This window comes from Flavobacterium sp. 245 (assembly GCF_004362055.1).
Lineage (GTDB): Bacteria > Bacteroidota > Bacteroidia > Flavobacteriales > Flavobacteriaceae > Flavobacterium.
In genome coordinates this window covers 1-230,686 of the sequence record NZ_SNXB01000006.1, presented here as the reverse complement: position 1 = coordinate 230,686, position 230,686 = coordinate 1, and the positions used below count along the sequence as shown (strand labels likewise).

At 35.3% G+C, this 230,686-nt stretch carries 209 protein-coding genes and 1 pseudogene (1 of these 210 cut by a window edge); 145 read left to right on the top strand and 65 right to left on the bottom strand.

The annotated features are described in order from the left end of the window. Together EV145_RS13945 and EV145_RS13940 are read right to left on the bottom strand one after the other, a co-directional pair. Positions 1-4,788 carry the 5' portion of a hypothetical protein gene (locus EV145_RS13945; protein WP_133525810.1) on the bottom strand. It extends 21 nt beyond the left edge of the window, so 4,788 of the gene's 4,809 nt are visible here — the first part of the coding sequence; it begins with the start codon at positions 4,786-4,788; the stop codon falls past the left edge of the window. Between the two features lie 30 nt (positions 4,789-4,818). Next, entirely contained in the window at positions 4,819-6,057 is a 1,239-nt protein-coding gene (locus tag EV145_RS13940; RefSeq protein WP_133525809.1) for an ImmA/IrrE family metallo-endopeptidase, read from the bottom strand. A 520-nt stretch (positions 6,058-6,577) separates the two neighbouring features. Between EV145_RS13940 and EV145_RS13935 the strand changes: the two genes are divergently transcribed. After that, positions 6,578-8,527, top strand: a complete 1,950-nt coding sequence (locus EV145_RS13935) for a hypothetical protein (RefSeq protein ID WP_133525808.1) — start codon at positions 6,578-6,580, stop codon at positions 8,525-8,527. 145 nt (positions 8,528-8,672) lie between these two features. On the opposite strand, the gene EV145_RS13930 is transcribed toward EV145_RS13935, so the two are convergent. The 5 genes from EV145_RS13930 to EV145_RS13910 all read right to left on the bottom strand — a co-directional run bounded on the left by EV145_RS13930 (position 8,673) and on the right by EV145_RS13910 (position 11,886). Next, entirely contained in the window at positions 8,673-9,143 is a 471-nt protein-coding gene (locus tag EV145_RS13930) for a JAB domain-containing protein (RefSeq protein ID WP_133525807.1), read from the bottom strand. Between the two features lie 230 nt (positions 9,144-9,373). Continuing rightward, positions 9,374-10,690, bottom strand: a complete 1,317-nt coding sequence (locus tag EV145_RS13925) for a PcfJ domain-containing protein (protein ID WP_133525806.1) — start codon at positions 10,688-10,690, stop codon at positions 9,374-9,376. After that, the gene (locus EV145_RS13920) at positions 10,687-11,067 is read right to left on the bottom strand and encodes a PcfK-like family protein (RefSeq protein ID WP_133525805.1); all 381 of its coding nucleotides are present in this window, start codon (positions 11,065-11,067) and stop codon (positions 10,687-10,689) included. The genes EV145_RS13925 and EV145_RS13920 overlap by 4 nt, the downstream gene beginning before the upstream one ends. Before the next feature lie 30 nt (positions 11,068-11,097). After that, the gene (locus tag EV145_RS13915; protein ID WP_133525804.1) at positions 11,098-11,457 is read right to left on the bottom strand and encodes a hypothetical protein; all 360 of its coding nucleotides are present in this window, start codon (positions 11,455-11,457) and stop codon (positions 11,098-11,100) included. Positions 11,458-11,496: 39 nt separating this feature from the next. Further along, on the bottom strand, positions 11,497-11,886 hold the full coding sequence (locus tag EV145_RS13910) for a single-stranded DNA-binding protein (protein WP_133525803.1): 390 nt from the start codon (positions 11,884-11,886) through the stop codon (positions 11,497-11,499). Positions 11,887-12,211: 325 nt separating this feature from the next. On the opposite strand from EV145_RS13910, the gene EV145_RS13905 reads away from it, so the two are divergent. Continuing rightward, the gene (locus EV145_RS13905) at positions 12,212-16,480 is read left to right on the top strand and encodes an NACHT domain-containing protein (protein WP_133525802.1); all 4,269 of its coding nucleotides are present in this window, start codon (positions 12,212-12,214) and stop codon (positions 16,478-16,480) included. Positions 16,481-16,828: 348 nt separating this feature from the next. Here EV145_RS13905 and EV145_RS13900 read toward each other — a convergent pair whose 3' ends face one another. From EV145_RS13900 to EV145_RS13885, 4 genes are all read right to left on the bottom strand, one after another. After that, complete coding sequence (locus EV145_RS13900; RefSeq protein WP_133525801.1) at positions 16,829-18,106, bottom strand: competence protein CoiA family protein; 1,278 nt, start codon at positions 18,104-18,106, stop codon at positions 16,829-16,831. A gap of 214 nt (positions 18,107-18,320) precedes the next feature. After that, entirely contained in the window at positions 18,321-20,297 is a 1,977-nt protein-coding gene (gene mobC, locus EV145_RS13895) for a conjugal transfer protein MobC (protein ID WP_133525883.1), read from the bottom strand. 19 nt (positions 20,298-20,316) lie between these two features. Next, positions 20,317-21,609, bottom strand: coding sequence for a relaxase/mobilization nuclease domain-containing protein (locus tag EV145_RS13890; protein WP_133525800.1), 1,293 nt, complete (start codon positions 21,607-21,609; stop codon positions 20,317-20,319). Beyond that, complete coding sequence (locus tag EV145_RS13885) at positions 21,597-21,986, bottom strand: plasmid mobilization protein (protein WP_133525799.1); 390 nt, start codon at positions 21,984-21,986, stop codon at positions 21,597-21,599. The genes EV145_RS13890 and EV145_RS13885 overlap by 13 nt, the downstream gene beginning before the upstream one ends. Positions 21,987-22,348: 362 nt before the next feature. Here EV145_RS13885 and EV145_RS13880 point away from each other — a divergent pair, with 362 nt between their 5' ends. The 3 genes from EV145_RS13880 (at position 22,349) to EV145_RS13870 (ending at position 24,798) form a co-directional block, all read left to right on the top strand. Next, positions 22,349-22,642 carry a hypothetical protein gene (locus EV145_RS13880; RefSeq protein WP_133525798.1) on the top strand — a complete coding sequence of 98 codons (294 nt, stop codon included), beginning with the start codon at positions 22,349-22,351 and terminating at the stop codon, positions 22,640-22,642. 272 nt (positions 22,643-22,914) lie between these two features. Next, a complete protein-coding gene (locus tag EV145_RS13875; RefSeq protein ID WP_133525797.1) occupies positions 22,915-24,432 on the top strand; it encodes a MauE/DoxX family redox-associated membrane protein in 1,518 nt (505 codons plus the stop codon). Positions 24,433-24,537: 105 nt separating this feature from the next. Further along, complete coding sequence (locus EV145_RS13870; protein WP_133525796.1) at positions 24,538-24,798, top strand: hypothetical protein; 261 nt, start codon at positions 24,538-24,540, stop codon at positions 24,796-24,798. A 48-nt stretch (positions 24,799-24,846) separates the two neighbouring features. Here EV145_RS13870 and EV145_RS13865 read toward each other — a convergent pair whose 3' ends face one another. The 3 genes from EV145_RS13865 to EV145_RS13855 are packed head-to-tail and all read right to left on the bottom strand — an operon-like array spanning position 24,847 to position 31,946. Continuing rightward, a complete protein-coding gene (locus tag EV145_RS13865) occupies positions 24,847-27,507 on the bottom strand; it encodes a S9 family peptidase (protein ID WP_133525795.1) in 2,661 nt (886 codons plus the stop codon). A 2-nt stretch (positions 27,508-27,509) separates the two neighbouring features. Next, positions 27,510-28,913 carry a RagB/SusD family nutrient uptake outer membrane protein gene (locus EV145_RS13860; protein WP_243739266.1) on the bottom strand — a complete coding sequence of 468 codons (1,404 nt, stop codon included), beginning with the start codon at positions 28,911-28,913 and terminating at the stop codon, positions 27,510-27,512. Between the two features lie 9 nt (positions 28,914-28,922). After that, positions 28,923-31,946, bottom strand: coding sequence for a SusC/RagA family TonB-linked outer membrane protein (locus tag EV145_RS13855; RefSeq protein WP_133525794.1), 3,024 nt, complete (start codon positions 31,944-31,946; stop codon positions 28,923-28,925). Between the two features lie 529 nt (positions 31,947-32,475). On the opposite strand from EV145_RS13855, the gene EV145_RS13850 reads away from it, so the two are divergent. From EV145_RS13850 to EV145_RS13825, 6 genes are all read left to right on the top strand, one after another. Next, positions 32,476-32,736, top strand: coding sequence for a helix-turn-helix domain-containing protein (locus tag EV145_RS13850; RefSeq protein ID WP_133525793.1), 261 nt, complete (start codon positions 32,476-32,478; stop codon positions 32,734-32,736). A gap of 685 nt (positions 32,737-33,421) precedes the next feature. After that, positions 33,422-33,943, top strand: coding sequence for a hypothetical protein (locus tag EV145_RS13845; protein WP_133525792.1), 522 nt, complete (start codon positions 33,422-33,424; stop codon positions 33,941-33,943). An 8-nt stretch (positions 33,944-33,951) separates the two neighbouring features. Further along, positions 33,952-34,764 (top strand): hypothetical protein, encoded by an 813-nt coding sequence (locus tag EV145_RS13840; protein WP_133525791.1) that lies wholly within the window; start codon positions 33,952-33,954, stop codon positions 34,762-34,764. A 365-nt stretch (positions 34,765-35,129) separates the two neighbouring features. Continuing rightward, on the top strand, positions 35,130-36,929 hold the full coding sequence (locus EV145_RS13835) for an ATP-dependent nuclease (protein WP_133525790.1): 1,800 nt from the start codon (positions 35,130-35,132) through the stop codon (positions 36,927-36,929). Between the two features lie 196 nt (positions 36,930-37,125). Further along, positions 37,126-37,800 (top strand): hypothetical protein, encoded by a 675-nt coding sequence (locus EV145_RS13830; protein ID WP_133525789.1) that lies wholly within the window; start codon positions 37,126-37,128, stop codon positions 37,798-37,800. A 185-nt stretch (positions 37,801-37,985) separates the two neighbouring features. Next, positions 37,986-38,783: a hypothetical protein gene (locus EV145_RS13825; protein WP_133525788.1), complete on the top strand. Its 798-nt coding sequence runs from the start codon at positions 37,986-37,988 to the stop codon at positions 38,781-38,783. A 306-nt stretch (positions 38,784-39,089) separates the two neighbouring features. Here EV145_RS13825 and EV145_RS13820 read toward each other — a convergent pair whose 3' ends face one another. Together EV145_RS13820 and EV145_RS13815 are read right to left on the bottom strand one after the other, a co-directional pair. Beyond that, positions 39,090-39,266: a histone H1 gene (locus EV145_RS13820; RefSeq protein WP_133525787.1), complete on the bottom strand. Its 177-nt coding sequence runs from the start codon at positions 39,264-39,266 to the stop codon at positions 39,090-39,092. A 138-nt stretch (positions 39,267-39,404) separates the two neighbouring features. Next, positions 39,405-41,078, bottom strand: coding sequence for an AraC family transcriptional regulator (locus EV145_RS13815; protein ID WP_133525786.1), 1,674 nt, complete (start codon positions 41,076-41,078; stop codon positions 39,405-39,407). A 353-nt stretch (positions 41,079-41,431) separates the two neighbouring features. Between EV145_RS13815 and EV145_RS13810 the strand changes: the two genes are divergently transcribed. The 19 genes from EV145_RS13810 (at position 41,432) to EV145_RS13720 (ending at position 58,349) form a co-directional block, all read left to right on the top strand. After that, complete coding sequence (locus EV145_RS13810) at positions 41,432-42,160, top strand: hypothetical protein (RefSeq protein WP_133525785.1); 729 nt, start codon at positions 41,432-41,434, stop codon at positions 42,158-42,160. A 327-nt stretch (positions 42,161-42,487) separates the two neighbouring features. Next, positions 42,488-43,348 carry a helix-turn-helix domain-containing protein gene (locus tag EV145_RS13805; protein WP_133525784.1) on the top strand — a complete coding sequence of 287 codons (861 nt, stop codon included), beginning with the start codon at positions 42,488-42,490 and terminating at the stop codon, positions 43,346-43,348. Positions 43,349-43,428: 80 nt separating this feature from the next. Then, positions 43,429-44,649, top strand: coding sequence for a hypothetical protein (locus tag EV145_RS13800; protein ID WP_133525783.1), 1,221 nt, complete (start codon positions 43,429-43,431; stop codon positions 44,647-44,649). Positions 44,650-44,929: 280 nt separating this feature from the next. Continuing rightward, complete coding sequence (locus tag EV145_RS13795) at positions 44,930-45,391, top strand: hypothetical protein (protein ID WP_133525782.1); 462 nt, start codon at positions 44,930-44,932, stop codon at positions 45,389-45,391. Positions 45,392-45,516: 125 nt separating this feature from the next. Next, a complete protein-coding gene (locus EV145_RS13790) occupies positions 45,517-45,855 on the top strand; it encodes a DUF4134 domain-containing protein (protein ID WP_133525881.1) in 339 nt (112 codons plus the stop codon). Positions 45,856-45,868: 13 nt separating this feature from the next. After that, positions 45,869-46,183 carry a DUF4133 domain-containing protein gene (locus EV145_RS13785; protein WP_133525781.1) on the top strand — a complete coding sequence of 105 codons (315 nt, stop codon included), beginning with the start codon at positions 45,869-45,871 and terminating at the stop codon, positions 46,181-46,183. Positions 46,184-46,216: 33 nt separating this feature from the next. Beyond that, complete coding sequence (locus EV145_RS13780) at positions 46,217-48,685, top strand: TraG family conjugative transposon ATPase (protein WP_133525780.1); 2,469 nt, start codon at positions 46,217-46,219, stop codon at positions 48,683-48,685. Positions 48,686-48,698: 13 nt separating this feature from the next. After that, positions 48,699-49,382 carry a conjugal transfer protein TraI gene (locus EV145_RS13775; protein ID WP_133525779.1) on the top strand — a complete coding sequence of 228 codons (684 nt, stop codon included), beginning with the start codon at positions 48,699-48,701 and terminating at the stop codon, positions 49,380-49,382. Between the two features lie 16 nt (positions 49,383-49,398). Beyond that, positions 49,399-50,016, top strand: coding sequence for a hypothetical protein (locus EV145_RS13770; protein WP_133525778.1), 618 nt, complete (start codon positions 49,399-49,401; stop codon positions 50,014-50,016). Between the two features lie 10 nt (positions 50,017-50,026). After that, complete coding sequence (locus EV145_RS13765) at positions 50,027-50,662, top strand: TerB family tellurite resistance protein (protein WP_133525880.1); 636 nt, start codon at positions 50,027-50,029, stop codon at positions 50,660-50,662. A gap of 4 nt (positions 50,663-50,666) precedes the next feature. Further along, positions 50,667-51,863, top strand: a complete 1,197-nt coding sequence (gene traJ, locus EV145_RS13760) for a conjugative transposon protein TraJ (protein WP_208110906.1) — start codon at positions 50,667-50,669, stop codon at positions 51,861-51,863. A gap of 17 nt (positions 51,864-51,880) precedes the next feature. Then, the gene (gene traK / locus EV145_RS13755; RefSeq protein ID WP_133525777.1) at positions 51,881-52,501 is read left to right on the top strand and encodes a conjugative transposon protein TraK; all 621 of its coding nucleotides are present in this window, start codon (positions 51,881-51,883) and stop codon (positions 52,499-52,501) included. A 6-nt stretch (positions 52,502-52,507) separates the two neighbouring features. Continuing rightward, positions 52,508-52,765 carry a hypothetical protein gene (locus EV145_RS13750; protein ID WP_133525776.1) on the top strand — a complete coding sequence of 86 codons (258 nt, stop codon included), beginning with the start codon at positions 52,508-52,510 and terminating at the stop codon, positions 52,763-52,765. 11 nt (positions 52,766-52,776) lie between these two features. After that, complete coding sequence (gene traM, locus EV145_RS13745; protein ID WP_133525775.1) at positions 52,777-54,066, top strand: conjugative transposon protein TraM; 1,290 nt, start codon at positions 52,777-52,779, stop codon at positions 54,064-54,066. Between the two features lie 11 nt (positions 54,067-54,077). Then, the gene (gene traN / locus EV145_RS13740; RefSeq protein WP_133525774.1) at positions 54,078-54,920 is read left to right on the top strand and encodes a conjugative transposon protein TraN; all 843 of its coding nucleotides are present in this window, start codon (positions 54,078-54,080) and stop codon (positions 54,918-54,920) included. A 37-nt stretch (positions 54,921-54,957) separates the two neighbouring features. Beyond that, positions 54,958-56,121: a hypothetical protein gene (locus EV145_RS13735; RefSeq protein WP_133525773.1), complete on the top strand. Its 1,164-nt coding sequence runs from the start codon at positions 54,958-54,960 to the stop codon at positions 56,119-56,121. A 25-nt stretch (positions 56,122-56,146) separates the two neighbouring features. Beyond that, positions 56,147-57,175, top strand: a complete 1,029-nt coding sequence (locus EV145_RS13730) for a hypothetical protein (protein ID WP_133525772.1) — start codon at positions 56,147-56,149, stop codon at positions 57,173-57,175. Then, on the top strand, positions 57,175-57,459 hold the full coding sequence (locus EV145_RS13725; protein WP_133525771.1) for a hypothetical protein: 285 nt from the start codon (positions 57,175-57,177) through the stop codon (positions 57,457-57,459). Before EV145_RS13730 ends, EV145_RS13725 begins: the two co-directional genes overlap by 1 nt. Before the next feature lie 653 nt (positions 57,460-58,112). Then, on the top strand, positions 58,113-58,349 hold the full coding sequence (locus EV145_RS13720; protein ID WP_133525770.1) for a DUF6965 family protein: 237 nt from the start codon (positions 58,113-58,115) through the stop codon (positions 58,347-58,349). Between the two features lie 165 nt (positions 58,350-58,514). On the opposite strand, the gene EV145_RS22430 is transcribed toward EV145_RS13720, so the two are convergent. Beyond that, positions 58,515-58,664: a hypothetical protein gene (locus EV145_RS22430; RefSeq protein WP_166638462.1), complete on the bottom strand. Its 150-nt coding sequence runs from the start codon at positions 58,662-58,664 to the stop codon at positions 58,515-58,517. Positions 58,665-58,735: 71 nt separating this feature from the next. Here EV145_RS22430 and dinB point away from each other — a divergent pair, with 71 nt between their 5' ends. The 6 genes from dinB (at position 58,736) to EV145_RS13690 (ending at position 68,321) form a co-directional block, all read left to right on the top strand. Continuing rightward, a complete protein-coding gene (gene dinB / locus EV145_RS13715) occupies positions 58,736-59,920 on the top strand; it encodes a DNA polymerase IV (protein WP_133525769.1) in 1,185 nt (394 codons plus the stop codon). Next, positions 59,920-62,976, top strand: a complete 3,057-nt coding sequence (locus EV145_RS13710) for a DNA polymerase III subunit alpha (RefSeq protein ID WP_133525768.1) — start codon at positions 59,920-59,922, stop codon at positions 62,974-62,976. Before dinB ends, EV145_RS13710 begins: the two co-directional genes overlap by 1 nt. A gap of 214 nt (positions 62,977-63,190) precedes the next feature. After that, positions 63,191-63,520 (top strand): hypothetical protein, encoded by a 330-nt coding sequence (locus tag EV145_RS13705; protein WP_133525767.1) that lies wholly within the window; start codon positions 63,191-63,193, stop codon positions 63,518-63,520. 307 nt (positions 63,521-63,827) lie between these two features. Continuing rightward, positions 63,828-64,112, top strand: a complete 285-nt coding sequence (locus tag EV145_RS13700) for a hypothetical protein (RefSeq protein ID WP_133525766.1) — start codon at positions 63,828-63,830, stop codon at positions 64,110-64,112. Positions 64,113-64,170: 58 nt separating this feature from the next. Beyond that, positions 64,171-64,710 carry a sensor histidine kinase gene (locus tag EV145_RS13695; RefSeq protein WP_133525765.1) on the top strand — a complete coding sequence of 180 codons (540 nt, stop codon included), beginning with the start codon at positions 64,171-64,173 and terminating at the stop codon, positions 64,708-64,710. A 329-nt stretch (positions 64,711-65,039) separates the two neighbouring features. After that, a complete protein-coding gene (locus tag EV145_RS13690; protein WP_166638461.1) occupies positions 65,040-68,321 on the top strand; it encodes a CheR family methyltransferase in 3,282 nt (1,093 codons plus the stop codon). Between the two features lie 216 nt (positions 68,322-68,537). On the opposite strand, the gene EV145_RS13685 is transcribed toward EV145_RS13690, so the two are convergent. The 3 genes from EV145_RS13685 to EV145_RS13675 form a co-directional block, all read right to left on the bottom strand. After that, the gene (locus tag EV145_RS13685; protein ID WP_133525763.1) at positions 68,538-68,840 is read right to left on the bottom strand and encodes a hypothetical protein; all 303 of its coding nucleotides are present in this window, start codon (positions 68,838-68,840) and stop codon (positions 68,538-68,540) included. Between the two features lie 595 nt (positions 68,841-69,435). Beyond that, entirely contained in the window at positions 69,436-69,786 is a 351-nt protein-coding gene (locus EV145_RS13680; protein WP_133525762.1) for a hypothetical protein, read from the bottom strand. Then, a complete protein-coding gene (locus EV145_RS13675; protein ID WP_133525761.1) occupies positions 69,779-70,147 on the bottom strand; it encodes a hypothetical protein in 369 nt (122 codons plus the stop codon). Before EV145_RS13675 ends, EV145_RS13680 begins: the two co-directional genes overlap by 8 nt. 1,280 nt (positions 70,148-71,427) lie before the next feature. On the opposite strand from EV145_RS13675, the gene EV145_RS13670 reads away from it, so the two are divergent. Then, positions 71,428-71,883 (top strand): hypothetical protein, encoded by a 456-nt coding sequence (locus EV145_RS13670; protein WP_243739265.1) that lies wholly within the window; start codon positions 71,428-71,430, stop codon positions 71,881-71,883. 13 nt (positions 71,884-71,896) lie between these two features. Further along, positions 71,897-74,437 carry a DNA ligase D gene (gene ligD, locus EV145_RS13665; RefSeq protein ID WP_133525760.1) on the top strand — a complete coding sequence of 847 codons (2,541 nt, stop codon included), beginning with the start codon at positions 71,897-71,899 and terminating at the stop codon, positions 74,435-74,437. On the opposite strand, the gene EV145_RS13660 is transcribed toward ligD (EV145_RS13665), so the two are convergent. Continuing rightward, on the bottom strand, positions 74,434-75,204 hold the full coding sequence (locus EV145_RS13660; protein WP_133525759.1) for a Ku protein: 771 nt from the start codon (positions 75,202-75,204) through the stop codon (positions 74,434-74,436). The genes ligD (EV145_RS13665) and EV145_RS13660 overlap by 4 nt on opposite strands. Before the next feature lie 1,004 nt (positions 75,205-76,208). After that, the gene (locus EV145_RS13655; protein WP_133525758.1) at positions 76,209-76,457 is read right to left on the bottom strand and encodes a hypothetical protein; all 249 of its coding nucleotides are present in this window, start codon (positions 76,455-76,457) and stop codon (positions 76,209-76,211) included. Between the two features lie 363 nt (positions 76,458-76,820). On the opposite strand from EV145_RS13655, the gene EV145_RS13650 reads away from it, so the two are divergent. Continuing rightward, positions 76,821-78,812, top strand: a complete 1,992-nt coding sequence (locus EV145_RS13650) for a PAS domain-containing sensor histidine kinase (protein ID WP_133525757.1) — start codon at positions 76,821-76,823, stop codon at positions 78,810-78,812. A gap of 108 nt (positions 78,813-78,920) precedes the next feature. On the opposite strand, the gene EV145_RS13645 is transcribed toward EV145_RS13650, so the two are convergent. Further along, positions 78,921-79,430 (bottom strand): response regulator, encoded by a 510-nt coding sequence (locus EV145_RS13645; RefSeq protein WP_166638460.1) that lies wholly within the window; start codon positions 79,428-79,430, stop codon positions 78,921-78,923. A 331-nt stretch (positions 79,431-79,761) separates the two neighbouring features. Continuing rightward, the gene (locus EV145_RS13640; RefSeq protein ID WP_133525755.1) at positions 79,762-80,160 is read right to left on the bottom strand and encodes a hypothetical protein; all 399 of its coding nucleotides are present in this window, start codon (positions 80,158-80,160) and stop codon (positions 79,762-79,764) included. Positions 80,161-80,538: 378 nt separating this feature from the next. Here EV145_RS13640 and EV145_RS13635 point away from each other — a divergent pair, with 378 nt between their 5' ends. The 14 genes from EV145_RS13635 to EV145_RS13570 all read left to right on the top strand — a co-directional run bounded on the left by EV145_RS13635 (position 80,539) and on the right by EV145_RS13570 (position 95,260). Continuing rightward, a complete protein-coding gene (locus EV145_RS13635; RefSeq protein ID WP_133525754.1) occupies positions 80,539-81,195 on the top strand; it encodes a DUF6766 family protein in 657 nt (218 codons plus the stop codon). A 53-nt stretch (positions 81,196-81,248) separates the two neighbouring features. After that, on the top strand, positions 81,249-83,423 hold the full coding sequence (locus EV145_RS13630) for a hypothetical protein (RefSeq protein ID WP_166638459.1): 2,175 nt from the start codon (positions 81,249-81,251) through the stop codon (positions 83,421-83,423). 164 nt (positions 83,424-83,587) lie between these two features. Next, positions 83,588-84,346, top strand: a complete 759-nt coding sequence (locus EV145_RS13625) for an SDR family oxidoreductase (protein ID WP_133525752.1) — start codon at positions 83,588-83,590, stop codon at positions 84,344-84,346. A 178-nt stretch (positions 84,347-84,524) separates the two neighbouring features. Further along, positions 84,525-86,666: a catalase gene (locus EV145_RS13620; protein WP_133525751.1), complete on the top strand. Its 2,142-nt coding sequence runs from the start codon at positions 84,525-84,527 to the stop codon at positions 86,664-86,666. Positions 86,667-86,684: 18 nt separating this feature from the next. Beyond that, a complete protein-coding gene (locus tag EV145_RS13615) occupies positions 86,685-87,266 on the top strand; it encodes a ferritin-like domain-containing protein (protein ID WP_133525750.1) in 582 nt (193 codons plus the stop codon). A 99-nt stretch (positions 87,267-87,365) separates the two neighbouring features. Then, a complete protein-coding gene (locus EV145_RS13610) occupies positions 87,366-88,175 on the top strand; it encodes a mechanosensitive ion channel family protein (protein WP_133525749.1) in 810 nt (269 codons plus the stop codon). A gap of 8 nt (positions 88,176-88,183) precedes the next feature. Then, positions 88,184-88,924 (top strand): transporter, encoded by a 741-nt coding sequence (locus EV145_RS13605; protein WP_133525748.1) that lies wholly within the window; start codon positions 88,184-88,186, stop codon positions 88,922-88,924. A gap of 10 nt (positions 88,925-88,934) precedes the next feature. Further along, entirely contained in the window at positions 88,935-89,663 is a 729-nt protein-coding gene (locus EV145_RS13600; protein ID WP_133525747.1) for a DUF72 domain-containing protein, read from the top strand. Positions 89,664-90,253: 590 nt separating this feature from the next. Then, the gene (locus EV145_RS13595; protein ID WP_133525746.1) at positions 90,254-91,393 is read left to right on the top strand and encodes a glycosyltransferase; all 1,140 of its coding nucleotides are present in this window, start codon (positions 90,254-90,256) and stop codon (positions 91,391-91,393) included. Further along, on the top strand, positions 91,390-92,523 hold the full coding sequence (glf, locus tag EV145_RS13590) for a UDP-galactopyranose mutase (RefSeq protein ID WP_133525745.1): 1,134 nt from the start codon (positions 91,390-91,392) through the stop codon (positions 92,521-92,523). The genes EV145_RS13595 and glf overlap by 4 nt, the downstream gene beginning before the upstream one ends. Next, on the top strand, positions 92,524-93,666 hold the full coding sequence (locus EV145_RS13585; RefSeq protein WP_133525744.1) for a hypothetical protein: 1,143 nt from the start codon (positions 92,524-92,526) through the stop codon (positions 93,664-93,666). It begins immediately after the preceding gene. Positions 93,667-93,689: 23 nt separating this feature from the next. Continuing rightward, on the top strand, positions 93,690-94,130 hold the full coding sequence (locus tag EV145_RS13580) for an adenylyltransferase/cytidyltransferase family protein (protein ID WP_133525743.1): 441 nt from the start codon (positions 93,690-93,692) through the stop codon (positions 94,128-94,130). 1 nt (position 94,131) lies between these two features. Continuing rightward, complete coding sequence (locus tag EV145_RS13575) at positions 94,132-94,743, top strand: SET domain-containing protein (RefSeq protein WP_133525742.1); 612 nt, start codon at positions 94,132-94,134, stop codon at positions 94,741-94,743. Positions 94,744-94,777: 34 nt separating this feature from the next. Continuing rightward, the gene (locus tag EV145_RS13570) at positions 94,778-95,260 is read left to right on the top strand and encodes a CinA family protein (protein ID WP_133525741.1); all 483 of its coding nucleotides are present in this window, start codon (positions 94,778-94,780) and stop codon (positions 95,258-95,260) included. A gap of 113 nt (positions 95,261-95,373) precedes the next feature. Here the strand turns inward: EV145_RS13570 and EV145_RS13565 are convergent, their stop codons facing one another. Then, positions 95,374-95,607, bottom strand: a complete 234-nt coding sequence (locus tag EV145_RS13565) for a hypothetical protein (protein WP_133525740.1) — start codon at positions 95,605-95,607, stop codon at positions 95,374-95,376. Between the two features lie 3 nt (positions 95,608-95,610). Beyond that, positions 95,611-95,868: a hypothetical protein gene (locus EV145_RS13560; protein WP_208110905.1), complete on the bottom strand. Its 258-nt coding sequence runs from the start codon at positions 95,866-95,868 to the stop codon at positions 95,611-95,613. 410 nt (positions 95,869-96,278) lie between these two features. On the opposite strand from EV145_RS13560, the gene EV145_RS13555 reads away from it, so the two are divergent. The 5 genes from EV145_RS13555 (at position 96,279) to EV145_RS13540 (ending at position 99,335) form a co-directional block, all read left to right on the top strand. Continuing rightward, positions 96,279-96,509 (top strand): hypothetical protein, encoded by a 231-nt coding sequence (locus EV145_RS13555; protein WP_133525738.1) that lies wholly within the window; start codon positions 96,279-96,281, stop codon positions 96,507-96,509. 37 nt (positions 96,510-96,546) lie between these two features. After that, positions 96,547-96,729 (top strand): DUF3606 domain-containing protein, encoded by a 183-nt coding sequence (locus tag EV145_RS13550; RefSeq protein ID WP_133525737.1) that lies wholly within the window; start codon positions 96,547-96,549, stop codon positions 96,727-96,729. A gap of 17 nt (positions 96,730-96,746) precedes the next feature. Further along, positions 96,747-96,920 carry a hypothetical protein gene (locus EV145_RS22425; RefSeq protein ID WP_166638458.1) on the top strand — a complete coding sequence of 58 codons (174 nt, stop codon included), beginning with the start codon at positions 96,747-96,749 and terminating at the stop codon, positions 96,918-96,920. A 55-nt stretch (positions 96,921-96,975) separates the two neighbouring features. Then, complete coding sequence (gene ligD / locus EV145_RS13545) at positions 96,976-99,033, top strand: DNA ligase D (protein WP_133525736.1); 2,058 nt, start codon at positions 96,976-96,978, stop codon at positions 99,031-99,033. Positions 99,034-99,110: 77 nt separating this feature from the next. Then, positions 99,111-99,335 (top strand): hypothetical protein, encoded by a 225-nt coding sequence (locus tag EV145_RS13540; RefSeq protein WP_133525735.1) that lies wholly within the window; start codon positions 99,111-99,113, stop codon positions 99,333-99,335. Positions 99,336-99,779: 444 nt separating this feature from the next. Here EV145_RS13540 and EV145_RS13535 read toward each other — a convergent pair whose 3' ends face one another. Beyond that, the gene (locus EV145_RS13535) at positions 99,780-100,361 is read right to left on the bottom strand and encodes a ferritin-like domain-containing protein (RefSeq protein ID WP_166638457.1); all 582 of its coding nucleotides are present in this window, start codon (positions 100,359-100,361) and stop codon (positions 99,780-99,782) included. Between the two features lie 378 nt (positions 100,362-100,739). Between EV145_RS13535 and EV145_RS13530 the strand changes: the two genes are divergently transcribed. From EV145_RS13530 to EV145_RS13515, 4 genes are all read left to right on the top strand, one after another. After that, positions 100,740-101,006, top strand: a complete 267-nt coding sequence (locus tag EV145_RS13530; RefSeq protein WP_133525733.1) for a PleD family two-component system response regulator — start codon at positions 100,740-100,742, stop codon at positions 101,004-101,006. Positions 101,007-101,180: 174 nt separating this feature from the next. Further along, complete coding sequence (locus EV145_RS13525; protein ID WP_133525732.1) at positions 101,181-101,537, top strand: SPW repeat protein; 357 nt, start codon at positions 101,181-101,183, stop codon at positions 101,535-101,537. A 189-nt stretch (positions 101,538-101,726) separates the two neighbouring features. Continuing rightward, positions 101,727-101,921: a hypothetical protein gene (locus EV145_RS13520; RefSeq protein ID WP_133525731.1), complete on the top strand. Its 195-nt coding sequence runs from the start codon at positions 101,727-101,729 to the stop codon at positions 101,919-101,921. 158 nt (positions 101,922-102,079) lie between these two features. Continuing rightward, positions 102,080-103,018 carry a hypothetical protein gene (locus tag EV145_RS13515; RefSeq protein WP_133525730.1) on the top strand — a complete coding sequence of 313 codons (939 nt, stop codon included), beginning with the start codon at positions 102,080-102,082 and terminating at the stop codon, positions 103,016-103,018. A 170-nt stretch (positions 103,019-103,188) separates the two neighbouring features. Here EV145_RS13515 and EV145_RS13510 read toward each other — a convergent pair whose 3' ends face one another. From EV145_RS13510 to EV145_RS13495, 5 genes are all read right to left on the bottom strand, one after another. Beyond that, positions 103,189-103,440 carry a Rho termination factor N-terminal domain-containing protein gene (locus EV145_RS13510; RefSeq protein ID WP_133525729.1) on the bottom strand — a complete coding sequence of 84 codons (252 nt, stop codon included), beginning with the start codon at positions 103,438-103,440 and terminating at the stop codon, positions 103,189-103,191. Between the two features lie 38 nt (positions 103,441-103,478). Continuing rightward, positions 103,479-103,712 carry a hypothetical protein gene (locus tag EV145_RS13505; protein WP_133525728.1) on the bottom strand — a complete coding sequence of 78 codons (234 nt, stop codon included), beginning with the start codon at positions 103,710-103,712 and terminating at the stop codon, positions 103,479-103,481. Positions 103,713-103,734: 22 nt separating this feature from the next. Further along, positions 103,735-103,872, bottom strand: coding sequence for a hypothetical protein (locus tag EV145_RS22420; protein ID WP_166638456.1), 138 nt, complete (start codon positions 103,870-103,872; stop codon positions 103,735-103,737). A 145-nt stretch (positions 103,873-104,017) separates the two neighbouring features. After that, a complete protein-coding gene (locus EV145_RS13500; protein WP_133525727.1) occupies positions 104,018-105,031 on the bottom strand; it encodes a chemotaxis protein CheB in 1,014 nt (337 codons plus the stop codon). A 103-nt stretch (positions 105,032-105,134) separates the two neighbouring features. Then, entirely contained in the window at positions 105,135-106,304 is a 1,170-nt protein-coding gene (locus tag EV145_RS13495) for a zinc-dependent alcohol dehydrogenase (protein WP_133525726.1), read from the bottom strand. 229 nt (positions 106,305-106,533) lie between these two features. On the opposite strand from EV145_RS13495, the gene EV145_RS13490 reads away from it, so the two are divergent. The 5 genes from EV145_RS13490 (at position 106,534) to EV145_RS13475 (ending at position 110,786) form a co-directional block, all read left to right on the top strand. Continuing rightward, positions 106,534-108,117 (top strand): FAD-dependent oxidoreductase, encoded by a 1,584-nt coding sequence (locus tag EV145_RS13490; RefSeq protein ID WP_133525725.1) that lies wholly within the window; start codon positions 106,534-106,536, stop codon positions 108,115-108,117. A gap of 8 nt (positions 108,118-108,125) precedes the next feature. Continuing rightward, positions 108,126-108,704, top strand: a complete 579-nt coding sequence (locus EV145_RS13485; protein ID WP_133525724.1) for a flavodoxin family protein — start codon at positions 108,126-108,128, stop codon at positions 108,702-108,704. Between the two features lie 120 nt (positions 108,705-108,824). Continuing rightward, positions 108,825-108,962, top strand: coding sequence for a hypothetical protein (locus tag EV145_RS22415; protein WP_166638455.1), 138 nt, complete (start codon positions 108,825-108,827; stop codon positions 108,960-108,962). Positions 108,963-109,196: 234 nt separating this feature from the next. Beyond that, positions 109,197-109,940 carry an SDR family NAD(P)-dependent oxidoreductase gene (locus tag EV145_RS13480; RefSeq protein ID WP_243739264.1) on the top strand — a complete coding sequence of 248 codons (744 nt, stop codon included), beginning with the start codon at positions 109,197-109,199 and terminating at the stop codon, positions 109,938-109,940. A gap of 168 nt (positions 109,941-110,108) precedes the next feature. Beyond that, positions 110,109-110,786 carry an SRPBCC family protein gene (locus EV145_RS13475; protein WP_133525723.1) on the top strand — a complete coding sequence of 226 codons (678 nt, stop codon included), beginning with the start codon at positions 110,109-110,111 and terminating at the stop codon, positions 110,784-110,786. 194 nt (positions 110,787-110,980) lie between these two features. On the opposite strand, the gene EV145_RS13470 is transcribed toward EV145_RS13475, so the two are convergent. Both EV145_RS13470 and EV145_RS13465 read right to left on the bottom strand, forming a co-directional pair. Beyond that, a complete protein-coding gene (locus EV145_RS13470; protein ID WP_133525722.1) occupies positions 110,981-111,271 on the bottom strand; it encodes a hypothetical protein in 291 nt (96 codons plus the stop codon). A gap of 256 nt (positions 111,272-111,527) precedes the next feature. Then, positions 111,528-112,145, bottom strand: a complete 618-nt coding sequence (locus tag EV145_RS13465; protein ID WP_133525721.1) for a ferritin-like domain-containing protein — start codon at positions 112,143-112,145, stop codon at positions 111,528-111,530. Between the two features lie 241 nt (positions 112,146-112,386). Here EV145_RS13465 and EV145_RS13460 point away from each other — a divergent pair, with 241 nt between their 5' ends. Continuing rightward, positions 112,387-112,779, top strand: a complete 393-nt coding sequence (locus EV145_RS13460) for an STAS/SEC14 domain-containing protein (RefSeq protein ID WP_133525720.1) — start codon at positions 112,387-112,389, stop codon at positions 112,777-112,779. 2 nt (positions 112,780-112,781) lie between these two features. Further along, entirely contained in the window at positions 112,782-113,183 is a 402-nt protein-coding gene (locus EV145_RS13455) for a YidH family protein (protein ID WP_133525719.1), read from the top strand. A gap of 164 nt (positions 113,184-113,347) precedes the next feature. Here the strand turns inward: EV145_RS13455 and EV145_RS13450 are convergent, their stop codons facing one another. Continuing rightward, on the bottom strand, positions 113,348-113,587 hold the full coding sequence (locus EV145_RS13450) for a hypothetical protein (RefSeq protein ID WP_133525718.1): 240 nt from the start codon (positions 113,585-113,587) through the stop codon (positions 113,348-113,350). A 320-nt stretch (positions 113,588-113,907) separates the two neighbouring features. Here EV145_RS13450 and EV145_RS22410 point away from each other — a divergent pair, with 320 nt between their 5' ends. After that, complete coding sequence (locus tag EV145_RS22410) at positions 113,908-114,084, top strand: hypothetical protein (RefSeq protein ID WP_166638454.1); 177 nt, start codon at positions 113,908-113,910, stop codon at positions 114,082-114,084. A gap of 24 nt (positions 114,085-114,108) precedes the next feature. Next, positions 114,109-114,576, top strand: a complete 468-nt coding sequence (locus EV145_RS13445; protein WP_133525717.1) for a hypothetical protein — start codon at positions 114,109-114,111, stop codon at positions 114,574-114,576. Positions 114,577-114,724: 148 nt separating this feature from the next. On the opposite strand, the gene EV145_RS13440 is transcribed toward EV145_RS13445, so the two are convergent. After that, the gene (locus EV145_RS13440) at positions 114,725-115,162 is read right to left on the bottom strand and encodes a hypothetical protein (RefSeq protein ID WP_133525716.1); all 438 of its coding nucleotides are present in this window, start codon (positions 115,160-115,162) and stop codon (positions 114,725-114,727) included. Positions 115,163-115,812: 650 nt separating this feature from the next. Between EV145_RS13440 and EV145_RS13435 the strand changes: the two genes are divergently transcribed. The 11 genes from EV145_RS13435 to EV145_RS13390 all read left to right on the top strand — a co-directional run bounded on the left by EV145_RS13435 (position 115,813) and on the right by EV145_RS13390 (position 129,434). Further along, entirely contained in the window at positions 115,813-116,196 is a 384-nt protein-coding gene (locus tag EV145_RS13435) for a response regulator (RefSeq protein ID WP_133525715.1), read from the top strand. A gap of 139 nt (positions 116,197-116,335) precedes the next feature. Then, positions 116,336-119,614 carry a CheR family methyltransferase gene (locus tag EV145_RS13430; RefSeq protein ID WP_133525714.1) on the top strand — a complete coding sequence of 1,093 codons (3,279 nt, stop codon included), beginning with the start codon at positions 116,336-116,338 and terminating at the stop codon, positions 119,612-119,614. A gap of 210 nt (positions 119,615-119,824) precedes the next feature. After that, complete coding sequence (locus EV145_RS13425; protein WP_133525713.1) at positions 119,825-120,130, top strand: hypothetical protein; 306 nt, start codon at positions 119,825-119,827, stop codon at positions 120,128-120,130. A gap of 71 nt (positions 120,131-120,201) precedes the next feature. Beyond that, positions 120,202-120,438: a hypothetical protein gene (locus EV145_RS13420; protein ID WP_133525712.1), complete on the top strand. Its 237-nt coding sequence runs from the start codon at positions 120,202-120,204 to the stop codon at positions 120,436-120,438. A gap of 424 nt (positions 120,439-120,862) precedes the next feature. After that, positions 120,863-121,783, top strand: coding sequence for an SDR family oxidoreductase (locus tag EV145_RS13415; protein ID WP_166638463.1), 921 nt, complete (start codon positions 120,863-120,865; stop codon positions 121,781-121,783). 212 nt (positions 121,784-121,995) lie between these two features. Further along, on the top strand, positions 121,996-122,715 hold the full coding sequence (locus tag EV145_RS13410) for a YqjF family protein (RefSeq protein ID WP_133525710.1): 720 nt from the start codon (positions 121,996-121,998) through the stop codon (positions 122,713-122,715). Positions 122,716-123,223: 508 nt separating this feature from the next. Continuing rightward, entirely contained in the window at positions 123,224-123,352 is a 129-nt protein-coding gene (locus EV145_RS22660; protein WP_262711922.1) for a hypothetical protein, read from the top strand. A 98-nt stretch (positions 123,353-123,450) separates the two neighbouring features. Continuing rightward, positions 123,451-124,962, top strand: a complete 1,512-nt coding sequence (locus EV145_RS13405) for an ATP-binding protein (protein WP_133525709.1) — start codon at positions 123,451-123,453, stop codon at positions 124,960-124,962. Positions 124,963-125,651: 689 nt separating this feature from the next. Then, a complete protein-coding gene (locus tag EV145_RS13400) occupies positions 125,652-126,071 on the top strand; it encodes a hypothetical protein (RefSeq protein WP_133525708.1) in 420 nt (139 codons plus the stop codon). Between the two features lie 124 nt (positions 126,072-126,195). Further along, positions 126,196-127,980, top strand: a complete 1,785-nt coding sequence (locus EV145_RS13395; protein WP_133525707.1) for a chloride channel protein — start codon at positions 126,196-126,198, stop codon at positions 127,978-127,980. Between the two features lie 143 nt (positions 127,981-128,123). After that, positions 128,124-129,434, top strand: a complete 1,311-nt coding sequence (locus tag EV145_RS13390; protein WP_133525706.1) for a DUF389 domain-containing protein — start codon at positions 128,124-128,126, stop codon at positions 129,432-129,434. Here EV145_RS13390 and nhaA read toward each other — a convergent pair. The 5 genes from nhaA to EV145_RS13365 all read right to left on the bottom strand — a co-directional run bounded on the left by nhaA (position 129,431) and on the right by EV145_RS13365 (position 135,912). Further along, entirely contained in the window at positions 129,431-130,624 is a 1,194-nt protein-coding gene (gene nhaA / locus EV145_RS13385; RefSeq protein ID WP_133525705.1) for a Na+/H+ antiporter NhaA, read from the bottom strand. The two genes, EV145_RS13390 and nhaA, sit on opposite strands and share 4 nt — an antisense overlap. Before the next feature lie 564 nt (positions 130,625-131,188). Further along, on the bottom strand, positions 131,189-132,664 hold the full coding sequence (locus EV145_RS13380; protein ID WP_133525704.1) for a DUF1254 domain-containing protein: 1,476 nt from the start codon (positions 132,662-132,664) through the stop codon (positions 131,189-131,191). Positions 132,665-132,689: 25 nt separating this feature from the next. Then, positions 132,690-134,033 (bottom strand): DUF1214 domain-containing protein, encoded by a 1,344-nt coding sequence (locus tag EV145_RS13375; protein WP_133525703.1) that lies wholly within the window; start codon positions 134,031-134,033, stop codon positions 132,690-132,692. A gap of 94 nt (positions 134,034-134,127) precedes the next feature. Then, positions 134,128-134,952 carry a hypothetical protein gene (locus EV145_RS13370; RefSeq protein ID WP_133525702.1) on the bottom strand — a complete coding sequence of 275 codons (825 nt, stop codon included), beginning with the start codon at positions 134,950-134,952 and terminating at the stop codon, positions 134,128-134,130. Positions 134,953-135,621: 669 nt separating this feature from the next. Further along, the gene (locus EV145_RS13365) at positions 135,622-135,912 is read right to left on the bottom strand and encodes an IS6 family transposase (RefSeq protein WP_133525701.1); all 291 of its coding nucleotides are present in this window, start codon (positions 135,910-135,912) and stop codon (positions 135,622-135,624) included. Between the two features lie 307 nt (positions 135,913-136,219). On the opposite strand from EV145_RS13365, the gene EV145_RS13360 reads away from it, so the two are divergent. Continuing rightward, entirely contained in the window at positions 136,220-136,459 is a 240-nt protein-coding gene (locus EV145_RS13360; protein ID WP_133525700.1) for a hypothetical protein, read from the top strand. After that, positions 136,449-137,195 (top strand): zeta toxin family protein, encoded by a 747-nt coding sequence (locus EV145_RS13355; protein WP_133525699.1) that lies wholly within the window; start codon positions 136,449-136,451, stop codon positions 137,193-137,195. The genes EV145_RS13360 and EV145_RS13355 overlap by 11 nt, the downstream gene beginning before the upstream one ends. A 532-nt stretch (positions 137,196-137,727) precedes the next feature. On the opposite strand, the gene EV145_RS13350 is transcribed toward EV145_RS13355, so the two are convergent. From EV145_RS13350 to dnaK, 5 genes are all read right to left on the bottom strand, one after another. Further along, on the bottom strand, positions 137,728-138,069 hold the full coding sequence (locus tag EV145_RS13350; protein WP_133525698.1) for a helix-turn-helix domain-containing protein: 342 nt from the start codon (positions 138,067-138,069) through the stop codon (positions 137,728-137,730). Between the two features lie 107 nt (positions 138,070-138,176). Then, positions 138,177-138,926 carry a hypothetical protein gene (locus tag EV145_RS13345; RefSeq protein ID WP_133525697.1) on the bottom strand — a complete coding sequence of 250 codons (750 nt, stop codon included), beginning with the start codon at positions 138,924-138,926 and terminating at the stop codon, positions 138,177-138,179. After that, positions 138,923-140,182 (bottom strand): site-specific integrase, encoded by a 1,260-nt coding sequence (locus EV145_RS13340; protein ID WP_133525696.1) that lies wholly within the window; start codon positions 140,180-140,182, stop codon positions 138,923-138,925. Before EV145_RS13340 ends, EV145_RS13345 begins: the two co-directional genes overlap by 4 nt. Then, complete coding sequence (locus tag EV145_RS13335) at positions 140,179-140,733, bottom strand: helix-turn-helix domain-containing protein (protein WP_133525695.1); 555 nt, start codon at positions 140,731-140,733, stop codon at positions 140,179-140,181. Before EV145_RS13335 ends, EV145_RS13340 begins: the two co-directional genes overlap by 4 nt. Positions 140,734-140,937: 204 nt before the next feature. Beyond that, entirely contained in the window at positions 140,938-142,821 is a 1,884-nt protein-coding gene (dnaK, locus tag EV145_RS13330) for a molecular chaperone DnaK (protein WP_133525694.1), read from the bottom strand. A 264-nt stretch (positions 142,822-143,085) separates the two neighbouring features. On the opposite strand from dnaK, the gene EV145_RS13325 reads away from it, so the two are divergent. From EV145_RS13325 to EV145_RS13280, 10 genes are all read left to right on the top strand, one after another. Continuing rightward, positions 143,086-143,787: a DUF2225 domain-containing protein gene (locus tag EV145_RS13325; protein WP_133525693.1), complete on the top strand. Its 702-nt coding sequence runs from the start codon at positions 143,086-143,088 to the stop codon at positions 143,785-143,787. 161 nt (positions 143,788-143,948) lie between these two features. Next, positions 143,949-144,308, top strand: a complete 360-nt coding sequence (locus EV145_RS13320; protein WP_133525692.1) for a hypothetical protein — start codon at positions 143,949-143,951, stop codon at positions 144,306-144,308. Positions 144,309-144,422: 114 nt separating this feature from the next. Then, positions 144,423-145,046: a hypothetical protein gene (locus tag EV145_RS13315; protein ID WP_133525691.1), complete on the top strand. Its 624-nt coding sequence runs from the start codon at positions 144,423-144,425 to the stop codon at positions 145,044-145,046. Between the two features lie 51 nt (positions 145,047-145,097). Continuing rightward, entirely contained in the window at positions 145,098-146,366 is a 1,269-nt protein-coding gene (locus EV145_RS13310) for a Na+/H+ antiporter (protein WP_133525690.1), read from the top strand. Between the two features lie 120 nt (positions 146,367-146,486). Then, positions 146,487-146,954 (top strand): hypothetical protein, encoded by a 468-nt coding sequence (locus tag EV145_RS13305; protein ID WP_133525689.1) that lies wholly within the window; start codon positions 146,487-146,489, stop codon positions 146,952-146,954. Positions 146,955-146,988: 34 nt separating this feature from the next. After that, positions 146,989-147,450: an SRPBCC family protein gene (locus tag EV145_RS13300; RefSeq protein ID WP_133525688.1), complete on the top strand. Its 462-nt coding sequence runs from the start codon at positions 146,989-146,991 to the stop codon at positions 147,448-147,450. A gap of 44 nt (positions 147,451-147,494) precedes the next feature. Continuing rightward, positions 147,495-148,598, top strand: a complete 1,104-nt coding sequence (locus tag EV145_RS13295; protein ID WP_133525687.1) for a nuclease-related domain-containing protein — start codon at positions 147,495-147,497, stop codon at positions 148,596-148,598. An 88-nt stretch (positions 148,599-148,686) separates the two neighbouring features. Beyond that, positions 148,687-149,472, top strand: coding sequence for a peroxiredoxin family protein (locus tag EV145_RS13290; RefSeq protein ID WP_133525686.1), 786 nt, complete (start codon positions 148,687-148,689; stop codon positions 149,470-149,472). 153 nt (positions 149,473-149,625) lie between these two features. Beyond that, positions 149,626-150,063 carry an acyl-CoA thioesterase gene (locus tag EV145_RS13285; RefSeq protein ID WP_026982233.1) on the top strand — a complete coding sequence of 146 codons (438 nt, stop codon included), beginning with the start codon at positions 149,626-149,628 and terminating at the stop codon, positions 150,061-150,063. A 286-nt stretch (positions 150,064-150,349) separates the two neighbouring features. Further along, the gene (locus EV145_RS13280; RefSeq protein ID WP_133525685.1) at positions 150,350-151,186 is read left to right on the top strand and encodes a mechanosensitive ion channel family protein; all 837 of its coding nucleotides are present in this window, start codon (positions 150,350-150,352) and stop codon (positions 151,184-151,186) included. 1 nt (position 151,187) lies between these two features. On the opposite strand, the gene EV145_RS13275 is transcribed toward EV145_RS13280, so the two are convergent. Beyond that, entirely contained in the window at positions 151,188-151,880 is a 693-nt protein-coding gene (locus tag EV145_RS13275) for a hypothetical protein (protein WP_133525684.1), read from the bottom strand. Between the two features lie 280 nt (positions 151,881-152,160). Between EV145_RS13275 and EV145_RS13270 the strand changes: the two genes are divergently transcribed. The 5 genes from EV145_RS13270 (at position 152,161) to EV145_RS13250 (ending at position 156,725) form a co-directional block, all read left to right on the top strand. Continuing rightward, on the top strand, positions 152,161-153,153 hold the full coding sequence (locus tag EV145_RS13270) for an alpha/beta fold hydrolase (RefSeq protein WP_133525683.1): 993 nt from the start codon (positions 152,161-152,163) through the stop codon (positions 153,151-153,153). A 129-nt stretch (positions 153,154-153,282) separates the two neighbouring features. Further along, positions 153,283-153,672 carry a DUF1398 domain-containing protein gene (locus EV145_RS13265; RefSeq protein ID WP_133525682.1) on the top strand — a complete coding sequence of 130 codons (390 nt, stop codon included), beginning with the start codon at positions 153,283-153,285 and terminating at the stop codon, positions 153,670-153,672. A 5-nt stretch (positions 153,673-153,677) separates the two neighbouring features. Continuing rightward, the gene (locus EV145_RS13260; protein ID WP_133525681.1) at positions 153,678-154,532 is read left to right on the top strand and encodes a ThuA domain-containing protein; all 855 of its coding nucleotides are present in this window, start codon (positions 153,678-153,680) and stop codon (positions 154,530-154,532) included. A gap of 7 nt (positions 154,533-154,539) precedes the next feature. Beyond that, on the top strand, positions 154,540-155,391 hold the full coding sequence (locus EV145_RS13255) for a sulfurtransferase (protein WP_133525680.1): 852 nt from the start codon (positions 154,540-154,542) through the stop codon (positions 155,389-155,391). 62 nt (positions 155,392-155,453) lie between these two features. Further along, the gene (locus tag EV145_RS13250; RefSeq protein ID WP_243739263.1) at positions 155,454-156,725 is read left to right on the top strand and encodes an ATP-binding cassette domain-containing protein; all 1,272 of its coding nucleotides are present in this window, start codon (positions 155,454-155,456) and stop codon (positions 156,723-156,725) included. Between the two features lie 186 nt (positions 156,726-156,911). Here EV145_RS13250 and EV145_RS13245 read toward each other — a convergent pair whose 3' ends face one another. Genes EV145_RS13245 through EV145_RS22405 form a run of 3 tightly spaced genes read right to left on the bottom strand, consistent with a single transcriptional unit; the run spans position 156,912 to position 158,779 of the window. Continuing rightward, a complete protein-coding gene (locus EV145_RS13245) occupies positions 156,912-157,958 on the bottom strand; it encodes an RluA family pseudouridine synthase (RefSeq protein WP_133525679.1) in 1,047 nt (348 codons plus the stop codon). Continuing rightward, positions 157,948-158,568, bottom strand: a complete 621-nt coding sequence (locus tag EV145_RS13240; RefSeq protein WP_133525678.1) for a PASTA domain-containing protein — start codon at positions 158,566-158,568, stop codon at positions 157,948-157,950. The genes EV145_RS13245 and EV145_RS13240 overlap by 11 nt, the downstream gene beginning before the upstream one ends. Before the next feature lie 40 nt (positions 158,569-158,608). Then, positions 158,609-158,779 (bottom strand): hypothetical protein, encoded by a 171-nt coding sequence (locus EV145_RS22405; RefSeq protein WP_166638453.1) that lies wholly within the window; start codon positions 158,777-158,779, stop codon positions 158,609-158,611. A 211-nt stretch (positions 158,780-158,990) separates the two neighbouring features. Between EV145_RS22405 and EV145_RS13235 the strand changes: the two genes are divergently transcribed. The 6 genes and pseudogenes from EV145_RS13235 (at position 158,991) to EV145_RS13215 (ending at position 162,638) form a co-directional block, all read left to right on the top strand. Further along, positions 158,991-159,962, top strand: coding sequence for a D-alanine--D-alanine ligase (locus tag EV145_RS13235; protein WP_133525677.1), 972 nt, complete (start codon positions 158,991-158,993; stop codon positions 159,960-159,962). Between the two features lie 107 nt (positions 159,963-160,069). Further along, positions 160,070-160,762 carry a DUF421 domain-containing protein gene (locus EV145_RS13230; protein ID WP_133525676.1) on the top strand — a complete coding sequence of 231 codons (693 nt, stop codon included), beginning with the start codon at positions 160,070-160,072 and terminating at the stop codon, positions 160,760-160,762. A gap of 84 nt (positions 160,763-160,846) precedes the next feature. Further along, positions 160,847-161,305, top strand: a complete 459-nt coding sequence (coaD, locus tag EV145_RS13225) for a pantetheine-phosphate adenylyltransferase (protein WP_133525675.1) — start codon at positions 160,847-160,849, stop codon at positions 161,303-161,305. Positions 161,306-161,388: 83 nt separating this feature from the next. Beyond that, a pseudogene (locus EV145_RS22680) lies at positions 161,389-161,580 on the top strand (zinc-ribbon domain-containing protein); the annotation flags it as partial. A gap of 48 nt (positions 161,581-161,628) precedes the next feature. Further along, entirely contained in the window at positions 161,629-161,991 is a 363-nt protein-coding gene (locus EV145_RS22610) for a hypothetical protein (protein WP_243739262.1), read from the top strand. Positions 161,992-162,059: 68 nt separating this feature from the next. Then, complete coding sequence (locus tag EV145_RS13215) at positions 162,060-162,638, top strand: PhnA domain-containing protein (protein WP_133525673.1); 579 nt, start codon at positions 162,060-162,062, stop codon at positions 162,636-162,638. Between the two features lie 181 nt (positions 162,639-162,819). Here EV145_RS13215 and EV145_RS13210 read toward each other — a convergent pair whose 3' ends face one another. Further along, positions 162,820-163,266, bottom strand: a complete 447-nt coding sequence (locus EV145_RS13210) for a hypothetical protein (protein WP_133525672.1) — start codon at positions 163,264-163,266, stop codon at positions 162,820-162,822. A gap of 177 nt (positions 163,267-163,443) precedes the next feature. After that, positions 163,444-164,805 (bottom strand): DEAD/DEAH box helicase, encoded by a 1,362-nt coding sequence (locus tag EV145_RS13205; protein ID WP_133525671.1) that lies wholly within the window; start codon positions 164,803-164,805, stop codon positions 163,444-163,446. A gap of 303 nt (positions 164,806-165,108) precedes the next feature. On the opposite strand from EV145_RS13205, the gene EV145_RS13200 reads away from it, so the two are divergent. From EV145_RS13200 to EV145_RS13175, 5 genes are all read left to right on the top strand, one after another. Beyond that, entirely contained in the window at positions 165,109-166,836 is a 1,728-nt protein-coding gene (locus EV145_RS13200) for a M14 family metallopeptidase (RefSeq protein WP_133525670.1), read from the top strand. A 360-nt stretch (positions 166,837-167,196) separates the two neighbouring features. Beyond that, entirely contained in the window at positions 167,197-167,436 is a 240-nt protein-coding gene (locus EV145_RS13195) for a hypothetical protein (RefSeq protein WP_133525669.1), read from the top strand. Positions 167,437-167,438: 2 nt separating this feature from the next. Beyond that, on the top strand, positions 167,439-167,888 hold the full coding sequence (locus tag EV145_RS13190) for a hypothetical protein (RefSeq protein ID WP_133525668.1): 450 nt from the start codon (positions 167,439-167,441) through the stop codon (positions 167,886-167,888). Between the two features lie 374 nt (positions 167,889-168,262). Further along, positions 168,263-169,639, top strand: coding sequence for an energy transducer TonB (locus EV145_RS13180; protein ID WP_133525666.1), 1,377 nt, complete (start codon positions 168,263-168,265; stop codon positions 169,637-169,639). Between the two features lie 235 nt (positions 169,640-169,874). Continuing rightward, positions 169,875-170,777 carry a hypothetical protein gene (locus EV145_RS13175; RefSeq protein WP_133525665.1) on the top strand — a complete coding sequence of 301 codons (903 nt, stop codon included), beginning with the start codon at positions 169,875-169,877 and terminating at the stop codon, positions 170,775-170,777. Between the two features lie 64 nt (positions 170,778-170,841). Here the strand turns inward: EV145_RS13175 and EV145_RS13170 are convergent, their stop codons facing one another. After that, positions 170,842-171,453, bottom strand: a complete 612-nt coding sequence (locus EV145_RS13170; RefSeq protein ID WP_133525664.1) for an NUDIX hydrolase — start codon at positions 171,451-171,453, stop codon at positions 170,842-170,844. Positions 171,454-171,460: 7 nt separating this feature from the next. On the opposite strand from EV145_RS13170, the gene pyrE reads away from it, so the two are divergent. From pyrE to EV145_RS13155, 3 genes are all read left to right on the top strand, one after another. Continuing rightward, positions 171,461-172,105 carry an orotate phosphoribosyltransferase gene (gene pyrE, locus EV145_RS13165; protein ID WP_133525663.1) on the top strand — a complete coding sequence of 215 codons (645 nt, stop codon included), beginning with the start codon at positions 171,461-171,463 and terminating at the stop codon, positions 172,103-172,105. Between the two features lie 147 nt (positions 172,106-172,252). Further along, the gene (locus tag EV145_RS13160; protein WP_133525662.1) at positions 172,253-172,645 is read left to right on the top strand and encodes an SRPBCC family protein; all 393 of its coding nucleotides are present in this window, start codon (positions 172,253-172,255) and stop codon (positions 172,643-172,645) included. Positions 172,646-172,859: 214 nt separating this feature from the next. After that, entirely contained in the window at positions 172,860-173,519 is a 660-nt protein-coding gene (locus EV145_RS13155) for a hypothetical protein (RefSeq protein WP_133525661.1), read from the top strand. Between the two features lie 42 nt (positions 173,520-173,561). Here the strand turns inward: EV145_RS13155 and EV145_RS13150 are convergent, their stop codons facing one another. Continuing rightward, positions 173,562-174,302, bottom strand: coding sequence for a biotin--[acetyl-CoA-carboxylase] ligase (locus EV145_RS13150; protein ID WP_133525660.1), 741 nt, complete (start codon positions 174,300-174,302; stop codon positions 173,562-173,564). A gap of 93 nt (positions 174,303-174,395) precedes the next feature. Here EV145_RS13150 and rsfS point away from each other — a divergent pair, with 93 nt between their 5' ends. From rsfS to EV145_RS13110, 8 genes are all read left to right on the top strand, one after another. Beyond that, the gene (gene rsfS, locus EV145_RS13145) at positions 174,396-174,767 is read left to right on the top strand and encodes a ribosome silencing factor (RefSeq protein WP_007809313.1); all 372 of its coding nucleotides are present in this window, start codon (positions 174,396-174,398) and stop codon (positions 174,765-174,767) included. A gap of 15 nt (positions 174,768-174,782) precedes the next feature. Continuing rightward, the gene (ftsH, locus tag EV145_RS13140; RefSeq protein ID WP_133525659.1) at positions 174,783-176,708 is read left to right on the top strand and encodes an ATP-dependent zinc metalloprotease FtsH; all 1,926 of its coding nucleotides are present in this window, start codon (positions 174,783-174,785) and stop codon (positions 176,706-176,708) included. A gap of 114 nt (positions 176,709-176,822) precedes the next feature. Continuing rightward, positions 176,823-177,428 (top strand): lactate utilization protein B/C, encoded by a 606-nt coding sequence (locus tag EV145_RS13135; protein ID WP_133525658.1) that lies wholly within the window; start codon positions 176,823-176,825, stop codon positions 177,426-177,428. A gap of 1 nt (position 177,429) precedes the next feature. Continuing rightward, positions 177,430-178,320 (top strand): phosphatidate cytidylyltransferase, encoded by an 891-nt coding sequence (locus EV145_RS13130; protein WP_133525657.1) that lies wholly within the window; start codon positions 177,430-177,432, stop codon positions 178,318-178,320. Beyond that, the gene (locus tag EV145_RS13125; protein WP_133525656.1) at positions 178,310-178,963 is read left to right on the top strand and encodes a phosphatidylserine decarboxylase family protein; all 654 of its coding nucleotides are present in this window, start codon (positions 178,310-178,312) and stop codon (positions 178,961-178,963) included. Before EV145_RS13130 ends, EV145_RS13125 begins: the two co-directional genes overlap by 11 nt. Beyond that, entirely contained in the window at positions 178,964-179,233 is a 270-nt protein-coding gene (locus EV145_RS13120; RefSeq protein ID WP_133525655.1) for an acyl-CoA-binding protein, read from the top strand. Between the two features lie 8 nt (positions 179,234-179,241). Continuing rightward, on the top strand, positions 179,242-180,024 hold the full coding sequence (locus EV145_RS13115; RefSeq protein ID WP_133525654.1) for a superoxide dismutase: 783 nt from the start codon (positions 179,242-179,244) through the stop codon (positions 180,022-180,024). Between the two features lie 67 nt (positions 180,025-180,091). Then, a complete protein-coding gene (locus EV145_RS13110; RefSeq protein ID WP_133525653.1) occupies positions 180,092-181,150 on the top strand; it encodes a glycoside hydrolase family 130 protein in 1,059 nt (352 codons plus the stop codon). 69 nt (positions 181,151-181,219) lie between these two features. On the opposite strand, the gene EV145_RS13105 is transcribed toward EV145_RS13110, so the two are convergent. Beyond that, positions 181,220-183,091: an alpha-amylase family glycosyl hydrolase gene (locus tag EV145_RS13105; protein WP_133525652.1), complete on the bottom strand. Its 1,872-nt coding sequence runs from the start codon at positions 183,089-183,091 to the stop codon at positions 181,220-181,222. A 389-nt stretch (positions 183,092-183,480) separates the two neighbouring features. Between EV145_RS13105 and EV145_RS13100 the strand changes: the two genes are divergently transcribed. The 7 genes from EV145_RS13100 (at position 183,481) to EV145_RS13070 (ending at position 192,493) form a co-directional block, all read left to right on the top strand. Next, positions 183,481-185,124, top strand: a complete 1,644-nt coding sequence (locus EV145_RS13100; RefSeq protein ID WP_133525651.1) for an OstA-like protein — start codon at positions 183,481-183,483, stop codon at positions 185,122-185,124. Positions 185,125-185,219: 95 nt separating this feature from the next. Further along, complete coding sequence (locus EV145_RS13095; RefSeq protein ID WP_133525650.1) at positions 185,220-186,413, top strand: aspartate aminotransferase family protein; 1,194 nt, start codon at positions 185,220-185,222, stop codon at positions 186,411-186,413. A 272-nt stretch (positions 186,414-186,685) separates the two neighbouring features. Next, positions 186,686-188,080 carry a tetratricopeptide repeat protein gene (locus EV145_RS13090; protein WP_133525649.1) on the top strand — a complete coding sequence of 465 codons (1,395 nt, stop codon included), beginning with the start codon at positions 186,686-186,688 and terminating at the stop codon, positions 188,078-188,080. Between the two features lie 2 nt (positions 188,081-188,082). Next, on the top strand, positions 188,083-188,832 hold the full coding sequence (locus tag EV145_RS13085) for a shikimate dehydrogenase family protein (RefSeq protein WP_133525648.1): 750 nt from the start codon (positions 188,083-188,085) through the stop codon (positions 188,830-188,832). 65 nt (positions 188,833-188,897) lie between these two features. After that, complete coding sequence (locus tag EV145_RS13080) at positions 188,898-189,650, top strand: lipid A phosphoethanolamine transferase (protein WP_133525647.1); 753 nt, start codon at positions 188,898-188,900, stop codon at positions 189,648-189,650. Between the two features lie 246 nt (positions 189,651-189,896). Further along, the gene (locus EV145_RS13075; RefSeq protein ID WP_133525646.1) at positions 189,897-191,891 is read left to right on the top strand and encodes a DUF349 domain-containing protein; all 1,995 of its coding nucleotides are present in this window, start codon (positions 189,897-189,899) and stop codon (positions 191,889-191,891) included. Positions 191,892-192,073: 182 nt separating this feature from the next. Then, positions 192,074-192,493, top strand: coding sequence for an OsmC family protein (locus EV145_RS13070; protein WP_133525645.1), 420 nt, complete (start codon positions 192,074-192,076; stop codon positions 192,491-192,493). Between the two features lie 73 nt (positions 192,494-192,566). Here EV145_RS13070 and EV145_RS13065 read toward each other — a convergent pair whose 3' ends face one another. Continuing rightward, positions 192,567-193,835, bottom strand: a complete 1,269-nt coding sequence (locus EV145_RS13065) for a tetratricopeptide repeat protein (protein ID WP_133525644.1) — start codon at positions 193,833-193,835, stop codon at positions 192,567-192,569. A gap of 43 nt (positions 193,836-193,878) precedes the next feature. Then, positions 193,879-196,524 (bottom strand): DNA gyrase subunit A, encoded by a 2,646-nt coding sequence (gyrA, locus tag EV145_RS13060; RefSeq protein WP_133525643.1) that lies wholly within the window; start codon positions 196,522-196,524, stop codon positions 193,879-193,881. Between the two features lie 258 nt (positions 196,525-196,782). Here gyrA and EV145_RS13055 point away from each other — a divergent pair, with 258 nt between their 5' ends. The 3 genes from EV145_RS13055 (at position 196,783) to EV145_RS13045 (ending at position 201,466) form a co-directional block, all read left to right on the top strand. Then, positions 196,783-199,329, top strand: a complete 2,547-nt coding sequence (locus tag EV145_RS13055; protein ID WP_133525642.1) for an ATP-dependent Clp protease ATP-binding subunit — start codon at positions 196,783-196,785, stop codon at positions 199,327-199,329. 139 nt (positions 199,330-199,468) lie between these two features. Next, a complete protein-coding gene (gene rimK / locus EV145_RS13050; protein ID WP_133525641.1) occupies positions 199,469-200,839 on the top strand; it encodes a 30S ribosomal protein S6--L-glutamate ligase in 1,371 nt (456 codons plus the stop codon). 105 nt (positions 200,840-200,944) lie between these two features. Then, positions 200,945-201,466 (top strand): DUF421 domain-containing protein, encoded by a 522-nt coding sequence (locus EV145_RS13045; protein ID WP_133525640.1) that lies wholly within the window; start codon positions 200,945-200,947, stop codon positions 201,464-201,466. A 97-nt stretch (positions 201,467-201,563) separates the two neighbouring features. Here the strand turns inward: EV145_RS13045 and EV145_RS13040 are convergent, their stop codons facing one another. Genes EV145_RS13040 through hutH form a run of 3 tightly spaced genes read right to left on the bottom strand, consistent with a single transcriptional unit; the run spans position 201,564 to position 205,136 of the window. Beyond that, on the bottom strand, positions 201,564-202,898 hold the full coding sequence (locus EV145_RS13040; protein ID WP_133525639.1) for an inorganic phosphate transporter: 1,335 nt from the start codon (positions 202,896-202,898) through the stop codon (positions 201,564-201,566). Positions 202,899-202,928: 30 nt separating this feature from the next. After that, entirely contained in the window at positions 202,929-203,573 is a 645-nt protein-coding gene (locus tag EV145_RS13035; RefSeq protein ID WP_035648449.1) for a DUF47 domain-containing protein, read from the bottom strand. Positions 203,574-203,621: 48 nt separating this feature from the next. After that, a complete protein-coding gene (hutH, locus tag EV145_RS13030; RefSeq protein WP_133525638.1) occupies positions 203,622-205,136 on the bottom strand; it encodes a histidine ammonia-lyase in 1,515 nt (504 codons plus the stop codon). 645 nt (positions 205,137-205,781) lie between these two features. On the opposite strand from hutH, the gene thrA reads away from it, so the two are divergent. From thrA to EV145_RS12975, 11 genes are all read left to right on the top strand, one after another. Continuing rightward, positions 205,782-208,229, top strand: a complete 2,448-nt coding sequence (thrA, locus tag EV145_RS13025) for a bifunctional aspartate kinase/homoserine dehydrogenase I (protein ID WP_133525637.1) — start codon at positions 205,782-205,784, stop codon at positions 208,227-208,229. Positions 208,230-208,371: 142 nt separating this feature from the next. After that, on the top strand, positions 208,372-209,295 hold the full coding sequence (locus tag EV145_RS13020; protein ID WP_133525636.1) for a homoserine kinase: 924 nt from the start codon (positions 208,372-208,374) through the stop codon (positions 209,293-209,295). A 359-nt stretch (positions 209,296-209,654) separates the two neighbouring features. Then, the gene (thrC, locus tag EV145_RS13015) at positions 209,655-210,944 is read left to right on the top strand and encodes a threonine synthase (RefSeq protein WP_133525635.1); all 1,290 of its coding nucleotides are present in this window, start codon (positions 209,655-209,657) and stop codon (positions 210,942-210,944) included. Positions 210,945-211,152: 208 nt separating this feature from the next. Continuing rightward, on the top strand, positions 211,153-212,217 hold the full coding sequence (locus tag EV145_RS13010) for a protein kinase domain-containing protein (protein ID WP_243739261.1): 1,065 nt from the start codon (positions 211,153-211,155) through the stop codon (positions 212,215-212,217). Further along, entirely contained in the window at positions 212,210-213,757 is a 1,548-nt protein-coding gene (locus EV145_RS13005) for a hypothetical protein (protein WP_133525633.1), read from the top strand. The genes EV145_RS13010 and EV145_RS13005 overlap by 8 nt, the downstream gene beginning before the upstream one ends. A 169-nt stretch (positions 213,758-213,926) precedes the next feature. Next, on the top strand, positions 213,927-214,868 hold the full coding sequence (locus tag EV145_RS13000) for a dehydrogenase (protein ID WP_133525632.1): 942 nt from the start codon (positions 213,927-213,929) through the stop codon (positions 214,866-214,868). 19 nt (positions 214,869-214,887) lie between these two features. After that, entirely contained in the window at positions 214,888-217,404 is a 2,517-nt protein-coding gene (locus EV145_RS12995) for an FAD-binding oxidoreductase (protein WP_133525631.1), read from the top strand. Between the two features lie 16 nt (positions 217,405-217,420). After that, a complete protein-coding gene (locus EV145_RS12990; RefSeq protein WP_133525630.1) occupies positions 217,421-217,642 on the top strand; it encodes a hypothetical protein in 222 nt (73 codons plus the stop codon). A gap of 546 nt (positions 217,643-218,188) precedes the next feature. Then, a complete protein-coding gene (locus tag EV145_RS12985; protein WP_133525629.1) occupies positions 218,189-219,721 on the top strand; it encodes a S10 family peptidase in 1,533 nt (510 codons plus the stop codon). A 47-nt stretch (positions 219,722-219,768) separates the two neighbouring features. Then, on the top strand, positions 219,769-220,275 hold the full coding sequence (locus tag EV145_RS12980) for a GNAT family N-acetyltransferase (protein WP_133525628.1): 507 nt from the start codon (positions 219,769-219,771) through the stop codon (positions 220,273-220,275). Positions 220,276-220,502: 227 nt separating this feature from the next. After that, the gene (locus EV145_RS12975) at positions 220,503-221,051 is read left to right on the top strand and encodes a HutD family protein (RefSeq protein WP_133525627.1); all 549 of its coding nucleotides are present in this window, start codon (positions 220,503-220,505) and stop codon (positions 221,049-221,051) included. 138 nt (positions 221,052-221,189) lie between these two features. Here EV145_RS12975 and EV145_RS12970 read toward each other — a convergent pair whose 3' ends face one another. The 5 genes from EV145_RS12970 to EV145_RS12950 all read right to left on the bottom strand — a co-directional run bounded on the left by EV145_RS12970 (position 221,190) and on the right by EV145_RS12950 (position 225,788). After that, positions 221,190-221,573 carry a DUF3037 domain-containing protein gene (locus EV145_RS12970; protein WP_133525626.1) on the bottom strand — a complete coding sequence of 128 codons (384 nt, stop codon included), beginning with the start codon at positions 221,571-221,573 and terminating at the stop codon, positions 221,190-221,192. Continuing rightward, positions 221,563-222,345 (bottom strand): HipA family kinase, encoded by a 783-nt coding sequence (locus EV145_RS12965; protein WP_133525625.1) that lies wholly within the window; start codon positions 222,343-222,345, stop codon positions 221,563-221,565. The genes EV145_RS12970 and EV145_RS12965 overlap by 11 nt, the downstream gene beginning before the upstream one ends. Positions 222,346-222,639: 294 nt before the next feature. Next, on the bottom strand, positions 222,640-223,497 hold the full coding sequence (locus EV145_RS12960; RefSeq protein WP_133525624.1) for an NAD(P)H-hydrate dehydratase: 858 nt from the start codon (positions 223,495-223,497) through the stop codon (positions 222,640-222,642). 9 nt (positions 223,498-223,506) lie between these two features. Next, positions 223,507-225,294, bottom strand: a complete 1,788-nt coding sequence (locus EV145_RS12955) for an adenylate/guanylate cyclase domain-containing protein (protein WP_243739260.1) — start codon at positions 225,292-225,294, stop codon at positions 223,507-223,509. Between the two features lie 41 nt (positions 225,295-225,335). Further along, on the bottom strand, positions 225,336-225,788 hold the full coding sequence (locus tag EV145_RS12950; protein WP_133525623.1) for a hypothetical protein: 453 nt from the start codon (positions 225,786-225,788) through the stop codon (positions 225,336-225,338). Between the two features lie 298 nt (positions 225,789-226,086). On the opposite strand from EV145_RS12950, the gene EV145_RS12945 reads away from it, so the two are divergent. The 3 genes from EV145_RS12945 (at position 226,087) to EV145_RS12935 (ending at position 230,578) form a co-directional block, all read left to right on the top strand. Then, complete coding sequence (locus tag EV145_RS12945) at positions 226,087-226,974, top strand: YitT family protein (protein WP_133525622.1); 888 nt, start codon at positions 226,087-226,089, stop codon at positions 226,972-226,974. Between the two features lie 189 nt (positions 226,975-227,163). Then, positions 227,164-228,246, top strand: coding sequence for a glycine cleavage system aminomethyltransferase GcvT (gcvT, locus tag EV145_RS12940; RefSeq protein WP_133525621.1), 1,083 nt, complete (start codon positions 227,164-227,166; stop codon positions 228,244-228,246). Between the two features lie 301 nt (positions 228,247-228,547). Next, complete coding sequence (locus EV145_RS12935) at positions 228,548-230,578, top strand: S41 family peptidase (protein ID WP_133525620.1); 2,031 nt, start codon at positions 228,548-228,550, stop codon at positions 230,576-230,578. The last annotated feature ends 108 nt before the right edge of the window (positions 230,579-230,686 follow it).

Sequence of the window (230,686 nt, the reverse complement as noted above, 5' to 3'; positions counted from 1 at the left end):
TTGGTAAAATTCTTTTACCTCGGTGTTTACTTTATAGTCGTATTGAAAATTAAATAAAGGACTCTCTGATAGTTGCTTTAAGCAATTTATGCCTTCATTACTTGAAAATTCCTTTACTCTATCTGTGTAATGATTAACTATTGTAATCACAACAAAATCTTTTTCATTTGTAAATTTAATCACAATTTCCTTTTGAGCATTGCTGTAAAATTTCAGGTTATCAATTATTTCTTTTAATACAATTTTATCAATGTATTTTTCGGGTATATTTATGTCAAATTCTAGATTTAAGTTGTTCTCGACAGTCGTACTATTTTTTAAAGTATTTAACTGTACTAGCAATTTTTCAACAAATGATTTATACTTGATTTTTGAATTTTTGAATAAACCTCTAAATTCTTCACTCTCACTTCCCAATTTATCGTTTATAATTCCCAAATACTGAATAGACTTATTAAAGTTATCAATATCATTACCTTTTTGTTCGAGGTTATAAATGAAATCATCAATAAAAGAATATAAGCTAATTAGTGATGTTTCCTTGCCGTCAATCTGATTATAATAAATCATGTAAGGATAAGGCTTAAAAAAATCTTCAAAACTTCTAAAAAAAGAAATTAAGGGATTTAGTAATGTGTTTTTAATATTCCACCAACCTTCTCTAACTAGGATAATCTTTTCTTTATTCAAAGACTGTTTACGAATACACAAATCACTTAGCTCTCTTAAATTTGTTAGTGTAATCGAAAAATTAACTCCATAGGCTCCTCGTTCATCATGCAACTTAGGCTGATCATTTTCCCAATATATGTCTTTGATTTTTTGAATTTGCGACTCAAAGTCTTTACCTGATGGCAATGTTGATATGTATGAATAAAATCTTTTCACTTCTGCCAAAGATTTTAAATCTAAATTATTTTCTTCTATAATTTTCGAAAAAAACTCCATTACTATATTTGTAGAGTTTTTACTAGATATTTCCGAAACATGAATTGGAAAAAGTCTTAAAAACTTGTAAAATAAATAATTAATTGGGTTTATCTTTTTAAACGTATCTTTTGAAAAATTTAGTAGATCTTCGAATATTTTTGGATTAAGTTTTTGGATTAATTTGTCATCTTTATAAACTATAAAAAAAAGATGTATTATATCTTTTCTATTTTGCGACCAGTCATAATATAAGTCTTTCTGTATATTAATTTTTTTATTTTTATTTCTCGGACTCCCAAATAATATTGAATCAACAAATTCCTCAATCTTCTCTTTTATATCTGGAAGAATATTGGAAATCTTATCATAAAGATATGGCTCGTAAAGTAAAGACATGCAGAGTAACTCGATATCCTTTGTTCTATCGATTGATCTGATATTCGACTCATATTTTGCAATAAATTCATTAAACCATTTGAAACTCTCTTTGTAAAATCTATAACCAATAATTTTTCCCACCTCGTTCCTTACTAATATTAAATCTTTCTTAGGGACATCAAGCGTTTCTCTATTCTTAGGAAAATATTTATAATCTTTATCGATAGAATTTTTTGGTGATATTTCCTCTAGAATTCTAGAAGCAATATGTTTTATACTCAGTGGTGTATTTTGAATTTTTAATAACTCTTTCAGCCATAAAATCTCACCTGAATATGGCGAATTATTCAAATAGAAAGTTGAGATGTGCCAATGTGAAGCAAAATATATGTTAACATCGACCGTGCCGTATTGGGCATCAAATAAATCACTTCCTTTATTCAAATTATATTTAAGTGAATTAATTTTCGAAAAAAATTCTCGTTTATGATCATTTACCCTTCCAACTATACATAATAAGTCAATTTTTTTTGGTCTAAATATTGTCAATTCGTTTATCATTTGAAGAAGCGAATCACCTGTACATGAACCATCATCAAATATTAGAATATTATTATTTTCAACAATATTTGAGTAAAAATCAGTTGTATGTGGAAATTTCCAGCCTTCATCAGTATTAAATCTTTCTAATTCATATATCTCTATAGATTGATTATTCAAAACTTTACTTATAAATTTTTCAAATTTTAATGTTTTAATATCTGAATCTTTCGGATAGAATATTTTTAATTTATCGTTTACTTCAATTTTATTTTTTAGCAACTCATTAAAAATCTTATTTAAAAGAGAATTTTTTCCATCCGCAATTTTATTATTCTCAGCAAACAATATTTTCTTTAAATTAAAAAAATATGGATGAATTAGATTATTGAAGATTTTAAAATTTATATGAATGTCATCGTTTTCCACGTAATCTATAAAAGTTGAATTAGATAGTAAAATAGTCTCTTTTATAGTAAGATCTTCAGAAAAAATAATTGGAATATTAGTATAAGGATTTATCCTTATTACATCTCTAAACGCAGATTTATTCTCAATTTCTTTTCTTCGAAATTTTTTAATTGGAAATTTAAAAAGATGAATAATTCTAGATTCAAATTCTTCTGCAAATTTCTTAGTATTTTCAAAATCTAGATCTAGGGTATTTGCAATTACTGCAATTTTAAATAACTTGGAATTGTTTTTATTAATTACAGACTCTATTCTTCTCGTTAAGTTACCTGTTGAAATTGCATCACAAACAAGAATATAATTAGAATTCTCCTTAATTTCGTTTGACTTTAAATCCTTTTCAAATGTTATATAGCTATCAAAATAAAGGCACTGTTCTTCAGTTATTAAATTTTGCCTTATCAAGGAATTTAATATTTTGTGACTACTTGAAGTAATTGCAATATAATTTGCATCACTTAAATCATCATCTGTACTTTCTTTTATATTTTGAAATAATAATTTCGTAATTTCATTGCAATCTGACTTACTATTTAACAGATCAATTAGCTGTAAAAACTGCGATTGATAATAATTCCCATTACATAAATAAAGACCATCTTGTCTAATACATTTATTTTCAATTACAAGATCCTCAATTAGAATATCATCTATCTTTTTATACCTAATGTAATATTCTAAAATAACCTTCGATTTAGGAATTTTAGAGTCAATATTACCATACCTATCTGAAAAGTGTAGATTTCCAAATATATTATCAACATCTTTAAAATCCGTTTTAGGCAATAATACATCTTCTAATAAAAATTGATTTAATTTTAATTTATCGTCTTCCTCGTATATTCCAATCCATTCGATTTCGACATCATCATTTGCATCACTTAAGTAAATAAATGGAATCGGATGTATTTTAAAATCCTTAATTATCTTATTTAGATTTAAAACCTCTTCATTAATCTCACTAAGATTTTTTTTAGGTGGTGGATGTAAAACGACAATGCTATTATTTAAATTAATATTATAGTCTGTTAAAAGGAAAAAAATAGTTTTTTTAATAATTCTTTCATCTTTGCAACCAAGAAAACTTATATAGTTTAAAGTGTTATCTGTACCACTTTTTAAAAGATTATTACTCAGCAAACGAAGTAAATCATTATAAATTGAACTTTTTTCAGATGATAACTTTTTTGCTAACGTATATATATTTATATTATTAATTTTTTCAACTTTGTCCGTTTTAAAATTAAATATAGGTTTTATAGCGGATTTGTCAAAGACAGCACTATCATCTAATGATGGTAAGTAAATAGTTATGAATGTTCCTGGGAAGAATTTTGATTCATCGCCAAAAATTCCGAAAGCTTGCTCAAAATCCTTATTTTCAGAAAAATCATAAATTATTTTGCCATAATTACTTCTCGCAATTAACAAGCCTCCATATCTTTTTACTATAGTCAACAAATCAAATAATCCTCGTGGAATAAAAAGATTACTTTCAGAACCTACATTAAGAATTGGATTTCTTGAAGAATTATGTTTAAAAGCATATTTTAAAATTTCATAATCTTTAATAGTAGTAAATAAATCATCTGATATTATTTGATTATCGTTAATGTATTGATCTCTAAGAGTGGTTGGTATGCCTTCTCCAAAGTCTAAAAATGAAAATTGAATAAATGATTGATTTTTAAATTTTTCTTTGTTTTTAAAAAAACCGATTGTTTCTGGAATTTCTTCTTCTTTAAAGTTAGATTCCAAGAGGGATTGGCCACTATTAGCCGGATTGAGCTGGAGTGCTAAACTCATAAAAGCCAAATCAACATCACTTTTAAAGGAGTTCTTTATTGAATGATCTAAAAAGTTCTCATACAATTCTTTTGTAATTATAGCACTCAATGTATTATTTACAAATGGATGACTAAATCCACTTGTAAATAACTTTTCCTGTATAACATCGTTGAGCTGGTATATTGGATTTATTTCATGCTCTAATAAATCACTATCTTTGTAATCATTAATTTTTCTCAATGTAATGAGTGGAGTAATTCCAAATCTATTATAAATCTCTTTACTTTTTTCAGAATATTTCTTTTTGGATATTAATTCATTTTTAAAGTCTTTAATAGTATTATTAGTTATATCAAAGTAATTAGAGTAATCTTGAGTCCCGATTACTGAATAAATCTCCCAGATCTCCCATAATTGAACTACTTGTATTTTTGTTCTTTCACTCAATTCAATAGTAGATATTCCCTTTTTCTTAAAATAGACCTTAAAATCAATTTTACAATTATATAGATATTTAAGCAGTGCTGAAAAAAGTAATAAATTCTGATTAGATATCCATTCCGTTTCACTTAAGTCAAATTCAAAATTTTCACTAGAGTCTTTCTTAATACTACTGTAAATAGAGTTTATAAATTCGTCTATATGTTTCTCAGTAAATTTTTTCTGTAATTTTATTCTCATTTTTTTGTGTATCGTGTTTGAACTTTAAAACTAAAAATCCAAGTTAGAGTTTCTAATAGAGATGCTTCTTAAAAATTCTCTAGTAATATTATCTTCATCTGACATAGCAGGTTTATTGATAAGACCTAAATCATTCAGTCTATATTCAATATTATTTTTTCCCACATTAAAAAAATCTGAAAGCCATTTTACAATATCTCTATAGTCTTTCTTATTACATTCTTGACTATCTAAAAAAATTGTTCCCTGCTTACTGATGCCTAATTCTTTCTGAATTAAAATCAGCCTTGCTACTATAGAGTTTTTAGGCATTAATAAGCATGATGCGAAATAATTTGCTTGCCACTCAATCCAGTGTTTATCATTTTTAATATTATATGACTGGTGCAGAAAATTAAATTGTACATCCTTAAAATTATTGTAAACTGTTTGATTTATTTTTAGATTTCTATGTAAAATGAAATGACCAATTTCATGTCCAAGAACAAATGGATACTGAAGATTATTAGAAATATTATTATTTATTATAATTCGGTTCTTGAATAAATCATAGTAGCCCAGTATTTTTCTATCTTCATGATCTGTAATATCCAAAAACTCAACCTCTAAAGATTTTTTTAATTTTAAAAATTTGATAACTTCAGATAAAGGTGTTGGCAAAGCATAATTTAAAATTTCAGGATTAATTTCATTCAAAAAATTATTTGCTATTTTTTCAATATTTTCAGAATTAAGTTTTTTTAAACCCTCAATCTTTTTTGGCAATAATGCATTTTCAATAAGAACCTTAATATTTAAATCGAAATCTACCTCTTCTTTAATTTTAGAACTTATATTTTGATTTTTATGTAAAACAATAGTGTACTTATCCTCATCAACCTCTATCAACATTATACCAGTATTTTCAGCAACTTTAAAAGCACCACTTTGAAATTTGCTGTTTGTGATTAAAATACCCTTTGGTGTAAATCCTTTAATATTTTGAAGTTTATAACTAAATTCCTCTAAGTCATCAACAGGGACACTATGATTAGAATAATTTTTACACTCTATTATGCAAAGTATCGAAGGCTTATTAGCTGATGGATGTTTTACTTCGATAACTAAATCAAAAATTACATCTTTCTCTCTGATTATGTTATAATATTTCTTCTTTCTATATATAGTGCAATGCCCTGGTATAAAACTTAAATCATTATTAAGTAGTGCCTGTTCAATTAAATTATATGATTTATCTTCAAAGCTGTCACCAATTTTTACAGTATTCATATGCTATTTTTTTTTCACTTCTAGTTATAATTATTTAGCCGTTGATGACTATGGATAAACTTTCCATACCACAAAATAGGTTTTAATTCTAACTATGGCCAAATTCATCCTTGGAGAAACATCCTAACTTCACCGGTTGCAGGCGATTTCGTACTTCTGTTTATCCTATAAATGGTAAGTCGACGATATTTTAATCTATTTTTAAATTCCTGTATTAAAGGCTTTATAGCTTATAACCTAAACTTTGATAAAGACATGCCAGCTAGTTAGATAGTTGATAAAAATAAGTATTTTCATCCAAATATATCCGCTTTATATTTCAAATTGAATTATTTGATAAAAATAACCATCTCTATATGATGAAAATAGGTACTCTTTCTTTATTTTCGTTTTACAACTATCCAATAGAGGAATTTAGTTGATAAGAGTATTATTCATTCACAACTTTGTAATCCAAAGCAGTATAAAGCTTAAAAATTTGGGTAACATAGATAAATTTCAAAAATATAACCTCCTAATAATGGCTAAAAAAGCAATTGATATAATTCTTTGGGAAGAAGGTTTTTATCCCTTTTCAATAAAATACAACCTAAAAAATGCTTTTGAAAAACATAAAGATAAACTAGATGGTGCAGAATTCGATATCACATCAGATTCAATAATAAACTATTCTCATTACTTTAACAAGTACTTTGTAGAAATTGGTAACGCCTTGAAATATGCTTTAACCAAATCGATGTTAGGAAAACCAGAATTCATTGCATTATTAATTGCCGATCTGAACAGAACTGAGGTAATTATCACAGAAGAAACTAGACGCGCTCATAACGCAAATGATTCGTTCGATATGAATCAAATTTCGGATATATCTATAAGCAAGCCTGAATTTCAAAATGGCTCCGAATCTTCATGGTCCTTAATTGACACCGTAATCGATATTGCTACAGTAAATCTCGATTATTTAAATTATATCAAATTTGATTCTTCTGTTAATAAAAACAGAGAAGAGCTCGTTCAAGTTGACGTAATTATAAATTTAACACATATCGGTTCTATTTATATCGCTGCAAAATATTCATACGACCAAATTATTTGGAGAGGTTACAGTATGACATTTGAAAATGGAGAACTTAGATTAAAATCTGATTTAAATGAGTTGATGCTGGATAATGCATCCTTAATTAGGTTATCACGAAACATTGCCTTCAAATATGATGATTTATTAAATTCTCATTCTGACTATAAAAAGATTTTAAGTTACTACGACGAAACCCGAAAATTTCAGAAATTGAAATTAATAGAATTAAAAGAAGGTAATTTAATTATCTCATATCAAAAGAAAGATAAAAAACCTTCGGAGTCCTATTGTCTCTTGGTTGCGCCTATACTTGCTTACTATCCGTTTTATAGGTCGCAGAAAATAGCAGGTTTAGAAAATTTAACTTTAATTGATTTGGTTAATTTATTATCAGGTCTGCAGGACTTTGTTCGTGCACTTCCCATACCTGAATACTATAATACAGCTGTTCAAAATTTAAGCCAGTTTCACCATTTCAATCCAAAAATAAAAAAAACAGCACTAATTGCTCATTTCAAAATTATCACGAAGTATGATGAAAAACAGATAAAGACTTTTTTAACTCTTTTAACTCACCGTGGTAATAAACATAACCTTTACAGGTATCCCATCTACCAAGAAGGGGAGAATTTATTCTTTACCCATTCAACTATCAAAAGAGCTAATGTACTTTACTTAATTGACAAGTGGCTTGAAGAAGGAAAATGTGATCTTGCAGAAAGAGGATTTCATTTTGAAAATTACATTAAAAATCATTTAAAAAATGAAAAACTAAACAAGTTTGCTCATTTTAAGTTAATAGAACAATCAAAGTTCTATTTCAAAAATTCCGAGAATGTTCGTATAGAAGAAGAGATTGATCTTGTAATAATAACTGATACAACTGTAATAGTTGGCGAAATAAAATGCAGTACTTATCCTTTAGATCCCGATGATTTTTACACCTCTTTCCAAACAATTAAAAAGGCGAAAAAACAAATTGAAAGAAAAACACGTTTTTTAAATGATAATTGGGAAAAGTTTGAAAACATAATAGGTAAAAAAGGAAGCCGAAGGTTTGAAAAAATTATTATTGTTAATTTTCCGCAGTTCGCAGGTAGAGTTATTGATGGTGTTCCAATTGCAGACTTTAACCTTTTCCTTTCATATTTTCACACTGGAAGATTCTCTAGCTTCAAATTAGAGAAAGGCAAAATGCCTATCGCTGATGTAATTCCTTATTATGACTCTATACCAACTTTTGAAAGCAATTTTGGAAAATTCTTTAATAAGCCGATACCTATTATGGAATTATTAGATAGACAGGAGATAATAGACTATGAGGTTACTTATAAGGGTGTGGAACCAAAAACAATTTCGCAAAGAGTGAAGTACAAATCTAAAGATTACTGATATTTTAAGTTATTCAGCTTTAAAATTAAATAAAGTAACTATTATAGTTCTAATTTAATTTTTAATAAATGTCTTTGAAAATTATGATTAATAATAATGTCTTGACAAAGACTAATATTCTAGGTTTTTAATAAACTTGAAGGAGCTAAAAAGCTCCTTCATCTGCAAAGGAATAATAAGTTTCAGGAGTAATGATCAAATGATCCAGCAGTGCAATATCAAGTATTCCGCCGGCTTCCTTTACTTTTCTGGTTATCTGTTTATCAGCTTCAGAAGGTTTAATCTGTCCTGAAGGATGGTTATGAATCATAATCAGCGATACCGCATTTGCTTTCAGTGCTGCTGCAAATATTAGTCTGAGGTCAACCACAGTGCCTGAAATCCCTCCAGAAGATACTTCGTAAATGCCAAGCACTTTATTGGACTGATTTAAAAGCATGATTTTAAACTGCTCGAAAAATTCTATTGTATCAGAATTCCAGGACTGGAGCGCCAGCTGGTAAGCCGTTTTCGAAGAATTTATAAAAGGTCTTTCTGATGCTTTTACTTTTGTTTTGTAGATCAATTCAATTTCTGCTACCTGATTCCAGTTCTGAAGTGTTTTTAAAGTTTCCATGATTTCTAAAGTTTTAAGATTAATTATGGAACCTCAGCCGGGAATGAGAAAGCGAGCGAAAAAAGCAACGCAATAAAGCAGGTTTTTCACCTGCATTTATGGGGGAATTTTTTTCGGCGAACCGACTTTCCTTCCCGAACTTTGTTCTGAAATTAAGCCTGAACCCCTGAGGCAATATCCCCACCTTCTAGTGTCTGCTCGCCGAAATTTCACATAAAAAAAGCCGAAAACTAAATTTCGGCTCGGACTGCTTTTTTGTTTTTTATCCTCTTTTTAATCTGATAGAGGTTCTGATTCAAAAGTTTTAGAATCTGTTTGTGGTGCGGGGAAACCTTGTTTTTAGTTCCCCTGCACTGCACAACTTCAAGTGATGGAAGTGCAACCTCTATGGTCTCCACAGGCTTGTTTTCAAATTTAGCTGAAAGAATAAGGGAGCTTTCCTTTTTATGATATTCGTTAGTAAATACGCAGTGTCGGAGCATATCACCCTCTTCGAGAAAATCCTGCACGCTTTCCATGACACTTATGCTGAGATTTTCCTTTGTGAACTCCAATCCGAAAAACTGTTTTTTCTGTTCTTCATAAACTATCTGCGCCTGCTGTATTTCAGAACGTAGTTCCTTTATTTTAAGACGTCTCTGAACTTTACGTTTTCTCTCAACAAGTCTGTCGTGTTCCTGAACCAGATTTTCTGGGCACACGTTAGCAGGAATGCTTAAATCCATTTTAAACCATCTGAGCAGTGAGATGTAATCTTCCCAAAGCGTAAAAAAAGAGACCTTATAATTGTTTTTAAAACACGTTTTAACTGCCTGCCAGTTCTCCCTGATGTACTGCGCGCGCGACAGCAGATAATGCTTCAAAAAATCTGTGTGTCCTGTTTTAAGGAGCGTCTCAGCATAAGAATCTTTCAAAAGAGCCGTAAAAAGCACCTGCGGTGCAATGGTGTAAAAACTGCCTTTGAAACCGTTTCTTTTCAGGACATCAAGCACCTGCGCACCTGCATAAACCTTATAAGGATTAATGCGGTATTTGGGAGAATCCTCAAAATTTTTGGGACGGATTTCAAGGGGCGAGTAATATTTCCAGGCATCATAAGTATTTGAAAAAACGTTGGTGCCGAGCGAAAGCGTACGCACCTCCCCTTTTGAATTTATCCAGTGCTGCATGACTTCCTTATGGAAGTAAGTCGGCATGCAGTTCTTTTTCATGTTTTTGTGCGAGCAGATAATACGTACCACCTGAAATCCTGCGCATACATTCAGAACAGCCCAATACTCTATTTCTTTGAAATGCACCTGATTGTACTGCTGTATTTTGAGTTTTCCCCTGCATGCTGTGCAGTTCATATAATTTTTGCAGGATGCTTTCTGCACATCAGGTTTCCATGTGTGGGCGCATTCCAAACAATGAAATTTTCCCCTTGAGAGCACAGCCCATTTCAGAAAAATGTCTCTTTCTGCCCTCCCCTGCATTTTTTCCGTTATAGGTTTAAGCGAATCGCTCAAAGCTGTAATCTGCTTTTCGATGATGGTTTTAGGTATCATAGGTCAAAGAGTGTTAAGGTTTTTGATGCGGGTTTTAAAGCAGGAAATTCCGTTTTTGGAACGATGCTGTTTTGAGGAACTTCGGAAGCAGAGCTAAACAAATCAGCTTTTTCAGGCTGATTTACCACAACCCTGCATTGTACAGGCTGAGGCTGATCAATGCTGTCATCTGCATAATATTTGACCGCCATGTCAAATATTTCCTGATTGTCAAAGGCGCAGAATCCAGTCTTTTTTACCTCCCAAAAAATGTAGTTGAAACAACTCTCCAAGTTTTTAGATGCTTTACTTAAGTTCTGCGCAAAAACTATGTCGCTCTGCGCAGTTTCATTGAGATAATTTTCTATAACGGTTTTAAATTTGTCTGAAGCTTTCATAAAAGTTGATTTAAGATTGAACAGTAATTGTTATTCAAAACTGCTTCTGTAGATATCAAAACAGTATTCTTCGAAACACAGCCAGCACATAAAAGTGTAGTGAGGCAGGCGGTGTCTGTTCTTTACAGCTTCTCCAAGCGAATCTTCGATTTCTTCCCTGATGTTTTCCAAATCTTCAAGATGCTGGATGTAGAACTTTTTACAATCCGCATGATATATAAATTCGGAGATCATACCGCTGATGCACCCGATTCTCTGCAGGTCTTCAAGGAAATATTTAAGCTGTTCTTTTTTAGTTCCTCCATACGATTCCAAATCGGAAAGAATAATTTTATTGAACGCAAGGCGCACATCATAATCGGCGTATATTGATTTTTGTAAGGCTTTCATAACTCATTTCATTAGGCTTATACATTTATCATCCGAACATTAAAAAGGCAGATCGTCAGGTTCTTCTTTTTTATTCTCCTTGGCAGAAAAATTACCCGACTGTACAGGCTGAGTGTCTGATGCGAAAATCAGTATTTTAATATTACTGGTATGAAACGTGAGACTGCCTGCGGCTTTACCCTCACTGCTGAGATAAGAGTTCACACCGATTCTTCCGAATAGTTCCACCATTGTGCCTTTTTTGAGCCACTGGGCTATACCTGCACTGAGCCAGTACGAGCAGTCAATAAAAGTGACTATTTTTTTTACCTCAGTACTGTCCTTGGTTTTGTAAGTGTCATTAACTGCAATGGAGAAGTTAACAACCTGTCTGTCTTTTGCTGTTTTAGCAACAACAGCATCTCTGGTTAAGCGTCCTGTAATTTCCATGATTTAAAAATTTTAGATTATTACTGTTTCTTCCCGCCTGCTCCGCAAAAAATGTTTTCAAAAGAAAAAACGGAAAAAAAGAAAGCAAGAATCAAGTGGGCGCTTAAGGATACGGAGGGCTATAAGTCCCGAAGGGCGGCAAGGCCGTTATGCGCCTGCAGGATCCGGCGCACGCTATCTTGGCTGCCCTTTTAGTCCGTTTCGAATGAAAACTCATAAGACTATCCTATTTCCTCCAGCCAGGATTCAAAAAAGGAAAACAAAATGCACAGTAAGATTGGCATGATATAATCTATATTTGTGATACATTTAAAATTTGTTTTCCATGTCAAAAAAAGGAGGAGATTTAGAAATCCTTGCACTGGAGTTCCTTGACAAGATTTTCAAGGAATTAAAATTTGCGGTTGTCCGTAAAAGAATCCAATTATCAGGCACACAGTACGGCTACGACAATGCAGTTGAGATCGTGAATGAGAAATATATAAGCCGATTGATATACAGCGAATGCAAGGACTATACAACGGAGCTGAATTATACCGACGCAATGATCAAACTGCCGCAGCTTGCATCGGCTCATGAAAAGATCGATCTGGCACTTTTCATCTCGCCAAGAAAAAACTTTACCAATATTTTTGAGGAAACCAAAAACAATCCTTTTTTGGAAAACCTTGCCAACAGGCATTTCCGTGTCGCATTTTTAACTCCGGAAACAGATGTGAAGAAATATTTTTCCCTTTATCCTGAAATTTACAAAAAGGCATATGGCACAGAGCCGTCAGTTCTCTCTAAAGCCGAAAGAGAAGAAATCTTGAATCAATTTGACAAATACATCTTCTCAAGCAGAAATCTGCAGAAGATCGTAATAGATGAATCCGACAAGCAGAAGTATATTCAGGGCATTGAGACAGCCCCTTTTCATATCGAAAGAACCTTAAGGAAAAAACAGGAGAGGGAATACGACTATTACCGCGCTTCTTCCAACAGCAAAACGCTGCTTTCCGAGATCCAGGAAAATAAAAAAGGAATTATTTTACTGGGCAATCCCGGTTACGGAAAAACGTCGGAACTTCGTCAGCTGGCAGCCCGTCTTTGGAGTACGCGAGAGAACACAGAGATAATTCCGGTATTCAAATCATTAAAGAATTTTACTCCGCTGTGCAGGATTGAAGATTTTCTGCCGCCAGATTTCAGGCGCATCCCAAAGCTGGCAGTTATTTTCGATGGTGTGGATGAAATCGAAAATATCATCGACTTCAGCAGCAAGCTTAGGGAATTTATTGTCCAGAACAGTGAATCATCAGAAAATGGTAGCATCCAATTCATCATAAGCTGCAGAACCAATATCTACAGAAAATACATCAAGGACATCAAAGGCCTTGATATCTACTTTCTAAACGAAGTAGGCGTTTCCAGCGCTCTTGGTTTCCTTGAAGCAAAATACGGGCTGGATCTTCAGGAGCACAAAACATTCGACATCTACAAAAACAGGGAAATCCTCGAAAATCCTTTTTATCTGGATTTGATCGGCATTTATTACAAGACCCATAAAAAGATCCTTACCAGCAAAGCGATGCTGATACGGGAATTCGTCAATTCACGACTGGATGAAGACAAGTCGGATAAATTCCAAAACGACATCAACTTTGACCGTGAACGCATCATAAGCTGCACCCAGAAAATTGCATTTGCGCTGGAAGCGATGCAGAAGCCATTCCTGACTGCTGCAGAAATTAAACGGGTAGCGCAGATTGATGAAATAGGGCTTGCCAAAAACTCCTTTTTAGAAGAAAACATGACAGGAAGCTGGAGTTTTGTACTTAAAAATATCCAGGAATATTTTGTTGCCAGCATTCTCTCGGAACTGGACTTTGAAGAAATCATACAAATAATAAAAATTGACACGGATACGGACAAGGTACATCCTACCTGGCATAACGTGGTAACGTTCCTATTGAACCTAATCACGGATGAAAGCCTTTACAATGCGCTGATCGGATGGCTGCTTGATAATGATTTCGAACTTCTTTTCAATGCCGATTCAGATCGGATTACCGATAAAACAAAAAGCAGGGCGTTCCAAGACTATTTTGTCAAGAACTGCGTTGACGATAATCTCTGGATTGCGGATCTTAAAAGCACAGCATTATTCAGCCAATGCGATGCCAATATAGAATATCTGATGCGCCAGGCAGCAGACACAGCTATCCACAGAAGAGCCAGAATGTCTGCCTTAAAGCTTTTGTCATACATGAGCATTTCCTCTTCATATCTTGAACCCATAAAAACACTGGCCAAAGCAATCATAAAAGAGAACGATTCCGCAGAAGACGATTATGTCTATCTGGTGGAGGATGCCATAATGCTTACCAAAAGCCTGCGCATCAATGAGGATACCGTATTTTTCAACCAGATCATAACAATGCTTAAAAACAGGGATGAAAAGGAAATCATCTATTCGATAATCTCCAGCACTCCTGTGGCATCTGCTGTTGAGAACATTGACTATTTTCTGGAAATCCTTGACAAGGCAATCGGCACCAAGCCATGGAATTCAAAGGCAAAATCACGATCCCTTATTTCAACCAAGGACAATATCCTGAGCCTGTTCACCAGAATCGACAACGGTCCGGTACTGGTTAAAATTTATGCCTTCTCAATTGAGAAACTCAACAGCCATCAATTCAAGGACTGTCTGAAAAAAGAGTTTTGGGCATATGCCAATTCCTTTTTCAAATCCAATAAGCAGTACAATACAAATCTGATCAAGATCATTTCAAACGCGGTAATACACAACCAGTCAAATCGTTATGATGATGATCTGCTTCTTGAAACAGCTGAATCGTGCGGCATCCAGACCCCGTTATTTGATCTAGTGCTCGACTCGGTTGATGGAAACTCCGGCGACAGGCATTTCCTGGCAGAAGTGATAAGCGAGGATGATTTTGAAAAAGTGCTTCAAAAATACCTCTGCGGATCCGTTAATGAGGAATTCCTACATCAGTTTAGAAATGTACTCAGCCACAAGGATTTTGATCTGAGCAAGAAACTTGAAGATTATATAGAATCGCGTACCCAATATATCTTCAAAGACAAATGCACTCACGAACAGCTTAATGAAAATAGTGAATACTGGCGCACAAAGGATCAAAAAGATTTTAATGTTCTTTTTGACAATGCAGAAATTGAAAGGCAGATTTTCATTCTTTATGAGTATATGGGCAAAACAGCATTAAATTATAAGGACATTGACAAGTTCTATCACCGCTACTATAAGGATTTTGAACTGCAGAAAAAAGTCACCGGCAATGCCAAACAGCTTTTGTATGAAATACTGAGAGACAATTACTCAGGAACGGCAAAACTCAGCAAGGCAGGCGTATGCAGAGCAATAAAGATGGCTAAAGCAAACCTCATACAGGATATACTAGACAGTCTTCCTGAGGAGAAAAAAAACAACAAAATCAAGATTTCGGAAGATCAGAAACTGTACATACAAAATTGGTGTACAGAGAATACCCCTTTAACTAAAGAATATTACTCGCAGCATCTGATCAAGGGAACTGCAGATCGCAATTACAATTACAGCCACGATTACGCTGTCTTTGAAGCCATTCATAAATTTCAAAAGTTTTTCCGTTTTCCTCTGGACGAGGAACTGCTATTGGATATGCTCTGGATCTATTCCCATGAAAAAGGCATCGAGACCGACTTTCTGGATGGAATTGTGCCGATCGAAAAAGTCCATGGCCGAATTCTGCACAATCTGTCAAACGCAGTGCTTTCAGCATCAAACTTCTGCCAGCACTTGAAATACTGCCAGCTGAACGATATTGAAATTGATGTATCCGGCCTGGATTTAAAATCAAAGATCTATGCTTTCCTCGACGACGGCCACTACTATTATGCAGGGGAAATCCTTCAGGATTATTTCACCAGCGATCTGGATACGCTGAAAGAATTTTTGGAATATAATGCAGAGAACAAAAGAGAAACCAATCGCTTTCTTTACGACTGCATCATATCAATCCTAAAAAAGACAGGGCATGATGATACTGCCCGCGGCTTTCTGATCGAAAACTATTCAAGCCTGCTGGCACAGGATATCTATACGGAAAAAGAACTGGTAAGAAAGCTGATCGGACTGAATTACAAGTATGGCTTTACCAGATATTATGAACTGTTAAAAGACCAGGCTGACCGGAATGCAAAAGGGGAATTTGCTTTTCATAAAGATGAATGGCAGAATTTCAGCAATCCCGAGGCGCTGGAAATGCTGGCTGCTGTTTTTGAACTCTGCCTTTCATCGCCCGCTACCGGAGATCTATTTGGCGACCATTATTCCCCTTTGAGAATATCTCTGGAGACTATTGTCAATATCTGCAAAGTCAATGATGAGAAAACCTGCATAAAGGTACTGGAACTCTTGGACGGCATAAATGTACAGTCGCTGAAGGAACAAAACATTGATTTGTTTCATCTGAACAGGCTTAGGAATGAAGTCAAGGAGGTGCATTACAGCCATAAGTCAAAACCCTACCAGATTACACAGGTCTTAAAGATAATTGACCAGAACAAAATTTTATTCATCGATTAATGCCTCACAGCATCTTTCCAATGAGTGCTGCTTTCAAATTACCATAAAAACTCAAGTTTTTTTTTAGAATATCTTTATAGTTTTTTTTCAATTTGATTACTTATAATGAACAGTATTAGTATAAAAAATCAACACTGTAAAAACTTGCTGTAAGGGAAAATCACGGAAAAAATTCATAAAAAAGGTGAACCAAATAGTTCACCTTTTATTTATATCGGCTGTACTGAATAGAAAGTCCGGCAGTAACAAATGGCTGTCTAAAAAACTCAGCCCTAGATCAGACCCATTACGTTGAGAAAACAATAAGAATCTTATCAGGGCTTTATTAATTTTTTATTATCGATTAGACTATCTTTCCCCGGGGTTATATTTACTCATAAAATCACAAACTTTTACTCTGCTTGCTTTATTATTGGGATGTTTGTACAGCAAATAACCATCCCCTATGTCGAAGAAAATTGGCGCGGCAGCTGAACCCCAACTTTTCCTTTCGCGTTTCCAGGATAGGGTCAGTTTGTTTTTATCTTTAAGAATTTTATTTCTTTCTTCATCAAAGTCAGCTTCTATTTTTTTTAAATTTGTTTTGATATAATTGTCGATTGAGATTTTTAACTCTTCTAATTCCTTATCATTTTCAGTATTCTTCCACTTCAAAAACAAAATTTCTCTTTTAAGCTGGGCAATTTCGACTTCCCGATTTAGATGCTGCGAGGCGACAGATTTCAATTCCTCTTTTAGGGCTGGTTTCAGATTTTCAATTTCATTCAGAATCTCATTACGCTCCTTATAAAGTTCCTCTATTTCTACACTATTTTCCAGGGCTGCACTCAAGAAGTGCTTGTTGCGTTTCAAGTCCCTCAACAACCTAAAAAATGACTTTTTAGCAGGAATTGCATCGTCACTGATAATCTCTATAAGAGATGGGTCGACAAATAAGTTTTCGCTTTGCCAGGTAATTATAATCTGCTCGGCAAATGTTTCTGCATTTTTATTGTAACTTTTAAAAAGATCAGTCACAGACTCTAACCCTTTTAAGGCATCTTCCCTAGATTGGATTTCAGTAGTCAAGACGTTTTGTTTTTTCTTTGTATTCTGAAGTCCAAAAGAATTGTGTTTACTTAACAGACTTCGCTGTGCTGAGTAGCGGCGATCGATTTCTGCTAGTTGTTGATCTGATATATTTTCAGTAATCAGATTATCTTTAAAAGTCTGCGCATTTATAACCCAAATCATTTTTTCATAAAATTTTTCCCGCTCGGCAATAATTGATGAAGAAATCATGGAATTTTGAAATTCTATTACAATCCCATTTGGCGTAAAAATATCAGCGATGTGTTTTTCGCTGTTCTTTTCTATGATTGTTTCCTGCCAGTCTAATGGAAATTTATTTTTCCAATCCCGGTGCCATTTGGTTTCACCTTCCTTCCATAAGTCACAATCTGCGTTATGGACATGCTGCCAATGCCAAATGTAAATTTCTCCACATTTTCCAATTACTTCTTGTTTGCAGAAGCCGCAAACGGCCCTTTCGCCGGAATAAGCAGGAGTAATCTTTTTTCCATTAATATCTATCGCATGCTGCATAGTCGAAATAATGACAGTTAAGTTTATGGATATATGATTCAAAATCACACCGCATTTATTTCCAAATTTATCATTTTTTCATTTATAAAAACTGTCCCAGTCTGCAAACGATCGAAAACCATAATACTGGTCTTCAATCTAATGCGTATATATTAACGAACATCCCCATGCAAAATATAAGTCAGCATCTCATCGCTGCCGGCTTTGGATCTGAATTGCTTTGACATCCTATTCAATTTTAAGCCTAATTCCTCTGCTATTTTTTTAATACTAAATAAGCCAGCGCTGGATCGTTCAACAGGCGTTCCATTTCCGAATGAATAATATCCTGAACATCCTGTTTTATCTGCAGATAATTCCGCTGGATCATGGCATTATCAAGTTTACGAACCGGGGGGATCTCTTTGTAGCTTTCCATTTCTTTTTTAAGTGCTTGATGATCATTAATAATTTCACTGTGAAAAGTTTTAAGCTCAATTTTACAGTCCGGATCATCTGCTACCATACCCACAAATTCACCAGAACTGAGTCCTGATATTTTTGAAGGGGGTACAGCCGATTCCAATTGTTTTGAACGGCTGACAGATATGTCTGCACTGTTAATGGAAAGACTCTCCCTATCCTGCATAATTTTTCCGAAACGTTCTGATAATTGTTTGGATGTATCCCCTGTAACCTGCCCGCTTATAATATTCCCGACAATATTCATAATTACATCGGCCTGCTCGCGCCCGTAATCTTTTCGAAGCTGGCTGAAGTCCTGAATCCCTAAACAAGCCGCTACTTTGTTGCTCCTGGCTGTTGCGATAAGACTGTCCATATTGTTGAGGTAGATTGTCGGGAATTCATCAAAAATAAGACTGGATTTCATTTTCCCTTTTTTATTTACAAGTTTCACAAGACGGTTTACATATAGGGATAAAACAGCCCCGTAAATCTGTATTTTCTGCGGGTTGTTTCCCATGCATACAATCTTAGGCTCATCGGGATTATTGATGTCCAGAGTAAAATCATTTCCTGATAAAACATAGTATAACTGCGGGGAAGAAAGCCTGGCCATCGCAATTTTCGCAGTAGCAATTTGTCCCTCAAGTTGGTCAGTCGCCTCGTTTAAGTACGCATTAATAAAAGGGTTTATCAGGACCTCAATTTCTTTCTCTGTCCGAAGCAGGGTAAAGAGACTGTCGTAATCCATCTGCATGAGTTCAATGACATGAGGCAGAGTACAGAATTCACCGTCTTTATACTTTCTGAGATACCAGATAACGGCCGATAAAAAATTGATTGGAGACTCTACAAAAAAGTCCCCCTGCCTTTTAATCCACTCCCTGTTAAGGCCCATTAAAATAGTCCGGGCAGATTCCGAGGCATCTGTTATATCTTCCATGCTCTGAGGATCCAGCGGATTACACCTGTGCATTATATTATCAAAATTTATAAAGTAACATTTGGGCAGGATTTTATAAGCGTGTTTATTATTTTCAAAAGTATTATAGACAATCTTTGACAGATCATCGTATTTGAAATCATAGACAAACATGCTGAACCCTTTTTTAATATGCTGGGTAATCACATGACGAATTACAAAATAAGATTTTCCGGATCCCGGCGTACCCAGAACCAACAATGCCCGAAAAGGATTTATAATATTTATCCAGCTGCTTCGCAGTTTATCCTTTAGATAATATCTGGCGGGCAGGTTGATGGAATATTCATTCTCTAGCAGTCTTTCTTCCTGCGGAAAAGTCTCATTAAGCTTGTTGAAAATATCCTTTTGGTTCAGCTTGTTTTTTATGATCCGAGAAAGCAGTGTCCCGCCTGAAAGCATTATAAGAAATCCAGTTGAAGTAATTACAATATAAACTATTGCTTTATGTGTCTGCAATGAAAATAACAAAAGCGCAAAATAACTTATGAAATAAATGAGCATTCCACAAATACAATAAACAAAAGCAGTTGTGTAATTAAGTTTTTCATTTTTTCTACCCTTTGCACCAAGAAGCGAAATCACGAGAAATCCGAGGGCAAAAAATTTCGATTTATGAAAATTATCAAATAGTCCCGCACGATAAATACCTGCTAAAATTTTATCGGTAAACTCACTTACCAACTGCCACTGCTTGAAGGCTGAATAACAATAATAGTAAAAGTGAATTACCAGAATGGTAATCCCTATGAGCCTTGTCATATCCAATATCTTTCTCAGTGCCTGTTCATTTTCTCCTGTCTGCATTCCCATGATATTGATTTTTTTATTGATTATCTGACTGCCCTTTTCTTTTTTTCTTCCTGCGTTTTGCTTTAAGCTGATTGGGCAGGTAAGCCTGCGCGGATTCCATCCGGGTCAATACATCCAAAACTTTAGACAGAGCAGTATCAAAACCATAAGTTTTACTAATTTCAAATAAATCTTTATTCGCTATACTTCCCATTAATTCAGCTTTGGATTTTATGTTTATGTCCTTATCGGAACCCTGCAGAGTTTTACCCATTAAATTACAGCGTTCCTGTACTGCCTTTGCGCTGTACTGCCTGCCTAAAACACTTCCATTAAATACACATTTTGTAGTATGATCCACATAGGTGATACCGTAAATCATCCCGGCAGCACTTTTTCTTGAAATAATATTAATCCCTTCTTTTTCGAGCAGTTTTCCCAGCTCGGAAAATGAAATGTTTTTATTAAGAAGTGCCAGGTCAACGGCATTCTTTATCCTGTTTTTCATCGATACACTTCCACTGCCGGCGGACATAAATTTTTGCTCTAAAAATTTCAGAGTCGGCTTATTGTAAAAGTCACTGGCTTTAATAGGAACCCCAATTGGTTTTCCATTACTATCAAGTATGCGGTACACTAATCCTTCTGCTTTAAAAATCCTTGAGTCTTCAGATCCCCTGTCAGCAAAAACATTGTAGAGCTGCAGCACAGCATTGAGTTCAGAAAGACTTGAATATTTATAGGTTGAAAGCACTCCATTAAGCACTGCTGCAATCGCTTTTTTTGACTGCATTTTTCCGTATGAAATCTTCTGCAAATCGATAGGTTTAAGAACTTTATCTATATTATTTTTACGCCCCTGTGCGACCACTAAAGAGAACATCTCCTCTATTTCTTTTCGCGCAGTTTCAGACTGGTTCCTGCCAATATTGTGCATATCAATCCTGCTTCCATCCTGCTTTACCTTTATGGACACCAGATGAATATGCGGGTGTCCCGCATCATAGTGGCGGTATACCAGATAAGGCTGTTCTCCAAAACCAATTTTCTGCATATAGGCATCTGCAATCTGCATTAATTTCTCGTTGGTTAAGAAGGTTTCAGAGGGATCAAAATTCAGTGAAATATGCACGCTATTGCGATTTACATTCTCATTTAAAGCATTTTGATTAAGCAGCCTGCTGAGTTTCATTGTGATGCTCATTTTATCCACTTCAAGAGGATAATTCCCCTCGCCTATGCACTCCGCTGCACCTTGTTTTACCTTATTTTCATTATAGTTGAAAATGTTGTGCAGTGAAGTTCCTGTCTTAATTACTGCAACCATTTTCGGGAGATTTTCTCAATATATTTATTTATCTCTTCTACCTTATTCAAAAGTATCCTTCGCTCTAGTTCATGATTGATAATCCAGGTTTTAAATTCCGGAATCTGCTGCAGTGTATGCAGCTTTTTTACTGCCTGATTAAAGTTGTTTCCCAAGGCCTTAAGTTCAGCTCTGAGTCTGATAATCTCGAACATAAATTCATCCAGGGACTGATTGCGGTAATTGGTTGTGATGGGTTTATCAAACAAATATTTACGAATATATTCACTTAATTTGCGACAGGTTGTAGCCTTCCATTTACGTTCAATTCTTGCATATTCTGCAGGCGTAAAACGAAGGCCTACAATACGCGTTCTGTTTGAATTTTTCTTTTCCATTTTCTCTCATTTTCATTAATTTCAAACTCTTTTTCTTCTTTCAGTTTCACTGCTCACGAGTTCCGAGTAAAGAGCAGCCAGATTCTGTTGTTTAACAACCGGACATCTGGCCGATTGCAGGAACGTGGCAATCTTTAAGCTATTTTAAATATCATTTTAGAATTTCTGCATTTCTGCCGATCACTTAAATCAAATCGCAATAGAAACAGTATTTGAAAACACCTAAGGATTGTTTCTAAAACTATACGAAGTTAAGTAAGCTCCGTCTATTCAGCCCATCATGGACATATAATGTCCATGATAATTAAAAAGTCTATTTATACTTTTGTATTAATAAATATTAATTTAAAAACGTGAAAATTATGATGACAACAAATGATGTAGCAAGGGTTTTTGATACTATACTTAGTATTCCTGGGATGAATGAGACGGTAAAGATTGATTTGAAAATTTCACGCAAAAATGTACTGCTCCTAAACCATGTGATTGAACGTGGGCTGACGGCGCAGGATGATGAAAAATCAGCTATTTTGGTTTCTGCAATCCCTGAGGAAAACCTTTCGGATTTAAAACAACTTGCAGAGGAGTGCCTTCAAAAAGCAGGTCTGGCAGAACTTCGTGAAAAGCTGCAGACTCTAAACCAATCCGGAAAATAAACTGATTTAAAATTTACTGCACTTAATGCCAATAAAGAGAAATCTTATTGGCATTTTTTTTAGCCCCTTTTATATCAAAAATTCTGCTTCTTTTGTTTTTAACTCACAATTGATTGTTTTTGAAAAATACCGGCTTGTTTTAGGTAACAATCAAAATTACAGGCTGTTGTAATTTTGTATCAGTTCTATTAAGTTAAATATTTATCCTAATCAAATAAATTCGAATTCCTGCAGAAATGTCCCAACAATCGTTTTAAATACCTACAGAAATCATGAAGTTAAACAGCAACATAGGCACTATTGCCAAAGAAATAATCTGCCTCCTGTATGTAATGCTATTTGTATACGCGGCTGTGAGCAAATTACTGGATTTTGATAATTTTCAAGTGCAGCTTGGACAGTCTCCATTACTGAGTGTTTATGCATCTTTTGTATCATGGATTGTTCCAACTCTAGAGCTCTTAATTGCGTGCCTGCTCTTTATTCCGAAACTCCGCGATTACGGTCTGTATGCCTGCCTGTGTCTGATGACTATGTTTACGGCATATATTTATATTGTCCTGCATTACAGTTCTTTCGTTCCCTGTTCCTGCGGCGGAATTTTAGAGAAAATGAGCTGGAATGTTCATTTAGTTTTTAATATTTTCTTTGTCTGTTTAGCGGTCTTAGCAATCTTTCTGAGTTATAAATCTCAAATTAAAAAAAACAAAATAAGTAATAGATTCTCACCAATTAAATCTATTCCGATTTTCATATCATTAAGTATAATACTTATTATCGCTTTATTTCTCTCTTCGGAAGAAATCATGGAGCACAAAAATCCATTTATCAGACGCTATATCAAACGAACTGTGCAGCTTGTCCATTCCAAAGATTTAATTTATAATTCTTATTATTTCTCAGGAAGCAGTCCAGATAAACTTTATCTAGGAAATTACACAACGCCTTTGCAGATCATATCGATTGACACCTCCTTCAAGTTTCAGGACACACACAATATAGAAAATAGTGATCCTAAAATTCACTATCGTTCCATCAAGATTTTAGTTAGGGGAAAATATTTTTATTTAATGGATGGTAGTGTTCCAAGCATATTAGCAGGCAGCACTGAAGACTGGAAGATTTCTAGTAAACTAAATGGGCTTCCTTATTTTACGGCGGCGGAACCCATTGACACATCATCTTTTATCTTCCGCAACAACAATGGGATAAAATCGGCCAACATTCTCGGCATTTATACTGCAAATAATGACAGGAAAATTCAGTATAAGCCACATCTGCTGAAAAAGCAGATTGACGGAATTTTCGACACCGATGGCATACTACATTACAGTAGAAAAATGAAAAGGTCTGTCTATGTTTATTTTTATCGTAATGAAATTATAGTGACAGATAATAATGGAAATTTAACTCATCGCAGCAAAACAATTGATACTTTTTCAAGAGCAAAAATCAAGGTATCCTATCTCAAAAATGAGACTGTACGTAAGATGTCCGCACCACCACTTACTGTTAATTCACTTAGTACGCTTCATAATAATCTATTGTTTATAGAATCGAAAATTCCAGGTCAATATGAAGATCCTGCTCTCTGGAAACACGCTTCGATAATAGATGTTTATGACATTTCAAAGAACAGTTATGTTCTGAGTTTCCCAATATTTATGATAGGAGATGACAAGCTTAAATCCTTGTATTTAACCGATAGGCATCTTTATGTTTTAATTGGCACAAAAGTTTTGATGTACGAATTGAAAGAAAACCTTAAAAATGCTATACAAACCGATTAATAGAACTCCACTAAATAATTAATAAAAATATACCGGCCGGTGCCAGGAAATAAGATCGAACACCTGTAGAAAATAGTAGATCAAATAACCTTAATACATATTATTATGAAAACCACATTTTTAAAATCGACAATGCCATTTGCACTTGTTGCAATAATGGGAATTACAGGCGCTTTTTTAACCACTTCGATGCAGAGTGCATCAAAGCCGCCAATTGTGGGATATATTAACAGCGCTACAAAGCCTTGTGATGTTCCTGTAAGTTGTGACAGTACGCCTAGTCCATTTCTATGTGAAGCAAGTGGCCAACAGGCTTTTGGGAAAGCCAACAATTGTCAACAGTTGCGTTATCGCCCTGTTAATTAATAAACATTAAATGCAATGCAGTTCTGCACAAGAACTGCATTGTTTTTTTTAGTTAACGGCCTCTTTTGCCCACTTAACTGATTGGTCATTTTTAAGATAGTAATCAAACCACTGATTAATTCTCAAACTCAAATCTTTTTGATTTTTTTCTTTCATTAGGGTATGTTTTTCATCGGGATAGAGCAACATAGTTGCGGGTTTCCCTAGCCTTCTAAGTGCCATATAAAATTCTACACTCTGATTCCAGTTTACATGCCAGTCTGATTTTCCTGCCCATATTAAAATTGGTGTATTAATCGAGGTAGCATTCGCTACAGGGGAGTTCTTCGAATACAAAACTGGATCGTCAAAAGGACTTTTTCCCAATCGCCACTGCTCGCTTTGAAAGCGGGTCATATCCGAAATATTAAGATCCCAGCCGACAGTGAGATAAAAACTGGTCAAATCAGAAATAGAAGCCCCTGAAACAGCTGCTGCAAAAAGGTCTGTCTGCGTGATTATGAAATTTGTCTCATATCCTCCAAAGGACTCTCCCATTAAACCTATCCTCAATGGATCTACGAAGTTTTTGCTTACTATATGATTGGTCGCGCTAACAACACAATCAACCGTATTTTCTCCCACTGTACCAGTTTCATGTTCAATATCCGGACATAAAATAACATAGTCTTTTGTTGTCATTACAGATTCATTAAAGCCATTTCCATAAAACAAGGTGGGGTTGATATATCTATGTAAGTTATGCGATTGCTTTTCATAAATATAGACAATCATGGGATATTTTTTATTGGGATCGAAATTTGAAGGAAAGTACAATATGCCTTTTAATTCTTTACCTGCGGCATTGCGGTACGTAATAAGTTCTGATTTACCCGTTTGGAATTTTTCATAATGGGAATTGCTCTGAAAAATGATTTTTTCCATATAGGAATCGTTCTTTAAAACGATACGCGGAGGCAGATCAAATCTTTGTTCCTTGCAGATATAAAGCCCAGACTTTTTTATGTAATGCATATTATCAAAAAAACTGCTGCGGCTTAAGATCTGTTTTAGCATGCCCGTTTTCTCCAAACTGCAATATCCAGTCTTGCCATCATCATATTCCGTGCGAAGAATGAGTTTATCGTTTAAATCAACAGCAATGCTTTTAAAGCCGTCAAAATTTCGCAAAAGGAGATCATAATCTCCAAGTGTATTAATTCGATATATCGTTTTATCTTCTCTTCCTTTGGTGAGTCTTCTGGCTACTGTGCCGTCGTTCTTTATCGCCCAAATATCATATTGGTCATACAATAGAATTTCCTTGTCATCCGGAGTCCATCCCGGATTTCCGTATGCTGCATCACCTCCTAATCCATGCACCCTGCCAAAAAAAGGAATTTTAATATTTTGAGTAATATTGATATGAGTTTTACTCTTAATATCATAAATCCACCAGTTGCTGTCTTTGTAATACGCAACAAACTTGCCAGAGGGTGACGGCAAAAGATCTGTATGGAATTCGCTTTGTTTTTTAACCATAATTTCTTTTTGACCGGTATCAAGATTCACCAAATAATAGTCCCTTGGAGCTACATTTTCAAACTGGGGCTCGTATTGTTTTGGGTTGGATATTATCGCCAAAGTTTTATTGCCATTGAGCATTACACTGGGAAATTCCACAGAAGAAATCTGGACTACTCGTCCAGATGACGGGTGCCATACCGCGAGATTAGCTTTTTCATAAAAACGTCCCGAATCTTGTTCCCGCGGATAAATCCATTTATCTGCGGTATTCCAAACTTCAACCGTGTCCCTGGCTTTTTGTTCAACAGGTTTAGTTTTTTGAGAAAGGCCGAAAAAGACTTTATCCAAATCCGACGATATAGTCAGGCGATAACTATCCGTTTTATCAAAAATTTTATCAGATAAAAAATTGTTAAGTTCCTTTTGATTAAGCCTGAATATTTTTTTGGTCTTCAGTTTATATAAGCAAAGATTGGTGCCGCTAGCTATTGAATCTGTTGAACTGTAAAAAGCAACTGCTTTGCCATTCTCTTCCCATGCGAAGTTATAAAACTCCCCATTTCCCTGCTTGGCGATCCATTCTATTGTCGAATTCCGAAGATTCAGAATTCCCACGGAATACTTTTCTTTTTCTTTTATTGAAATAATAATTTCTTTTTGAATTGGGCTCATTGAAAAATCTACTACATCCTTCACTATACTGATCACACCGGTTGACAGTTTTTGCTGCTGCAGGCATTTTTCTTTTCTTAAGAGTGTAATAATCTGGCCCGTTTCCATGGAATATTCGATATGCGTATCCAACGGGTAAGAATGCCGTAATCCAGTTTTCAAATTTAAGGACTGGATGCTTTTTTTGTCGTTGAAGATAAGGTGCTCATTTCCTGCAAAACGTGGAAAAACTCCACCAGGCAAATTAAAGGTTTCGCCGTTTATTGTATTTCGCACAAAGAGCGTATCGCTTCCGCTTTCATAACGCATTCGATAACTGATCCATTGGCCATCTGGAGATGGATTTTCCATCAGTAGCTCACCCCAATTCTTATAATCAGATTCGGTCAGCTGTTTTTTTTGCACCACCTGCCCCCATAAGGGGCAGGCTACTAATGGCAAAATAAATAATAAAAATAAAGCCAGTGTAAGCTTCATACACAGAGATTCCTGTTTCTTGCTTCCGTAGGGAAAATTATAATGAGATTTCATATTTAATAACCGCTATTCTGCGGGCGTATATTAGGATTAATGCTTAGTTCGTTTTCAGGCAGAGGAAACAGAACATCTGTTGAATTCCAGCCAGTCTTTACAGGATCAAGGACATTATCAATTTGTCCGGAACGTTTGAGGTCAAAAAAGCGATGTCCGAATTCTGTAAACAGTTCCCATCTCCTCTCGCTCAAAACGGCATCAACAAGCTGCTGGGCAGAAACAGCATCTGTATCCAAAAGCCCCGCACGTTTCCTAATTCTGTTCAAATCTTCTTTTGCGCCTATTAAATCTCCCTGATGCGCCCTTGCTTCTGCCCTTATAAGATACTGTTCGGCAAGGCGGAAAATTATAGAGTACTCCATTGAAGCGGCAGTATTTTCAAACTCCTTGTATTTGTATGCATGATACCATGTATCGTTCCCATCGGTGAGAGCCTTTGTCCAGTTCACTTTCCGAAGGTCTTTTAGATCAAAGGATTCAATAAGATTATTAGTTAATGCCACAAAGGGTGGAGGACCGGAAGAAAATATGAAAATACTGGCCTCATCTGTGTTTTTTCCGGCCACAGAGGACTGGAACTGCCATATGGTTTCCTTGGAATCCTTTAGGAATACCAGAGAAACATTATCCTCGATGGCATAAAGATTTATGGCATTTAAGACCGCTGATGCTGTATTTGAGGCTTCTGCCCATGACTCGTTATACAGATATACCCTTGCCAAGAATGCTTTTGCCGCGAATTGGTTAGGACGCACTCGCTCAGCATTTATATAATCCTGTGGCAGTAGATTTACCGCATTTTCCAGATCCGCAATAATATTCCTGTAGATATCTTTTACCGGAATCTTCGAAGCTTCATTATTTATATTACGGTCTGTAGATACAATGTACGGAATGTCCCCGTAGAGATTAGACAGGTAGAAATGCACGATAGCCCTTATAAACAGGGCTTCCCCTCTTAGCTGTTCTTTTTCCTTTACAGTGAGTTTATTACTTGACTCCACTCCTTCCATAACGGCATTGGCAGCGTAAATCTGATTATAACTGAGATTCCAAGAATCTGTAATAGTTGAATTTGCAGGCAGAAGTGCATTGGTGTAAAAAGGGAGTGTCGGATCGCCCGGACTTGCAAGGCAATACAGCTCATCTGCATAATTACCCAACAGATTGGAAACGCCTGATGCCGAACCCGAAAGCAAGCCCTGCTCTCTCATTTTAGAATAAATATCCGATAAAGCTGCGTTTGCAGTGGAATAGTTATCAAAAACTGAAACTGTAGTAAGTTGTGATTTGGGAAGATCAACTTCTACAAAAGAATCACAAGAGGTCAACAGCACCATTGTTATTACCTGAAAAAGCAATAAATGGTGTATAGAATTATTTTTAAGAGATAGTGTTTTCATGACAAAGTATTAAAAAGTGAGCTGGATTCCAGCAGTAATAATTTTCAATGGCGGCAGAGACCTGGAACCAATAGATTCAGGATCCCCATCCTTATATTTTGTAAAAGTGAGCAGATTTTGTCCCTGCAGGATTAGCTGGCACTGCGTGCTTTTCATATTTAAAGGCAGGCCATAGGAAAGGGCTATATTCTTCAATCGGATAAAAGACCCGTCTGTTATGGAACCTGTACTCTGCCTGAATAAATAGTCGGCGGTAACCGCATCCCTATTATAACCGCTGGTATAAATCTGCTGGGAGGCATTATCTCCAGGCTTTGTCCAGCTGTCTGCTGCCCTTTCCGGTTGATTAGACATCTGTCCAGTGACACCATTATAAAAAGTTCTAGTTTCCTGTTTAACAAACTGAAAAAGAAAATCAAGCTTTAATCTTCTATAGGATAGCGCATTTTGCAGTCCTCCAAAATACTGCGGGTTGAAATCTACAACGCTCTGCCTGTCTTCGGGAAAGGATATGACACCATCCTTATTAAGATCCTCGAAAAGATAAACACCGGTCTGGCTGTCTATACCGGTATATTTATAGTTCAGCTCAATATTCAAGGGCTGACCGATACGATATTGTTCTTTGTAGGCTGAGGCAGAAAGTCCGGGAAAAGCAATAAGCTCATTTCTTGCCAAAGTAAGATTCAGGCTTGTTGTCCATTTAAAGTTCTGAGTATTGAAGTTTTGAGTACGGACAGTGAATTCAAATCCTGTGTTTTGCACAACAGCATCTAAATTGGCCTGCATGGACTGAAATCCTGTAGTTCCTGCCAATGGTATGCCCACCAGCTGATTGGAGGAACGATTCTGATACCACGCACCTGTTACAAATATTTTATCCTGCAAGAATCCCATCTCCAGAGCAGCTTCAATTTTTTTATTTGTTTCCCATCCAAAGTCAGGATTATAAAGCCGTGAGGGCTGTAATCCCACATTGGAATCATAATTAAAGCCCGATGAGGTATAAGTGTCGAGAAACTGGTAGTCCCCAATCTGATCATTTCCAGTTGTTCCATAACTGCCACGCAGTTTGCCAAAACTCAGCCATGAAATATCTTTTAAAAATCTTTCTTTGGTGAAAATCCATGCCGCCCCAACAGCGCCGAAATTGGCAAATTGATTACCCGGTCCAAATCGGCTAGAGCCGTCACGCCTTCCTGTAAGATTTACAATATAACGATCCTGCCAGTTATAGTTGATCCTTCCAAAGAAAGCCTGATATTTATACAAGGCATCATCACTGTATAAAACCCGCACAGTGGCTGCAGATGCAAGGTCATAGATCAAGTCATTTGATGTGAAACCGCTTCCGAATTGATACAGCCGCTCAGTAGTCTGGCTCTGGAAAGTTCCTCCAACCAGAATATTGACTTTACCAAAAGTCGTTTCTTTTTCCCAACTTATCTGGGGTTCCACTATCCAGGACTGTCGGTCTGTATTATTTAAATAAATACCGGAAAAGGCGCTTGTCAACTGGAAAGCAGGATTATAAATGGTGGAAGGAGAAGTACGGGTTTCCTCGTGTCTTAAATCTGTAAAACCAAAATTACTTTTCACAACTAAATTATCCAGCAAATCATACGACAATACGGCACTGGTCACAAGATCATTTGTTTTGGACCTGAACTTCGCATCTCTGAAACGAAGCGGATTCTGCCAGGTTCCATTTTCCCAATTTAAATTGCCGGAGGCGTCATACAGTGCAGGAGCATTTGGAGCGAGATATCTTGAGATTGAAGTAAGATCATATGCAGGCTGATCATTATCCTGAATATTGTATCCTGCTGAAAAAGTGAGTTTGAACTTGTTATCTTCTGAACGGTGGCTCATGCTGAACTGCGTCCCTCCTTTCTTGTACATATACTGACCAGGAAAGACGGTAGACTCTGTATGATAGGTACTGCTTAATAAAAACTGCGTTTTATCAGACCCACCTGAGAGTGTAGCCTGCAGATCGGTTATCTGCGACGTCCCTCCTAAAAACTCTTTCTGCCAGTCTGTTTCACGATTCTGATCCCATGTTCCATTTATATCATAATCCCATGGATTATACTGAGTGAGACCATCATTGACAAAAGCTTGTTTTCGCATAGCAATGTACTGCTCGGTACTCATCAGTTTCATAAATTTAGTTACTGTTCCTGCGCCTGTTGTAGCTTTAACAGTCACAGCAGTTTTCCCACCCTTTCCTTTTTTAGTAGTGATAAGCACCACACCATTGGCACCTCTTGAACCATAAATCGAGGTGGCATCAGCATCTTTAAGTATTTCGATACTTTCAATTGTATCGGGATTTATACTATTCAGCGGACTTGTAACGGTGGGAAATGTAGAGGATGTCTGATTATAGCCGATAGGATCCGAGGCGTATGGAACACCATCAATAATGTAAAGGGGATTATTACCATCACTTCGAATACTGTTCTGTCCACGGATTTTAATATCAAAACCTCCACCGGGAACCCCCGTGGTTTGAATGATATTAACACCCGCCATTCGCCCCTGCATAGCTGCAAGCACATTAGTTACGGGCTGCGTTTGAATATCTTTTGCAGTTATTCGAGCAATGCTTCCTGTACGCTCGCTTTCTTTAATTGAATAGTAGCCTGCATTGACCTTCACTTCCTTTAGAGTTGTGGTATCATACTCTAATAGAATATTTATTGTTTTACGATCCTGAATAGGGATAAATGCTGTTTTGAATCCTATAAAGGAAACAATCAAAGTATCCGATGGCGAAGCAGAAAGATTATACTGCCCGCTATAATCGGAAATAGTTGCGGAATTACGCTTGTTTTTTATGGCAATCGTTACCCCAGGAAGTGGATTAGATCCGTCGCTAATAGTTCCCTGAACCTGAAACTGTTGAGGAAATGAAATACTACGCCTAATGGAGTTTGTGGCATAAAGAGATGAGAAAGAAAAACAAAGCCATATAAAAAATAGGCAATAAAGAGCTTTCCCATCCTTATAAAATGAAAAATTATTCATAATATTGGATTGGTTAGTTAAACGATGGTTTGATTGGCTATGGTCCTCTATACTAGTTTGTCGACGAAGTAGAGGGCCATTTTTTTATGCATTAAGTAAGCGTCTTAATGACCATAAAGGGATAAATTTTTTTAGTTCACATTACATTGATTAAAGGTTCAACACTTGCAATGCGAAACTTTAAAATAAAAGAAGATTTTACTTTGAATGTTACCTGAGTTATTATAAAAAAGGCGCGAACTCAGCTTATTGTTTCAGAGGCATTGGCATACCCAACCACGAATAAGTGAGCCCACGCCCGTAAAAGGTCGTGAGCATCTTACTTATCATCTCGTGGTTTTAAAAACGCCAATTTTCTGAAACGAGATTCAAAGCGAATGCTTCAATATTTTGTTTTGAAGAATCGCAAAGATATTAATTCATTTTCAAATGAATTGTTACAAATATATGTAAAAAAATATTTATGGTGATATATCACCATAAATATTTTTAATAAAAGTCAAATATTGTTCCTTCAAAATATAGTACGATGGCTAAGGAAGAACTTTTGAAGGCTTATAAGAAAGCCTTTGGCGAAAACTTAAAAAAAATTAGAGCAGAAAAAATAAAAACTCTAAGTGGAGTTGATAGTACAACAAAATTTGATTCAAGTAATTATCATAAATATGAAATTGGCACAGGAAATCCAACTCTTGAAACAATAGTAAGTATCGCAACAGGTCTTGGAATTCATCCTAAGGAATTACTTGATTTTGATTTTGACCTAAAAAAAATTGATATTCATAAATAAGATGCATAGACATCATTTTCTCATGTTTTATATTGATAGACAATAATTTATCTAATTTTTGTTATTTTTATATCGTAAATTAATACATAGATGAAAATTATTGACTCTGAATTTACTGTAATTACGATTGGAATCTTTTTTGTTATTTTAGGGTTTCTTATTAGATATAAAATTAATAAACGCAGATTTAATCGCAGAGGTTCTGGTGGCTTACAACATTTCAAAAACTATCAACAAGTCTGGTTGATTACCTTAATTGAAAGGATATTAATGGTATTATCTTTTATTATAATTGTTACTGGTCTAATATTCTCTGTAGCAGTTGTCATTTTTTAAAACTTGTTCTCTCTCTCTCTCTCTCTCTCTCTCTCTCATTCTTAATCCTAATATATTTAGAAATACCTTCAAGAGTATTTTTTTTGCATTAAACAGGTATTTATACGGTAGGCTTTTCATCATTAAAGAATTATTTTGCACCTTATTATGACACTGATTATGGAAAACCATAAACTAATACGAAAACGGTTTGGTAGGTTTGGTCTTGAAATTTGGACAATGGCATAAAGCCAACCAAAATGGAACTTATTTAAGAAATTTTATCGCTTAAATAATTAAGTTAACGGCAACCAATAGGAAGAATTCACAAAACAAGGAAAAAAACTAATAGACTATTAAATATTTGAAGATGAAATACCTTTATCAACTTTTCCTAGCATTTAATTCCACTTGGTTAATTGTTGTAGTTTATCTAATAAAAGAAAAATATGGATTCAATATCCTAGATAATTATTCCATCTATTATTCTTGGGCAATTTTTATATTAATTCCAATAATTTTAACTGCTTTAAGCTTTTTGGTTGCTTTAAAATTACCTAATGATATTTTAAGAAGTAATTCTGTTACTGAAATAGAATTAGCTAATAACAATTTTTTACCTACCTATTTAGGCTATTTTTTTGTTTCACTGGGGATTAGTGATATTCCGACATTAATAGTTGTTTTTGCAATCATTTATGTTTTTACATATTTATCGCAGACACTTTATTTTAATCCGATTTTTTTATTTTTTGGGTATCATTTTTATTTTATAAAAACAGCTAGTAATGTGAAAATATTTTTAATCACAAGAAAAAAACTTAAAGTTCCCGGTGAAGATGGGTTCGAAAATCTTAAAAGAATAAACAATTATACATTTATAGACTTATAATCATTATTATGGCAAACTACATATTCGGAAAAGTAAAAAGAAAACAAAAAATGTTTCGAGTTATTGAAACAGAAACTGAAGTTTATAACACTGCTGAACTTATACTAAATGGTATAGATTATAATCCAGCAACTTTAATCGAAAATGAAGAAATTTATCAATTGACAAATTTTTCAGAATCAGGATATTGTTTAGATTTTTTAACAAATGAATTAAACACCGTTGAACACGACCAAATATTGAAATCAGATTTAAAGAAACTATCGTTTATTTGCACTGTTCAAGATAATCTATATTTTTTTCAAATTATTAATTCAAGTTTCTTCATTAGTAAAAAATGGTTTTCAATTGAGGAATTAACTTTAGAAACTGAAAAACCAATTATTACAATAAATCCATTTGCAGATGCCATTTACAACAAACTAAATGACACTTTGTACTTTAAAAAATTGACTGCAGCTCAAAAAATTTTTAAAGGAATGGATCAATTATATAAAGAAGCAACAGAAGTTGAAACTCAAACCTTTTTAGAAAGCGATTTCCTTGAAGTATCACAAGATTATGGAGCAATCCAAGTTACGGTACCAAATAGAAAACGTATAGCTTTAGTGAATGAAACATTAAACAAGCTATCAGATGACGAAAAAATAGCTATTTACGATTACACAAATGCATATGGACACGTTACATATGAGAATGGTAAATTCAAAATTGAAAATGATGATGATTTAAAATTTGTTTTATGGGGAATTGAGCAAAGATTTTACACAACACAAGTTGGTGGCGAAAAAAGAGTTGCAAATTCTATAATTAGTATTTAAGACAATTAAGGCAGCTGCTAACATAGATGATTGGTGAAATTGGATGTTATATGATTAACCACAACGCAAACCCTAAACGTTAACAATGAAATTTTAAAGATGCTTTGGCATCTTTTTCTCTTCTCAATAAAAATTAAAAACAGGTATTTATACGGTATCTATGTCTTTCCTAAAAAAATTATTTTGCAACCTAATACTTAGACAGATTTTGGAAAACCGTAAAATAAAACAAAAGCGGTTTTTTGTACGTTTGATTTAAAAATTTAAAGAATGGCATAAAAGCCATCCACAATAGTACTTATTTAAGCAATTTTATCGCCTAAATAAGTAAGTTACCCGCAATAATAACCCAAAAAACCCTATAAATGGCTAAAGCTAAAAAAACAGAAGTAGAAATTTCATTAGTATCTGAAAACCCTGAAGTACTTAAGCCAAAATTAACCAAGTTAACAATTAAGAATTACCGATGTATTGGGTCGACTCCTGTTGAAATAGATTTGAATGAAATTGTTGTTTTAGTTGGAGCTAATAATGTTGGAAAAAGTTCAATATTAAAAGCTTATGAATTAGCAATGTCGCAAGGCTCTGCAAAAGCTAATTTATATCTAGAAGATTTTCCTAATAACAAAATTGACCCTGATAATTTGCCAGAAATTGAAATTCATACAAGAGTATTTGATAATGCACCAGGAGACAAATGGATTGAAACCCTTGATAATGGTGATTTAATTGTAAAAGAAAAATTTAGTTGGCAGGCCGAAGGAAAACCAATTAGACAAGGTTGGGATGTAGAAGAACAAATTTGGAGTACAAACGTTCCTTGGGGAGCACCAAACGTAGCAAATTCAAGAAGACCTGAGCCACATAAAGTTGATGCTTTTGATTCACCTGAAAAGCAAGCTGAAGAAATTAAAAAATTATTAATGCAAGCTCTAAATGAAAGAGTCAAAAATTATAAAAAACCGAATAATGAAGAAGGAGCTGAAGAAAATGATTATCAAAAATTAATAAGACAAGTTAAAGATTTACAAAAAAGAATTCTAGAAGAAGCACAAGAACAAATAGACGAAGTTAATACTGAATTAACAAGTTTAATAAGTAAAGTTTTTCCTAATTATATTATTGATTTTGATGCAAAAGCAGAAGATAATTTAGATAGTGCTATAAATCTTTTTAAAGCAGATTCACAATTACTAATGGGGCCAAGTGATGGTTATTTAAGTACAATCGATAGACAAGGTAGTGGAGCAAGACGAACACTCTTATGGACTGCTATAAAATTTATATCTGAAAACAATCAAAAAATAAAACCAGAGGGTTCTATTTCAAGACCTCATTTGTTGCTAATTGACGAACCGGAAATTTGCTTGCATCCTAATGCTATTCGGGAAGCATGTAATTTATTATACGAATTACCAGAAACAGGAAATTGGCAAGTAATGGTAACAACACACTCACCTATCTTCATTGATTTTTCAAAAGATAATACGACAATTATTAAAGTAGAAAAAACAGAAAAAGGTGAAATAATAGGAACTACTGTTTTCAGACCTGATAGAGTGCAACTAGATGAAGATGACAAAAGAAATTTAAAACTGTTGAATTTATGTGACCCATATGTTGCAGAATTTTTCTTTGGAGGAAAGGTAGTTGTTGTTGAAGGAGATACAGAATACACAGCTTTTAATTATATTAAGAGACAAAAACCTGAACTTTATAAAAATATAAATATTATTAGAGCGAGAGGAAAAGCGACAATAGTTTCTTTAATCAAAATATTAAATCATTTTGGTTCTGATTATTCTGTATTGCACGATTGCGACAAACCTAGAATTACTACAAAAAAAGGGAAAGAAATGGCAAATCCTGCTTGGGGAAATAATCCAAATATTTTAAATGAGATTAATGCAAAACCAATAAGTACATCAAATAGATTATTAGCATCTCTACCAAACTTTGAAGAAGCATATTTTGGAGAAGTAGCAGAAGGTGAAAAACCATATAATGCCTTAAGGAAGTTAGAAGAAAGCCCTGAATTATTTGACATAGTAGAAAATTTATTAAAAGCATTAATAAACTTTGAAGCTCAACCACCAGTCAATTGCACAGAATGGAACTCTATCGAGGAATTAGAACAAAAAATCAGTGAAGTATTAGCCGAATAATTACTGCGGATAACGCACGCTACAAACGGATTTGGGCAATTGGCTTAACGGAAAGTTGGTTATGTATTTGCGATGATTTACTTTGTCTATTCGCTATTGCTCGGGTGGCAAATCCGAAGAATGGTCTCAATTCAACCATAAAACCACTGATTACAAGATATTTATATAAAACATTAGCAAAAACAGCGAAAGAAAAATGAATAATGACTATTTTATTAAACAAGCACAGGAAATTATTACTGAATATAATTTAACAAAAAGCAAAGCTAAATATCTTGATTTATCTGATTTGAGTGAAGAGTTATTGACAAGATTAATAACTAAATCCAAATCCTTTGTTGTACGAGTTGTTGGAGAGAAATCAGAATATTATAAAGATATTATATCAGCTTTAACCCAAAAGAATTTAGGTTTAGGCACGAATTTAAGTCACGTTATTGGCAGTATTATTGCTTTAAAAGAAGATTTGGAGAATGATTATCTAAAATCATATTCTGAATTATTACATTCAGAAATATTTAGCGATTATATTGAAATTTCTAGACATCTATTAGAAAACGGGTACAAAGACTCATCAGCTGTAATAATTGGTTCTACATTGGAATCACATTTAAGAAAACTGTGCCTAAAACATAATGTCGAAATTGAATTAGATAAAGGTAATGGAAAAATATCCTATAAGAATTCTGAAAGAATGAATACTGATTTAACGAAAGAAGAAGCATACTCATTAGCAAATCAAAAACAAATTACTGCTTGGTTAGCCATCCGAAACAATTCAGCTCACGGTAAATATGATGAATACACAGAATCCGAAGTAAAACTTATGATAATGGGGGTTGAAAATTTTATACTATCAAATCCCGCATAAAAATAGGTGCTATAACTGCTACAACGGATTTGGGCATTTGGTTTAATAGAAAGTTGGTTTTGTATTTGAGATGATTTCCTTCGTCTATTCGCTACGCTCGGGTGGCAAATCTGAAAATAGGGATTAATTTAGTTGCAAACCCGCCGCAGTAAAAGAATGTTAAATGCAATCTTTGACCAGACATTATGAAAGAAATTGCAAAAAAATACATAAATAGTCTTCCAAAAATCAGGAATTTCACCTGTACACTTTTTAAGGATCTAAATTCTTACAAGCAACACGGGACAGGTGTTTTTGTCAAAATTGGAACAAAATATTTCTTATTCTCTGCAGCACATGTTTTTGATGATTTTGAAAAATTATTCATACCGATCGAAGAAGGTAAAACATTAGTAAAACCTGGCGGAAGAATTATTAAAAATAATCCAAAAGAAGATCGAAAGTCTGATGAATTGGATGTGGCAATTTTAGTTTTGGACAATCAATCTGTAAAAGATTTAAGCATTGATTATTCCTTTCTTGAGAGTTCAAGTATCGAGATTAATCATTCTTCGGTTAATTTTATGAGTTACATAGTTTTTGGATATCCCAGTAGTTGGTCAAAAAAATCACAATCAAGAAATTCTTTTCACTCAATCCCGTTTATTGGTATCACAAATTGTGTGAATACAAACGAGTATAAGAAATTAAAAAGAAATGAATATTTAAATCTAATTGTAGAATATGACCGACAAAACACGCCCAATCTGAAATCTAAATCAATTACTTATGGGCCTGATTTATTTGGAATTAGTGGATGTGTACTGTGGTATATAAATAATTTTGATTTAGAAAGCGAACCAAAATTAATTGGAATTATGAATGAATGGTCAATATCAAATAGAAACAGATTAATTGCAACAAGAATAGATGCCTATACAGAAATACTACGCAAACAAGGAATAATTGATTTTCAAGAGACAGAACTTTTCGGATTTAAATAAAAACTACAGATAACAGATAACAACAACGTTAATATTTTTAAATGCTAATAAAAATCAAATGTTTCTCCAGCCCCGATTGAAGCGGAAATCCTTTTCTGCCGGGGTTCGGCATAAAAGATTACAGCATAAAGCGGGATAAGCTGCCTGATGAAAAGCCTTATGATTCTGCTTCAAAAAAGCTATGCTATAGTTCCTCTTAAATAACATGAAGAAGCAGCCGGCAACATAATCAAATAAAGAAATCAAAAAAAACGGGGCTTAAAAACCCCATTCTCTTCTTTTAAAAGTAAGTAAGACTGCTGAAAATTATTTTTTAGACTCCTCGATAGAAACTTTTCTAAACTCTTTCAACAATTTTTCAATTTCCAGTGTTGATTTGCGGGCTCTTGCTCCTGCTGCCTTAACACCTTTCTCAATTAAAGATTCAGATTCTGTCTTAAATGTTTCGATTTCGGCGTTTATTTTTGCTACTAAATCTTTCATGACACTATTATTAAGTTAAGGCAGCAAAAATAAAATTTTGCTTATTATATACAACAACTTCGAACAGATAATTAAAAAAGCTTTTTAATTATCTAACGGGACAAAATCATCTAGTGAATTGATTATCAAAAATATATTTTACTCCGATATCTTATTAAGCTCGTTAATAAAATAAGAAGTTGGACATCCGGCCTTAGCATGGAAAGCAGTTGCAAATCTTTGTGTACTGCTAAAACCTGCCTCATCCGCCAATGCTCTGTTGGAATACTTCCTCACTTTTGGATCCTCTTTCAATAAAGAAATTATATAGTCGATTTTAAGGTCGGCTATATATGTTGGGAATTTCTTCCCTCTGAAATGATAGATAATTTTTGACAAATATTTAGGATTGGATTTGAAAATTGCGGCAAGCTTTATGGAAGTCAAATCTTTTTCAAGAAATTTTTTGTCCCTTTCAAATTTTTCAAGCTGCTTGAGTATCATAGCAACCGTATCTTTATGAATATCATCAATACCATTGTGACCATTCTTGACATCTTCTTTAACCGTAGAACCGTTTTGTTTCATGAGCTCTTCAAACTTCTGCCTGTAGATATTCTTATTCCTAATATGTCTGTAAGCAATGAAAAGTACGATTAAAAAAAATAGGACCAATATACCTGTAAAAATAAGGTCATTGTGTTTTCTTTTGTTAAATGATTCTTCAATCTCCTGCTTATCTTTTAGCAATACTTTGGTATCATATACTTTTCGCACCCTTCCTGAAAGGTATCTAAACCTATTATCCAGCACGCTGTCTGCTTTAAGCAATTTCTCAATGTAAAAAAGCTGCTTTTCAAGGTCGCCTTTAGATTTATAGTATTTTATTATCAGTTCATAGCTCTCCCGCAGATCAGGTCTAATGTATTGTTTATCATCAAAAATCTGGTCAACCTTCTTAAAATATAACAGCGCCATTTCCTGGTTTCGCAGATCCCAGTAACTTTTACCTATATAAAAGTACCCAACAGACTCATTTGCAAAATCTTTGTTTTTGTTTATGGCTGGAAGTGATTGGGTGATTTTTTTAATAGCAGCCGCATAATTACTTTTGAAATACTGATTGATTCCTTCTGAATGAATAAAGTAATCCCGCATTTCATTATTTTCTAACCGTATTCCTTCCTGAATGCCTTTCTCATTTATTTCAGAACATAGACCGTAATTGCCAATTTTATTATAGCATAAGCCAAGCAAATGCAGTGAATTGAGGTATGCCCTGTCATTTTTACCTTTAAAAAAATCCCTGCACTCCACAAAAAGAGAAATTGCCTCATCATAAAACCCCAGATAGTATTTTATATTGCCAATATTGTACTTAACCTTGTATATCAGGTATTTATCATCTGTATTGGAAATATAATTATCTGCTATCAGATAATTATCTAAAGCATATTTAAGTTTTTTCTGTCCGTAGTACACTATTCCTTTGGAGAGATAAGCGGACCCTATTAGTGCATTGTCTTTGGACTTTTTTGCAGCATAAATCATACTGTCAGCATAGATCAGCTTTAATTTTTCCGGTGTGTAGTATAAATAGTTTTTATATCCATTTACAATATCTTGTGAATTTTTACCCGCTTTGGCTTTGTTTAAAAAGTATTCAAGATAAAGTTTTTGTTTTACACCATCCTCCTGGGTGGCTTCAATGCGTTCAAACAGGTACTCATAGTTCTTATTTTGAAGTGTATCGGTACTGGCCGAATTACGATTCTGAGCATAAAACTGCATTCCAAAGCAAAGGAACACTACTAATAGATACTTTTTAATCATATGATAAATTAAAATTAGAAACTATTTGAATTGAAAATGCATTTTCACAGGGAGAAAACGCAAATAACTGAGAATAATGTAGCCATCTTAAGAAAAGACGATCAAATATAAGGTAATATATTGATAATTAGCACATTTAACATTAAAAAAGGGTGTATGGATTTACCGTAAATCCATACACGAAATACGGGAAATCCACATGCGATGTTTTGCAAGAGTGGATTTCTGCTTCTAGATTTGCCTTGAATTCAAAAGCAAAAATATTTGGCATCGTGCCGAATTAAAGTTCTGCTGACCCGGGTGAAATGAACTGACTGAAATACAACAGTCTTTACATTTTAACACATTAAATCATGAAAAATCTTTTAGTAATGTTAGTGATAATTGTTTCACTACTAGTTTCCTGTACCAATGAAAACATTGACGAGAATACCACTTTAGTAGAAAACAGCTTAAGTAAGAAGAAGTCCAACCATTCAGGCAAAATGATTCAAACAACAAGTCCTGAGAATCCGGATAACCCTTACGATATAGCCGGTAAAATACACAATGACATTCTTGATTCCTATTTAACAGCGAGCTATCCCTTTACAACAATGATTCAGATCAGCCATACCGTTGATTCCATCTCAGCGTTGAATAATGATTTTACGAATTTACAAGCAACCCTCCCCCTGAATTTTGGAGAAATTCAGGAAACCGTGGATAGCCCGCAATTAAAATTAGAGCAGGCAATAGCAAACTCTGGAATGACAAATGCGGCCAAAATCTGCCTTGCCGACTTTATGGCTTCAATCGTCTTATGGGAAACCGGTGAATATGAGGTAATTCACCCATCCATTATTTCATTCGAAACATCGGTAATAAACAATACACAGTTTACCAATGAGGATAAAAGGATAATCCTCACCACTTCCTCTATAGCAAGATATTCAATCTACTACGCGAAGGAAATCAAAGATAAAGACTGGGAAACTTCGGTTGGCAATCGTGTTGGTGCTTTGCAAGGTGCTATCGCAAATTCCTCCACTGCGGTTAACAGATCCGTTTTGACCGGCATTATTATTCAAAATCTTCAATAGATAAGCCATGTATATAACTGAGCAGTTTGAAAAACAAATACAATACGTGTATTGTGTGTTTTTGATTCTTTTCAATGTTGTCTGCCTTTATTTCATCATAGATATATTATGCTATGATGAAATATTAGGCTACCTGATCAACGGCGAGATACAAACAGAATCTCCCAGAAATCTTGCATATCTATTTTTTGTAAACGGCATTTCAAATTTATTTTTTGTCTGCGTTTCAATAATGGCGAGATTTTTTAACAAGTAATACGATCTCTCTTTTACATAAGAGTTAAGTATACTGCATTACACAATTATAAAAACTTTAAAGAATTTATTGTGGCATCCAGAAAATCAAAATATTATCCTTTAGGCCTGCAAGTCTATCTTTTTGAAACATATACCTCACGTAATGCTGTCATGGATTTACTAATTGTGGATCGATTTAGTGTTCTAATTATAAATACAGGGGCATTGGGGATCCAAATTAACAATCGAAAAATCCATTTATTTATCAATGAACTTATTGTAATTCCAAAAAGGTCCGCTTGTGAAATTTTCATAATGAGCAGTCAGATACAAATCTGCCTGCTGTCGTTTAGCTCTGAGTTCGCTTTTGATAACAGTATCAAATGGCCGCATATTGGATACTTTGAATATTTTACGACACAATATGTTTCCAAAATTTTCCTGAAAAAGAAAGATATGACTCCCCTGATAGATTTGCTAAAATTGGTGGACAGCAAAGCAAAAAGTTCAAACAAGCATATCTATAAAAAAGAAACATTGCTTTTAAGCTTTAATCTTTTTCTTTACGAACTGGCAAGGGCATACTATGTATCATCATGGTATAGCAATGTTAAACATTCCAGTACTGAAAAGCTTGTAATACATTTTTTCAGACTCTTAGAACTCAATAGCAGAAAACAGCATAGTGTAAAATTCTATGCAGATGCGCTGCACGTTTCTTCCGGGCATCTTACCAAAATTGTAAAGCATGTTACAGAGATAACTGCAAAACAATGTATAGAAAACGCCATTATTCTCGAGGCTAAAATACTGCTTCAAAATAATGATCTGACTATCTTGTATATTTCAGAAGAACTGAAATTTGCCAACACTTCATTTTTTAGCACCTTCTTTAAAAAACATACTGCATTGTCTCCCTCTGAATATCGCTTAAGATTAAATTCTAAATAAAGTTTAACCGGGTCAGAGTGCTTGCATCCATTGATTTGAAGTATTCTCAATATTAGATTGAGAGCAGTATTTACTTAAAAATGAAAGACATGACTCAAACCTATCTTTTAGAATGGCTGGATTCGGTAGTGACACTAAACTTTAATCCGAAAAAAAATGATGCTGATCAGCTTACAACAATTCAGTGCAAGGCAATTGTTAAAAAGGCTATTGAAGAAACGCAATTGATCCAGACGCAGCTTACCATACAGGTTTTTTCGCTTAATAAAGAGAAACAAATAAAAGTACTTGTGAAAAATTATCATTCAGCATTAATAAGTCTTTGGGACCAGCTAATAACAATAAATAACGCAATGCATTTACAGAGGGAAGATCTAAAAGAGGTGGTTACAGCTTTGCTTGCTTCATTGGATGAGCTGCTTACTTTTATAGAGTCCCGGTTTACCCGATTCTTAAGTCTGGATTCCCGAATACCTGTATCCTATCTGGGTGTTTCAAGTAAGAAGATGAGACAAAGACTTGATAAATTAAGAAGCAGTCCGTTTTTTGAAACAGAAGAAAAACTATTGGTTGATATTGTTTTTAATTCTCTGTACTGTTTTGTTCATTCAAAGAAGAAAAGGAAGGTTACTTTCCGTGATATGCTTTACCAAAAATCTTTGATAAGGGAATTGGAATCTTTGACCCATAATCAGCATAAAAACAAAACCCATGTGAGCCTGATAGAATTACTAATTTATATGAATTTCAACAGCAAGATTTTTATCAACTATTATACGCAGAAAATTTCAAGAAAAATTGATGAGCCGCAGCAAATACCTGATAAAATGGAATGCCTGCTTTTCTATTTCAAAGAATTCAGTCAAATTACTATTAGAGAAGATATCGCTTTGCATTCAAATTATCAAAATCTAAAAAAAATACTGCGGGAATGGTTTGAGCAGGAAATAATCTTTCAAGAAAAAAAACAGCAGCTCACAAAAACTGTTTCCCTTACTTCATCTGCTATTATAAAACCGCCTGAACCCAGTACAATAGCAAAGAAAAACGAAAGGGTGGTCTGCCAATTATCGACCGATCAGACGGCGCTGATTCTCAGGGCTTCCAGTGAGCTGGAGATATTAATTTCAAAATCAATGAATCACCTCTTTAAGACAATTGTGCCCTTCCTATCAACACCAAACAAGGATATTCTCTCTTATGATTCCATGCGCAGCAAAGCTTACTCGGCAGAAGACCGGGATAAAGAAATAGCCATTGCAACACTTGAGAAAATGATCAAAAAAATAAAAGAATATTAAAATAGCGCATATAACGATAGTTCAATAAATTTTAATTCGCATTACCTAAGTATAAATCAGCCTCCCCTTGGGAGGCTGTATTTTTTTTCAAAAATTTTTCATTTTTTTTCTTCAGATTTTACGGCGGGTCCAGCGGAGTCCAGCTGGGGTACAACTAAAAGCTGGACTTGTAACCCAATCATTACTATTGTTCCTTTGACTTGTAAAATAAATCATATCCAAATTAAATGGTCATGATTTTTATAGCAGAGCTAAATGTTGAACGATAAAATGAAAAACTATGTTTACAAATATTCCATGGAGCAGTTACCTGACTCTCGCGGGCATACTGGTAATAATCTGGTATCTGGTCATACTACTTAAATTTTACAGTACCGATTTAAAGAAAATGGTATCAGGGGAAAAGAAGCTTAAAATTCCCTCTTTTAAAAGCAACAGCCAAAATTCAAAAGAGCAAAAATCTATCTCAGCTTCTTTTTCGGAATCATTCGATACCCTTGATGATGCTGAAGAGCTAGCCACAAGAATTATCCAGGCTGCGCAGGAAAGTGCTGAAAAAAAATTATCAAAAGAGCAGTTTCAAAATTATCTGTCGATGGTGCTCGAAGAGTATCCTTATGTAAAGATTTCTACCCTGCGTGAAAGCATCAATAAACTGATAGTTTCCGAATCTGAAAAACACCCGTCACTGCTTTTAACTTTAAGCGAGGCGGACAGTCTGTGGGAAGGAGGAGTTTTCTAAAATTCAGCGGAGGAATTATCCCTGTTCTCTCTGGTGCGGTATGGCTTTATGTGACAAGAAAATAGAGCTGCAACGGCGGTGTTCCTCTGCTTTTTATAATAATCAAAACTTTAAAATGATGTATGATGAGAAAATTTAAAAGAAATTTAAAGCGTAGTTGGAAAAAGAATAAAGTGCAGGCCACTTCATGTCTTTTGTTAGTACTAATTAATGGAAGTGCATATGCACAGGACGGTGTTGCCGGGATTAATGAGGCAAACCAGAAAGTCAGAAGCTATTTTGACGCCGGCACTGAACTGATGTATGCCGTTGGGGCCATACTGGGGCTTATCGGCGCGGTAAAAGTCTACCAGAAATGGAATGCCGGGGATCCTGATACGGGAAAAGTGGCGGCAGCCTGGTTCGGCAGCTGTGTTTTTCTGGTTGTTGTGGCAACGGTAATTAAATCCTTTTTCGGGGTTTAAAGGCAAAGAGGCAATGCACAGCAGCGTCTACCATATCAACAAAGGAATCAACCAAAGCATAGAATTCAAGGGATTAAAAGCGCAGTACATCTGGTATTTAGGAGGCGGGGTTGTCGCCCTTATGATCCTTTTTGCCATTCTGTACATTATCGGCCTTCCTTCCCTCCTATGTGTTGGTTTGATAGCAGCAGCAGGAGCATTTCTTGTACTGAAGATTTACAGAATGAGCAATAAGTACGGAGAGTACGGCATGATGAAAGCACTGGCGAAAAAGCAGATTCCAAAATGTATTAAAGTGTACACCAGGTCTGTTTTTATTAAGATATAGTTATAGAACGTTAGAAATTAAAATGAAGGAGAAATGGAGAAAAGGATCGAAAACGTACTGCCGGTTATGGCAGTGGAACATGACTGTATTTTATCAAAACAGGGGGATATCACGGTAGTATTCAAGGCAGAACTGCCTGAGATTTTTACTTTATCGGATCAGGAATATGAAGCTTTCCACCAGTCGTGGATCAAAGCTCTCAAGATACTTCCAAAGTTCTGTATTTTTCACAAACAGGACTGGTTTTTAGAAAAAAACTATAAGGCTGATTTTACAAGTAATGACAGCAGTTTTCTCACCCGCAGCAGCGAGCGGTTTTTCAATGAAAGACCTTTTCTGGATCATTCCTGCTATATCATGCTGACCAAGAAACCCACCGGCAGAAAAAGTTCAAGCTCTCTTTTTTCTAATCTTTTAAGAAGTTCCATCGTCCCGGAAGAAACTTTAAATACGCAGCTGTTACAGGATTTTATTGACTGCACAGGACAGTTTAAAAGAATTATGGAGGACAGCGGTTTTGTAAAACTAACCCGTCTGAAGAATAACGCGCTTAAAAGCGACAGCAGAAAAAAAGGACTTATTGAGCAGTATTGTTTCCTGTCCGAGAGCGAAGATTCTTTTGTCTTTAATGACATTACCTTTGATCAGGGCCTGGAGGTAGGTGATAAACACTGCCAGCTTTTTACACTGGGCGACGCGGCTGATCTTCCGGCGCTGTGCGGTTCAAGGATTAATTTTGACCGATATTCCACTGATAAAACCAAGTTCAGTATTGGTTTTGCATCCACCCTCGGGCAGCTTTTATCCTGCAACCATATCTATAATCAGTATTTATTTATTGAAGATGCGCAGAAGACCATCCAGAAACTGGAAAGCAAAAGATTACGCCTGCAGTCATTATCGGCCTACAGCAGGGAGAATATGATTGCCCGGGATGCCACTAATGATTTTCTCAATGAGGCGGTTTCCCAGCAGCGGCTTCCGGTTAAAGCGCATTTTAATGTGCTGGCGTGGAGTACCGATTACGAAGATCTGAAGGAAATTAAGAACAAAGTATCCTCGGCGTTGGCCCAGATGGATGCGGCCGCCAAGCAGGAAACAACAGGAGCTCCCCAGATTTACTGGGCGGGCATCCCGGGAAACGAGGCGGATTTCCCTATGAATGACACTTTTGATACTTTCACTGAGCAGGCAGTTTGTTTTCTGAATATGGAAACAGGCTACAGGTCTTCTCTGAGCCCCACAGGCATCAGACTTGGGGACCGCCTGACGGGAAAACCTGTCCATGTCGATATCAGTGATGAGCCTGTGAAAATGGGAATCTGCACCAACCGGAATAAATTTATTTTGGGTCCTTCGGGGAGCGGCAAATCATTTTTTACCAATCATATGGTCAGGAGCTATTATGAGCAAGGGACACATATTGTACTGGTAGATGTCGGCCACAGTTATAAAGGGCTCTGCGATATGGTAAAGGGGTATTATTTCACTTACGATGAAAAGAACCCGATCCGTTTTAATCCCTTTTATATTTCAGAGGGAGACAATCTGGATACGGAGAAAAAGGAAAGCATCAAAACCCTGCTGCTGGCGCTGTGGAAAAAAGACGACGAAACTTTTAACCGTAGCGAGTATGTAGCCTTATCAAATGCACTTCAGCTGTATTATGAAAAGCTGGAGATCAATTCCAATCTCTTTCCATGTTTCAACAGCTTCTACGAGTTTTTGAAAGAAGATTTTGTATCGATTTTGGAAAGTGACAAGGTGAAAGAAAAAGACTTTGATATCAATAATTTTCTCTACGTACTGCGTCCGTACTATCAGGGAGGCGAGTTTGATTACCTGCTCAATTCAACAGAGAATCTGGAACTTCTAAAAGAACGCTTTATTGTATTTGAGCTTGACAATATCAAAGACCACCCTATTTTATTTCCTGTGGTGACGATCATTATCATGGAAGTTTTTATCAGCAAGATGAGAAAACTCAAAGGCATCCGTAAAATGATATTGATTGAAGAGGCCTGGAAAGCCATAGCCAAGGAAGGAATGGCGGAATATTTACGGTATTTATTTAAGACTGTTCGTAAATTTTTCGGGGAGGCCATAGTGGTTACTCAGGAGGTGGAAGATATTATTTCTTCTCCGGTGGTTAAGCAGGCCATTATCAATAACAGCGACTGCAAGATCCTGCTGGACCAGAGCAAATACCAGAATAAATTTGACCAGATACAGGAACTGCTGGGGCTGACTGAAAAAGAAAAAGCGCTCGTGCTGTCGGTCAATAAGGCCAATGATCCCCAGAAGAAATACAAGGAAGTCTTTATTTCCCTGGGCGGAATGTTATCAAAAGTATACAGAACCGAAGTTTCTTGGGAAGAGTATCTGGCTTATAACACCGAGGAAAGCGAGAAGGTGAAAATGAATGCTTACGCGGCAAAGTTCGGCGGTGACATAAAAAAAGGCATTGCAGCACTGGCCGGGGAGATGAGAAAAGGAATTTAAATGAAAATGAACAATGAAAAAAAGACTAATTACCTGCCTGATTTTGCTGCTGCTTGTTGGCACTCCGGCAAGACCTGCTGAGAAAACCGCGGCACTGCCGATACTGGAAATCGTAAAGGCAGTTACCAAAAAGGTCATCAAAGCCATTGACCTTAGGATCCAAAAACTGCAGAACAAAACCATCTGGCTTCAGAATGCCCAGAAACAGGTTGAAAATGTGCTCTCCAAATTAAAACTTGATGAAATCTCGGACTGGACACAGAAACAGAAAGACCTTTATAAAGGCTACTACGAAGAACTGGCTAAAGTAAAATCCATTATCACTTATTACCAGAGAATCAAAGATATTACCCAAAAACAGACAAAACTTGTGCAGGAATACGAAAGGGCGTGGAACCTGCTCAGACAGGATCCCCATTTCAAAGACAGCGAGATTGGGTATATGGAACGCGTTTACTCGGGCATTTTGGAGCAAAGCATCAAGAACATTGACCAGATCTTTTTAATACTGGATTCCTTTACCACACAGATGAGTGATCTCAAAAGACTTGAAATCATCAATGCCGCCGCGGACCAGATTGACGCCAGCTATGATGACCTTAGGATGTTTAATGAGCAGAATATGCTGCTGAGCCTGCAAAGAGCCAAAACTGACGCAGATGCTACACGGGTGAAACAATTTTACGGAATTCCGTAATGCAAAGAAAAAAATCATGAAAAAAGTGTTTTTACTGCTCTGGGCGGTACTATTATTAACCCAGCAAGAGATCCATGGACAGGCAAAGCAGCGAAAGGAACTCCTGCTGCAGATTGCGGCACTTCAGGTCTACATCGACTATGCCAAAAAAGGGTATTCAGCCGTGTCCAAGGGACTCAATTTTATCGGCGATGCAAAAAGAGGTGAAGTGAATCTGCACGGTGCTTATTTTACCTCGCTGTTGAAGATTAATCCAAAAGTCAGGAATTATTATAAGGCTGCAGAAATTCTCTCAATGCAAATTAAAATAATGAAACTCTATAAAAAGACCTGTGCCGATCTTAAAACAGCAGACTTATTTCACGGCAGTGAAATGGATTATATAGAACGTTCTTTTAAAAGGCTGCTTGAGAACTGCAGCGATACCCTGGACCAGCTTTTAGTTCTCACTACTGATTCAAAACTGGAGCTTAAGGATGACCAGAGAATTCAGAGGATTGATGAGCTGCATAAGGCCATGCTGGAGGATTACAATTTCTGCATTTCTTTCAGCCGTGATGCAAAACTGCTTGCACTGTCAAAGGCGGCAGATCAAAAAGAGGCTAAAAATAGTAATGCCCATTACGGGCTATAAATTTATAATGATGAAAAAGATATTGATTTTAGGGCTGCTTATCTGCCTGTCTGTGATGCCCGGCAAAGCCCGAGCCCAGTCTGCAGAAATACAGCAGCTGATCCTGAACATTGAAAAACTCTCCCAGTTTAAAAAGATCCTCAGTGATATGAAAAAGGGTTATGAACTGCTCTCGGGAGGTTATAAAACGGTGAAGGATATGTCGCAGGGCAACTTCAGCCTTCATAAAACTTTTTTAGACGCCCTTATGCAGGTAAGCCCGGCGGTAAAGAATTACAAAAGAGTGGGTGAAATTGTAAATTTTCAAATACTGCTGGTAAAGGAAAGCAAAAACGGGCTCAGCCGGCTTGCGCGAAACGGCAGTTTCAGCCCGCAGGAAATTGGATATTTTGAAAAGGTTTACGCAAATCTTCTTAGCCAGAGCCTTCGCAATCTTGATGAGCTCACTATGATCGTTACAGCTGATAAACTCAGGATGTCCGATGACGAAAGACTCCAGGCGGTGGATATGATCTATCAGCAGATGCAGGATAAGCTTCTTTTTCTTCGAGATTTTAATGCATCGTCAAATATTCTGGCACTGCAGCGGGCAAAAGAGAAAAATGATGTTTACGCTTCCAAAGAACTGCAGGAACTTAAAAACTAAAGACATGAAACTGCCAATAAAACACAAAATTGTTCTCACAGCCCTGCTGCTGCCCTTTTTAAGCCGGGCCCAGGGACTGGGCGATAACATGCAGAGCCTGCACTCGGTGCTGGACCAGCTTTATGATGAGATGATGCCCCTGTGCGGCAACCTGCTGGCTGTAGGACAGGGAATTGCAGGCTTTGGCACCATCTGGTACATCTCCTCGCGTGTCTGGAGGCATATCGCGGCAGCGGAGCCGATTGATTTCTATCCGCTCTTCCGCCCTTTTGTAATCGGATTCTGCATCATGATTTTCCCATCGGTGCTGGCCCTTATCAACGGCGTTATGAAACCCACAGTTACCGCAACGGCTGCTATGGTAACAGGATCCAATAATGCAGTTGCTGTTCTTTTAAAAGAAAAAGAAAAGGCAGTGAGGCAGACCGATCCCTGGAAAATGTATGTAGGTATGGCAGGCACGGGAGACCGTGATAAATGGTACAAGTACACCCATGAGGACGCAGACCCATCTGATGAAGGCGTGCTGGCGGGCATCGGCAATGATGTGAAATTTGCCATGGAAAAAGCGTCCTATAGTTTTAGGAATTCCGTTAAGCAGTGGATGAGCGAGGTGCTTAGGATTTTATTTGAATCGGCGGCGCTCTGCATCGATACACTCAGGACCTTTCAACTGGTGGTACTTTCCATTCTCGGACCGCTTGTTTTCGGCATTGCTGTTTTTGACGGATTTCAGCATACACTGACGGTCTGGCTCGCGAGATACATCAACATATACCTTTGGCTTCCTGTAGCTAATATTTTTGGAAGCATAATCGGCAAAATACAAGAACTGATGCTCAAGTTGGATTTGTCCCAGGTGCAGTCCACCGGCGATACGTTTTTCAGTACTACTGATATGTCTTACCTAATATTTATGATTATCGGCATTATTGGCTACTTCACTGTGCCTTCAGTGGCTAACTACATCGTTCATGCAGGCGGTGGCGGAGCCCTTGCCCAGAAAACCACAACCCTACTTAGCACCTCAGCCAGTTCAGCAGTTTCCAAGACATCGCAGGGGACAGCAATGGTTATGGATTCAATGGGAAATGCCGCAGGAAGGATGTCGCAGAGCATGTCTGCCTCCTCGTCCTCTGCTCCTTATTTTGAGGAGAAAGGAAATTATATGAGCGACAGGCTTAAAGGAAATTCAAAATAAACTAAAAAGATCATCCCATGTTCAGCAAAATGAAAAATATAGATACCGCATTTAAATACGTGAGAGGCTTTACTATGCTGGTTGTTGCGGGCTGCGTTGTGATATGCTGCTTTACGCTTTACAAAAGTTTTCAGACTGTAAGCCGGATGCAGGATAAGGTATATATCCTTGCGGCAGGAAAAGCTCTGGAAGCATATGCGTCAGACAGGAAGGATAATGTGCCTGTTGAAGCACGAGATCATATTAAAACTTTTCACCAATTTTTCTTTACCCTTGACCCAGACGATAAAGTAATCAAGTCCAATGTCACTAAAGCCCTTTATCTGGCTGACGAAAGCGCTAAAAGAATTTATGATGACCTGAAAGAAAACGGCTTTTACTCGGGGATAATATCAGGAAATATCAGCCAGACGATCCAGATTGACAGCGTGGCGGTTGATACCCGGGATTATCCCTACCGTTTTAAATGTTTTGCCAGGCAGGACATCATACGAACCACGAGTATTTTGAAAAGAAACCTGATTACGGAAGGGAATCTGCGCAATGTATCAAGAAGCGACAACAATCCGCACGGTTTTTTAATTGAACGTTTCAATACGATTGAAAACCGAGATTTAACTGTTGAAAACCGAAAATGACAGGTTATGAAATCATTGTTTAAAAAACGGGAAACTGCATTTACATACCATAGGCACTATCTCTCTGCACAAAAAAAATGGTCTGAAAAAATGAGCAGTCTGGCGGAAGGGTGTTCAAAGAGGAAGCTCATTTTTCTTCTCAGCTTATTTGTTATCCTATCGGCAGGCTACCTTCTTTATAACATTTATAATGCCTTTTCAGAAAAGGAAGTTCAACAGGTAAAATTTTCAGAACAGACTGTAAAAATTAAAATAATCGATTAAAAAATAAAGACATGGAACAGAAGACGATATCAATTAAAGAAGCAAAAAAACGAAAAATGCTTTTGGCTCTGCCGATCATAACACTTCCTTTTATTACCATTCTTTTTTATACTCTGGGAGGAGGAAAAATGGAAGCTGCAGTGGCTGAAAATGAAATAAAGAAAGGATTTAATTTTAAACTGCCGCTTCCAAATTTTAAAGAAGATTCTTCCCTGGATAAAATGAGCTACTATGACCAGGCAGCTGTAGATTCAATCAAACTACAGGAGCAAATTAAAAAAGATCCAAACTATTCAAATCAAAAAGTTCTTGAAGAATCTTTAAAGGAGTTCCCAGAACTGGATTTTGCATCCCAGCGATATTCAAAAAAAAGAAGCGGCTTGAATGCAGTGACTCCGCAGGACAGAAACGAGCAGAAAATCTTTGAAAAACTGCAGCTTCTCCAGAAAACTATCAGCCATTCTGCAACGGGTAACAATTACGGCCAGGATATGAGGGAGTTCGAAAACTATGGCTCATCAAATGAAGTATCTGCCCAGATTAAGAACTTAGAACAGATGATGTCTGAAATGGGTGAAACGGCGCCGGATCCTGAGCTGCAGCAGCTAGGAGGCATGCTGGAAAATATACTGGATATCCAGCATCCTTCAAGAGTACAGGAACGTTTAAAACAGGAGTCGGAAGATAAAAAAGGAAAAGTATATTCCGTAAACCTCAAAAATAACGCAGAAATTATTACCTCTTTACAAGAGAATACAGCACCTGCAAACACTTTTAAATTGAATGCCTTTTTCACCGCAGATGAAGATTTAAATTCAGATTATCAAAAAAATGCAGTTGGAGCTGCCGTGCACGAAACTCAGACAATTGTAAATGGATCGGTGATTAAATTAAGGCTCACCGCCGATATTACCCTTCAGGGAACTACAATTCCAAAAAACACTTTTGTATACGGCATGGCATTCCTGAAAGGCGAAAGACTTGAAATAAAGATAGAAAACCTTCAGCATCATGGTTCCATTTTCCCGGTGCAGCTATCAGTCTATGATATAGACGGAATTGAGGGAATATATATTCCTGGTGCCATTAACAGGGATGTGGCCAAAGCATCTGCAGACCGCTCGATTCAGACCCTTGGACTTACCGGGGTTACTGATTCATGGGGAGCACAGGCTGCAGGAATGGGCATTGAGGCAGCAAAAAGTCTTATGAGTAAAAAGGTAAAACTCATAAAAGTACTGGTAAAAGCAGGATACAGGGTGCTGTTATATGATGAAAAACAAAAGAATTTAAAACCTTAAAAAAGAGAAAGATGAAAAGAATTAATTATTTGTTTTTAATGAGCCTACTGCTGGTTTCTGTTCTGGCTTATCCTCAGACAAACAGCAGCGAAACAGTTTTTTATGAAGACCAGTATAAAAATCTTCAGATCGGCTGTTCGAAAACTACCAGCATAGTTTTTCCCTACCCGATTAAAAGTATAGATAAAGGGAGCGCTGATGTGCTGGTGCAGAAAGCCAAAGGGGTAGAAAATATCCTGCTGGTAAAAGCGGCAAGACAATATTTTTTCCAGACTAACCTGACAGTAGTTACATCTGATGCAAAATTATACGTATTTGTACTGAATTACGATGAAGACTGCCCGGACCTGAATATAAATGCAGAAAATGCTTTAGTTTCAAGTAAGGAAGTGCTATTTACCCTAGTAAACGAAAATCAGAAAAAAATAGAGCAGTCTGCTTCACTGGCATTATCAAAAAAAATAAAGACCAGCGGTTTTAAAAAATCTAAATTCCAGATAAAACTGGAGGTCAGTGGCATTTTTATACATGAGGATGTGCTGTATCTGCGCTTAGTATTTGAGAATAAATCCAAAATCAGCTACGATATCGACCAGCTGCGTTTTTTCATAAGAGACCAGCGAAAATCAAAACGAACTGCCTCTCAGGAAATAGAGATTCAGCCACTGTATTCAACTTCATCATCTGCGGTGATTCCTGATAAGTCTGAAATAATAAAAGTATTTGCGCTAGAGAAATTTACGATCCCAGAGAATAAGTATCTGACCCTTCAGCTCATTGAAAAGAACGGCGGAAGGCATTTAGAAGTCAACGTTAACAATAATCTGGCTGACAAAGTAATACCCCTCCCTTAATTCATAAATCTACTTTTAAAAACTCAAAAAACAGATTATGAATATAAACATCAATGAGACTGAAATGCTTTTAAGTCTTGCAGAGGAAATGGCTTCTTACGGCTACAAGTATGCCGCATTTCCTTGTGAAGTAATAACTGATCCCGATACCATTGAGTTCTTTATGAACTCATGGGATGCAATGGAACATTGTTATGCGATGACCACTGATAGAGACTATTTTAAGAGTATGACCATAGATTCACTTAAAAATGATTTAAATATAGTGATGCAGAGCGGTATTGACCTTTATAGCACCGAGAAACTGGATCTCACTGAATTTGTCCGATTGGAAAGAGAAAAGAAAGAACTATTTGAAAACAACTTAAATACAAACATTATGAATGAGAATAATTTAAAATACCTGAAAGACCAGCTGAAATATACTGGATTTGGAGAAACTTTCGATACTGAATTGAAAGAAAACATGCTGAAAGGAGATAAGGATTTTAAAATCATGCACACCGGCATTATCAACAATGGCGTCCCAAACCGAGATACCGTAACGGTTGAGCTGAACTTCAAGAAGTCAGACCAGACTGATATGTACTTTTTTAATTCCTATCATGTGAATCTTCAAAAAGAAGAAAACAAGCCGGGACTGCAGCAGACCTTTTACATCAATAATGATGCAGCCAGCATTACACTCAAAGAAGCCTATAATTTAATGGAAGGCCGTTCGGTAAATAAGGATCTTAAAACTAAAGAAGGAGAAAGTTACAATTCTTGGTTAAAATTCGATTTTAAACAGACAGACAATTCCGGAAATTTTAAGATTAACCATTACCATCAGAATTACGGCTATGATCTGGAAGCAAGCCTTGAGAAGCATTCCATAAAAGAACTCAGTACGCCGCAATATAAGGAAGACCTTGTAAATTCCCTTAAAAAAGGAAATCTGCAGTCTGTGACTTTTGTTGTCAGCGGCGTTGAAAGCAAAATGTTCGTGGAAGCAAATCCGCAGTTTAAGACTCTTAATGTATATGACGGAAACCTCCAGCGCATCAATCATCGAGAAAGCAAAGATGAGAAAAAATCTGAAGGAGAAAAAACTTCAGAAAAGCAATCTGACAAAAAACAGTCTGAGACCACGGAGGAGAATAGTGAAACTCCTTCGGCGAACAGACCCAAAAAAAGAAAACAGCAGTCTAATTCGGTTTAGAAATTTTAAAATTATTAAAGTTTAGATGATGAACCCGCAGTTTCCCGTAAATAGAGTAGAAATGGAATTCAGCCAATGGAAAGCAAGAGAGGAACGTTTCAATACGCTCTTTTCAATTACTGCGGCAGAAAACAAATCTTTATTGGCTGAGAAACTGCGGCAGTTCGACAGAATCAGAACGAAATACAAATCTTCAAAAAATGTTGAGGAGCAGCATACGCTTCAAATCCTTAAAATGGAAATCCATAGGATGTCAAAACAATTATATCCAAGTCTTATTTCACGTATTCTTAGGAAAATAATCACCAGCACGCAAAATCAGCTTTCACTTCGCAGTGAGGCAAAAAAAGACGAAAGAAACTTCAATTCGCTTAACGAGGAAGTGCAGCATATCGGTTTTCCTGATTTATCCGAAAAATTAAAAAATCTTATTGACAAAGAACAGGAAAATTTCAGCATTCCTCTATCCTACTACATTAATGAAAAAGAAAAGATTACTCATACTCTTTCGTTTTCAAAAAATGCTGAAAGGCATTTTGAACTCGATGGATTTAAAAGCAGCATGCAGAATAATTCTGCACCAGAAGACAGCAGCAGGGAATATTACTTTAAAAATGGGCAGGAACGCAATTTTAAACTTAATGAAGTTTATAATTTATTATCAGGCCGTTCTGTAGAGCATAACCAATCATGGTTTCAGCTCGACTTTAATGATAGAGACGCTTCGGGCAATTATCACTTAAAAGAATTTCGAAATGAATATGCTTATGATTTAGAAAAGACTTTAAAGTCCATTCCTTTAAAAGAGATATCTAATACATACGAAATGGAGAAACTAAAACATGCTTTAAGACAGGGTGACAGAGTATCTGCTGTGCTGATTAAAAATGGACGAGAAAATCAGATTTATATAGAGGCCAATCCGCAGTTTAGATCATTGAATATCTATGACCGGCATTTTCGTAAAATCCAGACAGCTTCATCAAAAAACCAGGCAGCACCATTCCCGAAACAATCTGTCCAAAAAGGAATAAAATCTAAAATACAGCAGTGATGGAACAATTAAATCCTTTAACGGAATTCTTTAGATCGATAGAAAAAGACCAGCGCATCAGCATTACCCATATTGGAATTTTTGCGGCACTGCTTCAATTCAGAACAAATCAAGGCAATATCAATCCTATCAAAGCCTTCAGGCATGAAATTATGAAAATAGCCAAAATAACCGGCCCTGTCACGTATCACAGGTGCATAAAAGACTTAAATGACTACGGCTATATAAACTATGTCCCAAAAAAAAACAGAAATCAAAAAAGTATCATTTATTTTCTCGTTTAAAAGGCAGGTTCTGACATAGTTTTAAAATTAAACTTAAAGATCGAAATTATCGAAATAATAAAATGTAGAGGGTTAAGAAAAATATATCTATGAAACTATCACTGCAAGCGGCCCGCATCCAAAATTAATTATTGAATCATCACCAGCCGCAAGAATATGACTTGATTTAGGAGAAAATTTGAATTTCCTGCTCTTGTTTTTTTAAATATAATTATTGCTCAACTGAAGCAAAAAATTGGTGTATTCCTAACAGCCGGTAGCATTTTTTTAGCCCCGATAGAAGTGGAAATCCTTTTGTGCCGGGGTTCGGCGCAAAAGATTGAAACGAATAGCGGGAAAAAACTCCTAAAAAAAAATAAATACAATTACAGATGCTAATCACCCCCAATTAGATTCCACCAATAATTCCCAATACCCGATTAATTCAGGCCGTGGAGAATTCTACTCACTTTTAGATTAAAAAGAAAAAAATCTATATTTTTCACAACACCATAGATTCCCTAATATTCGAAAATATCATTTAGGTGAATTTCAGCGCCAAAACTATGAAGATCAGACGCGTTTAAAAAAACAACCCCAAAACAAGAAAAATACTTTATACTATACGCCCCTCAACCCTTGCCCTGTCTATACTTTTTGCCTAATTTTGTCCCATGACTCCAGATGAAATAAAACGCTACTTTGAAGCCACGCCCCCGCCTCAGGAAGTGGATTGGAAACCATGGGCGAAAATCACAGATTCGCAGGTTTTTCTCAAAAGCTGCTACTCCACTATAAACAATTACAAAGGAAGCCTTGATATGTGCCCTGCATGGTGGCATTTAAAAGATTTCTATATGCTTGTAAGACGAAATTCACAGGAAACAAAAAGCGAGAATCAAACGGAATAAACTTGAAATTTCAGCTCTGTTTTAGATGCATCTTACACTTTCATCCTTCTAATTTTTACTTTTAACCGGTTATATTATTTTGCTGCCGCCTCATTACGAGGCGGTTCATTCCCAGTAATCAAAGCGCCGGAATAATTTTATTTCTAATAGGTTGCCTTTTGCCTTTTAAAAAAGATTTCCAGAAGATTTTCGGATAAATCCTGCCGTAAATTTTTCTAATTGCAATCCGCCGTAAATTCTGAATAAAGGGAAATGATCTTTTTTTGCATGTTTTGAAACCTCAATAAAATAAGATATCTTTAATTTTGTTACCATTTGTAACATCATATTTTTTAAAATTGTTCTGATCTATACTAATTTTGATTTGTATAAAAGGAGAAAAGAGAATGGAAAGGTCAATTGTACATATCGATATGAATACGTTTTTCGTGTCCTGCGAAAGACTCACTAATTCCGAATTAAACGGAATACCGCTTATTATTGGAGGCGGTGAAAGGGGTGTTGTGGCCTCGTGCTCCTATGAAGCCCGAAGATTTGGGGTACGTTCGGCCATGCCCATTCACATGGCCATGAAACTCTGCCCGCAGGCCAAAATCATGAAAGGTGACATGGAATTATATTCCCGGCTTTCCCATGACATCACCGAGATCATTCAGGAGAAAGCGCCCGTAGTGGAAAAGGCAAGCATTGATGAATTTTATCTGGATATTACTGGCATGGACAAGTTTCATGGCAGCTACAAATGGACAAATGAATTGGCCCAGACCATAATCAAAGAAACCGGCCTGCCCCTAACCTTTGCGCTTTCGATCAACAAGACTGTATCCAAGATCGGAACCGGAGAAGGAAAACAAAAACAAAATCTCGAGATACCCCAGCATTTGGTGCAGTCTTTTTTGAATCCCTTGTCTGTTCAGAAAATACCAATGGTGGGCGACAAAACGTTCCAGCTGCTCTCACGCATTGGGATCCGAACCATTGAAACGCTCTCCAAAATGCCTTGCGAGGTACTGCAGCAGATGATCGGCAAAAATGGTTCGGAGCTCTGGAAGAAAGCCAATGGCATAGATAATAATCCCGTGGAGCCCTATACGGAGCGAAAATCCATTTCGACCGAACATACCTTCTCTCAGGATACCATCGATATTGACAGGCTAAAAAGGGTAATATTGGGAATGGTTGAAAAACTGGCTTTTCAATTACGCTCGGAAGAGTGGCTGACATCGACTGTCACCATCAAAATACGCTACGCCAATTTTGATACCGAAACCAAGCAGTGCCGCGTGCAATACACATCGGCGGATCACATCCTGACCAAAACCGTAACGGACCTTTTTGAGAAACTATACCAGCGCCGTATGCGCCTTCGCCTGATTGGTGTGCGCTTTAGCGGGCTGGTTCGCGGTACGTATCAAATCGATCTTTTTCAGGACACCGAGGAAATACTCGCGCTCTATCAGGCCATGGACCGGATGAAAACCAGGTACGGATTTGACGCTGTGATGCGCTGCGCCGGGGCCTCCTTTAAACCCAATACCAAAAATGAAATTTTAAAACGCAAATCAGACTAATGTATCTCAATTGTCATTCCTTCCATTCCCTTCGCTATGGGACTATTCCCCTTGAGGATTTGATTTCTCATGCCAGTGCCTGCGGGGTTACCGCTATGGCACTTACCGACATTAACACGGTAACTGGAATTTACGATTTTATAAAGGGGTGTGATGCTGCAGGGATAAAACCTTTGGTGGGCATGGAATTTCGCTCTGAGCATGAGCTGCGCTACATCGGCCTTGCCAAAAATGCATCTGGCCTTGGCGAGATGAACCGTTTTTTGACAAGCCACAATTATCAAAAAACTTCCCTTCCTCTCTTAGCTCCTGATTTTAATGATGTTTTTGTAATTTATCCTCTGGAGAATGCTCCGCTCTCACTTGCTGAAAACGAATATATTGGAATTCGTCCCGGGCAACTCCAAAAACTGGTCTTGTCGGAGTGGAAAACAAGACAGGAAAAAATGGTGGTTCTCCAGCCGGTGACCTTCCGCAGCAAAAAGGAATATAACCTGCACAAAATACTCAGGGCCATAGATCTGAACCTGATTTTATCACGGCTTTCTGTGGATGATTATTGCAAAGATTACGAAATAATGGTACCTGAGCAAAGAATAGTGAACTGTTATGAGCAGTATCCGCATATTATTGCCAACACGCGCGAGATAATTGAGCGGTGCCATTTTGAATTTGATTTTGATACGCCCAAAAACAAGAAATTTTACACCAACAGCAAAAAGGATGATATGATCCTTTTGACCTCTCTGGCAAAACAGGGCCTGGAATGGCGCTATGGTAAAAATAATGCCGAGGCGAAATCCAGAATGTTCAAGGAACTCAAAGTAATTGAGCAATTGGAATTTAGCGGCTACTTTTTGATTACAGCCGATATTATTCGTTTCAGCACTTCTCAGGGATTCCTGCATATAGGGCGCGGCAGCGGTGCCAACAGCATCATCGCATACTGCCTGGGCATTACCGATATCTGTCCTTTGGAATTGGACCTGTACTTTGAAAGGTTCCTGAACCTGAACCGTAAAAGCCCTCCGGATTTTGATATTGACTGGAGCTGGAAGGAAAGGGATGTTATTCTTGAATACATTTTCTCACGCTACGGTTATGATCATGTGGCTTTCTGCGGCACCAATGTGGAATTTAAGTACCGTTCCATCTTTCGGGAAGTCGGAAAAGTCTTTGGGCTTCCCAAGGAAGAACTCGATGCGCTGGCTAAAAATCCGATGGAGCTGCATGCGACCAATAAAGTTGTGAAACAAGTCCAGGAATATGGAATGCTGCTCGAGAAATACCCCAATCAGCGAAGCATGCACTCCTGCGGGATCCTGATCTCCGAAGAACCTATTACCAATTACACCCCGCTTGAAATGCCCCCAAAAGGTTTTCCAATTGTGCTATTTGATATGCATATAGCCGAAGATATCGGCCTTGAAAAATTCGATATCCTGAGCCAGCGCGGGATCGGGCATATCGATGATAGCGTGAAGCTGATTGAGAAAAACCGGAGTATCCGCCTGAATATCCGCGATACCTCGATTTCAAAAAATGAAGCCAGCTGCAATGCGTATTTGGGAATAGGAAAAACTATCGGCTGTTTTTACATTGAGAGCCCGGCCATGAGGGGACTTTTGCGCCGCCTGAAGTGCAACAATTACAAGACCCTTGTAGCCGCTTCCTCGATTATTCGTCCGGGTGTTGCGCAAAGCGGAATGATGAAGGAATATATTTTCCGCCACAACCACCCTGATCAATTCGAATATTTCCATCCCGTTTTCCAGGAGCAGCTTGGGGAAACCTATGGGATTATGGTCTATCAGGAAGACGTGATCAAAATCGCCCTGCATTATGGGGGACTTCCCGCCGCAGACGGGGATATACTCAGGCGTGCCATGTCTGGAAAAGGAAGATCCAAGGCGGCACTTCAAAAAGTGAAAGACAATTTTTTTGCTTCCTGTAAGGCGCAGGGGCATCCTGATAAACTCAGCGAGGAAATTTACCGTCAGATCGAGTCCTTTGCCGGATACTCGTTCTGCAAGGCCCACTCAGCCTCTTATGCCGTGGAAAGCTACCAGAGCCTTTATTTGAAAGTTCACTATCCTATCGAATTTATGGTAGCGGTCATAAACAATCAGGGCGGTTTTTACCGCACCGAAGTTTATGTACACGAAGCAAGGATGTCAGGGGCTAAAATTCACAATCCGTGCGTGAACAAAAGCGAATTTGAAACCACCCTTTACGGCTTGGATGTTTATTTGGGTTTTATGCACCTGCAGAGCCTGGAATCCAAAATCGCTATACTGATACAAACCGAACGTGAACAAAACGGCGCGTATAAATCCCTGGAGGATTTTATTAACCGGATTCCCATCGGTATTGAGGGCATTCAGATTTTGATTTTCATTGGCGCGTTTCGTTTTACGGGCAAGACAAAAAACCAATTGCTTGTTATCGCCCGGCTTATCATGGTGAATTTCAAGCCGGAGAACAGAAGCCTGATGCTCCTTGAGGAGCCAGTAAAGGAATATGAATTGCCTGAGCTGGCACGCTCTGCCTTTGAAGATGCCTTTGACGAGATTGAGCTTTTAAGTTTTCCTGTATCGCGCTCCCCTTTTGATCTGCTGCAGACCAAATTCCGGGGTGACGTAATGGCCAAAGACCTTTTAAACCACCATAAAAAGACAGTCCGAATGTTGGCCTATCTGATCTCCAGAAAACACGTGCCGACCAAAATGGGCGCCATGTATTTCGGCACGTGGATAGATGCCGAAGGAGAGCTCTTCGATACGGCCCATTTCACGGGAAGCCTTAAGGAGTATCCTTTTCAGGGAGGCGGCTGTTATTTGCTGCTGGGCCATGTGGAAGTAGATTATCACTTCCCCACTATTACCGTGACCAAAATGGCCAAGATGCCTTTCATTGCCGATCCACGCTATTCCAATGCTGATGACCGGCAGTTCACGACTCATGAAAAAATCAAGGAAGATGTAAGCATGACCCATAGGGCACCCTATCCGCAGGAACATGAAATTAATCTGCCAAGAAATAAAATGGCAAACTGAAGCATATTTGAGTCCGAAAATACAGTCCGTTTACCTTTTTATAATTGCAGTAATAGCTGCAGGTAAAGGGAAATGTATTAATTTAGACTGAACCGATCCGTTAAAATGTAACTGAAAACTATATAACAATGATCAAAACAAAAAAATTACCGGCCCTGGTGGTGTGGTGCTATCACTTTTAATCTCCTGCACTTCAAAATATAAATACCACAAGATGGTGCAAACAGACTATAACCTGAATCCATTTAGGGCCAGTGAGATTATCAGATCAGATACCACAGCAGGCAATTATATTGAGGCCGAAAAGAAAGAAAGCCTGTTTATATTTGAGGACAATAGTGATTTCATCTTTAAAGTTTCAAAAAATCCCCCTAAAATAGACATTGTGGACAGGGTAGGCAATAATTCCATGTTTGTAGAAGAAAGAGGTTTTGAAATTACCAGCAAAAAAGCGGGGGACACTTTAATTGTGCGCTTTTTCCCAACCAACTCAACCCCTGATAACATATTGAAATTTGGGGCTGAATATAAATTTTTCAAATAAGACAATTGTTCGGGATAAGGAGAATTAGAAGTGTTTATTCACTTATTATACGGGTCTAGGTTCGTAAACTGTATTACGCAGTTTTATTGTTATTCTACTGAGCTTCAAAATTGATTTATCTCTGTTCTGCTACCCTGCCTTTTTAGCCCCGATAGCAGTGGAAATCCTTTTGTGCCGGGGTTCGGCACAAAAGATTGCTTCGCCAGTTCGCTTGCGCTCGGGTGGAACGGATAGCGGGAAAAAGCTCCTAAAAATAAGCCCTCTTGGCGCCATTTCAGAAAAAAAACACAAGTAAATAACAAGAGTAATGGACCAGCTAAATCCTTTAACGCAATTCTTCAAAGCAATAGAAAAAGACCAGCGCAATAGCATTACCCCTATCGGAATTTTTGCGGCATTACTACAATTCAGAACTGCTGCAGGCTATATTAATCCCATTAAAGCATATAGGCATGAAATTATGAAGATTGCTAAAATAAGCGGCCCAGTTACCTATCACAGATGTATCAGAGACCTAAATGATTACGGTTATATAAATTATCTTCCAAAGAGAAATAGAAATCAGAAGAGCATAATTTATTTCACCGTTTAAGAGTTTACTAAAATTCTCAGTAAAACACCTTTTCAAGGTAGATCAGTCCGCTGAGAGAATGCAAAGCATTGTAGAGGGCATCCTTGCCTATTCTACCCTGAATAAGAAAACCCAGCCCGTAGAGCAGATAAGCCTTGATGACATTATTGAGAACATAAAAGTTGACCTGGAACTTATCATAAATGAAAAAGGCGCCATACTGATCAAGGACGCGCTTCCCGATATACAAGGGGCACCTATTTTGATACACCAGCTATTCTATAACCTGATACACAATGCCCTGAAGTTCTCCAAAGCAGACCAGCCGCCGCGGGTCATCCTGTCTCACCTCATTATAAAGGATAAGCAAAGGGAGTTTATTGAAATAAGCATTAAGGACAATGGCATTGGACTTGACCCGGATCATTATGAAAAAATATTTAATGCTTTTGAAAGACTGCATTCCAAAGATCAGTACGAAGGGAACGGACTTGGCGTGACGCTATGCCGAAAAATTGCACTAAGGCATGGCGGCAGCATAATGGCTTTAGGCCAAAAAGATATCGGCGCGGAATTTATCGTTACACTGCCTTTAAAACAAACAGGAGATACTGTCTAGGAAATCACAACATCCTGCTTTGATATAATAAACAATCAGTATATTGTGAAATTTCCCTACCGTAAATACAAGGCGCCAATTAAAGATAATTGACGCGTTATTACACCCGTTCCCGAAAATTTTACACAAAAAGTTTATATTATGTAAGTTAATTCCAGTTTAATATAAAGAAATGTAAATAATTTCGCTTATATTTACCTTTATCCAGAAACCTTAAAATCTGCTTTCGCCAATTGCATTATTAATTTTAGTAACCTGGCTAATATAATTTTTGACCCTGGCATTCCAATTGGATGCTGCATTATTATATGGGCTTAAACTTACACATAATGAGCGATTCAGAAACAAATAAAACAGCAAATAACTTTCCTGTTGTAGGTATAGGCGCCTCTGCGGGCGGACTTGACGCTTATCAAAAGCTCCTCTCGAAGATACCGGCAGATTCCGGAATGGCGTATGTCATCGTGATGCATTTATCCTCAGACTTTCAGAGCAATCTCAGTTCAATACTGTCAAAATATACGGCCCTTCCAGTTCAGGAGATTGTAAATGAAATTCATCTTGTCCCTGATCACATTTATGTAATCCCGCAAAACAATAACCTAATTGCAGTGGATGGAGTTTTAAAACTGTATAAAAGAAACCGCAGCGATAAAGTAAATAAGGCTATTGATATCTTTTTTGAATCGCTTGCCCAGGTACATAAAAGCTTTGCCATTGGAGTTTTACTTTCGGGCACTGCTTTTGATGGGACTGCCGGTTTAAAAAAGATCAGGGAAGCAGGCGGCGCCACAATCGCGCAGGATCCCGGGACAACACGTTTTAAAAGCATGCCCCAAAGTGCCATTGAGGCTGATACGGTCGATTTTGTGCTTGCGCCTAAAGCCATCCCTTCCAAATTAATTGATATCCGAAACAGTTATATCACTAGTCATGCCTACAGCGAAGAAGAGCATTTGTCTAAGGATGAAGAGCAAATCCTGGTTCAGATCATCCATCTTATTTTTTTAAGAACAGGAAATGATTTTGGCCATTACACGCAGCCCACAATTAGAAGACGCATTGCCAGAAGGATGGTTATCCTACAGAAACAAACCCTAGGAGACTACTATAATGCACTTCGAAACAGCAAGGAAGAGCAGGACCTGCTATTTAATGATTTTCTGATTCCCGTTACCTACTTTTTCAGGGACGAGCATTTTTTTGAATCGCTGCCCCATCTGGTTTTTCCTGAGTTGATCCAAAACATCCAAAACAATACCCTGCGTATCTGGGTTGCCGGATGCTCTACAGGTGAGGAAGCCTATTCACTGGCTATATGTCTTGATGAATATTTATCTGAGAATAGCCTGAGTGAAATTCGCGTAAAGATCTTTGCATCGGACATTTCGGAGAAATCAATAGCAAAAGCCAGAGCCGCCATCTATTCTTCGCAGGATGTCCAGCAAATCTCCGAGGCCAGACTGGCGAATTATTTTGCTAAAAAAGACGGCCAATATCACGCTCAGAAAGTGATTCGTGATATGTGCATTTTTGCGGTACATAACTTTATAAAAGATCCTCCTTTTGCCAGGATTGATCTGGTCTCATGCCGCAATGTGCTGATTTATTTTGATCAGACGCTGCAAAATAAAGCCTTGGGCTCCATTCATTATTCCCTGAAAGAAAAGGGTTTTTTATTGATCGGTAAATCAGAAACCACAAGCAGCGCAGAAAATTTGTTTGAGAGCATCGCAAAACAGGAAAAGATCCATGTACGCAAATTCAGCCCCGTTCGTTATGTGCCTGAGGCTTTTAAACCGGCACAGGTAGCTGAGCAAGCCATCACGGAAATAGCTAAAGTTCCCCCTCAAACTGATTTTAACAAAATAACATCAGGAATTTTACTTTCAAACTATACCCCGTCAAGTGTCATCATAAATGAGCAGCTGGAGATTGTACATTTCCATGGGGACACAAGCCCGTTTTTGTCACCGCCGGCTGGAAGGTCCAATTTTAATATACTAAAAATGGCAAGCGCGGAAATCAGCTTTATGCTTCAAGGTGCCATTTCAAAAATAAAAAAAGACAAAAAACCTATCCGTAAAGAGAACCTCCTTGTTAGAGACCAGGATTATAGCGTGTCTTTTGAAATAGTAACAATTCCTAATGATGAGTGTTATCTTATGATTCTTTTTCAAAAGAATTTGATGTCCGAGACTCAGTATGGGCAAAAAACTATAAAAAATAATATTGATTATAACCGTATTATAGAGCTTGAAAAAGAGCTTGACCAAATGCGTGAAGATATCAAACGCATTACCCAGGAACAGCAGACGGCACTCGAGGAATTACAGACCACCAATGAGGAGCTGCTCAGCAGCGGTGAGGAACTTCAGGTCCTCAATGAAGAACTTGAGGCTTCATCCGAGGAGCTGCAGTCCAATAATGAGGAATTGATGTGTGTAAACGATGAGCTTATGGACCGTCAGGATCAGCTTGTATCAGCGCGCAATTATGCGCAGTCAATCGTGAATACTATGCGCGAGCCTCTTATTGTTATTGATAAAGATGGCATAATAAAAAGTGCCAATCCCGCATTTTACAAATACTTTCAAACTACAGAATCGCAAACCGAGGGACACTGCTTTTTTGAAATCGGAAACTGTCAGTGGGATATTGCTGAATTTAAGGACCTTATCCTGAAAATATCGGCAGAAAATAAAGCGGTAGTAGATTACAAAGTGGATGTTGTCTGTCCGGGTATTGGCAAAAAAACAATGATGGTCAACGCGAACCTTATTGTTGATTCCAAACCCAAGGGAATGATTCTCCTGGCACTTGAGGATATCACAGAACTAGCTGCTGCCAATGAGCAATTAAGGTCTAAGAACAAGGAACTGCAAAAGAACAACGAGCAGCTGCAGATTTTTTCTGCTGCTGCCAGCCATGATCTTCAGGAACCGCTTCGTAAAATTCAGATGTTTTCCAGAAAAATCTTAGACCGTGATAAAAGCCTGGCTGAATCCACTATACATAACCTGGAGCGTATCGTGTTTTCAGCTTCAAACATGAGCCAGTTAATTACCGATCTTATCAATTATACCAGAGTTAATTTTACGGATAAGGAATTTAAAAAGACCGATCTAAATTTACTTTTAAAGAAAACCCTTAGTAATACCAAAGAAACAATTAAAGAGAAAAATGCTGTTGTCTCTGTTTCGTCCCTTCCGGCGCTAACGGTAATACCCCATCAAATCCAGCAGCTATTCACCAATTTACTGACCAACTCCATTAAATATAGTAAAGAGGGTGCTGTGCCGGAAATTAGAATAGAAACAGCAGAACCTTCAAGTGAGGAAATAGCCGAATTTGTAGATAACCCTGATATTACTTATGTCAAAATCTGCGTTAGTGATAATGGAATGGGTTTTAGCAAAGATTACGAGGACAGAATTTTTAATCCTTTTTACAGGCTGCACAATCACAATGAATATAGCGGCAGCGGTCTTGGACTCACCCTTGTGAAAAAAATTGTAGATAACCATCATGGTTTTATAAAGGCATCAAGCAGAATCAATAAAGGAACAAAGATGTTTATTTATCTTCCCTTACAAGATCTAAAAAATTAGGACATCACGAAATATGAAAGGTACTGAATAAAATTCCACCTCAGTTCAGTGAATAAATTCAATGTATGCCTAATCGGAAAGGTGCCAACTGACAACATTGGCGCCTTTTTTTAATCCTTATTACATTATAAGTTACCATATCGGGCAAATAAATACGGGTACCTTAACATATATTATATATACATCCCAACATTGAACTGAAGAATTTATTGAGATTCAAAGGCAATTCCTTCTCAATCCTAACAAATGTCTATTTATCTGTTCAATTCTAATATAGGTTGGAAAAAAATTACGCGTGTGTTTTTCAAGCAGCGGTATAATCGAGACTATTTTGCCTTTATCTACTATATATTTTGCTGCTTCAATATACACTTGGCTCTCATCATCCATTTCAATTATAAAAGTATGATCAAATGGATCAGTAATCTCAACTGTGCAAAAATTCTCAACACAGGAGAACATACAATGCAAATCGATACAGTATCCTTTACATTCAACCAATATTATATATTCTCCCATCGGATTAGTATTTAAACTTACATATGAACTAAATTTACAAATGTTTAAAGAAATAAAAAATACATTAAACAAAATTTGCAATAAATTTATATAATCAAAATTAGATTATTAATCTCCTAGTAAATCCCGTAACTTGATAGTAATGGAATCTCAAAGATTAATATCTTAATCAGAGCTAAACAATTGGGGCAGAAAAATCAATTCTCCAAGACAAAAGAGGGCTTCTCGGGAGTCCTAGGCCACGATAGCATGAAATCTCTTTGTGCCGAAACCCGGCACAAAGAGATTTCAATGCATAGAGGGAAAAACTTCTGAAAACTGTTTTATAATCTTTTTCAACAACAGTTCCGCACCACGTGCAGGCATTATGGCTCTCGTCTTTTGTTATAATAATATCTATATCTTTTACAGGAAGTATCGATAAACCAGGCTTTACCTCTTTATGTTTATAGATGCTGAGTGTACCACAGTCCTCGATATAAACTCTTAACCTGTCCTAAATTTCTTATCTCTTTTTCCCGTAAAAGCTCAAATAACTGCTGTCTCGAAATAAAATGCTTTTCTAACTGTCCGATGTCAATAACTGAATCTTTAATTAGGGTAGCAACCTGCCCTGCATTAACTTCTCCCAGCTTCTGCTTATAAAAAAGTTTCTGGTAAGACTCCGCTGCAATACCAAAATTGTCAGTAATACTATTACTCCAATCACAATTCCGTGAGTTGGCCCGTGCATTGGCATTGCAACAATGGCACCTAGTGTAATGAATACCGCCTTTTCCGTTATAGTTAATATCGAATTGGTACGTTTTCCTAATAGCCGAACGACAAATACCAATGCCATATATAAAATAATGCTTCTAATGGCTACCTCAACTATAATTTCTGGAGGTGCTTCTCCAAATAAAATTCGATACCAATCATCAATTTTAATATCATCCTTATTCATAATGGGCTGTTTGTGTTCCACTACTTTCTTCTTTTCCAACCCTTAAACCTCTATCACCTCCGGATAGATTATTGCCAACTGGTTGAAATTCCGGCACAAGACCCATCACATTTATATAATATTTTTCAATACCCTCATCTGACACTTTCACCGCATCACTTAAAACCTCAACCTCTAAACCTATATGTTGCAACCAGCTTGCATTCTGTATGCAGAAGGATTTCTCATACCAATGAAAAGACCATTCACCCAAGATTAACAAATTTTCAACGGCATGATAGCCTTTAGTTTTTTCATTAAAACCACCAATCTTACTAATGTGCTTAGTAATTTCCTTTTTCTCTTCCTTGGTTATCAACATTCGAACTTTAAAAACCAAAGTTGCTTTCTAAGCTCCAGAGCATCATCACGATTAGTAGAAATAAAATCTAACTCATCATTTTTAAATAAGAATCAAATTAATTTGTACTCACGGCTTGCCGGATGGAAGCTACACACTTTAAATAGGTGTTGTTCTACTGCAATTTTTTCATTTGTGTTCACCTTCATTAATTTTAGAATAACAAAACTAACACAGATAGCAACAGCGTAACCCAGATTTAATGTTCCAATTTGAAACAAAATAAAAAAAAAATCAATAAAAAAGTCAATCTAACCAGATTGGCCTTTTTAAAATTAACACACTTTATTTTACTTTGCTAATTTTCTAATTCTCCAATTCTAGCCCTAGGGCAGATAGCAATGAAAATCCCTATGTGCCCGGGCTTGGCACAAAAGATTGGAACATTAGCGGGAAAAAGCTCCAAAAAGACAGCATTAAACACAATTGAAGATACTATTCACTCAAATTAGATTCCGGTAACAATTCTTAAATACTCGATTAATTCAAGCCCTGCAGCATTCTGCCCACCTGCATAACATCCAAGTCTCTTTCTGTAGCATCCGAATGATCTGGATTTGTTTTCTTTGAATTTTTCATTTCTTATCTTTTAAATGTTTGTGTATGAAGTGCATTTTTATAATGTCCAAACAAATTTAAAGCAACTAAAAATCAACTACTTACACAATTAACTCTGAGATTTATAACATTTTAGGTTTATTTCTTTTGCTCCATTATTTATCTGGAATAAAACACATTAAAAGACTGATAATTATACAATTACAAACTTTAATTCTATAAAAAAAAACACAAAATTGATACTAAATTTGATTTGATTAAAAGCTCTAAACTGACAAAGAAATTGTTCAATTAAATTTTAATATCATGGAAAATATCCTTAATCCTCAAACCCGCGGAAATCCCGGTTATTTAGCCGAAAAAAAAAATCTCGCCAATATCTGTCAATAAAATATTATACTGTACTGCAGGTTCTTTATTATTAGGAACTACTCTAAAGATTGCAGGAAAACGTTCTGTAGGTTCCTGGATCGCAAAATGGGCATTACCGCTACTTGCAGTTGGCTGCTATAAAAATTCTCTCCTTCTTCGTCTGATTTGCAAACAGAATAACAAAAGGAATAATAATCCTGACAAGACTGAAACGAGAAAACAATTTGGATCAATGTACTTCCTGAATCTTAAGAAAAAGGTGCAGGAAGTATATTTTCTATCCTTTATTAATTTAAATCTAAAAATATCAAATGATGGACTTTTACACTTTTATACAGCTTTTAATAGTTTCGATTATCGCAACGGCGGCAATGACATCGTTTAGTTGTTTTATGTCAAAACAGTTTCAGGAGCTTTACAAAGAGCCTGTTTTACTTTCGTTTGTACTTTCCAAATTAAAGATGGAATTGTCTGTCAAATCAGAAAAAATATTGGGCTGGCTCCTTCATTTTTTGATTGGTTTTTTGTTTGTGTTGGCCTATTATGTCCTTTGGGTAAAGGATATTTTGCCAATCTCAACTCTTAGTGCCCTATTATTGGGTGCTATCAGCGGAATAATTGGCATTACTTGCTGGATGTTTATTTTTAAAATGAGTAATCATCAGCCTCACATTGATTTTAAAGGCTATTATTTGCAGCTCTTTTTTGCTCATATAATTTTTGCCATTATAGCAACTGCTTTTTACTCGCTTTCATTAACTTTTTAATACTTACAAAAGCATGTCACTATCTAAATACAATCAGAAAAGAGATTTTAAAAAAACTCAGGAGCCAAAAGGTAAAATTGGAAAATCTGCACATGAATTGATTTTTGTGGTGCAAAAACACGCTGCATCTCATTTGCATTATGATTTTAGACTTGAAATGGATGGCGTACTCAAAAGTTGGGCAATCCCAAAAGGTCCGTCAACGGATCCTGCTGTTAAACGTCTTGCTGTAATGGTCGAAGATCATCCGTATAGTTATAAAGATTTTGAAGGTACAATTCCGGAAGGAAATTATGGTGCAGGAAATGTGATTGTATGGGATAATGGAACATATCAACCTGAAGATTTCTCTGAAAATCCTGAAAAAGCATTGATGGTCGATCTTAAAAAAGGACATTTGAGTTTTATTCTGAAAGGCAAAAAACTTAAAGGAGCTTTTTCATTGGTAAAATTACACGGCAAACAAGAAAATGCCTGGCTGTTAATTAAAAAAAACGATGAATATGTATCACATACTGATATCCTGACTCAAGACAAATCTGTACTATCACAAAGACCATTAGAGGATTTAGAAAAAAAATCAGAAAAAATAGTTCCCCAAGAAAAGGCAAAAACACCTTTTAATAAAAAGACTAAACGTTCCTTAAGTAAGGCTTCATTTATAAAACCAATGTTAGCAAATACAAAAACGGAAGCATTTGATGATTCGGAATGGGTTTTTGAAAAAAAATATGACGGTTATCGTGCCATCGCAGTAATAAATCCAAATAAAGTGGAACTATTTAGTAGGAATGAAATTTCCTTTGATATTCAATTTAAACCAATTGCCGATGAGTTAAAGAAAATTGATCATATTGCGGTTTTAGATGGCGAAATTGTGGTAGAAGATGAAAAGGGAAAAGCTAACTTTCAATTGCTTCAAAACTACCTCAAAACAGGTTTGGGAAAATTAAAATACTTCGTTTTTGATCTTTTGAATTTAGATGGAAACGAGATTACTGAATTGTCTTTGCTCGAAAGAAAAGAATTACTCAAAATACTGTTTAATAAATATGCTTTTACAAATGTCTTTTATTCGGAACATACTTTTGAAAAAGGAATAAAACAATTTGAAATAGCCGAAAAAAATAAGGAAGAAGGAATCATTGCTAAAAAAACAAACAGTACTTATTTACCAAATAAAAGAAGCAGCGACTGGTTAAAAATTAAAACATCTAATCAGGAAGAAGCGATCATTATTGGAATCACGAAACCTAAGAATTCACGCCAATATTTTGGTGCAATTTTACTTGCCCAATATTACGGAAAAAGACTTCAATATATTGGAAAATGCGGAACTGGTTTTTCTGAATCAACGCTGAAAGAACTTTATACAAAACTTGAACCTTTATTTATTAGTGAATCTCCGCTCAGCGAAAAAATTAATTTGAGAGATGAAATTCAATGGGTAAAACCTAAACTGGTTTGTCAAGTAAAATTCTCTGAATGGACTCAGGATAAAAACCTTAGACATCCGGTTTATCTCGGTCTTAGAATTGATAAAAAAGCATCTGAAGTTTTTGTACCGTCTGATGTTAACAATAATACTCCCTTAAAAGAAGAAAAAATGAAAACTAAATCCCAGGATAAAACAGAAAATGATTATGACTTGAAAGTTGGGAAAACCGTACTTCATCTAACCAATCAAAACAAAATATATTTCCCAAAAGACGGAATTACAAAAGGTGATATTGTACAATATTATAATGAAGTTGCTCCTTTGATTTTGCCTTATCTTAAAAATCGTCCGGAATCCATGAATCGTTTTCCTAACGGAATTGATGCTCCTGGTTTTTATCAGAAAGATGTGGATATCGAAAAAATTCCGTCCTGGCTAAAAACTAAAAAAATATTCTCTGACTCGACTGATGCAAATGTAAACTATCTAATATGCAATGACAAAGAGACTTTGTTGTATATGGCAAATCTTGGTTGTATCGAAATTAATCCGTGGAATTCTACTGTACAACATATTGAAAATCCAGATTGGCTGGTAATTGATATTGATCCTGATAAAGATGATTTTAAAGAAGTTGTAAAAACGGCATTGGTTGTAAAAGAAGTTATGGAAGAATTGGAAACTCATTGTCTGTGCAAAACTTCGGGCGCTTCAGGATTACATGTTTATATTCCGCTTGGAGCAAAATACGATTACGATTCCATAAAAATTCTTGCTGAATTACTGGCGAAAGAAATCCAATTGCGTTTACCTGAAGCTACATCACTCGAACGCAGCATTAAAAAGAGAAATCACAAAATTTATATTGATTATCTGCAAAATCGCAGAGGACAAACTTTAGCCGCACCGTATTCTGTTCGCCCGAAGCCAGGGGCAACGGTTTCAACACCTTTAGAATGGAATGAGGTGAATGATAAGTTACATCCGTCGCAATTTACCATTAAAAATGTATTGTCCAGATTTGAAAAAAAGGGAGATTTGTGGGCACCGGTTTTATCAAAAGGTGCCAACATTAAGCACATTCTTAAAAAATTGGAAGAAAAACAAAAGGACTAAGACGAGTTTTTTCTTTCTAAACTCGCCTTAAGCATACTCATTAAATCATCACTTTGTTTGTGAACAACTTTTAATTCAGTTGGTTTCTGAACTTTTCCTTTGGCTTTCTTTTTAATTATATCCAAAAGTTTCGCTGTATATTCATCTTTAAAAGTGCTGATATCAAATTTCTCCGTTAGTTGTTCAATTAACTTATTGGCCATATCCAGTTCTTTTGTTTTTACTTTTGAAGCTGGAGGAAGTTTTAAATCTGTCGTATTTCTAATTTCTTGTTCGAATCTTATTCGGTTTAGAACAATGACATTTTTATAAGGTTTTAAAATAGCCAGGCTTTCTTTGTTGCGTAAAACAAAACGTGTTACACCAACTTTTCCCGAAGCTGCAAGCGAATCACGAAGCAATGCATAAGCATTCATAGCGCCTTTGTCAGGCTCCAGATAATAGGGCTGTTCATAATAAATACTTTCGATTTCTTTTTCGAAAGCAAAACTTTCAATATCTATCGTTTTGGTTTTTACAGCATCTGCCGCTTCAAAATCTGAATCTTCCAGAATTACATATTTATCATCGAGTTTATACCCTTTTACAATATTAGCAAAAGTGACTTCTTTGCCTGTATTTTCATTGACACGTTTAAACTTAATATTGGCATGATCTTTTTCATCAAGCATATCCATATCCAGACTGCTTTCCTGAACTGCCGAAAATAACTTAATTGGAATATTAATTAAACCAAAACTAATAGCTCCCGTCCATATTGCTCTCAAAGTTTGATGAATTAAAATTATTCTAAATTTAATACATCAGCGCTAATGGAGCCTTACATAATCTTTAAAAAATATTATATTTTTTCTTTGGACATTGCACATTTAAAAGAAGAAAACATTTACTTAAATATGTTTGTTACAAAAATTGATATAATTCTTTTTAGCTTTAATCATTAACAACTTTGAATATTAAAAAATCATCACGTTAATTTTAAAAAACTGGTCTACTAAAATAACTTACATAAAATGTTTAAAGACTGACATTTAAGCTTTCGTGGCAGAATCGTGGCACATGTAATATTGGAATGGATACCTTTTTTGCGACAATAAGCTAAGACGGTTTTGAAAAAGAGATTAACAATTTCTGTCCTTGACTCTACATTTTCGTGCGATCCCCAACAGGACATCCAAAGTAAATTCTTTAAGCAAATGAAAGTCAGGCACTACCAATAGTAAGCCAAATCCTCAATAAAATTTATAGAAATTCGTCCTGTTCCTGTCACAACAAGCCAAATGGCGCCAATTGAAGACAATGAGCGCCATTTTTTATTCAAAAAATTACTAATTAAAATATTTGGTAATTTTTTGTTTTCGCTTCCTTTTTTCAAATCACACCAGAAAAAAAATACCCGCAAACAATGCATTAAACCGCCTCAATATTTACAAAAATATAGGATATCCCATTGTCATTCTCGGTCCAATATGATTATGGATTTTAATTTTTATAAATAAAGTTCTTAAAATTTAATCTCCTGCTGAATCTTCGCATCGTAAAACGGTAAAATCTGAAAGATGCAATATATTAATCAGAGGTTAAACAATTGAGGCGAATATCAGTTCTCAGAACAAACAGGGTGCTGCAGCAGCCCTAGCCCCGATTGCTTCGCCAGTTCGCTTCGCTCGTGTGCCGTGAAAATCCTTTTGTGCCGGTGTTCGGCACAAAAGATTGCAAAGAATAGCGGGAAAAGCTCCTGAAAACCACTACTAAATATTCCACTCAATAACTACTTGAAAATAGAGATACTGTCCTCGAGTTGCTCCCGGGCAATAAAAGCCGTAATAAACTCTCGCACTTCAATGCCCGTTCCGCTCTCAATGTCAAATGAATTGATATGAAATTCTTCGTCCTGATCCAAAATATGTATGATCTGGGTGTAGCCCTTTGAAATCAAACTGCCCTTTAATTTAATAATATTGGACTGCTGTCTGCCGTCGAGCTGCTTTCGAACCTTTAGCTTCATCCCTTTTTCCATTGCCGGTAATTTAAAATAATATGTTTTTGGTATTTCATATCAAATGTAAAAAATATAAAATAATATTTAGTTCAGATACGCGAATTTAACTTGGAAAATTGATAATCAGAATCAAATAGCACTCAAATGAAAATTTAATAAGAATTGTGCATTTTTATATAAAAATAACTGAAGCTATAGTTTTAATTTTAAGCCTACTAACTTCTAAACTAAAAGTTATGCATCACGTATTACCATCACTGAACTGAAGAATTTCAGAGATGTACTTTTGATAACCTGAAAAATGCGCAAAAACAAACATATTCCCTCCATCTTTTGAGTCTTAAAAATTGGGGAATCTCCGCCTTATTTAAATCTAAATATATGAATGTCGAAAACACACAGGAACTTTATTTATTAGTGATGAATGCACCAGTCGGCATTTGCGTTTTAGATGCCCAAACACTGGTGGCCGAAATTGTAAACGACAGCTTTATAGAAGTGGCAGGAAAACCGCGCGAGGCAATTCTGGGTAAATTTTACTGGGATACTTTTGCCGAGGTAAGCCCATACTACCAAAGCGTTCTTGAAACTGTAATTTCTAAGGGCAAGCCCTACTCCATAAATGAAGCTGAACTTTCCCTGATCAGACACGGGAAGGCAGAAACTGTTTACGTAACTTTTGTTTATGCGCCTTTAAAAGATAACACCGGTGAGGTAAAAAAAGTGGCTGTATGGGTTATGGACAATACCCTGCAGGTGCTTCAAAGGCATAAGGTTGAAGAAAGTGAAAAATTTGCGCGTACTGTTTTTTACAATTCCCCTGTGGCAAAATTGGTTTACACCGGACCTGAAATGGTCCTTGTCCAGGCCAACGAGAAAATGCTTGAAATTTTCGGTAAGGGAGATTCCATTATTGGAAAGCCCATCATGGAAGCAGTGCCCGAGATGCAGCAGACGCATTTATTTGCTGCCTACCAGCACGTACTTACAACCGGGGAAATCCATTCCCAGAAAGCCGCCCGGATCATGTTTGTCAAGAACGGTTCGCCTTATTACGGTTATTATGATTACACTTACAAACCACTGCACGATCCAAAAGGCAGGATTCATGGTGTCATCTGCACGGCTATTGACGTAACGCAACAGGTAAAAGCCAACAAAAGTCTTGAAGAAGCCGAGCAAAACATGAGAGGTGCAGTTGAACTGGCGCAGCTCGGCACATGGACCATTGATGTGGCCACCAATGGGCTGACCTATTCAGACCGCCTCATTGAATGGTTTGGCTATGATCCTTCTGCTCAAAACTATAGTGAAGTTATACCAATTCTTCTGGAAGAAGATCGCCAGCGTGTTGCAGATGCGGTAGCATGGGGACTCAATCCTGAGTCCGGGGGATTGTATGACGAGATCTATACGGTAATACATCCCATAACGGGAAAGAAAAGAATATTGCATGCCCAGGGCAAAACTGTTTTTGATCCCGAGGGCAAGCCTGTACGCATGAACGGGACTGCCCAGGATATTACCATCCAGATCGAGCTGCAGACCCAGCTGGAAAACCAGGTGCAGCAGCGTACCGAAGAGACAGCCGCGGTTATAGAGGAGCTAAGGGCTACAAATGAAGAATTGGAACAAACCAATGTGCAACTCATACATTCCAATGAGGAACTCGAAGAGTTTGCCTACATAGCCTCGCATGACCTGCAGGAACCGCTTCGCAAAATCAGCACCTTTGTGCAGCTGCTCGAGGGCAAAATTAGAGAGCATCTGGACGAAAAATCAGCAGGCTACGTCGATAAAATAAAAGACGCTACAAGCCGTATGAGCAAACTTATCCGGGATGTGCTCGCCTACTCTGCCGTGCCAAAAGATGACAGGGCTTTGGTTGCTGTAAACCTTGAGCATACTGCCAAAAATGCGCTGGAAGATTATGACCTGGTCATGGAGCGCACAGGGGCCAAAGTTACCTGGAACACCCTTCCGGTAATCCAGGGCATACCCCTGCAGATGTCCCAGCTGTTTTTCAATCTGATTGGAAATGCGTTAAAATTCAGACGCCCTGATGTGCCGCCCAGAATTAATATTCATTGCAGTATTGCCTCCCCTGAAGAGATCCGCTCGGCACATCTAAAAGAAGCAATGTCCTATTATAAAATCCAGTTTACCGATAACGGTATAGGGATGAAGCCTGAAGATACGCAGAAAATTTTTAGCATATTTAAAAGACTTCACGGGAAAAATGAATTTGCTGGTACGGGAATAGGACTGGCAATGTGCAAAAAAATTGTCCAGAACCATAATGGGGAAATCGATGCCAGTGAGAGCAGTGAAAACGGAGCGGTATTTAAGGTATATCTTCCAGCGAAAAATTAATATTTTCTAATTGGTGGCAGATTCATAATCAAGGCAGCAGACAAAATTGTGCTGTAATTATAATTTTACACTCAGTCCGGCAAGGGAAATGGAATGGTTCAAACTTTTTTATTCCTTTTGAGATATGTTTTTTTCAGATACAAAAAAAATATTTTTAACCGGATTCACTAAAGCTTTTGCCCAGTGCAAAAGGAATACTCTTTTCAAAATCAGGATAAAGCCCGTAAAAGAGCTTGGTTTTTGTATATAGAGGTTTGCCCCTTTATTGAAAGTATCTTCAATATCATTGGGGTGATTGGAAGTGGAGAGCATAACTGTGGGAATCTCTTTTAGTTCCTGATCGCTCTTTATTTCTGCCAGTGCCTCCTTACCCCCTTTAACAGGCATATTTATATCGATGAAAACAATATCAGGTTTTGGTTCAGCCGGATCTTTCAAAGTATTGACCAGTTCCTGACCGTTCTCTACCGTAATTACTTCAGAAGGAATTTTTGTGGCACTCAGAGCTTCCTTAAACAATTCCTGATCATCTTTATCATCCTCGGCCAATATGATTTTTACTGGCTCTTTTTTTTCTAAGCCTTTAGCATTTCCGACGGGATTTTCAGAATTTATCATTTTAACCATTTTTTATAATTTTCCAAAAGTACTATATTAATGCGTACTAAAAAATGCTTTCAATCAACAATTTAAAAGCATTAATAATTTAGCATCCGGCGATATTGTTAATACCCTTGATTGGCTTATGAAAATTTCACAATTTTGTTTCAAAATTTCTTAGAAGCCACAAATTCAACCTTATGCATGGCGACTTCATTTCCCTATTGCGTTATTGTATAAGTAATGCTATGAAGGATTTTCTAAAACCTGTTAAAGCAGGGGTGCTATTACTGACAGAGCCTAAAGATATGATAATGGCTTTATGTTATAATTTAAGTCATTACATCCATTATTTTTTATTTGCTTTTTTTTCTTTTGAAGCTTTAGCTTTAGCCTTACTACCTAATTTGGTAGTATCCTTTTTTGTTTGTGAAGATATATCATATACTGAACCATCTTTTGCACTTGGTCCGGGACCAGTTCCGTTATTAGCCGTAGTGGTTTGTCTGTTTGCGGGCTTTTCTGGAGAGGAAATACTTCCTGCGCCAGTAACGCCTTTAGGTTCAGTATCGCTTGTACTGGTAGCATTTGTGTCAGTTCCTGTTTTTGGTCTAGCTGCTGATGCAGTATGAGTGGATGCTTTTGTTGTATCAATCTCATCGCTATATCCATCTTTATTATTTTTGCAGGAAAGTAACCCTATTGTTAATATGATCAGAATCATTTTTAATTGAGATAGTGTTTTCATAATAATAAGTTTTTCTGTTGCTAATAGTCAAATTTAAAATTAACATTACACCGGTTTTTACATAATTTACTTTGTATTTTATAAATCTTTAACTTAAATTTTAAAATTAAGGATTACACTCGCAATTTAAATTGTAATGAAAGAAGTCTATAACTTTTCACGATATTAATTTTTAGAAGAAACAAGGAGTTTTAATTTTAGCATTTGTTTTTAAAGGACTCATAACAAGGAAATATCTTGTGAAAGTAAGCACCAGTAAGGAAACTTCGCCCCAGCAGTTGGTACCAATGTTTAGTAATGAAATCATGTAAATCTTTGCGATAATTCTGTAAAAAAATAATGTATCAGTTTCTGAAATTTGTTAGAAAACAAATTGAAATGAAAAACCTATTACGCAATAACGGATTATGTATTTGCTTCTTACTCTTGTTTTTAGCATCTTGGGCTGGCCAGACAATCTTTGGTTTTAAAGAGCATAATAAGGAACTGATTGAAAATGGAAGCACAGCTATTAATCTTTCTGCATATCTCATTTCAGGTCATTTTATTCAATCGACTTTTGAAAACTGGGAAAGCGAGTTTCTTCAAATGGCATTATTTGTTGTCCTGACTATTTTTTTAATGCAAAAAGGTTCTTCAGAATCTAAAGATCTTGATCAGGAGGAAGAAGTTGACAGAGAACCCTCGCCTTCGCGAAAAGATGCACCATGGCCTGTAAAAAAAGGCGGATGGATCCTAAAAATTTACAAACATTCACTCACAATTGTTTTGTTCTTATTGTTTATACTTTCCTTTTTTGCCCATTTTTATGGAAGCTTAAAAGATGAAAATGAACAATTAGCATTAAAAGGAATGCCACTGGAATCTGCCTTTGATTATATTGGGGATTCGAGGTTTTGGTTTGAATCTTTTCAAAACTGGCAAAGCGAATTTCTATCTGTTTTTGCCATTATAATGCTTTCCATTTACCTCAGACAAATTGGCTCTTCACAGTCTAAACCTGTTGATGCTCCACATATGGAAACAGGAGAATAGTTAAAGTTATTTAAAGCAGAAATAAAATCTTATTATCAATAAAACTTATCATTATGCATACAGTCACACCATGGAGCGCAACGGCTCAGGCAGATATTGAAAATAGTGAACTGCTATTAGAAAGAAAAATTCCTGATTATACCTATCAATTTTACAACACGGGCGATTCTTTATGGATAGTTGCCATTATGCCCGAAAACGGAAAAATAGCTTTTCGTGCCGCATTTGCCATGAACAGCTGTTTTGAAGTTGCCAATCTTTTTGATGATCAAGACACGATTGTTATTGTCCTGAATTCCAGATTAGGAAGTTATGAAGTTCGTGTAAATTTCCCGGACTCTGTTTTGCATTATACTACGACATTTACAGCAAATACGCCTTTGATGATTCCGTTTTCGCCACGGGATATAATTCCCCTTACACAAAACGGAAGTGTAGAAAACACCAGTGGAAAAATTCATATGGAGCAATTTGGGTCACGATCCGGATTGTTATTTGCAAGCATTACAAAACCACAAACAGGATCGTTTTTTTATTTCCAAAATTTAACTTCCCTGTCGGAATACTGCGAATCAACCAAGACAGAATCAAAAAATACAGTTGGCGGAACCTGGCCCGAAATTGGGTTTCAGCTACCAACAACCAACGAGTTACCAATTCCTGCCGGCAAAGGTTTTATTATATCAGATGCTTATGTAATATTAGATACTGAAATATTTGAAGAAACAATATCTATTTGTGAACACTTCTTAAATAATCTTGTCAAAATATATAAAGTGCTCGAGCAGCCAAGAATTGAGTATCACAACTGGCCGGAAATTGCTCAAAAAGTAGTGGCAGATTTAACAAATAATAAAGGATCGTGGACACAAAAAGACGGGATTCCCTATTTAAGCGCCTATTTATGCGACTATGAAACACCGCCTGAAAGCATGGTTCAGCTTGCCGTATTAGCTCCATTTAAGGAATATGAAAAATGGAGTGGTGAAAAACAATCCGTTTGTGAGGATTTGATCAAAGGACTGCCCGCTTTTTATGATCCGAAAATAAATTGCATCAATCGCTGGCTTCCTTCAATGGTAGACAAACTGGATGAATCTGAGGAACAAAAGAAAGAAATGGTGATGGATTCCTGGTACCTGCATCACCCGTTAATGAATCTGGCAAGGCTGGCATTACACGGCGAGAAAACAGCCGAAAAACTCTTATTGGATTCAATTGATTATGTTATAAAAGTGGCGCATCATTTTAAATATGAATGGCCCGTATTTTATAATATGCAAACTCTGGAAATAATCAAGGAAGAAACGGCTCCGGGTGCCGGAGGAGAAAGAGATGTTCCAGGCTCCTATGCGCACTTAATGCTTCTGGTTTTTAAATTAACCAAAGAAAAACGTTACTTAAACGAAGCAGAAAAAGCAGCAAAAAAGTTAGCAGATCTGGGGCTTAATATTTTATATCAGGCCAACAATACCGCCTTTGCGGCCGGTGCATTATTAGAATTATACAAAATAACCAATAAAAAGTTATACCTGAATTTAAGTTATACCTGCCTTACCGGATTATTTAAAAACATACAGCTGTATGACTGCAAATACGGATATGGTAAAAACTACACCAATTTCTTTTCCATCTTTCCTCTCAATGACGCGCCCTATACTGCTGCTTATGAAGAGTTAGAAGTATATGCTGCTTTATCAGAATATATGAGTCAGACAAATGGTGTTGCCATTTTACCAGCTTTAAAAACACTGCTTCCGGAATTCATTAAATATGCAGTTGGCAGAATTGCCTATTATTATCCTACAATGCTGCCTAAGGAAATGCTCTCGGAAGAAGTTAAAACAGGAGAAATCCAAGCTAATTTGTGGATTCCATTAGAGGATTTATACAACGGCTGGGAAAAAAGCGGTCAGGTAGGGCAGGAAGTATATGGCGCCGGAATGGCTTTTGGCGTTGTGCCAAGGCAATATATTAAAATAGACGACAATTTTCTGGTCTTTATTGATTATCCAATTATCGGGCAAACCAAAAGAGGAAATTCGATCACCATAAAATTAGATGGCGATACCGATATGAATTATAATTTGAAAATTATAAAACTTAAAAACAACAAAATTCAAATGACAATTTCGCAGGATAAAGAAACCCTTAAACCCTTCACAGACAACGCCAATATACATGAATATAAAGTTTCAGGTCAGGGTTCTGTAAAAATTCAATGGTAATTTTTTTTAGAATTCGGCATAAGGAATTATAGTATGGATGAAAAAGTATTTTGTGCCTGACGGTTTTGTTTTTGAATTCTGGCAGCTTTTCATTATTCTGTTTTGCTACGGTTCCTCAAGAAATTTTTTTGAATATCATAAAATCACCCTATAAAAATCAAATAATGGAACAATTAACAAATTACTTTGGACAAAACATTAAGGACAGACGAATTGTCGTAACTGGCGGAACAACTGGCATTGGAAAAGCAATTGCAGATGTTTTAGTGTCTCTTGGCGGACGTGTTCTAATTTTCGGAAGGGATCATGAAGATTTCAAAAACGCTGTTGCGGATCTAAAAAAGCAATTTCCGGACCGCGAGGTTTATGGCACTCCCGCCGATGTGACCAAAAAAGAAGACATCAATAAAATCTTTGAGATAGTAGATACTGAATTGGGGGGAATTGATATTCTTATCAACAACGCAGCATTAGCAGCTCCCGGAATCACACAGGAAACCTATGAAGATTATAAGTATATTATTGATACCAACATTACGGGTTATCTTGCTTTTGCTCAGGAAGCTGTCAAAAGAATGAAAGAACAAAAATCCGGACATATTATTAATATTGGATCAATGAGCGCTGAAAGCCGCAATCCCGAAAGTACTATCTATGTCGCAACTAAAACCGCGATAAAAGGCTTTAGTACCTCGCTGCGTAAAGAATTAAATCCGCTTGGCATTAAGGTTTCTCTAATTGAGCCTGGAGCGGTAACAAGCGATATGCAAACTGACCCTAAAGAAGTGCAGCGCGAAAAGGTAGACAAATTAGAAATGCTTGAAGCGTATGATATTGCCATGAGCACATTATTTTGTTTGTCACAGCCAAAGAGATGCGACATCGTTTCGATGCAAATTCGCCCACATCTTCAAATTATATAAAAATGGAGCGATTGATTCTCAGGATGGTAATTCTACAATCTGGAGGTAATAATATTATAAATTCAGATTAATTGTAAGAACTAAATTTGATTCTGTCGATTCTCAACATCACAAACACCCCATAATGTGAATAATAAACAAATCAAAAAATTAAATCTAACAAAAAGAAAAAAACTATATGAAAAATTTTCAAGACGAAAAACAGCGTGATTTGTCGACCAACAAATCTGATGGAACAAATAAGTTTCTGACTACTGATCAAGGCGTTCGCATTAACGACGATAATAATTCGCTAAAAGCCGGCGAAAGAGGACCTTCCCTACTCGAAGATTTTATCTTAAGAGAAAAAATCACACATTTTGACCACGAACGTATTCCGGAAAGAATTGTACATGCACGTGGTTCAGGAGCGCACGGTTTTTTTGAAGTCACAAACCCGATTCCCGAATTAACAAAAGCTGGATTTTTGCAGGAAGCAGGATTAAAAACTCCTGTATTTGCACGTTTTTCTACAGTTGCGGGTTCGAGAGGTTCTACAGATTTGGCCAGAGATGTACGAGGATTTGCTGTGAAATTTTACACACAGGAAGGAATTTATGATTTGGTTGGTAACAACATTCCTGTATTTTTTATTCAGGACGCATCAAAATTTCCTGATTTAATTCATGCCGTAAAACCGGAACCTCATAACGAAATGCCTCAGGCTGCATCTGCGCACGATACTTTTTGGGATTTTATTTCGCTAATGCCAGAATCGATGCACATGATTATGTGGGCGATGTCTGACCGCGCTATTCCAAGAAGTTACAGAATGATGGAAGGTTTTGGCGTTCATACTTTTAGATTGATTAATGAAGCCGAAGAATCTACTTTTGTAAAATTTCACTGGAAACCTAAATTAGGAACTCATGCCGTAGCCTGGGACGAAGCCCAGAAAATTTCAGGAAAAAATCCCGATTTTCATCGTGAAGATTTATGGGAAGCCATCGAAATGGGAAATTTCCCTGAATGGGAATTAGGCGTGCAAATCATTCCTGCAGAAGATGAACAAAAATATGAATTTGATTTACTGGACCCAACTAAAATTGTTCCTGAGGAATTAGTGCCCGTAACAATTGTGGGAAGAATGGTATTGGATAAAAATCCGGATAACTTTTTTGCAGAAACAGAGCAAATTGCTTTTCATCCGGGACATGTGGTGCCGGGAATAGATTTTTCGAATGATCCGCTTTTACAAGGAAGATTGTTCTCTTATACAGATACACAATTATCAAGATTAGGAAGTCCGAATTTTCATGAAATTCCAATTAACCGAAGTGTTGCGCCGGTTCACAACAATCAACGTGACGGACATATGCGTCAGGAAATTAATAAAGGACGTGTAAGTTATCACCCCAATTCTTTAGGAGGCGGATGTCCTTATCAGGCTAAGATTGCCGAAGGCGGATTTGCAAGTTTCAACGAACGTGTCGATGCACACAAAGTGAGGGAAAGAAGCGAAAGTTTTGCAGATCATTTTGGTCAGGCAAGATTATTTTTTAACAGCCAGACCGATGTAGAAAAAAGCCATATTGTAAAAGCATTGCGCTTTGAGCTTGGAAAAGTAGAAACGACAGCGGTGAGAGTTAGAATGCTGGGGCTTTTATCTCAGATAGATACACAGCTGGCAGAAAAAGTAGCGATGGGACTTGGCGCTACAGTACCACCAATATTAGAAACTCCAATTAATCATGGTGTATCTCCGGAAAACGAAAACGGAAATCAGGAACCTCAAATAGTAGATTCTTCTGTTGATAACTCTGATGCACTTTCTATGCTAAAAAACCCAACCAATTCGCCTACAATTGCTTCTCGAAAAGTAGCTATTATTGTTTCTGACGGCGTTTCTGAAGCCGCTGTTCAAAACATAAAAAAGGCGCTTTTAAAAGAAGATGCAAAAGGTTTAATTGTTGCACCACATTTAGGTTCTGTTCTAACTGATCAGGACGGCGCGCTTGCAGCAGATTTTAGTTTCTTAACCGCGTCATCTGTTTTATTTGATGCCGTTTATATTCCGCATGGTTTGGGATTGGGCGTTTTAGCTGAAAGTGACGATGTAATGGAATTTTTAAACGACGCTTATAAACATTGCAAAGTTATTGGTGCCGATGGCGAGGCAACAGGATTGTTGAACGATACACCTTTTGCTTCAAAAATAACGAATGACGATTCCGGAATTATTTTATCGGGCCAGGCAGGTACAGAATCGTTTGCATTAGAGTTTATAGAAGCTATGGCACAGCACCGTTTTTGGGAACGCGAACCAAACTTATACAATTAACATTCAAAATATAAAAATATGAAAAATCAGGAAAAACCAACAGAAAGCAAAGTTGCTGCAAAAGTCAGCAAACCAAATACTAGTGGTAATATTGTACAGCCTGCATCAGATGCAGCCGAAGATTTGAGAGCTTTATTTATTGATAGCCTTAAAGATATTTACTGGGCAGAAAATGCACTTGTTGGCGCTTTGCCCAAAATGTCTGCAAATGCAACAGCTTCCGGTCTTTCGAGCGCTATTATAGAACATCTTTTAATTACACAAAATCAGGTAGCAAGACTTGAAAAAGTTTTTGATTTACTTGGAGAAAAAGCAGAAGGAAAAAAATGCGAAGCTATGGCCGGATTATTAAAAGAAGGCGACAGTATTTTGCTTGAAACAACTCCTGGCGCTGTTAGAGATGCGGGTATTATTTCGGCATCGCAAAAAATCGAGCATTATGAAATTGCAACTTATGGCACCTTAGTCGCTTTTGCAAAAGCATTGGGCGAGAATGATGCTGCAAAATTATTAACGCAAACACTTGCCGAGGAAAAAGAAGCTGACTGCATTCTTAATGATGTTGCTTTAAACACAGTTAATGTCGTAGCGGCAGAATAAATAACAGTAATCTTACTTATTTTCATTTTACCTGAAAACATCTGTACTTCGTGCAGATGTTTTTGCATTCAAATTAAAATTTACATTAAAAATCACAATATGGAAGAATTTTTGCATGACATCGCTCAGCACATTGAAGGATATTATCAAAGTATTGTTGACATTACGCCAAAATTATTACTCGCGATTTTAGTAGTTTTAATTTCCTGGTTTATAGCTTCACGTGTTCGTGGTTTTGCAGATCGAAGATTAAAAAGCAGAATGCACGATCCGTTATTGGCCACCTTTATTGCCAATCTTATTAAAGCAGTGCTTATTGTAATTGGGTTTCTTTTCATGTTTCGTGTTATTGGTCTTACCAGTGTTGCGCAAAGTATACTTGCCGGTGCTGGAATCTCGGCCTTTATTATTGGTTTTGCCTTAAAAGATATTGGCGAAAACTTTTTGGCTGGTATTTTACTGGCTTTCAAAAGACCATTTTCTGTCGGGGATATTATCGAAAGCAACGGCGTAAAAGGCAAAGTAGTAGCATTAAATCTTCGTGATACACAAATAAAAAGCGACAGTAAAAACATTTATATTCCAAATGCATTATTAATAAAAAATACGCTGGTTAACTTCAATAGCGGCGGTTATCTTCTTCAGGATTTTACCATTGGTATTGAATATGGATCTGATTATAAAAAAGCCCTCGAATTGATTGCAAGCGTTATGAAAGATGATACTGAAATTGTAGACAAAGGCTATTCTAATTCGGCAGTAGTATCAGGAATCGCGGGCGCTGTAATACAAATTATGGTTCGTTATTGGGTAAAAACAGACTTAAAAGTGACCGATGGTAAACACCGCTCTGAAATTGTAATTAAAGTTGCCGGGATATTAAACGCAAATGGGTTTGTTTTAAAATAAATGTTATTATGAAATTACTAAGAAAATTGATTGCGGCGAGCTTGTTTTGCATTTCTTATAGCACTTCGGCACAACAAATACAGACAGACAGGCCAAACGAAACCGAAAGTCCAAACGCTATTTCAAGGCATCATTTGCAAGTAGAATCCGGCTTTACGTTTGAACAGGACGATCACAAAAAAATCTTTGAAGTTCCGGAAATCGTTTTGCGTTACGGACTCGTAAAGAATCTTGAATTTCGTATTGAAAGTGCTTTAAAAACAGAACATGAACAAAATAATGACCATTACGGAATTAAACCCATTGTTGTGGGTTTAAAATACCACATTGCAGATCATAAAGGTGCAATTCCTGATATTGCATTATTAGCTCGCACAAGTATACCATGGTTAGCTGATAATGCGTATCAGGAACCCAAATACAGTCCTGAATTACGGGTTTTAGTGCAGCATGAACTTTCCAAATCTTCTCATTTGGGCTATAATGCAGGGGTTCATTGGCTGCCTGAAAGGTCTAACCCGGAATATATTTATACCATTTCAGGAGATCATTCTTTAACCAAAAAAATTAAACTTGTTGTTGAAGCTTATGGTTTTGCTGAACCTGATCACCATGCTAAAAATACGGCTGATGCAGCCTTATTATTTCTTGTAAATAAAAATCTGCAAGTAGACTTTATAGCCGGAACGGGCGTGATGCATGCTTATTCAGATAAATTTGCAAAAATTGGATTATCATTTCGAATTTAAGTAAATCATTATGAAAAATCACAGAATTTATATTGGTACTTCGGGCTGGGCTTATAAGCACTGGATGGGAACATTTTATCCTGAAGGAACAAAAGCCAAAGACCGATTTGCTTATTATCTTGAAAAATTCAATACCGTCGAAATCAATAATACATTTTATGGTATGCCTTCAGAAGAAACTTTTTTGAATTGGAAAAATAACACACAGGATAATTTTGTCTACGTCATTAAAGCCAATAAATTTATTACCCACAACAAAAAACTGCACGATCCTGAGGTAACGCTCCCTCCTTTTATGGATCTTGTACAATTATTAGGCAAAAAACTGGGCCCTGTTTTATTTCAGCTTCCGCCATTCATGAAATCAAACATAGAACTTTTAGAAAATTTTTTAAAGGCTTTACCGAAGAAGTATCGATTTGTATTTGAGTTCAGAAATGCGGACTGGTATAAAGAAGAAGTTTTTACTTTACTGGAAAAATACAATTGTGCTTTTTGCATTTATGAATTAGCGGGACATATGTCTCCGCTTAAAATCACGGCAGATTTTGTATACCTTCGATTACATGGTCCGGGCAATAAATATCAGGGCAGTTATCCTTATGAAACTTTACAGCAATGGGCTGACCAGTGCTTAAAATGGGCAGCAACTAAAGATGTCTTTGTTTACTTTGACAACGACGAAAAAGGCTACGCGGCTTTTAATGCCTTAAAACTTCAGGAATTAACTTCTGGATAATTAATTCTCACATTAAAAACAAAAAAAAAGTTTACTAACATTAGTACACTTTTTTACATTTTTCAAACACTTTTTATCGTTTAGGAGCAGTTGTATTTGAATCTGTTCCCACAGAAGTAGTTTTCTTTGTGTTGCTTCTGCACCACCAGAACCGGTAGCGCCTTTTCTCGTTACGCTGGTAGTTTTCGTTTGTTCCGGTACTCGAAGATTTGGTGTCAAAACTGGTGCCTACTATTCTAGTGCTGTTTTTGTCAATTCAGTCGTGTTGCCTTAATTATCTGTCGGAACAGTTTCATTCTTTTTTAGGAAAATGAAAGCCCTGCAATGACCAGAAGCAATGTGGCTTTCGATTAAGTAAAGTTTTGACAAGAATGTTTTTATTAGTTTTTACATTTTAAAAAAAACAAATACAATACTTATTTGCTTATATAATTATTTACAAAATTTATAGACTAAACACCTGTAAATTATATAAGCAATCCATGTTTTTTTGTAAGAAAATGACCGCTGTCAAAAATACATTTGCTATAATATCAATCACTTAAACTCTATAACCCATTACAAACAAATTACTTTAATCACTATATACCATGATAAACAATTTAACGAATACCCAAAAAAAAACTATTACAAAAACAGATTTACTTAACAGCGGCGCGCTACAATATTATGACATGATTGTGTTTTGCCACCTTAGATGGCAATTTGTATACCAGCGTCCACAGCATATCATAAGCAGACTGGCATCTAACATGAAAGTTTTATTTATTGAGGAGCCAATTCATAATCATCAGGATGATACTACATCTGGAAATCTAATGGTTATAACGGAGAAACTGCATGTTTTACAACCGTATACAAAAGATATTGAATCTATAATAGATGTTCTTCCTGCTTATATTAAAAACAAAACAATTCCGGTTGGCTGGTTTTATTCGGCTTCATTTTCTCCTTTATTGGAACAAATTAATTTTGAAACTATTGTTTATGATTGTATGGATGAACTTTCACTTTTTAAAGATGCTCCGGTTCATCTTATCAATCAGGAAAAATACCTTATGGCGCATGCGGATATTGTTTTCACCGGCGGAAAATCATTGTATGAATCTAAAAAACAGCTGCATTCAAATGTATACTGTTTTCCTAGTTCTGTAGACGAAGCCCATTTTGCACAAGCCTTAAACGGAATTTCTGCCGCAGCCGATATTGCCAGTTTACCAAAACCAATTGTGGGTTATTATGGCGTAATTGATGAACGTATTGATTTGGATTTACTTCACCAATGTGCCAAAAAACTGCCTGACGTTTCTTTTGTTATGATTGGTCCTTTGGCTAAAATTGAAGATGCTGATCTTCCCAAAGAAAACAATATTCATTATTTAGGAATGAAATCTTATAATGAACTTCCTAATTATTTAAAAGCTTTTGACATCGCTATGATGCCATTTGCCCTGAATGATGCTACAAAATACATAAGCCCTACCAAAACCCTGGAATACATGGCGGCGGGAAAACCAATTATTTCTACCAAAATTACAGATGTAGTTCGCGATTATAGCGACAGTGTAACCTTAATCGAAAATGATGGTGAATTTTGTGATGCGATAGAAACTTTGCTTTCAAAGAATCGTCTGGAGATGGAAATGGAATACAACAAAATTCTGGAAAAAACGTCGTGGAATTCAACGGCAGATAAAATGGAATCAATCATTAAAAAATTTGCAAAATGAAACAAATAGACATTTTAATTATAGGTGCCGGAATCTCCGGTGCTGTAATTGCAGAACGGTATGCCTCGATTGGAAAAAAAGTTTTAATTATCGAGAAACGCAATCATATTGCAGGAAACTGCTATGATTACAGGGATGAAAATGGCATATTGGTTTCTAAATATGGTGCGCATTTATTTCATACCAATGACGAAGAGGTTTGGAAATATGTCAACCAATTTTCTGACTGGTATGAGTGGGAACATAAAGTAATCGCCAGAGTAGATGGCAAAACAGTGCCTATTCCGGTAAATATTACTACTGTAAATAAGTTGTTTGGCATTGCCATTTCTAACGAAGAAGAAATGAAAACCTGGCTCGAAGAACACCGCTCGCCAATTGCCAAACCTGCAAATGGTGAAGATGCTGTTTTGAGCCGCGTTGGACCATTTTTGTATGAAAAAATGTTTAAACATTATACGAAAAAACAATGGGATAAATATCCTTCAGAACTCGATGCTTCGGTTTTAGACCGAATTCCGGTTAGGACTAATTTTGATGACCGATATTTTTCAGATACTTATCAGGCATTACCCAAAGGCGGTTATACACAATTATTTGAAAAAATGCTGGATCATCCAAACATCGAAGTTTTACTGGAAACAGATTATTTTGATGTAAAAGATCAGTATGAAAATTACGAAAAACTGTTTTATACAGGACCAGTAGATCGCTTTTTTGAATTCAAACACAGTCTTCTTGAAAAATTGGAATATCGTTCTATCAACTTTGTAAGTGAAACCATCGACGCCGAATTTTTTCAGGAAAACTCCGTGGTAAATTACCCGGGAACTGAAGTTGATTTTACCAGAATTATCGAATACAAACACTTTGGAAACCAAAAATCAGATAAAACTACTGTTGTAAAAGAATTTACTGTAGATGAGGGAGAACCTTACTATCCGGTTCCCAACCCCCGCAATCAGGAAATTTATGCGCGCTATAAAGAAGAAGCCGACAAACTTGTGGATGTTCACTTTGTGGGAAGACTGGCCAATTACAAATATTTTAATATGGACCAGGCTTTTAAAAATGCACTGGATCTTTTTAATACATTAGAAAATAAACTTAGTTATAAAACAGCTGTTTAGATGGAACCTTTCACTACTTTTTTTATGGGGGGTTATGAATGTGCAGATCACATTAACCGCTCTGGCGAAAGAATTAATCTTTTGAAAGAAACACAGCATGATATTCGTTTTTCTGATGATTATCAGGCTTTGGCTTCCATTGGTATTAAAACGGTGCGCGAAGGGATTTGTTGGAGTGTAGTGGAGAAATCTCCTGAAGTTTTTGACTTTTCTGAAGTTCATAATCGAATGCTTGCCGCAGAAAAATTTGGGATTCAGCAAATTTGGGATTTGATTCATTTTGGATATCCAGACGGAATTTACCCTACTCATCCTCATTTTTGCAGTCGTTTTGAAAAATTATGTGAAGCTTTTACTTTGTTTTATAAACAGCATTCAAAACAGCCTTTATTTGTTGTCCCCATAAACGAAATCAGTTTTTTGTCCTGGCATTCAGGAGATGTGAGAGGGACAGTTCCTTTTGCGGTAAATAGTGGCTGGGATATTAAATACCATTTGTGCAAAGCCGCAATTTTAGGTATAAAAAAAATAAAAAATACAGATCCTGAAAGCCACATTATTTTGGTCGAACCGTTGGTAAAAATACACTCCTCTGATCCGGAAACTTTAAATGAAGTCTTTGATCTGAATGAAAATCAATATCAGGCCATGGATATTATTGCTGGCAGAATGTGTCCGGAACTTGGCGGATCTGAAGAGTTTCTCGAAATTTTGGGTTTTAATTATTACTGGAACTGCCAGTGGGAAATAAATGGGCAGCCAGTAGACTGGCCGGATTCAGGCCAAAAAAGAATTCCTTTTTCAGAATTACTGCAACAGGCATACAAACGTTATGAGAAACCATTGTTTGTTTCAGAAACAGGACATTTTGGATCAGGTCGTGTTGAATGGCTAAATGAAATTTCATCTGAATGTTTATTGGCCCAAAAAAATGGTGTCGATTTAAAAGGGATCTGCATTTATCCCGTAACAGACCGGCCAGATTGGGATGATCTTACCAAATATTGTGAATGCGGCATCTGGGACCTGGACGAAAACAGCAACCGGATTCCACACCAGCCATATATAGATGCTTTGCTGAAAGCACAGCTCAATTTTAAGAAAAAGAACTTTTTCAATCAATTTGTTGATTTTTTTAAATAATGTTTAATCAAAAAAAATATAAAATGGAATTAACGAAAACAATAACCGGAATTACATTTAGTGCATTTGATTTATTGCATGCCGGTCATGTAAAAATGCTTGAAGAAGCAAAATTACATTGTGATTATTTAATTGTAGGCCTTCAGACTGACCCCACAATTGACAGACCTGAGAAAAACAAACCCACACAATCTGTCGTAGAAAGATATATACAACTCAAAGCCTGCAAATTTGTAGATGAAATTATTCCGTATGCCACAGAGCAGGACCTTCAGGATATCCTTCAGTCATTTGCTATTGATGTTCGAATCCTGGGCGAAGAATACAAAGATAAAAATTTTACAGGACGCGAGTACTGCGAAAAAATGGGTATAAAACTCCTTTATAACAAGCGCAACCATCGTTTCTCAAGCAGCGGACTCCGAAAAGAAGTTTACGAACGTGAATGTTTAAAATTAGTATAATATGATACATCCCGATACAGAAGTACGCTTTATAAGCAAAGAAAAAGGATATGGCGTTGTGGCCACAAAACTAATTCCGAGAGGAACAATAACCTGGGTTCAGGACGATCTGGATCAGGTTTTTAGCAGAGAGAAAACAGCTAATCTAAAACCGTATATAAAAAAATACCTGGACACCTACTCTTTCACCAATAAAAATGGCGAAATGGTTTTGTGCTGGGATAATGGCAAATTTGTCAATCATAGCTTTAGGCCAAGCTGTTTTAGTACGCCGTACGATTTTGAAATTGCCATAAGAGATATTCAGCCGGGCGAAGAACTGACAGATGATTACGGTTATCTGAATGTCGAAAAACCCTTTTATGTTATTGATGAAGGCACCGAAAGAAAAACCGTTTATCCGGATGACATTCTTACTTTTCACGAAGAATGGGATGCCTTAATTAAAGAAAATGCTCCGGAAGTACTTAAAGTCGAGCAATCTTTAAGGACACTTATTCCTGAAAAGACGTGGAATGAATTTGTAAATGCTGTTTATCATGCCAATTCAATGAAATCGATATTGGAGTGTCATTATCAGCGTAATAATGTTGCTGTAAAAAGTGCGTCTTAGTTTGTAGATTAATAATTTAACTAAAGTTTATTTTATGCCTTCAAATATTGTTATAAAATGCAGTAATACCATTGCTGCCAAAGGATGGAATATTGCTTTTGCAGAAAGCGCAAGCGCAGGAAGAATGGCTGCTGAATTTTCTATGACCGAAAAATCAGGAGCTATTTTGCGTGGCGGAATTGTTTGTTATGAAGTATTTGTAAAGGAGCAGATTTTAAATGTTCCTCACAGTATAATTGAAAAATGCACTCCGGAATCTGCAGATGTAACCAAAATACTGGCACAGCAAACCTTAAAAATATTCAATTCAAAAATAGCTGTTGGTATTACCGGGCTTACAACTCCCGGTGGCAGTGAAACTAAAGAAAAACCAGTAGGTACAATGTTTTTTCATATCATAACGCCAGATGATAAAATAAGTCACCGTGAAGTCTTTAAAGGCACACCAGAAGAAATTGTTTTGCAGGCAATTGATAAAACAGCAGAGCTCATAATAGAAAGTATTGCCAGACTTTAAATAAAAAAAACTGTATCAAATGGTGATTACAGGTTTTTCTTTCCTTATAAAAACAGAAAAATATAAGCTGCTCAATGGCAGCTTATATTTTTTTAATGCTTTACAGCATATTATTAATTATTTGATTTCAGGGTTCCTGATTCGTCCTGCTGTAAATCTGTTGGAGATTCAGGTTCATCATTTGTATTTAATGATGATTTCAAAGTCTCCTGATCATTTTCGTTCGGTTTTTCCTGTTCATCAGGGCTGAAATCTCCAGATCCGCTATATTGATTTCTTGCATTAAAACCCTGATCCGTATCTTTAAATTCCTCATTATCGGAATTTACTTTTTTTTGCTTTTCCATAATTTATTCATTTACGTTTCTATCTTCAGCATCATGACCTTCCAATTTTACAAGTTTGTTATAAATTCCAAGCAGTAAAAAAGGAGCAGCCCATTGCCCTACAAATAATGCATTGTGGCTTTTACCCAAACATTTTAGGGTAAGTGATGTTCCCATTGCAGCCAATGAGGCATACAAAAATAAATCTGACGGCAGTTTTGAAGTTTGTTCCTCAATAGCTTTTGCCGTAGCACCTTCTGTGTTTTGATTTTCTGATATCATAATAAATTTATTTAAAATTAATATTTGGAAAATTAAGCAGCTCAGGTAAGGTTATCTTACAGAATTTATTTCAAAACTTACAACATTATAAACATAAAATACATATAATCAACAAATTAGTAATATTTGTTGTTTTTACTTTTCTTTTTTATTGTTTCATTCTCTCATCAGCTCCGTCATCTACACCACGTCCTTCAGGTATAGGCTGGTAAAGAGACCTTTAGTATCAGAGTATCTTACGCCATGCTTATATAATTTAAGTTGTAGTTAAAGTTCACATTTTCATTTATTAAACAATTATTTAGAGTTTCATTACAGATGTAAATTCAATAACAAATTGAAGTTTTTTTATAAAAAAAACATGATGTATTAAATTAATTTTAAGCTTTAATCCTTTAATAACTAAACAAATGGAAAATTTAGAAAACGTAGACAACAAACAAAAACATCATTTTCACAGTCCGCATACCGACGCATCTGATAAAGACTCACGCGAAAATGCAAATACCGGTGACTGGGATGATGAACGTGATGATACCGGCACAGACCCTAACCGCTATAGCCCTGATAAATTTGAGCGAGGCAGTAACGATAACTCCGGCGGTGCAGGAAGCAGCGGAAGTGCGGCAACAAATAGTTAATCCTTAAAAAAAATTTACTTACTATAATTTATTAATCATGAGCGACGATTTAAACAAAAAAGGAATGCAGGACAGATCAAGAATTAATATGAATGAACCACATGAGGTCAGATACTGGACTGATAAATTTGGAGTTACCAAAGAGGAACTTCAAAAAGCAATTGAAAGAACAGGTACCAATTCTGTTTCAGAAATTGAAAAGGCACTGGATATACAATAACGTAAAAGATAAATATTATGCCGTGGTATAATGGGGATTACCCTCCATCTTATAAAAATCAGCCCGTAAAACTTCGGGACAAGGCTGTAGAAATTGCCAATGCACTACTAAAGGAAGGTACGGAAGAAGGTATTGCAATTGCAACCGGACTCAAGCGCGCACGTGAATTTTTTAAAAATGAGAAGAAATAAAACCACAATCTCAATAGCGCAGATAGGATATCCTGTTGATATAAAATGATAAAAGATGATGAAAACAAAAAATGAACCAAAGAGAACTATTTCGAAAAAAACAGATGTATTGTTAAAAAAGGGTGTATCGGCTAAAATTCCTTCTGGCATAAAGCCGATGCTTGCTACATTGGTCAATGCCCCATTTGATGATCCCGATTGGATCTATGAAGTAAAATGGGATGGCTATCGGGCTGTTTCTTATATAGACAAGGGTTCTGTTTCTATTTCATCGCGCAATAATAAATCTTTTTCAGAAAAATATTATCCTATTACAGCTGTCATGGAAAAGTGGCCCATTAGTGCGGTTCTTGACGGTGAAATTGTTGTTATTGGCAAAGATGGCAAAGCCAATTTCAGTGCCCTTCAAAACTGGAGAAGTGAAGCCGATGGCAATCTGATTTATTATGTTTTTGACCTTCTTTGGTATAATGGCATCGATATTATGTCGCTCACTCTTGTTGAAAGACAATCCATTCTAAAAGAAATACTTCCTGTGGGCGATGATCGTATTCGTCTGAGCCTGGCTTTTACCGGCAATGGACTTGACTTTTTTGCCGCTACAAAAAAAATGGGCCTTGAAGGAATAATGGCTAAAAGAGCCACTTCTGCTTATAGCCCTGACAGCCGAAATAAAGAATGGCTAAAAGTCAAGGCAAATTTGCGTCAGGAAGTAGTAATTGGCGGTTTTACAAAAAATGACGGCTCGTCTAAACAATTCAGTTCTTTATTACTCGGTGTTTTTGAGAACGGCAAATTTCAGTATGTTGGCAAAGTTGGCACTGGGTTTAGTGATAAACTTCAAAAGGAAATGATGCTTCAATTTGCTCCACTAATTACAGAAAAAATTCCTTTTGCTAATGAACCTGATATTAATAAACCTTCACGATTCCGTCCTAATCCGCCAAATGCAGTAGCAACATGGCTAAAACCTGAACTGGTTTGTGAAGTTAGTTTTGCAGAAGTGACCAGCGATGGTGTTTTTCGACATCCTTCGTTTGAGGGAATGCGCTCAGACAAAAAAGCTATTGAAGTAGTGCGTGAAACTGCGGTCACAACCACAGAAATTATATCAGATCTTGAGAAAAATACAGGAGATAAACCCAACCTGGTTACTGCCCCTAAAAATACAGACCGAAAAACCCTGCTGAATCCTACCGAAGAATCTCAGGTAAAAAAGATAAAAGGACACAGCTTAAAGTTCAATAATTTAAGCAAACTATACTGGCCGGAAGACGGTTATACCAAACGTGATATGTTCAACTATTACTATCAGGTTGCTGAATATATTTTACCTTATCTTAAAGATCGTCCCTTATCTCTTAATCGTTTTCCGGGCGGCATACACGGACCTGGTTTTTATCAGAAAGATGTAAAGGGAAAAGCTCCTGATTGGGCAAAAACATTTCCTTATACAACAAGTGATGGCGAGGATAAGGAATTTCTTGTGGGCGGAGACGAAGCTACACTTTTGTATATGGCTTCACTGGGCTGCATAGAAATGAATCCGTGGTTCAGCCGGATTCAGCATCCCGATAATCCTGATTATTGTGTGATTGATCTTGACCCTGATAAAAATACCTTTGATCAGGTTATAGAAGCCGCAAAGGAAGTAAAAAAAGTACTCGATGCTATTGAGATCCCTGGTTTTGTTAAAACATCAGGATCTACAGGAATTCATATTTATATACCTCTTGGTGCAAAATACTCGTATGACCAGTCGCAGATGTTCGCAAAACTTATTGTATCAATTGTTCATGAACAGCTGCCTGAATATACTTCTATGGAACGCCAGATCAAAAACAGGAAAGGAAAAATGTATCTGGATTTTCTTCAAAATCGTCCCGGCGCAACAATTGCAAGTCCTTATTCACTTCGGCCAAAGCCAGGCGCAACGGTATCTATGCCACTACATTGGGATGAAGTCAAAAAAGGGCTCACTATGAAAGATTTTACTATCCGGAATTCAATTGAGCGTATTAAAAGTGAAGGTGATCTTTTTAAAGGTACCCTGCAAAAAGGCATTGATATAGCCGCAGCACTTACAAAGGCGCAAAGCATCTTTTTTAAATAAAAAACACAAATTGTTGTGAGATTTTTGAAATCAAATACTCATTCAAAAAAATATTTCTACTATAATAATTTCAAAAAATGGAGGACATAATAAAACAATTTGAAATAGGTTTAAGGGCTCACCTCGAAAGTACATATGCTATTTTTAATGACCAGGATGAACTCAAAAAAATAGATGACATAGAAAAAACCGTCAATGATTTTGTTGATAGCTATTTACTTGAAACGAACTTAATAGCAGGAGATGTGGCGGTATCTGCGCAACGGGTTGTTGATGATTTTATACAATCAAAAATACTATAGAAAACAATTTTGTACCATCGGCAATTGTTATGTACACTATAATTTTTACAACAAATACAACGCATAAAGACGACATGGGAATTATATAACAATTTTGGAAAACTATATAAAAACAAGGTTTTTGTCACATTTATTTTTGTTTCAATCCTATTAATTATAAACTATTTCTTATGTATAAATCTAAACCAACTGTAGTTTTATTTCTTCTCTTCTCCTCTTTTATAAGTATTAATTGTGGAAATTGTGATGATGAAAATTACACAAGAGAAAAGAAAGAAAATCTACATGTAAAAAAGACCGATACCCTGACTTTTAAAAAACAGCCTTAGTTCATCAGCTACAACTACTGTTTTTATGTATCAATTATTTATTAAGCTTTAAAGTATTTGAAATAATTTATTTTTACTTAAAAACAAGATTCAAAATAATTATATCCATTTAGATTTAATGAGTTTTTCTCCTATAATAATGAGAGGCTAAAAATTTATTTTCATCAATCGCTGCATCAAAATTTATAGTATTATAAGCAGCCTCAGATAATACGATATCCGTTTGTTTTTCCTCAATAAGTATTTTACTGAGTAAATCAACAATAGCATCTTTACGCAATACTTTGCCAAATTCAATAAGTGTTGTAATAGCCGCGATGGAATAGTGTTCAATTTTTTGAACATTGGCAACAATAGCCGCATCTCGTACAGGGCCCTGTTCAGTGTATTCCAAGGTGCTTTTACTTTTGTTTATAAGGGCTTGAATGACAACACATTTTTTACCCTTACCTTTTACATCATTAAGTTCTAAAGCCTTTTGAAGTCTTATAATCTGATTTCTTGTAACCGCAGCATGATCATTCATAATAAAAATTAAATTTGGTGAAGATATATTGTGGATCAATTTTGGAATTGTTTTACTAAATAATCTCTTAGACCAAATCATTTCTCTTAATTGGTTCATAAATAATTTATGCAAACTATAATCCGTCGATAATGGGCGTGTGGCTTTCAATCTTTTGGTGGTGACTTTCATAAGTTTTCTGATTTTGTTACTTTTCAAACTTAAAACGAATAACATATTGATTCTTACATATTTAAGCATAAATATTATATTTTAATAATCTTTATTTCTTATCGTAATATGGAAATTATATAAGGAAAATGAAAAATTATGTAAAATCACTTGCTGCACTCATTATATTTTTGAAAAACACTAAATAGAAAGAAAAAAACTACAATACTATTTAAAATTTTAAATTTTAATCGATTAAATACTTATTTCATCGCTGAATAACATTTTTTAAACCTCTAGACCATTGTTGTTAATTTTAAAAAAAAAATAAGATTAAAAGTGAATCAATATTACCACGGACCATAAACAAATTTTTCAACCTTGCTAAAATGAAATCTTATGAAGTATAAAAATATTTTACAAATTGATGATGATTATGATGATTGTGATTTTTTTGAGCAAGCCTTAAAAGCTGTCTCACATGCACATTATACCGCAGTAACTAATCCGCTGGACGCGTTAAGGCTATTAACCAATAAAGAGATAAAGCCAGATCTTATTTTTATGGACGTTAATATGCCTCTGATGTCTGGTCCTGAATTATTGACAGAAATAAAAAAAAGGGAAGCCACAAAGGATATTGTCGACTTCCGGTATAATTTCTAAAAATCATGGTAAAGCGTCCGGAGCTACAGATTATCTTATTAAACCAAATACTTTCAATGAACTTAAAAATTTGATAAGAAATACACTCGTTTAATCGTAGATGAGTCTATTTCTTCTTCAACTAAAAATTTCAAAAAAGAAAATTTGAACCCCAATTCATTAAAATACAAAATCATGAAATTAATCACGACAAAAACACATGCGTATCTTGACTATATTGTGGGAATCTTTCTGTTATTTGCGCCTTTTATTTTAAAACTGGATCCTAAAGGGCCTGAAGGTCTCCTCTTTTTTATACTGGGTGCCGGATTGCTTTTTTACAGCATAATAACCCATTATGAATTAGGTCTTTTTAAAATAATTCCAATGAAAATTCATTTATTTCTGGATATACTTTCCGGAATTTTTCTTGCTGCTTCTCCATGGATATTTGGTTTTTCAGATCGGGTTTATCTCCCTCATTTGATACTGGGCTTATTTGAAATCAGTGCCGGTTTACTAACAAGTTCAAAATCAAATACAACTCTTTAATAAATTGCCACTTAGAAAAGGAAATAATCTGCGGCAAAAAATGCAATTGTCATAAAAACAAATTTAAAAAGAGTAATGTTTTAGCATAGATCTAAACATGTAGATATCGTAACAAATTAGATTTTTTATATAAAATTAATTTCTAAACAGAATTTAATTTAGCCCACAGAACCCCTAAAAACATTAGTCATGAAAAATTCAAACAATACGTCTCACGGCCAGCTTAAAAAATGCCCTTATCATGTTTCAGTATATGGTGAGAATGGTTGCGAACTAATATACACTACCAAGTATAAGGGTGATTGGGGAGACTGGGATGAAGCTCCAAACAAGAGCAATGAAAGAAAGCCAAAAGAAACCAGTACTAAAAATTCTCCAGCTTAATATACTTTCCGGTTTACTGAATTTTTATTTTTTAGACGAAAGCTGGAATTTATGGAATTATATAAAATTGGGCTAAATTTATAAAAACAGACATTTTCCTAATTTCTCGCATTTGAAAAACATAGTCAAAGAGTTGATATCTATTATTTTAAATACAAATGAGAAAGTTTATATTGTTTATTTATTGCATAACTATTCCTGCGCTTACCTATTCGCAAGTACAAAATTATACACCAAAGGTAAAATTTGCTATTGAAACTTATGCATTTCTTAAAGGCCAAAGCACTGCTCTTGAAATGGTAGCCTTACAATTTCCCAAACTAAAACCTGATGTGACGGCTGTAGCAAAAAAAACCGTTTTATTTGAACGGGCACAACGAAATATAGAAAATTTTTTGAAAGATGAACTAAGTGATTCAGATTTTAATGTGATCGAAAACCGGATTAATTTTCTTTTAAAAGAACAATTCAAAAACCCCATTGAAGAGGAAAAGTATGCACGGGATTTTCTGGAAAAAGTCAAAGAAAGATCTCATTTTCGTGGGGATACATTGTTAGCAAAAGGAATTATCTCCTTTGCCTACCAGGATGCTCCGCATCAGGAAATTACTGATGGCCATGTAGAGACTTACACAACAAAAGGAAATCCTAAGGCAGAGCAGGAAACCGTAAAGATTCCTGTGCCCAAAAGCTGGCTGGCGGAAGAAGCAGAAATGCCCGAAACGGTTCAGCAGTTTACAAGTCATTTTGGAAATGGCAACGAGAAAATGCTGCTGGTAATTTATGATCTTCCTGAGGAAAACTTTATTTTGAATGCAAAGTCAATTACAGAGATGATTCCGCCCCAAACTAAACTTATTCGCACAGAAATATTAAAAATCGATGAAAATCCAGCAATCATGGTTGAGGTTGAAGAAACTGTGAATCAGGACAAGACAAAAATAAGAATGCTGCAGTTTATGTTTACTCAAAAACAAAAACTGTATTGCCTGCAAGGAAGTATAGGACCTGTTGAGATAAAGAAAAATCTGGAACCTGAGATAAAAAAATACGAACCACTATTCCGTCTTATTGCTGAGGGAACACAAATAGATTAAACATCAAATTCTAATATTTTATCAATTTTCTTATAAATTTATCTTTAGGCAAAATTTTATCTCTATTTTCTAGAGAATCAAAAAATTAAATAGAACCCCGTTTAAAGCAATAAAAAAATCGGAATAAAATTAATTTTATTCCGATTTTTTATTCTAATAATTCTAGAATCTTAATTGTTGCGTAGTGCGTGCATTAATTCTTTTTTATTCATCCTGGATCTTCCTTTAATGTCTGCTTTTTTTGCTTCGGCATAGAGATCTTTTTTACTTCTTTCCTTATAATCAGAGCTTTCTCCGCCTCTTTTTTCAGCTCCCTGACTATTTGATATTCGCGCAGATTTTTGTTTGCTATAGCCTTTATCGCGCAATGCTTCATATTGGTCCTTATCTTTTATTTGGGGACCCGGACTTTTACCTGGCATACTATTTAAATTTTAAAGTTAAAAATTGATTTGTAATCTTACAGATCAGATGTGTCTTTTTGATCAAAATCTTCATCTGAAGCGCTTTGTTCAGCATAACTTTCATCTCTTTTATGTCGAATATCATACTCTTCTTCGGTATCAGAACCGCTATTTTCATGTTGGTTAATCGCCGGATCTTTATTCTCCATAGTTTCAGAATTTATCTGATCTTCTTTTCGGGTAGAATTACGATTTTCAAAACCGTAACTTTCATGGGTTCCTGTTGTCATGATTTTAAATTTTTATAATTAATTATTTTTTCAAAAGTGGTTTTTTGATTTCAATTGTCGATTTCTCGTTAGTTCTGGATGAAGTGGGTTTTGATTCCGTTTTTCTAGCTGATGCTCTTGCACTCTGCGAAACATTATTATTGTGATTTAATACATTCATAATATTTTATTTAATGATAATTATCAAATTTACCGCAATCAAAAGCAACAAACTTATACTATTTCACAGCAATAATTACATTATTATCAGCATGTTACATAAACAAAAAAAACACTTTTCAGAATTAATCAATAAGAACTGGAAATTATGCGCTTTGATTATCATCTGTACTATCAAATAATTTTATAACCAGATTCTTTAAGCGCAGTATATGTTCACCAAAATCCTCAATTCGTTTATTGAGAGAAAAAATAGTTGAATCATCTTTACTTCTACTTTTTCGTGATGCCAGTAATTGTAACATATTTCGCTTTTCTTCCAACATTCTGATAGAAACCCAAATAGATTCTTCAATCTTTAAATCCTGAATATCCTGCAATAATTTTTCTGTATAGACATGTCCTGTATAACATCGATATCTATCTGCGGGATCATTTTTTACTTTCCATAATCCACCGCCACAATCCGGACATACAAAATCACTTTGCACAGCAATTTTTTTAAGTTGATTTATATCGCTCATCATTTTTTCGGTTATATCAGCTTCTAGTTTCAATTCGTTAGGAATAGCAATCTGTGGAGGAAGAGGTTGACGCAAAAGGTCTTGTATGATATTTGGAATTTGCTCCAGATCTGCTACGTGGTCTACTTCTATTTTACGCAAAACATTAAATGGCATGTCCGGATATTCAGCCTCAGATGGACTTTGTACCATGCAGCGTCCGCCACAAGTTTTTATGGCATACATTCCAGATGTTCCATCGGCGAGCATACCGGTAAGAATAACACCAATCACCTTGTTTCCAAAATGAACGGCTGCGGAACGAAAAAGAACATCAATGGAAGGACGATGTTTATTCTCTTCCGGACCTTGATTGAGACGCATAATTCCCTCGCTTATTAATAAATGATTTTCGGGAGGAGCCAGATAAATTTTGCCTGCTTCTATTTTCATTTTATCCATGGCAACAACACATTTTATTGGGGTACTTCTTTGAAATATCTCAACAATATTATAAGCGCTGGATTTTCTTGACACATGAAGTACGATCATTACAGCAGCATCAATTGCTTGCGGCAATCCTTCAATTACTTTTACAATTGCCCTGATACCTCCTGCAGACGCACCTATGACAATAAGATTTCTTACTTGATTCATAATTATTTTTTCAATTCAAAAAATTTACATTTGATAACTTTCTATTGTTTAATAAAATCCTAAATAAGATAGCCTCATTTAGGATTTTATTATTAAACAAAAATTATTGCCAGGGATCCAGTACCACCTTCACACAATTATCTTCCCTCTTTTTAAAAATATCATAAGCATGTGAAATTTCAGACAAGGGCAGTCTGTGTGAAATAATATCATCAAGTTTTACTTTTCCCTGAATTACATATTCTAAAAGTTTATCTATATGCTTGTGCGCAGGTGCTTGTCCTCCCTTTAAAATGATTCCTTTATCAAAAAACTGACCCAAAGGAAAATTATCATAATTAACAGGATAAACACCCAATACCGAAACAATTCCGCTTCGTCTCACAGCACTCATACAGGCTTCTAATACTTTTATTGATCCTTTTTCAAAATTTACTGTTGCTTTTACGCGATCAGCAAAACTTCGATCGGGTTCAAAGCCTACCGCATCGATACAAACATCTGCTCCCCGACCTTGTGTAAGAGCCCTAATTTGTTCTACAACATCTTTTGCACCATCTTCCCAAAGTATGGTTGTGGCTCCTGTTGTTGCTTTGGCTTTGTCTAATCGATATTGCAAAGTGTCTACAATAATAACCTGATCAGCACCACGAAGCCAGGCACTTTTGGCCGCCATTAAACCAACGGGACCTGAACCAAAAATAGCAACGGTCTCACCGCCTTTTACTTCTCCCCAATCGACACCTGTATATCCGGTTGGAAAAATATCGGTCAGGAAAAGAACCTGTTCATCTGATAAATCTTCGGGAACTATTCTTGGTCCGTAATTAGCATATGGTACCCGAACATATTGCGCTTGCCCTCCATCGTATCCTCCATAAAGATCTGTGTAACCAAAAAGCGCTCCGCCTTTTTCGGTGAGTATTCCGCCTTCAGGTCCGTAATGTTCGGGATTACTATGTTCGCAATTTCCCGGAACATCATGATTACAGAAAAAACAATTTCCGCAAGCAATAGGAAAAGGGACTACAACACGATCACCTCTTTTAAGGTGTGTTACCGCTGATCCTGTTTCTTCGACAATGCCCATAAACTCATGCCCAAGAACCATAGGCCTTGGCTGAGGTAATCCGCCAGAATAAATATGGAGATCAGATCCACAAATTGCTGTGGAAGTAACTTTTAAAATTATATCATCTTTCTCTTTTAATTTGGGATCATCTACTGTATCATATTGTACAGATCCTGGTCCATGGATAACTGCTGCTTTCATATATTAGATTTTTTCAATTAATAAAAACCTAATTAATTACAATTAAAGGACTTACACTTACATTATTTGCTATAAATCTTACATATAAAACACAACTGGCAATCCTATAAATTTCAAAATTAAAATTGTAAAAATTCTATCATATTACTTTTTAGTTTTGATATGTAACGCTTTAGAAAAAGTTCATCCAAATAATTTGTTTTCACTAAACTTCTTAAAATATAAGATCATGAATAAATCAAACGATAAATTAAAAAGTGCCAGTATTACATCTGGCGATAATGTTTCTTTTTGGATAGATACTACATCTATTATCTCATACAATAAACCTGATCAGGATATACAAACAGAAGTACTTATTATTGGTGGCGGAATAGCGGGTCTTACCACAGCCTATAAATTGCTTAAGGCCGGTAAAAAAGTAATAATCGTAGAAGATGGTTTTATTGGCAGCAGTGAAAGCGGGCGTACAACGGCACATTTAACGTGCGCTCTTGATGATCGCTACTATTACCTTGAAAGTAAATTTGGTGAAGAAGCCGCAAGATTGGCGGCCGAAAGTCATAGCGCAGCAATTGATGAAATTGAGAAAACAGTAACTGATTTAAATATTGATTGTTCCTTTAAAAGAGTCAACGGATATTTATTTAGTCACCCAACTGATAAAGAAGAAAATCTGGACAAAGAACTTCAGGCCACACAAAAAGCGGGATTAAGAACTGCAATTTTAAAAGGAACTCCTGCCCTGGCAAATGCTGAAAACCAACGATGTCTGGCTTTTAGCAATCAGGCACAGTTTCATATTCTGCATTATTTAAAAGGTCTTGCCCAGGCTGTTACTTCTCTGGGTGGAATTATTTATACTGAAGCGCATGCAGAAAATATTACCAAAAAAGGAGCAAAAGTAAATGGTTATACTTTTTCGGCAGAATATATTGTTGTGGCAACTAATACTCCGGTTAATGATATAGTAACGATGCATACCAAACAGCATGCGTACAGAACTTATGTAATTGGCGGAAAAATTCCCAAAGGACTGCTTCCCTATTCGCTCTGGTGGGATACGGGAGATCAGGAATCGAAATGGGTTTCTCAGCCCTATCATTATGTTCGTGTGGAAAGTTATGACGAAAAATATGATTTGCTTATTTCTGGTGGTGAAGATCATAAAACCGGTCAGGCCGATGAGGAAGGAATTCCGGAAGCATCACGATATGACCGTCTTGAAGCCTGGACACGAAATTATTTTCCAATGTTAGAAGATGATTTAACATACAGATGGTCTGGTCAGGTGATGGAACCTGTAGATTCTTTGGGATTTATGGGGAAAAATCCCGGCGATGACAACATTTATATCATTACAGGAGACTCAGGAAATGGTATGACGCACACTACAATTGGCGCCATGATTATTTGTGATAGTATTACGGGCATTAAAAACAAATGGGAAGATTTATACAGTCCTTCCAGAATATCTCTGAGTACAGCTGCAGATTTTGTTAAGGAAACCACTAATATGGCTTCTCAATATTTGGATTGGATTAGTGGATCTGACTTAAAAAATACGGCTGATTTACCTGTTGGAGAAGGATCTGTACTTTCGTCAGGACTTAAAAAAATTGCTGTTTATCGTGATTACGACAATTCGCTAAAGGCTTTCTCTGCCGTATGTCCGCATTTGGGCTGTATCGTACATTGGAATAATGATGAAAAATCATTTGATTGCCCGTGTCACGGCTCCCGTTTTACTGTTGATGGAACCGTTATCAATGGTCCTGCCCAAAATGATTTAAGTAAAATTCATATCAAATAACAACAATTATGAAAGCTATTATACTTTTAGGAACCTTAAAAAATAAAGGCCTTTCGAATACTGAAATCCTTGTAGAATTTCTGGGCAAATATCTTGCCGAACAAAATATTGACTTTGAGGTAATCAGGCTGGCTAATCACACTATTGTTCCGGGAACCTACACACATATGGATGTCAAAGATGACTGGCCTGCTATTTATAATAAAATAATTGAAGCCAAAATAATATTATTTGCAACACCTATTTGGTGGAACAGTCATTCATCTGAATTGCAGCGCTGCATAGAACGACTTGATGAAGTTTATGATATTATCCTTGAGGGCAAAGATTCCCCGCTTGACGGCAAAATTGGCGGCGTAATTGTTACCGGAGATTCAGATGGCGTAGAGCATATTACGGGAAACATTGCTAATTTTTTCTGTAGTATAGGTGTTACAGTTCCTGCCTATACATCGCTGGGCGTCATTTGGGAAGGCCACGCCAAAAACGCGAAAAAAACCAAAGCTCAAATCCTCAAATATTATAAAACAAATTACGACAAGGATGCGCAGGCAATGGCTGAATCGCTGAAAAAAGCCAGCCAGTAAAACTGCAACTATACACCCGTAAAATCCTGATAATTATATAATTATGAATTACAATTGTATAAGATTTAGACATTTGATCCATATAAATTTGACTGTATTAATTTTAAAAAACTTCTTATTATGAGCACAAAAGATTCTACATCACATGCTGCCAAAAATGGTGGCAATGATAAAAAAACAAGTTCAAAAAGTACGGATCAAAAATCAGAAAAAGATGGAAGTAAATCGGCAGTCAAAAAAAGCCCTGCTAAAAAGTGATCTTAAATAAAACACTTTATAGCCCATCTTTATAACTCTATAAAACCCCTTCCAAGAGCGGTTTTATAGAGTTTTTAAAAGTTCTAATACAATGGATATGAAAAATAAAAATGTACTTATTACCGGCGCCACAAGCGGAATAGGCTATGAATTTGCCAAAATATTTGCTGAAAAAATTATAATCTTATACTGATTGCGCGCAACAGGGAAAATTTGAAAAAGACAGCACTTGAAATGAAGAAAATTTCAAATAATATTGAAATAACAGAAATTGCTATTGATTTGTTTGAAAGAGATGCTGCACGCGAAATATATAAAATCACAAAAGAGCGTCGGATTTTTGTTGATATTTTAATTAATAACGCCGGACAAGGCGAATGGGGCAAATTTAATGAAACTGATCTTGACCGTGAAATAAGCCTTGTAGATCTTAATATTAATTCGGTTTTGAGTTTAACTAAATTTTATCTCAAACCTATGCTTAAAAACGGGAAAGGAAAAATTTTGTTTGTTGCTTCTTCAGTATCAAAAGCACCTTCTCCGTATATGGCGGTTTATGCGGCTACCAAAGCCTTTATTTTATCTTTTGCCGAAGCAATATCGAATGAAGTAAAAGATACCAGTATTACAATAACAGCGCTTCAGCCTGATGCAACTGATACGGATTTCTTTCATAAAGCAAAAGCTGAAAATACCGTGACCTATAAAGAGAAAAAATTAACAAATCCTGAAAAAATTGCCAGAGAAGGTTATGAAGCTTTAGAAAAAGGAATAAATGTGGTGCAGCCCGGATTTAAAAATAAACTTCAGAGCGTGATCAATAATATTATTTCGGATGTTGTTATTGCCAATACTATGGAAAAACAAATGAAAATAAGCGATAAGGAAAAAGGCCGATTAAAGCCGGTACATGTGGCTTCTTTACGCGAACGTGAATCAATAAACTTTTATAAAAAAGCCAGTAATGGTGATTACTAATCTCATTTTTACACACTATTTACTTAAATATCTGATAAAACAGTGTACTTCCTTGTTTTAGATCTTGCTGAATCATGCTGATAATTTACTGTTTTTTACTATTTCTTCAGGATTGACACTCTGGAGGTACACTTTATCAGGTATAATTTAATAACTAAAAAAAATATTATGAAAACAACCACATCTCTGCCAGAAGCTTCCAGTAAAGGAACTTCTAAAATTAAAACAAATGTTTCAGCACTAGAAAGAATCCTTATGATCACGAGCGGCGGTTATCTATTATATAAAGGATTATCTCAAAATGATAAAAGTATTGCCAAGATAGGTTCTGGCACAGCAATGCTTCTAAGAGGAGTTTCTGGATATTGTCCCGTTTATGACGCTGTAGATCATCTTAAAAATGATAAATCCTCAAATGTAAATATCAGGATAAACAGTGTTATCGATAAACCTATCAGCGAAGTATACTCTTTTTGGCGTGACTTTGAAAACCTGCCAAAATTCATGAACCACCTTGAATCTGTAAAACCAATTAGTTATACCACTTCGCAATGGACGGCTAAAGGCCCTGGCGGAATTGGAAAAATTACCTGGAAAGCTGAAATTTTGAAAGATGAAAAAGAAAGGCTGATCAGTTGGAGTTCGCTTCCTGACGCCTCAATTAAAAATGCCGGAAAAGTTGTTTTTAGACCAAGCGGAAAAGGCACGGAAATCATTGTTACCATTTCTTATCATGCTCCCTTGGGAATTGCCGGCGAAAGTGCCGCAAAACTTCTCAATCCGTATTTTGAGAAACTGGTAAATGATGACATCATGAATTTTAAAACTTATTTGGAATCTCGTTAAACTTGGTTTCAGATACTTTTTTCTCTTAAAAAAGGAAAGCCTGTAATTCGTTACAGGCTTTTTGAATTTATATCTCTACAGAGAAAAGCCGTTTCTGTTCGAAACCAAGTATACTACTAATAAACATGATATTCTAATAAAAATAAAAACCTGTAATGGTAGCATTACAGGTTTATTATTTTTCCCGACATTTATTATCGTCTTGGAGTTGTTGCAGTCGAATCTGTTTTTACAGATGTATTTCCTTTTTGAGTGGTCCCGTCTGCTCCGGACCCCGTAGAACCTTCGCCAGTTGCACCTGTAGTACCACCGGAATTAACCTTTGTTGTGTCGCTTGTAGAATTTATAGTGTCTACGGTTGTTTGCATTGTGTCTACTTCATTAGAATAATTATCTGCCGGAGCGGTTTCATTTTTTTTGCATGAAAATGCAAGTCCGGCTACCATAATAAGTAATGCTGCTTTGGTTTTAAATAGGGTTTTCATAATAATTATTTTATAGTTTATATTTTTTAAAAATAAAATAATACATAGTTATTTATTTATAGAATTATTCAAAAAAATTACAAACTACGCACCTGATAATAAGGTACATGCTAATTTTTATATGAAATTTTATATGACATATTTTTATAATTCCAACACACGTTGCGATCATTTAATGGAATGCTTTATTACAAAAAAACCTGTAATCTCAATGCTAAGATTACAGGTTTTTTATGGTAATAATTCCCAAAAAAAATTACTCTTCCTCTTCTTCACTTTCCTCATCAGAAGCTTCAAAATTGATATTGTTGTAAGCCACTTCCGTTAAGAGTGTATCAGCTTCTTTTTCTTCGTCCAGAGTTTGCTGTAATAAATCCAGTGCTTCATCTTCTCCTAAAGTATGTGCAAAAGCTGCCAATGTACCGTAAGTAGCAATCTCATAATGTTCAATTTTTTGTGAGGCAGCAATAATTCCCGCATCACGCACCGGGCCTTCCTGGGTTTCTTCCATAATGCTTTCGCCCTCTTTAATAAGACCTTCCATAGCTTCGCATTTTTTTGCCGACGCTTTTTCGCCAATCAAATCAAATATCTGCTCCAATCTTGTTACTTGTTCCTCTGTAACTGTTAAATGATCGTTTATGGTAGTTATAAGATTTTCCGAAGTGGCATTTTTTGCCATTTTAGGCAATGCTTTTGTTAATGCTTTCTCTGCCCAGTAAATATCTTTTAGAGAATCAACAAATAGCTCTCTTAATCCGTCAGCTGCCGAAGATTTTGCTTTTACAGTTCCGCTGCCTTTTGCTCCTGACTGCTTTTTACCAGTTTGATTTTTGCCTGCTGATGTTTTTTTAGTTTGTTCTGATGTTTTCATGATAGTTTTAATTTTAAATTAATAATCTCAAAAATATAACCTTCATTGTATCAGATTTTTATAAAATTACAATACCATTTTATAAAATTAACATAGATTTTTTAGGCAAATTGAGCAGCGTTGAGATTCTATAAAATTAGAATATTAATTGTATAAAAAAATTCACATGCGTCATTCTATTTTTGATAATAAACGTTTTAAAAATAAAATTTAATTAAGAAAAATTTAAAATTATTATAACATGATACTAAAAATTGAATCGCCACAAAACGTAGTTGCTTTTGAAGCAATTGGAGAAATAACCGCAGATGATTATACCAATGTTGTAGAGCCGGCTATTAAAGAATTGATAAAGCAAATAAACGAAATCAACTTCTTGTTTTTAATAGATACAGAAATTGAAAATTTTACTATGGCTGCCTGGATGGAAGATGCTTGGATTGGACTTAAAAATTTAGGAAAATGGAATAGAGCCGCAATTGTTACAGATTCTGAAAAAGCAATCGCGTTTACAGACAAATTTAGCTATGTGGTTCCCGGAGAATTTAAAGGATTTAGAAAAGACGCTTTTCACGAAGCAATGAGTTGGGTTGCCGGAAAAGCAAATAAAGAAATTGACAATTATTATAATTAATCATGCAGGGCGATAATAAAAAAAGAATCAACGAGCATATGTCCAATGAAAGGACGTTTCTTTCCTGGGTCAGAACCGGTATTGGCATCATGGTATTTGGCTTCGTTATCGTTAAATTTTCATTGTTTGTCAATCAGTTGCCGGCAAGTTTTTTTCAGGATTCTAATATTCCAAAAAATGGCTTTACTATTCTTATAGGTATAAGTTTAGTCTTTACAGGCGCACTTACCATTGTTCTGTCGTATTATAAATACAAACAAACGCATAAACTGCTTCAAAAAGGCGAATATTTGTATTCAACATTATTATTGACCATTCTCACAGTAACTATTTTTGTTATGAGTATTATCATAATAGCTTATTTAATTGTAGCTGCCTATCCGTTCACTTTTCAAAGTTTGTGATACTATTTTAAATTAGAAGTTCAAAAAATATTTCGCAATTACAATCCGCTTTCGGTAAAAAAATCCCCATTTTTAAAAATTAAAAAGCCACTAAAATTTTAAAAAATCTAGTGGCTTTTTTTAATTAAAAACTCTGTGTTTGATAGCAATAAGAAAAAAAAAGGTTAAGGTTTTGTACCGGTAGAATCTCTACGGGGAGTATTTGTCGTAGATGATTTTCTTTTATTGTTTTTTTGCTTGTTCACCGTATCTGTTTTATGGGGCGATGAATGCTTTGTTCCTTTTGTACTTTTCTTCTTAGTAATTGTGTCAGTTTGCGTTGTTTTTCTTGGGACTTCCTGTGCAACTGCTACAGCAGTACCAAAAGTTAGAAACATTGCGCACGTTAAAAATAAATTTTTCATAATAACTTTTTTTTAATTAATAATTTAATTATAAGGACAATAGGTATTTATTTTACGTCCTTTATGTTACAAATTTTGAAAAGAAAACGAACTTTTTTTTATAATTATAAATTCATATTTATCATTATTCCCATATAAATCCAATTATTTTTTTTATTTAAAAATTGAATGATTGCTTTTTATAAGCTTTTTTATTATTACAACAATGTAAAGCACTGATAATTATATAATTGATAATTCTAATTTTATAAAAACCAATTCACTTAGAGGACTAAATTTGGTTTATTAATATTTAATTTATTAACTATAAACTTTAAATTATGAACACAAAAAATGCAGTTTCAGGCGCTACCAAAAATGGTGGTACTGATAAAAAAACAAGTACAAAAAGTACAGACCACAAAACAGGGACATCAAAAGACGAAAGAAAGTCTTCGTCAGGGAATCACAAAAAATCAGATACTGAACATAAGGAATCAGGTTCGTCTGGAAAATAATTTCAACCTTATATACTATTTGCTATGATAAATGACAACAACGAAAAATATGGTCAAAATGATCATATTTCTCAATCGGAGAATGAAAGTATGACTTCAGAAAGAATCGAGAAAAGAGATCCTTCAATAAATCAACATCACAACGATTCTTTGAACACATCTTATAATACTGATCAGTATGACTTGGATCGCAACCAAGGCGAAGATGATTTAAATGATAATGATCAAACTGATCCTTATTTTCAGAAAAATGCAGAAATAGCCCAGGATCTTGATAATGAACTCGAAAATGATAATGATCCCGAGAGAAGGACATTAGATGAGTATAGTGCCAATGATGATAATCGTGATGGCGATGATGATTTAGAGGAAGATCTTGAGTATTTGGATCAAGAGGATTTGGATGATGATTTGGAAGAAAATAATGAAGATGATTTTGATCAAAATGATACTCCCGATCTTGGAGATGATGAGGACAACGATAACATTTAGATCAGGACTTAGAAAATTCAAATATCAATGATCCGAGTCCTTTGCACCTCAAAGGTTTTAATTAGTAAGCCGTTAGAAAAAATTCTAACGGCTTTCATTTTTATTTGCTTTAAATTTCAAAATAAAAGAAGCTGTTTTATAAATTAAATTAATCTGCAGCATATTTATTATTCCAATACAACATTAAAAGTAAGGTAACAATGATACAAGAAGCGGTACCTTCAAAAAGTAAACACAAACAATATGTTGATACAGAAGGTTCTCCTCCAAACATAAAAGCCGAAGACAATGATTTTACATATGAGTCTCCGCCTTTTGCGTAACTATAAATAAGCAATGCCAAAATACTAAGCACAACCCCTGTGAAGGAAGTTACCATGGCCGATATTGCGTTTGGAACAAAACTATTTTTGCCTTCTGCAAGATTCATTTTTAACGTTCGGTTTACACCATAAAAAATGAAAAGAACATTCAGTAAGCGTAAATAAAATAGATGTGAGAGATTTAAAATTTCCATGAGAAGAAAAAAAGCGGCGATTCCTAAAAATATAAAAGAACCATTAATTATTTCCTTAGGTATTTTCATAATAAGACTTTTTAATTACACATAATTCGATCATAGATTTGATTAAATATAAAATTAATTTTTATGGATAAATATGAGGAAAAATAAACGACTATCATTACAAAATTAAGATTTGGATTTTATATTATTAAAAGATCTCACAGATGCATAAAGTTTATAAGAACAAACATGCGTTAAAAAACATGAGAATTATGTAACAAATTAATAAAATTATATAAATCCATCATATGTATCAATTTTAAATTTACAAATATCACCTACCAATTCTCAAAACACCGTTATGAAAACACAGAACATACTTACATATTTCTTTTTTTTTAATTTTAATGATAAATGCAAATTGCGCTCCAAATTGTGATGATGAAGACTATAGACGCGATGCAGAAGAAGCTTATACTATTCATACAGATACAATTTATATGTCACTAACAGACTAATTTTTTAACATACTCAATTTTTTTAAAAAAAAAAGCTTGTTGTTACAAACAAGCTTTTTTTGACACTAATCATTGCTTAATTATATAAAAAAATCTTACGAATGAAAACTGTTTTCTAATTTGCAAAACCAAAATCCAAACATAAATACCACTTACCATAAAATCTAAATTTCATATTTAATTAAAAAGCAACCCCACTTTAAAACAAACATTATGAAATATAAAAATATTCTACAAATTGATGATGATTATGATGACTGCCATTTCTTTTTTGAGGCACTTGCCGAAGTTTCATCTGCCGCATATACTGCTATTCATAATCCTGTAAATGCTTTAAAGCAGCTTACTGACAAGCAAATAAATCCTGATGTCATATTCTTAGATATCAATATGCCCGTTATGAATGGTATTGAGGTGCTGACTGAAATTAAAAGGAAAGAAAATATAAGACACATTCCAATAATTATATTTTCAACCTCCATACCTTCTGAAATAAAAACCATTTTAAAAAATCTGGGGGCCGAGGGTTATTACACAAAACCAAATGATTTTAATGTGCTAAAAAAACTTTTAAATAATTTATTATTTAAAAAATAATTATTGGCAAACTTTTAGGTTTAAAGTTCCTTCCATTTTTAAAAAACATGCGCTTTAACAATACCTTATATCCATTAAAAAAAACATTTTTAAAAATTGAAAAAGACTTCTTACCTTTGATTAAATAACAGCATTCTTAATGAAACTTCCTGTAATAAAACCTGAAAAAACCGAACAAAATTTTCCTGTCGTAGGTATTGGAGCCTCTGCAGGAGGATTGGATGCTTTTAAGAAAGTACTTAAATCTATACCAGAGAATTCTGGAATGGCGTATGTAATTGTACAGCACCTATCGCCGGATCATCCCAGTAATCTGACCGAAATTCTCTCTCAAAGCACAACCATTCCGGTTCATGAAATTATTAATGATATTAATCTGGCTCCCAATCATATTTATATTATTCCCGAGAATAATAACCTCATTGCAGAAGATGGCGTTTTAAAACTTTACACCAGAACCCGTAGTGATAGAAACAATAATATTATTGACACCTTTTTTGAATCTCTGGCCAATGTGCATAAAAGCTTTGCAATAGGGGTAATTCTATCAGGTACTGCTTTTGACGGCACTAACGGTTTCAAGAAAATAAAGGAATCTGGCGGTACAACTATTGCACAAGATCCCGACTCTGCAGCCTTTAAGGGAATGCCTCAAAATGCCATTGATGCAGATGTAGTAGATTATATTCTGGCTCCTGAACTTATAGCCCCGCAATTATTGCAGATACAGAAAAACTATACAACCAATCATGCCTTTAGTGAGGAGGAACATATACCAAAAAATGAAGAGGAAATCCTTTACCAAATTTTAAACCTTGTTTTTTTAAGAACCGGAAATGACTTTAGCCATTATAAACAACCTACAATCAGAAGGCGCATTGCCAGACGAATGGTTATTGTTCGCAGAGAATCATTTGAAGATTATTTTAATTTTATTAGAAATGATAAAACAGAGCAAGACTTGTTATTTAACGATTTTTTAATACCTGTTACCTATTTTTTCAGGGATTGTAAGTTTTTTGAGTCCTTACCCCATATTGTTTTTCCATCCTTAATACAAAATACAGTCAATAATACACTGCGTATCTGGATTGCAGGATGTGCCACCGGGGAAGAAGCCTATTCTATAGCAATATCCCTGCACGAATATCTTTCTGATAAGAATAATAAGGATATTAAAGTGCAGATTTTTGCCTCGGATATTTCTGAAAAATGTATCACCAAAGCCCGTACCGCAATTTATTCGGCACAGGATGTACAGCATGTTTCTGCGGCAAGACTACAAAATTATTTTACAAAACGCGATGGGCATTATCACATTAATAAAGCGGTTCGTGACATGTGCATTTTTGCCGTACATAACTTTATCAAAGACCCCCCATTTGCCCGAATCGATTTGGTTTCCTGTCGAAATGTACTGATCTATTTTGATCCTTTTTTACAAAATAAGGTATTAAGCTCTTTTCATTATTCCTTAAAAGAAAAAGGAATTCTGCTTTTAGGCAAATCCGAAACGACCACAAATGCACAAAATTTATTTGAGCCTATTGGTAAAAACGAAAAAATATATGTTCGCAAATTTGCTGCGGGACGATATGTACCTGAAGCTTTTAAACCCGCTAATATAAATGCGCGCGAAAAAGCCAATTTAAAGGATAAAAAAAATACTCCTGAAACAGACTTTAGAAAAATTGCATCTGATCTATTATTTTTGAAATATACTCCTGCAAGTGTCATCATAAATGAACACCTTGAAATTGTTCATTTTCATGGAGATACAAGTTTCTTTTTATTGCCATCACCAGGAAAGCCCAATTTTAATGTTTTGAAAATGGCGCGTGAAGGAATTAGTTTTGAACTCCGTAATGCTATTTTAAAAGTAAAAAAAGACCACAAGAACGTGGCAAAAGATAATATTGTAGTAAAAGGCCAACCGTATCTGGCTTCTTTTGAAGTAGTTGCCATCCCTAATGATGAAGAACATCTTATGGTTCTTTTTTATAAAAAACCGCTTCCCGAGTTCGATGCTGATAAAGCAAACGCGAAAGGATCTGACAAGCAGCGTATCATCGAACTTGAAAATGAACTTGCGCAGCTTCGTGAAGATATCAAACGCGTAACGGAAGAACAGCAGACAGCATTTGAAGAACTTCAGACTACAAATGAAGAACTACTAAGCAGCAATGAGGAATTGCAGGCAATGAACGAAGAGTTGGAAACCTCTACAGAGGAACTTCAGTCTAATAATGAAGAATTGATGTGTGTCAACGATGAATTAATGGATCGTCAGGACCAATTAACCTCGATGAGAAATTATTCAGAATCTGTTTTTAAAACTATTAGGGAACCTTTGGTGATTATCGACAGGGACTTTTTTGTTAAAAGTGCTAATCCATCATTCTACAAATACTTTCAAACCACTGAAAAAGAAACAGAAGGCCATTCTTTTTTTGAAATCGGAGATTGCCAATGGGATATTCCGGATTTTAAAGAGCTGATCTTTAAAATGGTTGGCGAGAAAACGGAGATTGAAGATTTTAAGGTCGAGACAATGTGCAAAGGCATTGGCAAAAAAATCATGATGGTAAATGCACGACGGGTTTTAAATGCCAAACCGGCCGGAATGATTTTACTGGCACTCGAAGACATTACAGATCTGATTACTGCAAATGAACTTTTAACGATCAAAAATTCTCAACTTCAGACTTATAACGAACAGCTTGAAGCATTCAGTTCTGCAGCAAGTCATGATTTGCAGGAACCACTTCGCAAAATTCATATGTTTTGTAAACGAATTATCGATAATGAGCAAAATTTAAGCGAATCCACCAAACATAATCTGGAACGCATGTTATTTGCTGTAACCAATATGAGCCAGCTAATTGCCGATTTAATCGATTATTCGCGTATCAATTTTATAGAAAAGGAATATAAAAAAACAGACCTGAATGTACTTTTCAAAAAAATTATTACAGATATAAAAGACACTATTGTAGAGTCGGGTGCTGTGATAACAATTGCTCCATTTCCGCAATTGAATATAATACCTTATCAAATACAGCAGCTTTTCACTCATTTAATCCTTAACTCTATCAAATACACCAAAGAAGGAATTACGCCGGACATAAAAATTGAGACCAAACAGCCTTCAACGGAAGAAATTCTGGAAATTGGCGCTAATAAAGATCTTAATTATGTAAAAATTCTGGTAAGCGATAATGGTATTGGTTTTAATCAGGAGTTTGAATCAAAAATTTTTGATCCGTTTTACAGATTGCACAACCATGACCAATATCAGGGCAGCGGACTTGGTCTTACCTTATCTAAAAAGATTGTATTAAACCATAATGGCTATATAACGGTCAGGAGCAAAGTAAATGAAGGAACAACTTTCTTTATTTATTTGCCATTGTCCTAAACAAGTACAAAAGATATCAGCGATGGTATCTTTTTTGCATTTTATAAAATAAATGTTCAAGTCATTTTTCTTTAGCGTTTTGATTCGAAATCTATTTTTCTTCCATGTATAATGTTTTATTTATTTTTAAATAAGAACCTTTGGATCGAATACATTTGACGATAAAAAGAACAGTAATGATTAACGTTTCTCAGGAACAATTCTTCGCAATTGGCAACATATTATTTTCATTGGCACTGGCATGTGAAGCAGCAGATTCTTTTGATAGTCACCGTTCGCTTATTACAGTTATTAGGAAAAATAATTGCCGCTTATGAACTCACCAAAGCTATTCAGATTAAAAGACCAGCGCAGATTGTAAATCTTGGATCAGCACAAAGCAAATCATTTTCTAAAAGAAGATTTTATTGTTGTAATCAATTTGTAAAAAGCGATATAGATTCCAGAGATTGGGATTCGCCTATTATGAAACGCCGCCAGGCTTGTCTGTGCTTCTTCAATCCGGTCTTGCAATGACAGGTTTACAGGAAAGAATCTGCGGAACCGGCGAGATTTGAAATGGGCATCTTAGAAAAATATACAACACCATGAAAGCCAATGCAAGAGAGAGCATTGCGTTTCTTCACCTGAAATATATATCAGATGGAGCCGATGAGAATGCCGCTGAAATTGGATGGTTCAACCACAAAAAGCAACTACCGCTTTTGTCTTATTTTAATTTAAATAAAGCAAGGGCAGTAAGGAAAATCTGCTGTTCTTCCTTAGCATCGCCAATGAGTATAATATGGTTAAATTTCATAAATCAATATAAAAAAATTAGTTGATTTATTTCAGCATTTAAACCATTACAACTGCGCTAATGGGCGCCCTTCAACTAGTAGGGAGGATTTTTATCCAAAAAAACAGGTAAATAGATTGATTACCCAAGAATATAATCTGTATCCTATTTAAAAAATGACATAACATATTTTCTCATTTCTTTTATTTAAACAAGGGAGTTCTTTGGGATTTTTTTATAATCGACTTTGTACTTTATCTGATTATCTTTTTATAACAAAATCTAATAATTCTATAAAATGTTTTCTTACCACGTTTTTATATTTGACTCATTATCAACAAATAGTAATTAAATCACTTTTTTTAGGAACGCAAAATTGAATTATTATGAAAACTGAAAACACGATATCACGCCGCTCCGCGCTTACTGGTATGGGAGCTGTATTGGCAACTGCCTCAATAAATCCTATAATGGCCAATGCACTAAATTCCAATGAAATTTATATTTCAAATGGGACAGAAGATCCAAATACAAAATATCCACGACCACCCTTTAAAGAACAGTCTCAACCCTGGCCGGGTCTTGTCAGTAAAATGAATCCCAGACCAGACCATGGAGAAAAAAGCTATAAAGGCACAGGAAGATTAAAAGGACGTAAAGCACTTATCACGGGTGGTGATTCCGGAATGGGGAGAGCTGCTGCAATTGCTTACGCAAGAGAAGGAGCTGACGTGGCTATAAATTATTATCCTACTGAGGAAGAAGATGCCAGAGAAGTAATCCAATTAATAAAAGCCGAAGGACGTAAAGCTGTAGCAATTCCCGGTGATTTGCGAGATGAGGCATTTTGCAAATCACTTGTAGAACAAGCTGCAAAAGCACTTGACGGACTTGATATTGTAGTGAACAATGCTGCAAGGCAGCAAACACACGCATCAATACTCGACATTACAACAGAAGAATTTGACTGGACAATGAAAACCAACATTTACGCGCCATTCTGGATTATCAAAGCTGCCTTGCCCTATCTTAAGCCCGGAGCTTCTATAATAGGAACAAGTTCAGTACAAGCCTATGCTCCTACTGAGGATCTTTACGATTATGCCCAGACTAAAGCAGCCACTACCAATTATATTAAATCTCTCGCCAAACAATTGGCTCCAAAGGGAATCAGAGTAAATGGTGTTGCGCCCGGACCAATATGGACTGCCCTTCAGGTGAGTGGAGGGGCCACTATGGAAAAACTAAAAGAATTTGGTTCGCAAACCCCAATGGGAAGACCCGGACAACCAGCCGAATTAGCGTCTATCTATGTGCAGCTAGCCGCAAATGATGCGAGCTACGCGACCGGCCAGATCTATGGCTCCAGCGGGGGGGAAGGTAATCCATAATAGTAAAAAAAGATAACCGAAGTAAGTTACAAAGCGATGGGTCGCTCAAGCTAATAATCCACAAAAACGGATTTATAGTTCTGATCGGTTTGACCAATGTTCACAAAGTATATTATTTTACTTGCCATCGTGTCAATATAAACAAACGGACAAGGCATGTGATCATGATTGTCTTTGTTATTAATTTATTCTGATCCTTATAATTGCTCTATATGAAAAATCCAGATAAAATATTAACAAATATTCATAACAGACAATATCCGCTGCCAAAGAAGAAATGGAAATATTTTCAGCAATGGCATAAAACCATTTTTGTACATTGGGAAGTGCCTGTTTACTTTTTAGAAGAATATATTCCAGAGGGAATTGAATTGGATACTTATCAAAACATGGCCTGGGTTTCTCTGGTAGCTTTTGAAGTAAAAAATATGAGATTGAGAAACCTTCCTCCTTTCCCTTTTATATCTAATTTTCACGAAGTAAACCTAAGAACATATGTTATTAAAGATGATAAACCTGGTATTTATATGTTTTCAATTGAAACAGACAAACTAGCTGAAGTCTTACTTACACGAATATTTATTGGACTTCCCTACCAAAAGTCTAAAATAAAGAGAACATCAAGTCGGTTTGTTTCTAATAATAAAACGCTAAAACAAAATCTGGATCTTACAATTGGAAAAATCAGACCTCAAAAAGAAAAAACGGCATTAGACTTCTGGCTTACTGAAAGACATGCCCTGTATGATTATACGTGCAATAAACTCTTCAGGTTTGATATACATCATACACAATGGGACCTACAGGAATTGGATGTTACTGTAAATGATATTTGTTACAAAGCAGGAAAATATAATACCAGCATCTTGCCGGACAAAGTTCAATATGCGGAAAAGACTGATGTGGTTTTATGGGGAAAGGTTGCCATCTAGCATAAAAATAAATCCAAGGATCTATTTAATTATTCAAATAAAAAATCCTTCGCTTGTACCAACCTTTACAATGAGACCATTATATGGCTGGTATAAATTAGTTATAGGACATAACTGAAAAACCGATAGAATTCAACTCCACCAGCAGATCGGAAGATGTGAGTATGGACAGCCGCCTGCCGTACCGGCAGGAACATAAAATTAGCCTGACCAGATTAAGATTAACAATTAGGAAGTTTTTTTATTTGATTGTTGTGGGCCAATTTGCATCTATCCAAAACAGGGCTGATCAGCAGCCCTAGCCCCGATGGAAGTGAAAATCCTTTTGTGCCGGGGCTGGGCACAAAAGATTGCAGCGTATAGCGGGAAAAAGCTCCTAAAAATAATATTAGACCTCAAAAACAGTAGTATATACAATTGACCCGGGCCTGGGCACAAAAGATTACTTCACCGGTCAGTCGGCGCTCCGGTACAGCGTATAGCGGCAAGAGAGCCCCTAAAAAATGATATGACCGCTCTGGGTTTATTTCAAGAATCTCTGCTGCTCAATATGATGGGCAATGCCCTCTTTGGGATGGAAACCATCATCAAAAATAAATCATTGCTGCAAAATTCTGATTATTCCACAGCGCTGTAAAATTTTTATATTGGAATTATGAAACAATCTTTTATATTTACGTAACACCTTAAAACTGAATTAAAGATATTTTCGTTCTAATCTAAACTCACCCACCAATGTATGATAACCTTATACTTTTGAAAGACATTGTGGATAATACCCCTCTGCCTATAGCTGTTTATACCGGAGAAGAACTCCGGATAGCACTGGCCAACCCTGCCATGATCAAAACCTGGGGGAAAGGAGAGGATGTAATGGGGAAAAATTATCTCGAGATCCTTCCCGAAATTGGAAATCAGCTGATCTTTGACCAGGCACTCGGCGTATTTAAAACCGGGACTGCTTTTCATGCCAAGGACAAAAAGGTAGAGCTGATCATTGACGGGGTTTTAAAAACTTTTTATTTCAACTACAGCTTTATCCCCCTTTTTGACGCTCAGAAAAACATCTATGGCGTAATGAATACCGGTGTGGATGTAACGGACCTGCACCAGGCCAGAGAGCAGGTGCAGAATTCAGACCATTGGCTGCGTATGGCCGTCGGCTCCTCGGGCATGGGAACCTACCAGATCGACCTTGCGAGCAAAAAAATCACAACCTGCGGCAATTTCAATATCATCTGGTCCATAGAAGGGGAAGTTACCAATGAGCAGCTTATTGCCAGACTGCATCCCGAGGACCAAAAACTCCGTGAAGAAGCGCACCAGCAGGCGCAGACAACGGGAAAAATATCCTACGAGGCCAGAATTGTACATGATGACGGCTCTCTTCGCTGGGTAAAGATAGACGGCAAAATCATCAAGGATGAAAATGGAAACCCCACCACCATCATTGGCATTGTTCAGGATATCCACGAGCAGAAAGCCTTTGAGCAGGAGCTCAAAAGACAGGTTGCCCAAAATACAGAGGAGCTGCAAAGATCCAATGATGACCTGCTGCATTTCGCCGGAGTGGTGAGCCATGACCTTAAAGAGCCTGTGCGAAAAATAAAAACCTTTAACAGTCTTCTCAGAGGAGAACTGCAGACCCTTTTTAATGAAAATGCAGAAAAGTACCTGGATAAAGTAGATCAGTCCGCCCAGAGAATGCAGACGATCATCGAAGGCATCCTTGCCTACTCGACACTGGACAAAAGAGCACAGCCTGTTGAGAAAATAAACCTTGACCTGGTCATTGAAAATATCAAAACCGATCTGGAACTGATCATAAATGAAAAAGGAGCCATTCTGGTGATAAGTGAGCTTCCCCAGATCCAGGGGGCGCCTATCCTTATCCACCAGCTTTTTTACAACCTGATACATAACGGGCTGAAGTTCTCAAAAGCCGATGAGCCGCCGCGGGTGATCATCACTTCTACTATTATAAACAATCCACAAGGCATTGAGGTGCTGGAAATAAAAATAAAGGACAACGGCATTGGACTGGATCCCGTTTTTGCCGAGAAAATATTCACGGCCTTTGAAAGGCTGCACTCCAAGGACGAGTTCGAAGGAAACGGTCTCGGACTTGCCCTGTGCCGAAAAATAGCCAAAAGGCACAATGGTTCCATTACAGCTGGCGGGGAGAAAGACAATGGCGCTGAATTTACAGTGACCCTTCCTTTAAAACAGGCAGATGATTATATTTAGAAGCTTTTAAATAAATTAAAAAATTCCCATCGCCTATACTGCTTTTCAAATTGTGAATTTCAATTTGCAGATCATTCAACATATACTAAAAAGTTTTTAAGTAAACATAAAATGGAAGATTATGTTTATGGACAGCCCGCCCTGTACTTAATTGTATCTGGCGGGTTTATCAAAAATGGGCTCCTCAGCAGCCCCAGCCCCGATAGAAGTGGAAATCCTTTTGTGCCGGCGTTCGTCGCAAAAGATTGCTTCGCCAGTTCGCATGCGCTCGGGTGAAACGTATAGCGGGAAGAGCTCCAAAAAGACAGCATTATTTTCCCACAGCAAAACAAAGATTCCCTAATGCCCAAAAAAAAAGCTCTTGGATGCATTTCGATGTGCACAACCATGATGCTGGCTGCAGAAACCACTGATCTATCGTTTTTCCCACAGCCGCACGTTTTATAAAGTTCCCGATCAGCCGCCTCAAACCAAATTAAAAGAACTTTCCTGTTTTCTTCCATAATGCAAAAAAATAGCTTGATCAAATACAAATAGAATTATTTATTTAAAAACACAAAGCCCAATTCAATTGGGCATTATATCTGAATAACATCACAGCATCTGGATAAATTGTCCCGGCATAAAAAAACAGATAAGAATCCCAGATAAAAAACCACTACCTTTAAATCAGCGAACAGTAATCGAAAATGGATAGATTTTTTGAAAAATTAACCTCTCATCTGGCAAAAAATCCCAGACGACTTTTCTTAATTGACTCTGCGGGGGCTCTGCTAACCGCTGTGCTGCTCTGTGGAGTGCTTTCAAATCTAAGCCCCTATATTGGCATGCCCAAGACAACACTGGATTTACTCTTCTCCATAGCGGCTTGTTTCTGGCTTTACTCATCGGTCTGCTTTTTATTTTTAAAAACACAATGGACGCTTTACATCAGACTAATTAGTTTTGCCAATTTACTGTACTGCGCGCTGACCATTGCCTTTTTATTCATTCATTACAACAAGCTTACAATTCTTGATTTTACATACTTTTTAACTGAAACAGCAATCATCTGCCTGCTTGTTTATACAGAGCTTAGCGTATCGGGAAAAATTCTAAACAAGCGGTAATGGCAGTCAAATTATCTCGCGCCGTAAACCCCGCCTTTAAAATTAGCATTACATTAACGTTTGGTTTTTCCCAGAAACCCCTTTGAAGAGGTAACTTTGCGATTCTACAATACAATTTAGTAAAATGTTCAAAAAACAATTCGTAAAGGCCAAAAACCTGCTGATCTGGGGACAGGAAAAATTAACCAAAAAACAGTTTATTTTTCTCTCCAGTGTCCTTATCGGAATTATTTCCGCCTTTGCCGTGATCTTCTTAAAAGCCTTTGCGCACTGGGTCTATTCTTTTGCAACCTATATCAACGGCACCTTAAAGCTGAGTTTTATAAACAGCATCCTGCCGGTTATTGGTATCCTTTTAACTGTTTTTGTGGTGAAAAGAGTACTCGGTGGCACCCTGGAGAAAGGGACTTCACAGATTTTATATATTGTGGCCAGAAAAGCCAGCATTATTCCCAAAAAACAGATGTATGCCCAGATTATCACCAGCTCGCTCACCGTAGGGCTTGGAGGATCTGCAGGACTGGAAAGCCCCATTGTGATCACAGGCGCCGCTTTTGGCTCCAATTTTGCCCAGCAGTTCAAGTTAAGCTACCAGGAACGCACGCTGCTCATTGGCTGCGGTGTGGCCGCCGGTATAGCGGCCGCCTTTAATGCGCCGATTGCCGGGGTGCTCTTTGCTATCGAGGTGCTGCTGGTGGATGTCACCATTTCGGCCTTTACCCCTATTATGATTGCAGCTGCCACCGGAACACTGGTTTCCACCATAGTGCTTAATGAGAATATACTGCTGACCTTCAGGGAAAAACAGACTTTTGATTACCATAATATTCCCTTTTACGTCTTGATGGGGCTTTTCACGGGTTTTATTGCTGTTTTTTACGCCCGGAAATTTTTAAAAACCGAGCACTATTTTGCCCATTTAAAACTTGGCATCTATAAAAAAGCGCTAATCGGAGCCTGCGTTTTAGGACTGATGATCTTTATATTTCCCACTCTTTTTGGTGAAGGGTACGAAAGCATTAAAACCCTGGCCGATAAAGAGCCAGGAAAACTTCTGGAAAACACGCTCTTTGGAGATTATGCGAGCAACAGCTGGGTACTGCTGGCCTTTGTTGGTTTTTCAATGATGCTCAAGGCATTTGCCTCGGGAATAACTTTGGGAAGCGGCGGTAACGGCGGTAATTTCGCCCCTTCGCTCTTTCTTGGATCTTACGCCGGATATTTCTTTTCCAAGTTTTTAAACCTTACCGGCCTTACTGATCTGCCTGTCAGCAACTTTACCCTTGTGGGGATGGCAGGGATCCTCAGCGGCCTGTTTCATGCGCCGCTAACGGCTATTTTCCTTATCGCTGAGATAACAGGAGGATACGATCTGATGATTCCCCTTATGATTGTAGCCTCTGTGAGTTTTGCTGTTTCCAAGCGTTTTGAAAAACACTCGCTGGATGTAAAGAACCTGGCAAAAAAAGGAAATGTTTTTACCGGCAACAAGGATACCAATATCCTGTGCACCCTTGAAATTGAAGACCTTGTAAAAAAAGATTATCTTACTATAGAGAGCAGTCAAAACCTTGAAAATGTTGCCGATCTTCTCGCGCACTCCGATCAGGTTATTTTTGGGGTTGTAAACGGTGAAAATGACCTGCAGGGACTGGTGTATTTTAATGATATAAGGGAGGTGATTTTCGATAATCTCAAAGCGGAAAATATCCTGGTAAAAGATATAATGGTACAGCCCATTCAGACTGCGGACCTCTTTGACAGCATGCAGACCGTTATGAACAAGTTTGAAAAAAGCAATAAGGCCTTCCTGCCGGTGCTTAAAAACGGGAAGTACTATGGTTTTATAACCAAATCAGATGTACTGGAATCGTATCGAAACAGGCTAAAATCAATGATTTTTGAATAAAACCTTCCTTGTATAAGCATCACTCAAACTGGCTTTGAGCTGTCATTTGCCCAATTTCAATAAATAATTTATTAAAATTAGTCTTATCTTAGCAATGCATGCCAAAAATAAGGCATTACAAAGCCCTGCTAATTTTATAGATTATGAGAAAAATTACAGACCTGCTCAACCTTCGAGACGGAGAAGATGACAGGGTAAAAACCCTGGAAGCGGTAAAGAACAATATAACGTTCAAAGGAGCAAACCTTTGGATTTTAGCCTGCGCCATTATTGTCGCCTCGGTTGGGTTAAATGTAAACTCAACAGCTGTGATTATCGGGGCAATGCTCATATCCCCTCTTATGGGACCCATTGTGGGGGCCGGATTCGCATTGGGTATTTATGATTTTTCATTGCTGAAAAGATCACTCAAAAATTTACTGACTGCAACAGTAGTAAGCCTGGTGGTTTCGACCTTATATTTTTACCTTAGTCCCTTCAAGGATGTGCAGTCCGAACTGCTGGCCAGGACTTCCCCAAATATCTATGATATCCTTATTGCCTTTTTCGGGGGTGTTGTGGGAGTGATTGCCGTTACAAGGTCAGAAAAAGGCAATCCAATTCCCGGAGTGGCTATTGCAACGGCCCTTATGCCGCCCCTGTGTACGGCCGGTTACGGGATTGCCACCGCGCAGTGGACCTTTTTTTTAGGGGCATTTTATCTCTACTGCATCAACTGCGTGTTTATAGGAATTGCTACTTTTTTAATCATTAAATACCTTAACTACCCGGCCGTTAAACAAGTGGATGAAAGACACCAAAAACGGGTAAAGTATACCATTGCCTTTTTAATAACAATTATGCTTGTGCCCAGCAGTTATCTGGCCTACTCCCTTTACAGGGAGCAGCAGTTCAAAAAAAATGCAGATCTTTTCATTGAGAGTGAATTCACCAATAAAGGATATACCATAGTGTATAAAAAAACTGATTTTACCCCTAAAGCTAAAAAACTCGAGCTGGCTTTCCTCTCCAGACGGTTTTCTGAATCAGAAATAAAAGAGCTTAAAGATAAAATGAGCCAAAATAAATACCTGGCCGGCACACAGTTGCAGATCCGTCAGGACAGCACTGACCGCTTCAATGCTTTAAAGGGCGATATCCTGAGCCAGATTAAAAGCAGTGAGAATGAGATGAACGTCAAGGACGTTAAGATCATGCAGCTGGAAAAGCAGCTGAGAAAGAACAAATTTGACAATCGTCAGATCTTAAAAGAAACCAGGGCTTTATTTCCCGAGGTAAGTTCACTCTCCATCAATAAAAGCAGCCTTGTTAATCAAAAAGACAGCATTACAACGATAACGGCCGTTATCTATGACGGCGCTAAAACTCTAAGTCCGGCCCAGAGCGACAAACTCAAGCTGTGGCTCAATGAGCGCCTGCTGGTAAAAGATGTGGAACTTTTCAAGAAACATTAAGTATCCCCAAGCGCTTTTTTCTGCTTTTTATTGTACAGGCTCAAAATACAAAATCCTGAAATACCGGCAATTGTAGAGGCAATGAGTATCGCGAATTTGGCTTCATTTTGATGCAGTGCATCTCCAAAGGAAAGAAGTGCTATAAAAATCGACATTGTAAATCCGATCCCGCCCAGCAGACCAAGCCCCAGCACATGCATCCAGGTAACAGACTGGGGAAGTTCGGCAATTTTCAGCTTGACCGACAGCCATGACATTATAAAAATTCCAATGGGTTTGCCTAAAAACAATCCAAGGATAATACCCAGTCCCAGATTACTGAAAAGCCCTGATATCATCTCAGATTCAAAGGTGATGTTGGTATTGGCAAGGGCAAAAATAGGCATGATAATAAAATTTACCGGACGGGTCAGGGCATGTTCCAGTTTTTCAAGAGCAGACTCCGTATCATCCTCAGTAGTGGGCAGCGTTATGGCTACCAGAACACCGGCAATAGTGGCATGAATACCCGAGTGATGAATAAAATACCAAATAACTGCCCCGGGGATCAGGTAAAAAAACAGATTTTTTACACCCATTCGATTAAAAACAATCAATAGGACAAACAATGCCCCTGCATATCCTAAATAGATAAAATTAAGTTCCGAGGAGTAAAATATGGCTATTACTAAAATCGCAATAAGGTCATCCACAATAGCCAGCGCGGCCAGAAATATTTTAAGGCCCGAAGGCACCTTACTGCCTAAAAGGGATAAAATCCCCAGTGCAAAAGCAATATCGGTAGCCATTGGAATCCCCCAGCCTTTAGAAGTATGCGGATCGCCGTTATTAAAAAAGAAATAAATTAAGGCCGGAACCGCTACACCGCCCACTGCGGCAAGCACCGGAAGGGAAGCCTGGGCAAATGAGGAGAGCTCCCCTTCCACTATCTCCCTTTTTATTTCCAGTCCCACCAGAAGAAAAAAAACAGCCATAAGCCCGTCATTGATCCAGAGTAGGACCGGATATTTTAAATGCAGCGAAGAAGTATGGAATCCCAGTTCAAAATTAAGCAGTTCCTTAAAACCATCCGACCATCCTGAATTGGCGATCAAAAGCGATATAAGTACACAGATTAATAATATGATTCCGCCCGCTGAGGAGGATCGGAAAAAATGAGAAAAGACCTTAAGATTTATGAGTTTTGCCATAAATACAAATTTAACCCTTAAAAAATTATTCTCCGAGCTTATTTTAAAAATTAATCAAATTTAGACCTATCATAACCATAAAATAAGAGAGGCAGCACATACGGTCAATATGTCGTCATATTCCGAACTGTTACCTGCTGGCCATAAATTTAAAAGCCCCCAAAGTCATTAACTTCAGGGGCTTTTTGGATAAAATTTATATTCAGCAGCTCAATTTGACAGAGGGCCTCTTACTGCAGATTTTGATTCAAGGCTTATACAGGTTATTCAAATACCTTGCCTTATACAACTTTAAAAATTGCTCTCTGGCCTTTTAGCCTTTCATATGCAGTTTTGTATGATCTTAAATATTCTGATGGAGCTACCCCGGCATGTTTTATAAAAGCCCGGTAGCCGGTCGTCCTGGATTTAAATCCTGAGGCTAAAATCATTTTTCTTTTTGGAAATTAGAATGCTTTCCAATTTTGCTAAATAAAAATGTTTTTCTTTAGATGTTAATTTTTCAAATCCCATATTTTATTGATCTAATATCCAAAGCAATACCTACCTCATTTAATCCAACTATCATCTGATCTCTTTGATATCATCCATTTTCCAGCTTTTGTCAAAGTAAGCCGCGGTTGGCCCGTAAAAACGCATGTAGGTAAACCAGTGTTTCCCTGGCAGGGTCTGTACCCAGTTTTTCTCTTTTCCTGCAGGCGCCTTTGGACCAAAGTACAGGTCAACAGAGCCATCTTCATTTTTTATCAGGTCCTTACGCGAAGACAGATCAGCATTTTTCTGAGCATTATCAATCAGACAGCGTGTTGCCGAATCATAAATGGTAATGGACCAGAAATTAACCGCCGGCGGATTGGCGGGAACATTCAGCGTGTAATTTTTTCCCCCGTCCAGCCAGCTTCCATTGCTGTCATAATAGGATCCCAGATAAGCCTGGCCCACATTGGGGATTTTGGTAATCATGGCTTTTGAATAGGTAACCGCCTCGTAGAAATAAGAAGTCCTTTCGAAAAACTCATCATAATTGTCAGCATGCTGCGAGGGATCTTTGATAATCATCACATAATCCCATTTTTTGTCCGGCCAGTGTTTAACGTTTTCAAAACGTTTATTGAATGAATTTGCCATTGCCATCTGCTGTCCTTTTTCGGCCGCAGCAATTAATATTTTCTTTTGGCGCTCGTCCGGATTAAATGGTTTTCCTTTCTCTATTCCGAGATTCCGGAGCCAGGCCATAAAAAAGCGATCACGATCTTCTACCGGCTCATTTTGCAAAATAGCATGAAGCCTTTCCCAATAAGCAATTCCGGCGGGCTGAATTCCGTACCATTTTTTACCCGACGGCGGGCTCACGACTTTTGTCGGTGTCGGATTAGCACGCTTATCATACGGATAAATTTTCACCTGTTTTACCAGAGTTTCAGTGACTTTTGGATCAGGATCCAAAGCCCTGAATCCAAAAAACATATTCACGGTATTGCAGGGAACTATAAAATATCCTGCAGGTTTGAAATCTTTCATAGTGGGCGGCACCAAAATATATTTTCCCCCTTTTCCTTTGTCCGGCCCCATTTCTCCAATTACGGCCTGCTCGCGCTGCCAGAAATCTCCAAGTCCGCCAGCGGTATGCCCTGCTGGCATTTCAATAACCGTTGGCCCGTTTGCCGCCAGATCAATAAAAGACATTATATAAGGCGTTGTAGCATTTCCGGTCAGGATTCCCAATCGATCATTGTAGGTGTTATAAAAAACCAGGTCATTGCTTGATGCATTGAATGTTTTATAATGAATCTGCTGCCACTGGGCAAAAGCCACAATTGGCAGTCCCCATAAATAACACTGCGTGGCCTGCTGAAAATCCATCTCGTCAAACAAGGCTGGAATTGATTCTTTTGAAGGCAGTTCTCCATCCATTTTTATTTCATTTCCCGAAGATGTTTGAACAGTTGTCGATGCAGTGTTTTCCGTTTCGGGCTTTTTACATCCAATATTTAAAATCAATGCGCAAGCCGTTAAAATTAAGAGGCATTTACTTTTCATGATGATCATTTTATATGGTTAAGCATTATTTAATTTCTTGAATTGGAGCAGGAAACCATTTGCCGTCCAGCACCGGTTTTTTCGACACATACATACGCATGGTAAGCGCAAAACCTTTTCCTGCCGGGGTTGGCAGCCAATTGCTTGGGATGGCAACTTTGGGCAGGGAAGAACCCAGCCAGATACTCAAAGAACCATCGGCATTTTTCTTTAATCCCGAAACGTTGTTCAGATTATAGCGCTTCAGTTTATTGTCCACCACCCTGTAATCCGGTACGCTGTACAAAGTGACAGACCAAAAAGCATTGACCAACAAATCGGGAATATCATCTTTTGGAAATTTAATCTCATAAACTTTGTCCCCGCTTAATAATTCTTTTTTGGAATCTGTAAGCCCGACAAAATAAATGGCCTCTTCTATTCGGTTGGCCCACAAGCCCCCGTAATTGACAATAGCCCTGGCCATAATATCATCGCCAAAATTACCCGCGGCATACGATACGGACCAGCCTCCTTTTTGGGTGCCAAAACCTTTTGCGCCTTCTAAAAATGCAGGAATTGCTTTTGTTTTAACAACCTGATCAATACGCTCTTTTGCCTTATCACCAGTTTTGGCATACTGGCCAACCGCAATTGCTTTTGCCTGATATTCTTTGGCTTTTGGCATTGCATCAGATGCTGAATCGAGAACCTCCTGGACCTTATCAAAAATTTCACCGCCAATGGGCGCTTTTGGAGTAAAATCAGGAATGGTGAGAGGCGGTGCGATTTTAATACCGTCTGGAACTATAAAAGTAAATTGCTCCTGAAGCTTTTTGGCCGTGGCCGAAGTTCCTTTTAATTCTACCCTGGCCAGCATTTTTACTTTTTCCGATGGCAGTTCCACTTTTACAACATCTGAAGGAATTGTCGGATTTGAACCTTTTAGAACCAGAGCAAATTTTCCCCAAGGTGTTTTGGGAAAATTTCTTTCGTTAATATTGGTTATTACTTCTCCCCAGCCATCGAGTAATTGAGCGGTATAATAACGTCCTTCAATTTTAGGAACATTCAAAATAACAGCATGATCCTTATCAACAGCGATCCAGGCTTCCAGATAAGCGACATCCAGATTTGGGTTTACAAACTGCGCAGAGCCAAGCGGGTTGTATTTGATTTTATTATACCCTGCTTTCTCCACATTAATATCATGATTTTCCTGCTGGATTACCAGATATCTTCCGTACAGATACGTATATGCGTCAATGATATCCTGATCAGATGGAACTGCAGGCTTTTCAGAACTTGCAGCAGCAGTTGGAGATGTGTTTTCTTTCTTGCATCCAGCTGCGATAAAAACCACAAAAAGTGTAATAAGTATTTTTTTCATTTTGCTAAATTTAATTAGGTATCAAATTTTATATCTCTATTTTATCAAAAATCCTTTTCAAGGACTATAATCTTTTAGTTTTTTAATGACCAAATTATTGTGGAAATATAAAAGAGACAACAGCTCGGAGTCCCCAATCGGGTCTTATATTGGAATGACCGACAACTGGTATTAAAGGCATAACGGCAAATTGCATGGTCTGTCCGCCTAATTTTGTAATGGCTCCAACATTTGGACTAACGGTAATAAGGGTTGTTTTTCCCTCCCGGTTTTGGGTAATCTCTGATGTGATTCCTAAACTCGCCCCGCTTTTATAACTGTGCGTTAAAAATATCTGGGTATAAAACTGATTAAAATCAGCCCGGTTTTCATTTCCCGCCACAGACCATATCTGATTGGCTAAAAAACCAATAGAAAGTCCTTTTCCCTGATGCATCACCAAAACACTTGGACCAATACCAAATTTTTCGGTTCCTAAAAATTTTTCGGTTGCAGTCGGGACCAAAAAAGCGGGACCAAATCCCAAAATAATGCCCTTGGTTTTAGGAGCAAAAAAAGCAGTTACAGTGGCATCACTTAAACCAAATTCATGCATATTTTCTCCTGTTACATCCTGCTGGTCTACCACGGGAAGAATGTAGCGTGTAATCAGGTTTAAATTATCACTCAATTTAAAAGGAATAACAGGCTGGATATTGATTTGGTATTTTGAACCGTTATAAGGACCAATTCCGTATGTTAAATTATTCTGCAGGGGAACACTGATCAAACTTGCAACAGGATTGGCCAGTTTATCTGCCAGTTCCTGGGCACTTGATCCCGATTTTTCAGGTTCTTCCTGTGCTGCGACGGAATAAGGAATAAGATAAAAAAATGCCATTGTCGCTATAAGGTAAAAGTGATGTTTAGAAAATTTCATAGTTAATGGTTTTATGTCAATATGCTAATGGAACTTTACAATTATAAAGACGTTTGAATTTAATGGATTCTAATCAGTCTTCTTTTATAAAAGTAGGAAAAATTACAACAAACAAAACACAACTGATTAAAAATTAATGCATTAATTTTATATCTATGATTTTTCAATGAAAATATTTAACTAAAAAAACTAATAACTGCTTGTGGTTTTCCATTCTTTTAACAGCGTATTTTGAAAATAAATTTACAAGTTTTTTCTTTAAAAGAGTTGTTGCAGATTTTGCCACAAAAGCTAAGTCGGTTTTAACATCAAGAAGTTTAACGATTGCTTTTTTGATTCTTTCATTCAATCCCCAACGGGACATCCAAACCAAAATACTAAAGACATAGAGAGACGGACACCTACATCCAGAAAGCCAATCTCTTCAAATCGTCCATAAATTTTATAGAAATTTATCCTGTTCCTGTCACAAACAAGCCAAATGGCGCCAATTGAAGACAATTGGAGCCATTTTTTATAATCTCACTTATTTTTATTAGTCTAAAGAGCCGGGCTCTCCAGCCGCCCTAGCCCCGATTGCTTCGCCAGTTCGCTTCGCTCGTGTGCAGTGAAAATCCTTTTTTGCCGAGGCTGGTCACAAAAGATTGGAACTTATAGCGGGAAAAGCTCCTAAAAAATAATATTAAACCTAAAAATAATATTAACACCAAAACCTTTTACTTTGATATAGGTTTCATCCAATCTCCAACTCGCCCCCACTCTGCCTTTTCTCTTCTTCATCTCTGACTCAAGCAAAGGTGTAAACTTATAAACCCAGCGCTGAATAGCAGCATGATCAAGAGAAGCTCCTCGCATTTTCATGATCTCTTGAGCATCCCGATAGCTTAATGTAAACCTAAGCTTAAAATATACGGCCTGCAGTATAATAGACTTCGGATAGCAATGACCTTTAGTATTCATGAGTTTAAGAATTAAAATGGCAAAGATAAAACTTAGCTTTAGATGCGACAGAACCAAAATTTCATACTAAAAATTATTTCGGAAACAATTCGATTGTGTCCAAACTCATACATAATTGAAACAGATAAATAATCTTTCTTGAGATTCCATATTAACTTTTAAATTGTGTCCACGCAGTAATATACATATTAAAGAAATTGTTCACTTACTTCCACATAGTTTCTTCTGTAATTTGCTTAGAAACTTAGTTCATCTTTGTATTGTTAACGATTTTCATTATATTTGTATTCCATATACTTTCTTTCATATGAAACCTTCTAAATTATTCAGAAACGACTTCAAACAAACTAGATCACTTGTAGAAGCTGGAATAACCAGTGCCAAAAATGCTATACGTCAATCAAAAGCTTTAGATCTCCCGGTTACCTATATTAAAAATGATATAATTTATGTTGAGGATAAATCTGGTGTGAAACAGCAAGGTACTATTGTACGAAAAGAGCAGCCTAAAAATTTAATCAAAGGAATGATACTTCGTGCCAAATAATAAAAGAATACGCGTTTTTGCAGGTCCAAACGGATCTGGAAAAAGTACGCTTCAAAAAGAACTTTCCAAAACTTACTTTTCTGAAATTTTTGTGAATGCTGACGAAATTGAAAGAAAATTAAAAGACTTTAAGCTTATTGATTTAAATGATTATGGAGTAGTTGGATCAGAAGATAGTTTAGCTGAATTTAAAGATCTTCCAGACTCAATCTCACTGATAGAAAAAGCTACTGCTGATAATCATAAAATCAATATCACTGTAAATGAAAATTGCATTGTAGATTATTCAGATTCTAAGCATACTTATGAGGGTTCGTTTATTGCTTCCTATATTAGACATCTAATGGTTAAGCACAATAAATCTTTTGTATTTGAATCTGTTTTTAGTCATCCATCAAAAATTGCACAACTTCAAGATGCAATATCCAAAGGATATAGAATTTATCTATATTTTGTATGCATTGACAGTCCAGAGGTAAATGCAGCACGGGTTGAAGACCGCGTTAACAAAAATGGACACGATGTGGAATACTCAAAGGTAGTACAGCGCTATTACAGGACGCTTAAATATTTGCATCAAATATTACCTTTATGTTACCGAGCTTATCTATTTGATAATTCAGGAACTAAACAAGAATTAATTGCTGAATTATATCACAACGATATGAAAATTAAATCCGATAACTTTCCTAACTGGTTTTTGGATTATGTACTACCATATTACACAGCGGAATAATTATTCTTTATATTGATTTAGAAATATAAAACTCTCATCAGCGTTGAGAGAAATTCACTCTAAAGCAATTAAAATCTAAACACAAAAAATATTTTTAGTTTCTATACCAATTACCAATAGCAACGAATGTTAATTTATTTTTATAATTCTTTGAAATACTCTTGAAAGTGATATATTAATTGTGTCTACTAAAGATATTTCACTGATCTAAGCAGCTATTGTAGCGCTAATTAACTTTGGTAGGGGTACCTTTTTTGCAACAAAACTTAAGGCGGCTTTTACGAAATATTTAACCCGTTTAAGTTTTGTGGCAGAATCGTGGCACAATGAAAAAGTACAACCACAGCAAAATAAGGCTCTAAAAAGTTTAGGTTCGAAAAGTGTATTACGCTCCTTGAAACAGTTGAAATCGTGTCAAAGAAATGAATACTGAAAGGATGTAGTATTTTTCTTTAGATAACTTATCACATGTACTAAATCTCTTTAATAATATAATGGAGTAATATAAGTATCCTTGCGGTCTATTATCCCCCTATTTATTTCGATTATTATTATACTTCAATACTTCTGATTCGATTTCCTGTATTGTTTTCTTTTTGCCTTTAGAAATCCATTCTAAAAGTTCTTCTTCAAAAAAGTACAGCTTTTTACCATATTTATAGCACGGAATTTTTCTCTGCCTTACAAGAGTGTAAATTGTAGACTTTGCTTTTCCTATCAACCGGCTCGCTTCTTCAATACCGATGGGAATACTTTTTTCTTTAGATTCATATACCTGCACATTCTGAATCAGAAGTTTGATCTCGGCAATTTCTTTCACTAAGTGAGCTACTGCTTTGGGCAGATTCTCAAAAGAGATTTCGTTTGTGTCCATAACTGTCGTTTTTAATAGTTATGGTGCAAATGAAAAAAGTGTTTCAGCTGTGTTGTTCTTCACAGCTGAAACACCTGAAAAACACGGTGCTTTATACCTGTTGGTATTTAAAAATCTGCAAGATCTTCCATAATCTTTATAAGCCCTTTCTGTTCATCATCTTTGAGATGCGTTTTAATGCTGTTCTGCTCGACATCTTTTAAAGCTTCAGCAAAAGTCAGCTTTAAAAATTGTGCTGCTCTGTCCTGTATGCTGGCTTTAAAACAATTCCAGATATTCCAGCCAAAATGATACAGATCCAGATTGGACAGATCTTTTACTTTTACTGGTTTAATTTTTTCAAAATTTAGGTCTTCAGCATATATGATTATATTGCTGCCCAATTGCTTCAAATCATCATCCGACATGTACAGCGCAAACTCCTGCTGTGCATAACGGATGGCTGTATCAATTCTGGCCTGTTTTTTATTTCTGGCTGCATTTTGCCGCTCCTCCCTTATCTTCTCAATATCAATGGTTGCATTTTTATTTTCAAGCATTTCGGGCTTAATTAAAGCATCCTGCAGCTCCTCTTCTATTTTTACAAGGTCTTCATTTGGAATGGGGCTTTCAGGCGATTGCTTTTTTTCAGCCTTCAAAAAGCGATTCACCAATCTCTCTGCCAAATCGTTTAGAAATAAGCTTAGAATTGCAAACATTAAAACTCCAAATCCAGTGCTGATCCAAAAGAAAACGCCGGCCGTATATTCATCGGCGCCTTTTTCCAGCAGCACCAGTCTTCCGATTGCACCGACAAAGACACAGACTAAAAAAACAGACAGGTAAACTGTAATATATTCGAAGTACTTTATTTTCATTGCGCTCTTTTCTTTAAAGATTCCAATTGTATTGCCTGAGAAGCTCTGTTTTTCTTCTCATCTATTACCTTGGCGTAGATTTGGGTAGTTTTTACGTTGGTATGCCCAAGCATTTTGCTGACCGTATAGATGTCTGTCCCGCTGGACAGCTGCAGTGTAGCAAATGTATGGCGGAAGCAGTGGAAGGTAATGTTTTTTTTAATGCCGGCAGATTCAACCCATTTTTTCAGAGGTCTTGAAATCCACGATGGGTCCATCAGATCCTCAAAAACAAGCTGCCCGGGAAGCCTTGGCTCTCCGCAGAGTTGCAAAGCCTGCTCAGAAATAGGCATATATTCGACACCCCTTGTTTTTTTCTGGGTGAAATGCAGTTTGGCCATGTCGTCTTCCAGGTTTATCTCTTTCCAGCGGAGTTTCTGAATGTCGGAATGCCGCAGGCCGGTAAGCGCTGAGAAAAGCGCGGCTCTTTTAAGGACATCTTTTTCGCAGGGCGTTTCAGCCAGCACGTTCAATTCTTTAATGGTAAGATATTCGCGTCTTGATTCCTGCTCAGGTATGCCTTTTATTTTTGAAGACAAATCAACGGTTAGATATCCGTCGATAAAGGCCTGTTTTAAAGCCGCTTTAAATATGGAAAAATACCTTGCTGCAGTGTTGCGGGAAAGTATTCCTTTTTTGCCTCCGCCGAGCGGCGCAGCCAGCAGAAACAGCTTAAAATCTTCCGCCATTCTGCTGTCAATCTGGGAAAACACCAGCCTGCCTTTGGAATAGCTTTTTAAAAACTCTATGGTCCGCTCCCAATTGATCATAATGGATTTTGAACTTCGGGCATGCCTTTTTGCTGCCACAGAGGCAATGTATTTGATAAAATCCTCTTTTGCTTTTTCTTTCTGTTCAGCCAATAGGTTCTCAGCATCACTGTACAGATCTGTATTATCATATTCTTTCTGCCTGATTTTACGCACTCCGTCGGCATAGAGCATAATTTCACGGTCGGTTTCGCTTCTGGTGATTATTATTCCGTTATCGCTGCGTCTGGGCTTATAGGATTTTATGCCCTGCGCATCTGTACGGGCGGTTCTCTGCTTGTCCCACTCCACGGTTTTTACGGTTCTGTTTAAGTATTCACGGATTCTCTGTGGCGTTTTCTTTCCGGAAACCTCAACAGGATAGCTTTCTATGTAGACATACCATTCCTCTCGGTCTTCTGCTTTTCGAAGACGCACAGTCACCTTGGTTTTTGCTAATTGTTTCATATAAAATCATTTCCGTTATACAAGTTATCAATTTCGCTTTTTGGAGCATATACATGCTTTCCGATCTGCCTGGTAGGTATTGAATATTTCCTGATATGGCTGTAGACAGAACCTTCAGATATCTGAAATCTCTGAGCAATTTCACCAATCGAATAGCAGTCTTCTATTTCAAGACTGTATAATTTTTTCTTCGGTGGGCTTTCAGCCTGCTGCAGGATGCTTGCAGGGCCGAACATCTCTTCCATAACTCTGCGGTCTATTCTTATAAGGCGAGTCCCCAGATTAACTGAAGGAATTTTTCCCTGACCGACAAGCCGGTAAAGGGACTTATTGGGAATGCCAAAAAGCATGCCAGCTTCCGCGACAGAAATAAATGCCCTGTTCTGGGGTATTTTATCTACCAGCGCTTTGATCCCCACTTCCTTTTTAAGCCGTATCATCTTCTGTTTGTATGCTTTTTTACTGCATACATGCGAGCAGTAAACAGAAGTCACGGTTTTAGGCAGGAATTCTTTCCCACAATTAAGACATTGTTTATCAGATCTTTTCATAGTCTTTGTCTCCCATTAAAGTACTATAAGGGTACATAAGGGACACTTTGTCTCCCTTTAAGTGCCGGTACAAATATGGTACAAATATATGATAAAAAACGATTAAAAAACAGCAGAAACAAAAATGCATAAAAAAGAAAAACCGCTGTAAACTTTACGTTTACAGCGGTTTAGCACTTATTGTTAACTGATATTAATCAGTACTTATTTGACTTCTTCGAATTCAACGTCTTCAACATTGTCTCCAGATTGCTCTTGTTGTGGAGCAGCTTGTTGACCTTGTTCTCCACCTTGAGCGTACATTGCTTCTGTAGCTGTTTTCCAAGCTGCATTTACATTGTCTAATCCTTTTTGGATTGCATCAAGATCTTGAGATTGGTGAGCCATTCTCAATTCAGTTAAAGCATATTCAATAGCTGTTTTGTGCTCATCTGTAAGTTTATCTCCCAATTCTTTCAATTGACTTTCAGTTTGGAAAATAGTACTATCAGCTTCGTTCAATTTCTCAGCTCTTTCTTTTGCAATTCTGTCAGCATCAGCATTAGCTTCAGCATCTTTTTTCATTTTTTCGATTTCTTCAGCTGTTAATCCAGAAGAAGCTTCGATACGGATATCGTGAGATTTTCCAGTTCCTTTATCAGTTGCAGAAACTTTAATGATACCATTAGCATCGATATCGAAAGTTACTTCGATTTGAGGAACTCCTCTTGGTGCTGGTGGAATACCATCTAAGTGGAAACGACCGATAGTTTTGTTATCAACTGCCATAGCTCTTTCTCCTTGTAATACGTGGATTTCAACAGATGGTTGAGAATCAGCAGCAGTAGAGAATACTTGAGATTTTTTAGTTGGGATAGTTGTGTTAGACTCGATTAATTTAGTCAATACACCACCCATAGTTTCGATACCTAAAGAAAGAGGTGTTACGTCAAGTAACAATACATCTTTTACATCTCCAGATAAAACTCCACCTTGAATAGCAGCTCCAATAGCAACAACCTCATCAGGGTTAACACCTTTAGATGCTTTTTTACCGAAGAATTTTTCAACTTCGTCAGCGATTCTTGGCATACGAGTAGAACCTCCAACAAGGATTACTTCGTCAATATCAGATGTAGATAAACCTGCATCTTTTAATGCTTTAGCAACTGGCTCCATAGAACGTTTTACTAAAGTATCAGATAATTGCTCAAATTTAGCTCTAGATAATTTTTTCACTAAGTGTTTTGGTCCAGAAGCAGTAGCAGTTACGTATGGTAAGTTGATTTCTGTTTCAGCAGAAGATGATAATTCAATCTTAGCTTTCTCAGCAGCTTCTTTTAAACGTTGTAATGACATTGGGTCTAAACGTAAATCAATTCCTTCTTCAGTTTTGAATTCGTCAGCTAACCAGTCAATAATAACTTGGTCAAAATCATCACCACCTAAGTGAGTATCACCATTTGTAGACAATACTTCAAATACACCGTCTCCTAATTCAAGAACAGAGATATCAAAAGTACCTCCACCTAAATCGTAAACAGCAATTTTTTGATCAGTTCCTTTTTTATCTAATCCGTAAGCAAGTGCAGCTGCAGTTGGCTCGTTGATGATACGCATAACTTTAAGACCAGCAATTTCACCAGCTTCTTTAGTAGCTTGACGTTGTGCATCGTTAAAGTAAGCAGGAACAGTAATAACCGCTTCAGTTACAGTTTGACCTAAATAGTCTTCAGCAGTTTTTTTCATTTTTTGAAGTGTCATTGCAGACAATTCTTGAGCAGTGTATAAACGACCGTCAATATCCACACGTGGCGTATTGTTGTCACCTTTTACAACACTGTAAGGAACTCTTTTTGCCTCTTCTTGAGTTTCAGCAAAAGTGTGTCCCATAAAACGTTTAATAGAAGCAATCGTTTTTGTAGGATTCGTTACTGCTTGTCTTTTTGCAGGATCACCTACTTTAATTTCTCCACCTTCAACAAAAGCGATGATAGATGGTGTAGTTCTTTTTCCCTCTGCGTTAGGGATAACAACTGCTTCGTTACCTTCCATTACAGAAACACAAGAGTTCGTCGTACCTAAGTCAATTCCGATTATTTTACCCATTTTTTATATATTTAATTTTTGATTTAATTTTATTAACTCAGGTGGCATAAGTCAATCTTTGTGCCAATATAAAAAACTAAATAAAATTGTCAGTTTTGACGTCAGAACCTTAAAAACCATCTGACAACATGACATTTTCAAAACATGACAAGTGTGGCATATCAGTGTTTTGACTGTCATTATTAAGGTGTTTTATAAATTATGTTTCATAAATATTTTATCCATAAATTAATATTTTAAGTAAATTCGTTAAAAAAATTATTCATGAAAAAAATATACTTCGCCTTTTTATTCCTTTTTACACTAAACTTTATAAATGCACATACCTGCACAAACGAAACGGTGAATTGTCCTTTGGATAATACGAACGTTGACTTTTGTGTCACAATGAGTATGACAACATTTGGTTCTTTAAAAGATTTCCAAAAGCAAGGCGCTATTGGGAGTTTTTATGAGGAACTTATCAATTCATGTCCAAAATGTCATTTTTCAGGATATATTGATGATTTTAAAGCTACATACAGCGACGAAGAAAAAGCGAAAATAAAAACTTTTCTGCAGCAATATGAAAAAACAAAAATGTTTGATATTAATGAATGCAAAGTTGCTGGAGATTTAAAAGTATTTCTTTCTAAGCCAAATAAACAAATAGCGCACTGCTATTTAGTTGGTTCCTATTTAGCCCGAGACAAGGAGAAATTTCTTGAACTAAGAAAAGAACTTCAAATAAAAACTAAAACCTTCTTGATCCTCGCAATCGAAAAAAATGAATACGAAGATAAAACAGCCATTGCTAATATCGATTATTTAATAGCCGAAATGTATAGGAGAACGGCCAACTTTGATGATGCAATAAAATATTACGACCTTGCCCTAAATGATCCTAATAAACAAGAATGGATTGATGAAGTCGCAAAAATGCAAAAGGATCTTGCTTTGAAAAAAAATGATGACAATAATCTTTAATAACAGTTGTCACAATCGATTTAGGCAATTGGCTTTGTATTTGGGATGATTTAACAAATCCGAAAAATAGAACCTAATTTAATTCCAATCCCACTATAATAATGGAATGCAACGCTTATATCATGTCAAATTATAGGAAATCTAATAAATAAACTGTTAAAATGGGAATACTTGAAAAATTATTTGGAAAGCCGAAACCGAAAAATCCCGAAGATATTTTTTTAATTACAATTAATAAAGAATTTATTAGAGTCGAGCACCCTGAAAGAAAAACAGAAGAAATTTTATGGAATGATATTCAAGAAATAAAATTAATAAATACAGATGACGGACCTTTTGTACCCGATGTTTGGCTAGCATTACTTGGCGAAAATTCAGGGTGTCTTATTCCACATGGCGCTAAAGGATTTGAAACAGTTTATGAGATAATATCAAAATATGATAATTTCAATTTTGACAATTTTATTTCTTCAATGTCGTGCACAGATAATGAAGAATTTTTATTGTGGATAAAGCAATAGATATGTCGTATGATAACTAACAAAACGATTTTTTGAAAACAAGCTTAATGAATCGGTGTAAATAATGATATCAATTAAATTGATATCAACAAAAAAAAAACAATACTTCATAAAATGAGACTAAAACTAACTTTGCTTTTCCAAATTTTATCTATTTCGATCTTTGCACAGACAAACTTAGGAATTGGTTTGATATCTATTAAATTTAATGACAAAACCGTTTTGCCATTTTACTCTTCAATGAATGAAAAAGATCCTATAAAAACTATTCGATTTTTTAATGATAAATTAATTAACAGCTGGAATATTAAAGATCTTAAAAATCAGCAAAAATGGCTGAAACCAGAAGTGCTTTGGCTGGATTACAATTTCTTTGTTTTTCGTTGCGAGAAACAAGAAAATGACTGGTTTAAAATAATTGTAAATAATGAATCCGGAAAATCACTTTGGATTAAAAAAAATAAAATAACCGAATTTAAAAATTGGGAAAATTATCTTCAAGATATGTTTAGAATTGAAAGGGTCTCAAAAACGGACAAAATTTATAAATTACCCAATAATAATGCAACAACAATTAAATACTCTGGAGAGGATTGTTTTCAGGTTAAATCAGCAAAAGGAGACTGGATTGAAATTTTTACCTCAGAATGTGATGAATCAAAAAATGAAATAAAATCCGGCTGGATAAAATGGAAAGAAGGAAATCATTTATTGATTGAATATTTCCCAATAAGTTGATTAACAATCAAACTAATAATATCTACATTAGCATTTGTCTAAATTAAAAAAATGGAAAACTACACCATAATAATTTTCATATTAGCCATTGTAATTGGTATTTCTGCCTTTGCCGAAAAATCAAAACTGCCCTTCCCTATTCTTTTGGTAATTGTTGGAGTTGCGATTGGATTTATTCCGACTATGAATGAAATCGAAATTAATCCTGAAATTATTTTTCTGATTTTCCTGCCGCCGCTTTTATATGATGCTTCGTTTAATATTTCTCCAAAACATTTTAAAACAAATCTGAGCACGATAAGTACATTAGCCATTCCGTTAGTTTTTTTGACTACATTTTGGATAGCTGTGGTTTCTCATTACATGATTCCGGGTATGAGCTGGCCTTTATCATTTGTTCTGGGAGCGATTCTTTCGGCTACTGATGCGGTTGCTGCTATAAACATAACACGAGGTCTTGATATCCCTGAAAAAACACTCACAATACTTGAAGGCGAAAGCCTTATTAATGATGCGTCTGCATTAGTTGCGTATCGTTTTGCAGTTGCAGCGGTCATGGGTTCTGTTTTTATTATCTGGAAAGCCACGCTTCAGTTTGTGCTATTGCTTGGTGGCGGATTTTTAGTAGGCTTTGTGATGGGCAAAATCTTAGCTTTTATCCTGACAAAAGTTCGAAATAATATTAATGTTACTGTCAGCTTTATGCTCTTAATGCCATTTGTGACGTATCTTGTTGCAGAACATTTGCATGTTTCTGGCGTAATTGCTGTTGTATTTTTAGGTTTGGCGATGGCTCGTTTAAGCAACAAAATTTTACCTGAAAAATTAAGAACCAATTCTAAAAACCTTTGGGATGTGATTATCTTTTTACTCAACGGATTAATTTTCATCTTAATCGGACTCAATTTTAGGTACGTTTTAAAAGATATTGATGACGGAATGATTCTGCCATACATTGGCTACGCCTTTATAATTACAATTGTCGCATTATTAACCCGAATGGTGAGGATATTTTTTCAAAAAATAAACTTACAGAAAGCCTATTTGAAAAACAGCAAGAAAAAACGAAAAGTAAGTGAACATGCTTTACTAGATTCTAAAAACAGTTTTATTATCGCATGGTCAGGCATGCGTGGCATTGTTTCGCTTGCAATTGCTCTGGGTTTACCTAAATTTCTAGAAGACGGAACTCCTTTTCCGCATCGAAATGCTATTATTTTTATTTCGGTGGCAGTTGTACTAATTACGATAATTGGTCAAGGACTTACCTTGCCGTGGGTTGTAAAAAAAATAAACGCTAAAAACGACATTACGCAGTAATCAAAAAAGTTTCTTTTTATCTTTACATAAAAAATATTTTACGTTTTACGATTTTACCTCCCGATAAAATACTCGCCCTCACATCACAATACCATTTACTAACAACCAAAAACAAAAAACATGAGTGAAGAATTACAAGGCCAATTTGACGAATTTGAAAAAACAGGAATCATCAGAAGAAAATTGCTTCCTTGGTGGATTAAAACATTTTGCTGGATTTTTATGGTTCTAGCTGTTTGCGGTCTAGGCACGTTAATAGGAAGTGCTTTTTCAAATAATGTTCAATTATCTTTATACGGCTTTGAAACCAATACAGCATACTCTGTTATTGGAATTTTTCTTATCGCAGTTATGTCCTTAAAAGGTTATGCAGGATATTCTCTTTGGTTTGAAAAAGCAAATGCGATTTTAATTGCCAAAATTGATGCTATCTTAGGAATTGTTATTTGTGTAATTTCTATGGTTATACCTTCATTTACTGATGCAGATGATCATTTCTCTTTACGATTAGAACTTTTATTATTAATTCCGTACTTCATTAAAATTTACAAAATTGAAAACGAATGGAATAATGGCGAAAGTCTGTAGCAATCTCTAATGTTTAATCAATAAATAGACAAAAATGAAATCAGAAATCATCATAACAACGCCAGAATCAGAAATTGTTACGACACGAATTCTGAATTTTCCTCAGGAACTTGTTTTTAAAGCCTGGAGCGATCCTGATCATTTGAAAAATTGGTGGGGACCAAACGGCTTTACCAATACGTTTAATGAATTTAACTTTTGCGAAGGCGGAAAATGGGATTTCATTATGCATGGTCCGGAAGCAGGAAATTATGCCAATGAATGTGAATTCATAAAAATTGACAAACCAAATCTTATTGCATGGAAGCGTCATTCGAAACCATTGTTCCAAATCCTGACAACATTTGAAACTGTTGCCGAAAATCAGACAAAAGTTGTTTTTAAAATGCTTTTTGAAACAGTGGAAGAATGTCAGAAACTAAAACCTTACGTTGTCGATAAAAACGAAGAAAACTTTGATCGTCTTGAAGTTGAATTATCGAAAATGAAGTCCTAAAACATCTATCAAATATATCTTATGATCCCTAATCGAAAAAGAATATGTGTAGAGTTTATAACACAATCGGATGTCTGAATGCTATACAGTTAATGTTAGTAAAATATAATATTGACGAATTTCGCACGTTAAGTGAATTGATTAATTATCGGAAAAATTATCAGTTTAACGAACAAGAAATCATCTCTGATCATACTTTTTTTATAGAGCAAGAAAAATCAACTCTCGAAAAAGAAATCGCTGAATTAAATGAAGCAATTCCCCGAAATAAAAATGATCTTGAAGATCGGCTACGGCAACAACTTGATGATTTTAACCAAGAAATAGAAAATCTTCCTGAAACTAATTCTAAAATTATCCCAACAATACGGGACTATTGGCTAAATCTAATTATTTGTACAAAATTTTGGTTTGTACAGCTTCAATTTCAATATCATATTAAAACCTTCAATTATCAGGTAAAAAAATTACTTGCCGAAAAAAATAAACGTTTCGAATATCTGTCTGCAAATTTTCAAGAAGCAATAAATGAAAGCAGTTTTACACCGCTGCAGGCATTCGAGAAAAAAAAGGAAATAATTGAAAACCTGAACAATACGATTTACGGAGCTCTTGGCGAGCAAAAAGTGGAAAAGGCACTAAGAATACTCTCTGACGATTTTATTTTAATAAACGATTTTTGCTGCAATTTCAATCCTCCAATTCGTAATAAAATCAACAACGACAAAATTCACTCTATTCAAATTGACCATCTTTTAATTTCTACAGCCGGTATCTTTTTAATCGAAACCAAGAATTGGAGCAACAAATCAATAAATAATTCAGATTTACGTTCTCCTGTAGAACAAATCCTTAGAACAAATTTTGCGCTATATAAATTATTAACAGAAACGAAAAAGAAACGAAATTGGAATTTTGCCCGACAGCATTGGGGCGATAGAAAAATTCCGATCAAAAATATTATTGTCTTCACTAATAATAAGCCAATTGAGGAATTTCAATTTGCAAAAATTCTCACTCTGACTGAGCTAATACCTTACATCAAGTACTTTAAAGCAACTTTTACACCTGCTGAAACCGAGATGGTTGCCGAATTTTTGCTTAAATTTTCAGAACAAAAAAAAGCATTTTCTAAATTAAAATGCTAAAATACAGTATCTCCACTTGTATTTTTGAGGTAATTAGTTTTTTCATTCTTAAAAATCCTATATTTATAAAAAAACTAAAAATACCACTATGAAAAAAGTAATTTGTTTGTTGCTCTTGATGATCTCCTATTCCTTTTATGCACAAAATAAAGTCGCAAAAAAACCAGAAACTGTACTAATAGTCAACAATGAAATTGTTACAATGGAACAAGTTGAAAAATATGGCCAGGAAGGTTCTATCAAATCTATGAACAAAGGCGTATCAGAAGAAAAAAGAAATGAATTAGCTAAAAAATATGGTGATAAAATTGGTGACAAAGAATTTATAGTGGTTATTGAGATTTTTACTGAAAAAGAAAAACTAGAAAACAGCAAAAAAAGCGTTACCGAAGCACCAAAAAATGAAATTTCAAAAGAAACTAACGAATATCTTTTAAACATAAACGACACCGCTAAAGATTTTACTTTAAAACTGCTTGATGGCAAAACAATAAAACTGTCTGATTTAAAAGGAAAAGTTGTGCTTGTCAATTTTTGGGCAACTTGGTGTGCACCTTGCCTTCAGGAATTTTACGATGTCCCGGCAAAAATTACAGAACCTTTTAAAAACGACAATTTTATATTTTTGGCCATCTCAAGTGGCGAAGCTGAAAATCTCGTTCTGAAAAAAGCAACAAAACTAAAAAAAGACGGTCTTGATTTTAATTATGGAATCGATCCAGATAGAAAAATATGGAATGATTATGCTACCAATTCAATTCCGAAAAACTTCCTTATCGACCAAAATGGAGTTATAAAATTTGCAACCACAGGAAATGTTGAAGGAAATCTAGATAATCTGGCGGCTGAAATCAAAAAACTGCTTTCAAAATAAACTAAAGAAACTTTTCTATTAATCGAAATAAATTTTGGTTCGCCAGAAATTCCATTTGTTTTTATTCGTAATTTCGATCTTTAAAAAGATTGTCTTTTTAGACGAAACAATTTCGGCAGACAATCGCAATACAATTTAAATTACAATTACAAAATGGCTTCATTTATTAAAGAAATTTCTTTTCGCTGGTCAGATCTTGACCCTAATTTTCACGTTCGTCACAGTGCTTATTACGATTTTGGTGCACAGCATCGTATCGAAATCCTTGAAGAATTAGGTTTGACTTTAAGAGTGATGCAAACGCAAGGTTTTGGACCTGTTTTGTTTAGAGAAGAATGTGTTTTCAGAAAAGAATTAAAACTTTCTGACAAAATTTTTATTCATACTAAAACTTCAAAAATGAAAGCTGATGCTTCGCGCTGGTCTATCATTCATGAATTTAGAAGAGAAGATGACACGCTTTGCGCAACTATTACAGTTGACGGCGCGTGGATGGATACAAAATTGCGCAAACTAGCTTCTCCAACTCCAGAAATCGCAATCGAAGCGCTTAGCATTTTCCCAAAAAGTGATGATTTTGTGGGACTATAAAAACTAACAATATTTAACCCGTTGGACGCAATTATTAACACATAGGAACATAGATTTAGGATGCTTACAAAAGGCGTTTCACTTGTTTTAAACAAACATAACGCGCTATGCGTTAAAACTAGTTTCTTTTTAAGCTCTTTTCTACAAATAAAGCCTATGTTTCCATGTATTAAATAAAAATTTCACGCATTACACCTAACTGGTAATATTTATTTTAACTTTATAAAATCCAAAAAACAATATATAATAATTGTTTTTTGGATTTTTTTTCTCAAAATCAAAACCTATGATTGATTACACAAAAGACTTCAGAATTGCATTTGTAATTGCTTTAATTGCCATTACAACTATTATTTTGGGCGCTGTAACAGAAAAAACGCTGCGTTATTTTTTATACCGAAAATTAAGCGATAAAGAATATGATGCAACTGGTTTTAAGTTCTTAAAACACTTAATAATTACCGTAATTTACATTCTTGGCTTTGCTTTTGCATTAATTCAGATTCCCGAATTTAAAATCATCGGTCACTCCTTTTTAGCGGGCGCAGGCGTAATTTCTCTTGTTGCCGGTTTGGCTTCACAGCAGGCTCTGAGCAATATTGTGAGCGGTATCTTTTTGGTCATTTTTAAACCTTTTAAAATTAATGACAAAATAACCATTAACAACTTTGCTGGTACTGTAGAAGACATTAATTTAAGACAGGTTGTTTTAAAAGATGCTGAAAACAACCGAATTATAATTCCTAATTCAGTAATTAGCAATCAAATTATTGTCAATACAAATATGCTGGATACTAAATGCTGTAAAATAATCGAAATCGGAATTGGATATGATTCTGATGTCGAAAAAGCATTGGAAATCATCAAAAATGAAATTGGCAAACATCCCCTTTTTATTGATACTCGAACGGCAGAAGCTAAAAAACAAAAAGAACCTCTGGTTGTGGCGCGCGTTGTAGCTTTAGCCGATTCAAGCGTAAACTTAAAAGCTTGGGCTTGGGCAAAAAATTCGACAGAAGGTTTTGTGATGTATTGCGACTTACTGCAGAGCATAAAAAAACGTTTTGACGAAGCTAATATCGATATTCCGTATCCGCAAAGAGTGGTGACAATTAAAAAGTAATTTACTCAAACTTGAGCCCAAAGTTTACTTTTTCAAAAGTCGTGCTGCACGAAAGTGCAAATCGTCCGATATTTACAGTTCCGAAGATTCCCCCTACTGAATGTCCAGAATAAAATCCTCCAGCTGAAAATCGGCGAACCTGATATTTTAGCGCAATATCATTAACTCTGCTGCTGAGCTGACCAAAAGCAATAACGTTTGGGATAATTTCATAACTCCCAAAAATTTTCGGAACCAGTTTTTTATAATAATCAAAACTTTCATCTGTTTCATAATCAACACTTGTTGAATGCAGATTTTCGAGATTTCCGCCTATATAAGTATTTTCAGAAAAATGCCATGAAACACTAAAACCCGTAAAAGTTCCATCGTAACCGCTTCGAGATTCTAAATATCCGACTCCAATTGTGGCTCTGAACTTGCCGCATATTTTCCCGATGTAACCAATGTAAGTCCGGTCAATTTCCGATTTATCGATTCCAGCGCCAAAAATAACATCGTCATCACACATACTAAATGCGTACTGAAAATAAGCCGAATATTGATCCTTATTGGCCGCGACAACGCTTCGGCCTTTATCCAGATCGATATTTGCAGAAATTAAGGTTGAATTTATAACGGCGAAATCAAATGTGTTGATTTCTTGGGCAAATGTGGGGACTGTGAGCAAGAGCAAAAGTATTGTTTTTTTCATAATACATTTTTTTAGCTAACAACATTTTACTATAAAATTACAGACAATTTTCCTGTTAATAAAAGAAGTTCCCTAAACTGCTACATTACTCGTCTAAATGCATTATTTTCATAATCAGCATCATTTAATCGATAAAATTTCAATAAATCATCGTTTATTGGCATCAAAAACAATGAATGTATTTCGAATGCATTTTTTCTGATAATTTTAAGACATTAATCTTTGCATTTCAAAATGGTAACGGTAAATTTATACTTCTCAACATATAATCCGCTCAAAAATGAAAATTATAAAGCTTTTATTGTTTTTCTTCCCTCTTTTTGTCTTTTCTCAAGAGGTCAATATCAAACCCTTAGACATTAATCTTTCGAATTACGAATATCCGTTTCCTGTTCAGTTTTTAGAATTAAGCAACCAGCGACAATACATGCAAATGTTTTATATGGATATAAAGCCGGATAATTATAACAACAAAAATGTGGTCCTTCTTCACGGAAAAAACTTCAACGGAGCATATTGGGAAACAACCATAAAAGCGTTGACTGCGGCAGGTTTTCGTGTGATTGTTCCAGATCAGATTGGTTTTGGAAAATCATCAAAACCAGATAATTTTCAATATACTTTTCAGCAATTGGCAGAAAACACTAAAAAATTATTAGATCATCTCGGAATCGGAAAAGCAACTATTTTAGGACATTCTATGGGCGGAATGCTCGCTACGAGATTTGCTTTGATGTATCCGGAAATGACTGAAAAATTAGTTTTAGAAAACCCAATTGGTTTAGAAGACTGGAAATTAGTTGTTCCTTACAAACCTGTTGACTGGTGGTACGAATCTGAACTGAAACAAAACTATCAGTCCATCAAAAATTATCAAATGGAAAATTATTATAACGGAAAATGGAATGCCAATTATCAAAAGTGGGCAGAACTCGGCGCCGGCTGGACAACTGATCCCGAATATGATAAAGTCGCTTGGAATTCGGCACTTTTATATGAAATGATTTTTACACAACCTGTTTTGTATGAATTTAAAAATATTCAGGTTCCGACGCTTTTAATTATTGGAACAAGAGATAAAACTGCTTTAGGAAAGCCTTTAGTTTCTCAAGAAATCCAAGCAGAAATGGGAAATTATGCAGAACTAGGCAAACGAACTCAAAAAGCAATTCCGAATTCAAAACTGGTTGAAATTCCAAATACAGGACATTTGCCGCATATTGAATCTTTTGATCAATTTATAAAACCATTAATCGTATTTTTGAAACAATAATTTTTTTCGTCTGCCACGAATTACACTAATTTGCACTAATTTGCACTAATTATCTTCAGTTTTATTTTAAAAAAGATTCGTGGAAATTAGTGTAATTCGTGGCAAACCCTAACTAAAAAAACTAAAACTATGTTTACTATCGACCAAATCAAAGAAGCACATTCTAAAGTAAAGAGCGGTGCTGATTTTCCAAATTATATTCAAGATTTAATAATTCTTGGCGTAAAAGGATATGACACTTTTGTTCATGACGGAAGTGTAATTTATTTTGGATTAAATAATTATACCGCTGCCGCTGAGGAAAAATATCCTGAAATAAAAGTCGCTGATTTCCCAAATAAAGAACTTTTTATCGAACTTTTAGTAAAACACCAGCATGGCGAAACCGATTATATGACTTTTTGTACACATTGTGCGCAATGCGGTATTGCAAAATGGCGCGTTGATATTATCGCAATGACGTGTACGTATTTTGATAAATCGGAAAACGAAATTTTAATTGAAAAAATTCCTAGCTAAGAGAAATGACTATTTTTAATCAAAAAATAAAATTAGTTAGTAAAAGTATACTGCTAGCTCTTTTTCTAGTTTGTTTTGCAGGAATTGCACAGCATAAAAAAGAAAAATCAAAATTTAAAGTAATCGCTTTTTATACAGGCAAAAATGATCAGGCTCATATAAGTTTCGTGCATGAAGCCAATAAATGGTTTCCCAAAGCAGCAGAAGAAAATCATTTTGAATACGATTCAACTAGTAATTGGGACAACCTTAATGCAAAATTTTTAGCTAATTATCAAGTAGTATTGTTTTTAGATACAAGACCAGAAACTCCATCGCAGCGCGAAGCTTTCCAAAAATATATGGAAAACGGCGGCGGTTTTATTGGCTTTCATTTCTCGGCCTTTGCGCTAAACGATTCATCGTATCCGCAAAACTGGGATTGGTATCACAATACATTTTTAGGTTCTGGTGAATATGGAAGCAATACATGGCGCCCGACATCAGCAATTTTAAGAGTTGAAAATCAAGATCCGATAACTAAAAATGTTCCTAAAACTTTTAAGTCCCAGCCAAACGAATGGTACCGATGGAGCAATGATTTGACAAAAAATCCAGACATCAAAATTCTGTTAGCAATTGACGAAAGCAGTTTCCCTTTAGGGACTGGTCCAAAAGCACATGAAATATGGCACAGCGGTTATTACCCGGTAGTTTGGACCAATAAAAAATACAAAATGCTATACGTAAACATGGGGCATAATGATATTGATTATGAAGGCAAAACTAACAAAACCCTGTCGTATACATTTGAAAATGAAGCGCAAAACAAAGTAATTCTGAACGCTTTGCTTTTGTTTGGAAATAAAAAAAGTAAATAATTTCAAAATGTCAAACAAACTTTCTCCTATTATAAATTCTGAAGCATTAATTCAATTATCAAATTCAACAGCAATTGTTTTAATTGACGCCAGAGCCGGAATTAATGCACAAGAAAATTATCTAAAAGAACATTTAAAAGGCGCCCGATATATTGATTTGAACAAAGATTTGGCAACAGTCGACTGTAATCCGAAAAATGGTGGAAGGCATCCGCTTCCGTCGTTAGAAAAGTTCGCTGATGTACTTTCTAAAACAGGAATTTCTCCTGAAAGTCATGTCATTGTTTATGATGAAAAAAACGGTTCAAATGCGGCTTCAAGATTTTGGTGGATGCTGCGAGCAATTGGACACGAGAAAGTTCAGGTTTTAAACGGAGGCTTACAAGAAGCTGTAAAAGCTGGTTTTCCTGTAAGTTCTGAAATGGAGAATTTTGAAACAATAAAAAATTATCCAATTTCAGAATGGAAATTAAAAACAGCCGATATCGAAGAAGTCGAAAAAGCTCGAAATAACAAAGAAAATATAGTAATTGATGTAAGAGATAAAAATCGATTTGATGGCCTTACAGAACCGCTGGATTTAATCGCAGGACATATTCCCGGAGCTGTAAATGTTCCGTTTAGCGAAAACTTAGATGAAAATGGCCTTTTTAAATCTCCTGAAATCCTAGCTAAAAAATATTCCGAAGTTTTAGAAAACAAATCATCCGAAAATGTAATTGTACACTGTGGCTCAGGCGTTACGGCTTGTCACACACTTTTAGCAATGGATTATGCCGGAATCGATATTCCGAAACTTTATGTCGGTTCATGGAGCGAATGGTCGAGAAATGACCGCGAAATGGCGACGAAAAACTAAATAAATATTTTTTTGCCACAGATAAAGCAGCAAAAGATGAATCATTCTAACCTGTGAAATCTGTGGCAAAAGAAACTTTTAATAATACAAAAATGCAACACTGGGACATTCTTTTATCTAACCAGGTAAACAAAAAGGCTTTTATTGAAAACATACTGAACGGCGAGGCAAAAGGAGATTTAGCCGTTTTTAATAATCAAAAAGGGATTTTGTTCTCTGACATCGCGATTGAAAAATTCATCGAAAAAGAGTACCAATATGACAGTGTAGAAGCTTCTCCAGAATCTCATCGTCAATTGAGAACCTTTTCATCAGGCGAACGCAAAAAAGAATTTCTAAAATACTGCATCAATCAGAAACCAGATTTTATCATTTTTGACAATCCGTTTGATCATTTAGATCAGGCTTCAAGAGTAATTTTGGCAGATTCTTTAAAAGATTTAACTAATGATATTGCTATTATCCAGCTTTTAAACCGTGTTGTTGATGTTTTGGAATTTGTTCCGAACAAAGCACAGATCAAGGACAATACTTTTGAACTGCATCCAATTTCAAAAGTTGAGAATCATTTCAAAACCTTAAATGCATCGGCAATCCCAAAAGCGATTGAACCGCATTCTTTCCCCGAAAGCGAATTAATAAAATTAGAAAATGTTTCGGTTAGTTACGACGAAAGAAAAATTCTTGACACTATTTCGTGGACCATAAAACAAGGTGAATTCTGGCAGTTAATTGGGCCAAATGGTTCTGGAAAAAGCACTATTTTATCACTAATTACAGGCGATAATCCAAAAGGATTCGGACAGGATTTATTTTTATTCGGAAGAAAAAAAGGAACTGGAGAAAGCGTTTGGGACATCAAAAAACAAATTGGAATTTTCACAACTTCTATGACCGATTTATTTCAAAAAGGACACACTTTAGAACAAATGATTCTTTCCGGTTTTTTTGATTCCATCGGACTTTACAATGAACCGACAACACATCAACAGCAAATTGTATCACAATGGTTGGACGTAATCGAAATGACGCATTTAAGAAAAAAACGTTTCATTGATCTTTCTATCGGCCAGCAAAGAGTTGCGCTGATTGTCCGTGCCGTTTTAAAGCATCCGCCATTATTAATTCTAGACGAACCTGTAGAAGGTCTGGACGACGAAAATGTAGATTTGGTAATTCAGCTAATCAATACAATTAAGCAAGAAACAAACGTTACGATTTTGTATGTTTCGCATAGAATAGAACAAGGCCTAGCTCCTACTTCGATTTTTGAGCTATTACCAAATCCAACAGGATCAATCGGTAAAATAAAATATCACTCAGAATTGAACTGAAATTTTTACCATTAAGATATTAAGTTAATTAAGTTTTTGCGCTTAATTTTTCTTCTTAGAATAGTAAGCCAGTTAAAGTCTTAGCTTAATTAACTTAATATCTTAATGGTAAAATAAAAAAAGCCCCAAAAGGAGCTTTTTCAATATAAGAAATTATCTAATTTTCAAATTGACAAATTATCTAATTTAAGCATCTTCATCTTCAGTATTATGTGACTTCACATACGTACGCCATTTTTCAATACAATCCTGAAAATCTTGAGGCAATTCTGTATCAAAACGCATTAATTCGCCAGTATTTGGGTGAACAAATCCAAGCGTTTTCGCATGAAGCGCCTGACGTGGCAATGCTTTAAAACAATTTTCTATAAACTGTTTGTATTTTGTAAACGTGGTTCCCTTCAAAATCAAATGCCCGCCGTAACGCTCATCATTAAATAACGGATGCCCAATATGTTTCATGTGCGCACGAATTTGGTGTGTTCTTCCTGTTTCCAGTTTACACGAAATCAAAGTCACATAACCAAAACGTTCTAAAACCTTATAATGTGTAATGGCAGGCTTTCCAATTTCAGGATCAGCAAAAACTGCCATTTGCATACGGTCTTTTAAATGTCGTGCCAAGTTTCCCTCAATCGTTCCGCTTTCTTCTGCAACATTCCCCCAAACGAGCGCAATATATTCGCGTTCAGTTGTTTTAGCTTCAAACTGTTTTGCTAAATGCGTCATTGCAGCTTCCGTTTTGGCAACAACCAAAAGTCCCGAAGTATCTTTATCAATTCGGTGCACCAAACCAGGACGTTCACTGCTGTTCATTGGCAAGTTATCAAAATGATGTGCCAATGCATTTACAAGAGTTCCTGTATAATTTCCGTGTCCCGGATGCACTACCATTCCTGGCTCTTTATTGATTAACAAAAACGCATCGTCTTCATACACAATATTGATCGGAAGATCTTCTGGCAGAATATGATTTTCGTATGGCGGATGCGATAACATAACCGTTATCACATCAAAAGGTTTTACTTTATAATTTGATTTTACCGGAATATCATTTACAAAAATGTTTCCTTCAGTTGCCGCGTTCTGAATTTTATTACGCGTGGCATTCTGAATCAAATTCATTAAATATTTATCAATACGCAAAAACGCTTGACCTTTAGGGACTTCAAATCTGTAATGTTCGAATAATTCATCTTCCAGATCTAAATTTTCTTCAATATTATTGTTCATCTTGTGGGGTTTCTGCAGGCACGGCTGTACTATCTGTTGCCTGACTATCATCTACATAACTCGCTTTTCCGTCACCTAAAACCAAATCAATTTTAGACGCTTTCAATACACGGTCTCCTACTTTTAAATTTCTGCCTTTGTAACGCATTTCAAGAACCATATCTTTTCCAAGATTCGGAATATAAGTAATGGTTCCCGGCTCAAGTCCTAAAGCTTTCAAAGTTGGAACCGCTTCACGATACGTTTTCTCAATTAAATCAGGAATCTTAACCGATGAGAATCCAGACGAGTTAATTTTAATATATATTTTTCTTCCTACTTTCACTTTAGTTCCCGGCAGCGGATCCTGCTCAACAACACTAAATTTCGGATATTCACTACGGTAATCAACACTATCCAAAAGCACATAATCTAAGTCCAGTTCGTCTAATTTCTCTTCAACCTGTTCTTCAGTCAATTTTGCTAAATTCGGAACCGCAATTTCGTGTCCGTGATCAGTTGTAAAAGTCAACCAATGCATAAACAAATAACCCAAAACTGCAATGATAGCTGCCGCAGCCAATAATTGTAAAAAAAATACGCGGCTAGTTAAATACTTACGTAAACTCATAAATTAATTTTTAGTTGAGGCAAAGATAAAGTATTTCATTTCAAAAAAAATGATAATTTTGTTTAAAACAAGAAACTCGCCCGATTGTTATTCTAAGCGAAGTCGAAGGATAATTTTCAGAAGCTGTTTCCTGCTGTCCGCTGTATCTTTTATGGTGAACCCCACCATAAAAGGATGCCGCTCCCATCAGGGCTAGGGCACTCGGTTTCAAAAGAACATTTTGTTTTTATTAGAATAACCACAATATTGTCAGACTGAGCGAAGTCGAAGTCTACGCAAAGTGATGCAGCAAATGGGACTTCGACTTCGCTAAGTCTCACAAACAAAACGAAAAAACAATTCGTGAAATTCGTGGCAAAAAAAGCGATTAAACGAATCAACGATTAAACAAATTAACGATTAAACAAATAAACAAAAAGTCAATGAAAAACATTGCCATCATCATGGGCGGATATTCAAGCGAATACAAAATTTCGCTTATCAGCGGAAACGTTGTGTACCAATATCTTGACAAAACAAAATACAACGGATTCCGAATTCATATTTTCAAAGAAAAATGGGTTTATGTAGACGCAAATGACGCCGAATTTCCAATTGACAGAAACGATTTTTCTGTAACAGTAAACGGCGAAAAAATAACTTTCGACTGCGTTTTCAACGCCATTCACGGAACTCCAGGTGAAGATGGTCTAATGCAGGCTTATTTTGAATTAATTGGATTACCGCAATCGTCTTGTGATTATTACCAATCGGCATTGACTTTTAATAAACGTGATTTGTTATCAGTTTTAAAACCATACGGAATCAAAACGGCAATTTCTTATTACCTAAATAAAGGCGATCTCATCAACACGGAAGAAATCATTAAAAAAGTAGGTTTGCCATGTTTCGTAAAGCCAAACAAAGCGGGATCAAGTTTCGGAATCTCAAAAGTAAAAACGGAAGCCGAACTTCCAATCGCAATTGAAGTAGCCTATAAAGAAGATAACGAAATCATCATTGAAAGTTTTCTTGACGGAACTGAAGTTTCTGTTGGTGTAATCAATTACAAAGGCGAAATCAAAGTCTTGCCAATTACCGAAATTGTTTCTGACAATGATTTCTTTGACTACGAAGCCAAATACGAAGGAAAATCACAGGAAATTACACCGGCAAGAATCTCTGATGAGTTAACTAAAAAAGTGAGCGAAACAGCAAAACGTGCTTACGAAGTCTTAAAAATGAAAGGTTTCTCACGAAGCGAATTCATTATTGTAGACAACGAACCATATATCCTGGAAATGAATACAATTCCGGGTTTAACAACAGAAAGTTTGATTCCGCAGCAAGCAAAAGCCGCTGGGATTTCTCTGGCAGATTTGTTTACCAATGCAATTGAACTAGCGCTTTCATAAGTTGCTAAGATACTAAGGTGCTAAGATTCTAAGATTTTAGCACCTTTTTTTATTTTCAACATTAAACCTCAGTACCTTAGCCTCTCAGAACCTTAGAACCTTAAAAAATGAAACAAATCTTCGAATGGGACAGACTATTTTACAATAATTTACCGGCAAATTTTGCCTTAGAAGTTGTATTTCGTTCCACTGTAATGTTCATCATTTTATTGCTGACTTTAAAATTAGCAGGAAAACGAGGTGTAAAACAATTGTCTATTTTTGAAACCGTAATTATAATTGCATTAGGATCTGCAGCGGGCGATCCAATGTTTTATGAAGACGTCGGAATTGTCCCTGCCGCAATTGTTTTTACGGTAATCATCATTTTATATCGATCTGTAACCTGGCTGACAGGAAAAAGCAAAAAGTTTGAAGAATTTATTGAAGGCAAAACAGAATGTTTAATTAATGACGGCAAATTTTCTATAGCTACTTTCAAAAAAGAAAGTCTCGCACAAGATGAATTTTTCTCAGAACTTCGCATAAAATCTATTGAACATTTGGGTCAAATAAAACACGCTTTTATAGAAACTAGTGGCGAAATCAGTGTATTCTTTTATGAAGAAAAAGATGTGAAGTATGGTTTACCAATTTTGCCTGCATTATTTAATAAAAAAAGCAAAATTATTGCTGACGAAGGAATCCAAGCCTGCACTTTTTGCGGTCATACCCAAGAACAAAAAGCAGGAACTGCAAAATGTGAAGTTTGCCAGAAAGACGAATGGGTTCCGGCAATCAAAACACTTCGAATAACATAAAAATAAATTCCAAAATTTAAATTCCAAAATAAAAAGCCTTTGCGCCTTTGTGCCTTTGTAGCTTTGAACCTAAAAATAAAAAAAATGCGAAAAGCCATATTTCCCGGATCATTTGACCCAATTACACTTGGACACGAAGATATCATCAAAAGAGGAATTTCTTTATTTGATGAAATCGTAATTGCAATTGGTGTCAACGCCGAAAAAAAGTACATGTTTTCTCTTGAAGAAAGAAAACGCTTTATTGAAGAAACCTTCAAAGACGAACCAAAAATCTCTGTAATTACTTATGAAGGACTTACAATTGATTTGGCACATAAATTAAAAGCCAATTTTATTTTAAGAGGTCTTCGCAACCCAGCCGATTTTGAGTTCGAAAAAGCCATTGCACACACTAACAGACGCCTTTCTAAAATTGAAACAGTCTTTTTATTGACAGCAGCAAGAACATCATACATTAGTTCAAGCATTGTTCGTGATGTATTGCGAAATGGCGGTGAATATGAAATGCTGGTTCCAGATGCGGTTAGGGTTAAGAAATAACTGAATAAAGCTAATTTGAAATCTTATTTGCACAGGTAAGATTAATCGTTATTTTTGCTAAACCAACCCATAAAACCAAAATAATGATCTTTTACGGAACCAAATCGAAACACATCAAAAACGACCGCATTTCTAATGTAGATTGTCAAAATTGCAACACTACCGTTTCTATGAATTACAGTGTATATGAAAAGTATGCACACATATACTGGATACCATTTTTTCCAGTTAAAAAATTAACTTTTGCCGAATGCAACTCGTGTAAAAAAACATTTGAACAGAAAGATTTTTCAGCCCCGATCAAACAAAAAATACACCACTCAATGGGAAGGATAAGTAGTCCGCTTTGGATGTATTCTGGTATTTTTATTATAGCTGGTTTTTTTCTTTTTGGCATGTATAGTTCGGTACAAAAAGAAAAAGACACTTCAACTTTTATTAAAGATCCAAAAGTTGGAGATGTTTATTTTTTAAATTCAACTAAAGGTTTTTACACATCTGTAAAAATAAGTGAAGTATCAAAAGATAGTTTGACAATTTTCTTAAATGATATGGAAATTGATAATAAAACAAATATCGATAAAATAGACATTGATACAAATTATAAAAACAAGTCTAATGTATCTAAAAAAGAGATGCAGAAACTTTACGATGAAAGTAAAATTTTTGAAATTAAACGTAATTAATATTTAATCTAAAAACACAACTTGCAAAATGTAGTATTTAACTGTACTTTTGCAAAAAAAATAATATAATGAGCATCGAAAGAGAATTAAGCAAACGAAGCGGATCTAAATGTGAACTTTGCGGCGCGGAAGAAAACCTAAAAGTATATCAAGTACTGCCAACTAAAAAAGGTGGAATTGATGAAGCAATTTTTGCCTGTACTACCTGCATTGACCAAATTGAAAATCCAGATAATGTCGATTTAAATCACTGGAGATGCCTGAATGACAGCATGTGGAATGAAAATATCCCGGTTCAAGTTGTAGCTTGGAGAATGCTGAGCCGTTTGCGTGCTGCAGGATGGCCACAGGAATTACTGGACATGATGTATTTAGACGAAGATACTCTTGCATGGGCACAAGCAACTGGCGAAGGCGAAGATGACGAAAACAAGCTTGTTCACCGTGACAGCAACGGCGTAGTTTTACAGCATGGAGATTCGGTTGTTTTGATCAAAGATCTAAAAGTAAAAGGATCTAGCATGGTGGCTAAACAAGGAACCGCTGTTAGAAATATTCGCCTTGACCACGAAAATGCCGAATATATTGAAGGCAAAGTCGATGGACAACAGATTGTGATTATTACGCAGTATGTAAAGAAGATTTAATTTTAAGGTACTAAGGTTCTAAGATGCTAAGATTCTGAGTTTTTTTTCAACTTGAAACTTGAAACCTGAAACTTTAAAACAAAAAAAAAGGCTATTCAAAATCTGAATAGCCTTTTATATTTTGTCTGATTTCGAAATAACTTGAAACAAATTAAACCGGAAACCTGAAACTAAAATTAAATTATTTCTGGAATAATTTATTGATTTGGTCTTTTACGAATGGCTCAGAAACACTGCTTGTTGCTGCGGTAGCCTCTTTGCTTGATACCATAAACTGAACTGTAGCTTTTTCTGGAATAACACTTCCTGTGTAGTGAAGCCAGATATAATTGTTAGGCAATTCTAATTTAATATCATACAAAGGATTTGCAGTGAAACCATTCATAATAATGCTATAAAGACTTGCGTAATCATTATTCACATTTTTGAATGTAAATTTTCTTAAAGCTGATCCTTCGTCATCGTTTTGAATACTAGTATAATACACAGTGTATTCATCTCCAATTTTTTGAATGTAGTTGTTGTTTACTTTTCCTAATTTCTCAACAGGAACGGTTTCAATAACTTTAATTTGTGCGAAAGAAACAAAACTAAAGAACAAAATGGCAACGGTAATAATTCTTTTCATAATGGATTTGGGGTTTACATTTTTACTGTAACAAAAAAACATAGAATTTATGAAAAAACCCCTATCAAATCGTTATTTTTTTAACACAAAATTGTAAAACTTAGTTTTCATTTTCTAAAAACTTGATAAACAACGAAATACAACAAAAACTACTCCTATTGGGAGATTTTTAGCTATTTAAAACTTTTTACCTTTCTCCTCTTCTTTCTTGATTACGTTACGGGCAACTTCAATTTTAAACTTCTTGCCTTTCATTTTTTCGTCTTTAATATTCTTCAAAAGCTCTTTTACCTTTCCGAATTTCACTGCAGCAAACGAAACAAAATCTTTAACCTCAATTAATCCTAAATCCTCTTTTTCAAGTTTTCCTTTCTGAGAAAAGAATCCCACAATGTCAAACTTATTTAATTTTGTCTTTTTACCTCCGCTGATATAAATAGTCTGAAATTCTGGTGGTTTTGGCAAAGAAACTTTTCCTTCAACATCTAAAACTTGCATATCATAATCAATATAATCAAGCTTTTTTTCACTCTCGTGAATGATTACATACGCTGTTCCAGTTGCCTGCATACGCGCTGTACGCCCATTTCTATGGGTAAATTCATCTTCTTTTAAAGGCAAATGATAATGAATTACATGCTTCATTTCGGGAATATCCAAGCCTCGCGCCGCCAAATCGGTTGTGATTAAATAGGAAATACTTCCATTTCTAAACTGAATCAAAGCACGCTCACGTTCATCCTGATCCATTCCGCCGTGATAATAGGTCGCGTAAATTCCTTTTTCGTTCAAAGTATCGCTGATTCTTTCTGCAGCATCACGATGATTACAAAAAATGATAGCCGATTCTGATTTCAGTGAACAAATTAAATTGAACAAACTTTCGAGTTTATCTTTTGAAGGAGACAAAATCATCTTCATCGAAAGATTTGCTTTTTCTTCTTCTTCCGGAATAAAATCCAAAATTGTCGGATTTATAACTCTTGTATATTTCGGAATTTCAATATCTGAAGTTGCCGAAACCAAAACTCTTTTATTCACTTTTGGCAATCTTCCAATAATGAAAGACATTTGTTCGTGAAAACCTAATTGAAGCGATTTATCAAATTCGTCTAAAATTAAGGTCTGGATTTTATCTGTTCTAAAAGTATCTCTGTCGATATGATCAGCAATTCTTCCCGGCGTTCCAATCAAAACTGCAGGAGGATTGCTTAAATTCTTGATTTCAGTGTCAATTGAGTGACCGCCGTAACAAATATTCACTTTGTACTGCGTTCCCATTTTCTTCCAAACTTGCTCAATTTGTAATCCAAGTTCGCGCGACGGAACCAAAATCAAACATTGAACCGATAAAATTTCTGGCTGTAATAATTCTAAAACCGGAAGCAAAAAAGCTAATGTTTTTCCTGACCCTGTTGGCGAAAGCAGTAAAACATTGTTATCGTTCAAAATAGCATCTTGTGCCATTTCTTGCATTTCGTTCAGGCTTTCAATTCCTAAATTCGAAAGTATGTTGTTGGAATGGTGTTTTTTATTCATTTTGCAAAAATAGGTAAAAAAAATTGTTTCAGGTTTTTCTTGTTTCAGGTTTCAGGTTTCAGATTTTCCAAACTTTACGTATAATTTTTACCGCAAAGTTCGCTAAACTTTACGCAAAGGTCACAAAGCTTTGCGAACATTGCTTTTTATCAACAAAATTCCAAATACAATCTATTTAAAAAACTTTGCGCACTTTGCCTTAAAATGCCAATGCAACTCTATTCTCATTTCAACTTGAAACTTGAAACAAGAAAAACTTGAAACAAAAATCTTATCTTTGATTCCTATTAAAAACCCAAATTCATGAAACTTTTTACCCTTTTCATTTCACTTTTCACGCTTACTATTTTCGCCCAAAACAATAAAAAATACGATACGTTTTTTGAGAAAGGAAACGGGAATCAATCGGCTTCATATGAAGAAACAATTAAGTACTTTAAACTTTTAGCCAATGATTTTGCGACCATTCAAATTAAGCAAATGGGATTGACAGATTCTGGGGAACCGCTTCATATGGTAACTTTTAATCCTGACAAGGAATTTGATTTTGATAAAATTCAGAAAACTAAAGCCGTACTTTTCATCAATAACGGCATTCACGCCGGAGAACCTGACGGAATCGACGCAACGATGCAATTTTACAGAGATTTAGCAATAGGCAAACTGAAAGCGCCAAAAAATACGGTTTTGGTTTGTATTCCGGTTTATAATATTGGCGGTGCTTTAAATAGAAATTCGACAACAAGAGCCAATCAGGACGGACCAGAAATTTACGGTTTTAGAGGAAATGCCAGAAACTATGATTTGAATCGGGATTTAATGAAATCGGATACGAGAAATACGAAAAGTTTTGTCGAGATTTTCCAGAAAATAAATGCCGATGTTTTTATTGACAATCACGTGAGCAACGGTTCTGATTATCAATACAAACTGACTTATATTATGACGGAACATAATAAATTAGGAACCGTTCTAGGCGATTTCATGAACAACGAAATGATGCCGGCGCTGGTAAAAGATTTACAAAAAAAGAATATTGAAACCACGCCTTATGTTGATTCTTTTAAAGACACGCCAGACAAAGGTTTTGGGCAATTTGTTGACAGTCCAAGATATACAACGGGTTATACTTCCCTATTTAATACAATTGGTTTTGTGGTTGAAACGCACATGCTGAAAAAATATGCCGAACGTGTGAAAATGACTTACGAATACATGAAATCGACTTTGGATTTTACTGATGCCAATTATCAAAAGATAAAAGATTTAAGGGTAAAAAATTTAGAGCAATATCAGCCAAAGAAAAAATATACTTTGCAATCGCAATTAGACAGCACAAAAGCGACTACTTTTTCGTTTTTAGGATATGAAGCAAGCTACAAAAAAAGTGAAGCGACAACAGGAAATCGTTTGTATTACGACCGAAGCAAACCATACAAAAAAGACGTTCCGTATATTAAAGAATTCAAATCACTGAAAGACGTTGTTATACCATCTGCTTATATCATTCCGCGTGGTTATTGGAATATTATTGATTTATTGAAAAATAATAATATCTCTTTTTCTCAGCTTAAAAACGATACTATTATTGAAGTGGAGAGCTACAGAATTGCTGATTTCAAAACAGTTCCTTCTGCTTACGAAGGACACTATGCACACAGAAATACAACTGTAACTTCTAAAATAGTTAAAATGGCTTTTGCCAAAGGAGATTACATCGTTCCGACCACTCAAAAAGGCGTAAAATATTTAGTTGAAGCTTTTGAACCTGAAGGCGTTGATTCCTTTTTTAACTGGAATTTCTTCGATTCAATTTTACAGCAAAAAGAACATTATTCAGAATATATTTTTGAAGATACTGCAGCAAAATTGCTTAAAGACAATCCAGCTTTAAAAGCGGAATTGGAAGCCAAAAAACAAAATGACCGCGAATTTGCGAAAAACGCCGAAGCGCAGTTAAACTGGATTTATAAAAATTCTGTGCATTATGAAAAGGCACATATGCAGTATCCTGTTTATAGGGTTTTGTAGCTGTTTTTTTTTTTTAGCGCAAAGAGCGCAAAGTTTTTTTTGATTTTGGGTACGTCATAAAAACGCTAAGATCGCAAAGCTGTGCGCAAACTTTGTCAAAGTTGACTTAATGTAAATTTTAACATTAAAACCCGATAGCGCGGATTTGCAATCCGTGCCCACAAAGAGAAGAAATATCAAAACACAAAAAAATGATATACTTCATGGGCACGGATTGCAAATCCGTGCTATCGTTGTGATCATTTTAATAATAAGAAAAAAACAACTTTTACGTCTTCCCGTAACTATATTCAATTTCAACATTCTATATTTGAATTTCAGAATATAATTGCCCAATTCTAACCTGCTTAACCAAAACCTATGAATAATCAGACCGGCGACACTATTGTTGAAGGAATATTTTACGGATTAAATTATTTGGGAGCGCTGTTCCATTGGTCTGTTTTCTTCGGAAAAAAATCTTTTCAAAACGTACTTCAAAGCAGTTTTATTAATTGTATTATCGGAATTCTGGCAATTGTCTTGATTGTTATTGTATTCAAAAATGAAGTCCTGCATTTTCTATTATCTTTAATCAAAAACCGACTAAACCATAACTAAAAATGAATTACCAATCTTCAGGAAATCCAAAACCTTTTGCCATAATAGGCTTAGTATTTGCCATTTTAGCTTTTCTTTTTTCAATGATTCCTTGTGTGGGATTTTACGCCGTTGGGCCAAGCCTTTTGGCGCTTGCTTTTAGTGGCATTTCCTATCTTGGCTTAAAACAAAAAAACGAAAGCACATCCACTTCACTTGCTGGTTTAATTATTGGAGCTATCGCGATTTCAATTGGGATTTTTCAGTATTATAAATATGAAACTGTTTATGATGCTAAAGCAAAAATCGAAAAATCTATTAACGAAGCGCAAACAGAAGTACTTGATACGATTCAGAGAAAGGTGCTCGAAAAAGCAGAACAAAAGCTTAAAGAAGAGATCGCAAAAGATTCTATTTTGCAGCTAAAAAAAGATTCCCTTCAAAAAATCAAGAATGACTCTGTATCGAAATAGAGAGTATCATTTTTTTAATTTTCTGATATTTACTGTTGTAGTAATTTTAATTCTTTATTTGAAGACAGAAATTATCAGCATAAAATGTCCTTACGCTGAAATTGGACTGAAATGCAAAACCTGTGGACTTACAACATCTTTTAAAAGGATTTTAAACGGTGATTTATCTAATTTAAATACCGGATATTTATTGCTGTTTATTGCTTTTCTTTCACAATTGATTATTAGACCGTTGATCAGTTTTGCGCTGTATTTTTCAAACAATTGGAAATTGATAAGAAATATTGATATCCTTTTTTCTGTTTTTCTATTTGGATTTGCTTTTACCGAATTAATCTAAAAACTAAAATTATTACTTTTAATAAACTAACCAGATGAAATTAAAACTTGTATTAATAACTGCATTTATTTTAAGTATTTCTTCGTGTAAAAACGAAACAAAAGAAGATAATTTAAAATCAGAACCGCTAAAAACCGAAAAGGAAACGATTTTAGAGGACACTATAAAATCTGATTCGGCAACTATAAATCCGTCAAAAAATAATTTAGTCGAAAATCAAAAATTACTGCTCGATTTTTTTACTAAAAATGACAAAAAACCACAATTCTTTTTAATCAATAACCAAAAAGACACCACAATTGTTTGCGCTGAGAAAACCAAGATTACAATCAAATCAAATTCTTTTGTTTCGCTTAAAACGGGAAATGAAGTAACCGGAAAAATCAAAATAGCGGTTAAAGAATATTATTCTATTTCTGATATGATTTTGGGCGGACTTTCGACAACTTCTAATGGGAAATTATTAGAAACTGGCGGCATGCTTCATATTACTGCAACATCAAATAATGAAAAATGCGATTTAAAAAAAGGAAAGAATATCGAAATTGCTTTTCCTAAAAAAAGCAATAAAGACGGAATGCAGCTTTTTAATGGGAATTGGCAAAAAGACCAAATCAATTGGACTGTCGATAAAAATTCGGTTGATTTAGCACAGACTTTTACTAATGTTGATGAAAGGCCCGTATATATAGGTGGAAATGATGCTTTGTACAAATTCATTGGCAACAATTATAGAAATTCTGATGAAGAAATTAGTGGCAAAATATATGCTTCTTTTGTTGTAAACAGAGAAGGAAATGTCACTAATATTAAGATAACAAAAGGTTTGAGTAGAAAAGCTGATGAAGAATATCTTAGAGTTCTCAGAAAACTGGGAAAATTTACTCCCGGTAAAGTGAAAGGTGTTCCTGTAAACTTTACGTATAGTATACCAATTACTATAAAATCTGAAGATGGTAATATAACTACATCAAGAAATTACACCAATAATCGCTCTTCAGAGCCATATGTTACTAAAACTGATGAAAATATAAAAGCAGATGAAATAAGTTATTATATGTTCAATAGCACAAAGTTAGGCTACCTAAATTGTGACCGATTTTTAAGCTATATCCCATCAATGGTACTTAATTATGGTGTTATTGTCGAAGATGAAAGCAATGTTTCGATGAATATTATTTACCATAGTTTTAAATCGATTATGAAAGGTGAATTGAGTCCTAAAAAAGTTGTTTTTTATAATTCGCTTTTAAAAGAAAAAATTACGATCGTCGCTATAAAATATTTTGAAGGCAAACTTTTTTTAGCGATTAAAGAAACGACTACCAGTGAAAAATCTGCAAGAGATCTGCAATTTAATCCGGTAACGCCTGAAGAATTGAAAAATGAAATTATAAAACTGAATAAATGAAATAGAAAACTACTCGCAAAGTGCAGCTTTGCGTGAGGGATAGAGCTAAGCTACCGAAGTAGCAGCGAAAGCCCGACAGTATTTACAAAAAGACCCAATGAACGCAAAGTTGATTGGGTCTTTTTGTAAATACTGGCACGCCCAAATTTTTAAACTTCAAATTTTAGTCTTCAACCGCAACGCAACCTTTTCAAGCTTTTTGTACTTATAAAATATAACGAAAACAAAAAGTAAAATGAAAAAAATAGTGCTATTACTTGTTGGACTTTCTATGATTTCATGTTCGAATGAAGAATTAGGCAGTTCAGAAAATAAAACCGATCTTGTTAGTATTCAGGAGAATCAGTATCTGGATAATGAATTATGGAGGCATAAAACGTTCCATTTTGCCGATAATAAATTGGTCAACATTGAATATGAAAGTCCGGGATATCGTGATGAATACACTTATAATGATAAAGGATTAGTTTCTAAAGTAATAGAAAATTGGGACGTAGGATTAATTTTAAGAACAACAACATACATCTACGACGATAAAGGCCGAATTATTGAATATAACAAGATTCCGGGTAATGTTAATCCTGATTTGAGTACGGCTAAATATACCTTTACTTATTTTTCGGATAAAATACTTTGCACGATTACTTATGAATCAGGAAACTCGCAAACAACTGAATTCCTGCTTGATGCAAATCAAAACATCGTTAAAGAACATGAAATAAATAGCAATTATAGTTATGTTTATACGTTTGAAAATGGTAATCTGACAGAGACTTCTTTGTTTGATAAAAATGTTAAAGGTACTTCCACAAAATACAAATACAGTAATTTAAAAAATGAACTTCAATACAATCAATTCGTTTTTGGAAAAGAATGGAAGCTCAATAGTTTTTTAAGTAGTATACACCCCGGCAATTCAATTTTGATTGGGCTTTCTGAAAATTTGATTTCAGAACATAAGTCTACTTATGCGGATCCGATAAATCCGAACGACCATACACAGATCATAAATTCAACGTTTAATTATAGTTTAAATGATAAAAATCAAATGGAGAAACAAACTATATTATATACGTCAACAACTAACGGAATCGTAGATGTTAATTTGCGAACTGAGATTTCATATACGTATAAATAAAGTTCTAAGAAGCTAAAAATATTTGATCTAGCTTCTTGATTTTTTATTTTAAGATCTAGATTATCTATTCTTCTACGGAAATTTTATTCTCCTCTTCAAAAAGCAGTTTAATATTTTCGTAGGAGTTTTTTAAGGCCTCTTTAATTTGCTCAGGATTAAGCCAAGCTACTTTTTCGATTCCTTCTTCAATTTGTCCGTGCGGAATTCCTTCAAAATCAGACTGCATTTCAAACCAATGTGTGATTTTAAGTTTGTATTTTCCGTTGCGTTTAAAAATATGATAGGTTTTTTGAAGTTTATTAATGATACGCAATTTGTTTACGCCAGTTTCTTCTTCGACTTCACGCATTGCGGTAACTTCAATATCCTCGCCTTTCTCGATACCGCCCTTTGGAAGATCCCATTTTCCGTTTCTGAAGATAAATAAAACCTCGCCTTTTTTATTGTACACAAAACCTCCGCCGGCTTTATTTACCGGAATTTTGGCTTTCAGGGTTTTCATAATTTCACTTTCGTCAGGATGATAAAGAATAGCTTTTTGAATTTTATTTTGAAAAATTTTTATAATAAGCTGTTCGATATCAATACTTTCTAACAAGAACAATTGAAAATCTGTTTCACGTGAGATTTCATTTGTCAAAAAAAGTGGTTTGTCGTTCACAAAAACTTTATACATTTGTACTATGATTTTTAATAAAGATACTGCCGAAAAAACAGCCGAATTGCTTTTGCAAATAAATGCAATTAAATTGAATCCCGAAAATCCTTTTACATGGGCTTCTGGTTGGAAATCTCCTATTTACTGCGATAATAGGTTAATTCTTTCATTTCCGATCATCCGAAACTATGTTCGTGATGAGTTTGCGAAGAATATTGAAAAGCAATTTGGAAAACCTGACGTAATTGCCGGTGTCGCTACTGGTGCGATTGGAATTGGTATTCTTGTTGCCGAAAGTCTTGGATTGCCATTTGTATATGTGCGTCCGGAAGCAAAAAAACATGGAAGACAAAACCAAGTTGAAGGTTTTTTACAAAAAGGTCAAAATGTTGTGGTTGTCGAAGATTTAATTAGTACTGGAAACAGCAGTTTATTAGCTGTTGAAGCTTTGCGCAATGAAGGTGCCAATATTAAAGGTATGGCGGCGATTTTTACATATGGCTTTGGCGTTGCCGAAGAAAACTTTAAAAAAGCTAATATTGATTTATATACTTTGAGCAACTATGAAAATCTATTGGATTTAGCGGTTCAAAAACAATATATAACAGAAGAACAGCAATCTACCTTGCAAGAATGGAGCGTGAGCCCATCGACTTGGGGACAGGATTAATTTTAGATTTCTAAAAGTAGCTTTGCTCCTTTTGGAATTTATTTAAAGTTTCAGCTTTGCGAACTTAGCGTTTATAAAGTCCTAGTAAAGAAAAAAACCTTGCGTTCTTTGCGGTAAAAAAACAAAAACAAAAACAAAAAACACAATATGAACTTAGAAAGTCCAAAAGTTACTGTTCAGAAATCAGCTCAAGATTTATTTGATCAATTGACTGATGTTAAGAATTTTGAAAAATTAATGCCGGATAATATCGCTAAATTTGAAGTAATTGGCGAAGATGCTTTTATTTTTGGATTAAAAGGTATGCCGGAAATCAAATTAAAAATGAAAGATAAAGTGGCTCCAAACAAAATTGTTTTAGGCGCTGCAAGTGATAAACTTCCGTTTACTTTGACTTCAAATATTGACAGTGTTTCTGATTCAGAAAGTGCTGTTCAATTATTTTTTGAGGGTGAATTCAACGCTATGATGGCAATGATGATCAAAGGGCCAATCAGCAAGTTTATTGAAACTCTAGCAAATAATATGACTAAACTTTAATAATGTACCATTATTAATTGTGAATTATAAATGAAAAGTCCAATCGTTCGATTGGACTTTTTTTGTCATGTTAATTTAAAACCTTAGAACCTTAGCTACTCAGAAACTTTCACAAAAAACATTTCATCCTCAAAAAGGAACAGTTCAGAAACAAAAATTATTCTCCGTTGAAATATTGATCGAAGTTTGAATCATCAAACTAAAACATATCAAAATGGAACCAGCTATTAAGATTTTAATTTACATTCATGCTTTTTTTGGCGGAATTGGACTGATTACAGGAATTGGAAGTGTTATTGTCAAAAAAGGCGGAAAACTTCATAAAAGAATGGGAAAACTGTTCTCTATCGGGATGATAACTAGTTCTCTAATTTCACTGCCGATTTGCTGGATGCCAAAACATCAAAATATATTTCTATTCTTAATTGGCTTATTTACTATTTACCTTGTTATTTCTGGAAACAGAGCGTTAAGTTTTAAAACTAAACCAAAAGCCGACTTATTAGACAAGATAATCTCAGGAACTATGCTATTCTTTTCTGTAATTATGATTTCAATTGGTTTGTACTGCCAGTTAAACAACATTACAAACGGAATATTATTTACTTTTTTTGGCGGATTTGGCCTATTTATGACCGCTAAAGATTTTATCTTTTACAGAAACTTTTCAGAAACTAATAGAAATTGGCTCTCAAAACATATTGGAAAAATGGTTGGCGCTTTAATAGCCTCAATTACAGCATATATTGTAGCCGGACTAGGAATTGGCAGTTTAATTGCTTGGATCACTCCTTCAATTCTAGGAACCTTTTATATCATTTACTGGAACAGAAAAATAGAGCCGAAAGCAAAAACAATAGTTAATCCAAGTTAAAAAAACTTAGAACCTTAGCAACTCAGTATCTCAGAACCTTTTTCAATAAAGCATCTGAACTTCCTTAATATCAAACTCTGAAACCGAATCATCCTCAAGTAAAACCTGCAATTTTCCAATTGAAGACACACCTTGGATTATTCCCATAAAATTTTGTCCAGATGAATTAGGATCAAGATTTCTAAAAGGCATTGGAACACCTTTTCGGAAAAGCGAATTGAAATAATCTTCCCAAAAAAAGGAAGCCGAAACAGTCCAAGAACCTATTTTTTGCTTTATTTTTTCGATAATCAATTCCGGTAAAATATCTTTGTTTATAGAACTGCCTAAAATGACTGCCAATGAAGAAGCATTTGGCAATTCATCAAAATTTGTTTGATTGACATTTAGTCCCAAACCGACAACTGACACGATTCTGCCATCACTTTTGATGGTATTTTCGATTAATATGCCACCAATTTTTTTATTGTATGACATAATGTCGTTTGGCCATTTTATACTTAAATCAGGAATATTTAAAGATTTTAAAACTTCAATTACACTCAATGAGACTATTAAGCTTAAATTAAATACCTGTTCGTTATTATAAATAAATTCCTTTACCAAGGCACTCATAATTAAGTTTTTACCTGATTCTGACTGCCACTTCGCCCCCATTTGCCCTTTTCCTTTTGTCTGATTTTCAGCCGTTACCACGGTAAAATTATCGAGTTCATCCTGACTTGCTAACGCTTTAAGAAAGTCATTTGTAGAATCTATGGCATCGAGTTTGATTAGTTTCATTCAAGTAATTTAAATAACTTAATTTAATATTTTGTTAAGGTTCAAAAATAATCACAAAATTTGGTAACTTTACAAATTCATATAAAATAATTCATGGCGAAAAAGACTATTAATAATGATGTTCTATTGGCGAACATAATCAAAGGGATTGAGGAAGTAAAAGGAAATGATATCGATATTCTTGACTTAAGAGAAATAGATACGGCTGTATGTGACTATTTTGTCATATGCAATGGATCTTCAAACACCCAAGTTAACGCCATCGTAAACTCTATTCAAAAAACAGTATCTAAAGACTTAAAAGATAAACCTTGGCACGTAGAAGGAACCGACAACGCAGAATGGGTTCTGATGGATTATGTGCATATCGTGGTACATGTTTTCCAGAAACACATTCGTGAATACTATAATATCGAAAGCCTTTGGGGTGACGCCAAAATAACTACAATCGAAAACAAATACTAAAGAAAAATTTTTCTAATGGCTAAAGATAATAATCCAAATCCGAATAAATTTAAAATAAGTCCTTGGTTAATATATACCGCAATACTTTTAGTTTTTTTATTTATAAGTTTTGCAACCGGAGGATCTAACTTAAGCGAACCTGCTCAATTGACTTCTTCTAAATTCAATACATTATTAGAAAAAGGTCAAATTGAAAAAGTAATCGTTTATAATAAAGCTGAAGCTGAAGTATACCTTACTCCTGCCGCACTTAAAGATAAAGCGAATGAAAAAGTTTCTAAAGATATTTTTAAAAATCCTAACAAAGGACCACACTATACTTTAGAAATTGGTAACGATCAAATTTTCCAGACTAAACTTGAAAAAGCAGTTGGTGAAGGAAAATTAAAAGATTTCAATTTTCTTCAAAAAAACAATTGGAGCGATATCTTAATCAGCCTGCTTCCTATCATCATTATTATTGGTGTATGGATTTTCATTATGCGTAAAATGTCTGGCGGAGGCGCTGGCGGAGGTGGACAGATTTTTAATATTGGAAAATCAAAAGCGAAACTTTTTGACGAAAAAACAGATATCAAAACAACATTCAAAGATGTTGCAGGTCTAGAAGGTGCAAAAGAGGAAATTCAGGAAATTGTAGAATTCCTTAAAAACCCTGAAAAATATACCAACTTGGGAGGTAAAATTCCAAAAGGAGCTTTACTTGTAGGACCTCCAGGAACGGGTAAAACATTACTTGCAAAAGCAGTTGCTGGTGAAGCTCAAGTACCATTCTTCTCATTGTCAGGTTCTGATTTCGTTGAAATGTTTGTTGGTGTTGGTGCGTCACGTGTACGTGATTTATTCAAACAGGCAAAAGAAAAATCTCCTGCAATCATTTTCATCGATGAGATTGATGCTGTTGGTAGAGCAAGAGGAAAAAGCAATATGTCTGGCGGAAACGACGAGAGAGAAAATACGTTGAACCAATTATTGACAGAAATGGATGGTTTTGGTACTAACTCAAACGTAATTGTTTTAGCAGCAACAAATAGAGCAGATGTTCTTGACAAAGCTTTAATGCGTGCTGGACGTTTTGACAGACAAATTTTTGTTGACTTGCCAGACATTCGCGAAAGAGCTGAAATTTTCCAAGTTCACTTAAAACCAATTAAAAAAGTTGAAGGTCTTGATCTTGATTTCTTAGCAAAACAAACTCCAGGTTTCTCTGGCGCTGATATTGCTAATGTTTGTAACGAAGCTGCTTTAATTGCCGCTCGTAACAATAAAACTGCAGTTGACAAACAGGATTTCCTTGATGCTGTTGACAGAATCATTGGTGGTCTTGAAAAGAAAAATAAAATTATTACTCCAGAAGAGAAAAGAGCAATTGCAATTCACGAAGCGGGTCACGCTACCGTAAGCTGGATGTTAGAGCATGCTGCACCACTTATTAAAGTAACAATTGTTCCTCGCGGACAAAGTTTAGGAGCAGCTTGGTACTTGCCAGAAGAAAGACAAATCGTAAGAACTGACCAAATGCTAGACGAAATGTGTGCTACGATGGGCGGAAGAGCTGCTGAAAAAGTAACTTTTGACAGAATTTCGACTGGTGCTTTGAGCGATTTAGAAAAAGTAACACGCCAAGCCCGTGCTATGGTAACCATTTACGGTTTGAATGATAAAATCGGGAATGTTACCTATTACGATTCAAGCGGACAAAGCGAATACAACTTCTCTAAACCATATTCTGACGAAACGGCAAAAATTATCGATGCTGAAATCTCAGAATTAATTGAAGGACAATACCAAAGAGCTATTCAAATTCTTGAAGACAATAAAGACAAGTTAAATCAGCTTGCAGATATTTTAATCGAAAAAGAAGTTATTTTTAAAGATGACTTAGAAACTATTTTCGGAAAACGCACTTTTGACAAAAATCTGGAAGAAGTGGTTTCGTAAATAATTCAGAAATATGTAATATTTTTTAAAATCTTAATTCAAAATAGCCTTTTGAATTAAGATTTTTTTATCTTTGAACGTTTTCAATTAACATGTAAAGTATTTCATATAAAAATGAATTTTTTCAAAAAAATATTTGGTTCGAGTGATGCCGCTTCAGATGAAGAAAATGAAAGCGAATATGGAGGAAATCCTATTCAGAATAGTCATTTATCTATAGACGAACAATTCATTTTCAATTTCAAGAAAAATGGCGGTAAATTTTTGTATTGTGAAAACACACAAGAAGTTGCTGAACAATTTGAAAATATTTTAGAAGAAAATGATTGGTTTGAAAATGAAGTTTTGTGTTACGAACCTGGTCTTTTTCATTTATTAGAAGAAAACAAACTGCCTCATGTTTCACCTAAAGCGCCTAAATTTTTATTGGCTTCCTGTGAAAATTTAATTGCCGATGAAGGTTCAATTTTATTTTCTTCTAAACAAATAAGACAAGACAAACCAAACGAACTTCCTGCAAACATTGTCATAATTGCCACTACAAGCCAAATTCTGCCAATGAAAAGTGATGGGTTAAGCGCAATTAAACGCAAATACGAAAGAGACTATCCAACCAACATTACCACTATAAAATATTTCGAAAAGGCTAAAGAAGAAGATTTTACTCAATACGGAAGTGTTGCAAAAAATCTTTATTTACTGCTTCTAGAAGATCTTTAAGATGAACGAAACACTGAAGAGAACCATTTCTGGTGCTGTTTATATCGCTTTGCTGCTTACCTCTATTCTGTTTTCTACCGAAAGCTTTATTATACTTTTTGGCATTTTCCTAATTATTACAATTTATGAATTTTCCAACTTAGTCAGCCTGAATAAAATTTTTTCAATTTTATTCGGAACGCTTTTATTTTCTGTCATTATAATGATCAGTCATTACAACAAGCAAACTACTGATTATTTAAATAGCACATTCAGCTCAAATCTTGATATAACCATAAATATCAAGCAATTAGACTTAATTTTACTTGCTGTTACGCTGGTTGTATCCATAAAATGCATACTGTTTTTGTTTTACGACTCAGTTCAAAAAATAAGTACTTCTTCTAAATATTTATATTTATTAGGCTATATTACGCTTCCTTTTGTTTTTATTGTGAAAATTTCATTTGGAACCAATGATTATAATCCGAAAATTATTCTTGGATTATTCATTCTAATATGGACCAACGATACTTTTGCTTATTTGGTTGGAAAATCAATGGGAAAACATAAATTATTCGAACGCGTTTCTCCTAAAAAAACAATTGAAGGCTTTTTAGGTGGTGCTGTTTTTGCTGCTTTTGCTGGTTTTTTAATATCAAAATTATACATTCAGCCAACTCCTGAATTTAGCAATAAATCAATTTTAATCTGGACCATCATTGCTGTAATTGTGAGCATTTTTGGTACAATTGGAGATTTAATCGAGTCCAAATTTAAACGAATTGCCGGCGTAAAAGACAGTGGTTCAATTATGCCAGGACACGGAGGTATTTTAGATCGCTTAGATAGTGTTATATTTGTAGCACCAATTATATTTTTATTTTATCAAATTTTATATTATGTTTCATAAAGAAGGAGGACCATCCATTTTACTAGGTACTATTTTTGCTGTTGCTGTACTGCTTATTGCTGACAAATTTATTGATATTGCCTGGCTGAGAATGCTTGTTCAAATTGCTGGCGTAGTAGTTTTGATTATTATTTTACAATTTTTTAGAAACCCGAAAAGAATTGCAATTCGCAACAGCGATCACATACTTGCACCAGTTGATGGAAAAGTTGTGGTGATCGAAGAAGTTTATGAAGGTGAATTTTTTAAAGATAAACGTTTACAGGTTTCTATCTTCATGTCGCCAATAAACGTTCACGTAACTCGCTACGCTATGGACGGAATTATAAAATTCAGTAAATATCATCCTGGAAAATTTTTGGTAGCGTGGCACCCAAAAGCTAGTGAAGAAAACGAAAGAACTACAGTAGTAATCGAAAACGATACTTTTGGAGCAGTTCTTTACAGACAAATTGCTGGAGCTTTGGCACGAAGAATTGTAAACTATGCTAAAGAAGGAATGCAGGTAGTTCAAGGAACTGATGCCGGTTTTATTAAATTTGGTTCGAGAGTAGATTTATTTTTACCTTTAGGTACTCCAATTGATGTGGTTTTAGGCCAAAAAGCAATTGGCGGAAAAACAATCATAGCTACGAAGGCTTAAATGGCTGAAAAAGATTTAGATACTCGTTTCACGGAGGCTGTTGAAATTGCTTTGAAAATGACACAGGCCTCACTGCCTCAAGATGTGCAGCTGCGTCTTTATGCGTATTACAAACAAGCCACTTTTGGTACAGCGGTCTATAATCAATCTCAGAATTTTGATTTAAGAGATGCCTTTAAAACAAATGCATGGATGCAAATTAGTCATATTTCGAGTGAAGAAGCAAAAGAAAGTTATATCGAAATCATCAATTCACTAACATCAAAATAAATTACATTATGAAGAAAAACATTACTCGTTTTGGCATTTTGGCTTCATTTTTCGTATTATTTTCGTGTAATGACAGTAATAAACTTACTGAAGTTGTTGAAGTGCCTTTGCCAACGAAAGAAGAAAAAATTACTATTGGTACTCCTGATGAAGTTACGATTGAAGCAGGTTCATTTGGACTTACAAAACTATCCTTTGGCTACGATGGTCTAGCACCAGATATTCGTTCTCTTACCCTTGAAACACATTATTCTAAGCATTATGTTAGTTATACAAATAACCTAAACAAAGAAATTGTTTCAACGGAGTATGAAAACATGCCTCTTGAAGATATTTTAAAGAAGATGGATCTCAGTAACGCAAAACTTCGTCAAAATGCGGGAGGATATTATAATCATACCCTATATTTTAACCTTTTGACTCCAAAAGAACAAACTCCAAAAGATACACTTGCTGGATCTATAAATAAAGAATTTGGTTCTTTTAACAATTTGACAAATCAGTTTAAAGCTCAGGCAGAAAAACAATTTGGTTCTGGATGGGTTTGGCTTGTTGTGGATCGATACGGAAAACTGCAGATAACAACTACAGACAATCAGGATAATCCTTTAATGAAAAATGCCTTGATTCCGGGAACTCCTATTTTAGGAATCGATTTATGGGAACACGCTTATTATCTTGATTATCAAAACAGAAAAGGAAGTTATATAGATGCTTTTTACAAACATATCAATTGGGAAAAAGCAAACGAATATTACAAAGAGGCTTTAAAGAAAGTCAAAAAAGTATAATTTTAAAAAAGCTGATACAAAATAAGTATCAGCTTTTTTTGTATCTTAATGTTCTGATTTAAAAGACATGAAAGATATTGCCCATCGTTTTATAGAAAATCCGCTGTTATCGCCGTCAGATATACCTGCAAGCCGTGAAGGACTAGAAATTACTTGCCTCCTGAATCCGGGAGTTTTTCAGTTTCAAAATAAAATATGGCTGGCAGTTAGGGTTGCTGAAAGACCCAAACAGATTGAAAGCATAATTTCTTTTCCAATTTTAACGGAATTTGGCACTATTGAAATTATCGAAATTCTACAAGATCATCCCGAACTAATTGCAACTGATGCACGGGTTATCAATTATCAAGGAAATGACTATTTAACAACATTATCACACATCAGACTGTTATGCAGTGATGACGGTCGTAATTTTTATGAACCTGAAAACTATCCGCATCTGGTTGGCGAAGGAATTCTGGAAACTTTTGGAATTGAAGATTGCCGCGTTTCTTTAATTGAAGGAAAATATTACCTGACATTTACCTCTGTGTCAAAAAATGGTGTTGGTGTTGGATTACGTACTACTTCTGACTGGAAAGTTTTTCAAAAACACGGAATGATTTTACCGCCTCATAATAAAGATTGCGCCATTTTTGAAGAAAAAATAAACGGCCTATTTTATGCATTGCACCGCCCAAGCAGTGTTGATATTGGAGGAAATTATATCTGGATCGCATCCTCTCCAGATGCTATTCATTGGGGAAATCATAAATGCATTATTAAGACCCGAAAAAATCTTTGGGACAGCAAACGAGTAGGTGCTGGAGCTGCACCTATAAAAACAGAAAAAGGCTGGCTGGAAATTTATCATGGTGCTAACGAACAGCATCAATACTGTTTAGGCGCTTTTTTGATGGACCTGAATGATCCTTCTAAAATAATTTCCAGAACTGAAGATCCAATTATGTTTCCGACAACAGATTATGAATTAAGCGGTTTTTTCGGGAATGTTGTATTTACAAACGGCCATATAATTGAACCTGATAGGGATACACTTACAATTTATTATGGTGCTTCGGATGAATTTGTTTGTGGTGCTCAATTTTCAATTAAAGAAATTTTATCACTTTTAATAGCCATCTAAAAACCAAAAACTTGCTCAGAATCCGTAATTCTAAGCAAGTTTTTCACATTTATATATTCCCTAGTTCTATCAGTTTACTTCATAAATGAATGACTCCGAAGGTTTTATCTTAACTCTTGCTACGCCTTCTCCATTCTTAACTGTAAAATAGGTTTTACTTTCAGAATATAATTTATCAATAAGCACATAAGAACCGTCTTTCAGTTTCCATTTTGAAATAACTTCAGCAGGAACTTTTAATTCGAATTCGCTTGTTTTATCAGAAGAAAAATTAGCTATGACAATCAATTTTTGTTTTTCAGACCAACGAACATAAGAATAAATCAACTCATCATATCCTGTATTATTTTGACGATTTACAGATTGAATTTCCTGAAAACTTCCCATTAAAGCCGTGCTGTTAATTGAGAAGTTCAACAATCGCTTGTAGAAATCACGCAAATTTCTTTCAGAATCAGATAATTTCCCGCCATCAAATTTTCCTTCATTCATCCATCTTTGATGATTTGGAACTCCAATATAATCAAAAATTGAAGTTCTCGAGCGTTTTCCAAAACCAGCATCTTCATTTCCTGCCTCTCCTACTTCTTGTCCAAAATAAATCATTGTTGGTGACGTACTTATCGTAGTCGAAACGACCATTAAAGGTTTTCCGCGTTCCGGACTTCCTGCAAATTCAGGACTGGCCAAGCGCTGTTCATCGTGATTATCTAAAAAATGAAGCATATGATGTTCAATATCTGCCATTCCTTTTTGAATGTCAGACAAGCCATCTGGCGAAGATTTCCCTCTAATAACATCTTTCAGTTTATCATACGTTTCTACTTTATCGTACAAATAATCCATTTTCCCTAAACGAATGTAATTTCGATATTCATTTGGATTATAAACCTCGGCCAATAAAAATGCATCTGGATTTTTCATTTTGATTGCCGAATTCATGTAACTCCAAAATTCATACGGAACCATTTCGGCCATATCATATCGAAAACCATCTACGCCCTTTGCTGTCCAATAAAGTGCAATAGATTTAAATTTTTTCCAAGAATCTGGAACATCTTTGTCTTGCCAAAAAGCAAAATGTTCTTTATAAGATTTCTGATCAAATCCTGCTGGAAGTTCAGGAAAATCTTTTGAACCATCTGGACGAATTCCATAATTGACTTTTACCGTTTCATACCAGTCGTTTTGATCTGGTTTTGCTTTTCGTGAACCATTCCCTGTCCACTTTGCAGGGTTTTCTCGAAATTTCCCATCAACAAGAGGATTTTTTTCTCCATTTAAAGGAATATCACCATCCGGAATTTCAAAAGAAATATTTGGTATATAATAGAAGTTATTATCTCGCTTGTATTCAACAGTTACATCATCATTGGCACCAAAATCGCTTACACCTTCAGGATTATTTTTTCCTTCATATTTTCTCGCAATATGATTTGGCACAATGTCAATAATCAACTTTAAGTCAGCTTTATGCGTACGATCAATCAGGGCTTCAAATTCCTGCAATCTGTTTGCTGGATTCTCTGCCAAATCAGGATTTACACTATAATAATCTTTTACCGCGTAAGGTGAGCCGGCACGTCCTTTTACAACTTCCGGATCATCGTTTGAAATTCCAATTGCCGTATAGTCACGAACCAATGCATGATGAGGAACGCCAGTATACCAAATATAAGTTACACCAAGATCTTTAATTTCATGAAGCGCTTTGTCTGTAAAATCATTAAACTTTCCAACGCCGTTTTCTTCTATTGTACCCCAAGGTTTGTTTGTCGCGTTCTTGTTCCCAAATAATCGTGTAAAAACTTGATAAACTACAACTTTCTTAGTTGCAGGATTTTCTTCTTTAGCCGTACTCATTTTTAAATCTTGTGTTTTACATGCCGAAAAAAGCATACTTGCTGCAATTCCTGCAGCAAAAAATCGTTTATTTATCATATTCGCTCTTTAATCTTTCTTTTTTGAGATTTCAGAATAAAAATCAACATCCAAAACCATTTTCTAAATTTAGTTTAATTTTTAGAAAAGGAATAAAACTGACTTCATATTATTCTAAATTGAGGTCAAAATAGTGAACTACAACGTGAGAGTAGGATCTTTTGTTAATAAATTAAAGATTCAGAACTGCGAAGGGACAAAGGCTTTTAAAATATCATTAAAAGTGTAAAATAAATCAATTATAAACTCTGATACTTTGCCTCTTTGTACCTCCGAACCTAAAAATATAAATTAATCCTAATAACATTATAAGGTTGTATCCTTTTTCATAAATTTGACAAAAATTTAATCAATTGAAGAAATCACTCTTTTTCATATCTTTTTGTCTGATGTTACTAACTGTGCAATTTGGTTTTGCGCAGGCATCAAAAAATAAGCCTGGAACTAAAAAAATAATTATTGAGAACTCTGATTTTTCTGATGTCAATCAGGAATTAGCGCCAGATGCGCTTTTATTGAGCGGAAATGTAAAAATAAATCACGACGGAGTAGTTTTGACTTGCAACAAAGCTTATTTTTTTCAGAAAGAAAATTATTTAAAGGCTTTTGGAAATGTACAATTGGTTCAAGGTGATACTTTATACTTAAACAGCAAGTATGCTGAATATAACGGAAATCTAAAAAAAGCTTTTGCAACCGGAGATGCCGTGATGACTTCGCCAGACGCTACTTTACAGACAGATACAATTAATTTTGACCGAAATGTTCAGCAGGTTTTTTACAATACAAAAGGAACAATTGTCAATAAAGACAATACTTTAGTAAGCAAATCTGGAAGATACTTTGTGGCCGAAAAGAAGTTTCAATTTTTAACAGAAGTAACTATTACAAACCCAAAATATGTAATTAAATCAAATCATTTGGATTATTACAGTAATTCGGGACACACTTATCTACTTGGTCCTTCAACAATTACCAGCAAAGCCAATTACATTTATACCGAAAAAGGTTTTTATGACACGAAGAAGAACCTCGCGCATTTTCTTAGAAAATCGTACATCAAATATGATGATCGGCGTATAGAAGGCGACAGTTTATATTATAACAGAAATACCGAATTTGCATCGGCGACAAGAAATGTTAAAATAACCGATTCTATAAATCGCGGTATCGTAAAAGGACATTATGCCGAAATTTTCAAACTGAAAGATTCGATGTTTGTTACCAAAAGAGCCGTCGCAGTTAATCTTGTAGAAAATGATTCGGTGTATATTCACGGGAAAAAATTACTGGTCACCAGAAAAGAAGGCGAACGAATTTTAAGAGCTTTCAACAATGTTCGTTTCTATAAAACAGATATGAGCGGTAAATGCGATTCTATTCATTCTAATTCTAAAACCGCCTTGACAAAATTGATAGGAAATCCGATTTTATGGAATGGAGAAAGTCAAATTACTGGTGATGTCATGCATTTAATTGGAAACAATACTACTAAAAAAATAGATTCTTTAAAAGTGCTTAACAATACCTTTCTAATCTCTCGGGATACATTAGGAACTGGTTTTAATCAAGTAAAAGGACTCAATTTATTTGGGAAATTCATAGACGGAAAACTTCATGATGTTGATATAATCAAAAATACTGAGGTAATTTATTACAGCCGAAATGACCAAAACGAACTTGTTGGGATTAATAAAAGTGTGAGCAGTAAAATTAATTTGGTTTTAGAAAACAATTTAATTGAAAAAATTACTCTTTTCAATAACGTTGACGGGGATTTATATCCTGAAGCCGATTTGCCCGAAAATGCCCGTAAACTAAGAGGTATGAACTGGCGCGGTGATGAACGAATAAAATCGAAAGATGATATTTTTACTGAGGAAGATAATGAACTCAATGACAAATTAGTCAAAGAAGGAAAAGATCAAGAAGAAAAAGATAAAAATATCCCGATGAAAGTCAGGAAAGAGACTTTGAATTACGACAAGAAGAAACCGGCAGTAAAAACGGAGGCGAAACCTAAGAAGAAATAGTTGTCATTCACAGTTTTCAGTTTACAAAACTTAACCTAAGCCTAAAATTAAAACCTTAGAACCTTAGTACCTTTGCTACTTAGCACCTTTAAAAAATGAATCCAGATTTTATAAAATATCAGGCACAAACCTCTCCTTATCCTTTAGGAATGGAAGTTTCTCACGCCATCGGCTCTTACATTTACGACACAAACGACAAGAAATATTTAGATTTTGTAGCGGGTGTTTCTGCGTGTACACTTGGGCATCAGCATCCTCGTGTAAATCACGCAATAAAAGACCAGCTTGACAAATATTCGCATGTAATGGTTTACGGAGAATATTCGCAAAGTCCTTCTGTTCAGTACTGCAAATTATTAGCCTCGCTCCTTCCTGAACCTTTAAATAAAACCTATTTAGTAAATTCAGGTACCGAAGCAATTGAAGGCGCCTTAAAATTGGCAAAAAGAACCACAGGACGCAGTCAGCTTATTTCATGCCACAATGCTTATCACGGAAACACAATGGGTTCTATGAGTGTTATGGGATTTGAAGAACGCAAGCAGGCCTTTAGACCTTTGCTTCCAGATGTAGATTTTGTAACTTTCAATAACGAAAAAGATTTACAAAAAATAACAACCAGAACAGCAGCGATTCTTTTAGAAACAATTCAGGGCGGCGCTGGATTTATTCAGCCACACGATAATTATCTGCAAAAAGTGCGTAAACGTTGTGATGAAGTGGGCGCTATGATGATTGTTGATGAAATTCAGCCCGGTTTTGGAAGAACTGGAAAACTTTTTGGTTTTCAAAACTATGATGTGATTCCGGATATTGTTGTTATGGGAAAAGGCATGGGAGGCGGAATGCCTGTTGGAGCTTTTACCGCATCATCAGAGAAAATGGATCTATTGACCGAGAATCCAAAATTAGGACATATTACCACTTTTGGAGGCCATCCTGTCATTGCGTCAGCCTGCTTAGCTACTTTGCAGGAATTAACTGAAACAAATTTAATGGCAGAAACGCTGGAGAAAGAAAAACTCTTCAGATCACTTTTGGTACATCCTTTGATAACAGAAGTTAGAGGAAAAGGATTAATGCTGGCTGCCATGACAGAATCAGCTGAAATTACCAACGAAGTCATTTTAAATTGCCAAGACAGAGGCTTGATATTATTCTGGCTTTTATTTGAAGGATGTGCCATTAGAATTACTCCTCCATTGACTATTTCAGAAGATGAAATTAAAGAAGGCTGTGCTATAATTTTAGAAGTTATGGACGAAATTATATCGAAAAACAAAAAATAGATTTTAAAACTATATTTCAAGTATTTTTTCTTCCAGAACCAGCTTACAGCATATTAAACAGCAAATTGATAATCGGTTAAAATTTCGGTTACAATCAAAAAAGAATTAAAAACGAAGCTTATCCCTTTATAATAAAGGAGATTTCTTCCCAAAACCGAATAAAAAACATCATATATTGTTAATTAAATTGTTCAAAACAATTAATTCACTTTCCTTACAACAATTATATGGTTGCCTAAATTTATAACAGGCTAATTTCAAATAGAGAAAGTATGCAATTAAGCAACGAAGAAGAAGATTATAACCTATCCCTATCTAAATTTGAGTCGATGTTAAAAACTAACAAAGTACTCTTTTTTGATTCTGAAGAATTCGAGGAAATCATTCTTCATTATTTAGATATAGGCAAGGCTAATTTAGCAAAAAAGGCCTTAAAACTTGCATTAGATCAGCATCCAAAATCTACAGGCTTAAAATTAGTACAAGTAGAAATGCTGGTTTATGACGACAAACTCGACATTGCTGAAAAGCTTTTGAATGAGTTGTATGCAATTGAACCTAATAACGAAGAGATTTATATCCAGAAAGCCAATATCTGTTCTAAAAGAGATCAGCACGAGAAAGCTGTAGAATTATTAAAAATTGCTCTGCAATATACTGATGACTACGCTGATGTGTACAACTTGATTGGAATGGAATATCTGTTTATGGATAATCTCGAAATGGCAAAAGACAGTTTTATCAAATGTCTTGAAGAAGATTTAGAAGATCAGTCGGCGTTGTATAACGTGGTTTACTGTTTTGAATTTTTGGACCAAAATCAGGAAGCGATTGTTTATCTAAACGAATACATCAACAGAAATCCGTATAGTGAAATTGCCTGGCATCAGCTTGGACGCCTGCATTATGGCGTAAAAGAATATGAAGCCGCAATTCGCGCTTTTGACTATGCAACACTGATTGATGATGAATTTTTGGGCGCGTTTATGGAAAAAGCAAAAGCTTATGAACGACTTAAAAAATACAATGAAGCTATTGAAAGCTACAATCGTACAATCGAGCTTGATGACGCGACTTCCTATGCATTATTGCGTATTGGGAAATGTTATGAAAAACTTGGAAATGCGATAAAAGCACTTCAATATTACAATCAGACCGTTCATGAAGATCCGCTTTTAGACAAAGGATGGATTGCAATCACTGACTTTTATGTTCGTCAGAAAAATTTCCAGAAAGCGCTGTTTTTTGTAAACAAAGCGTTGGCAATTGACAATCAAAATCGTTTATATTGGAAGCGTTATGCAACAATAAACAAACAAATGAACTTTTTTGAAGAAGCTGAATTTGGATACCGTAAAGCTGTAGAATTTGGAGATTACGCTCTAGATACATGGTTATTTTGGACTGATATTCTTCAGTTTCTGGGTGAATTCGAAAGTGCTATTCAAACTTTATTGCAGGCATCAGAATATTTTCCAGAAGAAAATGAAATTGAATATCGTTTGGCAGGATTGTATTTCATGATTCAGGACACTACAAAAGCAAAATTTCATTTAAGTAATGGTTTACGCTTAAACTTCGACAATTATATCTTAATCGAAGATTTGTTTCCTGTTGTATGGACAAAAAAGACAGTTAAAAATTACATCGAAAAACACAGAAAATAAGAATGATAGGAATTTTAAAAAGGCGTTTTGGCTTGTTAGGCCGTAATATTAGTTACTCATTTTCAAAAGGTTATTTTACAGAAAAATTCAATAATGAGATTTTCGCCGGCAACAGCTACGAAAATTTCGATATTGCTGAAATCAATCACCTTACCGGATTATTAAAAAACAATCCAGATTTGAAAGGCTTAAATGTTACGATTCCGTATAAAGAGCAGGTTATTCCTTTTTTAGACAAACTATCACGAAAAGCAACTTTAATTGGCGCGGTAAATACAATCAAATTTACAAAAAACGGAAAATTAAAGGGATACAATACTGATTATTACGGTTTTAAAAAATCATTAAAACCACTATTAGAGCCACATCATAAAAAAGCTTTGATTTTAGGAACTGGCGGTGCCTCAAAAGGTGTTGCCTTTGCTCTAGAAGAATTAGATATTCCGTACACTTTCGTTTCCCGCGAGGCCAAAGAAAACATAATCGATTATAATTTAATCAACGCCACTACTTTTGATAATTTTCAAATTATAATCAATTGTACACCAGTAGGAACAAGCCCAAATATTGAAGCCTGTCCTGAACTGCCTTACGAGTTTTTTACTGATAAACATATTGCCTACGATTTAATTTATAATCCTGCTGAAACGCAATTTTTAAAAAATGCTAAGGAAAGAGGTGCTATTATTAAAAACGGATATGATATGTTAATTTTTCAGGCTGAAAAAGCTTGGAAAATCTGGAACAAATAAAAAAGCCCTCACTGTAAAATGTTAAAGTAATTTTCGTAAATTAGTCTACTCATTTGTAGACAGTTATGAAAAAATCAATACTTTACTTCTGCATATTTTTTTTAATTTCAATTGCTGCTAAAGCACAAGATGAAGATATTAACAGAACAGATGGCCCATTTAATGAACCTCGTTTTAATTATTTTTTAAAAACTATTTTACTTTTTAATGAATATTTAGACACAAAAAACGGTTCTTTCAACACTACTAATTTACGTGTTTTGCACCCAGTTGGAAACAAATCCTGGAATCTTCGATTTGATCTTCCTTTAATTTCAACTAATTCGAATTCCATCAATCAAACCGGACTTGGTGATGTTGGTGCTGGAATTAGTTACATTCCGTATTTCAAGAAAAACGAAGGTTTTGCTTTCAGAACTAGAATAATTTCAAATTCAGCAGCCGATCCAAGTTTTGGAACTGGGAAATGGGTTGTTATTCCAGCAGGTTTTTATGCTAGATACTTTAAACAGAAGAAGTTTTTATGGATTGCTACTGTTGAGCACTCCCAGAGTTTTGCAGGCTCAAGCAACAGAAGCGATGTTAGCGTAACACTTCTTGAAAATAATTTTTTATGGTTTTTTGGAAAAAACTGGCTCGCAACAGACGTTGGTCTTAGATACAATTATGTTTTGGATGGCTTTCAAAATAATGCATTTTTAGAATTTGGACGAAAAATTACACCAACTAATTTAGCATACGTACATCCCAGCGTTGCATTTGGTGGCGAAAAATCATATAATTTCGGGATTGAAATGGGGTTAATAATTTTGTTTTAGTTTTAGATATACAATAAATTCAAGCCTTCAGTGTCGTTTTTTATCTCTTTTTCTAAAAATTATAAGAAATTAAAATTTATACTTCATTCAAAGAAAAAGTAAAATTTAACATATCATACTTACAAAACAGAGTAAAGAATAAGAATTTCATCGTAAAATAAAGCATAAACAAGGGATTTATTTTGTATTTAGAAACACCTTTACTATCTTTCGCACTGTTTAAAGTACAAACCTTATACATTTAAGATGTTAGAAGAAAAGAATGATAACCTGCACGAAGCAGACGGAAAATTAGGAATCGACATTACTGATTCTATTCAAGAAAACGCAATTGATGAAACATTGGTTACGGAAACAACTGCTGAAAATCCAGTTTCTGAAACAGAAACACTAGCAGAAACTACAACCAACACCGAAGAAGACGATCATCAAGATGCGCTAGATGCTATTACAAATTCTAATGCAGAAGAAAGTGAAGATGAAACGCTGAAAGAGCGCCATGATATTCCTATGCAGGATTATGACACCTTTTCATTAGATGCGCTTGTAGATGAATTAAGAAAACTGATTCAAACAGACAAAGTAATGTCTGTAAAAGATCATATTGAAGAAATTAAAAAGTCATTTTTACTGCAATACAATCACTTGATTGAAGAAAAAAAAGAAGAATTCAATGCTTCGAAACAAGATCCAAACGAAGAATTTGAATACCATTCTCCACTAAAATCTAAATTTGACGAATATTATAATGTTTTCAGAGAAAAAAGAAATGTGCATTTTAAGCATTTGCAAAGCAATCTAAAAACAAATTTAGAAAACAGACTTGCAATTGTTGAGGAATTAAAAGAACTTATCAATCCGCAGGAAAACATCAAAGATACCCTTAAACATTTTAATGATTTAAGAGAAAGATGGAAAAATGCCGGAGCAATTCCAAAAGACAAATACAATCACGTTTGGAATAATTATCATTTTCATGTAGAAAATTTTTATGATTATCTGCATTTAGACCGCGAAGCGAGAGATTTAGATTTCAAATATAATTTGGAACAAAAACAAAAAATCATCACTCGCGTTGAAGAATTAGCCAATGAAACTGATATCAGCAAAGCCTTCCGTGAGCTACAAGATTTACACAGAATTTGGAAAGAAGATATTGGGCCAGTTTCTAAAGAACACCGCGATGTTATTTGGAATAAATTTAGTGAACTGACCAAAAAAATACATGACAAGAGAGAAGTTTTGTTTGAAAGCCAAAGAGCTAATGAACAGCAAAATCTTGAAATCAAAAAAGAAATCATTGGGAAAATTGAAGTTTTAGGAACTGAAAAAGTTAATTCTCATTCACAATGGCTTATACAAATTCAAAAAGTAGAAGCGCTTAGAAATGAGTTTTTTGCAGCAGGAAAAGTGCCTTCAGATGTAAATGAAGAAACTTGGTCTTCTTTTAAAACAGCAGTAAGAAATTTCAATGCATTTAAAAACTCGTTTTACAAAGACATCAAAAAAGATCAAAACGACAATTTAAATAAAAAAATGGCTTTGGTTGCCAAAGCTAAAGAATTGCAGGAGAGTATTGATTTTAACAGTACTACACCGATCATGAAGCAGATTCAGGAAGAATGGAAACAAATTGGCCATGTTCCTAAAAAATATTCAGATAAAATCTGGAAAGAATTCAAAGATGCCTGCAACCATTATTTTGATAAATTAAAAGAACATAAATCTGAAGAAAATCAAGACGAAGTAACTGCTTTTGACAACAAAAAAGCTTACTTAGACATCTTGAGAGCTTACCAGCTTACTGGCGATCATAAAACCGATTTAGATGCCATAAAACAGCATATTGAAATCTGGAAAGGATATGGAAAAGTTCCTTTTTCAAGACGTCATATCGAAGGGAAATTCAACAAAATTCTAGATGCTCTTTTTGAAAAATTAAGTTTGAGCAAAAAAGAAAGTGAAATGATGCGTTTTTCAAACCGACTTGACACTTTATCTGAAAGTAATGATACGCGCAAAATAGACAATGAAAAAATCTTTATAATGCGTAAAATTGAAGAAGTTCAAAATGAAATTTTCCAATTAGAAAACAATATTCAGTTTTTTACAAATACTAAAAATGCTAAAAAAGAAAATTCAATCGTTCTTGAAGTGCGCAAAAACATTGCGATTCACAAGGAAAGCCTTGACGTATGGAAAGATAAATTGAAACAGCTTCGAAATTTAAATCAAGAGTAAAACTCGGTTTTAACTAAATATCAAGGTGTAATGAGAAATTCATTACACCTTTTTTTTTGCAATTCACTTTCTGGTAACAAATTGGTAAAACAACACTTCGAAATAATGCTTATATTTGATAGATTGATTACAATTGATAATCAACACTTTAAATATATTTTATTAATCAAAATACTTAAATAATGAAATTTACAAGAAAAGCACACGCCAACTGGCAAGGAACCGGGATGGAAGGAAAAGGAACAATAAGCACACAAAGCACCACTTTAGACAATGCGCAGTTATCATTTAAAACAAGATTTGCTGATGGCGTAGGAACAAATCCAGAAGAGCTTGTTGCTGCGGCGCATTCGGGCTGTTTTACAATGCAATTAAGCTTTTTGCTGAACGAAGCAGGTTTCACTGCTGATGATTTAACTACAGAAGCGACAGTAACTTTTGAAGACGGAACTATAACTTTAATTCACTTGGAATTAAAAGGAAAAGTTCCTTCAATTTCACCAGAAGAATTTAACGCCACAGCCACAAAAGCAAAGGAAATTTGTCCAATTTCTAAGCTTTTAAACACTACAATAACGCTGAATGCCACTTTAGAAAGTTAATCAAAAGTTTTAAGCCATAAAAAAAACCATTCACCGGGGTGAATGGTTTTTTATTATTAATTCAGATTTTTTATTATCCTTTAGCTTTTAATGCTTTAGCTTCAGCTGTCATTTCAAGCGCATTGTAAACTCCTAACAATGTTTTAGTAACATCCTCGTTTTTAGGATCTAATTCGTTTGCTTTTTTAAGGTAAGGAATAACGCTTTTAAAAACACCTTCTCTTTGCGCTTTCAATACATCATAACGCTTCATATCTTTAGCTGAAGTACCTAATTTATTCATCTCGTCAATGATTGGTTTTTCAGCCTCTAATTTTAAAGCAGCAAGGTTAATATAAGCATTTACGTAATCAGGTTTAATTTCGATTGCTTTTGCGTAGTATTTCTCAGCATCTGCAGTATTTTTTGCACCTGCACTGATAACTCCTAAATTAAAAATCAAATCAGCATTATTTGGATCTTTTTCTAAAGCTTCGTTTACTAATTTTTTATAAGTATCAAAATCTTTAGTTTCAAGGTATAAATTAGCTTCTGTAAGAATCAAAGAAGCATCATCTGGATTTGTTTTTCTTGCATCAGCAATTGCTTTTTTAGCTTCTTCAGTTTTCCCTTTTTGAACTAAAATCAAAGCTAAGTTTTTATAAATCTCACCTCTTTTAGAAGGAATCGCTTCAGTTTTAGGTTTTTCGTGAGTACCTAATTTTACTGCTAAATCTCTGTCTTTTGCATTACTAAAACCATCTTCGCTTCCAGAAATCTTGTTTACAGCAGTATAAAGAGTTCCTTTTCCAGAATAGTTTAGTTTTTTCAATTCTTCGTACATTGGCAATGCAGCATCATAATCTTGTGCATTTACAGCTGTAGAAGCTGCATAGTATAAATTAATTGTATCGTTTTTATCTAATAAATAAGCATCATACAATTTCTTAGCGCTTTCTGTATTTTTGTTCGCCTGAGAATCAGCAATAGCTGAATTAATTAATTTTCCTTTAATCTCAGTTATTGAAGCCGCTGCTTGAGTTGAATACTTCTGTTTTCCAGATGTTTTTTCAACACCAATTAATGTTTTGTAGCTTTCAGCAGCTGCAGTCAAGTTTTTGCTTTCTTCTACTTTTTTATTAGCTAAATCTAAGTAAGCATTTCCTTTTACAAAATAGTATTGAGCTTGTTCTACATCTTTAGCATTTGTTACTAAATTTTCAGCATCTTTTAATATTGCAATTGCTCCTTGTGCATCTCCACTTTTTAGGGCTTTTTCAGCACTTTTGATTTGATCTTTCTGAGCAAAAGTTGCTGCCGAAATCAATAATGCTGAAGCAAGTATAACATATTTACTTTTCATAATGTTCAATTTGTGTATTTAATTTTAATTTTTCTTTTTTTTATTATTCTTCAGATTCCTCCTCATCAGATTCCTCTTCTTCGTCCTCAACTACATCATCAGCGTCATCATCGTCATCATCTGCTGTTCCGTCATCTTCAAGAACCTCGTCAAGATCTGGCTTAACTCTTTCGATAGCAGACTCAACAACATTTCCATCCTCATCAACAATAACTTCCTCAGCATCATCTTTCATTACTTTGGTAACTGCTGCGATAGAATCTTTTCCTTTTAAATTGATCAATCTAACACCTTGAGTAGCACGTCCCATAACACGTAAATCCTCAATTGCCATTCTGATTGTCAATCCTGATTTATTGATAATCATTAAATCATCAGCATCTGTTACAGCGCTAATTGAAATTAACTTACCTGTCTTTTCTGTGATATTAAGAGTTTTAACACCTTTACCACCACGGTTTGTAATTCTGTAAACATCTTCTCCGTCTTCGTCAACTAATTTTGTACGTTTACCGTAACCGTTTTCAGTTACAACCAAAATTTGAGAATCGTTAACATCATTTTTACCAACAGTTACCATACCAATTACTTCATCAGTATCATCTTTTAAGGTAATTCCGCGAACTCCAGAAGCTGTTCTTCCCATCGGACGCGTTTTAGTCTCTTCAAAACGAACTAACTTACCAGATTTAACAGCCAGAATGATTTGGCTTTCTCCATCAGTTAATTGCGCTCCCAGCAACTCATCACCTTCTTTAATAGTAATTGCCGCTACACCATTTACACGAGGTTTAGAATATTTCTCTAAAGAAGTTTTCTTAACCTGACCTTGTTTGGTAACCATTACAAGATTATGTGTATTGATATAATCTTTGTCTTTTAAATCTTGTGTACAAATGAAAGCTTTTACTTTATCATCACTTTCAATATTCACCAAGTTTTGAATTGCTCTTCCTTTTGCTGTTTTGCTTCCTTCTGGAATTTCATAAACACGCATCCAGAAACATTTTCCCTTTTGCGTAAAGAACATCATATATTGGTGGTTGGTTGCAACGAACATATGCTCAAGGAAATCCTGATCTCTTGTTCCAGCACTTTTTTGCCCAACTCCTCCTCTATTCTGAGTTTTGTATTCTGTCAAGTTGGTACGTTTGATATAACCTGCATGTGAAATTGTAATAACTACATTTTCGTCAGCAATTAAATCTTCGATACTTACATCTCCACCAGAATATTCAATTTGAGAACGACGAGCATCGCCATATTTATCGCGAATTTCAATTAATTCCTCTTTAATTAAATCAGTTCTTAAATTAACATCTGCTAATAAAGCTTTCAAATGCTCAATTAACTTCATTAATTCTTCAAACTCCGCTCTTAATTTATCCTGCTCCAGTCCAGTTAACTGACGTAGACGCATTTCAACAATTGCACGAGCCTGAATATCAGACAATTTAAATCTTTCAATTAATTTCTCTCTTGCCTCATCTGTGTTTTTAGACCCTCTGATTAACGCAATTACTTCGTCGATATTGTCAGAAGCAATAATTAAACCTTCTAAAATATGGGCTCTTTCTTCCGCTTTACGCAATTCAAACTGCGTTCTTCTCACAACTACATCATGGCGGTGCTCAATAAAGTAATGAATCATATCTTTTAGATTCAACATTTGTGGGCGGCCTTTTACCAATGCAATATTATTTACACTGAAAGAAGATTGTAATGAAGTATATTTATATAAGGTATTTAAAACTACGTTTGGCGTTGCATCACGTTTTAAGATATAAACGATACGCATACCATTTCTATCCGATTCATCACGGATATTGGCAATACCTTCAATTTTTTTCTCGTTAACTAGATCAGCCGTACGCTTGATCATTTCGGCTTTATTAACTTGGTATGGAATTTCAGTAACAATGATACATTCTCTTCCGTCAACTTCTTCAAAACCAACTTTAGCACGCATTACAATACGACCTCTACCCGTTTTGAAAGCTTCACGAACGCCTTCGTATCCATATATTACACCTCCAGTCGGAAAATCCGGAGCTTTAACATGCGTAATTAATTCGTCTATTTCAATATCGTTATTATCAAGGTAAGCTAATGTACCATTGATAACTTCAGTTAAATTGTGTGGAGGCATATTTGTGGCCATACCAACCGCAATACCGGTTGCTCCGTTCACTAATAAAGTAGGAACTCTTGTCGGCATTACTTTTGGCTCGTATAAAGTATCGTCAAAGTTTAGTTGAAAATCAACTGTTTCTTTTTCGATATCTGCCATAATATCTTCAGATATCTTACGCATTCTAGCCTCAGTATAACGCATTGCAGCAGGACTGTCACCATCAACAGAACCAAAGTTACCCTGACCATCAACTAATAAATAACGCATACTCCATTCCTGAGCCATACGAACCATCGCATCATAAACAGAAGTATCTCCGTGTGGGTGATACTTACCCAGAACCTCTCCTACGATTCTTGCAGACTTTTTGTGGGCAGATCTTGAAGTTACACCTAAATCATACATTCCGTAAAGAACTCTTCGGTGCACTGGTTTTAAGCCATCTCTAACATCCGGAAGTGCTCTCGATACAATTACTGACATCGAATAATCGATGTAAGCTGATTTCATTTCATCCTCAATGTTAATAGGAATTAACTTTTCTCCTTCAGACATAAGTTGTTATGTTTAAATAATTATATTAGTTTCAAAGCGTGCCAAGATACGTTTTTTTGAAATTTTTTCAGCTATTTCCTTACACTTATTTCAATGATTTATTAACAACTTTATTTTCAGTTTTGGTTAATAAATTAAGCGTTTTTTAACTCTTTTATTGTTATTTTTTTTGTCAATTAGCTGACAGCAGATCTCAATAGGTATGATTTTTGTTTTTCAACCAGTAAATAATTAAATTTACATATCGAATTATATATTATGGATGATAATTTTTCACCAAGAGTAAAAGATGTTATTACATACAGTAAGGAAGAAGCACTACGTTTAGGGCACGACTTTATTGGTACTGAACATCTGATGCTAGGCATTTTAAGAGATGGTAACGGAAAAGCTATTCATATACTTAATAACCTAGCAGTTGATTTAGATCATTTACGCAGGAAAGTAGAAATACTTAGTCCAGCCAATCACAGCATTGAGATAAACACCGAAAAGAAAAACCTTCATCTTACACGCCAGGCCGAAAGAGCCCTTAAGACAACCTTTCTTGAAGCTAAAGTATTTCAGAGCTCATCGATTAGCACGGCTCACCTGCTTTTGTGCATCTTACGAAACGAAAACGATCCAACAACCAAGCTATTGAATAAGCTAAAAATAGATTATGACATAGCTAAAGAACAATATCTAAACATGACGCCAAACGAAGAAGAATTTTTAGAAAACTTGCCAAGAAATGAGTCATACAATGACGATTCAGGACAAGATGACAGTCTTAAAGAAAGCAGCTTTAATAATCCCGCCAATAAGTCAAACAAAAAATCTAAGACTCCGGTGTTAGATAATTTTGGGAGAGATTTAACAGAAATGGCCGAAGAAGGAAAGCTGGATCCTGTCGTAGGACGCGAAAAAGAAATTGAACGCGTTTCTCAAATTTTAAGCCGTAGAAAAAAGAACAACCCGCTTCTTATTGGAGAGCCTGGAGTTGGTAAGTCTGCTATTGCAGAAGGACTGGCTTTGCGAATTATCCAGAAGAAAGTATCTCGTATTCTTTTTAACAAGCGTGTTGTAACTCTAGATTTAGCCAGCTTAGTTGCCGGAACAAAATACAGAGGACAATTTGAGGAAAGAATGAAAGCCGTAATGAACGAGCTTGAAAAAAATGATGACATTATTCTTTTTATTGATGAAATTCACACTATTGTAGGTGCTGGAGGAGCAACTGGTTCGCTTGATGCTTCAAACATGTTCAAACCTGCATTAGCAAGAGGCGAAATCCAATGTATTGGTGCTACAACTCTTGATGAGTACAGACAATATATAGAGAAAGATGGTGCGTTAGAAAGACGTTTCCAAAAAGTAATTGTTGAACCAACTTCTGTTGAAGAAACTATTGCTATTTTGAACAACGTAAAAGACAAATACGAAGATCACCACAATGTTACTTATACTCAAGAAGCAATCGAAGCTTGTGTAAAATTAACAAACAGATATATGTCTGAACGTTTCTTACCAGACAAAGCAATCGATGCAATGGACGAAGCGGGATCACGTGTTCATATTACTAATATTGATGTTCCTAAACAAATTCTTGATTTAGAGCGTCAGTTGGAAGAAGTTCGCGAAAACAAAAACATGGTAGTCAAAAAACAAAAGTATGAAGAGGCTGCCAAACTTCGCGACGATGAAAAACGTATCGAAAAAGATCTTGCTGTTGCACAAGAACAATGGGAAGAAGATTCTAAAAACAACAGAATTGAAGTTACAGAAGATAATGTAGCCGATGTTGTTTCGATGATGACTGGAATTCCCGTTAACAGAATTGCACAGACAGAAAGCAATAAACTGGCTAAATTACCTGAATTGATTCAGAATAAAGTAATTGGTCAAAATGAAGCCGTTATTAAAATTGCACGTTCTATTCAACGTAACAGAGCCGGACTTAAAGATCCTAACAAACCTATTGGTTCGTTTATTTTCTTAGGTCAAACTGGAGTTGGTAAAACACAGCTAGCAAAAGTATTAGCAAAAGAATTATTCGATTCTGAAGATGCATTAGTTCGTATCGACATGAGCGAATACATGGAAAAATTTGCAATCTCTCGTTTAGTTGGAGCGCCTCCGGGATACGTAGGATACGAAGAAGGTGGTCAATTAACAGAAAAAGTCCGTAGAAAACCATATTGCGTTGTGTTACTAGATGAGATCGAAAAAGCGCATCCAGATGTGTTCAATATGATGCTTCAAGTGCTAGATGATGGATATTTAACTGATAGTTTGGGTCGTAAAATTGACTTTAAAAACACTATCATTATCATGACATCTAACGTTGGTGCTCGCCAATTGAAGGATTTCGGACAAGGTGTTGGATTCGGAACTGCTGCAAAAGTGGCTCAAGCCGATGAAAACTCAAAAAGCATTATCGAAAATGCTTTGAAGAAAACTTTTGCTCCTGAATTCTTAAACAGAATTGATGATGTAATTGTATTTAATGCTTTAGAAAAAGCTGATATTGATTTGATTATCGAAATCGAGCTTAAAAAACTATATTCTCGTATTGCTGAATTAGGTTACAAATTGAGCTTAACAGACAAAGCAAAAGCATTTATTGCTGAAAAAGGTTTTGACAGACAATTTGGAGCACGACCATTGAAAAGAGCAATTCAGAAATATGTTGAAGATTTGTTAGCTGAAGAAATCATTACTTCAAAAATACATTCTGGTGACGAAATCATGATGGATTTAAAAGATGACTCACAAGAACTCTCAGTTGAAATTCATAAAGCTGAAGAACCGACAAATCAATAAATTACTTAAAATTTATAACAAAAATAATACACCCGTTACGTTTTCATAACATAACGGGTGTTTTTTTTAGATAATTTACTATCTTTAGTAAAAGCAAATAGCTACTTTTGAATTTAAATTCTATAATAAAAATTAACGTATGCTTCAACACAAAGTCATTTTAGGCAGCGAAGAATGGTGCTCATTTCCAGAACTAGGAATTCCAACGATTAAAGCTCGTGTCGATTCTGGTGCCAAAACTTCGGCAATGCACGCTATCAACATAGCTCCTTTTATAAAAAATGATGCCAATTGGGTAAAATTCGACATTAATCCAATTCAGAATAATATTAAAACTATCATTCATTGCGAAGCGCCGCTGGTTGATAAAAGAATTGTAAAAAGCTCAAGTGGCTTTAGAGAACATCGTTATGTAATTCAGACAAGCATTAAAATTGGGGATTCAAAATGGCCGATAGAAATGACTTTGACCAATCGTGATTCAATGGGTTTCAGAATGCTTTTAGGCCGTGAAGCCATGAGCGGACGCGTACTTGTAGATCCTGAAGAAAAATATCTATTGGGACAACCTACACCTGAATCTCTTAAAGAATTATATCAAAACTCAGAAAAAGCAAGCTCTGGTTTACGAATTGGACTTTTAGCAAGTAATCCTGAATTGTACAGCAATAAAAGAATAATGGAAGCCGGCGAAATGCGCGGTCATGAAATGCATTTTTTGAACATCAAAGAATGTTATATGAAACTGGATGCCAAAACTCCTGAAATTCATTACAGAGGCGGAAAAATACTAAACCAATTTGATGCAATTATTCCGAGAATTAGACCGAGTATCACTTTTTACGGTTGCGCTTTAACTCGTCAATTTGAAGCTTTAAAGGTTTTCGTTTTAAATTCGGCGACAGCAATAACACAATCGCGCGATAAATTATATTCATTACAATTGCTATTGAATAGCGGAATTGATATTCCAACAACCGGTTTTGCCAATTCTCCGCTTGATACAGACAACTTAATTAAGATGGTTGGAGGTTCACCTCTAATTGTAAAGTTGTTGGAAGGAACACAAGGAAAAGGCGTTGTTTTAGCCGAAACCAAAAAAGCAGCAGAAAGTGTTATCAATGCTTTTAAAAGCTTAAATGCCAATATATTAGTTCAAGAATTTATTAAAGAAGCCAATGGTAAAGATATTCGCTGCTTTGTAATCGACGGAAAGGTGGTTGCTGCTATTCAGCGTGAAGCTATGCCGGGTGAGTTTAGAGCCAATATTCATCTGGGCGGAACTGCATCTGTAATAAAAGTAACTGCTGAAGAGAAAAAAATCGCCATTAAAGCCGCAAAAGCCATGGACTTAAAAGTAGCAGGTGTTGATATTATTCGTTCTTCTAAAGGGCCATTATTGCTTGAAGTAAACTCTTCTCCAGGTCTCGAAGGAATTGAAGGCGCAACGAATAAAGATGTTGCCGGAGAAATGATTAAAGCTATCGAAAAGAATTTCAAGCTTAGTTAAGTTCATTTAAACTTAATATCACATATATAATTTAGCAGCTTTGTCGAAGTTTAAAACTTTGGCAAAGCTTTTTTATTTAACTTTAATAAAATAAAAGAATAAAAAATGACACAATTCCCCTATTTAGATATCATAATAAGAAGTGTAGCTGTCTATTTTTTCATGACCATAGCACTCCGCATTTTCGGCAAAAAAGAACTTTCGCAATTAAATACTGCCGATATTATTTTGATTTTACTAATCAGCAATTCCGTTCAAAATGCAATGGTTGGTCCAGACACCAGTCTTTTAGGCGGATTGGTTGCGGCGTTGGTTTTGTTTGCAATCAACTTTATAATAAAAAAACTGACTCGCAGATATAAAGTTCTTGGTGATTTATTATTAGATAAACCTGAAATCTTAATTCATGATGGAAAATTAGACTTCAAAGCTTTAAGCAAACTTGATATTTCTGATGAAGAATTAAAGGAAGCAATGAGAGAACACGGAATAGAATTCTTTAAAAATGTAAAATTGGCGATGCTTGAGATTGATGGAACAATTAGCATCATTTCTGAAGACGAAAAAAAACTGAAACAAACGCATTACAAACGAAAACATAACCGCAAGAATATACAGAATTTCTAAATAGAACTTCAAAAAAACAAAAGCCGATTTCAAATTGAAATCGGCTTTACTATTTAGATAAAATGCAATTTACATCTTACATTTCATAATAATCGTTTTACGAAATAAATACGCTCAATACAAAATAAACCAAACCTGCTAATATAGCTGATATTGGAATAGTAAGGATCCATGCCCAAATCAAACTTACAGTAACTCCCCAACGAACAGCAGATACACGTTTTGTTAATCCAACTCCGATGATAGATCCTGTAATAGTATGTGTTGTACTTACCGGAATTTTTAAGTGCTCTGTAAAATAAAGTGTCAAAGCTCCAGCAGTTTCTGCAGCAACTCCTTCAAATGAAGTTACTTTTGTGATTTTCGAACCCATTGTTTTCACAATTTTCCAACCACCACTTAAAGTTCCAGCTGCAATAGCAGAATAACATGCTAACGGAATCCAGCCTGGCATTACTCCTTTTATTCCTAAGTCATCATTTGGCAAAACAACATCTAACCATGATGCCATATGAACTCCCGGATTTGTATTAATATAAACCGCTACAGCAGCAGCAATAATACCCATTACTTTTTGAGAATCATTTCCTCCGTGTCCTAAACTAAATGCTGCAGAAGATAGCAATTGCATTTTTTTCAAAGCTGCATCAGCCTGATGTAGATTTAAACTACTAAATATTAAACAAAAAGCACTAACTGTTAGGATAATAAAACCTACTAAACACCATTTAATATTATGCGGATCAAAAGCTACACTCCAAAAATGAGATTCAAAACGAGGTTTTTCAATAGCAGCGTAAGGAACCATTAGATTACTAACAACCCAAACCGTTGCAATCATTAAAGCAATCGTGAATATTTTAGGACCTATGATTTTACGAGAAGCATTTAACAGCCAAATCGAAATTAAATAGGAAGCTAACGCTCCTAAGAGTGGCGCTAAGACAATAAAAGCAATAATAATAAGAACTCCTGAAGGCATCCCACCATCTTTTCCGGCTTTGTACCAGCTTACGATTTCGTACCAATAATGTGTAGCTCCGTCTTCACCAACATACCCAGAAAAACCATGAACTGCTATAGCGTGCGCAACGGCTGCTCCAGCAAAACCTCCAATAAGTGTGTGCGAAGAACTTGAAGGAATTCCAAGCCACCAAGTCAATAAGTTCCAGCAGATTGCCGCAATGACTCCGGCAAGTATTACTACCAGGTTAATTTCCATTGTGTGCGCTGTTTTAGCAACAGTATCTGCAACACCAAATCCGAAAACCCAATAAGCTAAAAAGTTAAAAAATGCTGCCCAAAGAACCGCCTGAAAAGGCGTTAAAACCTTTGTTGCAACAACTGTCGCTATAGCATTTGCCGCATCATGAAAACCATTGATGTAATCAAAAATTAAGGCTAATACTATAATTAATATAAGTAGCGTCATAAAATTATAACTTCAGAATGAAAAATTGAATTAAGAATGTTTTACAGAAATAGATTCTAGTATATTCGCAACACTCTTACATTTATCTGTTGCTGATTCTAAAACAGATAACACTTCTTTATACTTAATGATATTTTTAGCGTCTGTTTCGTTTTCAAAAATTTCAAAAACTGCTTTGTTATATACGTTATCCGATTTGTTTTCCAGTTTGTTGATTCTGGCACATGAATCTTTAATAACTTTCATGTTTTTCAAGTTGCTCAATTCCTTAACAGCACTATCAATATTTTGACAAGCTTCAAGGTTGATTTCTGTCATTTTTCTGATAGATTTTGTAATCTTGTCAACTTGATATAATCTCATACGGCTCGCAGCACCGTGAAGGTAATCTGCAACGTTATCAATTGAAGTAATTAAGGTATGAATATCTTCTCTATCAAATGGAGTAATAAAGTTTCTGCTCAATTCCAAGTTAGTTTGACGCGTAATGTCTTCTCCTTTTTGCTCTAATTCATCAATTTTCTGAAAAAGAACTTCTCTTTCTTTTAATGGTAAGTTTACAGCTTCGTGTAAGTTAGATGCTAATTCAATTAAATTGCTTGAAGCCTCTTCAAAAAGTGGAAAGAATTTCTTGTCTTTCGGCACTAAAAATTGGAAAATACTGTTTATTGACATTTTTATATTTTTGATAGTGCAAAATTACTTCAATAATATTCTATAATGTTAAGCCATTGTTAACAAATCGTTTTCAATTTGAAAACTATCTAAGAACGATATGGTCTTCTCGATATCATAATGCAAGATTCTGTCTTCTTTAACCAAAGGCACAACTTCACGATAACTGCTTAAAAACATTTCGATAAAATCACTTGATTTCAAAGGCTCTCTATACGCAATTGCCTGTGAAGCATTCATCAATTCAATTGCTAAAATACGCTCTAAATTATCCAAAACACGCAAAGCTTTCGTTGCTCCATTTGCCCCCATACTTACGTGATCTTCTTGACCATTGCTCGAAACAATACTGTCAATACTTGACGGAGTTGCCAGCTGTTTATTCTGACTTGCGATACTTGCTGCTGTATATTGCGGAATCATAAATCCTGAGTTCAATCCTGGGTTATCAACTAAAAATGCAGGAAGATTTCGCAATCCTGAAATTAACTGATAGGTTCTTCTTTCAGAAATACTTCCCAATTCCGCCAAAGCAATTGCCATAAAATCTAAAGCTAAAGCCAATGGCTGTCCGTGGAAATTTCCTCCCGAAATAATCTGATCAGCTTCAACAAATATGTTTGGATTATCTGTAACCGAATTAATCTCGGTTTTAAATACTTTTCGAACGTAATCGATCGCGTCTTTTGAAGCGCCATGAACTTGTGGCATGCAACGGAAAGAATAAGGATCTTGAACGTGTTTCTTTTCTTGGGTGATAATTTCACTTCCGTCCAAGAATTCTGCAATTCGCTGTGCGGTTACAATTTGTCCTTTATGCGGACGTATATAATGTATCAATTCATTAAAAGGTTCGATTCTTCCATCAAAACCTTCAAGCGAAATTGTTCCGATTAAATCGGCTAAATAAGATAATTTATAACCTTTAATTAAAATATGAGCGCCGTAAGCACTCATAAACTGAGTTCCGTTTAATAAAGCCAAACCTTCTTTTGACTGCAAAACGATCGGTTCCCAGTTAAAATGTTTTAGAACTTCGGCTGAAGCTACTTTTTTTCCTTCAAAAAACACTTCTCCTTCTCCTAATAAAGGCAAAGATAAATGTGCCAAAGGTGCCAAATCACCAGAAGCGCCTAGCGAACCCTGAGTATAAATAACAGGAAGAATATCATTATTATAAAAATCAACCAAACGCTGTAGTGTAATTAACTGCACTCCAGAATGCCCGTAGCTCAACGATTGAATTTTCAGCAAAAGCATCATCTTTACAATTTCGGCAGGAACTTCCTCTCCTGTTCCGCAGGCATGCGATTTTACTAAGTTTTCCTGAAGTTTAGAAAGGTTTTCATTTGAGATTTTCACACTGTAAAGTGATCCAAAACCAGTATTTATTCCATAAATAGGCGCAGAATGCGTCGACATTTTTTTGTCTAGATAATCACGGCATTTCTGAACATTCACTTTTGCTTCTTCAGATAATTCAAGCGTTTTATCATTAACTAAAATCTCTTGTAATGTTTCTAAAGTTATGGTTTCAGTACTTATATAATGAATCTCTCTCATGATTATTTTAAATTTAAGACGTCAAAATTCAACAAATCAATATTAAAAAGCAACATTTTATCACAATAATTAAAATTAGCATCAAAGAAATTCTGCTCTTTTATTTATTTAACAATCCTAAATTTTACTAAAATCATCACCATTTGCTAAGTTTTTCGTTAAAAGCCAATTCATTATACACGCTATATTCTCAAAAAAACTAATCTTAAATATATCAAAACTTCAATTTAGCTTGTCAAATTTTAACAATTACTCAATATTGATTTTTTGAGATTTGAATTATTAAAATATTCGCAAAAAGGCGATAAGAATTTTTAATGCTGCTTAAAAGCTGTACTTTTGAAAAATCAAATAATGAAAAGTAACAGCACAAAATATCAATCTACAATGACAACTCAAACTAGAGTTGCAAATGCTGCTACGATTATTTCTACTACAACAACTACTACCCCTTAGGGGTATACATTTTTACATATAATCCAGGTTATCTATACTTTTTTCTTGAAAGAAGAAGGTTATTGGATACATAAAAAACATTTACAAAAGAAAAAAAATAGTTGCAGTTTTCAGTTTCAGTTCACATTTGATAGCCTTTGAACCTTTATTACTCACAACCTTTGCACCTTATTAAAAAATATCACAAAAATGAAAGTATTAAAATTTGGCGGAACTTCGGTTGCCAATGCTCAAAATATAAAACTCGTTCTCGAAATTATTAATCAAAAAGCTAAAAATGACCAACTCGTTGTTGTCGTTTCTGCACTTAGCAAAGTGACCGATTTGCTTCAATCTGCGGCTGCAAAAGCGGCTGCAAATGATGAAAGCTTTAGAGAAGTTGTTGCTGAAATCGAGAAAAAACACCTTGACACGCTAAAAGAATTGATTCCGGTAAGCGAGCAAAGCAGTTTATTGAGCCACGTAAAACGAATCATTAATCATTTAGAAACTTTATTAGACGGCTGTTTCTTGCTTGGCGAATTATCTCCAAGAACTGCCGATACTATTTTAAGTTTTGGAGAATTGCTCTCTTCATTTATCATCGCACAGGCGCTTCAGCAAACTGAAAAAAATGCAGTTTATAAAGACAGTCGTGAATTAATTAAAACAAATGCCGATTTCGGAAAAGCGGTTGTGAATTTCGAAGTTTCGAATCAATTAATTCAGGAATATTTTGCTTCGAATGAATCGAAAATCAATATTCTGCCAGGTTTTATCGCACAGACTTTAGACGGAATCACTTCGACTTTAGGACGCGGTGGATCTGACTATACTGCAGCGATTATTGCCGGAGCAGTCGACGCTGAACAGCTTGAAATATGGACTGACGTAAACGGAATGTTTACTGCAAACCCAAAAATTGTAAAACAAGCACAGCCAATTGCAAACATTTCGTATCAGGAAGCGATGGAATTGTCTCATTTTGGTGCCAAAGTGTTGTATCCGCCAACAATTCAGCCCGTTTTAAGAAAAAACATTCCGATTTTAATCAAAAACACTTTTGAACCAGAAGCTGTAGGAACTTTAATTTCTGACACTGTTGTATCAAAAGATACTGTTGTAAAAGGAATCAGCCATATCGATAATATTTCGCTTTTAACTCTTGAAGGCCCTGGAATGATTGGCGTTACAGGTTCGTCAAGACGTTTGTTCGAAGTATTGTCTCAGGAAAAAATCAACGTTATTTTTATCACTCAGGCTTCTTCTGAGCATTCCATTTGTATCGGAATTTTAAATTCGGATGCTGATAATGCTGAAGCTGCGATCAACAGAGCTTTTGAAATCGAAATTGCACAAAACAAAATCGATCCTTGTTATGTAGAAAAAGACCTTTGCATTATTGCTTTGGTTGGTGAAAACATGAAAAATCACCAAGGTTTAAGCGGAAGGATGTTCAGCACTTTAGGAAAAAACAACGTAAACATTCGTGCGATTGCGCAAGGTGCTTCTGAAAGAAATATTTCAACTGTAATTAACGAAAGAGACGTTAAAAAAGCGTTGAATACTTTGCATGAGAATTTCTTCGAAGAAAACACAAAACAGCTGAATTTATTTGTAATGGGAGTTGGAAATGTGGGTGAAAAATTCATCGAGCAAATTCATACTCAAAGGAAATTCTTAAAAGATAATTTAAAGATCAACGTTCGCGTAATTGCTTTGTCAAACTCAAGAAAAATGCTTTTTGACGAAGACGGAATTTCATTAAAAGACTGGCAGTCGACTTTAGAAAAAGGAGAAGCAGCAATTCCAACAGAATTTATTGCACGTGCAAAAGAACTGAATTTACGTAATAGCATTTTTGTTGATATTACAGCAAATTCGAGCGTTTCTGAAATGTATGAAAAGTTCTTAAAAGAAAGTATTGCCGTTGTAACTTGTAATAAAATTGCTTGTTCATCTGCTTACGACAACTATAAAAAACTAAAAAGTTTATCTCGCCAATACAACGCTCCGTTTTTATTTGAAACGAATGTTGGTGCAGGATTGCCAATTATTGATACCGTGAAAAACCTTATTGCTTCTGGCGATAAAGTGCATAAAATTCAGGCGGTTTTATCTGGAAGTCTGAACTTCATTTTCAATAATTTCGATAAAAACAATTCTTTCCACGATGTGGTTAAAGAAGCCGGAGTACAAGGATTTACAGAACCAGATCCAAAAATTGACTTAAGCGGTGTTGATGTGGCTCGTAAAATCCTGATTCTTATTCGCGAAAGCGGTTACGAAATGGATATTGACGCCATCGCAAACGAATCATTCCTGCCTGCCGAATGTTTGGCAACAACAAACAACGAAGACTTTTTTGCATCGTTAATCAAACATGCTCCTCATTTTGAGAAAATCTATGAAGAAGCATTGGCAAAAGATTCAAGATTGAAATATGTAGCGCAATTCGAAAACGGAAAAGCAAGCGTTGGCCTGCAATTCATTCCAAAAGATCATCCTTTTTACAATTTAGAAGGAAAAGACAATATTGTATTGTTCTACACAGATCGTTACGTAGATCAGCCTTTATTAATCAAAGGCGCCGGAGCCGGAGCTGCGGTTACAGCATCAGGAATTTTTGCGGATGTAATTCGAATTGGGAATGTATAAAGGTTCTAAGGGGCTAAGTTGCTAAGGTTCTGAGGTTTTTTCCTTAATCTTAGAAACTTAGTTTCTTAGAAGCTAAAAAAATAAACAGTTGCAAGGAAAACCTTAGAATCTTAGAACCTTAGCAACTCAGAACCTATAACAAATGACACAGATTAAACTCTTTTGCCCAGCAACTATCGCAAACCTCTCATGCGGATTTGACGTACTTGGACTTTGCTTAGACAATGCGGGCGATGAAATGATTGTTCGAAAAGTCGATCAAAAAGGCGTTCGCATTACTAAAATTGTCGGTGCCGATTTGCCTTTGGAAACAGAGAAAAATGTTTCGGGTGTTGCGGCTTTGGCGATGCTGGAAACTTTAGACCAACTAGATTTTGGTTTCGAAATCGAAATCTACAAAAATATCAAAGCCGGAAGCGGAATTGGAAGCAGTGCTGCAAGTTCTGCCGGAGCAGTTTTCGGGATAAATGAATTATTAGGAAGACCTTATTCGCGTAAAGATTTGGTGCAGTTTGCGATGCAGGGCGAGAAATTAGCCAGCGGAAACGCGCATGCAGACAATGTTGCCCCTGCCCTTTTAGGCGGATTTACGTTGGTAAGAAGTTATGCTCCGCTTGATATTATCCGAATTGATAGTCCGGAAGAATTGTACGCGACAGTAGTTCATCCTCAAATTGAGTTGAAAACATCAGATGCGCGTTCGGTATTGAAACAAAACGTTTCCCTGAAAAGTGCGATTATGCAATGGGGAAATGTGGGCGGATTAATCGCCGGTTTATACACCAAAGATTACGATTTGATTGGAAGATCACTTCATGACGAAATCGTTGAACCGTTAAGAAGCGTTTTGATTCCGGGATTTGATTTAATCAAACAAACGGCTCTTGAAAACGGTGCTTTAGGTTCCGGAATTTCAGGTTCTGGTCCGTCGATTTTTGCTTTAAGCAGAGGAAAAAACACCGCCGATCAGATAGCCAAAGCGATGAGCGACGTTTATGAAAAGATGAATCTGCCATATGAAATTCACGTTTCAAAGATTAATCCTGATGGGGTTAGGATATTATAAGGTATTAAGTAAAAAGAATTAAGTATTAAGATATAGTTTGTCAGACTGAGCGGAGTCGAAGTCCCGCAAAGTATAAAACATAAACTGTAGCACACAAAGTATAACACACAAAGTTTGTCATTCCGAGGAACGAGGAATCCCCGCGAGAAACTCGACAAAGATTGGCGATTTAGCCTGCGGAGCTACTTGCGGGGATTCCTCGTTCCTCGGAATGACAAAACAGACTTAACTAATATAAATATTTGGAATTTGGAATTTTTAAAAATTGGAATTTGATTGTACAGAAAAGTCTATTCTCTTTACTCTATACTCTATTCTCTCTCTTCTAAAATCCAAAATCTAAAATCTAAAATTAAACAATGAAATACTATAGTTTAAACCATAATGCACCAGAAGTTTCATTCAAAGAAGCTGTAATACAAGGATTAGCGAGTGATAAAGGATTGTATTTTCCGCAAATCATAACGCCATTAAATCCTGCGTTTTTTAATGTAATCGAGAATTTAAGCCATAACGATATTGCTTTTGATGTGATACAGCAATTTGTGGGCGATGACATTCCGGAGGAGAATTTAAGAGAAATCATTAAAGATACTTTATCTTTTGATTTTCCGGTTGTGGAAGTTGAAAACGGAATTTATTCATTAGAATTATTTCACGGCCCTACAATGGCTTTTAAAGACGTTGGAGCGCGATTTATGTCACGTTGTCTGGCGTATTTTAATAAAGACAAAAAAGACAGTAAAAATACCGTTTTAGTAGCGACTTCCGGAGATACTGGCGGTGCGGTTGCGAGCGGATTTTTGGGTGTTGACGGTGTTGATGTTGTGATTTTATATCCGTCAGGAAAAGTGAGCGACATTCAGGAAAAACAATTGACGACTTTAGGTAAAAACATTAAAGCACTTGAAGTAGATGGCGTTTTTGATGATTGCCAGGATATGGTTAAAAAAGCGTTTTTAGATGAAACTTTAGCGCATAAAAACCTGACTTCGGCGAATTCTATTAATATTGCGCGCTGGTTGCCACAAATGTTCTATTTCTTCTTTGCTTACAAAGCGTTGAAAAGCCAAAACAAACCGTTGATTTTCTCTTGTCCAAGCGGAAATTTCGGAAATATCTGCGCCGGAATTATGGCAAAGAAATTAGGTTTGCCAATTGAACATTTTGTAGCGTCTACCAACGTAAACGATACCGTACCAAGATTCTTAGAAAACGGAAAATACGATCCAAAACCTTCTAAAGTAACAATTTCGAACGCTATGGACGTTGGAAACCCAAGTAACTTTATTAGAATTCAGGAATTGTACAACAACGATTTAAAAGCTTTCGAAAAAGATTTCTCATCGTACAGTTATACAGATGAAGAAACGCTTACAGCTCTAAAACAAATTTACAATACCGACGGTTACATCGCAGAACCACACGGCGCTGTGGGTTATTTAGGTTTGAAAAAAGAATTACAAAAACACGAAAACGCGATTGGGGTTTTCTTAGAAACCGCACATCCTATTAAATTCTTAGATGTTGTTGAACCTGCTTTAGGCATTACACTTCCGATTCCAGAACAAATTGAAAGTGTTATGAATGAGGATAAAGTGAGTGTGAAGATTAAGACTTATGAGGAATTGAAGGCGTTTTTGGGGTAATTATTATCTCTTTTATAAAATTCTAAGCCACAGATTATAAGGATTTATCCTGTTGTAATTTGTGGCTTTTTATTTTACAATCAGAATTAGTTTTTTGTAAGTAAATTTGCTAAGTTTGATCTAAACAATTCTATATTTTATAAAGTTATATTTAATAAAAATATTATCTTTTAACATTAAAATATATAGTTAAATCCAAACTACAATTATGAGTCAAAGTGATATAGCTGCACATGCCTTATTAGGAAAAAAGTTAAAAAATAATTGGAAGGTTATTGAAAAGATAGATCCTGCTGATGGCTCCACTGGTGGATTTTTTAGTGTTTGTTATATCGTAAATAATGGTACTGAAAGTGCATTTTTAAAAGCTTTAAATTTCAATGCATTTTTTCAAATGTTTCCTGGACAAAGTATCGTTAAAATTTTGCAAGAACAAACTAATGCTTTTGAGTTTGAAAAAAATTTACTTTTGAAATGTAGAGATAATAGACTCACAAAAGTATCAATGATAATTGATGAAGGCGAAGAATACATTGATGGCTTTGCTATTCCCAACGTACCTTATTTAATATTTGAAATTGCAGAAGGTGATGTTAGATCTAATATCAAATTTACTAATAATATTAATTTAGCGTGGAAAATAAAATCTCTACATGACATTGCCGTAGGTTTAAACCAATTACATAACGTCGAAATCAGCCATCAGGACCTAAAACCCTCAAATGTATTACTTTACAATGATTCCACACTTTCAAAAATCGGAGATTTAGGGAGATCGCTATGTTCCTCACTAAAAGCACCGCATGATGATGGTACATCTTTTACAGGACAAATTAATTATTCCCCGCCTGAATTTTTATATGGGTATGTACAACAAGATTGGAATCAAAGAGTAAAATCTACAGACATGTATTTATTTGGAAGCTTGATAACATATTATTTTTTAGGAATAAACATGACCGCTTTATTATTTAACCATTTAGATATTAGATTTAGATGGACAGTATTTAAAGGCAATTTTGAACAAGTAAACGATTATTTATTAGATGCATATTATAAATCTTTAGAAGAAATTAAAATCTCATTAGGAAATAATCATTTTTCGAAAGATCTAATAGAAATCATTGAATATTGCTGCTATCCAATTCCAGAAAAACGAGGGCATAAAAAAAGCATCAAAGAAATTGGTAATCAATTTAATTTCCGTCGAGCAATAGCAAAATTAGATTTAATTAAGAGAAGAACCGAATTAAAATTATACGGAAATGACTAATATTTATGAATTAAAAAATCGATTATTAGTTCCCAACTGGAGAGACTTCAAAAGAACAACTAAACTCGGAGAATTAGGCTTACATTATGATATAAAATCATTAGAAATTGATAACTCAAAAATAAAATTAGATTGGAATAATTCTAAAAACATAGGAGTTGCCGCAGATTTAATAAATAATTCTTTCATTTCAAATGATTTATTTTCAAACGAACTAGATGAAGCAATAAAATTTGTTGAATTAAATCGTAATGATGCTTCATTATCTTTACTTTCATTGATCAATAAAATAAAGTCGGAAATAAATCCAAAAAGTGAAGATTCAAATAAAATATTAGAAAAAAACATAGACAGTATTAATGAATTTAATTCACTAATAAATGATAGCTTGTTCAATAAAATAATTAGCAAAACTAAAAATTTAACAAAAAATCAAATGTTTAATTCTATAAATTGGATTGAACTAGCTAGGTTATATACTATTAAGAATCAAATTGAAAAGGCTAATAAATGTGTATTAATTGCATTAAACTTATCTCCAAATAATAGATTTGTTCTAAGATCTGCAGTACGTTTTTTTATTCACACATACCAAGAAGAAAAAGCAATCTATTATTTAAAAAAATCTGAGGCAACAAAAGAAGATCCTTGGTTAATTTCTGCTCATATCGCTACTTCTAAATTAATTGATAGATATTCGCCCTTTATTAAATTAGGAGAAAAGATTATTACATCAAAACGATTTTCGGATTTTGATCTAACAGAACTATCTAGCTCGCTGGCAACTCTAGAATTAGAACATGGCTCTTTTAAAAAATCAAAGCCTTTACTGGACTTATCTCTGAAAAGTCCCAACGATAATAGTTTAGCCCAATTTGAATGGCTAAGTAAAAAAGACAATAGATTACTTTTTAATTCTGATTTTTTTAAACAAGTTAAAAATCCATTTGAAGCTTTTGCATATGAAAATTTCGAAAAAGGAAATTTTCACGAAGCTTTTTATAATTGTATAAATTGGTACTTAGATTTTCCCTATTCAAAAAGACCGTTAGTTTTTGGATCATATATCGCTTCAATTTTAGAAGACTACAATGCTTCAATAATTATGTGCTTAGCGGGACTAAGACTAAATAATTTTGAAGTTAGCTTTTTAAATAATATTATATATTCTCTGTGTTTAAGCAATCAAATTGATCAAGTCCCTAAATATCTAGATCTTATTAATAAAAATGTTTTATCAGATCTTAATAATGAGGAAAAAATAACAATTCAGGCAACTCTAGGATTGTATTATTTAAGAAAAAAAGAGATTGAAAATGGTAAGGAATTATATAAAGCTTCAATCGATAATGCTAAAAAATTAAAAAACCAGTACTATTATAATTTAGCAATAATAAATTTCACTAGAGAATTATTTCTGCTAAAAGATCCAGAATTTGAGATTTACAAAAGTTATTTTGAAAAAATTAAAAGTGATGATGATGATATTGCATATTTGAAAAGCAATGTCAAAAAAATATTAAACAAAGAAATCAAATAATATTTCCATAAAGTATTATCTGTAAATATCATTTGGTATGGTCTTACTTTTGAAAGTGACTAAAAGTATAGATTTACAGATTTTTTATATTGCATAGTATAGAAACCAGTCACTTTTAATAATTTCAAATAACTATGTTGTTAAAGGCTAGATTCATCAAAAACCAACTATGAAAAGAAGGGACTTCGTTAAAACAACATTACTTTTTGTCACATCGGTACAATTGTTTCCTAATAAATTGCTTGAATCTACTTCAATTCTTAGAAGTAATTTCAAATACATTTATACGAATTCTAAACTTAAAAATCAGTTCTCTTTGTTTTTGAAAAACGTGTTTAATTTATATCCCGAGGCCGAATTCCATAAATTAATTTATGACAATACGATTTCAAAAAGCACTGATAAAGAGATTTATACGGCGACACAATCGCAGTTAGACGACATTACGCCTATGTTATCAAGCGTTCGTTATCAGCTTCCTGCTTTGATGCATCAAAAAAATGAAATGTCGGCAGAAACGGTTGCTTTGTTGGGAGAAGGCACTTTTTATAATGGTTATTTAGAAATTGGTTCTTCGGGCCGATATCTGGATTATCTGGAAGAAAGTATTTCCATCAAAGGAAAAAGATATTATGCTGATGGCCGAAAACCAAAATATTCTTTTACTGAAATGGTCGAGCGCGGGCAAATTGCCGTTGGCGCAGCATACATTCCCTTTACCAATTACGAAACCAAATTTGGAGATCATGTTCCGCACAATAGTGTTGATTTGGTTACTGTTTATATCGGTTTTCATCATTGTCCTTTAGAGTTGCGAACGCAATATATTTCTTCGATTAGAGATACGATGCGCGTGGGCGGAAAATTGATTTTAAGAGATCATAATTGCGATACCGAAGATCAAAAAGTATTAGTGGCATTGGCGCACGATGTCTTTAATTTGGGCGTAAACGAAACCTGGGAATACAACGCCAAAGAGGTTCGAAACTTTTATTCTTTAGACTTTATTTGTGCTTTTGTTGAAAACATCGGATTTAAATTCAATAAAAAAACATTGTATCAAAAAGGCGATCCTACCAAAAATGCTTTAATGTTTTTTACCAAAATCTAATCTCTTTCTCTGCCTGTTTATGAAAAAAATCTACCGTTTTATTCTATTGTTATTCGCCTGGTTATTCAAAATTATACAATTCATTTGCGCCGGAATCAAAAAAGCGATTCGGTTTATCAATAGAAAAAAGCGCAGGGCAATTCCGTTTTACGGTTTCCTTTTATTCGTTTTATACATTTTCTTATTAATACAATTCTCCGGAGATTCAAAATTCGATACGACGATTGATAATAAAACGCTGAATGATATTACACAAATCAACCCGGTTCAGGTCAATCAAATTATCAAACCTAAAACGGTAACCGAGATTGTTTACGCCATAAAAAATACCACCGGACCCATTTCGATTGGCGGAGGAAAATACAGTATGGGCGGACAAACGGCGTTCGAAAACAGTTTACATATCGATATGCATTCTTTCAATAAAATCGTCGGTATTGATACTTCTAAAAAGCAGATTACGGTACAAGCCGGAATTCGATGGAGAGATATTCAGACCGTAATTGACCCTTTGAATTTATCTATCAAAATCATGCAGACGTATTCTAATTTTACGGTTGGTGGTGCGATTTCGGTAAATTGCCACGGAAGATATGTCGGTTATGGTCCGATTATTTCGTCGGTTTTAGAATTGAAAATAATTACTGCAAATGGTGCTGTTATCATTGCGAACCGAAAAGTAAATCAGGAGATTTTTTATGCTACAATTGGGGGTTATGGAGGAATTGGCGTTATCGCCGAAGCTACTTTGCAATTGGTTGATAATGAAAAAGTAGAAAGATTCCACCTGGTCATGCCTATTAAAGATTACAAAGCTTATTTTGATAAAAACATTAGAAATAATGACAAAGTAGTTTTTCAGAATGGGAATTTATATCCTCCGAAATACGATAAAATAATGAGTATTTCATGGGAGAAAACTACAAAACCCTTAACAGATACCGACCGCTTAATTGATGAAAATGAAAATTATTGGCTGGAATCGAATTTATCCGGAGTGGTTTCCTGGGGAAATTCGGGGAAATGGATTCGTGAATACGCGATTGATCCTTTGTATTTTATTCCGAAAACGGTTCGATGGCGCAATAAAGAAGCGAGTTATGATGTGAAGGAATTAGAACCTTCTTCACGCGAAAAGTCAACGTATGTATTGCAAGAATACTTTATTCCCGTGGAAAATATAAAATCATTTATTCCGAAAATGAGTGCCATTTTTCAAAATAATAAAGTCAATGTTATTAATGTTTCGCTGAGACATGCTTTGCCAGATCATGAAAGTTATCTTTCGTGGGCAAGAAGAGAGGTTTTTGCTTTCGTAATTTATTACAAACAAGGAACCAATCCCGAAGCAAAAGAGCATGTCAAAAAATGGACACTTGAAATGACGGACGCTATTTTAAGCGAAAACGGAACCTGGTACCTTCCCTATCAGCCTCACGCGACTGTTGAACAGTTTCAAAAAGGATATCCAAATAGTGCTAAATATTTCGCCTTAAAAAATAAATTAGATCCAGACCAGCGCTTTACAAATAAGTTATTGGACAAGTATAATCCGTACACTGAAAACAATTTAGCGCATCAAAAAAAGAAAATAAAAGAATACTTCAGAGCAGAAGAACAAACGGTTCTGACGGTTCCAGAATGGTATTTGGTTTACAATCCAAAAGAATATGCGGATTATCTGAAAAGTGGTAAAAACCCGTCTGATTTTCCTTTTTACAAATCTATTGATGAATATTGGAAATTGTATGATCGTTCGATAAAACTGACATCAAAAGCTTATCCTGAAAATAGTGAATATAAAACGATGTTGCAAGTCATTGGCGTAAGCATGACAATGGAATATGGCCTGAAAATCATTTATGAAAATACGGTTGGAAGATTGTTTGCTCTATTTTCAGAAGAAAAAAATTCCGAGGCTGAAAAAACAATTATTGAAGCACAGTGCGCGTACAGCGATTTTATCTATCAAACCGCATGGTATGAATTTAAATTTATGCCTTGGATTAAAAAAGTTTGGACGGCTTCTGAAAAGTCAGATTACAGCGTACTTCGAAAATGGGAAAGAACTATGATTTTTACATTAGAATTTTCATTTAAAGCTTTTTATTCAAAGATTATTGAATGGGGCGCAAAATCAAGTTACGAAACGCCTTCTAATTCTATTTATTTAATTGTTTCGAATGTTGATACCATTAAAGAAAATCCGAACCTTAAAATCATCAAAAAAGATGGTGATAAAATGATTATTGCTGTTACACGCTGGGAAATCTTCACAAAAGAAATCATGAAACTTTCGAATCAAGATGTGAAAATCTATGAAATTTCAGGAAATGATGAGATTGCGGTTTCGACAATTGAAAAGGCATTAAACAAACCAAATTTAAAAGATGTGAAACTATTATATCAGTCCAAAATTGTGACGGATGACAGTTTAAAAAGGAACGTTTATCTTTTACCCGTTGAGAAGTTATTGCCTTTTATTAAGGATTCGAAAAAGAACAAGCTTACAATTGAACATGTTTATGATTATTAAACTCTAAACTCCAACGATGAAAAAAGAACATCAAATCATCCTTGATTTAATTGCATCATATTTAGAACAAAAACCAGATCAAAGATTTGGTCAGGCACTTTTCAATCTTAATGTTAATGAATTTCAAGAAACTATAGATCCCAGAAATCCGAATTATAACATTAGAGATATTCATGGCGACAATGATCTAGAAATAATTGAACGAATTAAAAACCGATTAAATTTAATGAATTCTTGAAAGGCAAATAATTAAATCAGAATTATGGAAGAGATATTTTTACTACTATTGATTTTTCAGATGTCAGCTTATGGGATATCTGATTATTTTAAAATCAAATATGGTAGACTAATCGTGCTTTCTATATTTTTATCAGTCTTTTTAATCATCTTTCCTATTTACTTCAGAATTGATGATGAAACCGAAAAAAATTCAGTATTCTGCTTTTATAATGCTTTTGCTTATTTTGAAGTTTATTGGAATATTGGTTTGCTACTTGTTGTACTGTCACATTTCACTTATTGCCGTATCATTAACCGAAAATCAAAAAGTTCTTAAACAGAATTTGCTCTTAATTTTTCTTTTTAGTTTCTTAAATCAAAACTGGAGATTATTCGAAAGAAAAAAGAAACATCCTTGCTAAACACTTTCATAAAATAACCTAGTCCTTCTTTAAGACTAAAAACCATCACTTGTTATTTTTTTATATCTTTAAAAACTCGAATAATAGTCCACAATTCAGAATATCAAAATATCATCATTAAAATTATAACACGCCCTAATTCTATGAAAAAAACATTTACTTTATTCCTTTTAGTTGGATTTTTTACTTCATACGCTCAGGAAGCAAAACCAAAAGCCACCACTGCAACTCCGGCTGCAAAAGAAGAAAATTCACCATCTAACCTTACTTTCAATCCAGATTCTCAAGTCATCACAAATCATACAACCACAATAAAAGGACAAAAAGTTTCTTATAAGGCAACAACCGGTACGATGCCGGTTTGGGACGAAGACGGAAAAGCAATTGCCGGATTATTTTTCACTTATTATGAACGTTCTGACGTAAAAGATAGGGATTCCCGTCCTTTAGTTATTTCATTTAATGGTGGTCCTGGATCTGCTTCTGTTTGGATGCAGATTGCTTATACGGGTCCAAGTTTGTTAAATATTGATGATGAAGGATACCCGTTACAGCCTTACGGAATAAAAGAAAACCCTTATTCTATTCTAGATATTGCTGATATCGTTTTTGTAAACCCTGTTAATACAGCGTATTCAAGACCTACAAGCAAAGAAATCCCTACTGCAAAATTCTTCGGTGTAAATGCCGACATTAAATACTTAGCCGATTGGATCAATGGTTTTGTAACCCGAACTAATCGTTGGGCTTCGCCTAAATACCTGATAGGTGAAAGTTATGGCACGACCCGTGTTTCCGGATTAGCACTTCAATTACAAAACAATCAATGGATGTATCTTAACGGAGTGATTTTAGTGTCTCCCACTGAGTTAGGAATAACTCGCGGCGTTGTATCTGACGCTGCTCTTAAATTGCCTTATTTTGCAGCTACTGCCTGGTATCACAAAATGCTAAGTCCTGACCTGCAAAATAAAGATTTAACGGATATGCTACCTGAGGTTGAAGATTTTACCATAAACGAACTTCTTCCTGCACTGAGCAAAGGAGGCTTTTTGGAGGAACAAAAAAGAAAAGAAATTGCCACTAAAATGGCACGTTATTCTGGTATTTCAGAGAAAGTCATTCTGCAAAACAATTTAGACGTTCCTTATGATTATTTTTGGAAAGAACTCTTAAGAGACAAAGGCTATACAGTAGGAAGACTTGATTCAAGATACAAAGGAATTGACCGTAAAGACGCTGGTGAAAGTCCTGATTTTAATGCTGAACTAACGTCTTGGTTGCATTCGTTTACACCTGCTATCAATATGTATGTCCGTAATAATCTTAATTACAAAACGGACTTTAAATACAATATGTTTGGTCCTGTTCATCCTTGGGACAGATCTAATGATAAAACAGGAGAAAACCTGAGACAGGCCATGGCACAAAATCCATATTTACATGTAATGGTGCAATCAGGATATTATGATGGTGCCTGTGACTACTTTAATGCTAAATACGATTTATGGCAAATGGATCCAAGCGGAAAACTAAATGATAGAATGTCGTGGAAAGGTTACAGAAGCGGTCATATGATGTATTTGAGAAAAGCTGATCTTGAAACTGCAAACGAAGACATTAGAACATTTATAAAACAATCATTACCTAAAGCTGCTGAACCTGCAAAATATTAAATCTGATTTCTAATCATAAAGAAAGTAAATTACAAGTACTATAATTCATGATCTCAAAAGCAACATTAGCAGATATTTCTGCTTTGAATATATTAATCAATTCTGCATACAGAGGCGAAACTTCTAAAAAAGGCTGGACAACCGAAGCGCATTTATTGGAAGGAAAAAGAACCGATGAACAGGAAATGACAGAAATTTTCCAAGATCCAAAAAATACGATTCTGAAATTCACTGAAAATGACAAAATTATTGGTTCGGTTTTATTGGTTGAAAAAGGTCATCAACTGTATTTAGGAATGCTAACGGTTTCTCCTGAACTTCAAAACAGCGGCATCGGGAAAAAACTTTTGGCTGAAGCCGAAAATCATGCTAAAGCTTTGGGTTTGTCGAGTATTATTATGACGGTTATTTCGGTTCGTGAAGAGCTTATTGCATGGTATAAACGTCATGGTTATGCAGATACGGGCGAAAGAGAAGCTTTTCCTGAGAGCGAAATTCATGTTACTATTTCTGATGCGCCTTTGGAGTTTATATTTTTGGAGAAGCTTCTTTGATATTGTTCTTTCACAGAGATACACAAAAATTTTGTGCAGAGATTCACTAAAGTTTTTTTAATCTCGCAAAGTCGCAGAGTCGCAAAGTTTTTTTTTATATTTCTTTGCGACTTCGCGACTTTGCGAGATTTTTAAATTCTACACGTTAGACGCACTGCTGTGCGTCTCTACAAAATCTTTGCCTCTTTGTAACTTTGCCACTTTGAACCTTTTTTAAAAAATAAAAAATGAACATACGCCTTTTGTCTAAAAAAGATAGTAAAGCCTCTATTTGGAGTGGTGGATTGACATATGAATATTTGATCTATCCGGAAACAGCAAACTATGCCGATAGAGATTTTGTATTCAGAATAAGCAGTGCAACAATAGAGGAAATGCCTTCAGAGTTTACCAAATTTAAAGGTTATCACCGATATTTGGTTATGCTTGATAACAGCTTACATATTGAGGTAAACAAAGAAAAAAAAGTATATGAGAAATATGAAATCATGGAATTTAATTCAGATGATGAAGTGACTTCTTATACAAAAGGTATTGATTTTAACTGGATGGTTTCTGATAAAATAGGCCACCACAAACTGAGAATAACCAATAGTACTCTGAATTGTAATGCTCAAATAATGATTTTATTTTCTTTACAGACAACTGTTATTAAAATTAATGACAAGCCATACAATCTAAACCCTTACGATTTATTAGTCATTGAAAATCAAAATAAGGAAAATATATTGCTTCATTTTTCTAATGAATGTCTTTCTGGGATGTTGGATTTTTAATCTAAGTTTTTTTAATCTCGCAAAGACGCAGAGTCGCAAAGTTTTTCTTATATTTCTTTGCGACTCTGCGTCTTTGCGAGATTCTTTTTTTAAGCCAAACCGTAAATCATCTTATATGACTTATATGGTTTAAAATAGCTACAATACGAGCTCTTCAAACAATCTCTGAATTGTTTTCTCCAAATCCTGACACAAACCCGGATGCGGTCTTGAAGTTTGTATCGCAGAACTTCTAATTGCCGTTAACCAGCGAAAACGCTCCGGAATTTCCATTTGTCCAATTGGTCCGCCATCTTTGTCTCCATCTGCGATTTTTTGAAATGAAATCAAATTTTTATACAATTGTTCAACATCAAAATCTGGAGAAAGAGCTTGAACTTTATGATTTGTAAAATAAAATTTCACTTTTATAAATTTGGCTTTTTTGCAAAACAAAATGATTCCGATATTCAGGAATTCTTCGCGCTCTACCCTTGGCACAACACGAATCACAGCATATTCGTATAAGTGATTATCTTGCATTTTGAGCCTGATTTACAAAGATTTCTGAATTATCTAATCTTGTCTTTAAAAACTGTAAGTACACATTTCGCAAGCCTTCCGGCGTTTCGTCTGCGTCTTCCCATTGCAACCAGTCCAACGGAATCGTATTTACTATTTCCTCTAAAACTTGTGGCGTTAAAATCGCTTTAAATTCGGCATCAACTTCTTTTAAAAGTGTAGCCTGAGGCAATAAAACGTGATCTTTTATCAACGCAAACGGACTTTTAGCATGCTGTTCCCAATTGTTCCAGGAATGATGAAAATACAAACAGGCTCCATGATCAATCAGCCATAATTCTTTATGCCAAATTAACATATTGGTATTTCTGAAAGTTCTGTCTACGTTCGTAATATAAGCGTCTAGCCAAACAATCTGCGAAGCTAATTTGGCGTCAACGGTTGTTACAACGGGATCAAAAGTAATTGCGCCTGATAAAAAATGCAGTGCCAGATTCAATCCCTGGCTTCCTTGCAGTAAATCCTGAATTTCTTCATCGCCTTCTGTTCTTCCAAAAGCTTCATCTAAATTTGCGAATACTAATTCTGGTAATTGCAGTTTTAAGGCTTTTGCTATTTGTCCGCCAACTAATTCAGCTATAAGGGCTTTTACTCCGTGTCCGGCACCTCTAAATTTTAATACATATTTAAAATCGTCATCGGCTTCTGCCAAAGCGGGTAAAGAACCGCCTTCGCGCAGTGGTGTTATATAACGGGTAACGTTTACCGTTCTGAGATCGAAGTTGTTTTTCATTTTTTAAAGATTCAAAGATGCTAAGAAACTGAGTTGCTAAGTTTCTAATCTTTGACATTACAAACTTACGTTTTTTTGATTTTAGATTGTAGAGGGTAGATTTTAGATTTTTTAAAAACGTTAATTACTTCGCGCAGACTTAAAAAGAGTTAAGCTGATATAACAGAATTATTAATCCTCATTTATGTCATCCTGAGCGAAGTCGAAGGACTGCAAAGACATTCCACAAAGTTTAGTTACTATGACGCCATTCGACTTCGCTCAGGGTGACAGCTCAATAAAATTATCTAATTATCAAATTGGCACATTTCCTAATTCTAAAAAAGCCTTTCCCAAATTGTCAATAATATCCGAAGCTATAAAAGATTCATAACCTGTTTCTGGCAAAGCAATATCTGCCGTTAAACCATGAATAAAAACGCCTAATTTTGCGGCGTATTTTGGTTCGTAGCCTTGGGCAAGCAAACTTGTCAGGATTCCGGTTAATACGTCGCCGCTTCCTGCGGTCGCCAAAGCAGCGTTTCCAGTTGTATTTTCGTAGATTTCGCTTTTGTTAATGATGTGTGTTGGTGCGCCTTTCATGACGATAATCACTTTATATTTTTCTGAAAAAGCGACTGATTTTTGAAATTTTTCTGCTTCTGAATTCCATTTCCCGATTAATCTTTCTAATTCTTTCGGATGAGGTGTCAAAATCGTGTTTTCGGGAACTAATTCCAGCCAAGATAAATTTTCGGAAATAATATTCAGCGCATCGGCATCGAGAACCAACGGCGATTTGTTCACTCTCAAAAACTCAAATAAAGCTTTTTGAGTTCCGAGTTCCTGCCCTATTCCTGGCCCAATTCCGATTGCTTGTGGCAATAATGGCAAATGAATATTGGTTATGAAATTTGTATTTTCATCGGTGACAACCATAACTTCGGGAATTGAAATCTGGAGTATTTGATAACCGCATTTTGGTGCAAAAGTGGTCACAAGTCCGCAACCCGATTTAAGGCACGATTTTGAAGCCAAAACTACTGCTCCAATTTTACCATAACTGCCTCCAATAATCACCGCATGACCTTGAATTCCCTTATGTGTCTGTGGATTTACGGGTTTGTAGATTTTTAAGACTTCTTCTTTAGTAATTAAATATGGAGCTTTCATTTTCTATTTTTAATTCAAACACTGATTTACAAAATACATTTTCATCATGCCTTTATTTTTTACTTCGATTTCACCGCGATAACTACAATTAAAATTGTCTTTAATCAACTCAAATGTGTTTTCAGAAACATTGATTTTTCCTGATTCCGAATTAGATTCCATTCTTGAGGCAATATTTACGGCATCTCCCCAAATATCGTAGGCAAACTTTTTAGTTCCTACAACTCCGGCGACAACGGGCCCTGAATTAATTCCGATTCTGATATTAAAACGAGTTCCGTTAAAATCAACATTTAATTTTGAGTCTTCAACAAATTTAAGCATTTCTAAAGCAGCAAGAACCATTAAATTTGCATGATTATCGGAGGCATAAGGCAATCCGCCAGCGCACATATAAGAGTCACCAACGGTTTTTATTTTTTCCAAATCATATTTTTCGACAATCTCATCAAATTTCGAAAAATAATAATCGACACTTTGTACCAATTTTTCGGGAGATAAGTTTTCAGAATAACTTGTAAATCCTTCAAAATCTGTAAATAAAACCGTAACCGATTCGAATTTTTTCGCTTCGACTTTTCCGGTTTCTTTTAATTCTGCCGCCGTTTCTTCAGGAAGAATATTGAGCAATAAAGAGTTGGATCTGTTTCTTTCATTCTCAATAATTTTATTGGTTTTATTCACAAATTTATATCTTCGGTATAAGCCAAAAGCCAGTAAAAGCATTAATACAAAAGAGATTATAGACGAAATTGCAATAATCTTCTGTGTCTTTTTTTGCTGATTCAGTAAATTGACTTCAATTTGTTTTTGTGCGACTTCGGCATTCGTTCGAATATCAGCCATTTTCTGAACCATTTCAATATTATTTACACTGTCTTTATAAACAACATGGTTTTTATAATAATAAAGTGATTCTCTAAAATTACCCGATTTCTGATACAACTCTGAAAGCTTTAAATTTGAATTGCTCAGCTGTTCCTTCAGTCCATATTTTTGTGCCAAACTCAAACTTTCTTCGGCATAACCCAGCGCTTTTTTCCAGTTATTACGTTTTAAATAAATATCGGACATATACGTCAGATAATCCGAAATGGCATAATAATCCTCTAATTTTTCTAGAATTGCGATAGCTTCATTTATATTTTTCATTGCAAGATCATCTTTTCCTTGCTCGGCATAAAGCATTCCGATATTCCCTAAATTATAGGCTGTACCAATTAAATAATTAACCTTCTTAAAGAGAATACCGGACTCTTTATAATAGGTTAATGCATTTTCATATTTTTTGCTTTTCGAATATTCTTCCCCAGCGTTCAATAAGGCGGTGGCTAATGAAATTGTGTCGGTTGTTTTTCGCAAAATAGAAATTGCCTTGTTATAGTACATTTGAGCATTTAAAGTGTTGTCCATAACCGAATAAACATCGGCAATAGACATATTTGCAGCACCTTCGCCGGCAGGAAAACCAGACTGAATTGCAGCATCTTTACTTTTGAAAAAGGCTTCAAGCGCAGTATTCAAATCACCAAGAACTCGGTATGAATTTCCTTTTTGTAGATAACCGCGATGTAAATAAAGATAATTGTTTTCCTTTTTTGACAGCTGAATGAGTTCGTTGGCATATTTAAGCGAAGTTTTGAGATCACTAACTTCATTAAAAGATAAATTTCGCAATAACTCAAGCTTTGCTATTCCTGAAAGTTTATTTTCTTTATAGATTTTCTCTAAACTATCAGCTATTTTTTGATTTTGAGCATGGCAAAAATGAGATAAAAAGCAAATTGCAATTATCAAAAAACAAATTCTGGTAACTGAAATACTTTTTCTCAAAATTCTTAACTATTAGCTCTTAATTTAGGGTCGATTAGGTATTTTTTGACATTATTTTGGTAGTAAATACTGAAATTGATTTTGTAAATATTATTTGTTTCGGCAATATCAGCTTGATCTTTAACGGTTGCGACTACTTTGCTGTCCTTCCCTCCCGTACCTGTTATCGTAATATCATCGTCAAGAAAATAAATATCAGTTGGATCATTTAAATCAAAATCGTAAACAATACTGTCAATCGCAATATCGTAGCCTGCATCTTTTGATTCACCAACCCATTCGACACTTTGAGCAATATAAACATTGCTTAAAAAATCAACTATTTTTCCGGTATCGCTTATTCCGTCATTATCATCAGAAAGCGTGCAATTATCGTGAATATCATCCTGCGAAGGATTTGTCATATGATAGAGTCTGCTGGCATCAACAGTTAAAACTATCTGTACATTTTTACCCATAATTCAATCATTTAAAGTTAATTAATTTACTTTTTATAGGCCAAAAAATTAGTTAGAAAACAAGTTTTAACTGGTTGATTTTTAAGGGGTAACATTTTGAATTATACTCAAATTTAGTAATTTTTTCATTTGAACTTTGATAAAATCAACAAGATGCTTTTTAATCGGATTTATGTATCGTTTTATCGGATATTTAGTTAAGAAAAGAAGTAAATTCTTTATATTTATAAATATAATAAGCTCTTTTTAAATACTTTACAAGTTTACTTCTATGAATTTCAGTTAACATACGACGCTTATGAATGTAAACAAATACGCTATAGATTGGAAAGAAATTTTAAATTTTAAAAACATTGCGCTAAACATAATTGGAGTTGCGTTTATTACGCTCGCGTTAAAAGGTTTTATGCTTCCAAACAAATTTTTAGACGGCGGTGTAATCGGAATCTCGATGCTTCTTCATGAAATTTTACATCTTCCGTTTGGTGCTTTGGTTCTCGTTTTAAATATCCCATTTTTATTTATCGGAAAAAAAATCCTCGGCAATACTTTCGCTGTCCAAAGCCTTATTACATTTATTCTTATTGCTTTGAGTATTAATTTTGTACATATTGATGCCGTAACTTCAGACAAATTATTAATCGCTTTATTTGGAGGGTGTTTAATTGGTATTGGAATGGGATTTTGCATCAGAAGCGGTTCAACTGCTGACGGAATTGAAATTTTAGCTTTGTTGACCACACGAAAAATCGGTTTAAATGTTTCGGAAGTCATCTTTGGAATAAACAGTTTATTGTTTCTTGCAGCTGCCTGGTATTTTGGAATCTCGACTGCATTATATTCTATTGTAACTTATTTCTCAGCCGTAAAATCTTTAGATTACATCTCACAGGGAATTGAGCAGTATATTTCATTACATATTATTTCGGCCAAAAGCAATGAGATAAAAGATTTGATTGTAATTAAATTTAGAAAAGGTATTACAATAATCAAAGGTGAAAGAGGTTATTTGCCAGATAGTTTTGATGAAAAATGGGACTGCGATATTATTGTAACCATTGTCACTCGCTTGGAATTACTCCGAATCAAAGAAGAAATCAGCCAGCTTGATCCGCATGCTTTTATGTATATCCAATATATAAAAGATGCGAGTGGCGGTATTTTAAGACTTAAGGCTAAACATTAGTTTTTTTTGCCACTTATTTCACTAATTATTTGTTTCGAATTGCTGACGCTTTGTCAAGTTTAAAAAACTTTGACAAAGCTAGCGGATAACAAGAATTAACACCTAAATATTGCGAAATTTATAATTTAGACTATCAAAATTCGATATTTTTTGAATAAATTTGCGACTCAATTTTATAAAAACATCACAATGAAAAATACTGCGCTTACGCACATACATGAAGGTTTAGGAGCAAAAATGCTTGCTTTTGCTGGTTATAATATGCCTATTACTTATGAAGGAGTTAATGCTGAACACGAAACGGTTCGTAACAGTGTAGGCGTTTTTGACGTTTCGCATATGGGCGAATTTTTGTTAACAGGTCCAAATGCTTTGGCCCTAATTCAAAAAGTGACTTCAAATGATGCATCGACTTTGACGATTGGAAGAGCGCAATATTCTTGCCTTCCAAATAACGACGGCGGAATTGTAGATGATTTGATTATTTATAAAATGAAAGACGAAGAATATTTACTTGTTGTAAATGCTTCGAATATTGAAAAAGACTGGAACTGGATTTCTTCTCACAATGATTTGGGAGTTGAAATGAAAAATCTTTCTGATGATTATTCATTATTAGCAATTCAAGGACCAAAAGCGGTTGAAGCTATGCAATCGTTGACTTCTGTTGATTTAGCTGCAATCACATATTATCATTTTGAAGTGGCTGATTTTGCTGGCTTTAATGATGTAATTATCTCTGCAACGGGCTACACTGGTTCAGGCGGATTTGAAATTTACTGCAAAAATGCTGACGCTGAAGCTATTTGGAACAAAGTTTTTGAAGCTGGCGAAGCTTTCGGAATTAAACCAATCGGACTTGCGGCGCGCGATACTTTACGTTTAGAAATGGGATTCTGCTTATACGGAAACGATATTAACGATACCACTTCTCCACTTGAAGCTGGTTTGGGTTGGATTACTAAATTCACTAAAGATTTTACTAATTCTGAGAACTTGAAAAAACAAAAAGAAGAAGGTGTTTCAAAAAAATTAGTTGCTTTTGAAATGCAGGAACGTGCAGTGCCAAGACATGATTATGAAATTGTTGACGGTTCTGGAGCTGTAATCGGAATTGTAACTTCTGGAACAATGTCGCCTTCAATGAACAAAGGTATTGGTTTAGGATATGTTACAGTTGCAAACAGCGCTGTTGAAAGTGATATTTTTATCAGAATCAGAAAAAATGATGTTCCTGCAAAAGTGGTGAAATTGCCTTTTTACAAGAAATAATTTTTAATAGTCTAAAGTCGCAAGTCGTAAAGTCAAAAGTTTTTATCAATGTTGACTTGTGACTTTTAAATAAATAACAGAAATGCATTACAATTTTAATAGTTGTAATGCATTTTTTTTTGATGTTTAACTTCGGATTTTAAGCAGAATTTTTTATCCTTTTATCAATTTTTAATAGTCCCTTTTGTGATTTGATGTCATTCATAGATAAAATCTTTTAGTTGTCGATTTTCTGCAGAAATTACTGTCTTTTATCAAAAAAATACCGTAATTTTAGTCTTAACTGATGATTTACAGATTTATGAAGAATCTATTATTAGTATTTCTGCTTACTTCAACTGTTCTATTTGGTCAAAATAGCGATCAAACATGTCAAATCTTAAACAAAATCAATACGCTTATTCAAACCGAACACATTCGGCCAAAGCCTATAAATGACAGCTTGTCGATTTTTGTTTTTGATAATCTAATCAACGAATTAGACCCTTCGCGAAATATCTTTTTTAAAAGCGAATACGATGAAATGTCTAAAAAATATCGTTTAAATCTTGATGATTTGATTTTAAGCAATGACTGTAGTTTTTTAGACGATATTACTTCAAAATACAAAACAGGGCTTTTGCGAACAAAAGCAGTTTTAGAAAAAATTCAAGCCGGAAAAATTGATTATACTGTTAAGGATACGATTCGGTTTTACAAAAAAGCCTTTCCTTTTTATCTAAAAAAAGAAGATTTGGAAAAAGTCTGGCTTAAAAAACTGCGTTATCAGATTTTAGACGAAATAGCCGAAACCAGCGAAAATCTAGATTCAGTTAAAGCCAATTTTGCATCAATTGAATCGGCTTCAAGACGTATGATTTTGTCTAATGAAATTTGCCGAATAAGTACGCTGCTAGAAACCAAAATTAAACAAGAGGAAAATCTTTATAATTATTTCTGTACATATTTCGATCCGCATACTGCCTATTTTAGTGATGATTCTAAAACCAGTTTTGTAGCTTCATTATCTAAAGAACACCTTTCGTTGGGCATGAGCGTTAATTTAAATGAAAAAAATGAAATAATTATAGCCGAAATTGACCCGAATGGTCCCGCATACCAAACTGGACTTATTAAAAAAGGTGATCAAATCATTTCGATATCCAACCAAAAAGAAACCCTGAAAGTTTCCTGTGCTTCGTTAGAATCAATTTCGACCATGATTATGTCCGAATCGAATAAAAGCATAACCCTTACGCTAAAACGAAATTCAGGAAAAAGCTTTGATGTGTATATCGAAAAACAAGTCATGAAAGATGAAGATAATTCGGTTTACAGTTTTATTATTGGGAAAGACAGTAAAATTGGCTACATCAAAATTCCGAGTTTCTACGCTGATTTAGATGAAAACAACAGAAAAGGCTGTGCCGATGATGTTGCCCGCGAAGTAATGAAACTCGAAAGGGATAATATAAAAGGCTTAGTTATCGATTTGATCGACAACGGTGGCGGCTCTATGGAAGAAGCCATAAAATTAGCTGGAATGTTTATTGATTATGGGCCAATTTCTATTGTGATAGACAACAAAAAAGAGAAATCGGTGATTAACGACCCTTATAAAGGATTAATTTATAAAGGGCCAATTGTAGTGCTTGTAAACAGTAATACAGCATCAGCAAGTGAATTTTTTGCTTCTATAATGCAAGATTATAATCGTGCACTTTTAATGGGAAGCACCACACTCGGAAAAGCAACAATGCAGACTATTCTTTCGCTAGACGAGGAAAAAAATACTGATTTTCTGAAAATTACAATTAATAAATTTTACCGAGTTACAGGTAAAAGTCATCAATATGTTGGTGTAACTCCAGATGTAGTGCTTCCTGAATTTTATGAAGATGTTTATCAAAAAGAAAGTGACTTTCCTACTGCAATCAAGAACGACAGTATTCAACCATTTTTAAAATACAAACCTTATGCAAAACGCACGCTGATTGATCAATTAGCCAAAAATTCTGCTGTAAGGTTGGCCGACAACTACTATTTTAACGATATTAAAAAAATAAATCAAAAAATTGACAACATCGTAAACACACCAAAAGCAGAACTTCCGATGACTTTAGATGCTGTTTTCAAACAGAAAAAACTGGTCAATTCACTTTGGAAAGAAATCAATACTTTCAATGATGAAAATAATCCGCTTGATGTTTACAACTCCACCGTAAATCAATTTTTGCTTGGCGTTTATCCAAACGACAAAACGGCAAATCAATACCAGATTGACAATCTAAAAACAAATCCTTACTTGAATGAAGCTGTAAATGTCATCAATGAATTTAATGCTTCAAAATAGTTTTTTGTTTCAAGTTTCAGGTTTCAGGTTTCAGGTTTCAGGTTTCAGGTTTCAGGTTTCAGGTTTCAGGTTTCAGGTTTCAGGTTTCAGGTTTCAGGTTTCAGGTTT

Excerpts from the sequence above, each read along its gene's own strand:
- EV145_RS13940 (WP_133525809.1), bottom strand. The coding sequence starts at position 6,057 with ATGAATACTGTAAAAATTGGTGACAGCTTTGAAGATAAATCATATAAT.
- EV145_RS13935 (WP_133525808.1), top strand. The coding sequence starts at position 6,578 with ATGGCTAAAAAAGCAATTGATATAATTCTTTGGGAAGAAGGTTTTTAT.
- EV145_RS13930 (WP_133525807.1), bottom strand. The coding sequence starts at position 9,143 with ATGGAAACTTTAAAAACACTTCAGAACTGGAATCAGGTAGCAGAAATT.
- EV145_RS13925 (WP_133525806.1), bottom strand. The coding sequence starts at position 10,690 with ATGATACCTAAAACCATCATCGAAAAGCAGATTACAGCTTTGAGCGAT.
- EV145_RS13920 (WP_133525805.1), bottom strand. The coding sequence starts at position 11,067 with ATGAAAGCTTCAGACAAATTTAAAACCGTTATAGAAAATTATCTCAAT.
- EV145_RS13915 (WP_133525804.1), bottom strand. The coding sequence starts at position 11,457 with ATGAAAGCCTTACAAAAATCAATATACGCCGATTATGATGTGCGCCTT.
- EV145_RS13910 (WP_133525803.1), bottom strand. The coding sequence starts at position 11,886 with ATGGAAATTACAGGACGCTTAACCAGAGATGCTGTTGTTGCTAAAACA.
- EV145_RS13905 (WP_133525802.1), top strand. The coding sequence starts at position 12,212 with ATGTCAAAAAAAGGAGGAGATTTAGAAATCCTTGCACTGGAGTTCCTT.
- mobC (WP_133525883.1), bottom strand. The coding sequence starts at position 20,297 with ATGCAGACAGGAGAAAATGAACAGGCACTGAGAAAGATATTGGATATG.
- EV145_RS13890 (WP_133525800.1), bottom strand. The coding sequence starts at position 21,609 with ATGGTTGCAGTAATTAAGACAGGAACTTCACTGCACAACATTTTCAAC.
- EV145_RS13885 (WP_133525799.1), bottom strand. The coding sequence starts at position 21,986 with ATGGAAAAGAAAAATTCAAACAGAACGCGTATTGTAGGCCTTCGTTTT.
- EV145_RS13880 (WP_133525798.1), top strand. The coding sequence starts at position 22,349 with ATGATGACAACAAATGATGTAGCAAGGGTTTTTGATACTATACTTAGT.
- EV145_RS13875 (WP_133525797.1), top strand. The coding sequence starts at position 22,915 with ATGAAGTTAAACAGCAACATAGGCACTATTGCCAAAGAAATAATCTGC.
- EV145_RS13870 (WP_133525796.1), top strand. The coding sequence starts at position 24,538 with ATGAAAACCACATTTTTAAAATCGACAATGCCATTTGCACTTGTTGCA.
- EV145_RS13865 (WP_133525795.1), bottom strand. The coding sequence starts at position 27,507 with ATGAAATCTCATTATAATTTTCCCTACGGAAGCAAGAAACAGGAATCT.
- EV145_RS13860 (WP_243739266.1), bottom strand. The coding sequence starts at position 28,913 with ATGAAAACACTATCTCTTAAAAATAATTCTATACACCATTTATTGCTT.
- EV145_RS13855 (WP_133525794.1), bottom strand. The coding sequence starts at position 31,946 with ATGAATAATTTTTCATTTTATAAGGATGGGAAAGCTCTTTATTGCCTA.
- EV145_RS13850 (WP_133525793.1), top strand. The coding sequence starts at position 32,476 with ATGGCTAAGGAAGAACTTTTGAAGGCTTATAAGAAAGCCTTTGGCGAA.
- EV145_RS13845 (WP_133525792.1), top strand. The coding sequence starts at position 33,422 with ATGAAATACCTTTATCAACTTTTCCTAGCATTTAATTCCACTTGGTTA.
- EV145_RS13840 (WP_133525791.1), top strand. The coding sequence starts at position 33,952 with ATGGCAAACTACATATTCGGAAAAGTAAAAAGAAAACAAAAAATGTTT.
- EV145_RS13835 (WP_133525790.1), top strand. The coding sequence starts at position 35,130 with ATGGCTAAAGCTAAAAAAACAGAAGTAGAAATTTCATTAGTATCTGAA.
- EV145_RS13830 (WP_133525789.1), top strand. The coding sequence starts at position 37,126 with ATGAATAATGACTATTTTATTAAACAAGCACAGGAAATTATTACTGAA.
- EV145_RS13825 (WP_133525788.1), top strand. The coding sequence starts at position 37,986 with ATGAAAGAAATTGCAAAAAAATACATAAATAGTCTTCCAAAAATCAGG.
- EV145_RS13820 (WP_133525787.1), bottom strand. The coding sequence starts at position 39,266 with ATGAAAGATTTAGTAGCAAAAATAAACGCCGAAATCGAAACATTTAAG.
- EV145_RS13815 (WP_133525786.1), bottom strand. The coding sequence starts at position 41,078 with ATGATTAAAAAGTATCTATTAGTAGTGTTCCTTTGCTTTGGAATGCAG.
- EV145_RS13810 (WP_133525785.1), top strand. The coding sequence starts at position 41,432 with ATGAAAAATCTTTTAGTAATGTTAGTGATAATTGTTTCACTACTAGTT.
- EV145_RS13800 (WP_133525783.1), top strand. The coding sequence starts at position 43,429 with ATGAAAGACATGACTCAAACCTATCTTTTAGAATGGCTGGATTCGGTA.
- EV145_RS13795 (WP_133525782.1), top strand. The coding sequence starts at position 44,930 with ATGTTTACAAATATTCCATGGAGCAGTTACCTGACTCTCGCGGGCATA.
- EV145_RS13790 (WP_133525881.1), top strand. The coding sequence starts at position 45,517 with ATGAGAAAATTTAAAAGAAATTTAAAGCGTAGTTGGAAAAAGAATAAA.
- EV145_RS13785 (WP_133525781.1), top strand. The coding sequence starts at position 45,869 with ATGCACAGCAGCGTCTACCATATCAACAAAGGAATCAACCAAAGCATA.
- EV145_RS13780 (WP_133525780.1), top strand. The coding sequence starts at position 46,217 with ATGGAGAAAAGGATCGAAAACGTACTGCCGGTTATGGCAGTGGAACAT.
- EV145_RS13775 (WP_133525779.1), top strand. The coding sequence starts at position 48,699 with ATGAAAAAAAGACTAATTACCTGCCTGATTTTGCTGCTGCTTGTTGGC.
- EV145_RS13770 (WP_133525778.1), top strand. The coding sequence starts at position 49,399 with ATGAAAAAAGTGTTTTTACTGCTCTGGGCGGTACTATTATTAACCCAG.
- EV145_RS13765 (WP_133525880.1), top strand. The coding sequence starts at position 50,027 with ATGAAAAAGATATTGATTTTAGGGCTGCTTATCTGCCTGTCTGTGATG.
- traJ (WP_208110906.1), top strand. The coding sequence starts at position 50,667 with ATGAAACTGCCAATAAAACACAAAATTGTTCTCACAGCCCTGCTGCTG.
- traK (WP_133525777.1), top strand. The coding sequence starts at position 51,881 with ATGTTCAGCAAAATGAAAAATATAGATACCGCATTTAAATACGTGAGA.
- EV145_RS13750 (WP_133525776.1), top strand. The coding sequence starts at position 52,508 with ATGAAATCATTGTTTAAAAAACGGGAAACTGCATTTACATACCATAGG.
- traM (WP_133525775.1), top strand. The coding sequence starts at position 52,777 with ATGGAACAGAAGACGATATCAATTAAAGAAGCAAAAAAACGAAAAATG.
- traN (WP_133525774.1), top strand. The coding sequence starts at position 54,078 with ATGAAAAGAATTAATTATTTGTTTTTAATGAGCCTACTGCTGGTTTCT.
- EV145_RS13735 (WP_133525773.1), top strand. The coding sequence starts at position 54,958 with ATGAATATAAACATCAATGAGACTGAAATGCTTTTAAGTCTTGCAGAG.
- EV145_RS13730 (WP_133525772.1), top strand. The coding sequence starts at position 56,147 with ATGATGAACCCGCAGTTTCCCGTAAATAGAGTAGAAATGGAATTCAGC.
- EV145_RS13725 (WP_133525771.1), top strand. The coding sequence starts at position 57,175 with ATGGAACAATTAAATCCTTTAACGGAATTCTTTAGATCGATAGAAAAA.
- EV145_RS13720 (WP_133525770.1), top strand. The coding sequence starts at position 58,113 with ATGACTCCAGATGAAATAAAACGCTACTTTGAAGCCACGCCCCCGCCT.
- EV145_RS22430 (WP_166638462.1), bottom strand. The coding sequence starts at position 58,664 with ATGGTAACAAAATTAAAGATATCTTATTTTATTGAGGTTTCAAAACAT.
- dinB (WP_133525769.1), top strand. The coding sequence starts at position 58,736 with ATGGAAAGGTCAATTGTACATATCGATATGAATACGTTTTTCGTGTCC.
- EV145_RS13710 (WP_133525768.1), top strand. The coding sequence starts at position 59,920 with ATGTATCTCAATTGTCATTCCTTCCATTCCCTTCGCTATGGGACTATT.
- EV145_RS13705 (WP_133525767.1), top strand. The coding sequence starts at position 63,191 with ATGGTGCAAACAGACTATAACCTGAATCCATTTAGGGCCAGTGAGATT.
- EV145_RS13700 (WP_133525766.1), top strand. The coding sequence starts at position 63,828 with ATGGACCAGCTAAATCCTTTAACGCAATTCTTCAAAGCAATAGAAAAA.
- EV145_RS13695 (WP_133525765.1), top strand. The coding sequence starts at position 64,171 with ATGCAAAGCATTGTAGAGGGCATCCTTGCCTATTCTACCCTGAATAAG.
- EV145_RS13690 (WP_166638461.1), top strand. The coding sequence starts at position 65,040 with ATGAGCGATTCAGAAACAAATAAAACAGCAAATAACTTTCCTGTTGTA.
- EV145_RS13685 (WP_133525763.1), bottom strand. The coding sequence starts at position 68,840 with ATGGGAGAATATATAATATTGGTTGAATGTAAAGGATACTGTATCGAT.
- EV145_RS13680 (WP_133525762.1), bottom strand. The coding sequence starts at position 69,786 with ATGAATAAGGATGATATTAAAATTGATGATTGGTATCGAATTTTATTT.
- EV145_RS13675 (WP_133525761.1), bottom strand. The coding sequence starts at position 70,147 with ATGTTGATAACCAAGGAAGAGAAAAAGGAAATTACTAAGCACATTAGT.
- EV145_RS13670 (WP_243739265.1), top strand. The coding sequence starts at position 71,428 with ATGATGGACTTTTACACTTTTATACAGCTTTTAATAGTTTCGATTATC.
- ligD (WP_133525760.1), top strand. The coding sequence starts at position 71,897 with ATGTCACTATCTAAATACAATCAGAAAAGAGATTTTAAAAAAACTCAG.
- EV145_RS13655 (WP_133525758.1), bottom strand. The coding sequence starts at position 76,457 with ATGGAAAAAGGGATGAAGCTAAAGGTTCGAAAGCAGCTCGACGGCAGA.
- EV145_RS13650 (WP_133525757.1), top strand. The coding sequence starts at position 76,821 with ATGAATGTCGAAAACACACAGGAACTTTATTTATTAGTGATGAATGCA.
- EV145_RS13645 (WP_166638460.1), bottom strand. The coding sequence starts at position 79,430 with ATGATAAATTCTGAAAATCCCGTCGGAAATGCTAAAGGCTTAGAAAAA.
- EV145_RS13640 (WP_133525755.1), bottom strand. The coding sequence starts at position 80,160 with ATGAAAACACTATCTCAATTAAAAATGATTCTGATCATATTAACAATA.
- EV145_RS13635 (WP_133525754.1), top strand. The coding sequence starts at position 80,539 with ATGAAAAACCTATTACGCAATAACGGATTATGTATTTGCTTCTTACTC.
- EV145_RS13630 (WP_166638459.1), top strand. The coding sequence starts at position 81,249 with ATGCATACAGTCACACCATGGAGCGCAACGGCTCAGGCAGATATTGAA.
- EV145_RS13625 (WP_133525752.1), top strand. The coding sequence starts at position 83,588 with ATGGAACAATTAACAAATTACTTTGGACAAAACATTAAGGACAGACGA.
- EV145_RS13620 (WP_133525751.1), top strand. The coding sequence starts at position 84,525 with ATGAAAAATTTTCAAGACGAAAAACAGCGTGATTTGTCGACCAACAAA.
- EV145_RS13615 (WP_133525750.1), top strand. The coding sequence starts at position 86,685 with ATGAAAAATCAGGAAAAACCAACAGAAAGCAAAGTTGCTGCAAAAGTC.
- EV145_RS13610 (WP_133525749.1), top strand. The coding sequence starts at position 87,366 with ATGGAAGAATTTTTGCATGACATCGCTCAGCACATTGAAGGATATTAT.
- EV145_RS13605 (WP_133525748.1), top strand. The coding sequence starts at position 88,184 with ATGAAATTACTAAGAAAATTGATTGCGGCGAGCTTGTTTTGCATTTCT.
- EV145_RS13600 (WP_133525747.1), top strand. The coding sequence starts at position 88,935 with ATGAAAAATCACAGAATTTATATTGGTACTTCGGGCTGGGCTTATAAG.
- EV145_RS13595 (WP_133525746.1), top strand. The coding sequence starts at position 90,254 with ATGATAAACAATTTAACGAATACCCAAAAAAAAACTATTACAAAAACA.
- glf (WP_133525745.1), top strand. The coding sequence starts at position 91,390 with ATGAAACAAATAGACATTTTAATTATAGGTGCCGGAATCTCCGGTGCT.
- EV145_RS13585 (WP_133525744.1), top strand. The coding sequence starts at position 92,524 with ATGGAACCTTTCACTACTTTTTTTATGGGGGGTTATGAATGTGCAGAT.
- EV145_RS13580 (WP_133525743.1), top strand. The coding sequence starts at position 93,690 with ATGGAATTAACGAAAACAATAACCGGAATTACATTTAGTGCATTTGAT.
- EV145_RS13575 (WP_133525742.1), top strand. The coding sequence starts at position 94,132 with ATGATACATCCCGATACAGAAGTACGCTTTATAAGCAAAGAAAAAGGA.
- EV145_RS13570 (WP_133525741.1), top strand. The coding sequence starts at position 94,778 with ATGCCTTCAAATATTGTTATAAAATGCAGTAATACCATTGCTGCCAAA.
- EV145_RS13565 (WP_133525740.1), bottom strand. The coding sequence starts at position 95,607 with ATGGAAAAGCAAAAAAAAGTAAATTCCGATAATGAGGAATTTAAAGAT.
- EV145_RS13560 (WP_208110905.1), bottom strand. The coding sequence starts at position 95,868 with ATGATATCAGAAAATCAAAACACAGAAGGTGCTACGGCAAAAGCTATT.
- EV145_RS13555 (WP_133525738.1), top strand. The coding sequence starts at position 96,279 with ATGGAAAATTTAGAAAACGTAGACAACAAACAAAAACATCATTTTCAC.
- EV145_RS13550 (WP_133525737.1), top strand. The coding sequence starts at position 96,547 with ATGAGCGACGATTTAAACAAAAAAGGAATGCAGGACAGATCAAGAATT.
- EV145_RS22425 (WP_166638458.1), top strand. The coding sequence starts at position 96,747 with ATGCCGTGGTATAATGGGGATTACCCTCCATCTTATAAAAATCAGCCC.
- ligD (WP_133525736.1), top strand. The coding sequence starts at position 96,976 with ATGATGAAAACAAAAAATGAACCAAAGAGAACTATTTCGAAAAAAACA.
- EV145_RS13540 (WP_133525735.1), top strand. The coding sequence starts at position 99,111 with ATGGAGGACATAATAAAACAATTTGAAATAGGTTTAAGGGCTCACCTC.
- EV145_RS13535 (WP_166638457.1), bottom strand. The coding sequence starts at position 100,361 with ATGAAAGTCACCACCAAAAGATTGAAAGCCACACGCCCATTATCGACG.
- EV145_RS13530 (WP_133525733.1), top strand. The coding sequence starts at position 100,740 with ATGAAGTATAAAAATATTTTACAAATTGATGATGATTATGATGATTGT.
- EV145_RS13525 (WP_133525732.1), top strand. The coding sequence starts at position 101,181 with ATGAAATTAATCACGACAAAAACACATGCGTATCTTGACTATATTGTG.
- EV145_RS13520 (WP_133525731.1), top strand. The coding sequence starts at position 101,727 with ATGAAAAATTCAAACAATACGTCTCACGGCCAGCTTAAAAAATGCCCT.
- EV145_RS13515 (WP_133525730.1), top strand. The coding sequence starts at position 102,080 with ATGAGAAAGTTTATATTGTTTATTTATTGCATAACTATTCCTGCGCTT.
- EV145_RS13510 (WP_133525729.1), bottom strand. The coding sequence starts at position 103,440 with ATGCCAGGTAAAAGTCCGGGTCCCCAAATAAAAGATAAGGACCAATAT.
- EV145_RS13505 (WP_133525728.1), bottom strand. The coding sequence starts at position 103,712 with ATGACAACAGGAACCCATGAAAGTTACGGTTTTGAAAATCGTAATTCT.
- EV145_RS22420 (WP_166638456.1), bottom strand. The coding sequence starts at position 103,872 with ATGAATGTATTAAATCACAATAATAATGTTTCGCAGAGTGCAAGAGCA.
- EV145_RS13500 (WP_133525727.1), bottom strand. The coding sequence starts at position 105,031 with ATGAATCAAGTAAGAAATCTTATTGTCATAGGTGCGTCTGCAGGAGGT.
- EV145_RS13495 (WP_133525726.1), bottom strand. The coding sequence starts at position 106,304 with ATGAAAGCAGCAGTTATCCATGGACCAGGATCTGTACAATATGATACA.
- EV145_RS13490 (WP_133525725.1), top strand. The coding sequence starts at position 106,534 with ATGAATAAATCAAACGATAAATTAAAAAGTGCCAGTATTACATCTGGC.
- EV145_RS13485 (WP_133525724.1), top strand. The coding sequence starts at position 108,126 with ATGAAAGCTATTATACTTTTAGGAACCTTAAAAAATAAAGGCCTTTCG.
- EV145_RS22415 (WP_166638455.1), top strand. The coding sequence starts at position 108,825 with ATGAGCACAAAAGATTCTACATCACATGCTGCCAAAAATGGTGGCAAT.
- EV145_RS13480 (WP_243739264.1), top strand. The coding sequence starts at position 109,197 with ATGAAGAAAATTTCAAATAATATTGAAATAACAGAAATTGCTATTGAT.
- EV145_RS13475 (WP_133525723.1), top strand. The coding sequence starts at position 110,109 with ATGAAAACAACCACATCTCTGCCAGAAGCTTCCAGTAAAGGAACTTCT.
- EV145_RS13470 (WP_133525722.1), bottom strand. The coding sequence starts at position 111,271 with ATGAAAACCCTATTTAAAACCAAAGCAGCATTACTTATTATGGTAGCC.
- EV145_RS13465 (WP_133525721.1), bottom strand. The coding sequence starts at position 112,145 with ATGAAAACATCAGAACAAACTAAAAAAACATCAGCAGGCAAAAATCAA.
- EV145_RS13460 (WP_133525720.1), top strand. The coding sequence starts at position 112,387 with ATGATACTAAAAATTGAATCGCCACAAAACGTAGTTGCTTTTGAAGCA.
- EV145_RS13455 (WP_133525719.1), top strand. The coding sequence starts at position 112,782 with ATGCAGGGCGATAATAAAAAAAGAATCAACGAGCATATGTCCAATGAA.
- EV145_RS13450 (WP_133525718.1), bottom strand. The coding sequence starts at position 113,587 with ATGAAAAATTTATTTTTAACGTGCGCAATGTTTCTAACTTTTGGTACT.
- EV145_RS22410 (WP_166638454.1), top strand. The coding sequence starts at position 113,908 with ATGAACACAAAAAATGCAGTTTCAGGCGCTACCAAAAATGGTGGTACT.
- EV145_RS13445 (WP_133525717.1), top strand. The coding sequence starts at position 114,109 with ATGATAAATGACAACAACGAAAAATATGGTCAAAATGATCATATTTCT.
- EV145_RS13440 (WP_133525716.1), bottom strand. The coding sequence starts at position 115,162 with ATGAAAATACCTAAGGAAATAATTAATGGTTCTTTTATATTTTTAGGA.
- EV145_RS13435 (WP_133525715.1), top strand. The coding sequence starts at position 115,813 with ATGAAATATAAAAATATTCTACAAATTGATGATGATTATGATGACTGC.
- EV145_RS13430 (WP_133525714.1), top strand. The coding sequence starts at position 116,336 with ATGAAACTTCCTGTAATAAAACCTGAAAAAACCGAACAAAATTTTCCT.
- EV145_RS13420 (WP_133525712.1), top strand. The coding sequence starts at position 120,202 with ATGAAAGCCAATGCAAGAGAGAGCATTGCGTTTCTTCACCTGAAATAT.
- EV145_RS13415 (WP_166638463.1), top strand. The coding sequence starts at position 120,863 with ATGGCCAATGCACTAAATTCCAATGAAATTTATATTTCAAATGGGACA.
- EV145_RS13410 (WP_133525710.1), top strand. The coding sequence starts at position 121,996 with ATGAAAAATCCAGATAAAATATTAACAAATATTCATAACAGACAATAT.
- EV145_RS22660 (WP_262711922.1), top strand. The coding sequence starts at position 123,224 with ATGACCGCTCTGGGTTTATTTCAAGAATCTCTGCTGCTCAATATGATG.
- EV145_RS13405 (WP_133525709.1), top strand. The coding sequence starts at position 123,451 with ATGTATGATAACCTTATACTTTTGAAAGACATTGTGGATAATACCCCT.
- EV145_RS13400 (WP_133525708.1), top strand. The coding sequence starts at position 125,652 with ATGGATAGATTTTTTGAAAAATTAACCTCTCATCTGGCAAAAAATCCC.
- EV145_RS13395 (WP_133525707.1), top strand. The coding sequence starts at position 126,196 with ATGTTCAAAAAACAATTCGTAAAGGCCAAAAACCTGCTGATCTGGGGA.
- EV145_RS13390 (WP_133525706.1), top strand. The coding sequence starts at position 128,124 with ATGAGAAAAATTACAGACCTGCTCAACCTTCGAGACGGAGAAGATGAC.
- nhaA (WP_133525705.1), bottom strand. The coding sequence starts at position 130,624 with ATGGCAAAACTCATAAATCTTAAGGTCTTTTCTCATTTTTTCCGATCC.
- EV145_RS13380 (WP_133525704.1), bottom strand. The coding sequence starts at position 132,664 with ATGAAAAGTAAATGCCTCTTAATTTTAACGGCTTGCGCATTGATTTTA.
- EV145_RS13375 (WP_133525703.1), bottom strand. The coding sequence starts at position 134,033 with ATGAAAAAAATACTTATTACACTTTTTGTGGTTTTTATCGCAGCTGGA.
- EV145_RS13370 (WP_133525702.1), bottom strand. The coding sequence starts at position 134,952 with ATGAAATTTTCTAAACATCACTTTTACCTTATAGCGACAATGGCATTT.
- EV145_RS13365 (WP_133525701.1), bottom strand. The coding sequence starts at position 135,912 with ATGAATACTAAAGGTCATTGCTATCCGAAGTCTATTATACTGCAGGCC.
- EV145_RS13360 (WP_133525700.1), top strand. The coding sequence starts at position 136,220 with ATGAAACCTTCTAAATTATTCAGAAACGACTTCAAACAAACTAGATCA.
- EV145_RS13350 (WP_133525698.1), bottom strand. The coding sequence starts at position 138,069 with ATGGACACAAACGAAATCTCTTTTGAGAATCTGCCCAAAGCAGTAGCT.
- EV145_RS13345 (WP_133525697.1), bottom strand. The coding sequence starts at position 138,926 with ATGAAAATAAAGTACTTCGAATATATTACAGTTTACCTGTCTGTTTTT.
- EV145_RS13340 (WP_133525696.1), bottom strand. The coding sequence starts at position 140,182 with ATGAAACAATTAGCAAAAACCAAGGTGACTGTGCGTCTTCGAAAAGCA.
- EV145_RS13335 (WP_133525695.1), bottom strand. The coding sequence starts at position 140,733 with ATGAAAAGATCTGATAAACAATGTCTTAATTGTGGGAAAGAATTCCTG.
- dnaK (WP_133525694.1), bottom strand. The coding sequence starts at position 142,821 with ATGGGTAAAATAATCGGAATTGACTTAGGTACGACGAACTCTTGTGTT.
- EV145_RS13325 (WP_133525693.1), top strand. The coding sequence starts at position 143,086 with ATGAAAAAAATATACTTCGCCTTTTTATTCCTTTTTACACTAAACTTT.
- EV145_RS13320 (WP_133525692.1), top strand. The coding sequence starts at position 143,949 with ATGGGAATACTTGAAAAATTATTTGGAAAGCCGAAACCGAAAAATCCC.
- EV145_RS13315 (WP_133525691.1), top strand. The coding sequence starts at position 144,423 with ATGAGACTAAAACTAACTTTGCTTTTCCAAATTTTATCTATTTCGATC.
- EV145_RS13310 (WP_133525690.1), top strand. The coding sequence starts at position 145,098 with ATGGAAAACTACACCATAATAATTTTCATATTAGCCATTGTAATTGGT.
- EV145_RS13305 (WP_133525689.1), top strand. The coding sequence starts at position 146,487 with ATGAGTGAAGAATTACAAGGCCAATTTGACGAATTTGAAAAAACAGGA.
- EV145_RS13300 (WP_133525688.1), top strand. The coding sequence starts at position 146,989 with ATGAAATCAGAAATCATCATAACAACGCCAGAATCAGAAATTGTTACG.
- EV145_RS13295 (WP_133525687.1), top strand. The coding sequence starts at position 147,495 with ATGTGTAGAGTTTATAACACAATCGGATGTCTGAATGCTATACAGTTA.
- EV145_RS13290 (WP_133525686.1), top strand. The coding sequence starts at position 148,687 with ATGAAAAAAGTAATTTGTTTGTTGCTCTTGATGATCTCCTATTCCTTT.
- EV145_RS13285 (WP_026982233.1), top strand. The coding sequence starts at position 149,626 with ATGGCTTCATTTATTAAAGAAATTTCTTTTCGCTGGTCAGATCTTGAC.
- EV145_RS13280 (WP_133525685.1), top strand. The coding sequence starts at position 150,350 with ATGATTGATTACACAAAAGACTTCAGAATTGCATTTGTAATTGCTTTA.
- EV145_RS13275 (WP_133525684.1), bottom strand. The coding sequence starts at position 151,880 with ATGAAAAAAACAATACTTTTGCTCTTGCTCACAGTCCCCACATTTGCC.
- EV145_RS13270 (WP_133525683.1), top strand. The coding sequence starts at position 152,161 with ATGAAAATTATAAAGCTTTTATTGTTTTTCTTCCCTCTTTTTGTCTTT.
- EV145_RS13265 (WP_133525682.1), top strand. The coding sequence starts at position 153,283 with ATGTTTACTATCGACCAAATCAAAGAAGCACATTCTAAAGTAAAGAGC.
- EV145_RS13260 (WP_133525681.1), top strand. The coding sequence starts at position 153,678 with ATGACTATTTTTAATCAAAAAATAAAATTAGTTAGTAAAAGTATACTG.
- EV145_RS13255 (WP_133525680.1), top strand. The coding sequence starts at position 154,540 with ATGTCAAACAAACTTTCTCCTATTATAAATTCTGAAGCATTAATTCAA.
- EV145_RS13245 (WP_133525679.1), bottom strand. The coding sequence starts at position 157,958 with ATGAACAATAATATTGAAGAAAATTTAGATCTGGAAGATGAATTATTC.
- EV145_RS13240 (WP_133525678.1), bottom strand. The coding sequence starts at position 158,568 with ATGAGTTTACGTAAGTATTTAACTAGCCGCGTATTTTTTTTACAATTA.
- EV145_RS13235 (WP_133525677.1), top strand. The coding sequence starts at position 158,991 with ATGAAAAACATTGCCATCATCATGGGCGGATATTCAAGCGAATACAAA.
- EV145_RS13230 (WP_133525676.1), top strand. The coding sequence starts at position 160,070 with ATGAAACAAATCTTCGAATGGGACAGACTATTTTACAATAATTTACCG.
- coaD (WP_133525675.1), top strand. The coding sequence starts at position 160,847 with ATGCGAAAAGCCATATTTCCCGGATCATTTGACCCAATTACACTTGGA.
- EV145_RS22610 (WP_243739262.1), top strand. The coding sequence starts at position 161,629 with ATGGGAAGGATAAGTAGTCCGCTTTGGATGTATTCTGGTATTTTTATT.
- EV145_RS13215 (WP_133525673.1), top strand. The coding sequence starts at position 162,060 with ATGAGCATCGAAAGAGAATTAAGCAAACGAAGCGGATCTAAATGTGAA.
- EV145_RS13210 (WP_133525672.1), bottom strand. The coding sequence starts at position 163,266 with ATGAAAAGAATTATTACCGTTGCCATTTTGTTCTTTAGTTTTGTTTCT.
- EV145_RS13205 (WP_133525671.1), bottom strand. The coding sequence starts at position 164,805 with ATGAATAAAAAACACCATTCCAACAACATACTTTCGAATTTAGGAATT.
- EV145_RS13200 (WP_133525670.1), top strand. The coding sequence starts at position 165,109 with ATGAAACTTTTTACCCTTTTCATTTCACTTTTCACGCTTACTATTTTC.
- EV145_RS13195 (WP_133525669.1), top strand. The coding sequence starts at position 167,197 with ATGAATAATCAGACCGGCGACACTATTGTTGAAGGAATATTTTACGGA.
- EV145_RS13190 (WP_133525668.1), top strand. The coding sequence starts at position 167,439 with ATGAATTACCAATCTTCAGGAAATCCAAAACCTTTTGCCATAATAGGC.
- EV145_RS13180 (WP_133525666.1), top strand. The coding sequence starts at position 168,263 with ATGAAATTAAAACTTGTATTAATAACTGCATTTATTTTAAGTATTTCT.
- EV145_RS13175 (WP_133525665.1), top strand. The coding sequence starts at position 169,875 with ATGAAAAAAATAGTGCTATTACTTGTTGGACTTTCTATGATTTCATGT.
- EV145_RS13170 (WP_133525664.1), bottom strand. The coding sequence starts at position 171,453 with ATGTATAAAGTTTTTGTGAACGACAAACCACTTTTTTTGACAAATGAA.
- pyrE (WP_133525663.1), top strand. The coding sequence starts at position 171,461 with ATGATTTTTAATAAAGATACTGCCGAAAAAACAGCCGAATTGCTTTTG.
- EV145_RS13160 (WP_133525662.1), top strand. The coding sequence starts at position 172,253 with ATGAACTTAGAAAGTCCAAAAGTTACTGTTCAGAAATCAGCTCAAGAT.
- EV145_RS13155 (WP_133525661.1), top strand. The coding sequence starts at position 172,860 with ATGGAACCAGCTATTAAGATTTTAATTTACATTCATGCTTTTTTTGGC.
- EV145_RS13150 (WP_133525660.1), bottom strand. The coding sequence starts at position 174,302 with ATGAAACTAATCAAACTCGATGCCATAGATTCTACAAATGACTTTCTT.
- rsfS (WP_007809313.1), top strand. The coding sequence starts at position 174,396 with ATGGCGAAAAAGACTATTAATAATGATGTTCTATTGGCGAACATAATC.
- ftsH (WP_133525659.1), top strand. The coding sequence starts at position 174,783 with ATGGCTAAAGATAATAATCCAAATCCGAATAAATTTAAAATAAGTCCT.
- EV145_RS13135 (WP_133525658.1), top strand. The coding sequence starts at position 176,823 with ATGAATTTTTTCAAAAAAATATTTGGTTCGAGTGATGCCGCTTCAGAT.
- EV145_RS13130 (WP_133525657.1), top strand. The coding sequence starts at position 177,430 with ATGAACGAAACACTGAAGAGAACCATTTCTGGTGCTGTTTATATCGCT.
- EV145_RS13125 (WP_133525656.1), top strand. The coding sequence starts at position 178,310 with ATGTTTCATAAAGAAGGAGGACCATCCATTTTACTAGGTACTATTTTT.
- EV145_RS13120 (WP_133525655.1), top strand. The coding sequence starts at position 178,964 with ATGGCTGAAAAAGATTTAGATACTCGTTTCACGGAGGCTGTTGAAATT.
- EV145_RS13115 (WP_133525654.1), top strand. The coding sequence starts at position 179,242 with ATGAAGAAAAACATTACTCGTTTTGGCATTTTGGCTTCATTTTTCGTA.
- EV145_RS13110 (WP_133525653.1), top strand. The coding sequence starts at position 180,092 with ATGAAAGATATTGCCCATCGTTTTATAGAAAATCCGCTGTTATCGCCG.
- EV145_RS13105 (WP_133525652.1), bottom strand. The coding sequence starts at position 183,091 with ATGATAAATAAACGATTTTTTGCTGCAGGAATTGCAGCAAGTATGCTT.
- EV145_RS13100 (WP_133525651.1), top strand. The coding sequence starts at position 183,481 with ATGTTACTAACTGTGCAATTTGGTTTTGCGCAGGCATCAAAAAATAAG.
- EV145_RS13095 (WP_133525650.1), top strand. The coding sequence starts at position 185,220 with ATGAATCCAGATTTTATAAAATATCAGGCACAAACCTCTCCTTATCCT.
- EV145_RS13090 (WP_133525649.1), top strand. The coding sequence starts at position 186,686 with ATGCAATTAAGCAACGAAGAAGAAGATTATAACCTATCCCTATCTAAA.
- EV145_RS13085 (WP_133525648.1), top strand. The coding sequence starts at position 188,083 with ATGATAGGAATTTTAAAAAGGCGTTTTGGCTTGTTAGGCCGTAATATT.
- EV145_RS13080 (WP_133525647.1), top strand. The coding sequence starts at position 188,898 with ATGAAAAAATCAATACTTTACTTCTGCATATTTTTTTTAATTTCAATT.
- EV145_RS13075 (WP_133525646.1), top strand. The coding sequence starts at position 189,897 with ATGTTAGAAGAAAAGAATGATAACCTGCACGAAGCAGACGGAAAATTA.
- EV145_RS13070 (WP_133525645.1), top strand. The coding sequence starts at position 192,074 with ATGAAATTTACAAGAAAAGCACACGCCAACTGGCAAGGAACCGGGATG.
- EV145_RS13065 (WP_133525644.1), bottom strand. The coding sequence starts at position 193,835 with ATGAAAAGTAAATATGTTATACTTGCTTCAGCATTATTGATTTCGGCA.
- gyrA (WP_133525643.1), bottom strand. The coding sequence starts at position 196,524 with ATGTCTGAAGGAGAAAAGTTAATTCCTATTAACATTGAGGATGAAATG.
- EV145_RS13055 (WP_133525642.1), top strand. The coding sequence starts at position 196,783 with ATGGATGATAATTTTTCACCAAGAGTAAAAGATGTTATTACATACAGT.
- rimK (WP_133525641.1), top strand. The coding sequence starts at position 199,469 with ATGCTTCAACACAAAGTCATTTTAGGCAGCGAAGAATGGTGCTCATTT.
- EV145_RS13045 (WP_133525640.1), top strand. The coding sequence starts at position 200,945 with ATGACACAATTCCCCTATTTAGATATCATAATAAGAAGTGTAGCTGTC.
- EV145_RS13040 (WP_133525639.1), bottom strand. The coding sequence starts at position 202,898 with ATGACGCTACTTATATTAATTATAGTATTAGCCTTAATTTTTGATTAC.
- EV145_RS13035 (WP_035648449.1), bottom strand. The coding sequence starts at position 203,573 with ATGTCAATAAACAGTATTTTCCAATTTTTAGTGCCGAAAGACAAGAAA.
- hutH (WP_133525638.1), bottom strand. The coding sequence starts at position 205,136 with ATGAGAGAGATTCATTATATAAGTACTGAAACCATAACTTTAGAAACA.
- thrA (WP_133525637.1), top strand. The coding sequence starts at position 205,782 with ATGAAAGTATTAAAATTTGGCGGAACTTCGGTTGCCAATGCTCAAAAT.
- EV145_RS13020 (WP_133525636.1), top strand. The coding sequence starts at position 208,372 with ATGACACAGATTAAACTCTTTTGCCCAGCAACTATCGCAAACCTCTCA.
- thrC (WP_133525635.1), top strand. The coding sequence starts at position 209,655 with ATGAAATACTATAGTTTAAACCATAATGCACCAGAAGTTTCATTCAAA.
- EV145_RS13010 (WP_243739261.1), top strand. The coding sequence starts at position 211,153 with ATGAGTCAAAGTGATATAGCTGCACATGCCTTATTAGGAAAAAAGTTA.
- EV145_RS13005 (WP_133525633.1), top strand. The coding sequence starts at position 212,210 with ATGACTAATATTTATGAATTAAAAAATCGATTATTAGTTCCCAACTGG.
- EV145_RS13000 (WP_133525632.1), top strand. The coding sequence starts at position 213,927 with ATGAAAAGAAGGGACTTCGTTAAAACAACATTACTTTTTGTCACATCG.
- EV145_RS12995 (WP_133525631.1), top strand. The coding sequence starts at position 214,888 with ATGAAAAAAATCTACCGTTTTATTCTATTGTTATTCGCCTGGTTATTC.
- EV145_RS12990 (WP_133525630.1), top strand. The coding sequence starts at position 217,421 with ATGAAAAAAGAACATCAAATCATCCTTGATTTAATTGCATCATATTTA.
- EV145_RS12985 (WP_133525629.1), top strand. The coding sequence starts at position 218,189 with ATGAAAAAAACATTTACTTTATTCCTTTTAGTTGGATTTTTTACTTCA.
- EV145_RS12980 (WP_133525628.1), top strand. The coding sequence starts at position 219,769 with ATGATCTCAAAAGCAACATTAGCAGATATTTCTGCTTTGAATATATTA.
- EV145_RS12975 (WP_133525627.1), top strand. The coding sequence starts at position 220,503 with ATGAACATACGCCTTTTGTCTAAAAAAGATAGTAAAGCCTCTATTTGG.
- EV145_RS12970 (WP_133525626.1), bottom strand. The coding sequence starts at position 221,573 with ATGCAAGATAATCACTTATACGAATATGCTGTGATTCGTGTTGTGCCA.
- EV145_RS12965 (WP_133525625.1), bottom strand. The coding sequence starts at position 222,345 with ATGAAAAACAACTTCGATCTCAGAACGGTAAACGTTACCCGTTATATA.
- EV145_RS12960 (WP_133525624.1), bottom strand. The coding sequence starts at position 223,497 with ATGAAAGCTCCATATTTAATTACTAAAGAAGAAGTCTTAAAAATCTAC.
- EV145_RS12950 (WP_133525623.1), bottom strand. The coding sequence starts at position 225,788 with ATGGGTAAAAATGTACAGATAGTTTTAACTGTTGATGCCAGCAGACTC.
- EV145_RS12945 (WP_133525622.1), top strand. The coding sequence starts at position 226,087 with ATGAATGTAAACAAATACGCTATAGATTGGAAAGAAATTTTAAATTTT.
- gcvT (WP_133525621.1), top strand. The coding sequence starts at position 227,164 with ATGAAAAATACTGCGCTTACGCACATACATGAAGGTTTAGGAGCAAAA.
- EV145_RS12935 (WP_133525620.1), top strand. The coding sequence starts at position 228,548 with ATGAAGAATCTATTATTAGTATTTCTGCTTACTTCAACTGTTCTATTT.